Genomic DNA, 229,725 nt, shown 5'->3' with positions numbered 1-229,725 from the left:
CCCTGCGCGCCGAGGACGTCCGCGAGGCGCCGACGACCTTCACCGGGCGCCTGCGTCATCTCGGCCCCGGTTTCGTCCTGTCGGCCGCAGTGGTCGGCTCGGGCGAGCTCATCGTGACCACCTCGCTCGGCGCGCGTGCCGGGTTCGTCCTGCTGTGGCTGGTCGTCATCAGCACGGCGGTGAAGGTGTGGGTGCAGATGGAGCTGGCCCGCTGGACGATCCTCAACGGCCGTACCGCGTTCGGCATCAGCCTCGCGGGATCCTGAGCCGGCCGGATCCGTACAGGGCAGTGGGGGCTCGGGGGGACCGCCGGAGTTCCCGATGGCCGCCTCTGACCAGGGGACGGAGAATGGGTTGGTCGGCGCGCGGCGGCCGCGTCCTGCGGCAGGTCGCGGGAGAGAGGTGAGCGGCGATGACCGACCTCCTGGGCTCGTTGCCCGACCATCACAGACGGCTGCTCCGCGACGCGCCTCCCGGTGTGGAACTGGCCTCCCGGCCGATGCTCGCCACGCTGAGCGACCGGCGCGAATTCCCCGGTGAGTGGCTCTTCGAACGGAAGCTGGACGGTGTCCGGGTCCTGGCGGTGCGGGAGAACGGGCGGACTCTCCTCCTCTCCCGCTCCGGCAATCGACTCAACGACACCTATCCGGAGATCGTCGAGGCGCTCGCCGCGCAGTCGTGCACGGACTTCACCGTCGACGGCGAGATCGTCGCGTTCTCCCGCGGCCGCACCGACTTCTCCCGCCTCCAGCAGCGCATGGGGCTCACCCGGCGCCGGGACATCGAGGCGAGCGGGGTCGCCGTGACGTACTACGTGTTCGATGTGCTCCGTCTGGGGGGCGCGGACCTGACACGGCTGCCGTTGCGCACGCGCAAGTCCCTGCTGCGACGGACCCTGACGTACCGTGCGCCGCTGCGCATGTCGACGCATCGCAACGAGGGCGGGGCCGAGTTGCTGGCCGACGCGTGCGCCCGGGGCTGGGAGGGGCTGATCGCGAAACGGGCGAACAGCCTTTACCAGCCCCGCCGTTCACCGGACTGGCTCAAGCTGAAGTGTTCCCGTGCGCAGGAGTTCGTGGTCGGCGGTTTCACCGAAGGGGGCGGTAGCCGGGCCGGGTTCGGCGCACTGTTGCTCGGTCACTACGACGAGGACCGGCTGCGGTACGCGGGCAAGGTGGGCACAGGCTTCGACCGCCGTACGCTCCTCGGGCTGCGCGAGGTTCTCGACGAACTCCGCGTCCCCGCATCGCCGTTCAGCGACCGGGTGCGTGAGGCGGGCGCCCACTGGGTGGAGCCGAGGCTGGTCGCGCAGATCGCGTTCACGGAGTGGACCCGGGACGGGATGCTGCGGCATCCACGGTTCCTGGGGCTGCGCGACGACAAGAGGGCACGGGACATCGTGCGCGAGCGGCCTTCCGCCTGAGCGACCGGGGGTGACGGGCGCGGGACGCCCCCGCCGGGCACGGAGCCGGAACCCAGTGCGACCGTCCGGGGGCGTACCAACGCGTGGGGGCGCGGCCTAGCGGTCGGACTTCTTGACGCGCTCGGAGGCCTTCGCGGCGAGTTCCTGGGCCCTGCCCGTCATCTGCTCGCCCCGGCCCTCGTTCTCCATGGACATGTCGCCCATGGCCTTGCCGGTGGTCTCCTTCATCTTGCCCTTCATCTGCTTGGCCTTGCCCTTTGACTTACCCATGGTTTTCCGTCCTTCGATGAGGGTTGGACTGGCGTAACCACCCTGCGCCCGACACTCACCCTTCGCAATCCGTGAGCATTCCGCCACCATGTGTACTCAGGTGAGTGCTGGGTAGGCGTCGCGCTGGCATGCGCCCGGTCGAGTGGTGACCATGGAGCTGGAACCACGTGGCCACACGGACGAACGACGACGCAGAGCCCGTGTACGTAGTCCGACCTCGGAGGGGAACGAATGACCTCGGATGCCGGTTCGACGGCGGAGGAGCCGGGTGGCGGCCTTCCGGACCAGGCCGCGCCCGATGAGGAAGCGCCCCGGATCGCCGAACTGCAGGAGGAGATCGGCCAGTTGAAGGAGGCCGTGACCTCTCACGCCGTCGTGGACCAGGCGATCGGCATGATGGTGGCACTCGGGCGAGTGACACCCGACGACGGCTGGGCCGTGCTGCGGGAAGTGTCCCAGCACACCAACATCAAACTGCGGAATGTCGCGGAGATGATCCTGGCCTGGGGACAGAAAGGCGATCTTCCGCCGGATGTCCGGGCCACACTGGAAGACACTCTCGACCGCTATGGGCCCGCAGCACTGCCGGAGAATTCTCCGCCACCGTGATGAGGGGGTTCTTATTCGGTGAGTGTTTTGTTCAGGGCGTGTTTTGTTCAGCGCGCACTGGTTAGTTCGAACAGTGGCAGTTCACTGGCAAACCGCTCCCGGGAGGGTTCGGCAGTGAGCTCGCCACTCAGCCGCCCGGCCCGGGAAGACCCGTGACGGGCGGTTGAGTCACGGACAGCGCCTTCACCCGCCGCCACGACCTCCTCAGCTGCCACTGCGGCTTCCGAGAGGGCCTCCTCGCGCACCTTGGCGCAGCAACCGTTGAGCAGCCGGGAGACGTGCATCTGCGAGATGCCGAGCTGCTCCGCGATGCGGCTCTGAGTCATGCCCCGGAAGAAGCGCAGGTAGAGGATGGTTCGCTCGCGTTCGGGGAGCGCCGCCAGACACGGCTTCACGGCCTCCCGGTCGACGACGAGGTCGAACCCGGAGTCGGGTTCCCCCAGGGCGTCCCCGAGCGCATAGCCGTCGTCACTGCCGGGCAGCTCGGCGTCCAGGGAGAGAGCGGTGAAGCTGTCGAGGGCCTCGAATCCGGCACGTACGTCGTCCTCACTCATGCGCGTGTACGCGGCGATCTCGGCGATGGTGGGATTACGGCCCGGTGTCGTCTGTGACAGCTCCTTCACCGCGGCACGGACCCTGTTGCGCAGGTCCTGGACCCGCCGCGGCACATGGAGGACCCACATGTGGTCGCGGAAGTGGCGCTTGATCTCGCCGGTGATGGTCGGGATCGCATAGCTCTCGAAGGCGTTGCCCCGCTCGGGGTCGTAGCGGTCGACAGCCTTCACCAGGCCGAGAGCCGCCACCTGACCGAGATCCTCGACGGACTCGCCGCGCCCCCGGTATCGCAGGGCGATGCGGTTCGCCATGGGCAGCCAGGCCTGGACCAGCTCGTCACGCAGGGCTTGTCGCTCGGGCCCGTCCGGCAGGGCGGCGAGCCGTTCGAAGGCCGCGGTCGAGTCGGGGGCGTCGTCGTGCGGGTGTTGCTTCGTTCTGACGGTGATTCGCATGGTGCGTCGCATCTCCCTCAGAGGGTGCTGACGGGACAGTCACCATGGGAGTGAACGCGCACACGGACCGCTCTGGACACACCCGCGATCTGGCGGAGCCAGCTCCCACGGACGTGCCTCCTGTCCGAAGCACTGTTAGACCAACTTCCCGTATGAAGACATTTCAAACAAATCGCCTGAATATCTAAATCTGTCATGACACTCAATGAGCACCCGGTCGCGCAACGTGACGAATCCAATCAGCGGGGTACGAATTCCGCCGCGTGTGCCTACGGAGTCGCCAGGAAATACGCTCCGGAGAATTTCCCGTGCAGATATCGAAGGCCGATTCCGGGAGGCATGTGGCACCGGACGTCCCGGGCCTCGGGTGGACGCGGCTCTGTTTCGGTCGGCGGTGCCGGGTACTCGCCGGGGATGGACAACGACACGACACAACTGGCCCTCTCCGGTGCGGTGGTGGGCGGGGTGGTGCCGTTCCTGGTGGGCATCGTCATCGTCGGCGCCCTGATCTGGGCCGTGTGGTGGGGCCGCCGGATCCGTTCCCAGGAGCCCGGCCCGCCCCGCCCCGATGAACAGCCCCGGCTGCCCGACTCGGGTCCCGTCGGCGAGGTTCGCGAACGGCGCGAGCCCGCCGAGATGCCCCGCGGCAACCATCGACTGACCTCACACCGGCTCCGCGGCCACGGAAACAGTTCGACCCGCCGCGCGGCGAACCAGAAGCCCCCGACCTGGAACGAGAACGGCGGCGGAGGCCCCGGCCGAACCTGAAGCGGTCGACGCGCAACGCACACCGGCCCTCGCCCGGGCCCCGCAGCGGGACGCCAGAAAAGGAGCCCTCTCACCGGCGGCCATCTGCTTCACTCGGCGCATGCTGAAGATCGGATCCGTGGTGTTGGGTGTATCGGATGTGCGGCGTGCGACCGCGTTCTGGATGGAGGCTCTCGGGTACGTTCCGCGCGACGAGCCGGAGGACGACTGGGTGGTGCTGGTGCCCGCGCAAGGGACCGGCCCCCAACTGGCGCTCGGCCTGAGTGAGACGCCGGTGCAGGAGCATCCGCGTGTTCATCTGGACCTCTACGCCCGGGACACGGCGGATCAGGCCGCCGAGGTCGACCGGCTCGTGTCCCTCGGCGCCCTGCGGGTCGACTGGGACCTTTACCCCGAGGACCCGGACTTCGTGGTGCTGGCCGACCCCGACGGGAACATCTTCTGCGTCATCGACACCAGCCGGGAGTGACATCCGCGGCCGCTCCGACCGCGGGGCGAGGGCGTGCCTGAGGCGTGAGCGGCTGACGGGACATCGGCGCACGCCCGCCGGAGCACTCAGAGCGGATGGGTGCTCTTCTCGCACTGGCCTCGGCAGCCTGCCACGGGATTGTCGACTTCGCCGGTGGTCTGCTGTCCCGCCGGATGCACTTCGCCGTGGTCACCCTTCTCGGGCAGATCGGCGGGCTGCTGCCGGCGCTCATGGCGGCCTCGGTGGTGCCGCTGATGCCGTGCGGTCCGCCGCTTCAGCTGGTCGTGACCGCACTTTCCCGGCGGCCACGACCAATCGCCCCGGCAACGCCTTCATGCGGCTTTCCGATGGGCCGTCCGCTGCTGTTCAGTCCTGGTGGATGCCTCGCGCGATTCGGTCGACGAACTCCCCGGCCCGCTCCGGCTCCTCCTCGAACCAGTTTCCGAGGTGTTCCCGGACGGCCTCCGCCACACAGTCCCGCACGTCGGTGTTGCCCAGCAGCCCGCGCGTGGCGCCGAGGAATTCAGGACGGTCGAGCTTCACCGACACGACTGCCGTGAGGCCCCTGCAGATCCGGTCGGCGCGGGGATCAGGGTCCGCTGCCGGCAACCCCCGTTCCCGTGCGTACGCGGTGACCGCGGCCGCCACTCCGTCGCGGAAGCCGTCCACGTGCGTGCCGCCCTCGTGAGTGGCCAGGCTGTTTGCGAAGCTGCGCATCCGTTCCTCGCGGGAGCCGGTCCACAGCAGGGCCACCTCCATCGTCCCCGCCATCCGTGGGTCCTCACGCTCGAAGCCGATGACGTCCGCGCCGAGGCCAGCCCCCGTCTCCGCGTCGAGGGCGGCCACGAAGTCCCGTACTCCCTCCGGGAACCGGAACGACACCGCCCGGGCCCCGCCCGCCGGGCGTTCGTCGGTCAGCGAGATCCCCAGGCCCCGGTTGAGGAAGGCCACCTGACGGAAACGCTCCGCCAGCACGGCGAACGAGCACCGCGTCGTCTCGAAGATCTCGGTGTCGGGCCAGAAGGCGATGGTCGTCCCGTTTCCGGTCGCCGGCCCCACCGCGGCGGGCGGGACGACCGCGACACCGCGCGCGTACTCCTGGACCCGGCGGACCCCCTCGCGCCGCACCTCGGCCGTCAGCCGGCTCGACAGGGCGTTGGCTGCGAAGAGCCCCGCACGGAACTGGCCCAAGTCCGTGATGTGCCGGCCACTGAGCTCTGGCCCGGCGTGGAAGCTGGTCAGCAGCGCTTCGAGGTCCGGGCCGTCGGCGTCCCCGGCGGCTTCGAAGAGACCCTCCGGCCCGTCGTCGGCGACCCGCACGCCGCCGTCGGACGTGAGCGTGACATCGACGAAGCCGCTACCGCTGCCGCCGGCCAGGACCTGGTTCACCGCCCGGCCGACGACTTCGAACACCATTTGATGCAGACCGCGTTCGCCGGTCGAGCCGACCCACATCCCGGGCCGCTTCCGAACGGCTTCCGGCCCCTCCAGCACCTCGATCCGGGCTGCGTCGTACCCCGTACCCTCCGCACTCACAAAGACCCCTCCCATCGTGTCCGGCAGACCACCCCAGCCTAGGCGTAATCCATGAAAACACCAGGTCAGAGCAGTTGCACCGAGGCCGCGGACGGGCCGGTGAAGGCGTGCCCGGAAGCGGTTGACCCGGGGTCCGCGCACCATGCCCGAAACGCGCCCGAAGGCCCGCCGAAGCCGCGCACGACCCCTTTCCGTGCGCCCCTGAGGCCCTCAATTCCGGTACCTGGGAAGGCAACTTGGAGCCCTGCAAGCCGGGGTGGAATGCGCCTCGTCCGCGTTCCAGACCCAGGGGAAGCCGCCCATCCGCACTGGGCCGTCCACCGTCATCCCGCCCAGGTCTTCCACCACACGGAGCCCAGCTCGCTGCCGTGCGGGAACTCCTCGAGTATGCCGGCGTCGGCCGGTCCGCCTCCCGCGATGAAGTACACCGGACGGGCTGCTCAACTACACAGTGTCCGACTGCCAGTTGGGCACTCCGAGTGCGTCAGTTGGCCGGAGGGCTGCCAGGAGCCGCCTGCCCGCGCCGGGTCACTTCACGAAGCGGTACTTGAGGTGGTTGGCCAGGGGCGTGCCGATCACGCTGACGGGCTCAAGGCGTCGCCCGGCGCCCGGTCCCTCGAAGAGCCTCAGTCCCTCTCCGAGGAGCGCGGGCACCACGTGCAGCTGCAGCTCGTCGATGAGGCCCTCCCTGAGGTACTGCTGCACCGTGCTCGCCCCGCCCGAGATGTCGACGTTCCTGTCCCCCGCGGCGGCCTTCGCCTGGTCGAGCGCGCTGTGGATGCCGTCGGTGACGAACGTGAAGGTGGTGCCGCCCTCCTTGACGAGGGTCGGCCTGGGGCGGTTGGTGAGCACGAAGACCGGGGTCCGGAACGGTGGGTTGTCGCCCCAGAACTCCTCGCCGGTGTCGTACATCATCCGGCCCATGACCACCGCTCCGGTGGCGTCGAACCACTCGCGCATCAGCTCGGAGTCGCGGTTCTCCTCCCCGCCGGTCATGCCCTGGCGCTCTCGCCAGCTCGCCAGGTTGTGGATCCACTCGAAGAGCGGTTCGGCGCCGTCGCCTCCGGGGTTGTCGATGGTGACGTCGGTGCCGGCGATGTAGCCGTCGAGGGAGATGGCCATGTCCGCGGTTACGGTCACGATGGGTGCTCCTGAGTCGTGGAAGTGCTGTCTTCACCCTTACGTCGATCAGGACCCGGCGCATTCGACAGGCTTCCGCGCTTTTCATGGCCACGAACCTGGATAGCACACACATTCGAATCTATGGGTAACCTGGAAGCATGTCCACGCACCTCCAGGGTTCACTGTTCGACCAGACCGACGAGGTCCGCCTCGGCCCGCTCGACGGGCTGCGCCGGACCGTGCTCGGCGACGGGGCGTGGATCGATCTGCTGCCGGGCTGGCTGCGCGGGGCGGACGCGCTGTTCGCGCGACTGGCCGACGAGGTGCCCTGGCGGGCCGAGCGTCGGCAGATGTACGAGCACATGGTGGACGTACCGCGGCTGCTCGCGTTCTACCGCGCCGACGACGCACTGCCGGACCCCGTCCTGGACGAGGCCCGGGACGCCCTGTCCGCGCACTACGCCGACGAGCTGGGGGAACCGTTCACCACCGCCGGGCTCTGCTTCTACCGGGACGGCCGGGACAGCGTGGCCTGGCACGGGGACCGGATCGGCCGGGGCGCTCGCGAGGACACGATGGTCGCCATCCTCTCCGTGGGCGCTCCGCGCGACCTGCTGCTACGGCCCAGGCGGGGCGGCACTCCGGTGCGGCGCCCTCTCGGGCACGGCGACCTGATCGTGATGGGCGGCTCCTGCCAGCGCACCTGGGAACACGCGATCCCCAAGAGCGCTCGGGCGGCGGGTCCCCGGATCAGCGTCCAGTTCCGCCCGCACGGTGTGCAGTGACCCTCCGTAGGGGCGCCGCCTGCCACGGCGCCCCTACGCACTACGGATGAGGCACCGGCTCCTGCCGGCGACGCCGCCACGAGCGGGCGCGCCTCGGTTCCTGGTCGGGCAGCCAGCCGAAGGCCAGGCAGCTCCCGACGATGCCGAGGACGAGCCCGATGAAGAAGCCGCCCAGGTTCGAGGTGACCCAGGTCCCCAGGGAGAGCAGAGCGCCCAGGATCGAGTAGAAGAGACGCTGGGCGGGGTTGAAGAGGATCAGCAGGCCGAGAATCAGCATCAGGGTCGGCAGGAGGTAGCCGGCCAGGCCCTGCATGCCGATGTGCATGACGACCTTCAGTGATGCCTTCTCCGTGACCAGGATCTCCGCCCCGCCCAGGGCGAGCAACAGCCCGCCCCAGAAGGGACGGGCCGCACGCCAGCGCCGGAAGGCGACCATCAGCAGCCCTTGTCGCTGAAGCTCAGCTTCAGACCGGGAAGCTTGAACACCGCGGCCGTGGTGGCGTAGTTGGTCTGCCGCAGGTTGCCGATGTGGACGGTGTCGGCCTGCTGGCTGAAGACGCCCTTCGGGCCCCGAGTGTGGGACTTGTCGAGCGTGCTGGCGTCGTTGCCGATCTCGATGTTGTCGAAGGCCGCGTCACCCGACAGTTCGGTGGAGTCCGTGGTGAGGTTGACCGCGGACACCGGTGTCTTCCCCTCGCCGGCCCTGATGAGCAGGTTCGTGCCGCCGAGGTCGACGCTCTGGCAGAGCTTGGTGAGAGTCGCCTTCTTGATCGCGGAGACGACCACCAGGACCTGGCCGCCGGTGTCGCCCTCGTTCGGACTGCCCGGGGCCATCTGGTCGAGACCGCCGAACTGTGCGAAGCCCTCGCCGTCGAGGTTGGTCGCGGTGACGGTGAACGGCATACCGGAGATGGCGAACTGCACACCCAGGGCCCCCTGGGCGGTCAGGATCATCAGGCCGGCCGCGACCGCGGTGGCAGGCACCGCCATCACCGCGGCGCGGCGCAGACGGACCCGCCCGCGTCTCTCGGAGCCTTCGGGGTTCTCCGAGATGGAACCGCTTTCCGACACTTCGGAGGGCTCGGGGGTGGAACCGGCTGACGAGGTGGCGTCCGAGGACGAGGCCATTTTCTGCTCCCAGGGGCATGTATCAGTGCGGGTAGGGCTTCAGTGGCACGTTGTCCTGGCGCGGACAGCGCCTACGGCGTACGCCTCCTCGCACATCCCGGTGGGCGCAAGGGCTTTCTCGTTACGCAGCAGTAACCGCGACGGAAGTTACCCCCGGTAAGTGACGAGGGTCAAGCACCTTGTGGAAAAAGGAAGTCGGAGATGTGACGGAGCCGTGGAGGGCTGTCCCTCACCGCCCGACCCAACGTCAACTGCCCTACTGCGCGCGGACATTGAATCTTAGTCAACTTCCTTGCCGGACCTTGACGTTGAACATCACTCAGGTCTACAACTCTCCCTGGTTAGCACGGATCCGTGGCGCCGGATCCGTCCTGCGGCGCACGTCGACTCCCGGGCTCCATCCCGTCACACGGTCGGCAGGCCGGTCACGTGGTCGACAGACCCGACACACGGCCGGCCGACCGCACGTGCGGTCCGCATCCACTCCTCCATGGCACCGGCACGGTCGCTTTCCCCCCTCCTGGGCCGCGCCCGGTCGCCCTACCGCCGGTCCCGCGCCGGAGGCCGTCCGTCGACGCCTCCGGCCAATCTCCCGGCAGCCACCGCCGGTCCGTCGCGTACGGAGAAGGCGCGACGGGCCGGTGGCGGCCCAGCTCCCCACCCCACTCTCGGAATGAGGCACCCGCATGCGTACTCGGACTTCCCTCGCACTGGCCGCCGCCGTCACGGCGCTCGCCCTCTCGGCGGCCGGACCGGCCTCCGCGGCCGACGGTTCGGTCCTGACCACCGGCGGCGCGGGCGGCACGGCCGTCGCGGCCGGAGCCGTGCTCAACTCCTCGCTGGCCGCCGGCACCAGCGCCACGCTCTACTCCAGCAGCACCGGCACGAGTGGCCTCTCCTGCACGTCGTCGAAGTTCGTCGCCACGGTCGTCGACAACCCGACGGCGCCCGGTACGGCCACCGAGTCGGTCACCGAGCACACCTTCGACAGCAGCAGTTGCACCAGCAATGTCGTCGGCGTGCTCGGCGTCACCAGCATCAAGGTCGACAACCTGCCCTACACCTCGGCCGTGGGCTCCGACGGCTCGGTCACCATCACACCGGCCGACGGCTCATCCATCCAGACAACCGTCGTGCTGCGGACACTCCTTGGCAGCATCACCTGTGTCTACCGGGCGCCCAGCCTGTCCGGCACGGCCGACAACGCCGACAACAGCATCTCGTTCAGCAAGCAGCAGTTCACGAAGTTCTCCGGCTCGTCGCTGTGCTTCAGCAACGGCTATTTCACCGCCAAGTACGCCCCGGTCACCGACACGACGCAGGCCGACAGCCCGGTGGTCTTCGTCAACTGACGCGGACCGGCAGCCTTCACACGAACGCCTGTGGGGCGGGGAGATCTCTCCCCGCCCCACAGGCGTTCACGGTTCACTTCAGGTCGCTCTTCTTCATGTAGCCCGAGTCGATGAGCACCTGCTCGTAGTTGCCCTTGTCGACGCTCACCGGCTCCAGGAGGTACGCGGGCACGACCTTCTTCCCGTTGTCGTACGTCCTGGTGTCGTTGACCGCCGGCTTCTTGTCGTGGACGACGGAGTTGACCATGTACGAGGTGACCAGTGCCAGCTCGCGGGTGTCCTTGTAGACGGTCTGGGTCTGCTCGCCCTCCACGATCGACTTGATGGAGGGCGCCTCGGCGTCCTGGCCGGTGACGATGGGCAGCGGCTTGCCCGCGCCTCCGTACCCGTGCTCCTTCAGCGCGTTGAGGATGCCGATGGACATTCCGTCGTACGGCGACAGGACCGCGTCGATGGTCTGGCCGTTGTACTTCGAGTCGAGAATCTTGTTCATGCGCTTCTCCGCCGTGGGGCCGTCCCAGCGGAGGGTGGTCACCTGATCGAGTTCGGTCTCCCCGGATCTGACGATCAGGTCGCCGTTCTGGATGTATGGCTCCAGCACTTCCATCGAGGCGTCGTAGAAGTAGCGCGTGTTGTTGTCGTCGGGCGAGCCCGCGAAGAGTTCGATGGTGAACGGGCCCTTGCCGCTGCCGTTCACGAGACCCAGCGACTCCACAATGAAGTCGGCCTGCTGCGAGCCGACCTTCACGTTGTCGAAGGAGGCGTAGTAGTTGACGGCGTCGCTGCCGAGGATCAGCCGGTCGTAGGAGATCACCGGGATGTTGGCGTCCTTCGCCTTGCCCAGAACCTTGGTGAAGGCGCGCCCGTCGACCGAGGCGATGACCAGGGCGTCCACGCCGTCGTCGATCATGGCTTCCACCTGCGCGACCTGGTTCTTCGGGTCGTTGTCGGCGTACTTCAAGGTGGTGTTGTATCCGAACCCCTTGAGCTCGTCGACCATGTTCCGACCGTCGTCGATCCACCGCTGCGACGTCTTCGTGGGCATGGCGATGCCCACGGATGCGGTCCCGTCACCGCTGCCGGCGTCGGAACCCTCACCGCATGAGGCGAGAGAGAGGGTCAGGACCGTGGATATGGCCGCAGCTACGGTGGTGCGGGCGCGCATGCTCATTGTTCCTCACTGGGTGACAGGCAGTCGGTGGGACTCGGCGGCCGCATGTGCGCCGGGCGGCCGCCGGCCGTCGTCCACGCCCGGCCGGAACGGCAGATCGTGAGGGAGACGTCCGTAGCGCACGGTTCCAGGGCGGAGGCCGTTGTGCGTCGTATCGGTGCCGAGGTCGCGCCGAGGCTGCCTTGACAAGGGGGTTCGGGGCGCCGCACCGGAAGGGCTCGTACTACGCGTACGTACCGGTGGCGGACGCCGAGGCTGGCCGGTGCCCGGGCGCGTGGAGCCTTCCGGGATCGGCTGGTCTCACCGGGTCGCGGTGAGGGGTGGAGCGTCAGACCGGACGGTATGTCTCTCGCGTTTGGGCTCCGTTGAACCCGCACACGACCAGGCCGGGGATGACCGGCCCCCACGGGCGCGGACTCGAACGTGGGTGCGCGGGGAGCGTATCCCGGCGTACGCCCCCTGTGGCGCTGTTTCATCACATTAGTTGCGACGGCGCACGATCGGTCTGGCCAGGGCGATCGCCACTTGTGGCGTTATGTGGACGATCCGGTTCCTAGCGCCGGTCCTGCACGGCTAGTTGCTCGATCGCGCGGACAACAAGATCGACGTGCGCACGGACCTCCAGCATCTCACCGTCCCACGACTCGCTCCCGGGTTCCACGGAATCGGCGGGGTCCGCGAGGCTGCCCCGGCCCTCGAGATAGAGGGTCCGCGCACGAGCCAGTACGGACCGGCGCCGGTCCGGGAGGCGGTCGAGCGCCCAGGAGGCCGCCGCGTCCTTGGAGGTGACGGTGCCGGTCGCGAGGGTCGTCCAGACGCGGGCGAGGGTCAGCAGGACGTTGCGGGTGTCCGACGCGAGGTCGGTCAGCAGTTCCGGCACCCCGGCGACGATCGCGCGCCGGAGGTCCTCGTGCGGCACGGCGTCCAGGAGCCGCGCGGGCGACGGCCCGAAGAGCGGGGTGTCCCCGAGGAGTGCCATCGTGATCAGCGGCGCCAGATCCGGCATGACCGCCGGGGCGGGCACCTCTCCCCGCTCGAACTCCTCGCGCAGCCACTCGCCGTAGAGGAACTCGCAGCGCGGCGGATACCGCCAGGGCCGGACGTCCCCCTGGGCGACGACGACCAGTTCGACCGGCCGGGCCGACGCTCCGCTCCGAGCACCGCGGCCGGAGATCCCGAGCAGCCCATGGAGCAGGCGCCGTCGGTCGCGTTCCGTCGTGCGTCGTCGCGCGACGACGAGCACGTCCAGGTCGCTGTCGGGCCGCAGGCCGCCGAGAACGGCCGAGCCGTGCAGACAGACGCCTGCGACCTCCGGACCGAGCACGTCGTGCACCACGTGGAGGACCTGGTCGAGCTGGGGCAGGTGGTCGGTCACGGCACGGATCGTAGGCGGACCGACGGGGGCATTCACGTCAGTTTCCGGGCGTGATCGACACCACGGGATGTACGGGAAACCGCAAGATCATCGCCACGGGCCGCCCTGCGACGCGAAGTTCCCTGGCACGGGCCTCCGCGAGCCCGCACCGCAGCAAGATCACCCTTGTTCAACCTTGCATGACATGTAGTCAATTGTCCGGATCACAGCCAACCCGGTCGCCGCGGTTTCCTCGCTCCCCCAAGGGTCCGATAGGCATACGAATCGTCAATTGGTCCAATTCCGGCGGCATATGCGACAGCCCATACCGCCGGACCGAGTACAAGGACGTCTCCGCATGCCCGATCCCACTCGCCGCCGCGCTCTGCGGAGCGCGGCCGGACTGGCCGTCACCGTCGGCACGTTCACCGCACTCTCCCCTTCGCCGGCCTCCGCCGCGGACCACCACGGCGGGCCCGCCCCCGCACCGTTCGACTTCGACGAGGTCTACCGGGGCCGTCGAATACAGGGCCGGCCGACCGGCGGCGGCCATCATCACGGCGCCGGTTACGCGGTGTTCGTGGACGGCGTCGAGCTGCACGTGATGCGCAACGCCGACGGGACCTGGATCAGCGTCGTGAGCCACTACGACCCGGTAGCGAGCCCTCGCGCGGCGGCCCGTGCCGCCGTGGAAGAGCTCCGGGGCGCTCCCCTCGTCCCGTTCAACTGACCTACACAGCAACGGAGTTCACCCGCAATGACCGTACGCAAGAACCAGTCGGTCCTGACCGCCGACGAGAAGCGCAGGCTGGTCGCCGCGCTGATCGAGCTGAAGCGCACCGGCCGGTACGACACCTTCGTCACGACCCACAACGCGTTCATCCTCGGGGACACGGACAACGGCGAACGAGTCGGTCACCGTTCGCCCTCCTTCCTGCCCTGGCACCGCAGATTCCTCCTGGAGTTCGAGCGGGCGCTGCAGTCGGTGGACGCCTCGGTGGCGCTGCCGTACTGGGACTGGAGCGCCGACCGCACGACCCGGGCCTCCCTGTGGGGGCCGGACTTCCTCGGCGGCACGGGCCGCTCCGTCGACGGACGGGTGACGGACGGTCCGTTCGCCGCGTCCACCGGCAACTGGCCCATATCCGTACGCGTCGACACGCGCACATACCTGCGCCGCTCGCTCGGCGGCAGCGGCCGGCAACTGCCCACCCCCGCCGACGTCGAGTCCGTACTCGCCATGTCCACCTACGACATGGCGCCGTGGAACAGCGCGTCCGACGGCTTCCGCAACCACCTGGAGGGGTGGCGGGGCGTCAACCTCCACAACCGTGTCCATGTGTGGGTGGGCGGGCAGATGGCCACCGGCGTCTCCCCGAACGACCCGGTCTTCTGGCTGCACCACGCGTACGTGGACAAGCTGTGGGCCGAGTGGCAGCGCAGACACCCGGACTCCGGCTATCTGCCCCTCGCGGGCACACCGGACGTCGTCGACCGCGGCGAGACGATGAAGCCGTGGAACGACTCCACGCCCGCCGATCTGCTGGACCACACGAGGCACTACACCTTCGACACGGCCTGACCGCCGCAGCGTGACGACAGCGCGGGCCCGCCCTCGGCCTCAAGGCACGGGCGGGCCCGCCGTGCCACTCAGAGGCCCGGGTCGCAGCACCCGTCCCGTCGCATGAGGCGTCCCACGTCCAGCCAGTCGTCCTCGCCCGCCGCGCGTCGGGCCGCGCGTTCGGGGACCGGCTCGTACGCGGCGACGAGGTCGTCGGTCGTGTACGGCACCCCGCCCCGGAGTACGGAGACGGTTCGTACGAGCGTGTCGAAGTCCTCGAACGGGTCGCCGTCCACGACGGTCAGGTCGGCGAGTTTGCCGGGCTCGACCGTGCCGAGGTCGTCGTCGACGCCGAAGAGCCGGGCGGGCAGCACGGTCACGGTGCGCAGGGCCGCTGCCGGGGACAGGCCGCCCCGGTGCAGCGCGCGCAGGCCGATGTGGAGGGAGAGGCCCACGGCGACGAGCGGCTGGTCGGTGCCGAGGGCGACGATGCCTCCGGCGGCCAGGATCCGCCGGTAGACGTCCGTCTCCGTGCGCAGCGTGGCGAGTTGGGCCGGGGTCGGCGGCACTCCCGCTCCCTGCCGGACCAGAGCGGCGTCCCAGGGTGGCATCACGGCGGTGACCCGGGGGTCGTCTGCGAGCCCGGGGTCCGCGCCGAGGAGCGGCGCGGAGGTGAACGGCGTGGCGATCAGGCCGAAGTTGACGCCTCGCGCCGTGTAGATCTCCAGCAGGTCCTGGTAGGCGCGCCCGGACGCGGTGATGGCGTGTCCGGACTCGTAGCGCTGGGTGGCCTGCAGATGGGTCGTCAGGTCCTGGCCCAACTGCACGCCGGGCGAGAGCAGATGGCTGCCCGAGCGCACGCCGAGCCGCTCGTGTCCGAACCGGGCCGCCTCCTCCATGACCCAGCTCGGCGCCCGTACATAGGTCTTGACGAAGTCCCAGTCGAGCGCCGCGCCCCGTTCCAGTGAGCGCCGCAGCCCGTCCCTGGTCCGGTGGGCGCGTCCCATGCTGTACGCGACCCGGGAGCCGTCGAGCAGTTCGCCGGTGGTCAGCAGCCGGGGTCCGGCAAGCTGACCTGCCGTCACCGCCTCGCGGATCCGGGCCTGTTCATAGGCGAACCCGCCGAGGGACACGGCGGTCGTGATGCCGTACGTGAGCTGGCCGACGGTCTGCCGGCCGCCGTAGGTGACCTGCCACGGGTGGGTGTGCGTGTCCCACAGCCCGGGCACCACGGTCCGCTCGGAGGCGTCGATCAGGCGGAGAGCCGTGCGTCGGCGGTGCGGTTCGACGGCGGTGACCCGTCCGCCGCGTACGACGATGTCGACGTCGTCCCGCACGGACTCGCCGGTGCCGTCCCACAGCTGACCGGCGTGCACCACCGTGTCGGCGGGTGCGGGTCTGCGCTGGTCGAGCGGCACACGGACGGTACGGGCCGGACCGCCGTCGACGCCGATGAGTCGCAGCCGGGTACCGGACAGGTACAGCAGGGTCTTCGAGTCACCCGACCAGGACGGATGGTCGGCCGGTTCGGTCGTGAGGGTACGCAGGGCGCCGCGCGGGGTGCCGTCGGGTGCGACGGGCAGCAGGCACAGCGCGGACTCGACGATCACCGCCATCCAGCGCCCGTCGGGCGACCAGACGGGTCCCGAGTCGTACCGGTCGGAGAGCGAGACATGCGACGCGACCGCGTGCAGTCGGTCCGTACCGGTCGTGGCGTCGACGACGCGGACGAGGTTGTAGCCCTCGCGGAAGCGGAGGTTGAGGCGGTTGCGGTCGCAGAGGGCGAGGTAGCGGCCGTCGGGCGACCAGCTGGGCCGGCCGGGCAGACCGCCCGCGCCGAGCGGCGTCGCCAGCACCCGTTCCGTACCGGCCGCGAGGTCCCGGACGACGAGCCGCCCGCTCATGTCGAGGCAGGCGAGCCGTTTCCCGTCGGGCGAGAGCGCCGGATGCACCCGGCCGCCGGTGGCGAGCGCGGTCTCCTCGCCGGTGGCCAGATCTCGCCGGTACACGCCGAGCAGCCCGTCGCGGTCGTCCGCGTACAGGAGTGAACGTCCGTCGCGCGCCCAGGAGGGGCCCAGCAGGTAGGTGGTGGGCTCCGCACGACGCAGCCGCTTCGGCGGTCGGCCGCCCGAACGCTCCCCGAGCCACAGGGAGTTGAGCGCCGCGAAGGCGATCTGTCGCCCGTCGGGCGAGAGCGCGGGCAGGTGAATCCCCCGCACCGGCCGCGTCCGTCCCGCCTGCCCCAGGTCGTACTCCTTGACCTTGTAACGCGGCCGGTCCACGGGCAGTACGCCCTCGAAGGGGATCGCGTCCGCCTCCGCCGGCTTCTCCGGTCGCACGACGGTGAAACGGCCGTCCACGGTGAGCAGCAGCTCGCCCTCCGGCGTCCAGCGGGGCGGCACCGCTGCGATGTCCCCGGCGACCGCGACGGGTTCGCCGTCGACGACGAGCGTGCACGAGCCGTTGGGTGCCGCGGTGGTCCGCAGATACGCCAGGCGACGTCCGTCGGCCGCGAGGGCGGGGGTCATGATCTGGGCGGTCGCGGTCTCGGTGTGCTCCACGACGACCGGGCCCGCGCCCCCGGCGGGGACGGCGGCGACGGTCCTGGCGTCGAGTCCGAGGCCGTTGGCGGTGGTGACGCCCGTCGCCCGGACGAAGAGAATCCGCTTCCCGTCCGGCGACCAGGTGGGGTCGAAGTCCTCCCAAGCCCCGTCCTGCGACGGACCCTCCTGGCCCGGCAGACCGGTCACAAGGGCGATGTCACCGGTGCGCAGGTCCAGTACATGGATGCGGTACGGGCTGCCGGTGACCTGGTCGCCGCCGCGCTCGGAGGCGAAGGCGATCCTGTTGCCGTCGGGCGACCAGGCGGGGCCGCGGTCGTCCCAGGGCCCGTCGGTGCGCTGTTGTACGTCCGAGCCGTCGGGCCGCATCGTCCAGATGTGGAAGCCGCCGCCCCGGTAGGCGCAGAAGGCGATGAGCTTGCCGTCGGGGGCGTGCACGGGACGGTTCGGTTCGAGGTCGGCGGGGGTGAGCGGTACGGCTTTCCCGCCGGTGCGCGGGAGGGACCACAGCACGTTCTGGACCTCGGCGATCAGCCGGTCCCCGCCGGGCGCGAGGGTCGCCGAGCCGTTGGTGGCCGCCGTGAAGGACAGCGAGAGCTCACCGAGCGGCTGCGCGGCGGCCGGCGCGACACCCATGGCGGTGACGGCACCGGCGGCGCCCGCGGCCGCGAGGAGTTGACGACGGGAGAGGGAGAGAGCGAAGGCAGGGGTGAAGGCGGCGTTGCTCCGGTCACGGTCCATGACCCAGAACGCTCGCGCATCTCCCGGCGCGTGAGCAACACCGCCATTCTCGCCAAAAGGGTGGGATGTTGACGAGGCGTCAGCCTCGCTTGGCGTGCAGGGTCCGCGCGACCTTCGGACCGAGCCAGCGCTTGAGTCTGCGCAGCGTTTCGAGCTGCCCTGCCGCCCGGTCGATCCGGTAGTAGAGCTGCGGGGGTACGTACGGCAGCAGCGGGGAGTGCCGTTGGCCCAGGAGCGCGAACATCTGCGCCGGAGGCAGGCCGATGTAGCGCGGCAGGCTCTCGTACCACTGGGCGCTGTGCCGGGCCGCGCTCTGCACGGAGAGCAGCTCGGACTTGCGTTCCTTCTCGTACGCGACGAGGGCGGGGGTGAGTTCGGGCTCCGCGCGCAGGGAGCCCGCGAGTGCGATGGCGTCCTCCAGGGCGAGGGTGGTGCCCGCGCCGATGGAGTAGTGCGTGGTGTGGGCGGCGTCGCCCAGCAGGACGACGTTGCCGTGGGACCAGGCGCGGTTGGTGAGGGTGCGGAAGTTCAGCCACTGCGCGCTGCCGCCGGTGTTCGCCCGGCCGATCAGCCGGTGCCCGTCCAGAAGTTTGACGAAGAGCTCTTCCAGACGGACGAGGCCCTCCGTCTCGTCGGCCCGGTCGAGGCCGAGGCCCGTCCAGGTTTCCGGGGAGCATTCGACGACACAGGTGCTGTGGTCCGCGCTGAACCCGTAGGCGTAGCACCAGATCCAGCCGTGCGGTGTCTCCACGAAGGCGAACGTGAAAGCGTCGAAGACCTTCGTGGTGCCCAGCCAGATGTACTTGTTCCGGCCGAGCCCGACCTCCGTACCGAAGCGGTCGGCGTGCCGCTCGCGCACCCCGCTGTGGACACCGTCGCAGGCGACGACCAGGTCGGCGTCGGGCAGTCGGTCACCGTCGGCGATCTCGTGCTCGTACTCGACGTGTACGCCCAGGGACCGGGCGCGCTCGGCGAGGAGGTCCAGCAGTTGCCGGCGGCCGATGCCGAATCCCTCGTCGCCGTGGTGCGTCGTCGTACGGTCACCGACGTGCGCGACCCCGTCGCTCCAGCGGACCGAGTTCTCCTCGACGACGCGCGCCGACTCCGGATCCCCCTCGTGCAGTTTGTCGAGGAGACTCCCCCAGTACGTCACCCCCCATCCGTAGGTCGAACCGGCCGGGTTCCGTTCATGGACCGTGATGTCGTGGTCCGGGTCCTGAAGCTTCATCAGGATCGAGAAGTACAGACCGGCGGGCCCACCGCCGACGCAGGCGATCTTCACACGCACACCCCACTGTTCGCTCAAGGTGATCAATCGACAGCACAGAGTAGGGGGTGGCCGAGGGCATGCCGACGTCCCGCGCCGCGTGTCGGACCGGCTCGCCGGTGGTGAACCGGGCGAACCTGGGCATCCGAAGAGGAGCACCGGACGAGTCGGGGAAGGGCTGATGGACACCAACACGTGGATTCTGGTTCTCGCCGTCGCGGCCGTGCTGGCGGTGGCTCTCGGGGCGGCGGTCGTGCTGCTGGTGCGGCTGGTCCGTACCCGGCGGGACCTCCGTCGAGCCGGTCTTCCGACCGGCCCTCGCTGGGTCTTCTGGGGAGCGGTCGCCTATGTCGTGCTGCCGACCGATCTCATGCCCGACCCCGCCTATTTCGACGACATCGGTGTACTGCTCCTGGCGCTGCGGTCGATGCGCGCTTCGGCCGACCCACTGCGCTGAGGTGCCCGCGGATCTGCTTGGCTGAGTCCCGTCAGGCGGGGACCTCTAGGTTCGGGACGATCATGCAGGCAGACATCCAGCAAGTCGCCGATGGCATCCATCTGGTACACGGCAGCAACACCAACTGGGTGATTCTCACGGAGGGGGACGCCGTCACCCTCGTGGACACGGGCTACCCCGGAGACCGCGAGAGCGTCCTCGCCTCCCTGTCGGCCGTGGGCAGTTCGCCCGAGGCCGTCGCGGCCGTACTCGTCACGCACGCCCACAACGACCACATCGGCTCGGCGGAGTACCTCGGCCGTACGTACGGCACGCCTGTCTACGCGCACGAGGCCGAAGTCCCGCACGCGCGCCGGGACTTCCTCCACCAGGTCACCATCGGCAGGGTGCTGCAGAACGCCTGGCGGCCCGGCGTGGTGCCGTGGGCCGTGCACGCGCTGCGCTCCGGCGGCACCGCCCATGTCCCGGTCACCGAGCCACGGCCGTTCCCCGGCGAGGGCGCTCTCGACCTGCCCGGCCGCCCCGTTCCCGTGCACACCCCCGGCCACACGGCCGGCCACTGTGCCTTTCATCTGCCGGACGCGGGGATCGTCATATCGGGCGACGGGCTGGTGAGCGGACACCCCACCTCACGCACGAGCGGCCCGCAGTTACTGCCGACCATGTTCCACCGGGACCTCCCCGGGGCGCTGTCCTCGCTGGACGCCTTCGAGGCGCTCTCGGGTGACGTCCTGCTGCCCGGTCACGGTCCCGTGCACCGCGGTTCCGTGCGCGAGGCGGCCCAGCGGGCCCGGGAACGGGCCGCCTGAACCGATCAGGCCCCTACGGACCGACCGTCGCCGCGTACCACTTCGAGGTACGCGGCGATCGCGTCCCTGTTGCGGGCGAGGCAGTCGATGCGCCGGGTCATGCGGTCGAGTTCGAGCTCCAGCGTGGTCAGCATCTCGGGGGTCGGATCGGGGAAGTGGATGGTGCCGGGCCCGTCGAGGCAGGGCAGGATCTGCTTGATGATCCGGGTCGGCAGTCCGGCGTCCAGCAGTCCTCGGATCTGCTGGACGCGGTCCACGAGGCGTTCGTCGTAGGAGCGGTAGCCGTTCTCGCAGCGCTCGGGCGTGATCAGGCCCTGCTCCTCGTAGTAGCGCAGCAACCGCCGCGGGATGCCGGTGCGCTCCGACAGCTCCCCGATCCGCATCCGACCGACCTCGCACTTCGCCGCTTGACCTTCACATCAATGTGAGGGTTCGAGCATACGCCGCATGAGCACCCACACCACAGATCCGACCGGTTCCTCCGAGCCGGCCGAGGGAGTCGAGACCCGCGGGCTCCCTCTCGCCGCGCTCCTCGCCCTGGCCACGGCCGTCTTCGTCACGAGCCTCACCGAGACACTGCCCGCGGGCGTGCTGCCCGCGATGAGTGCCGACCTCGGCGTCGGTGAGTCCGCGATGGGTCAGTCGGTCACCGTCTACGCGATCGGGACCGCACTCACCGCGATCCCCCTGTCCGCGGCCACCGCGGGATGGCGGCGCAAGCGGCTGCTGCTCACGGCCATGGCGGGGTTCGCCGCCGCCAACACGGTGACCGCCGTCTCCACCGACTACTCCCTCACCATGGTGGCCCGGTTCGTCGCCGGTGTGGCCGCGGGCCTGGCCTGGGCGCTGCTCGCCGGGTACGCCCGCCGACTGGCACCCGTCCATCTGCAGGGCAGGGCGATCGCGATCGTGATGACGGGCATACCGGTCGCGCTGTCGCTCGGCGTGCCCGCGGGGACCTTCCTCGGCGAAGTGCTCGGCTGGCGGGTGACGTTCGCGCTGATGACCGTGCTCGCGGTCGCCCTGCTCGGCTGGATCGCGGCGGGCGTTGCGGACCAGCCGGGTCGGCCGCAACGGGCGGGCCGGGTCCCCATGTTGAGGGTCCTGACAATTCCGGGGGTGACACCGGTCCTGTTCGTCACGCTGGTCTTCGTGCTGGCCCACACGATCCTTTACACGTACATCGCCACGTTCCTGGACCGGCTGGGCATGGGCGGTTCGACGGATCTGGTGCTGCTGGTGTTCGGCGTCTCGTCCCTGGCCGGCATCTGGTTCGTGGGTGCGCGCATCGACCGGCGCCTGCGCGCCCTGACGTTCGCGAGCGCGCTGCTCGTCGCCGTGGCGGCCGCGCTCCTGGCCGTGCCTGCCGACAGCCCCGCACTCGTCTACGCCGCGGTGGCGCTGTGGGGGCTCGGCTGGGGAGGCGCCCCCACCCTGTTGCAGACGGCCGTGACCGACGCGGGCGGCGACTCGGCGGACGCCGCGCAGGCCGCGCTCGTCACCCTGTGGAACGCGGCGATGGCCGGCGGAGGGGTGGCCGGGGGCGTCCTTCTCGACCGCCTCGGCACGGGTTCGCTCCCGCTGAGCGTGCTCTTGCTGCTGATTCCGGTGGTGATCGTGGTGGCCCGGGCCCAGGGGTTCCCCGCAGGGGGCGAACGGTAGTTCTGAGGCTGCGGGCCGTCCGTGGCCGAGGCGCAGTTCCCCGCGCCCCTTTCAGGGCGCGGGGACCCGCAGGCCTTGGCTTTCAGGGGTGCGGGGAACTGCGCGACAAGCCCCCACCGGCCCGCAGCCGACAATCACCAGCGACCTTCCACCTGCTCCTTGATCCGCCGCTCGTACAGGTCGGAGATCGCGGCCAGCGTCTCCGTGGACAGCGGCGACAGCTTGCCGGCTGCCGCGTTCGCGCGGGCCTGCTCGGGCGAGCGGGCACCGGGGATGACCGTGGTCACACCGGGCTGCTGGACGATCCAGGCCAGCGCCAGCTGGGCCGGGGTGACGCCCTCCGGGGCGAGCGCGGAGAACTCGGCGGCCGCCTCGACCCCGGTGGCGTAGTCGACGCCGGAGAAGGTCTCGCCCTGGTCGAAGGCCTCACCGTGGCGGTTGAACGTACGGTGGTCGTTCTCCGCGAAGACCGTGTCCTTCGTGTACTTGCCGGAGAGCAGCCCGGAGGCGAGGGGCACACGGGCGATGATGCCGACGCCGGCCTCCCGCGCGGCGGGCAGGACCCGCTGAAGGGGCTTCATACGGAACGGGTTGAGGATGATCTGGACGCTGGCCACACCCGGCCGGGCGATCGCGGTCAGTGCCTCGTCACAGGTCTCGACGCTCACGCCGTACGCGGCGATCCGCTCCTCCTCGACCAGGGTGTCGAGGGCGTCGAACACCTCGTCCGACGAGTAGACGGGGGTCGGCGGGCAGTGCAGCTGCACCAGGTCGATGCGGTCGACGCCGAGGTTGCGGCGCGAACGGTCGTTCCAGGCACGGAAGTTGTCGAGTACGTAGTTCTCGGGGACCTGGTCGACCCGCCGGCCCATCTTGGTCGCGACCAGCACATGCAGGTCGGGCCTGCTCTGCACGAAGGTGGCGATGGTCTCCTCGCTGCGCCCGTCCCCGTACACGTCGGCCGTGTCGAAGAACGTCACGCCCGACTCGGCGGCGGCCTCCAGGACCGCGAGGGCTTCCTTGTCGTCCACGTCGCCCCAGTCGGCACCGAGTTGCCATGTGCCGAGTCCCACGACCGATGCCTGCTGTCCTGACCTGCCGAATACGCGCTCATCCATGGGGGCAGTCTGGCACCCGGTCCAGGCTTCTTCGGACGCCGCCCCCGTGCTGCGGGTCCGTTCAGGCGACGGCCACGGTGAGGGCGACTCCGGTGAGGCGTTCGGACTCGGTCCACAGGCGTCGGTTCGCCTCCGCGTCGAGGGCGCGACGCGTGATGCGGGCGGCGGCGGTCGGGCCGACCAGTCCGAACCTGCCACCCGGGCCGTAGTAGGCGCCCGCCGCCGCCTCGGGACTCGTGGCGGCGTACAGCAGCGGTTCGGTGCCCTCCTCGACCTGCTGCTTGGGCAGGATGCCGACCGAGGTGAACCGCGCGCGCTTCGGCTTGTCGCTTCCGAGGCTCGCCCCTGCGGTCTGGAGGTTGGTCACGGTGTAGCCGGGGTGCGCGGCCGTGCTCAGCAGGTTCCAGCCGCGCTCGGCGGCGATGGCGGAAAGCTGCCGGGTCATCATCAGGTCGGCGAGCTTGGACTGGGCGTACGACAGCATGGGGCTGTAGCGGCGGCTCTCCCACTGGAGGTCGTCGAAGGCGATACGGCCGAAGTTCGAGACGCCGCTGCTCATGGTCGCCACGCGGGGCGCCGGTGCGGCGAGCAGGGCGGGCAGCAGCCGGACCGTGAGGGCGAACGGGCCGAGGTAGTTGCTGCCCATCTGGAGTTCGAAGCCGTCGGCGGTGGTCATCCGGGCGGGCGGAGCCATCACACCGGCGTTGTTCACGAGTAGGTCGAGCGGGGTGCCGTCGGCCAGGATCCCATCGGCGAACGCCTCGACGGAGGCCAGGTCCGCCAGGTCGACGCGCCGGACCTCCAGCTGTGCGTGCGGGTGCCGGGCCAGGATCTCGGCGCGGGCCTGCTCACCCTTGGCGACGGTCCGCACGGCCAGGACGACACGGGCGCCGGCCTCCGCCAGGCGGCGCGCGGTCTCCTTGCCCGTGCCGCTGTTGGCGCCGGTGACGACGGCGAGTTTCCCGGTCTGGTCAGGGACGACATATGAGGTGGCCACGATGACTCCTTCGGTGTTCGCACGGCACTCCCAGATATAGGAGACCGGTGGTCTGTTGCATTTCAAGCTAGCAGACCGCCGGTCCGATAACAACAGACCGTAGGTCTGTAGACTGCGTCCATGGCAAACACCTTCCAGCGCGCCCGCAGCGAGGAGCAGCGCGCCGTGCGCCGCAAGGCGATCCTGGACACCACGGCCGCGATGCTCGGCGAGATGCCCGTGGCGCAGGTGAGCCTCAACGAACTGAGCCGCCGGGTGGGGCTCGCGAAGTCGAACGTGCTGCGCTACTTCGAGTCCCGCGAGGCCGTCCTTCTGGAGCTGCTCAGCACCGCGTCGCAGGAGGTGCTGGAGCACCTCGACACCGCGCTCCCCGAGGCCGTCGACGCCGAGGCCCCGGTGACCGAGCGGGCCGACCGGGTGGCCGCGGCGCTGACGGACGCCCTCGCCGAGCGTCCGGTGCTGTGCGACCTGATCAGCGCGCAGGCCGCGGTCCTGGAACGGAACGTGTCGACGGAGGTCGCCGCCCGGTACAAGCGCTCCTCCATCGGAAACGTCTTCGCCCTGGCGCAGCAGGTCCGCACCCATGTACCCGAACTCGACGAGCGGGACGCCGTACGGTTCATCGCCGGCGCGCTCATGGTGGTCACGGCCGCCTGGCCGCACGCGCACCCGTCGCCCGCCGTGCTCGCGGTGTACGAGTCCGACCCCGAACTGGCGGTCCTGCGCCTCGACTTCACCACGGCCCTGCGCGAGTCGCTCGAGGTCCTGCTGTCCGGCCTGCTGGCACGGGCGGCAGGCTGACAGAGCCGGGGTTCGGGGCTCAGGAACCCCCGCGCACCCGTGGAACGTTGTCCGTGCAGCGCCCCACGGGGCGGGCACAGTGACCAGCACCCCGACAGGCGGCACGATGAGCGAGTTGGTTCCCGGCGGCAATCTGCCCCTGCCCGGCGGCACCCTGACCCTTCATGTGCCCGGCCCGTTCGATGTGTCCGCGCTCATCACCGACGACAGCGGCAAGGTGCGCGGCGACGGCGACTTCGTGTTCTACAACCAGCCGACCGCGCCCGGTGCGCGGCTGCAGGGCGAGAAGCTCACCGTGGACCCGCCCGCGCTGCGGACCGGGGCGAGTCGCGTCACCGTCGTCGTCAGCCCCGCCGAGCCCGGCACCGCCCTGGGCCGGCTCCCCGCTCCGACCCTGCGCGTGACCGGACCGGGCGGCGGTGTGCTCGCCCGCTTCACGCCGACCCGCCCCCAGCAGGAGACCGTCCTGCTGCTCGCCGAGATCTACCGCCGCGGGACCACGTGGAAGCTGCGCGCCCTGGGCCAGGGGTACGCGGACGGACTGGCCGGGATAGCACGGGACTTCGGGGTCGTGGTGAGCGAGGACGCCGACGCGGGGGCGGGCGGCGGTGCAGCTCCAGGGAGCTCCGGGGCCCCGGGTTCCAGGGGCGCCGGTGTCGCGACGGCCCTCAACGCCGCGCGTACCGGGCTCGGACGCCTCCGTGGTTCCGGCCGTGCCCCGGCCGGGACCACGGGTCGCACGCCGGGCGGAGGCAACGGCCGCGCTCCGGTCGGGAACACCGGAACCCCCTCGACTGGTGGCTCCCCTGCCTCCGCTCCCGCCCCCGACGGCTTCCTCCGTCTCGTGAACTCCGCGCGCGCCGCCGTCGGCGCCCCACCCGTGTCCCTCGACGCCCGCCTCACCACCGCGGCACACACGCACGCCGCGGGCATGGCCGCGCGGGGCAGCCTGGGCTCCGAGGGCGCGGACGGGCTCTCGGTCTACCAGCGCCTCACCTCGAGCGGCTACGCGTATCTCACGGTCGGCGAGCACCTGGTCTCCGGCCCGCGCGACGCCGCGGGGTTCGTGGAGTACTGCCTGTCCGGAGAGCAGTCCCGACGCACGATCCACGACCCGGCGTTCACCGAGGCCGGTGTGGCGTACGTGCCCGACAGCCGCTCCGGCACCCTCTACTGGACGGCGCTGTGGGCCCGGCCCCTCACCCCCGGCGGGCTGGCGCAGACGGCCGCGGAGGTCGTGGCGCTCACCAACTCCGAGCGGACCCGGGCCGGTCTGCGACCGCTGGCCGTGGACGCCCTGCTCACGAATGCGGCGCAGGCGCACAGCGCGGACATGGTGGCCCGCGCGTTCTACTCCCACACCTCCCCCGACGGCAGCGAACCCTGGCACCGGGCCGCGGCCGCCGGCAGCACCCGCCGCACCATCGGCGAGAACATCGCCTGCGGCCAGCGCTCCGCCGCCGAGGTCGTACAGGGCTGGATGGACAGCCCCGGCCACCGCGCCAACATCCTCAAGCCGGACTTCACCCACATAGGCGTCGGCTTCGCGGGCGGCGGCTCGGCGGGTACGTACTGGACACAGCTCTTCGGCGCCTGACCCGACCCGCCGGGAATTCTTCGCCGCAGGTCAGAGGCCTGTTAACGATGATGACAACGGTCACCGGTGCAGCCTTTGCCGATCTCCGCGAGGTGCGCTTCACTGCGGAGGTCGGACACCGCATCGAGGGGGACACACATGACCAGCGCGCACCACGACCACCACGGGTCGGACGGGCACGCGGGGCACTCGCACGGTGTGTCGGCGGACGCGGACCGCCGCTGGCTCGCGATCGCGCTGACACTGATCACCACGTTCATGGCGGCCGAGGTCGTCATCGGCATCCTCGCCCAGTCGCTCGCCCTGATCTCCGACGCGGCGCACATGCTGACCGACGCCGTCTCCATCGTGCTGGCACTCATCGCGATGCGGCTGGCCGCACGGCCGGCCCGCGGAGGCTTCACGTACGGCCTCAAGCGCGCCGAGATCCTCTCCGCCCAGGCGAACGGGCTCACGCTGCTGCTGCTCGGCACCTGGCTGGCGTACGAGGCGGTACGGCGGCTGATCGACCCGCCCGAGGTGGAGGGCGGGCTGGTGTTCGGCACGGCCCTGGCGGGCATCGTGGTGAACATCGCGGCGGCCTGGTGCATCTCGAAGGCCAACCGCTCCTCGCTCAACGTCGAGGGCGCCTACCAGCACATACTCAACGACCTGTTCGCGTTCATCGGTACCGCGATCGCCGGTCTCATCGTGCTCCTGACGGGCTTCGCGCGGGCCGACGCCATCGCCACGCTGGTCGTGGTGGCCCTCATGTTCAAGGCGGGCTACGGACTCGTACGGGAGTCGGGGCGGATCTTCCTGGAGGCGGCGCCCGCGCATCTCGATCCGGACGGCATCGGTGACCAGTTGGTCGCGCACCCCTCGGTCTCCGAGGTGCACGACCTGCACGTGTGGACCATCACGTCGGGCCAGCCCGCGCTGTCCGCGCACGTCCTGGTCGAGCCGGTCGCTGACTGCCACACGGTGCGCCGGGACCTGGAGAAGATCCTGCAGAGCGACCACGAGATCAGCCACACCACCCTGCAGGTCGACCACGTCCCGGCCGAGGTCCTGGAGGTCCGCACCGGGGCCGCCTACGACGACGGCTCGCACTGCGAGGCCCCGCACGGCCCGGTGCACCGCGACGAGCCGCACGCCCACTGAACCCCCAGGACGCGGGCGGGAGTAGGCGCGGCGGACCTTCCCGAACCGTGGGGGCGCGAGAGCCCTCGGTGGCAGCCGCTACGGGCCCGGTGGCGACAGCGGCTCCCGGAGCGGTGAGGGACCGGGCTTCGCCGAGGGCAGAACGTCATGACCTCCCCGAATTGCGCGCCGCTTTCTAGGGTGGAGAGGTGAGCAGCCACGCGTCCGACGAAGCCCGTGTCATTCCCCTGCGACCCGTACCGGCCGCGCCGGTGAAGCCGGAGGAGCCGGCGCCCAAGGAGCCCTTGTGGCGTGACGTCGTGGGTGACGTGCTGCGGCGTGAGCGGCTCGCCCAGGAGCGGACACTCAAGGACGTGGCCGAGGCGGCCAGGATCTCGATGCCGTACCTCTCGGAGCTGGAGCGGGGCCGCAAGGAGGCCTCGTCCGAGGTCCTCGCGGCCGCCGCGCACGCGCTCGGGCTCGGCCTCGCCGATCTGCTCGCCCTGGCACACGGCCGGCTCGCGCGACCGGCCCAGCCCCTCAGGACCCGGCCCCTGACGTCCCAGCCCCTCAGGTCCGGGTCCCGCACCGCGCCCCGGCGTACCGAGGCGCGGTCCCGGCTGGGCGACATCCGGCTTGCCGCCTGAGGCCCCGGGCCCGCTGAGGCTCTGCGGCGGCGACAGCGACATCGTCAGGCCGCCGCGGGCACCAGCCGTCGGCTGAGCACCTCGTCCGCCAGCCCGTACGCCACCGCCTCCCGCGCGGTGAAGACCTTGTCGCGGTCCATGTCGGCGCGCAGGGTCTCGACGGGGTGGTGGGTGTGCAGGGACAGGACCTCCTCGACCTGGGAGCGGATGCGGATCATCTCCTTGGCCTGCAGGCTCAGGTCGGACACCGTGCCCCGCGCACCGCCGCTCGCGGGCTGGCCCAGCAGCACCCGCGCGTGTTCCAGGATGAAGCGCCGGCCGGGGTCTCCCCCGGCCAAGAGCACCGCGGCGGTCGAGGCGGCCTGGCCGACGCAGAACGTCGAGATGGGCGCGCCGACGTAGCCCATCGTGTCGTAGATCGCCATGAGTGAGGTGAACGATCCGCCGGGCGAGTTGAGGTAGATCGCGATCTCCCGTTCGGGAGCGGACGACTCCAGGTGGAGCAGTTGCGCGATGACGACGTTGGCGACGCCGTCGTCGATCTCGGTGCCGAGGAAGATGATCCGCTCGGACAGCAGCCGGCTGTAGATGTCGTACGCGCGCTCGCCCTGCGGGGTGCGCTCGACCACGTTCGGGATCGTGTACTGGCTCATGTCAGAGTCCCATCCGTCGCTTCGAGGAGGCCGGGCGGACGTCGTCGAGGGCCTCGACGACCCGGTCGACCATGCCGTACTCCTTCGCCTGTTCGGCCGTGAACCAGCGGTCGCGGTCGCCGTCGCGGGCGATCGTCTCCACGCTCTGGCCGGTGTGTTCGGCGGTGATCCGCTCGATGCTCTCCTTGGTGAACTGGAGGTTCTCGGCCTGGATGGCGATGTCGGCGGTGGTGCCGCCGATGCCGGCCGAGGGCTGGTGCATCATGATCCGCGCGTTCGGGAGCGAGTAGCGCTTGCCCGGGGTGCCGACGGTGAGCAGGAACTGCCCCATGCTCGCGGCGAATCCCATCGCCAGCGTCGACACGTCGTTCGGGATGAGGCGCATCGTGTCGTAGATCGCCAGGCCCGCGTGCACCGAGCCGCCCGGGCTGTTGATGTAGAGGCCGATGTCGGTGCGCGAGTCCTCCGCGGAGAGCAGGAGCAGCTGTGCGCAGACCCGGTTCGCGGAGACCTCGTCGACCTGCGTGCCGAGGAACACGATGCGCTGGTTGAGGAGTTGGGCGGCGAGATGGTCGTCGAACCGGGACGGCGGGGTGTCCCCCTCCTCGGCCCTGGGTTGCAGGGCGCTGCTGAATGGTGCCATCGCTCCTCCTTCTGGTGGCGCGGCCACGATCGCCGCGGTGTCACCACCCTCGGCCGGACGACGGCCTCGCGGAAGGAATCTCGGCCCGCAGCAGATTCGCCGACAGCAGAGCGGCGGCGGCGCACTCGGAGCGAGGAGGGGCTACTTCGTCACCACCAGCGAGAACTCGTACAGATCGCCACGGCACAACGACTCGCCGTACTCCACGACATGCCCCGTGTCGTCGAACGCCGTGCGTCGTACGAGCAGGGCGGCGGAGCCCTCCTTGACGCCGAGGAGGCGGGCCTGGCGGCCGGTCACGTTCACCGCCCGGATCTGCTGGGTCGCCCGGACCACCCGGACGCCGTGGGTGTTCTGCAGTGCTTCCGACAGCGAGCCCTTGAGGAGTGACTCGTCGAGGCTCGGGAAGCGTTCGGCGGAGAGGTAGACGGTCTCCAGGCAGATGGGGAAGTCGTCGCCGAGGCGAAGTCGTTCGATGCGGTGCAGGGCGGTGCCGGGGTCGACACCGAGGGCCGTGGCATGGTGCAGGTCCGCCTCGACCACCTCCGCGGCGAGCAGTTCGGCGCTGGGGTGGTAGCCGCGCGAGCGCAGGTCCTCGGAGAACGAGGTGAGCGTCGACGTCTTGGTGATCTGAGGGTGCGAGACGAAGGTGCCCACGCCGCGGACACTGCGGATGAGGCCGTCCTCGCGCAGCGCCTGGAGGGCGCGCCGGGCGGTCGCTCTGCTGACGTCGTACCGCTCGGCGAGCTGCCGTTCGGTGGGCAGTGCCTCGTCGGGCCGCATCCGGGCGATGTCGGCCTGGAGCAGCCGCCGCAGCGCCTCGTGCTTGTAGGACTCCGTCCCCGGGCCGTCGTCCCTGCGCCTGTCCTTGAGCGTCACAATCACTCCGCCGTTCGCACGTGTCCGCTAGCCCCGAGAGGCGCGGTAACGGGGCATCAGCGTACGCACTACGTCCGGGGTCGCCTCGCCGGCGTCCGGGCGGGGGGTCGCGTTCTCGCTCCGTCCGGCGGTCCAGCGCTCCTCCCATTCGATCAGGGACGCCTCGAACTCCTGGGCCCGGTAAGGGGATCCGGTCTCCATTGCCCGGGCGATGTGCTCGTACCAGCGTCGCCAGCGCGGGAGGTAGAACGAACGGACCAGGCCGGCCCAGTGCCTGCCCGAGTAGTCGTGCAGCTCGCTGCGGGAGTGTCCCCAGACCGTGAGGACGCGCCGCGCGTTGGCCTCGTACAGCTCGGCCTCGGCGGGGGTGGACGCCCAGCTGCCGGCTTCGGCGAGCCAGGTGTCCAGGCGGTACTCGGGGCGGGTGGCCAGCAGTGCGTCCAGGTCCTCGATGGTGGTGAGCAGTTCGGTGGCGGCGGCCCGGAAGCGGTCGGCGTCGCGTGCCAGGGCAGCGTCCGCCGCCCGTCGCTGCTGGTCGCAGGCCACGTGGGTGAGCACCTGTGCGGTGACGTCGCACAGGTCCCGGCCGAGCGGCCCGGCGCTGTCCTCCTCCGTCGCCTCGCCGGCCAGGAGCGTCCACGCCTCGGCCAGACCAGGTGGCACGGATGGCGAGGCCGGCGCCGCCAGATGCACCGGAAGCTCCGGGCGCAGGTCGCCCGACAACGTGGGCCGGCAGACGACGACGGAGCCCGGTGGTCCGGGGCCGTCCGCGTCGTACACGGTTTCGTGCAGCAGTTCCCAGGCGCGCAGCAGGCCGGGGGTTCGGCGTCCGTACCGGGCCTCCGCCCAGTTCTCCAGCCACGCTCGTACGTCCTTGACCGAGCCGTTCCAGGCGACGTCGGCCAGCATCTCGTACAGGACCGGGTCGCCGCCGAAGGCCTCCATGCCGGCGCCGACTCCGGAGAGCGAACCGCCGCGGGCGTCGGCGCTCGCCTCGGCGGCGCCGGCGGCGATCTCGTCCAGTTTCCCGTAGAGCCCGGGCCGTCCGCCCAGGCTGTGGAGCATGCACCACACCCACGGCTTGCCCCGGTAGCCGTCGGTCTGCCGCCAGACCGGCTTGTGCTCGGCCCACAGGTCCAGGATCAGCATGCGGTCGTCCGGGATGGCGTCGAGGAAGGCCCGGGTCCGGTCCCGCGTCCAGTAGTCGGAGCGGTAGGAGAAGGGCCATGCCTGGAGCACCCAGGTGGCCTCGTCGTCCACCGCGGTCATGGCGCCGTGCACGGCCCGCGCGACCCGGGCGATGTCGGCGGGGTCGGTCACCGGCGGAATCGTCTCGATGAACGGGTCGGCCGCGTAGAGGTGGTCGGTGCCGAAGAGGCGGGTCTGCTCGGTCAGCAGCGCCGTGCCGAACTCCTCGAACAGCGGGTCGCGCGGGTCCAGTACTCCGACCTCGAAGTCCCACCACGGAAGGGTCGTCGAGCCGGCACTCCGGTCGGCGATCAGTTCGCGGGGCACATGGCCGGAGAAGCCCTGGAGGACCGGGCGCATGCCGAGCGCGCGTTCCCGGTCCAGGATGCGGCGGCCCAGGTCCACGTGGCCGTCGATCCAGCTCTGCGGCAGTGGTCCGCACCAACTGTCGAGCGAGGCGAGCCAGTTCCACGGAAGGTAGGCCGGGCCGCCGAGGAACCGCCGGGCGGTCTCGTCGTCCAGGCCGGTGCGCAGAAGGGCTTGTTGCCAGGCGGCCTCCGCGCCGGTCATCGCCAGTGGTGTGGTCACGCCGTGCAGCGCCATCCAGTCGATGTGGCGCTCCCAGCGCGCCCAGTCCCAGAACGCCGTGGTGTAGCCGAAGGTGCAGACGTTGAAGTGGTAGCGGTGGAGGTAGGGGGAGGTCGTCCGGGCGGCCGTGCCGGTGCGGGGCAGGCGGCCAGGCAGCCGGGGCACGGGGGCGTCCCAGGTGATCTGCGTCCGGCAGACGGTCCGCAGATACCAGCGCAGCGCCGAGGCGACCGCGACGCCGCTCGACCCACGCAGCGCCACACCGCCCGGTCCGGCGTCGACCTCGAACCAGTCGGGCCTGCCGACGTCGTGCCCGTCCCCTACGGGCACGACGTCGGCGGTGAACTCCGCGGCCCTGTCCCCGAGGAGCCGCTGGAGAAGTTGTCGGGCGGTCTCATTCTCCAATGCCTGTGGTCCGTACCACATGCGGCTCAGGTTAGGGCTGGTGTGCGGGGCGGTCAAGGAACAAAGCTGTTATGACAGCACACTTGTCCGGAGGGCTGGGCAGTCGCACGGCCCTCTGGTACGGTCCACAGCCACGCAGACGGCCCCGCAGCCGTGCAAACGGCTCCCGCTCGACACCCCAGGTGGTCTCGACACGATGAACGCCGATCTCGCCTACTTCGCCGCTCTCCAGGAGAACCTCACCGCGCTGGCCACCGCCGAGCGGCCCTCGATCGAGCGCGCCGCCGGTGCCATCGCGGACAGCATCGCCGCCGGAGGTGTCGTCCACTACTTCGGCAGCGGCCACTCTCAACTCGTCGCGATCGAGCCCCTGTTGCGCGCGGGCGGCCTCGCGCCGGTCAACGTGATCGCCGACCCGGCACTCTCCCCCGCGACCCCACGGCACGCGGGCGCGGCCGAGCGCGTCAGCGGCTACGCGGCGGCGATCCTGAGCACGGCGGACATCCGGGACGGCGAGGTGGTGGTCGTCGTCTCCAACTCCGGCATCAACGCCGTCCCGGTCGAATTCGCCCTTGGCGTCCGAGCGTTGGGGGCGACGGTCGTCGCCGTCACCAGCCGGGCCCACTCGATGGGCGCCGAGTCGCGGCATGTCGACGGGCGGCGTCTGCTCGACGTGGCCGACATCGTCATCGACACGCACGGCCGCCCGGGTGACGCGGTGGTGCCCCTGGGCGACCTCACCGTGGGCGCCCTGTCGACCGTCGTCGGGGCGGCGATCGTCAACGCCCTGACCTGCCGGGCAGCCGAGCTGCTCATCGAACTGCACGGCCAGACACCGCCGTTGATCGTCAGCCAGAACACCGGCGGGGACGCCGAGCGCCACAACAGCGCCCTGCTGGAGAAGGTCAAGGACCGCTGTCCGCGGGGCTGACGCACCGATCCGCACACCGAGACGCTGAGATTACGCAAGGAGGCCGATGATGGAGAGGACGCACCGGGTGCGCCGCCGCGTCGCAGCGACGGTCTGTGCCGCCGCCCTCGTGTTGCCGCTCACCGCCTGCGACGCCCTGACCCCCGGGAGCGCGGCCGCGGTGCCGGGTCCGCGCAGTGTGCCGTCCTCGACCGCCGTGCCGGACGGGGACATCACCCTGCGCCTGCAGTTCGCCGACGCCCCGTTGATGGTCGACGCGCTGATCGCCGCGTTCGAGAAGGGGCACCCGAACATCAGTGTCGAGCCGCAGTACAAGACGTTCTCGGACTACGTCCAGAACCTGAAACTCACCATGACGTCCGACACCGCCCCCGACATCGCGCAGTACGCGGTCGGGATGACCGATCTCGCGGCGGACGGCCACATCCTCGACCTGGCCCCCTATCGGGAGGCGTACGGCTGGGACAGGGCCATTCCCCCGGTCAGCCTCGACCAGTTGACGGCGGGTCAGACCAGTGAGGCCACCGGAGGGCGTGCCCTTTTCGGGGTCCCGGCCGGTCTGTCGATGACCGGCATCTACTACAACAAGGAGCTCGCGAAGAAGGCCGGGATCGACGGTCCGCCCAAGACGGTGGCGGAGTTCGAGAACCAGCTGGCCGCGGCCGAGGACGCGGACCTGACGCCGCTCGGCGTCGGCGCGCTCGACTCCGGCGGCCTGCACCTGTGGGCCGCGCTCCTCAACCAGCTGATGCCGACGGACGACTACTGGGACTGGGTCAACGGCACCAAGGGCGCCACCATCGAGACGCAGGCAGCGGTCACGGCCAGCAAGCTCGTCATCGACTGGGGCCGCAAGGGCTACTACAACGACTCGGCGAACGGCACCGCGCAGGTCGACTCCACCGCCCAGTTCGCCAAGGGCGACAGTGTCTTCCTCGTCAACGGCAACTGGGCGGCCGGGCAGTTGGCGACCGTCATGGGAGACAACGTCGGTTTCTTCCCGATGCCGGGCGAACAGGCCTCCTCCCCCACCGTGGCCTCGGGCTTCAGCGTCTCCTACGCCGTCTCGTCCAGGACCGAACACCCCGAGGCGGCAGGCGCGTTCCTCGACTTCCTCACCACTCCTGAAGCCGGCCAGATCATCAGCGACAACGGCTTCATGCCGCCCAACCCCGACGCCGTGAAGAAGCCTGAAGGCGTACTCGCCGACATCGCCGAGGGCCACCGCAGGGCCGTCGCGGACGACGGGATCACGACGTTCCCCGACTTCGCCGCGCCCGCCATGCTCGACCGGCTGCGCTCCGGCGTCCAGAAACTCATCGCGAACCGCATAGATCCCTCGGACTACCTCGACTCACTTCAGGACGAGTGGGAGGAACACCATGCCGAGTAGGCCGCCGGTCCAACAGCCCCCGGACGTCCGGGTCCGGTCGACGGAGGTCCGGGTCCGATCCCAGGGCCCTCGCAGGCGCAGCTCGTATCGCGGCTATGTGTACGTGCTGCCCGCGTTCGCCGTCTACTTCTGCTTCGCGGTGCTGCCCGCCCTGCACACGGCGTATCTCTCGCTGTTCGAGTGGGACGGGGTGACACTGGGCGACTGGGTCGGCCTCGGCAACTACCAGGAGATCCTCCAGGACCCCATCCTGCGCCGGTCCGTGCTCAACGCCCTGGTACTGGTGGTGTTCTTCTCCTTCATTCCCATCGTGGTCGGCCTTGCGATGACCGGTCTGCTGGCCCGTTTCCGGCGGCCGGGCATGGGGGCGTACCGCTTCCTGTTCATGCTGCCGCAGGTCGTCCCGCTGGTCGCCGTCGGTGTGACCTGGCGCTGGCTGTACGGGGACGACGGGCTGGTGAACCAGACGTTCCGCGCGGTCGGGCTGGACGGTGTGACACGGGCGTGGCTGGGCGACTTCGGCGCCGCGCTGATCGCCGTGGGCCTCGTCGGCACCTGGGTGCTGAGCGGCCTGTGCATGATGCTCTTCCTCAGTGGCGTACAGAAGGTCGATCCCAGCCTGTACGAGGCCGCCCGGATCGACGGGGCAGGGCCCATCCGGGAGTTCGTCTCCATCACCCTGCCCCACCTGCGCGGCGAACTCGCCGTGGCCATGACCGTGACCACGGTGGCCGCGCTCGCCAGCTTCGACATCGTGTACGTGACGACGAACGGCGGCCCCGGTGAGCAGACGACGGTCCCGGGCCTGCTCGTGTACCGGCTGGCGTTCTCCGAGGGCAAGGTGGGGCTCGCCGCGGCCCTGGCCGTGGTCCTCGGCTGTCTGATACTCGGGATCGTCTACCTCATCAACCGTCTGTCGAGGTCGGAGTCATGAACACCGCCACTCGCTCGGAACGCTGGTCGGGTTACACGCTGCTGACGGTCATGGCGATCGCCGTCGTGATCCCGTTCCTCAGTGTCTTCCTCGCCTCACTGCAGCCCGCGGGCACGCCGGTGGTGGGACTGACCTGGCCGGAGCGGTGGAGCTGGGACAACTACGAGCAGGCGTGGTCGGTGGCCGGGTTCTCCGACCTGATCCAGCACAGCCTCACCATCGCGGTCGGTGTGGTCCCCGCCTCCCTGGTCCTGGCGGCGCTGGCGGGCTACGCACTCGGCACGATGAAGCTCCCGGGCGGCAACGCGGTCGCGGCCTTCTTCATCGCCGGGCTCACCATCCCGGTCGAACTGATCGTGGTCCCGCTCTACTTCGACCTGCGGGGTCTCGGTCTGACCAACTCGTACCTGGGTGTGATCCTGGTGGAGATCGCGCTGTTCATGCCGTTCAGCGTGTTCTGGATGCGCACCCACTTCCAGTCGACCCCGCCGTCGCTGGTGGAGGCCGCCCGTATCGACGGTGCCTCGTCGGCGACGATCCTGCTGAGGATTCTGCTTCCGCTGGCGAGGCCGTCCCTGATGACGCTCGGGCTGCTGGTCTTCATGTGGTCGTGGAACCAGTTCCTGCTGGTGCTGGTGCTCATCCAGGACACGACCAAGCACACGGCGCCCGCGGGCCTCGGCTTCTTCGTCGGTCAGAACAGCACGGACATCCCCACACTGGCGGCGGGGACGATCATCGTGATGCTGCCGATCCTGATCCTCTTCGTGATCTTCCAGCGCAGCTTCATCGCGGGGCTGCTCCAGGGGGCGATGAAGGGCTGATGCCAGGCGCCAGGGAGGTGGGTCGCCCGGTCAGGCTGCCTTCGACGAGTCGGTGTGCGAGTGGGCGGAATCCGTGGGCGAGTGGGCGCGCGGAGAGGCGGCCGCCCACTCCAGGACGAGCCGCTGGTACTCCCGCCGCTGCTCGCCGCTCAGCGTCCCACCGCTCCGCAGCCACAGGGCTCGGATCTCCTCGTTGACCTCGGCGGCCGATCGCTTCGGCGCGACCGATGCACGTCGGTGAGTGGTGGACATGCCGTGAATCATACGGGGCCTGGCGTGAAGACCATGTGAGGAGTCACTGTCAGCAGGACTACTTACCGGTAGCCATTCCATGGCCATGTCCGGTAGGCATCCAATGACCTTGTCGGGTAGACATTCCACAGCCAGGTCAGGCCGCCCCCGCGCCGAGGACGAGCACCTGGATCGCCAGTACGGCGCCGCCCCGCGCCCAGTCGTGGAAGTCGGACACCTTGGTCTCCAGATTGACCGGCTCCGCATGCGGGTGGCGGTTGGCGAGGATGGCCTCCTCGACGGCCGGTCCCGCCACGTCGACCAGGCCCACGCCCTCGCCGGCCAGGACGATCTTCTGGGGGATGGCGAAGTTGGCGATCTGCGCGACGAGGGTGCCCAGGGCGCGGGCCGCCTCCCCGATGACACGGGCCGCCATGGGCTCGCCCTCGGCGGCCAGGGCGAGGATCTCGTCGTACGTGATGTCGCGGCCGGTGGCGGCCCGGATCTGGTAGCGGATGCTGGGGATGGTCAGCAGGGAGATGGCGCTGCCTCGCTCGCCGTCGGGGGTGAGCGGGCCGTTGGAGTCCACGATCCAGAAGCGACCGACACCCAGCCCGTCCTCGGCGGTCGCGACCCGTCGGCCGCCGCTCACCAGCCCGTAGCCGATACCCGCGCCGATCGTGAGCACCGCGAAGCGCTCCAGGCCCCGGCCGGCGCCGAACCACCGCTCGGCCTCGACGAGCGCGGCGACGTCGTTGTCGACGACGACGGGCAGCCCGGTGCGCTCCTCGACGAGCCGGGCCAGGGGGACGTCGCGCCAGCCGAGAAAGGCCGACTCCTCGACGACGGACCGGTCCGAGGCCCGGCCGCCCAGGCCGATGCCGATGCCGGCGAGGCCGGGGAAGTCGCGTGCGAACGAGTCGGTCAGCTCCCGCAGCACGTCCACGACATGGGCCGGGTCATGGCTGGTGAGGGGCAGGTCACGGCGGGCGACTATGTCGCTCTTCAGGGTGGTGACGACGCCGTACACCATGTCCTGGGTGATCTTGAACCCGGCGAAGGTGCGGGACTCGGCGACGATGTCGAGAGGCTGGGACGGGCGGCCCTGGCGCACCTCGGGGAGCGAGGTGCCCTCGGCGACCTCGATCAGCAGACCCGACTCGATGAGCGGCTTCGTCAGCCGGGTGAGGCTGCCCGCGGAGAGGTCGAGCCGACGGGCGATGTCGCTGCGCGACAGAGGGCCGTGCGTGAGCACCTCGATGGCGACGGCACGCTCACCGGGACTGAGCGGCAGCCAGCTGGCGGCACGTGCGGTCATGACCGAACCCCCACATTGTTTCTTTCGACGCAGAAGTAATGACACCACCCTATGTCGTCGAACGTCTTCAGGAAAAGATGTGCGCACACCTCTTGACGGCTGGATTCTTTCGGCCCAAAAGTAAGTGGGGCCCGAGGACGAGCCGCAGACGAGGGAGTCTCCTGATGACCGTCGCCTCCAGCCCTCCGTCGCGTCTGCCATTGCGCGACGTCGAGGGGACACAGCCGAAGCCGAGAACCCGCGAGAAACGAGACCGTGACGGTGGCGGACGTGGTGACGGCGCCCTGGCGGCCCTGTTCATCGCTCCGGCCATGCTGGGCTTCCTGGTCTTCCTGCTGTGGCCGACGCTGCGGGGAATCTATCTGAGCTTCACCCGCTTCAATCTGCTGACCCCGGCGGAGTGGGTGGGCCTCGACAACTACGTCCGCATGGTCAAGGACCCCATCTTCTGGGACTCGTTGACGGTCACCGTCGAGTACGTCTTCATCAACATCGGCCTCCAGACGGTCTCGGCGCTCGCCATAGCCGTGCTGCTTCAGCGGCTGACCCAGTCGGCGGTGCTCCGCGGGATCGTTCTCACGCCGTATCTCATGTCGAACGTCGTCGCCGGCATCGTCTGGCTCTGGATGCTCGACACCCAGCTCGGCATCGGCAACGAGATCATCGCCGGGCTCGGCTTCGACCGCATCCCGTTCCTCGCGGACGAGACCTGGGCGATTCCCACGATCGCCCTGATCAACGTCTGGCGGCATGTCGGCTACACCGCTCTGCTGCTCTTCGCCGGGCTCCAGGCCATCCCGAACGACATGTACGAGGCCGCCAAGGTGGACGGCGCGAGCGAGTGGCGGATGTTCTGGCGGATCACCATGCCGCTGCTGCGGCCGGTCCTCGCGGTGGTCCTGATCATGACGGTGATCGGTTCGTTCCAGGTGTTCGACACGGTCGCGGTGACCACCGCGGGCGGTCCGGCGAACGCGACCAACGTCCTCCAGTACTACATCTACGGCGCCGCCTTCGGCCGCTTCCAGTTCGGCTACGCGTCGGCGATGTCCGTGGCCCTGCTCGTCGTGCTGAGCGCGATCACCTTTGTCCAGTACCGGCTCACCCGGGCCGGCCAGACCGACCTCGGCTGAAGAAGGGAGCGACCGACATGACTGCCGTGACGGCAACGACGACGAAGGTACGGCGCACACAGCGCCCAAGGATCACCCCCGGGAAGGTCGTGGCCTGGACGGTGATGGCCGCGATGGTGCTCATCACCCTGCTGCCGTTCTACTGGATCCTGCGCACCGCGCTCTCCTCGAACACGGCGCTCGCGGCCCACCCCGGCGATCCCCTGCCCGTGGACCTGACGACCGGCGGTTTCGAACGGGCCCTGGGCCTGCAGTCCGCCGAGGAGGCGATCGCCCAGGGCGGCTCGGGCGGCGGGCTCAAGTTCTGGCGCTATCTGATCAACTCGACGATCGTGTCCACCCTGATCACCGTCTTCCAGATCCTCTTCTCCGCCATGGCCGCGTACGCCTTCGCACGGCTGCGGTGGCGCGGCCGGGACAAGGTGTTCGGACTGTTCCTGGCCGGACTGATGGTGCCCACGATCTTCACGCTGCTGCCGAACTTCGTGCTCATCAAGCAACTCGGCCTGGTCGACTCCCTGTTGGGCATCTCCCTGCCGACGATGTTCATGACCCCGTTCGCGGTGTTCTTCATGCGGCAGTTCTTCATGAACGTGCCCCGGGAGGTCGAGGAGGCGGCCCTGCTCGACGGGGCCGGGAAGATCAGGATCTTTTACCGCGTGATGCTGCCGATGGCGTCCACCCCCATCCTCACGCTGGGCGTGCTGACGTACATCACCTCCTGGAACGACTACTTCTGGCCGCTGATGGTCTCCTACAGCGACAGCTCGCGCGTGCTCACCGTGGCCCTGGCCATCTTCCGGGCACAGACCCCGCAGACCGGCTACGACTGGTCCGGCCTGATGGCGGCCACGCTCATCGCCGCGCTCCCGATGCTCGTGCTCTTCGGCTTCTTCGCGCGCCGCATCGTCAGCAGCATCAGCTTCACCGGCATCAAGTAAGGGGACGGACATGCGAATTCGTACACGTACGGTCGTGGCACTGACCGGGGTGCTCGCGCTGTCCCTGGCGACGGGCTGCGCGAAGGGCGGGGCTGCCGGAGCGGGCTCGAACACGGTGACGTACTGGCTGTGGGACGCCAACCAGATGCCCGCCTACCAGGCCTGTGCCAAGGGCTTCGAGAAGCAGAACCCGGGCCTGAAGGTGAAGATCACCCAGATGGGCTGGGCCGACTACTGGACCAAGCTCACCGCGAGCTTCATCGCGGGCACCGAGCCTGACGTGTTCACCGACCACATCCAGAAGTTCGGCCAGTTCGCCGACCTGAACGTGCTCGAACCACTGGACGACCTGGGTATCGACAACTCCGCCTACCAGCCAGGACTTGCCGCCAACTGGACCGGCCAGGACGGCCACCGCTACGGCGCCCCGAAGGACTGGGACACGGTCGCCCTCATGTACAACAAGAAGATGGTCAAGGAGGCCGGGCTCTCCGCGGAGGAACTCAACGGCCTCTCCTGGAACACGAAGGACGGCGGCACCTTCGAGAAGACCATCGCGCACCTGACCATCGACAAGAAGGGCAAGCGCGGCGACGAAGAGGGCTTCGACAAGAACAACGTCAAGGTCTACGGGCTCGCCACCGGCGGCGCGGGCGACAGCGACGGGCAGACCACCTGGAGCCCGTTCACCGGCTCGGCAGGCTGGGACTACACGAACAAGACGCGCTGGGGCACCGAGTACCAGTACAACGACAAGACCTTCCAGTCGGTGGTCGACTGGTACTTCGGCCTCGCGAAGAAGGGCTACCTCGCGCCCTTCACCAACTACACCGACGGCGCCAACCCGGCCAACGCCCAGGTCGCCGCCGGCAACGCGGCGACCTCCTTCGACGGCGCCTGGATGATCTCCACCTACTACGACACCAAGGGCCTCGACGTCGGCACCGCCCCCACGCCGACCGGCCCGAGCGGCAAGCGGGCCACCATGATGAACGGCCTCGCCGACTCCATCACCAAGAACGCCCACAACAAGGCGGGCGCGAAGAAGTGGGTGCGGTACCTGGCGTCCAACGAGTGCCAGAAGACCGTCGGCGGCTACGGCATCGTCTTCCCCGCGACCCCGGAAGGAACGCAGGCCGCGGTGGCCGCTTACAAGAAGAAGGGCATCGACGTGTCCGCCTTCACCGAACCGGTCACCGACAAGAAGGACTCCAGGACCTTCTCCTTCCCGATCACGGACTACGCGGCTGACGTGTACTCCCTGATGCGCCCCGCGATGCAGGACGTATTCGCAAACAACGCCCCGGTGAGCGGCCTCACCAAGACCAACGACCAGATCAACTTCATCCTCGGACAGTGAAACCCCGGACAGTGACTCGGACAGCGAAAGGCACACACTCCATGACGTTCTCCCTCGGCATCGTCGGCGCCGGCCAGTTCTCCGGCCAGTTCGCGAAGCTGTTTCTTGCCCACCCGGGCGTCGGCGAGGTCCACGTCACGGACCTCCTGCCCGAGCGAGCGGAGCAAATGGCCGCCGCCGAAGGCCTGACGGGAACCTTCCCCTCGTACGAGGCGATGCTGGAGTCTGACGCGATCGACGCCGTCGCGATCTTCACCCAGCGCTGGACCCACGGCCCGCTGGTGCTCCAGGGCCTGAACGCCGGCAAGCACGTCTACTCGGCGGTGCCCATGGCGATCACCCGCGAGGAGATCGCGGCGATCATCGACGCGGTACGGGCCACCGGCCTGACGTACATGATGGGTGAGACCAGCCAGTACAACCCGGCGACCGTGCACGCCCGCAACCAGATCGCCGACGGCGCGTTCGGGCGGCTCTTCTACGCCGAGGGCGACTATGTGCACGACATGGACCTCGGGTTCTACGAGGCCTACCAGTACAGCGGCGGCGAGAACTGGAAGGCGACCGCCAGCTATCCCCCGCTGCTCTACCCCACCCACTCGGTGGGCGGAGTCCTCGGCGCCTGGCAGACGCATGCCGTGAGTGTGTCCGCGATCGGGGTCAGGGACGATCGCGGGGACGGGGTCTTCGACGAGGACGTCAGCCAGTTCGGCAACGACTTCTCGAACGCGACCGCGCTGTTCGAGGTCGCGGGCGGCGGCTCGTTCCGTACGAACGAGTTCCGGCGGGTGGGCTATCCCTCGCACATCCGGGAGTCGCGTTTCCGGTTCTTCGGGACGGACGCGAGCATGGAGCAGCTGGCGACGGTGGCCTTCTGGCAGGACAAGAAGGGGGTGAAGGACATCAGCGAGCTCCTTGAGCCCAAGCCCACCATGTCTCCGGACGACCCGTCCCTCCAGCACATCGCGCCGGATCTGCGGGCCGCCTTCACCTCCGGTTCGGCGCCGGTGCACGACCGGGCGCGGCTGCCCCGGGAGTTCGACAACCTGCACAACGGGCACGAGGGGAGCCACCACTTCCTGGTGGACGACTTCGTCACCGCGGTGAACACGCGCACACTGCCGTCGGTGAACGCGTGGGTGGCCGCCCGCTACACCCTGCCGGGTATCGTCGCGCACGACTCGGCGCGGCAGGGTGGGGCGAGGCTGGAGATCCCGGACTTCGGGGACGCGCCCGAGGCGTGACGTTTGTGCTCGGTCCGGTCGTTCTCAGGAGCGGCCGGACCGGCCCGGTCAGGTGCCCGGCTTGCGGCCGTACACGTAGACGTCGTCGTTCTTCTTCAGGAGCGACCAGTACTTCTTGGCGTCCGTCTTCGTCATGTTGACGCAGCCGTGCGAGCCGGGCGGGTTCCACATGCTCACGCCGACCGAGTGGAAGGCCTGGCCGCCGTCGAAGAACTGGCTGTAGGGCATGGGCACGTCGTAGATGGTCGAGACGTGGTCGATGTTCCGCCAGTAGATCTTCTTCAGACCGGTGCGGGTCTCGTAGCCGTTGCGGCCCGTGCGGACCGGCACCGGACCGTACACGAGGGTGTTGCCGTCCTGGATCCAGCTGAGCTGGAGCGTGAGGTTCACACAGGCGATACGGCCCTTGTTGACCGGGCACTTGCCGTCCTTGTTGGGCTTCTTCCCGACGGCCTTCTGCTTGGTCATCAGGTCCATCACGCCCCAGGTGACGGAGCCGGCGTAGCCGATGTTCGGGGTGATGCCGTGCTTGGTCTGGAAGGCCTTGATCGCCTTGCAGTCGGCGGCCGACTGCCTGCCGTCCACCGGCCGGCCGAGGAACTTCTCGACCTTCTTCTGGTACGGGCCGGTCTGTGTGGTGCAGCTCGCCGCCTGGGCCGGAGCCGCGCCCAGCGCGACGGCCAGCGGCGCCACCAGTCCGGTGACCCCCAGTACGACGGCTGCCCGTCTGCGTATGTCCCCCATGATCAGGCCCTTCTCTTTCGATCCGGTGAATCTCTGCCAGCTAGACCCTCGCCGGGGGACGTCGGTTGTAGGGCCGGCCAGGCTGAGACGAAACGATGACATTCCACGCCGTGGAGTACTTGAGAGTGAGTAGCCGGGAGGTCGGTACGGACGACGACGGGAGGCGGCGCCGTTACGTCGGGCCGCTGCTGGGCGTTGGCGTCGGCCTTGTGCGACCTTCGCGCCGAAGGGTGGCGCCGGGACGATTCGTGACGGTCGCAGTCGGGCGTCTTCCCGTACGGGCGTCGCACCCGGCTCTCTGTGGCGGGTACCACACCCGGTCCGTGGCACCCCGTCGGGCTGACGCCCACAGGGGCTGTCGCCAGCCCTTTCCGGTCGCCGACTCCCATGGCGCCATGTGCGGGGCCGACGCCGCAGGGACCCAACTGCCGTATCAATCGGTCAAGTTCAGCCATTGACGGGTGTGGCGGCGGCATGATGTGCGCCATGGACCAAGCCAACACGGTCATCTGGGCGACCGCCCTGGGCATAGGGGGAACCCTGGCCGCCGGGCTGACCGGACCGCTTCTCCATGCCAGGTCCTCACGTCGGCAGGCACAGGAGCAGGAGACCTTCCAGGTCCGGCACCGTCTGCGTGACGAGCGACGCGCCGCCTTCGCCACCGTGCTCGACGAGTGCGAGGCGTTCCGGCAGGGCATCAACGCCGTCATCGAAGCTCGCGTGGCGCTCGAATGGCGGAGTGAGGACGAGCATCGGGGGTTGTGGGAGCCGACCATGGCCGCCCTGGGCGAGCTGAGCCGGGCGGCCACGAACGTCGCCATCACCGGCCCCGCGCCGATGGGCGAGCTGGCCGACACCGTCCATGCGGCGGCCCTCCGGCAGGCGGACGTCTGGCGCATGCGGCTGGATCTCGACGACCGCCTCGTGCAGAACGGTCAGGCGGACAGTGACCTCATCGACGCCCGCAGACAGTTCATCGCCGCGGCGGAGAAGATCCTGGCGCCGCCCGACCGGGGCGCCCGGCAGCGGGGCGTACCGCGACGTTCGCGGTGACAAGAGGCGGACGAGGGGAATTCCGCCACGTCGGCGGGGTCCGACCGGGATCATCGAGCGCGGCGGCGACGCCCTCCCGGATAGGGCCAGTTTCCCCCGACTGGACCGGGATTTCCGTGCGGCCGCCCGCCTACGCTGCCGCTCATGGACCGCGTACTCGCCGACGACCTCTCCCGGCTCCCCGAACTCCTCCAGTCCGCCCGTGACTTCGCCGCCCGTGAGGTGTCGGGGCTCGACGCACGGCCCGTGGCTCATCTGGGCAAAGCTCCGGACGCCGAACCGCTGCCGGCCGGGGGCGGGGGCGCGGAGGGTGCGCTCGCGCGGTTCGCCGAACGGTGGGCGCCGGGGTTCTCCGCCTCCGCGGGCCCTCGCTTTCTCGGCTTCGTGACCGGGGGTGCGACCCCGGCCGCGCTCACCGGGGACTGGCTGACCAGCGCGTACGACCAGAACGCCACCGGCACGGGCGACTCGTCGGCGACCGCTCTGGAGCACGAGACGGTGGGCTGGCTGCGGGAGTTCTTCGGGCTGAGCGAGGCGCACAGCGGCGCTTTCGTGACAGGTGCGACCGTCTCGAACACCGTCGGGCTGGCCCTCGCGCGGGAGTGGCTGGGCGAGCGTCTGGGGGTTCCCGTGTCCGAGGCGGGTGTTGCCGCGCTCGGACCGGTCGACGTGCTGTCCGGCAGCCCGCACTCCAGCATCCCCAAGGCCCTGTCCGTCCTGGGCATCGGCCGCGACCGGCTGCGTACGGTGCCGGTGCTGCCCGGTGGCCGGGAAGCCGTCGACGTGGCGCGGCTGGCCGAGGCGCTCGACGACCTGGACGGGCGCCCGGCCGTCGTCGTGGCCAATGCCGGGACCGTGAACACGGTCGACTTCGACGATCTGCGGGCGATCGCCGAGCTCAAGGAGCGGTACGACTTCTGGCTGCACGTGGACGCCGCCTTCGGCGGTTTCGCCGCGCTGTCCCCCGAACACGCCCATCTGACCGACGGCCTCGACGCCGCCGACTCGGTCTGCGTCGACCTGCACAAATGGCTCAACGTCCCCTACGACGCGGCCGTGCAGTTCACCCGCCACCGCGACCTCCAGGTGCGGGTCTTCCACAACGCGTCGCCGTATCTCGGACTGCCCACCGGCGAGCCCGACTTCGTCCACCTCACACCCGAGAACTCACGTCGGCTGCGCGCGCTCCCGGCCTGGTTCTCACTCGCCGCGTACGGTCGCGAAGGACACCGGGAGATCGTCGAGCGGAACGTCGCGCTCGCCCGGCGCCTCGGCGACCGGATCACGGACGCACCGGGCCTGCGGCTGCTCGCGCCGGTCCGCCTGAACGTCGTCTGCTTCACGCTCGACGGGGACCCCACCCGGGAACGGGTGCACGCGCTCGGCCGGGCCGTCGCCGAATCCGGCGAGGCGTTCATGACGCCGACCTTCTACGAGGGGACGCACGCGTTGCGGGCCGCGTTCAGCAACTGGCGTACGACAGAGGCCGACACAGACCGGGTGGCGGATGCCGTGGAGCGTGCGGTCAGCGCTTTGTAACGGCCGCTGTCCTGAGGGGCTGTTCGTGGGGCAGTTCGCGGCGTCCACGGACCGGCGAGAGGAACACCGGCAGGAAGGCCGTTGCGAGCAGCCCGGCTCCGACCCACAACGTCGCGCGTACACCGGCCAGTTCACCGATCAGCCCCGCCATCGCCGCGCCGATGGCGAGGGCGCCGGTGAGGACGAACCTGAACGTCGCGTTCATGCGCCCGAGGAGCGCGTCCGCGGTCATCCGCTGGCGCAGACTCACTCCGAGCACGTTGTCCACGCCCGTCTTGAACAGGACGAGTACTCCCCCGGCGCCCGCGAGCCACAGCCACGGCCCGCGGTCGATGAGCGGGACGAGCAGTCCGGCGGGCGCGAGGCACAGGCCCATGACGCCGAGGGTGCGGCCGTATCCGAGGCGCCCGGCGAGGGGGCGGGCACAGCGGGCGCCGAGCAGGAGGCCGATGCCTCCCGCCGCCCAGTACAGGCCCAAAGCGCTTGCGGGCAGGCCGAGTTCACGCACGAACAGCACGGGGAGCATGGTGTTGATGATCTGCGAGCCCAGGTTGGTGAGGGCGGCGGTGAGCGCGAGGGCACGGAGCTCCGCGTTGCCGAGGACATGGCGGACCCCCTCGCCGATCTGTGTGCGCAGTCCGACCGTCCGGCCCGGTGGGGGCGGCGCCTGATCGGGGCGGACCCGGGTGAGCTGGAGTGCGGAGGCGAGATGGCTCGCGGCCGTGCAGAGAACGGCCACCGGTGCCGTGAGGAACTGGACGAGCGCGCCGCCCGCGCTCCGGCCGGCCACGTTGCTCACCGCCATGAGGCTCATCATGGCGGCGTTGGCCTGCACGAGGGCGTCGCGGCCGACGAGTCCGGGCAGGGTGCTCTGCGAGCCGACGTCGAAGAAGACGGTGGCGCAGCCGTTCAGCAGCACCACCGCGTACAACTGGCCGAGCGTGAGCGCGTCCAGCCACCAGGCCAGCGGGACGGAGGCGAACAGCGCGGCCCGAGCCAGGTCGGCAACGATCAGCACCCTGCGATGGCGCATCCGGTCCACCCAGGCTCCGGCGGGCAGGCCGATGACCAGGAACGCGAGCGTGCTCAACGTGGCCAGGGCGCCGACCTGGCCGGGGCTCGCGTCGAGTTCGGCCACGGCGATCAGCGGGACCGCGACATAGCTGACGTTCGTACCGAGCTGGCTGAGCGCGGTGGCACTGAAGAGCGTCCTGAAGTCGGCCGTCCGCCATGGGGAGTTGGGCTGCATGATCCACAACCGTGCCCGACACCATCACCTCAGCACAAGTGAAGAGTTCTACACCTAACGTTAAGCAGAGCTACGGTGATGAGGTCCGGTCCGCTTCCAGGCGGGCCGAGGCCTGAACCGCTCTTCCCCCTTGCGTCCCGCTGTGCTTGTCTGGGGGCCGTTTTCGGTGGCCAGGGCGGGAGTTGCCGTATGCGCAAGCCGTGGATGGTCGGGGTGCTGGCCGGGTTACTGCTGCTCGGCGCGTGCGGGGACCCCTCGTCCGGACCCGAGTCCGCGGCATCCGTCCCCTCGGCGCCCAAGGCATCCTCGACCACGCATCAGCGGCCGGCCGCCACCCCCGAAGCCGAGTCCGACGCCGAGACCGCCGGCGAGGCCAAGACCGGCACCGGGGCCAGTGCGCCCTCACACCGCGCCCGCCCCACCGTCCTCTACCTCGGCGACTCCCTCGCCATGGAGAACCAGAAGGTCCTCGGCGGCCTGATGCGCGACGAGTTGAAGGCGCGCTACACCAGCGCCCCCTACTCGGGCACCACCCTCTGCGACTACCTGGAGGGCACGGGCGAGGACTCCCTCGTCCCGCCGAAGGACAAGGCCGCCGCGCTGGTGCGTACGCTGCGGCCGGACTTCGTGGTGCTGCAGTTCTGGGGCAACGCGTGGGACTACACGCCGTGCATGGACGGCATCGCCTACGACAAGGCACGGGACAAGTACTTCGCGCGCTACACCGCCGACGCGCGGCGGCTGACCGACCAGATCGCGGGCGCGGCGGGCGGGGACCGGCCGAAGGTCGTCTGGGTGCTCCAGGGCCCGGACCCCATGACGCCCGACCGCGTCCGCCGCGTCAACACGATCTACGAACGGCAGGCCGCCGCCTCCGGGGACCTGCTCGCGGACGCCGGCAAGGCGGTGAGCCCGGCCTCGGCCCGCTACACCTGGACCCAGTACCTGCCGTGCACCGCGTACGAACGCGAGCACACGCCGTACTGCACCCAGCCGGGCAGCAGCCGGACCGCCCTGCACCGCGACGACGACTACCTGCACTTCTGCATGGCACCGACCACCTCGACACCCAAGCCCTGCCCGGTCCGCTCCCCCGGCATCCTGCGCATCACCCGGGCGATCACCGGTGCCGTGGCCGCACAGCTGAACTGACCTGCGGCCGCACCTCCCGACGCGAACCGGAGTCAGGAACTCACGAAGCGCTACTGGCCGCCCGTCCGGAGCTCGGACTCGACCAGCCGGTACAGATGCCGACGGGCGTCCTCCGTGCTCAGTTCGGGCGACTGGCGCAGCCGCTGGAGGGCCAGTCCGTCGGAGAGGGCGGCGAAGCGGACGGTGAAGCCGGCCGGGTCCGCGCAGACGAACTCCCCGTCGGCGACGCCCCGTTCGACCAGGGCGCGGATCTGGCTGTGCCAGTCCTCGTACCGCTTGGCCTGGCCGCTCGCGAAGGCCTGCTCGGGGTCCTGGTCCCGGTCACCCGCGCTCCAGTAGTCGAACCACATGCGCCAGTGCCGGTCGGTGTCCTCCGTGAACAGCGCGTCGATCAGCAGCCGCAGCGCCTCACCGCTGCCGGCGGCCTGCTCGGCGGCCTCGTTCAGCGCCGCGTAGTAGCGCTCGATGTGCATCACCATCGCTTCGGAGAGGATCTCCTGCACGCTGCCGAAGTGGTAGGTGACCGTACCCACCGACACCCCGGCCGCGGCGGCGACGTCCCGCACCCCCACGGACGCGTACCCGCGCTCCGCGATGAGCGGTACGGCCGCCTCCACGATGAGCCGGCGGCGGACCTCGGTGGGCTGGCGGGTGCGGTCGGCGGCGGCGACGGCACGGCGGGGCGTCTTCGCGGCCTTCACGCCGACGTCCTCGGGATGGTGCGGTGCCATGCGCGCTTGACCACTGTCTCTCCGTCCGCCCGTGTCTCCATGCGACTGTCCATGATGAACTCCGTGGCCGTGGCCCGCAGCTCCGTACGCGTCATGATCTCAGCGTCCCAGTCGTCGCCGCGCCTCAGCCGGATCGTCCACTCGGAGACGGCCCGCGCCGACAGCGGATCGTCGGCCCGTATCCGGTACGTCTCGCGTGCGCTCTCCTCGTAGCGCAGCCCGTCCGGATAGATCCGCGATCCGCCGTAGTTGGGATCGACCTCCAGTGTCCACTCGCCCTTCGCCACGTCGTACGTCACCAGCCGCTCCGGTGTCGCCTCGGTGGGCCGCTCATGGGTGACGGGCAGCGGCGGGGCCTGCTCGGGTTCCTCGAAACGAATGGGCGCCCGGCCCTCGTCGTCATCCGACGCGGGATCGCGTACGGGCAGGAGCAGCGCGCTGTCGGCGGGAAGCACTGTCAGCCGGCCGCGCTCGCCGTGCGGCCACACCCAGGGCCAGTACGTGTCCGAGACGGCGACCCTGATGCGGTGGCCGGGCGGGAAGGCGTACCCGATGCCGTTGAGCTCGAACTCCACGGTCTCGTACGTGCCCGGGGTCCACTCCACGGCACGGTCGCGCCCATGCCTGCTCAGCAGGTTGAGAACGCCACGGGTGACGAGTGTGGACGAGCCGTCGGGCGCGACGTCGCACACGCGGGCGATGACGTGGGCGCGCGGTGTCGCGCTGTCCAGACGGAGCCGGACGCGCGGGCGCCCCAGGATCTCCACCCTCCCGTCCAGCGGCACGGAGTCGAAGCAGACCGAACGGCCGTCCTCCTCCCGCTGGTCGGGCGGCAGATCGCTCGCGTTGCCGAACGGGAAGAAGCGGCCTGCATCGAGACCGGTGTGCTGCGGCGAGCGTACGAGGACGGGGGCGGCGGTGTCCCCGAGCGACCGCTCGTCCCAACTGACGGACGGCGAGGGCCAGTTCACGTCACCCACCCATCGTCCGGGCATCTCGTCGTACGAAGTGGCGGGCGGGACCGGGTCGTTCAGCCAGGCGCGGAGTTTGGGCTCGCGCATGACGCCGGTGTCCTCGCCCTTCAGGTGCTGGTCCCACCAGCGCAGAGTCTCCTGGAGGAACCCGATCGCCGGACCGGGCGGCAGGCCGCGGTCCGGATACTGATGCGACCAGGGCCCGACAATCCCCCGTACGCGGTCGTCCGGCAGGTGTTCCACGAGCCGCAGCACGGTGTCGCGGTAGGGGTCGTTCCAGCCGCCGACGGCCAGGACCGCCGCGTCGATCGCCGTGTAGTCCTCGCAGACGCTGCCGTGCCGCCAGTAGTCGTCGCGTTGCTGGTGTGCCAGCCAGGTGTGCAGGAAGGGGTCGAGCGCTTCGAGGCGCTCGCGCCACATCGGCAGCCAGCGGTCCTTCCCGACGCTCGTCGGGTCCGGCGGGCGGGCCGCGAACGCCAGCATCGTGCCCGCCCAGGCGAGCATGTCGATGCCGAGGACGGCGCCGCCCGTGTAGTGCACGTCGTTGTCGTACCGGTCGTCCGTCGAACAGACCGTGACGATCGCCTTCAGCGGTTCGGGGGCGAGGGCGGCGATCTGGAGGGAGTTGAAACCGCCCCACGAGATGCCGAACATGCCGACCTTGCCGGTGCACCAGGGCTGCTCGGCAAGCCAGTTGACGACGTCCACGCCGTCCGCGAGTTCCTGTGCGTCGTACTCGTCGCCGGGGGTTCCCTCACTGTCCCCGTGGCCTCGGATGTCCACGCGTACGGACGCGTAGCCGTGGCCGGCGTACCAGGGGTGGCGTTGGGCGTCGCGGGGGGCGGTCCAGTCGGTCTTGCGGTACGGGAGGTATTCGAGGAGGGCGGGCACGGGTTCTGCCTCGGCGTCGGTCGGGCGCCAGATTCGGGCGTGCAGGTGCGTGCGCCCGTCCCGGGTGGGGATCCAGACGTCCTCACGCGTGACCTGCCGGTCGAAGTGCTCGCGGTATTTCACGGGTCTCCTTGTGCGTATCGCTTGCGGCGAGCGGCGGGTTGAGGAGGGTTCTCGCCCCCGCCGCCCCTACCCGTTCCCGTCCCTTCTGGGGGCTGCGCCCCCGAGTAGTGACGGGGACGGGTAAGGGCGGCGGAGGCGAAATCCCCTAGCCCACCCCCTCCCACCGCCGAACCCGATGCCCGTCCCCCCGGTCGATCCACAGATCGTCCGGCTCCGCGGCGTCAGCCCAGTCCTCGACACCGTCGACAACAGACCCCGCCCCCGGCGAAGGCTCGAGCACGGCGGCCATCAACTGCCGGGTGTACGGATGCCCGGGCGCGGAGAACACGGCCTCCGTGGGCCCCTCCTCCACCACAACCCCGTGCCGCAGCACAACCACCCGGTCGGCAAGCCCTCGCACGACCGCCAGGTCATGGCTGATGAACAGGCAGGCCAACTCCCGCTCCCGCCGCAGATCGTCGAGCAGCCGCAGCACATCGGCCTGGACGGACACGTCCAACGCCGTGGTGATCTCGTCCGCGATCAGCACATCCGGCTCACCGGCGAGCGCCCGCGCGATCCCGATCCGCTGCCGCTGGCCACCGGAGAGCTGCGCGGGCAACCGCTCGGCGAGAGCGGGATCGAGACGCACGTCGGAGATGAGCTGCCGAGCCCGCACGGCGGCCTCCGCCCGCGAACCCGCCGTGCCGAAGAACCGCAACGGCCGCCGCACCGCGTCACCCACCGAGCGACGCGGATTCAACGACGTGTCGGCGTTCTGGAACACGAGCTGAACCCGCCGCCGGAGCGACAACGGCCGTTTCCCGGCGGGCCGGGCGAGGTCGCCCGACCCGTGGTCCCCCGTCTTCTCACCGCCCGACTCATGGGTCATCGTGCCGCCGGACGGGGTCCGCAGCCCCGCGAGGGTCCAGGCGAGCGTGGACTTGCCGCTGCCCGACTCCCCCACGAGGGCGAGGACTTCACCGCGCCGGACGTCGAAGGAGACACCGTCCACGGCACGCGCGGACCCGTAGTCGATCGTGACGTCCCGTGCGCAGACGGCGACGGGCGCGTCGCCGGACACGACGGCCCTCGGCCGTACCTCCCGCTCCCCCGCCGCCCCCACCAGCGCGAGCCCCTCGTCGTCGAGCCGAGGCACACTCGCCAACAGCCGTCTGGTGTACGGGTCCTGGGGCGCGGTGAACAACACAGCGGTGGGCGCGGCCTCCACGACTCGCCCGGACCGCAACACGGTCACCTCGTCGGCCATGTGGGCCACGACGCCGAGGTCGTGGCTCACCAGCACGGCGGCGAGGCCGAGTTCGTCGCGGAGCGCTCCGATCAGGTCGAGGACACCGCGCTGGGTGATGACGTCGAGCCCGGTCGTCGGTTCGTCGAGGACGAGGACCTTCGGGCGGGCGGCGATGGCCATGGCGATGGCGACGCGCTGCTGCTGGCCGCCGGAGAGCTCGTGCGGGTAGCGGCGGGCGAGTTCGGCGGGGCGGGGCAGCCGGACCTGTTCGAGGAGATCCACGACGGGAACGTCGCCCCCCACCTCCGCGATCTGCCGTCCGATCCGCATGGAGGGGGTGAGCGCTTGGCCCGCGTTCTGCGCGACCATGGCCACGGTCCCGCCCCGCAGGCGCCTCAACTCCCTTGCGGGCAGGGCGAACACGTCGGCCCCGTCGACCCACACCGAACCGCCCGTGACCCGCGACCCGTGCCGGAGGTGCCCCAGCAGTGTCGCCGCGACGGTCGACTTGCCACTGCCCGACTCGCCGACCAGGGCGTGGGTCTGCCCGGGCAGCACGTCGAGGGAGACTTCACGCACGACGGGCACATCGCGTCCGCCCGAGCGATAGGCCACCGACAACTCGGTGACGGAGACGATCGCGGTCATCAGGACCCCTCCCTTGTCCGGTCGACGCCCCACGCCTTGGACAGGCCGTCGGCCGCGAGGTTGAGCCCCACCACGAATGTGGCGAGGGCGATGATCGGTGCGAGGCTCGCCATCGGCACGACGGTGATGGCGGTGCGGTTCTCGGCGACCATCAGACCCCAGTCCGGGGTGGGCGGATCGGCGCCGAAGCCGAGGAAGGACAGCGAGGAGATCAGCAGTACGACCCAGGAGGCCCGCATGGCAAACTCGACGCAGACGACGTCGGTGATGTTCGGCAGGACCTCGCGTCGGAGGATCGCCCACGTGGACTCGCCCCTGGCCCGCGCCGCGGTGACGTAGTCGTTGGGCACGACCGCCAGCGCGGCGCCGCGCACGACGCGTACGACCTGTGGGACGTACACGACGGCGATCGCGAGGACGATGACCGCGGGGCCCGTGCCCAGCGCGGTGACGATGACCAGCAGCGCCAGGACCGGCGGCACGGAGAGGACGGCGTCGAGGACCCGGCCCAGCACGTCGTCGAACCAGCCGCCGCGCAGGGCCGCGGCGCATCCCACGACCGTGCCGATCAGCAGCGTCACGAGCGTCGCGGCGACGGAGACGCCGATGGCGTACCGGCCGCCGTACAGGACGCGTGCCAGTACGTCACGGCCGTACTGGTCGGTCCCTGCCCAGTGTTCCCCGCTCGGTCCGAGCAGCGCCTGGTCGGCGTTGTTGGCGATGGGGTCGTACGAGGTGAGGACCGGTGCGAGGAGTGCGACCAGGACGTGGACGGCGACGATCGCGAGGCCGATGGTGGCCGCCCGCGAGGAACGCAGCGTTCGCCAGGCCCGGGCCACGGCGGAGGGTGGTGCCACGGGAACGGCGGGTGCCGGCGCCGGGGTGTCGAGGGTGGTCATCGGGTCCTCCCGCGCGTACGGAGCTTGGGGTTGAGGGCCATGGCGCCGAGGTCGGCGGCGAGGTTGCAGACGACGTACACGACCGCGCTGATCAGTGCGATGGCCTGGATGACGGGCAGGTCCCGGTTCTGCACCGAGGCGAGCATCAGCTTGCCGATGCCCGGATAGTTGAAGACGTTCTCGACGACCGCGACCCCACCGGCCAGCCAGGCGACGTTCAGCGCGATGACGTGCAGCGTCGGAAGCAGGGCGCTGGGCAGCGCGTGCTGGGTGACGACCCGCCAGGTCGACAGGCCCTTGAGCCGGGCCGTGGTGACGTACTCGCTCGCCATGACGTCGATGACGGAGGTGCGGGCCATCCGGACGATGTACGCGGCCATGACGACGGCGAGCGCGAGGGCTGGAAGCCATACGGCGGGCATGAGTTGGCCGACGCTCGCCTCGGGGCCGTACAGGACGACCGCGGGGAACCACGGCAGGGCGACCGAGAAGCAGAGCACCAGGACGGTGGCGACGACGAACTCGGGGACGCTCATCCCGATCAGGCTGACCGTGGAGATCAGATGGTCCGGCCAGCGGTCGCGGTACAGGCCGGCGAGGATGCCGAGGACGATCGAGCCGGTGACGGCGAAGAGGACGGTCACCAGGGCGATGAGCGCGGAGTTGCCGAGGTACAGGCCGACTTCGCCGCCGACCGCCTTGCCGGACACGAGGGAGAGGCCGAAGTCGCCGTGCAGGGCCCCGCCGATCCAGTCGATGTACCGCTCCCAGGCGGGCTGGTCGAGTTTCAGTTTCTCGCGGAGGGCGGAGACGGCGTCCGGGGTCGCGTCCTTGCCGAGGACCTGGGTGGCGACGTCTCCGGGCAGGGCCTGTACGGCGAGGAAGACGAGGACGGAGGAGAGGAACAGCGTGCCGATGGCGGCGCCCGCTCTGCGGGCTACGAAGGAGAACATGCTCAGGCCCCCTTCAGACCGATGCCGAGGTAGTCGAACTCGAAGCCGTGCTCGGCGTATCCGCGTACCTTGCGCGAGATGCCGACGAGTCGGTCGGCGAACATCGGGGTCATCGCCCCGCCCTTCTCGACGACGAAGGTCTGCGCCTCGCCGTACAGTTCGCGCCGCCGCTCGTCGTCGGTCTCCTGCCGGGCCCGGTCGAGCAACGCGTCGAACTTCTTGTCGGACCAGGCGGTCTCGTTGTACGAGGAGCCGCTGCGGAAGACCTGGGTGAAGAGCTGGTCGACGGGCCTGCCGGTGTACCAGTAGGTGGCCATGAGCGGCTTCTTCATCCAGATCTGCGTGTAGTACGAGTCCGCCGAGGCCGTCTTCACCCGGATCCGGATCCCGGCCCGCCGGGCCGAGTCCTGGTAGGCGAGTGCCATGGGCGTGAAGACCGGGTCGTACGAGGACGTGTAGAGGTCGACGGTGAGGCCCTCGTGACCTGCCTTCTTCAGCAGGTGCCGGGCCTGTTCCGGGTCGTGCTCCGGGTGCGCGGTGATGTGGGCGGGGTCGCTCGGCGGCACGGGGTTGTCCCAGCCGGCCGTGCCCGCGCCCTGCAGCGCGACCTTCACGACGTGCTCGGGGTCGTATGCGAGCTTCATCGCCTGGCGGACGCGTACGTCGGTGAAGGGCTTCTCGGTCGTCAGCATCGGCAGCACGTACCACTGGGCGTTCTCGACGCGGGCGATCGTGGCGCGGTCGGAGGCGGCGACGACGCGGGCGGTCGCGAAGTCGAGGTTGGTCTGCGAGAGGAGGTCGACCTGCCCGGCCAGCAGGGCGTTGGAGCGGGCGGACATGTCGGCGACGGAGTAGAAGTCGATGGCGTCCAGGACCGGGCGGCCGCCCCAGTGCTCCTCGTACGCGGTGATCCGTCCGGGGCCCGCGGGCGTGAACGACTCCAGTTTGAAGGGGCCGGTGCCGATGCCCGTGCGGCCGATGCCGCGGGCGCTGCCGTCGGGGATGACATAGCAGTTGTAGTGGGTGAGGAGGCTCGGGAACTCCGCGTTGGGGGTCTTGAGCGGCACGACGAGCGTGCGGGCGTCGGGAGTGCGCAGCTTCCCGGGGTCGATGAGCGGAGCGAGGACGGCCGCCTGCGGGGACGCGGTCTCCTTGGCGAGGATGTGGCGCAGGGTGTACGCGGCGTCGGCGGAGGTGAGTTTCCGTCCGTCGTGGAAGGTGACGCCCGTGCGGATGCGGAAGGTCCAGGTGCGCGCCTTGGCGTCCGGTTCCCAGGACTCGGCGAGGTCGGGGACCAGGCCGCCGTTGGCGCCGACGCGGACGAGGCGGTTGTAGAGGGCGCCCAGGTACTCGTACGCGGACAGGGCGCTCGCCGGGTCGAGGGTCTCGGCGTCGGAGGCGGGCGGCCGGGCGATACGGAGGGTGCCGCCGCGGTCGGGGGTACCCCCCTTCGCGTCCGTGGGCAGCGCGGGAGCGGCCGAGGCGCCCGTGCAGCCGGTGAGCAGCCAGGACGCACCGAGCGACGCGGCGCCCGCCGTGGCCGCGGCGAGGACGGAGCGCCGTCCTGGGTGGTGGATGTCGGGCATGGACCGACCGTCCTTCTCGCTATTCGTTCAGCGGAACGATTGAGTGAAGTGCGTGAACGATAACCAGCCGACAGCTCCGCGCCAACCCTCGGAACGCGGAAATTAACCGGGGAAACCGAGCCGTTACGCGGCCTGGGGAAGCCCGGCCGCGCCGGGTGTAGGTGATGAGGGCAAGGGAAGAAAGCGCTTGCCACATCCGCCACTCCCTGGGGAGGGAAGGCCACCATGGCCTCGTGGGAGAAACCGCTCGACCACCGCTATCGCGGCGAGCACCCCGTCCGCACCCTCGTCTACCTGTTCCGCGCCGACCGCTGGCGGATCACCGCCGCGTTCGCCGTGTTCACGGTCAAGCACAGCCCGATCTGGCTGCTGCCCCTGGTCACGGCGTCCATCATCGACACGGTCGTCCAGCACGGACCGGTCGGCCGGCTGTGGCTGAGCGCCGGATTCATCCTCTTCATCCTGCTGATCAACATGCCCCTGCACCTGCTGTACGTACGGCTCCTGTACGGCAGCGTGCGCCGCATGGGCACGGCCCTCAGATCATCCCTGTGCACACGCATGCAGCAGCTCTCCATCGGCTACCACTCACGCGTCAGCGCGGGCGTCCTCCAGGTCAAGGTCGTGCGGGACGTGGAGACGGTCGAGCAGATGGCGCAGCAGACCGCCGAGACCGGGCTCGGTGCGGTCACCGTGCTCACGGGCGGGCTCGTCATCATCGCGATCCGCACTCCCGAGTTCGTACCCGTGTTCCTGCTCGTGGTCCCCGTGGCGGCGCTGCTCGTCGCGCGGCTGCGGACCCGGCTGCGCACGCACAACGAGGACTTCCGCCACGAGGTCGAGCATCTGTCCTCACGGGTGACCGAGATGACCCGGCTGATCCCCGTCACCCGCGCCCACGGTCTGGAGGGCAAGGCCCTGCGGCGCATGGACGGCACGCTGAGGAAGGTGCTCAACTCCGGGCTGCGCCTGGACCTGCTCAACGGACGCTTCGCCTCGCTGGCCTGGGTGTTCCTGAACGTGATCGGGGTGCTCTTCCTGACCGCGGCGGCGCTGGTCTCGTACTACGGCGTCTGGGGCGTCTCCCCCGGTGACGTCGTCATGCTCAGCGCGTTCCTCACCACGCTGACCAACTCCACGACCACCCTGGCGGGCCTGGCTCCGGTCATCACCAAGGGCCTGGAGTCCGTGCGGTCCGTCGGCGAGGTGCTCCAGGCACCCGAGCTGGAGGACAACGAGGGCAAGGCGCGGCTCGACTCGCTGCGCGGTGCCGTGGAGTTCGAGGGCGTGGGCTTCGCGTACGAGGACGCCGGCCGCCCCGCCGTACGGGACTTCGACCTGTCCGTCGCGCCGGGCGAGACCATCGCGCTCGTCGGCGCCTCGGGCGCCGGGAAGTCCACGGTGCTCAGTCTCGTCATCGGGTTCATCCGGCCGACCTCGGGCCGGATGCTGCTGGACGGGGCCGACATGAACACGCTGGACCTGCGGACGTACCGGCGTTTCGTGTCGGTCGTGCCGCAGGAGTCGATCCTGTTCGACGGGACCGTGCGGGAGAACGTGGCGTACGGCATGGACGACGCGGACGCCGACGAGGCGACCGTGCGTGCGGCACTGCGGGACGCCAACGCGCTGGAGTTCGTCGACCGGCTGCCGCGCGGGCTCGACACCGTGGTGGGCGAGCACGGGGCGCGGCTCTCGGGCGGACAGCGGCAGCGGCTGGCCATCGCGCGGGCACTCATCCGCAATCCGCGGGTGCTCATCCTGGACGAGGCGACGTCCGCGCTGGACACGCGGTCGGAGGCGCTCGTGCAGCAGGCACTGGCCCGGCTCATGCGCGGGCGCACCACCTTCGTGGTGGCGCACCGGCTGTCGACGATCCGGGGTGCGGACCGGATCGTGGTGATGGGGGACGGTGCCGTACGGGAAATCGGGTCGCACGAGGAGTTGCTGGAGCGCGGGGGTGTGTACACCGCACTGCACAGCGGCCAGCTCGCCTGAGCCGGTGGGTCACGAGGAGGTGGCCGGCCGCCGTGCCGGTCGCCTCACTCGCCCGCGTAGGCCTTCTCCAGTTCGGCGACGTCGATCTTGCCCATCTTGAGCATCGCCTGCATGGCTCGATCCGCCTTCTGCTGGTCCGGGTCGCTGATCATCTCGACCAGCCGGGCAGGGGTGACCTGCCAGGAGACGCCGAACCTGTCCTTCAGCCAGCCGCAGGGACCCTCCTCGCCGCCGCCCTCTGTCAGCGTCTTCCAGTAATGGTCCACCTCGGCCTGGTCGTCACAGCGGATCTCGAAGGAGATGGCCTCGTTGAACTTGAACTGCGGGCCGCCGTTGAGGGCGTAGAACTTCTGGCCGTTGGCCTCGAACTCGACGGTCAGTACGGTCCCGGGCTCGCCGTGCCCTACCTCGCTGTAGCGGAGGATCGTGCCGATGCGGGAGTTCTTGAAGACCGAGACGTAGAAGTTCGCGGCCTCCTCGGCCTGGCCGTCGAACCAAAGGCACGTGGTGAATCCGTCGGTGGTCATGGGTACCTCCTGAGGCGGGAACGCTGTCACCTGTGTAGACGGATCCTCGTGCGAAAACTCATCGGTGGCCCGGAAAGCCGGTCCGGGTGGGTGACTCCGGGGGCCGGCGCCCGGCCGTCGCGGGCGGCCTCCACACGGGCGGCCCTGGCACGGAAAGGCCGGCACGGCCATGCCGCGGGAGTCGGCGCGGCCGTCGCGACGAGGACAGGCGGTCGGCCCGCTCGGCGAACCCGGCGGCCTCCCCGCCCGACCGCCCGACCGGCCGGTGACCACGGCTTTTATTCACGCGCCCGGATGCCGGTGCCGAACTAGCATGGCCCGCCATGACCTCCCCGCACGACGACACGATCCGGCCTTTCGTCCTCGACATCCCCCAGTCCGACCTCGACGATCTGCACGCGCGCCTCGACCTCACCCGCTGGCCGGACGAATTGCCGGGCGTGGGCTGGGAGTACGGGGTGCCGCGCGACTATCTGAAGGAGCTCGTGCGGTACTGGCGGCACACGTACGACTGGCGGGCGGCCGAGGCACGGCTCAACGAGTGGCCCCAGTTCACGACGACGATCGACGGGACGAACGTCCACTTCGCGCACATCCGCTCACCCGAACCGGACGCGACGCCACTGATCATCACCCACGGCTGGCCGGGCTCGCTCGTCGAGTTCCTCGACGTGGTCGGGCCGCTGACCGATCCGCGCGCCCACGGCGGTGACCCGGCCGACGCCTTCCATGTGGTGGTGCCGAGCATTCCGGGGTTCGGTCTGTCGGGGCCCACGCGGGACACGGGCTGGGAGCTCAGGCGGGTCGGCGCCGCGTTCGCCGAGCTGATGGACCGGCTCGGCTACCGGCACTTCGGCGCGCAGGGCGGCGACTGGGGAGCGGGGATCTCCCGCGAGCTCGGCCGTGCCTTCCCCGACCGGGTGACCGGCGTCCATCTGAACCTCCTGCCGGGCGCCCACGCGAGCGCCGAGCCGACTCCCGAGGAGCTGTCCGCGCTGAGCCCGCGGGAGCGTCAGAACACACTCGCCTCGTGGCGGCGCAACGAGGAGTGGACCCGCGAGCGACTGGGGTACGCCGCCGTCCAGATGACCCGGCCGCAGACACTCTCCTACGCGCTCACCGACTCGCCGGTCGGCCAACTCGCCTGGATCGTCGAGAAGTTCAAGGAGTGGACGGACTCGAACGACAGTCCCGAGGACGCCGTGGACCGGGACCAGCTGCTCACGAACGTGATGCTGTACTGGCTGACCGGGACGGCCGGTTCGTCCGCGCGGATCTACTACGAGCGGGCTCACGCGGACGGTTGGGGCGAACCCGTGCAGCCGTCGACGGCACCCACCGCGCTCGCCGTCTTCCCCCAGGACAACTTCATCCCGCTGCGGCACGTCGCGGACCGCACGGAGAACATCGTGCGGTGGACGGAGTTCGACCGGGGCGGGCACTTCGCGGCGATGGAGGAGCCGGATCTGCTCGTCGGGGACGTCCGGGCGTTCTTCCGTGAGCTGCGGAAGGACCGAAGTGACGGAGGCGAGCGGAGCGTTCGGGTCGGCGGCGCCGCATGACCCGTTCACTGCGTGGCATCTTCGACGAGGATGCCGAACTGTACGACCGGGCGCGACCCTCCTATCCACCCGCCCTGGTCCGGGCGTTGGCCGCACACGTGGGCCTCGACGCGGACAGCCGGGTCCTCGAATTCGGCCCCGGAACCGGCCAGATGACCGTGCCCCTCGCCGGGTTGGGCTGTCACGTCACCGCCGTGGAGCTGGGTCCGTCGATGGCCGCGGTGGCGCGGCGCAACCTGCGGGCCTTCCCTCGGGCGCACGTCGAGGTGGCTGATTTCGAGCAATGGCCGCTGCCCCGGGAGCCGTTCGACCTGATGGTGGCCGCGACGTCGTTCCACTGGCTCGACCCCGCGACGCGACTCACCAAGGTGGCGGACGCGCTTGGCCCGGACGGGACGCTGGCCCTCGTCACCACGCACCACACGGCGGGCGGCAGCCGTGACTTCTTCGTCGAGGTACAGGACTGCTACGAACGCTGGGATCCGGCCACGCCGCCCGGCCTGCGGCAGTCGACCGACGCCGAAACAGCCACGGACACAAGGGAGTTCGAGGTGCTCGGCCGGGTCACGTCGCTCCGGTACCCACAGGAGATCACGTACACCACCCAGGCCTACACCGACCTCCTGCTGACGTACTCGAACCACCGCGCGCTGGAACCGGCCGCCCGCAAGGGCCTGTTGGACGGCATCCGTGAGCTGATCGACACCCGCCACGGAGGCAGCGTCACGAAGCGATACCTGCACGAGCTGATCCTGGTGCGGCGGCGGGGGGACCACTGACCGACGCGTCGTCCGGGTCGTCCGGGTCGGAGAGTCCGCGCTACGCGCGAGCATCCGCCTGTGGAAAATCCCGTACAACCCTTGGGCACCATCCGGTGTCAAACAGTGCGCCGGATAAGGAACGGGCCCTTTCCGGACACCCCCGCGCTGCCCGGCCGTCCTTTTCGTCAGGAGCCGAATTCATGCGCAAGAACCGTTCCGCCGCTCTGGCCGCGGCGTCATTTCTTCTCGTGGCTGGTCTGGGGATCGCCGCCGCCCCGTCCGCGTACGCCGGAACACCGGGCGGGACGCACGCCGACGACCGCAACAGCGACTTCAACGGCGACGGGTACGAGGACGTGCTGGTGGGTGCGCCCGGGGCGACCGTCAGCGGCAAGAAGGGTGCCGGTCTCGTGACCGTGCAGTACGGCTCGTCGAGGGGCATCGGGACGAGCGACGTCGCGCGGTTCAGCCAGTCCACGGCCGGTGTCGCGGGCGCCGCCGAGGCGGGGGACGCGTTCGGCAAGGCGGTCGCGACCGGTGACCTGGACGGTGACGGGTACGACGACGCGATCGTCGGCATCCCCGGCGAGGACATCGGGACCCTCGCCGACGCGGGTGGCGCGGCGATTCTGTGGGGCTCGAAGGCGGGGCTCGCCGGGGCCGCAAGCGACTGGCTGGAGACCGAGGAGCCCACAGCGGGCGAGCGGTTCGGCGTCGGGCTCGCCGCGGCGCACTTCACGGACGAGACGCCGGGCGACCTGCTCGTCGTGCTCGACCACTACGACCTGGAGCTGTTCAGCTACGGCACCGCCGCACCCAGCTCACGGAAGGAACTCCAAGAGCGGTCGTCGACCCCGCTCTCCGCACGGGCCCAGCAGCGCCACATCCTGCCCAAGTCGCTGACCACGGGCGACTACGACGACAACGGATACGCCGACCTGGTCGTCTCGGGCGTGACGGTCGGCGACGAGTCCGGCCACGGCTGGTCCACGTACCTGTCCGGAAACGCCGACGGGCTCAAGTACGAGCGGGATGTACGCGGTGGCACGGAAGCCGCCTCCGGGGACATCAACAACGACGGCTACGACGACCTGGTGACCGGCGAGCCGAACTCCCCCGACGACGGCGGCGAGACGCTCACCGGCGGTCTGGTCGGCGTGCGCTACGGCGGCGAGAACGGGCCCGCGGACGAGGTCCAGTGGTGGACGCAGGACTCCCCCGGCGTCCCCGGTACCGCCGAGCGCGGGGACGGCTGGGGCACGGACCTCTCCGTCGCGGACACGGACGGCGACGGGTTTGCGGACGTGGCGATCGGCGCGGCCGGTGAGGACATCGGCACGGTCGCCGACGCGGGCGCGGTGTGGGTGCTGCGCGGCGCGGCCGCCGGACTGACCGCTACGGGCGCGAAGTCCTGGGACCAGGACTCCGCGGACGTGTCCGGCGTCCCCGAGAAGGGCGACAAGTGGGGCGGCCAGGTCCGTCTCACCGACCCCAACAAGGACGGCCGCTTCGGACTGCTGGCCTCGGCGCCCGGCGAGAACGCCGGTGACGGGTTCGTCTGGGTGATGTCGGCCGGCGCGGGCGGCATCACGGCCGCGGGTTCGTGGACGTACGGCGCCGACACCCTCGGCGCGCCGCACCTGGGCGCGGCCTTCGGCGCGGCGATCGACGAGTAGTCCGCCGGAGCGGACCGGCTCTCAGAGCCCCGGGGAGGTCACGGCCGACTCCGGGGCACTGTTGCCGGAGGCGGACTCCGTCGTGATGTCGGCCGATGCCGAGTCGGGCGCCGAGTCGGAGGTCTCCGCCGACGGGGGCTCGGACGAGGGCGACTCGGTCTCCGGGGACGGCGAAGAGGGTGTTGCCGAGGACGTCTCCGGGCAGGGGCTCGCCGAACCGTTGGGCGGCGCGGTCTCACCGGGAGGCACGGACACGCACGGTGAGGCGGAACTCGGCGACAGCGAACTCTCGGACGGAGAGGGCCGGTCCGTCGGCGGGTCCGTCTTCTGGTCCTTGTCCCCGGTGTCGCCCTTGTGCCGCTTGAACCAGTCGCCGCTGTCGGGGTCGTAGATCACGAAGACGTTGATGACCTGGGTCGCGGGCGCGACGACCACGACGTTCGACGCCCGGTACGACGGCCACGAGTCACCGGTCCGCTTGGGCGTGGACTTCAGCGCGACCGGCGGCAGCAGCGGGTTGCCGCACGCGCACCGCACCCGCGGCACACCGCGGTCGTCGACGAGGACGGCGGTGCCGGCCTGCAGGACCGCCTGGTAGCTGGTGGCCTTGCCGTCGCGGTAGCCGTGGTTGGTGACGCGGGTGTCCATCCGCAGCTGTACGGGGGTGAGCGAGCGCAGATACGCGGGCACGCCGGAGGGCTGGAGGCCCAGGACCGAGGCGAACGCCTGGTTCTTGGCCGGGGCCTGCTTGAGCGCGGAGATCTGCTTCTCGACGTCGCAGCTGGCCACCTTGCGCGTACCGCCGTAGAGGCCGGGCGCCGAACCCTCCACGCCCCGCGTCACGTTGCCGGACTCGGCGGTCTCCGTCGGCGAGGGCGTCACGGGCGGGGCGGAGCTCTCCTCCGCGGTCGACTCGGTGAACGGGTCGGGACCCGACTTGCCCGCGGCCTGGAGGAAGACCTCGCCGCCGCCCGCACCCGAGGTGCCGCCGTCCGAACGGGTGAATACGACGACCAGCGTGACGGCGACGACGATCGTGGCGGCGATGACGGCGACGCGTGGGGCCGACCGCCACCAGGCCCGGTCGGGGCCCTTTCCGTGGCCCTGACCCGGCTCGTCAGGACCGGACGGACCTCCGGGACCGCCTGGACCGCCGCTGGACGGGCCCGACGGGCCTGAGGGACCGGAAGGACCGCCCCCCGATCCGCCGCCCGAAGGACCCGACGGCCCCGAGGGGCCGTGGTCACCCGGAGGTGGCGTGGGACTCGGCTGGGTCGGCCCCGACAAGGGGCCGGAGGGCGGTCCTGTGGGGCGGCCGGACGACGGCGGTTCGACGCTCACGAGCTCTTCTTCCCGGCGTAGGGATCCCGCGGCACTTCTTATGTTTCATGCCGCTTTCTTCCACAACGAGCCCATTGTGTGCTCCGGTCCCGTACCGCTCGCAAGCCGACGCGGTCGGCCCCTCTCGGCGGGCGCGCCGCCGAAGGCCTGCTTAGCGTGGGCAGGGTGAGCCTCCAGACAGCCCCTGACCAGGCAGTGGCCCGCCACGGCTGGATCCACGCCCTGGTGACGGTCCTGGCCGGGCTGATCGCCATGATCGTGGTCGCGGCGCTCGGCCTGTGGGCGGCCGGGGCCGCCGACCTGCCGGACGGCGCGTTTCCCCGGGTCGTCGCGGCCACCGTGGTGGTGGCGGTCGGCGGCTCGATCGAGCTGACGGGGGACGCCGGAGCGATCGCCGAGACCAAGGCGGGGCTGGCGGTCACTCCCCTGTCGGTCACCCTCACCGGAGTCCTGGTCGTCGCCGCCGGATTCCTCCGGCCACTGCGGCACCGGGCTGTCGCCGGTGCCCCCGAACTGGCCGGCTGGGCCGGCCGGATCGCCGTCCTGTGGCTTCTCGCCCTGGCCGCCCTGGCGTTGTCGGCCCGCCAGACCTTCGCGATCTCGCTCGGCGAGGGCACACTCTCCGACATCGGTGACGTCTTCGGGGCGTCCTCGCCCCGGGTCGGCTTCAAGGCGGACGTGCCGGTGACGCTGGCCTTCGGCCTGCTGTGGCTGGCGGGCGTCCTCGTCATCGCGCTGCTCGTCTCGCCCAGGGCCCCGCTCCCTCCCCGGCTGCTGCGCTTCCAGGAGTCGGTACGGCCGGCCGCGTACGCCATGGTCGTGCTGCTGCTCGCCTTCGTGGCCCTGGGCGTGATCATCGCGCTGGTGGTGGCGGTGACACGCGGTCGTGCTCCGGAGACGCTCGCCGTGGTCCTCCTCGGGCTGCCGAACCTCGTCTGGCTGGCTTTCACGATCGGTCTCGGCGCGTCCTGGGAGGGACGCGTCGAGGGGCCCTTCGGGCTGCCCATGCCGCGCGTGCTGGACAGCGTGCTGCGGACGCCCGACCTCTCGACCCTCAACCTGCGCACGCTCGCCGAACAGGACGGCAGGGTGTGGTGGCTCGTGGTCGTCGACGCCGTCCTGCTGCTGGCCGTCGCGTTCCTGATGGCCAAACGCTCACCGGCCCGGACGAGGGCCTGGCAGCATGCCGTGCACATGGCGGTGGCGCTCGCCCTGACGGTGCTCACGGTCTGCCTCATCGGCCGTATCGACGCGCACTACGGCTTGTCGCTGCTCGGTATCGGCGACGTCGGCGGCGGCCTGTCCGGCGAACTCTTCCTACGGCCACAGCTGTGGGGAGCGATCGGCTTCGCCCTGCTCTGGGGGCTGGTCACGGGCTTCGTGGGCGCACTGCTCGCCTCGCGCGTGCGCCACCACGGCAAGGTGGAGAACCCGAAGGCCTGATGTCAGTGGGGCGTACTACGGTACGCACCCATGATCGAACCAGACTTCCTGCGCACCACCCGAACGGGCTACGACTCCATGGCCGCCCTCTATGCCGAGGCCTTCGCCAACGGTCTGGAGGAGCATCCACTGGACCGGGCCATGCTCATGGCGTTCGCCGAGCTCGTGCGGGCGGACGGCGGCGGTCCGGTCGCCGACCTCGGCTGCGGACCAGGCCATGTGACCGCCTTACTCCATTCGTTCGGCCTGGACGCGTCCGGCGTCGACCTGTCGCCGGAGATGATCGCGATCGCCCGGGCGGCCCATCCGGAGCTGCGTTTCGAGGTGGGTTCGATGACCGCCCTGGACCTGGCGGACGGCAGCCTCGGAGGTGCCCTCGCCCGCTACTCGATCATCCACACCCCACCGGAGCAGCTGCCGAGGGTATTCGCCGAGTTCCACCGAGTCCTCGCACCCGGCGGCCGCCTGCTGCTCGCCTTCCAGGCCCACGACGACCCCTCGGAGCTCGCCGAGTCCTTCGACCACAAGGTGGCACTCGCCTACCACTGGTCCCCCGACCGCGTCGCCGCCCTGCTGAGCGAGACGGGCTTCACCGAGACGGCCCGGCTACGACAAGTAGCCCCGCCGGATGCCACACGCGACTTCCCGCAGGCTCACTTGCTGCTCAGCAAGGTCTGACATCGGTGCCCCGTCAGGGGCGCGGGGAACTGCGCGACCGGCTCGCTGCAACCCGCACGAACCCACCGGTCCAAGCAGACCCTCACCCCGCCGAACCTGGAAACACGGGCCGGGCCCACCCCGGCGGCTCGGGCGGCGGCCCCGGACGCCGAGGCCCGTCCACGACATGCATATCCACCTGCGTGGGCGCATGACCGGCGGCCACCACGCCCGTAGCCGCCGCACGCAACGCGGTGACAAAGGAAAGACACGACTCGTACCGGTCGTCGGGACTCTTGGCCAGGGCCTTCGCCATGACCTCGTCGACCGGCGCGGCGAGGTCGGGCCGCTGCGAGGTCAGCGTCGGCGGCTGGTCGTACTGGTGGGCCCACAACAGCGCCATGTCGTCGTCCCGTTGGAAGGGCGGACGGCCCGTCACGGTCTCGTGGACCACGCAGGCGAGGCTGTAGACGTCACAGCGGCCGTCGACAGGACGTCCGGAGATCTGCTCGGGCGCCACATAGTCGAGCGTGCCGACGAACTGGCCGACGGTCGTGAACCCGGTCAGCGACAGCGACTTCTTCGTGAGGCCGAAGTCGGTGAGGTAGACGTGCTCGGGATGGTCGCTGTCCGTGCCCGCCGCGACCAGGATGTTGCCCGGTTTCACGTCCCGGTGGACCAGGCCGTGGTCGTGGGCGGCGTCGAGAGCGGACGCCACCTGGATGGCGATGCGGGTGGCGTCCGCGATCGCCAACGGGCCCTCGCGGTCCAGGAGATGACGCAGGTCGCGACCGGCGACGTACCGCATGGCGATGTAGAGGACGCCGTCGGTCTCGCCCGCCTCGAAGACCGGCACGATGTGCGGGTGGTCGATCGCGGCGGCCACCCGCGACTCGTGCGTGAAGCGTTTGCGGAAGGTGTCGTTGCGGGCCAGTTCCGGGGCGAGCAGTTTCAGGGCGACCGTGCGGTCCAGGCGCAGGTCCTTGGCGCGGTAGACGACGGCCATGCCGCCGCGGCCGACCTCGCGCTCGATCCGGTAGCCGGCGATCTGCTTGCCGATCAGGTCCGAGGGCCGCCCCGAGTGCAGGCTCGTGTCGTGCGGCATCAGCCGTCACCGTCGCCCGTGACGAACCGGGTGGGGGCGTGGCCGCGGTCTTCCCCGGGCTCGGGCGGTTCCGGACCTGTGTCGCCCACGACCCGTGTTGGTTCCGGCCCCGTGTTCCCCACGACCTTCGTCGGTTCCGGCCCGATGCCCGGCACGACCTGAGTGGGCTCGGGGTCACCCGGCACGACCTGAGTGGGCTCGGGATCTCCCGAAGCGGGCGGCTCGGGGCGGGCCGCGGCAGGCGGTTCGGGGCCTGCCTCGTCATGGGGCCCCGGTCCGTCCTCGACCGGCTTCGGTGTCGCGTACGTGCTCAGCCGGTTGCCGTCGCAGTACACCCACCGCTCGTGCTCGGCCTCGTACAGCCACACGGCCTCCCCGTCGACGACGATCCCGACCCGCATGCCCTGCGTACGGCCGTGGAACTCCTCCCCGTCGAGGCGTCCGGCCGCCAGTTCCTCGACCGTCTGCCGGTAGCGGCCGACCGTCTCCTCGACGCGGGCGAGCAGGGGGCGCGGGTCGGCGGTGCGGGCGAGGGGCTGTCCGGCGGCGGGCGGCTCCTGCGGCACGGCGAGCAGCAGGCGGCCGTCGACCCACGCCGACCAGCCGTTGGCGCACAGGACGTGCCCCCAGTCACCGCGCCGCTCGACGAGCCGGACCGGCAGGAGGGCGTCGAACGGCACGGTGGGCCGGGTCGGGTCCGGGGCCTCCCACGCCGGCAGGCCGTCCTGCGGGACCACGTGGGTGGGGCGGAAGTCCTCGGTCGTCGTCATCGCGCCTGCTTCCTGCGGGCTACTTCCGCATGACTTCGGGTTCGTGCCGCCTCAGCAGCCGGGCGACCAGATAGCCGAAGACGGCCGAGAGGACGACGAGCATGCCCATGTTGAGCAGCCACACGCCCACCGAGTGCTTGAACAGCGGGTCGGCGGTCAGGTCGCCCGGGACGAGCCGGGCCAGGCCGATGGTGCCCGCCATGGCGCCGAGCGCCCACCGGGACGGCACCAGCCACGACAGCTGCTCGATGCCGGGGACGCCGTCGAGCTTCAGCAGTGCGCCGCAGAACACGACCTGGACGATGGCGAGGAGCACGAGCAGGGGCATCGTGACCTCCTCCTTCCGCACCATGGCGGAGACGAGGAGGCCGAGCATCATCGCGGTGAAGGAGAGCAGGGCGACGGCGACCGTGATCTCGACGAGGGGCGACATGAGCACGCCCTCGCCGCCCGGCGCGTTCAGGTCGACGCCGAGCAGCGCCACCAGGGTCAGGACGACGGCCTGGAGGACGGTGATCGTGCCGAGGACGACGACCTTGGACATCAGGTACGCCGATCTGGACAGGCCGACGGCCCGTTCTCGCTGGTAGATCACCCGTTCCTTGACCAGTTCGCGCACGGCGTTGGCCGCGCCGGTGAGGACTCCGCCGACGCAGAGGATGAGCAGCGCGTTCATCGCCGTCTCCTGCGTCAGCTTGCTGCCGGCCAGGGCCCGGGCCATGGCGCCCATGACGAACGGCAGGGCGATCATGATGGCGAGGAACGTCCGGTCGGCGCTGAGCGCGGCCGCGTACCGGCGCACGAGCGTGCCCAGCTGGGAGCCCCAGCTCTGCGCCTTGGGCGGTCGGGAAACCGTGCCCGGTGTCGGGTCGGCCTGGCCCATGTGCGGCTGGGCGGTGGAGTTGACGATGTACTGCCGGTGCTGGAGCGATGTCAGGTAGTCGCCGGCCCAGTCCCGTTCGCGGTCCCGCTCGAAGGCCTCGAACGCCTCGGGCCACTGTTCGTAGCCGAAGAAGGCGAGGGTCTCGTCGGGCGGCCCGTAGTAGGCGACCTTGCCGCCGGGCGCGAGCACGAGCAGCCGGTCGCAGACATCGAGGCTGAGGACACTGTGGGTGACCACGATGACGGTCCGCCCGTCGTCGGCGAGGCCGCGCAGCATGTGCATCACGGAGCGGTCCATACCGGGGTCGAGGCCGGAGGTCGGCTCGTCGAGGAAGAGCAGCGAGGGCTTGGTGAGCAGTTCCAGGGCCACACTGACGCGCTTGCGCTGGCCGCCGGAGAGGCTGTGGATGGGCTGCCCGACGCGCTGTTCCAGGCCCAGTTCCCGGACGACCTCGTCGACCCGGGCCCGGCGCTCGTCCTTGGCGGTGTCCTGCGGGAAGCGCAGCTGGGCGGCATAGGTGAGGGCACGTCGTACGGTCAGCTGGGCGTGCAGGATGTCGTCCTGAGGTACGAGGCCGATGCGCTGGCGCAGCTCGGCGTAGTCGCGGTACAGGTCGCGGCCGTCGTACAGGACCGTGCCCCGGTCGGCGGGGCGCTGGCCGGTCAGGGCGTTGAGCAGCGTGGACTTTCCGGCGCCGCTGGGCCCGACGACGGCGAGCAGGCACTTCTCGCCGACGGGGAAGGAGACCCGGTCGAGGAGCGTCTTGCGGCCCTTGTCGACGGTGACCGACAGGTCCTGCACGTCGAGCGACACCTCACCCGTGTCGACGTATTCCTGAAGTTGGTCGCCGACCAGGCAGAACGCCGAGTGGCCGATGCCTACGATGTCGCCCTCGTCGATGCGGGCGCGGGTGACGGGCTGCCCGTTGAGGAACGTTCCGTTGTGGCTGCCCAGGTCGACGATCTCGTACGTCCCGTCCGGCAGCGCGCGCAGCTCCGCGTGGCGCCTGGACACGATCAGGTCGTCGACGACCAGGTCGTTGTCGTCGCCGCGGCCGATGCCGACCATGCGGGCGGGCAGCGGGCGGACCGTCGTGGGCTGCCGGAAGGTGCCGGTCGCGGCGGGCAGGGAGACCGAGGAGGGGCGCTCGGGGGCGGGCGGGGGCCGGTCGGCGAGCACGGCGGACGGGCCGTCGGAGGGGTTGCCGAAGCGGATGACGCTGCCGGGGCCGACGTCCCACTCGTGGACGCGGCGGCCGTCGGCGTACGTGCCGTTCGTGCTGTTCTCGTCCCACAGGGTCCAGTGATCGGCATTGGGCCGCAGGACCGCGTGGTGCCAGGAGACCCGGGCGTCATCGATGACGATGTCGCTCAGCGGGTCACGGCCGACGTGATAGTCGTGGTTCGGGGTCATCACCGTGGACCCCGTCTCGGTTTCGAGGACGAGTTCGGGCGCCGCTGAACGCTCTCCCATGCCTGAATTCTAGCTATTCGTCCAGATGTGCGCCTGCTGCGCCCGTTCGGCGGGGCTGTGCCCGAGCGGTTCCGCCGGGATCGGGGATCAGGCGGCCGGCATGGACAGGAAGGGGAGGGTGCGCTGCATACGCAGGGCGTCGACGGACTCCGCGAGCAGTTCGTACTCGGTGGTGTCGTCACTCGTGGCGATGCGGACCAGATGCCCCGCGGCCAGTTCCTCGGCGGCCAGCTCCTGTTGAAAGATGTCGCCGCACCACGCGCGCAGCACGCCGGGCACGTCGGGGGCCGTGGCCGAGACGGGCATCATCGAGTTCGGCGGGAAGTACGGGGCGTCGGGGTTCGGATCGAGGCGTTCGGCCATCCATGACGCCCGGTCCCGTAACCACCACATGGCCAGCGCCAGAGTGGGCGCCCGGTAGGTGCCGAGCGGTACACCGACCCACATGCCTCCGCACACTCCGTACGCGGTGACATGGCAAAGGAATTCGTCGTGCACGATCGCTCCCCCATTGCATCCGCTTGCTGCCGGTCCGGCCTCTCTTTCCTGCGGCTCGCTGGTGGTGCACGATGGCGCTGTTCTTCGGTCGGTCCGCCGGGTGATCCCCTGGCGATTCCCGAGCCGTTCCGAGGGCTGTGAATAGCCCTAGCATTCAAGTATCGCCACTCCTGACACACTGTCACCATGCCATTCCAGCCAGTCTCCTGGCATATTCACGACAGTGACTGGCCGAAATGACACGGCCGGGGAGATCACGGCCCTCCGAGGCATCACAGGAGAGGTGTCCGCGGGCATTACCCGAGGGGTAATCGACGGGTCCGACGACGCCCGGCATGGTTGCGGTACCGGATCCCGACAACGTCCGATCCGGTCCCTGACCAGTACGTACGAGCACGTACGACCTCGATGGAGGCTGATCTCCCATGTCCGCGAACCAGGACCGCTACGAAACCGCCGTCGCCCGTTACTTCGAGGCCTGGAACGCGGGCGGGGAGGAGGCCCTGGCGAAGGCCGTGACCGCCGCCTGGACCGCGGACGGCACGTACACCGATCCGCTGGCCGACGTCCGCGGGCACGACGGGATCGCGGCCGTGATCGCCGCGGCCCACCAGCAGTTCCCCGGGTTCGAGTTCCGGCTCACCGGTGCCGTGGACGGCCACCACGACCTCGCCCGCTTCAGCTGGGAACTGGTCGCACTCACGGACGGCTCGGCGCCGGTCGCCGGCTTCGACGTGATCACCCTGGGCGACGACGGGCGGATACGGAGCGTGCACGGATTCCTGGACCGGGTGCCCGCCGGGGCGTGACACGGCTGCCGCGATGAGTTTTACCGCGCCCGGCGGTCTCATACAGGAGAGACCACCAGGCAGGAAAGACCACCGGGACAGCGGAGGACATCATGAGTACGGGCATCGAATTGGACCAGCAATTCACCGCGGAACTTCGGAAAAGCCCCGAGAAGGGCGGCTGGACCTATCTCGTCTGGCCGGAGTCCGTCGGATTCTTCGGCACGCGCGGCCTGGTCAAGGTCCGCGGGACGATCGACGGCCATCCCTTCCGGAGTTCGTTCATGGCCCTCGGCGACGGCACCCACAAGCTTCCCGTGAAGGCCGACGTCCGCAAGGCGATCGGAAAGGAGGCCGGGGACACGGTGACCGTGCGCCTGGAGCAACGGGTCACGGACTGACCCCCTCGCTCAGGGCTCGGGGGCCGGACCCGGTACCTACACCTCTGGTACTCAGGCCTTGGCTGCCCGCTGCACGATCTCGTCGATGCGGGTGAGCTCGTCGTCCGAGAAGTCCAGGTTGCCCGTGGCGGCCACGCTGTCCTCCAGCTGCTGCGGGCTGCTGGCGCCGATCAGGGCGGAGGTGACCCGGCCGCCGCGCAGTACCCAGGCCAGCGCCATCTGGGCCAGGGACTGGCCGCGGGTCTTGGCGATGTCGTCCAGGGCGCGCAGGTGGCCGACGAGGTCGTCGGTCACCGTGTCGGCGCTCAGGAAGGGGCTGTCGCTCGCGGCCCGCGAGCCCTCCGGGATGCCGTCGAGGTAGCGGCCGGTGAGCAGGCCCTGCTCCAGCGGCGAGTAGGCGATGGAGCCCACCTTCAGCTCGTCGAGGGTGTCCAGGAGCCCCTGCTCCTCGGGGCGCCGGTCGAGCATCGAGTAGCGCGGCTGGTGGATGAGGAGCGGGGTGCCCAGCTCGCCCAGGATGCGGGCGGCCTCGCGGGTCTGCTCCGGCGAGTAGTTGGAGACACCGACGTACAGCGCCTTGCCCTGCTGCACCGCCGAGTGCAGCGCGCCCATCGTCTCCTCCAGGGGAGTCTCCGGGTCGGGGCGGTGGGAGTAGAAGATGTCGACGTAGTCGAGGCCCATCCGGCCCAGGCTCTGGTCGAGCGAGGACAGCAGGTACTTGCGGGAGCCCCATTCGCCGTACGGGCCCGGCCACATCAGGTATCCGGCCTTGGTGGAGATGACCAGCTCGTCGCGGTACGGGGCGAAGTCCGCCTTGAGCGCCTCACCGAGCGCCGACTCGGCGGCGCCGGGCGGGGGCCCGTAGTTGTTGGCCAGGTCGAAGTGGCTGACGCCCAGGTCGAACGCCCGGCGCAGGATCGCGCGCTGGGTGTCCACGGGCCGGTCGGGGCCGAAGTTGTGCCACAGGCCGAGGGAGAGCGCGGGGAGTTTCAGGCCGCTGCGTCCCGTGCGCCGGTAGGGCATGTCCGCGTAACGGTCGGTGTGTGCGGTGTACAACGCGTCTCCAGAGGGGTCGGTACGGAGTGGACCGGTGTCCACTCTCGCCTGCCCGCTGGACAGCGGTCCAACAGGAGAATCGGATGGGATTCAGCGGATACGCTTCTCAATCATGGAATTGCGCCACCTGCAGCACTTCGTCGCTGTCGCCGAGGACCAGCACTTCACCCGGGCAGCGGAACGCCTGATGGTGTCACAGTCCGGTCTGTCGGCATCGATCCGCGCACTGGAGCGGGAGCTGCGGGCCCCGCTGTTCGTCCGCACGACCCGCCGCGTCACGCTCACCGAGGCCGGCCGGGCCCTGCTGACCGAGGCCGAGCGGATCCTCGCGCAGGTCCGCGCTGCCCAGGACGCCGTGGCCGCCGTACAGGGCGTGCTGCGCGGCACGCTCTCGCTGGGCACCGAGCAGTGCATCGCCGGGGTGCCGGTCGCACAGTTGCTGGCCGCGTTCCGCAGGCAGCATCCGGACGTGGAGATCCGGCTGCGGCAGGCCGGCTCGGGGGCGCTCGCCGAGGACGTCGCCGCCGGCCGCCTGGACCTGGCCTTCGCCGTGACGACCCGCGCCGACACGGAACAGCTCCGCTGTCTGCCCCTGACCGGCGAGCCGATGACCGTGCTCTGCCACCCCTCGCACCGGCTGTCGACCGGAGGGCCCGTCACCCCGGAAGAACTCGGCGGCGAGTCCTTCGTCGACTTCCACCCCGACTGGGGTCCGCGCCGCACGACCGACGCGGCCTTCGCGGCGGCTGGCGTGCACCGCACGGTCGCCCTTGAGGTCAACGACGTGCACAGCCTCCTCGACCTCGTCGAGGAGGGCCTCGGCATCGCCGTCGTACCGCGCCACTTCGCCCACAAGCGACGGGCCCTGCCCGCGCTCCCCCTCAAGGCCGACACCGAGACGCCGTACGAGACCGTGGCGATGCTGCCGCCTCCGGAGGCGACCAGTCCGGCCGCCCGCGCCCTGATGTCGCTGCTCGAAACAGGGGGTCTGGCACCACCCCATGAAGGGCTCCAACACTCCTGACCTGGCCCGGTCCCCCGCCGCAGACTCGTGCACATCGATCACGACAACTGCGGCACGGGAGTGCGGAGATGACTGAGCACAGCCGACGGAACGTACTGCGCGGGGCGGCGGCCATCGCGGCGGCGGGCGGACTCGTGGGGGTGACGGGAGGACTCGCGGCGGGTGCTCCCGCCACCGCGAAGGGGCGCCACTTCCCGTTCCTGGAGGGGGCGTTCGCCCCGGTCACCGAGGAACTGACCGCCTTCGGCCTCCCCGTCACCGGACGGATCCCGCGCGAGCTGAACGGCCGCTACCTCAGGAACGGGCCGAACGTCCTCGGCCTGGAGGACCCGCGGGCGCACCACTGGATGCTGGGCGACGGCATGGTGCACGGCGTCCGGCTGCGGGACGGCCGCGCCGAGTGGTACCGCAACCGCTGGGTCCGCTCCTCCCGCGTCGCCGAGAAGCTCGGCGAGCCCTACCCGGGACCGGTGCCGCCGGACGACTTCCCGTGCAACACCCACGTCATCGGGCACCGCGGACGGGTCCTGGCCCTCCAGGAGAGCGGCCCTCTGCCGTACGAACTCGACTACGAGCTCAACACGGTGGGCACGTACGACTTCCGCGGCACGCTGGAAGGCGCGTTCACGGCGCACACCAAGCTCGACGCGGAGTCGGGCGAGCTGCACGCGATGACGTACTACCCGACCTGGAACCACATCCGGCACCTGGTGGTGAACGCCGCGGGGCGGGTCGTCCGGACCACCAGGATCCCGGTCTCGGACAGCCCGATGATCCACGACTTCGCACTCACCGAGAAGTACGTCGTCATCTTCGACATGCCGGTCACCTTCGACCCGGCGGGCGCAGAGCGGGGCGACCTGGTGCCGTACGTGTGGAACGAGCGGCACCCCTCCCGGGTCGGCATCATGCCGCGCTCCGGCGGGCGGGTCCGCTGGTTCGAGGTGGAACCGACGTACTACTCGCACACCCTCAACGCGTACGACGAGGGGTCGTCCGTGGTCGTCGACTTCACGGCCTATCCGGCGCCCTTCCTCGTCGCGGGGCGTGGCTCCGGCGGGCCCTACGGGGCCGGGACCGTCCGGCTGCACCGCTGGACCATCGACCGCGACCGTGGCCGCGTACGCACCAAGGTCCTGGACGACAGGCCGCAGGAGTTCCCGCGCGTCAACGAGGCGTTGGTCGCGCGCAGGCACCGGTACGGCTACACGACGGCCGCCGCCGAGATGTCGCTGGCGTATGTGACGGCCGACGGGAACCCGCCCGACCGGGCCTTCAGCAGCGAGCTGGTCAAGCAGGACCTGCTGCGCGGCACCTCGCAGGTGCACCGGCTGCCCCGGAACGCGGCGGTGGGCGAGGCGGTGTTCGTGGCCTCGGACCCGACGGACGCGAGGGCGGCCGAGGACGACGGCTACACGCTGGCGTACGTCCACAACCCCGACCGGGGCGCCGCCGATCTGCTGATCCTGTCCGCCCAGGACTTCACGGGTGAGCCGGTGGCCCGGGTCCATCTGCCGGGGCGGGTGCCGCTGGGCTTCCACGGGAGCTGGGTGCCCGACGCGTGAGAGCACGTGAGAGGCCGGCCGCGGCCGCTGAGCGGTCCGGCCGGCCTCGGTGCGCTCAGAGCTCGTAGCCCGGCAGGACGACGTCCCGGATGAGGGTGGCCCGCTCGTCGAACGGGATGAACGCGCTCTTCAGGGCGTTGACCGTGACCGTGCGCAAGTCGTCGAGGGTCCAGCCCGCCTCGTCGACGAGCAGGGACATCTCGCGGGTCATGGTCGTGCCGGAGACCAGCCGGTTGTCGGTGTTGAGGGTGACGCGGAAGCCCAGGTCGCGCAGGTGCGTGATCGGGTGGTCGGCGATGGAAGTGGCCGCGCCCGTCTGGAGGTTGGAGGTGGGGCACATCTCCAGGGCGACGCGGCGGTCGCGCACCCAGCTCGCGACACGGCCGAGCTTGCCGTCCACGATGTCCTCGGTGATGCGGACGCCGTGGCCGATGCGCTGGGCGCCGCAGACCTGGAGGGCCTGGTGGATGCTGGGCAGGCCGTGGGCCTCGCCGGCGTGGATGGTGAACGGGACGTTCTCGACGCGCAGGTGCTCGAAGGCGGCGAGGTGGTCGGCGGGCGGGAAGCCGTCCTCGGCGCCCGCGATGTCGAAGCCGACGACGCCTGCGTCCCGGAAGGCCACGGCCAGGTCGGCGGCCTCGCGGACGCGGTCGAACATGCGCATCCCGCACAGCAGCGTGCCGACGCGGACCGGCGTGCCCTGGGCCGCCGCCTTGGCCATACCGGCGGCCAGGCCCTCCTGCACGGTCTCGACGACCTCGGAGAGGGCCAGCCCGCCGTTGACCAGCAGCTCGGGGGCGTAGCGCACCTCGCCGTAGACGACACCGTCCTCGGCCAGGTCCAGCACGTACTCCTCGGCGGTCCGCAGCAGGCCCTCGCGGGTCTGCATCACGGCGAGGGTGTGCTCGAAGGTGGCTATGTAGCGGACCAGGTCGCCGGAGTTGGCCGCCTCGTAGTACCAGGCGGCCAGCTCGTCCGGGTCGGTGGTGGGGAGCGTGTGGCCGACCGCGTCGGCGAGTTCGACGAGCGTGGTGGGGCGCAGGCCGCCGTCGAGGTGGTCGTGCAGGACGGCCTTGGGGAGCCTGCGGATGGTGTCGATACGGGACGCGGTCATGCGGTGTTTCCTCGGCAGGTTGTCGATGGGTGGGGAGTGATGGTCACTGGGCGGTTTCGTCGGGTGCGGCGGGTCGCGGGTCGGATGCGGCGGGCTGCAGCAGGTCCCACCGGTTTCCGTACAGGTCCTGGAAGACGACGACCGAGCCGTACGTCTCGTGTCGCGGCTCCTCCAGGAAGGTCACGCCCGCCGCGGTCATCCGTGCGTGGTCGCGGGCGAAGTCGTCGGTGTGCAGGAAGAAGCCGACGCGGCCGCCTGTCTGGTCGCCGACCCGGGCGCGCTGTGCCTCGTCCTTGGCCCGGGCGAGCAGGAGCCCGGTGCCGTGTGCGCCGGTGTCCGGCTCCACGACGACCCAGCGGGATCCGTCGGGTCGCGGGGTGTCCTCGGCGAGCCGGAATCCGAGGACCTCGGTGTAGAAGCGGATCGCCTCGTCGTAGTCGTCGACGACGAGGGTGACCAGGGCGACGCGTTTCATCGGAGCCTCTCGGGGAGCGAAGGGACAGGACACGAGGAGGGTTATACGTAACACGCGAGGATACGGCATCGGCGGGAGTGGTCGTGCGGGCCGGCTTCGGACGGTGACCTGCGATGCCCGCCCGGGCAGGGGGCCGCGTGCCACCGCCGTACCCGCCTCCTGCATGCTGGAGTCAAGATCAAGCGACAGGAGTGACACACCATGTCCGAGACGCCCAGGTCGACCGGGGCCCCCGCCCACCAGAACGTCACCTTCCCGAGCGGCGGCACCACCGCGCACGGTTATCTGGCTCTGCCGCCCTCCGGACAGGGGCCCGGCGTCATCGTGATCCAGGAGTGGTGGGGCCTCACCGACCACATCGCGGACGTCACCGAGCGCCTGGCGAAGGAGGGTTTCGTGGCGCTGGCTCCCGACCTGTACGGCGGCAATGTCGCCCATGACAGCGCCGAGGCGTTCCGCATGATGCAGGACCTGCCCGTGGCGCGCGGCGTCGAGCTGCTCTCCGGCGCCGTCGACCATCTGCTGGCGATGCCCGAGGTCACCTCCGAGACCGTCGGCTCGGTCGGCTTCTGCATGGGCGGTGGTTTCGTCCTCTACCAGGCCGCCACCGACCCGCGTGTCCACGCCGCCGTCCCTTTCTACGGTGTCATCCAGGGCGAGACCCCCGACTTCTCCGGCCTCAAGGCGCAGATCCTCGGCCACTACGGCGAACGCGACTCGGCCATTCCCGTCGACTCCCTCGCCCCGCTCCGCGACACGATCCGCGAGCAGTCGGGCATCACTCCGGACTTCCGCGTCTACCCCGCCGACCACGCCTTCTTCAACGACGGCCGCCCCGAGGTCCACGAGCCCGAGTCGTCGGCCCTGGCCTGGCGGAGCACGGTGGACTTCCTGCACGCGCAACTGGGCTGACCGGAGCGGCGGTACGACGGTGCCGTGACGCGGGTCGCGGACGGACCCGCGTCACTCACGGGTGGATCGCTGCTCAGGCGGACGCGACGATCCGTACACGGTGGCTCTCGTTGTCGGAGAGGAACGCGGCCAACTCCCGCCCCTGCTCGGCCACGTCGGTGCGGTCGGCCCGGGAGAGGCGGCGCAGCGGGGTGACCAGCACGGTGTCCGCCTCCACGGTCCAGGTCGCGGCGACCCGGCCGTCGACCAGGACCACGCGAGCGCCGGCGACCGACAGCCCGCGATGGGCGTCGTCGATGATCCGGCCGCGGTCGTGGTAACCGAGGATCGCGTTGTCGAACGCCGGCAGGAACCGCGCCGGGGCGGGTGTGTCGGGGTCGGGTCGCGGTGCGTCGGGAAGGTCCAGCAGTTCCCGGCCTCGCTCGTCGCGGAAGGTCACCAGTTCCTCCCGTACGGCGGTGATCGCCGCCGGCAGGCCGGCGAGGCCGCTCCAGGCGCGCAGGTCGGCAGAGGCGGCGGGGCCGAACGCGGCCAGATACCGCCGCACCAGCGCCTGGCCCACGGGATCGGAGCCGTCCGGGGCCGACGGGTCGATCTCACGACCGAGCCAGGAGGCGAGTGGGAGATTGCGCACTCCCGCCCGTGTGCGCCACAGTCCGCGCGGTGGCAGTTGCACCATCGGGATGAGGGCGGCGACCAGTAGTTCGCCCAGTGGCCGCGGCCCCGGCTTCGGCCAGCGGTCGGCGAGTGCCCGCGCCAGTTCGCTCATCGAGCGGGGCTCGCCGTCGGCCATGACGGCCCGGCCCGCCGCCGCGAGTTCGTCGAGATCCACTCCGGCGAGTTCGCTCCGGTAGACCCCGAGTACCCGTTGGCGCAGCATGGCGTCGTGGCGGGCCCGCCAGGCCAGGACGTCGTCGGCGGTGACGAGGTGGACGGTGCGGCGCATGAGGTGGGTGCGCACCACACTCCGCGCGGTCAGGAGGTCCGAGAGCACCGCCGGGTCGAACGCGCGCAGCCGTGACCAGAGCCCGACGAACGGTTCCTGCGGTTCCTGCGCTTGCAGACCGCCGAGGTGCGCGACGGCGTCGAGCACCGGCATGTCGGCGCGGTCGAGCAGCAACTGCCGTGCCAGCGTTGCCCGGTTGAGTGCCCGGGTGTCGAGAACGGTCATCCGGTCGCCCCCGCGGTCTGTCCGAACCTCATGGTGAGCATTTTCCCTTCGAGTGTGTGCAGGATTCCGAGGTCGGGACCGGGTCGGGGCGGGGCCCGACCCGGTCGGGATCCATCGGTGTCAGGTCGACTTCTTCCCGTCGAGCGTCTCGCGCAGGATGTCCGCGTGCCCGGCGTGCTGGGCGGTCTCGGCGATGACGTGCGCCAGCACCCGGCGCACACTGCGCACGGCTCCCGGCTCGTGCCAGGGCGCCTCCGGCAGCGGATGTGCCGCCGAGAGGTCGGGCACGGAGGCGATGATCTTCTCGCTGTGGGCGGCGACCTGCTCGTAGCGCTCTACGATTCCGGCCAGCGTCTCGCCGGGCAGCATCAGGAAGTCGTTCTGGTGGTCGATCATCCACTGTGGGAACTCGCGTGCGGTGCCGGCCGCGAAGTCGGCCCAGGTGACGCCGTCGGGCAGGTCGTAGCTCATCGCCGACGGGCCGTCGACCACGAAGCGCATCCATCCCTCCTCGATGGAAGCGACGTGCTTGATCAGCCCGCCCAGGCACAGCGCGCTGACGGTCGGGCGCTCACCGGCCTGCTCGTCGCTGAGCCCGCGCACGGTGTTGGTCAGGGCTTCCCGCGCGGTCGCGAGCGCGGCGATCAGGTCGGCCCGCTCGGCGTCGGGGGTGGAAGGGGGCGTGGTCATGGCGGTCACAGTGATCGGTCCTTCTGCCTCGTTCTCGTCTTTCGGTACGAGAACGACGGTCGCAGCAGAAGCGGACAGGGAGTGTCCTCTTCTCGGGGCAGTATGGGTGTCATGCCGAAGACATCAGCCCGACTGCTGTCACTGCTCTCGCTGCTCCAGGCGCGCCGGGACTGGCCGGGGGCGCTGCTGGCGGAGCGGCTGGACATCAGTCCGCGTACCGTGCGGCGCGATGTCGACCGTCTGCGCGAGCTGGGCTATCCCATCGTGGCCTTCAAGGGGCCCGAGGGTGGGTACCGTCTCGACGCCGGATCCGACCTGCCGCCGCTGCTGTTCGACGACGAGCAGGCCGTCGCGCTCGCCGTCGCACTCCGGATCGCCACGACCACCGGCGCCGGCATCGAGGAGGCCGCGGCGCGTGCGCTGACCACCGTCCGGCAGGTCATGCCCGCACGGCTGCGCCACCGGATCGACATGCTCCAGGTCACCGCCGTCGGACGGTCCGCGACCGGCCCGGAGTCGCAGGTCAGCAGTGGCGTACTCATGGCACTCGGCGCCGCCGTCCACGCGCGCGAGGTGCTGCGCTTCGACTACGCCTCCCCACCGGGAGCCGGCGACGACGATCCCGCCATGACCGCACCGCGCCGGGTGCAGCCCCACCACCTCGTCACCTGGGGCGGGCGCTGGTACCTCGTCGCCTGGGACCTCGACCGCGAGGACTGGCGCACCTTCCGCGCCGACCGGATCACCCCGCGCGTCCCGACAGGGCCCCGGTTCACACCGCGCGAGCTGCCCGGCGGGGATGTGGCCGCCTTCGTGGCCGGCCGGTTCCGCGGCTCCGACGGCTCGGTCGACTGGCCCTGCCGCGGCGAGGTGATCCTCCGTCTCCCCGCCGCCGAGGTGTCCCGCTACTCCCGGGACGGAGTCGTCGAGGAGCTCGGCCCCGACCGCTGCCGACTGGTCCTGGGCTCGTGGTCGTGGCCCGGTCTGGCCGCGGACATCGGCAGGTTCGACGCCGACATCGAGGTCGTCGGCCCGGCTGAGCTGAAGGACGCCTTCGCGCACCTGGCCCGCCGCTACGCGAACGCGGCGACGGGCCCACTCGGCGAGAAGCGTCAGTACGTGTAGCCGTTCAGCGTCGACACCGCGGCCGCCGGGTTCCCGAGGTCGTACCGGTCCACGGCGAGGAAGTTGGGCTTCTTGCGGGCGGCGGGCTGGCAGAAGCGCTGGGCCCTGTCGGTGAGTTTGGTGTTGTCGGTGGTGGCCGTGGAGGCGATCGCGGCGTCACGGAAGTGGTTCATGACGAAGAGCGGCCGGAACGGCGGCGCCGTGGCGGTGAGGGGAACGTTCGTGTTGGCGTCGTACCAGCGGCTGTAGCAGGACCAGTTGGAGCTGCCGAGACCCGAGCCCATCGACCAGTAGTTCTCCACGGTCCACTCACGCTGGTACATCACTCCGAAGCTGTCGCGGGTGAGGCCGGCGGACTGGTCGGCGGAGCGGCTGTGGTCGGTGAAGATGAGGAGGCGGTCGTTGGCCGCGATGAGTTCCGACATCTTCGGCCAGCCGTTGGTGCGGACACCGGTCTGGTCGGGGCGGTACAACACGTCGGACAGGCCGTTCACGCGGGCCAGTTCGCTGCGCAGGACGCCCGGGTCGACGTAGTCCTCCAGGAAGACGGTGACGAACTCGTTCGGGTTCGCCTTCAGGTAGTCGACCATGCGCTGGATGTCCACCCACAGCGCGACGGGCCGACTGACGAGGGTGCAGCTGTTGTGGCAGAGGATCGCGCCGTCTGAGGTCTGGTGGATGTCCAGCATGAACCCGCGTACGCCGTCGGTGAGTTGTTGGTTGATTCCCCGGCTCTGGTTCGGGACGAGGTTGATGAAGGGTGGCGCGAATCCGCCGTCGACGCCGTTCGCGTAGGCGTTGTGGGACGTGAGGAACGTGACCTGGTCCAGGGTGCGTTGGTCCGGGGACGGCATCGGGGAAGTCGGGGACGTCGTGGGAGTGAGGTACCAGGAGGCCTGGTTCCCCGCGGCGCCCAGGGCCAGTTGGGCGGGGTAGTTGGAGCCGGACGGCTTCGCGGCGACCGTCAGGTACTGGTCGGCGCCCGGGACTTTGAGCCGGTACTGGTCGGTTCCCGTCGCCGTGATCTCCCACGGGGCGTCGCCGCTCGTACAGGCCACGGTTCTCGCCTGACCGCCGGAGCGGCCGAGGCAGCTGCCCGCCGTGTCGGTGCTCTCCAGCACGTACGACGCGCCGCTCGACCGGAGCGTCCACTGCTGCCGGTCCTCGTTGCCCTTGGGGTTGCGCTGGACGACCGCTCCCCCGCTGTCGGCGGCGTTCAGGCCGGTGACCGCGCTCTGCACGTAGAACACTCCTCCCGTCGGGACCGCCGCCGAGTGGGCGGGGGCGGTCAGGACGGAGGTGAGTGCCGCTCCGGCGGCGGTGAGGGCGAGCAGGGGGCGATGCATCCGCATGTCGGTCGGGGTCCCTTTCAGCAGCGCGACGGCGCCGGAAGCGGCAGCCGGGAAATGGGGGGTCTGCGCGGGACACTCAATCGGCTTGGTATGTACCGGTCAATAGCCTGGACCGGCCGGACAGGGCGGCGACATCGAGCCGCCGCCCCACGGCCGCCCGGGGTACCCGGGCGGTACCTCAGCAGTACAGGTTGTTGCCCGGCGTCGTGCCGAGGATCTGGGTGAACCGCTGGTAGTTGTTCACCCGGCTCTGCACCTGGGCGGGGTTCTTGCCGTCGCACTCAAGGGAGCCGTTGATGCTGCGGATGGTCTGGCCGAAGCCCGCACCGTTGACCATGGCGTTGTGGCCGGTCATGGTGCCGGGGCCGTTCTGGGTGTTCCAGTACCAGAGGCCGGTCTTCCAGGCCACGGCGGCGTCGTTCTGCACGAGCCAGGGGTTGCCCAGGAGGTCGATGCCCAGCGCGTCACCGGCGGCCTTGTAGTTGAAGTTCCAGCTGAGCTGGATCGGTCCGCGGCCGTAGTACGCGGCCTGGCCGGCCGGGCAGCCGTACGGCTGGCCCCAGTCGCAGTAGTGGGGGTAGTTCGCGGTGTTCTGCTCGACGATGTGGACGAGACCGCCGGTCTCGTGGCTGACGTTGGCGAGGAAAGCCGCGGCCTCCTGCTTCTTCACCGTGTCACTGCCGGTGTTCGCGAACGCCGGATAGGCGCTCATCGCAGCCTTCAGCCCGCTGTACGTGTAGAAGGAGTTCCGGCTCGGGAACATCTGGTTGAACTGCGCCTCGCTCACGACGAAGCCGGAGGGGTTGGTGCCTCCGTCACAGGCGTACGGCTCCCAGTACCAGGTGCTGATGGTGGGGTCGTAGCCCGGGTTGTCGTGCTCGGCTATGTAGGCCTTGCCGTCGGTGTAGCGGACGATGTTGCCGGTGACGTAGGACTTGCCGGCCACCCAGCTCGGGTAGCTCGAACAGGCCGCCGCGGACGCGCTCGACGCCGGCAGGAGCACCGGCGCGGCGCTTGCGAGCATGAGCGCGGCAACGAACGCGGAGATACGACGCCTCGACACAGGACCAACTCCTTGGCGGAGCACGGCCGCGCCCGTACGCGGGCAGAGCGAAGCGGAACCTTGTGCGCGCAGGCCGGTGTGACCGGCCACGGCGTACGGGGCGGCCGTGGTGGGGGGTGTGGAGGCACACTCAACTCCCTTGGTCTGGACCAGTCAAAGGTGTAGACCAGTCAACCCGCCCCGCGGCCGCTCCGGTTCAGCTCAGCGGCTTCTCCAGCACCGCCTTGCGGTGGCTGAACGTCTCGATGGAGTAGCGGCCGTGGTAGTTGCCCATGCCGCTCTCGCCGACGCCGCCGAACGGCAGGTCGGAGACGGTGAGATGGGCGAGCGGCAGGCCGAAGCCGAGTCCGCCGGAGGACGTTTCGGCGGCGAGTCGCTCGCGGGTGACGTCGGACTCGGTGAAGACGTACAGAGCCAGGGGCTTGTCACGGTCGTTGATGAACTCGACGGCCTCGTCCAGCCCTGCCACGGTCACGATCGGCAGGACCGGGCCGAAGATCTCCTCGCCCATGACCGGCGAGCTCGGGTCGACGTCGGCCAGAACGGTCGGCGCGATGTACTTGGTGGCGCGGTCGCTGTCACCGCCGACCACGACACGGCCGGAGTCGAGCAGTCCACTGAGGCGGTCGAAGTGCCGCTCGTTGACGATTCGGCCGTACTCGGTGGAGGCGGCGGCGTCGGTTCCGTACAGGCCCTCGACGGCCTTGGCCAGAGCCGGTTCCAGGGCTCGGGCCGTCTCCGGGTCGGTGAGTACGTAGTCGGGCGCGACGCAGGTCTGCCCGGCGTTGAGGAACTTGCCGCGGGCCAGGCGGTCGGCGACGATGGACAGGTCTGCGTCCCGGTCGACGAACGCCGGGGACTTGCCGCCGAGTTCGAGGGTGACCGGGGTGAGGTGCTGGGCGGCGGCGGTCATGACGATGCGGCCGACGGTGCCGTTGCCGGTGTAGAAGATGTGGTCGAAGCGCTCCGCCAGCAGGGCCGTGGTCTCGGGGATGCCACCCTCGACGACGGCGACCGCGGCGGGGTCCAGGTACTCCGGCAGGAACCGGGCGATGAAGGCCGAGGTGGCCGGAGCCAGCTCACTGGGCTTTACGACGACCGCGTTGCCGGCGGCGAGCGCACCGAGCATCGGCGCGAGCAGGAGTTGCGCCGGGTAGTTCCAGGGGGCGATGACCAGGACGACACCGAGCGGGTCGTACCGCGTCCAGGCGGTGGCGTCCTCGCCGAGGTGGGCGGGGACGGGGGCGGACTCGGGGCACAGCCACTCGTCGAGGTGCTCCAGCGTGTGGTCGATCTCCCGCACCACGAAGTTGATCTCGGTGCGGAACGCCTCGGTGGAGCTCTTGCCCAGGTCGGCGTGGAGGGCCGCGGCCAGGTCCTCGCCGTGCACGGTGAGCAGCTCGCGCAGGCGCCGCAGCTGGGTGGTGCGCCATACGACGGGCTTGGTGCGGCCGGAGCGGAAGGTGGCGCGCAGCCGGGCCACGACGTCGGCGGGCTGCTCGGGGGTGGGCTGGTTCACGGTGCCTCGCTGGTCGGAGCGGGCCGGTGGCCCGCGTGCGGTGGGGTCGAGCGGCAAGCTCGATGTATATGCCAACCATTTATACGGCATCATGATTCCGCACCACGCGAAGCAAGTGGCCATGAGCGTCACAGATCACACCGAGGGCGCAACGGCCACGCACGACGAGAACGTCGGCCGGCCGACGGAACCCTTTTCCGCCTACACCGAGGACTCGGCCGTCGCTCCGTCGAGCGTGTCCGCGAGCCGGTTCAGCAGCCCCCGCAGCAGTTCGTCGTCGCCGTCGCTCAGGACGGGCCACTGGGCGCGGACCTCGCGGTCGACGCGCCGCCAGTGGTCCTCGCCGCGCGGGGTGAGGTGGGCGAGGATGCGACGCCGGTCCAGGGGGTCGACGCGTCGGTAGACGAGGTTCTGGTCGACGAGCTGGTCGACCAGTTTGGTGAGGGTCGGGGGCGGCAGGAAGGCCGCTTCGGCGACCGCCGCCATCGGGTGGCCCTCACCGTCGGCGAGCAGGGAGAGCACACGCCAGGCGTCGAGCGAGCAGCCGTGTTCGTCCAGGGCGGCCTGGAGCCGGCGCGCCGCCAGTCGTTCGGCCCGCGTCAAGAGGTGCATGAGGTCCTGAGACCGACGCGGAGGTGGGGTCGGCATCCTTCTCCTCGCTCCCGGGGGTCAGCACATCGTACAAGTCCCGCTTCCCACAAGGATCTCCCACATCTGCCGCCGCACGCGCGCACCGCATGTCGGGGCCCGGCCGCCGCACACCGGTCGGGCGCAGATCTCCGGCGCCGCGGGCGCGGACCGTACCCCGAGACGGATTGGAGTTCACCGGGCGTTCCCGGAATCATGCCTCCATGGTCCGGCTCGACCCGCCTCCGCTCGACTGGTTCACGGCCGACGACTCGGTCGTCAGCGTGGCGCTGGTCTTTCCCATGCAGGGAGCCGCGGGGATCTTCGGGCCCACGTGCGAGTTGTGCGCGCGGCTCGCCGCGGAGGAGGTCAACCGCTCGGGCGGGGTGCTCGGCAAGGAGCTGCGGCTGCTGCCGGTCGACGGCGGGGCCGAGCCGCACCGCATCGCCGAGAACGTCGAGGCGCTGGTCGAGCTCGGCATCGTGCAGGGCGTCACGGGGTGGCACATCTCCTCCGTACGCCAGAAGCTGGCACCGCGGATCGCCCACCGCGTGCCGTACGTGTATACGGCGCTGTACGAGGGCGGCGAGGACACGGCCGGGGTGTTCCTGACGAGCGAGACCCCGAACGACCAACTGCGGCCCGCCATGCGGCTGTTGGCCCGTGAGCACCGGGTGCGCCGGTGGTTCGTCGTGGGCAACGACTATGTGTGGCCCCTCCGTACGGCCCGGGCGGCACACCGCTACGCGCGCGAGTCGGGCGGCGGTATCTGCGCGGAGGCGTATCTGCCGCTGGGCACGCACGACTTCGACGGGGTGCTGCGGCGGATCGAGCGGTCGGAGGCGGACGCCGTGCTGATGCTGCTCGTGGGCAGCGACGCGGTCAGGTTCAACCGGGCGTTCGCCGCGTCCGGCCTCGACGAGCGGTGTCTTCGGCTCAGCACCCTGATGGACGAGAACATGCTGATGGCGAGCGGCCCCACGGCCACCGCCGGCCTCTACAGCACGGCCGGGTTCTTCGCCTCCCTCGCCAATCAGGACACCCTCGACTTCCACGGACAGTACGCCGGACGGTACGGAGTCGAGGCACCGGTCCTCGGCAGCCTCGGCGAATCGTGTTACGAGGGAGTCCTGCTGCTCGCCGCGCTCATCGACCGGGCCAGGACCCTCGATGTCACCGCGATCGGCGCGGCGGCGGACACCGTCTCGTACGAGGGGCCGCGCGGGCTGCTCCATCTGCGCGGCAGCCACGTGCGCCAGCGCATCTACCTGGCACGGGCGGACGGCGTGGACTTCGACGTCGTGGCCCAGCTGGATCTTCACGAAACCAGGCCTTGACATGTCCGCGCTTTCGCGAAGATACTTCCCGCAGGAAGTAATTAGAATGCCTCGGGCGAACTGTGAATTCATGCGAAGAATTCCGCCCCGGGCATTTTTTGTTTCCCGATGAGAGCCGGAAGATACCGCCGGGAAAGTACCGCGAAACACCGTGGAAACAGGGTGACTTGAGGCTGTGGACCGCACTTCAGGAGGAGGTCGTCCTCCCAGCCCGAGGGGGTTCTTTTGTCCAGCGGTTCCAGCGGTTCCAGCGGTTCCAGTCGTTTCAAGAGTTTCAAGGGGTCCGGTCCTTCCCGACGCCGGGTGATGGCGGGCGCCGCCGCGCTCACCGCCGTCGTCGTGCTCTCCGCGTGCGGCGCCAAGACCGACGCCGCGGGCGGCTCGTCCGACGCGGCCGCCAAGGCCGACACGAGCGGCGACACGGTCAAGGTGGGCCTGCTCAACTCGCTCTCCGGCACCATGGCGATCAGCGAGGTGACCGTACGCGACTCGCTGAAGCTGGCGATCGACGAGATCAACGCCTCGGGCGGAGTGCTCGGCAAGAAGGTCAGGCCGATCAGCGAGGACGGCGCCTCCGACTGGCCGACGTTCGCGGAGAAGGCGAACAAGCTCATCAAGGAGGACCGGGTCGCGGCCACCTTCGGCTGCTGGACCTCCGCGAGCCGCAAGGCCGTGAAGCCCGTCTTCGAGAAGAACAAGTCACTGCTGTTCTATCCCGTGCAGTACGAGGGACTTGAGGAGTCCCCGTACATCTTCTACACGGGTGCCACCACCAACCAGCAGATCGTCCCGGCGCTCGACTACCTCAAGAGCCAGGGCGAGAAGAGCATTTACCTCGTCGGCAGCGACTACGTCTTCCCGCGCACCGCCAACAAGATCATCAAGGCGTACGCGAAGGCCAATGGCATGAAGGTGCTCGGCGAGGACTACGCGCCGCTGGGTTCCACCGAGTTCAGCACCATCGCCAACAAGGTGAAGGCGTCGAAGGCCGACGCGGTCTTCAACACCCTCAACGGCGACTCGAACGTGGCCTTCTTCAAGGAGTACAAGTCGGCCGATCTGACCGCCAAGAGCATGCCGGTGGTCTCGGTGTCGATCGCCGAGGAAGAGGTCAAGTCGATCGGATCGCAGTACCTGGCGGGCCAGTTGACGGCCTGGAACTACTACCAGACGACCGCGGGCGAGGCGAACACCAAGTTCGTGAAGGCGTACAAGGCCAAGTACGGCCAGGACAAGCCGACCAGTGACCCGATGGAGGCCGCGTACACCTCGGTCTACCTGTGGAAGGCGATGGTCGAGAAGGCCAAGTCCTTCGACCCGGAGAAGGTGAAGGCGGCCTCGGACGGTATCACCTTCGACGCTCCCGAGGGCGAGGTCACCGTGGACGGCGCGAGCCAGCACATCTACAAGACCGCCCGGATCGGGAAGATCGGCACCGACGGGCTGATCGAGCAGGTGTGGGACTCCGGCAAGGCGATCAAGCCGGACCCGTATCTGAAGGGCTACCCCTGGGCCTCCGGCCTCTCCTGACCGACCGTCACGTGCGGGCCGGCCTTCCGAAGAGAGGGCCGGCCCCGCGTCCCGCCTCCCCGGAGCCGCCGTATGACCGTGATCCTCGGTCAGACCTTCACCGGCATCAGCATCGGTGCCGTCCTGCTGCTCATCGCGCTCGGTCTCTCGCTCACCTTCGGCCAGATGAACGTCATCAACATGGCCCACGGCGAGTTCATCATGGCCGGCGCCTACACCACGTACGTACTCCAGAAGTCCATCTCCAGTGCCGGCCTCTCGCTGCTCGTCGCGCTGCCTGTCGCCTTCCTGGTCGCCGGCGCACTCGGCGCGCTCCTCGAGTGGGTGCTCATCCGCCGTCTGTATCTGCGGCCGCTCGACACCCTGCTCGTCACCTGGGGTGTCTCGCTGATGCTCCAGCAGGCGGCCCGGGACATCTTCGGCGCGCCGAACGTGCAGACCCGCGCACCCGATCTCCTCACCGGGAACATCACCGTGATCGGCGGCGACGATCCGCTGACCTTCGCCAACAGCCGTCTGTTCATTCTGGGGTTGGCGATCGCGGCCGTGGTCGCGCTGTCCCTGACGCTGCGGCTGACTCCGCTCGGCCGGCGGATCCGCGGGGTCGTGCAGAACCGGGATCTCGCCGAGGTGTCCGGCATCTCCACCTCACGGGTCGACCGGACCGCCTTCTTCATCGGGTCGGGGCTCGCGGGTGTGGCCGGTGTCGCGCTGACGCTGGTCGGCCCGATCGGTCCCACGATGGGCACCAACATCATCATCGACGCGTTCCTGGTGATCGTGGTCGGCGGCATCGGACAGCTCAAGGGGACGGTCATCGTCGCCTTCGTCCTCGGTGTCCTGCAGTCCGTCCTCGAATACTCCACCACCGTCAGCGTCGCGAAGGTGCTCGTCCTCGTGGCCATCGTCGCGTTCCTCCAGTGGCGGCCCCAGGGGCTGTACACGCTGCGTACGAGGAGTCTGGTATGACCCTGCTGCCCCTGTTCAAAGGCCGGTCGGCGCGTGCCTGGGGCGGATTCGCCGCGGCTGCCGTCGCCCTGTTCGCCGTAGCCCCGCTGGCACTCTCGGACTTCCGGCTCGGGCTGCTCGCCAAGTACCTGTGCACCGCGATGGTCGCTGTCGGCATCTGTCTGGCCTGGGGCCGCGGTGGACTGCTCACGCTCGGGCAGGGTGTGTTCTTCGGGCTCGGCGGCTACGCCATGGCGATGCATCTGAAGATCGCCGACGCGGGTCCGGGCAACCTTCCCGACTTCATGCAGCTGTACGGCACGGCCACCGAACTCCCCTGGTGGTGGCGGCCGTTCGAGAATCCGCTCTTCGCGCTCGCCGCGACCGTGCTGCTGCCGATGGCCGTCGCCGCGATCCTCGGCTCGTTCATCTTCCGCCGCCGGGTGAAGGGCGCGTACTTCGCGATCCTCAGCCAGGCGCTCGCCGCGGCCTTCGCGATCTGGCTGATCGGCCAGCAGGCAACGACCGGCGGCACCAACGGACTCACCGACATCCAGGGCTTCTTCGGCTACGACCTCAACGACCCGGTCAACCAGCGGATGGTGTACTTCATCATCGCCGCGGCACTGTTGCTGCTGATCGCCCTTGCCCGGCAGCTGATCCACAGCCGCTACGGCGAACTCCTCGTCGCCGTACGGGACTCGGAGGAGCGGGTGCGCTTCCTCGGGTACAACCCCGCGAACGTGAAGCTCGTCGCGTACGTCGTGGCGGCCGGTATGGCCGGGCTCGCGGGCGCGCTGTTCGTGCCGGCGGTCGGCATCATCTCCCCCGCGATGATCGGCATCGTGCCGTCGATCGAGTTCGTCATCGGTGCCGCCGTCGGCGGCCGGGCGAGCCTGGTGGGCGCGGTGCTCGGCGCGGTCGGGGTGGCCTGGGCGAAGACGGCGCTGTCGGAGGAGTTCCCGGCGGCCTGGACGTACTTCCAGGGGCTGCTGTTCATCGTGGCCCTGGCGTTCCTGCCGGGCGGTCTCGCCTCGCTGGTGGGGATCGTACGGCGGCGCAGGTCGTCACGCGCGACCGGAGACTCGGCCGGCGACGGGACCACGGAGAAGACGCCCGCCCTTCCTCTTGGAGAAGCAGCATGAGTGAACTCTCGGGCCTTGAGATACGCCGACTGCACGTGTCCTTCGACGGGTTCACCGCGGTGGACGGTGTGGATCTCGACGTGCGGCCGGGCGATCTCCGCTTCCTGATCGGACCCAACGGCGCGGGCAAGACCACGCTCGTCGACGCCGTCACGGGTCTCGTGAAGGCCGAGGGCTCCGTGCTCTTCGGCGGCACGGAACTGCTGGGGCGGAGCGTGCACACCATCGCCCGGTCGGGGATCGGCCGTACGTTCCAAACGGCCACCGTCTTCGAGGAGTTGACGGTCCTTCAGAACCTGGACATCGCGGCCGGTGCCGGGCGAGGCATGCTGACGATGCTGCGGCGCCGCAAGGGCGTGCCGGAGCCCGTCGCACGTGCGCTGGAGACGGTCGGGCTCGCGGAGCTGGCCGACTCCCCCGCCGGGACGCTCGCCCACGGGCAGAAGCAGTGGCTGGAGATCGGCATGCTGCTCGTGCAGGACGTTCGGCTGCTACTGCTCGACGAGCCGGTCGCCGGGATGAGCCACGACGAACGGCAGGCCACGGGTGAGCTGTTGGAGCGCATCAGCGAGGAGCGGACCGTGGTCGTCATCGAGCACGACATGGACTTCATGCGGTCCTTCGCGCGCAGCGTCAGTGTGCTGCACGCGGGCAGGGTGCTGAGCGAGGGGACGGTGGCCGAGGTGCAGGCCGATCCCAAGGTGCAGGAGGTGTACCTCGGGCACGCGGCCGTCCAGGACGCCGAGTTGATCCTGCCGGAGGAGCCCGAGCCCGCGGATGGCGCCGCGAAGAGCGCGGCCGTACAGGAGGCGTGAGGCGGACATGAAGCTGGAGATCGACGACATCCGGGTCGGCTACCACCGCAGTCTCGTCCTGCACGGAGTCTCCGTGGAGGTGCCGGACGACGGCGTCGCCGCGGTGCTCGGGCACAACGGCGCGGGCAAGAGCACGCTGCTGCGGGCGGCCGTGGGGCTGCTCACCCCGTCGAGCGGGGCGATCCGTCTCGACGGCGAGGACATCGGCCGTCGCAAGCCCCATGAACGCGTGGCACGCGGCATGGCGTACGTGCCACAGGGCCAGCAGGCCTTCCCTCATCTCACGACGGCGGAGAACCTCCAACTGGTCGCGGACGGCCGCAGGCGCGGCAGGGCCGCGATCGACGAGGCACTGGACCTGTTCCCCGCGCTGAGGACTCTGTCGGGGCGACGGGCCGGGTTGCTCTCCGGCGGCCAGCGGCAGCAACTGGCCATCGCCCGGGCCCTGGTGACGGAGCCTCGGATACTCCTGCTCGACGAGCCGACCGAGGGCATCCAGCCCTCGGTCGTGGCCGAGATCGAGGAGACGATCCTCGCGCTGGCCGCCCGTGGCGGACTCTCGGTGCTCCTCGTCGAACAGCACGTCGGCTTCGCGATGCGGGCGGCGCAGCGGTACTACGTCCTGGAGGCCGGCCGGGTCACGTCGTTCGGCGAGGGCGGACAGGAGGCCGAGCGGTCGGTGCGGGAGGCGCTGAGCGTGTAGCGGTTCACTCCGCATTCACCCCACCTGGAGTTCCGTCCTGCGGCGCTCCAGGTGGGCGCGCTCGGCCGGGTTCTCGGTGAGTGCGATGGCGGCCTCGCACGCCGCTGCCGCTTCCGTCGGCCGCCCGATGCGCCGCAGCAGGTCGGCTCGTACGGCGTGGAAGGCGTGGTAGCCGTCGAGTTCGAGGGCGTCGACGAGGGCGAGGGCGGTGCGCGGGCCCTCGGTCTCGGCGACCGCCACCGCGCGGTTGAGGGCGACGACCGGGCTCGGGGCGCGGACCATCAACTGATCGTAGAGCGCGAGGATCTGGCCCCAGTCGGTGGCGTCCGCGGTGGCCGCGTCGCTGTGGACGGCGTTGATCGCAGCCTGGATCTGGTACGCGCCGGGCTGGTCGCGGCGCAGGCAGCGGCGTACGAGGGACTGCCCCTCGGCGATCAGATCACGGTCCCACCGGGAGCGGTCCTGGTCGGAGAGGAGGACCAGGTCTCCGTCGGAGGTCTCCCGGGCGGGACGACGCGCCTCGATCAGGAGCATCAGCGCGAGCAGCCCGAGGACCTCCGGCTCGTCCGGCATCAGCTCGGCGAGGACGCGGCCGAGGCGTACGGCCTCCGCGCATAGGTCCTCCCGGCCGCCGTATCCCTCGTTGAAGATGAGGTAGACGACGGCCAGCACACCCCTGACCCGGTCCGGGAGGTCGGCGTCCCGCGGGACGCGGTAGGGGATCCGGGCGTCGCGGATCTTGGCCTTGGCCCTGACCAGGCGCTGGGCCATCGTGGACTCGGGGACCAGGAAAGCACGGGCGATCTGGGCGGTGGTGAGGCCGCCGAGCAGCCGCAGGGTCAGAGCGACCTGGGCCTGGGTGGCGAGCGCGGGGTGGCAGCAGGTGAAGATCAGGCGGAGCCGGTCGTCGCGCACGGGGCCCTCCTCGGGCGGTGCGTCGCGGGCGTACAGCTGGGCCGCCTCGGTGTGCCGCGCCTCACGCGTGGACTCGCGGCGCAGCCGGTCGACGGCCCGGTTCCGGGCGGTGGTGATGATCCACCCGGCCGGGCTCGGCGGGATCCCCGTCTCGGGCCACTTCCGCACCGCCGTGGCGAACGCGTCCTGGACCGCTTCCTCGGCGAGGTCGATGTCGCCGAGGAAGCGGACGAGGACGGCGACCGCACGGCCGTATTCCGCGCGGAAGACGGCCTCGATGGCGGCCTTCGCGGTCATCGGTTCTCAGCCCTCAGTACTCACTCCTCGGCCCTCGGTCATCGGCCTCGCCCATGAAGGGCCGCACCTCGATGGGGAGCGTGGTCGCCACAGTCGCCTTGCGGCCCCATTCGAGCGCCGCGTCGAGGTCGGGTGCCTTGATGAGGCAGATCCCGCCGAGGTACTCCTTGCTCTCGGTGTACGGGCCGTCGGTGATCAGTACGTCCCCCTTGTCGGCCCGCAGCACGGTGGCCGTCTCGGGCCCGTGCAGACCCCCGGCGAACACCCAGGCGCCGGCCTCCTTCAGCTCGGCGTGGAAGACATCGAGGTCGTGCATGATCCCTTCCAGGACCTCGGGCGCGGGCGGCTCCCCCACCGGCTGCATCACGCTCAACAGGTAGTGCTTCATGACGTGTCCTCCTTGGTGGTCTCTCACTGACTACACGAAGGGGGAACCGCCGGATCGACACACGCCACGACATCCGCGGGAGATTTTTTCGGTCACCGCCCCGGCGCGCCCTCGGGTGTGTAGTAGTGGGCCCGGACCCGGCGCAGCCACGCCTCGACGGGCGCCTCGTCGGGCTGGTCCGGCAGGGCGCTCCGGGTCTCGTCGAAAGCCGCCTCGTACCGCTTGAGCAGGGGCAGCGCGGCCATGGCGTCGGCTGCCACCTGTTCGCCGAAGCGGTGGTACTCCTCCGGGTTCTCGACGCGGATGCTCACACGGCCGGTGGCGTACAGCTCGAAGCCCTGGTGGCACAGGCGGCGCAGATGTCGGGCGTGCTTGGCCGTGCGCTTGCGGGTGTCCGCGGAGAAGGAACTGTCGCCTCGGTCGTAGAGGCGCTTGAACTGCTGGGTGGCGTACCCGAGATAGGCGTCGCGGACGCGCTTCGCGGACAGCAACGTGGTGCGGATGCCGATGAGTTCGTCACCCAGCGGGGTGCGGACCTCGTACAACTCGTCGGGCAGCCACACCAGTTCGGTGACCGTCGGATTGCCTCGCAGGGCGAGTCGGCACCACTTGGCAGCTTCGTGGAGCGTGCTGTCGGGCTTGGTCGTGACGTGGGATTCCTTCGGCGGGTGCAGGCCGTGGAGGTCGTCGGTGGGGGCGGCGAACATGCCGAGGCGGTCCACGTCCGAGCCCTCGTGTGCAAGACCGTAGGCGGTGGAGCCGACGATGCCGGACAGCAGGATGTTCGAGGTCGTCACAGCCGTCCCCCTTACCTGAGTGAGTTCCCTTGTGCGAGCCGGGTGGCTCGCACAAGGTCATCACCCGGGAGGTGGCCGCGTACAGCCATTTTCCGCGGGGCAGGGACGGGTGCGGGGGCGTTCCGCGGCGCCGGGTGACGACTGCGCCCCCGGATCCTCAGCTCGCGAACGGCACCTGCGCCGCGGGGGCCGGACGCTCGGCGAACGGGTGTCGCCACAGGCCCTGCGCCGCCAGTCGGGGCAGGACACCCTCGCCGAACCAGTACGCCTCCTCCAGGTGCGGATAGCCGGAGAGGACGAACTCCTCGATGCCGATGGCCTGGTACTCCTTGATCCGTTCGGCGACCTCGTCGTGGCTGCCGACCAGGGCTGTGCCCGCGCCTCCGCGCACCAGACCGATGCCGGCCCAGAGATTGGGATGGATCTCCAGGCCGTCGCGGTTGCCGCCGCCGTGCAGGGCGAGCATCCGCTGCTGGCCCTCGGACTCACTGCGGGCGAGACCGGCCTGTACGGACTTCACGGTCTCCGGGTCGAAACCGGCCAGCAGCCGGTCCGCCTCCGCCCAGGCCTGCTCGGAGGTGTCACGGGTGATGACGTGCAGCCGGATGCCGAACCGGACACTGCGCCCCTCCTTCGCCGCCAGCGCACGCACCCACGCGATCTTCTCGGCGACCTGCGCGGGTGGCTCGCCCCAGGTGAGGTACACGTCCACGTGCTTGGCCGCGACCTCGCCCGCGATGGGCGAGGATCCGCCGAAGTAGACCTCGGGAACCGGGTCGGGGACGCGGGCGAGCCTGGCGTCCTCGACCTGGAGGAACTCGCCGGACAGGTCGACGGTCTTGCCCTCCCACAGGTCCCGGACGATCTGCAGGAACTCGCCGGTACGGCGGTAGCGGGCTTCCTTGTCGAGGAAGTCGCCGTAGGCGCGCTGCTCGTGGCTCTCGCCGCCGGTGACGACGTTGAGGAGGAGCCGTCCGCCGGACTGCCGCTGGAAGGTGGACGCCATCTGCGCGGCGAGCGTCGGGGAGACGAAGCCCGGCCGGAAGGCGACCAGGAACTTCAGCCGCTCGGTGTTCTGGCTGACCATCGCGGTGGTCAGCCAGGCGTCCTCGCACCAGGCGCCGGTGGGCGTGAGCGCGCCGACGAAGCCCAGGTCCTCGGCGGCGCGGGCGATCTGGCTGAGATAGGCGACCGTCGGCGGACGGTCCCGGCCGGACACCGTGGCCGGGGTGCCGTGGCCGCCGCCGACGACATGGCGGCTGTCGCCGTTGGTGGGCAGGAACCAGTGGAAGGTGAGGGACACGGGTCCGTTCTCCGATCGGGGCGGGTGGCTGGTGGGTGCCGTGGACAGCGGGGTGCTGTGGGCGGCTTTTCCGGTCTCGGAGGAGTCCGGTGTCAGAGGCGTTCGGTCTCAGAGGAGTCCGTGCCGTGGAGGCGGCGTGCCGTTCAGTACGTACCGGCCGATGTGCTGGATCTTCCAGCGGGCCGGGTCGTGCAGTGTGTGGGTGCGGGCGTCGCGCCAATGCCGGTGCAGGTTGAGGGAGTTGAGGGCGGACCGGGTGCCGGACACCTCGAAGAGCGCGCCCGACACCTCGACCGCGGTGCTCGCGGCGTGCGCCTTCGCGACGGCCACGGCGATGGACGCCTCGGCCGCCGTGGCCTCCGTGAGGTCGGCACGGGCCGTGTCGACCGCCCGGGCCGCCGCGCCGAGCAGAGCTTCGGTGGCCCGCACCTGAATGGCCAGCTCCCCGAAGCGCTGTATGAGCAGCGGATCCTCGGCGGCGGTCTCGGCACCGCTCTCGAACCATGGTCGGCTCTTCGTGCGGACGAACTCCGCGGCCTCGGCGAGTGCGCCCGCAGCGATCCCGGCGTCGATGGCGGCGTGCAGCAACTGGGCCACCGCGCCGTGGAGTTGGGGGCCCTGGAAGGTGAGGTGGTGCGGGAGGACCCGGTCGGCGGGCACGGGCACGGCGTCGAGCCTGACGGTGCCGCTGGCGGTGGTGCGCTGGCCCATGCCGTCCCAGTCGTCGACGACCGTGAGGCCTTCGGCGTCCCGGGGTACGTACGCGACGTGCAGGTTGTCGTCCTCGGCGCGGGCGAGAACGGGGATCCAGTCGGCGAAGAGGGCGCCCGTGGAGTAGTGCTTGACGCCGGTGAGGACGTACGAACCGTCCGGGGCCGGCTCCAGTCGGGTGCGGATGTCCTGGACGTGCTTCGTGCCGGCCTCCGACTGGGCGTTGCCGAAACGGCGCCCGGCCAGCACCTCGCCGAAGAAGAACGTCCGCTGTTCCGGGGTTCCCTGACGGCGAATCACATTGACGTACACGAAATGGCTCTGCGGGATCTGGGCGAGGCTGGCGTCGGCCGAGGCGAGGAGCCGGAAGATCTCGGCGAGGGTCTCCTGCCGTACGTCGGCACCACCGTGCTCGGCGGGTACGGTGACGGCGAGCAGGCCGGAGTCGGAGAGCCGGTCCAACTCCTCACGGGGCAGGCTGCGTTCGGCGTCCCGCCGGGAGGCCTCGGCCCGGAACTCGTCGGCCAGTGCGGCTGCGACGGTCAGGGCCTCGGCATCGTCGGCGATGAGCTTGGCGGCGCCCCGCACGAAGGTATGCGCGGAGGTCCGGGCGGAGACTTGCGCGGACACGGTCAGCCCGCCGCGGCCAGGATCGGCGTACGGCCCAGTGCCTCGGAGAACTGGTCGAGCACCTGGGTCAGTGCCTCGGCGGCCGGGGGTGCCACCGTGAGTCCCCCGTCCTCGCCCACCGCGATGTCCTTGTCGAGGGTGAACCAGCCCTGGACGATGTGCCGGGCGCCCATGGAGCTGAGCACCGGACGCAGGGCGTAGTCGATGGCCAGCACATGTGCGGTGGTTCCCCCGGTCGCCAGGGGCAGCACGGTCTTGCCGGTGAGGGCGTACTGCGGGAGCAGGTCGAGCAGTGCCTTGAGGACGCCGGAGTAGGCGGCCTTGTAGACGGGGGTGCCGATGACGATTCCGTCGGCGCGGTCGAAGAGCGCGGTGGCCTCGACGATCGCCGGATGCCTGAAGTCGGCGCCGAGCAGGGCCTCGGCGGGGATCGTACGGACGTCGAGCGGGATCACCTCGTGCCCCTGTGCGGCCAGCCGGTTGTCCAGGTGGCGCAGGAGTCGGTTGGTGCGGGAGGAGGCGGAGGGGCTGCCGGAGACGGACAGGACGGTGGCCATGGGTCCTCTTTCGGGACGAGGGGCGCCTCCGTGCGGGAGGCGCCCCGGAATGAGCGGTCAGGAGTACCAGGTGGGTTCGGGCAGTTCGCCCTCGAGGAGCCAGCGGCCGACCTCGCGCCGCTTGTAGGCGACGGGGTCGTGGAGGGTGTGGGTGCGGACGTTGCGCCAGAAGCGGTCGAGGCCTTCGGCGGTGGCGGTGGAGCGGGCCCCGGTCACCTCGAAGATGCGGTTGCTGATCTCCAGGGCGACATCGGTGGCACGCGCCTTGACGGCGGCCACCCGGACCTCGAAGTCGCCGCGAGCCTGCTCGGTCACGGCGTCCGGGTCGTCGTGCAGTTTCTGGCCCTCGGCGGCGACGGCGTCGGCGAGAGCCTCGACGGCCCAGAGCTTCGCGGTCAGATCTCCGTAGACGTCGATGACGTACGGTTCGTCGACCGCTCGCTCGTGGCCGCCGTGCAGCCACGACCGGGTTTTCGTACGGGTGTAGGCGGCAGCCGTCTCCAGGGCACCGCCCGCGATGCCGAGGTAGAAGCTGACGAAGACCAGCTGGATGGTGGGGACGTTCAGGGTGTTGTAGATCCGGGGCCGGAACTCCTTGTCGACGTAGCCCGCGGCGGAGGCCCACGGCGTGCGGACGCCGTCGAGGGTGACGCCGCCGCTCTCGGTGAGCCGCTGGCCGATGTTGTCCCAGTCGTCGTGGAAGGTCAGGCCGGCGCTGTCGGACGGCACGATGGCGAAGACGTGCTGGTCGGTGCCTTCGAGGACGCCTTCCAGGACGGTGACGTCGGAGACCTTGCTGCCGGTGGAGAACGACTTGCGTCCGGTGTAGACGAGGTCGTCGCCGTCCTCGGTCACGACGACGTCCTTGTCGCGCGGGTTGACGGCCCCGCCGAAGAACCACTGGCCCCGGGCGGCCTCGGCCTCGACGTGCTCCCACTGCTCGCGGGTGCCGACCAGGCGGGCGGCCCAGTTCCACAGGTAGTGGTAGCCGAGGAGCTGACCGATGGAGCCGTCGGCCTTGGCGATCTCGCGGACGACGCGGTAGGCGGTCGGCCAGTCCTGGCCTCCGCCGCCGTGTTCCGTGGGTCCGAGCAGGGTGACGAGGCCGGCGTCCTTCAGCAGCCGGACCTCGGCGTACGGGGTGGCGCCCGCGCGGTCGCGTTCGGCGGCGTCGGTGGCGAGGACGGCCGCGACCTCGGTGGCGCGGGTGATCCAGTCCTGGGGGGTCTCGGGGGTGGGGCGGGTCTGCCAGTCGGCGGGCGTGGCGGTGCTCATGCTGGGGACCTCTCTCGCGGTGCGGTGCGGAAGGAGCGGGCGCTCACGCGTGGACGGAGGCGGACTCGGGTTCAGTGTCCGGGAGTTGGGCTTCCAGCTCGCGTACGAGGGGCAGCACTCGGCGGCCGAAGTACTCGACCTCCTCGTGGTAGTGGAGGAAGCCGAGAAGCAGGAGGTCGACGCCGAGGCGCTTGTACGCGACGATCCGCTCGGCGATCTGTTCCGGGGTGCCGATGAGCCCCGTACGGAAGCCGTCGTTGTACTGGACGAGGTCCTCGAAGGAGGAGTCCTGCCACATGCCCTTGCCGTCCGCGGCGGACTGTCCGGCCTGCTTCACGGCGGCGCCGAATCCCTCGACGGCATCGCGGTCGGCGTGGGCGACGATCTCGCGGAGGGTCTCGCGGGCCTCGGCCTCGGTGTCGCGGGCGATCAGGAAGCCGTTGAGGCCGAACTTCGGTGCCCTGCGCCCGACTTCGGCGGCGGACTTGCGGACGTCGTTGATCTGCTCGGTGACGCCGTCGAAGTCCTTGCCGTTGGAGAAGTACCAGTCGGAGACCCGGCCGGCCATCGCGCGGGCGGCGGTCGAGTTGCCGCCCTGGAAGATCTCCGGGTGCGGGCGCTCGACGGTGTTGAGGGGCTTGGGCTTGAGGGAGAAGTCGCGCAACCGGTAGAAGTCACCGGCGAGTTCGGTGTGGTCCTCGGTCCAGATCTGGCGCAGGGCCTGGATGAACTCCTCGGAGCGGCGGTAGCGCTCGTCGTGCTCCAGCCAGGGCTCGCCGAGGGCGGTGAACTCGCCCTTGAACCAGCCGGATACGACGTTGACGGCGAAGCGGCCGTTCGACAAGTGGTCGGCGGTGGCGCCGAGTTTGGCGAGGACGCCCGGGTGCCAGAGGCCGGGGTGGACGGCGGCGATGACCTTCAGGCGTTGGGTGGCGAGCAGCAGGGCGAGACTGAAGCTGGTCGACTCGTGCTGGAACTCGGCGCCGTAGCTGGCCATGTAGCGGACCTGACTGAGGGCGTAGTCGAAGCCGTTGTTCTCGGCGAGGACGGCGAGTTCGCGGTTGTACTCGTAGCCCCAGTCGGTGCGCTGCTCGATCTTGCTGGTGACCAGGCCGCCGCTGACGTTGGGGACCCAGTAGGCGAAGCGGACGGGGTCTGCGGAAAGGTTCTCTGCAGGCATGCGGAACTCCTGTTGCGGGGGGAATTCAGGCAGGCCGAATTCGGCGACAGTGAGGTGCGTTGCCGAATTCGGGCGGCGGAAAGCGACTCACGGCTTTACGGCAGCCGTGGGCGTCGGAAGAAGAGGGGGTGAAAGGCGCGGCGGATCCGGTGGATCAGGCCGCGGAGCAACAGGCGGCGCTGGAGACACGCGCAAGGTCGACATGGCGTCGCCGCGTGAGGTCCAGTCGCATCATCATGTTCTCGATCGTGGCAGCCGTCGGTCCTGACCGTCAAGGAATACCCGATCGGTCTCGCATCGCGGACCGGCGAATTTCACGAAGGCGTGACAGGGCAGCCCTTGAACAGGGCGGTGCGCGCACCACATTCTGCTGGGGTGCGAATAGAGCAGCTGGAATACATCACGGCCGTCACCCGGCTCGGCTCATTGCGCCGGGCCGCCGAGGAACTCCACCTGTCCCAGCCCGCGTTGAGCGAGACCGTGCGGAATCTGGAGCGTGAACTCGGGGTCGACCTCCTGGAGCGCAAGCGGTCCGGAGCGAAGATGAGCGCGGAGGGGCGGGAGCTGCTGCCGCACATCATCAACGTCCTCGACGCGGTGGACCGGCTGCGGGGCGCCGCGGGCGAGCAGCACCGCATCAGCCGCATGGTGCGCGTCGGCACGGTGAACGCTGCGACCGTGCCGCTGCTCATTCCGGCCGTCCGGGAGTTCCGCGCCACGCATCCGGCGACACAGGTGGAGGTCGTCGGCGCTCAGCAGTCGGAGATCCACCGGACCCTGCTGGAGGGCGGCTTCGACCTCGGTCTGGTGAACCACCTGGAGGGTGACGACGTGGCCGCCGACTTCGACTCCACGGAGCTGCTGCGCGGGCGGCCGGTGGTGTGCGTGCGGCCGGACAGTCCGCTCGCGTCGCTCCCGGTGGTGTCCGTGTCCGACCTGCTCGCCGAACCGCTCATCGCGATGCGCTCCGGCTATGTGATGCACCGTTACGTCCACCGGCTGCTGGGCGACCGTGAGCCGTCCTTCTCCTACTCCACCGACGGCGCCGAGATGGGCAAGCTGATGGTGGCGGAAGGGCTGGGGGCCACGGTGCTGCCCGACTTCAGCGTGATCGACGATCCGCTGGAACGGCAGGGCTCGATCGTCTGCCGACCGCTGGCCGACGACTCCACGCGGGTGCTGTTGATGCTGCAGCGGCGCAAGGCCGACTCGGTACCGCGGGCCGCCCACGATCTGCACGAGGCCTTCGTGCGCCGGGCCGCGCTACTCGGGGGAACGGTGACCGGGCGGCCGTGACGCGGCGCCGGCCGGGCTCGCCCGGGGCGGCACCTGCCCGTGCGGGATCAGTCCTCGTCGAGCGCCGGGACCACCACGAGGAAGGCGTCCGACTCGAGGTCCATCACGACCGCCGCAGGCTCGCCCTCGGCGCGACGCAGCGCCGCGTACTCCTCCGCGGGCCACGATCCACGCGGGGCTCCCGCGGGAAACCGCTCCAGCACCTTCGCGCCCATGACAGCAGCCACCTCCAGCATCGACCGACGACTCTCTCCTGCACCTCGTCTGCCCCCGATCTGCGCAGACATGTGCCGGCGTCCGCGACCCGGATGGCCGCAGTGGCCCGGTCGGCGCATCCATGGGGGCCTTCAACAGGGAAGTGATCGGGAGGGGGACACCGACACGGAAGGCTGAGAACTCATGAGCGGTGACGTCTCCGACGGCGGGCTGCGGTGCCTGGTGACGGGCGCGACGGGATACATCGGCGGCCGGCTCGTCCCCGAGCTCCTCGCCGCGGGCCACCGGGTGCGCTGCATGGCCCGCTCCCCCGGCGCCCTCCGCGACCATGAGTGGGCGGGCGACGTCGAGGTGGTGCGCGGCGACGTCACCGACCCCGAATCCGTCGCTGCGGCGATGCGGGACATCGACGTCGCGTACTACCTGGTGCACGCGCTCGGCACGGGCAAGGGCTTCGAGGAGACCGACCGCAGGGCGGCGCGCACCTTCGGGGAACGGGCCCGGGCTGCGGGCGTACGCCGGATCGTCTACCTGGGCGGACTCACCCCCGCCGGGGTGCCGGAGAGGGAACTGTCGCCGCATCTGCGGTCCCGGGCCGAGGTCGGCCGCGTCCTGCTGGACTCCGGTGTGCCGACGACCGTGCTGCGCGCGGCGGTCATCATCGGCTCGGGTTCGGCCTCCTTCGAGATGCTGCGCTACCTCACCGAGCGACTGCCCGTGATGGTCACTCCGAGCTGGGTCCACACGCGGATCCAGCCCATCGCCGTACGGGATGTGCTGCGCACGCTGGTGGGCGCCGCGCGGATGCCGGACGACGTCAGCCGGGCCTTCGACATCGGCGGCCCGGAGATCCTGACGTACCGCGAGATGATGGTCAGATACGCGGCGGTCGCGGGCCTGCCGCGCCGGCTGATCGTGCCGGTGCCGGTCCTGACGCCCGGGCTCTCCAGCCACTGGGTCGGGCTGGTCACGCCTGTGCCGAGTTCCATCGCCCGCCCGCTCACCGAGTCGCTGCGCCACGAGGTCGTCTGCCGCGAGCACGACATCGCCCGGCATGTGCCCGACCCGCCTGGCGGTCCGATCGGCTTCGAGGAGTCGGTGCGGCTGGCCCTGCGACGCGTCCGGGAGGCGCGGGTCGCCACGCGCTGGTCGTCCGCCTCGGTGCCGGGTGTCCCGAGTGACCCCCTGCCCACCGATCCCGACTGGGCGGGCGGCAGCCTGTACACGGACCTGCGCGAGCTGACGGTCGACGCCCCGCCCGAGGCCCTGTGGCGGGTGATCGAGGGCATCGGCGGTGACAACGGCTGGTACTCCTTTCCCCTCGCCTGGGCCGTGCGCGGTTGGCTGGACCGGCTGGTCGGCGGGGTGGGCCTGCGCCGAGGACGCCGCGACGCGGCACGGCTGCGGGTCGGCGACTCGCTCGACTTCTGGCGCGTCGAGGAGATCGAACGAGGGCATTTGCTGCGGCTGCGCGCCGAGATGCGGCTGCCGGGCCTCGCGTGGCTGGAGATGCGCGTCGACACGGACGAGAGCGGCGGCGTCCGCTATCGCCAGCGCGCCCTCTTCCATCCGCACGGGCTGCTCGGCCACGCCTACTGGTGGAGCGTGTCGCCGTTCCACGCGGTCGTGTTCGGCGGCATGGCCCGCAACATCGCACGGACCGCGGCCAGGACGGAGCCCGCTGCGGCGCGGCTCGGCACACCTGGTGGCTGATGCCCGGTGCCCGACGCCCGTCGCACCTTCCCGCCCCACCCCGCCTCTCCCGTGCCCCTCCCATCTCGTCCCGTACCGGAATTCCGGAGTCAAGAAATGAACGTCTCGGTCGTCCTGTTCACCTCCGACCTGCGCCTGCACGATCATCCGCCGCTCCGTGCGGCGCTCGACGGCTCCGGCGCGGTGGTGCCCCTGTTCGTCCGTGACCGGGCCGTCGACGAGGCCGGATTCGCCGCGCCCAACCGGCTGGCGTTTCTCGCCGACTGTCTGCGGGATCTCGACGCGGGACTGTGTGAGCGCGGCGGCCGCCTCGTGTTCCGGTCCGGCGATGTCGTCGACCAGGTGTGCAGGGTGGTCACGGAGACGGACGCCGACGAGGTGCACATGGCGGCCGGGGCGAGCGCCTACGCCCACCGGCGAGAGGAACGGCTGCGCACCGCCCTGGAGTCGGAGGGGCGCCGGCTGCACGTCCACGACACGGTGATCACCGCGCTGGCACCGGGGACCGTGACCCCGGCCGCCTCGGACCACTTCGCCGTCTTCACGCCGTACTTCCGGCACTGGGCGCGGCAGCACCCGCGCAACGTGCTCGGCGCACCCCGCACCGTGCGCGTACCTGAGGGCATCGGTTCGGAAGCACTCCCTGGGCGCGGGGATCTGTCCGGGTTGTCGGAAGGGCTGGCAACGGGCGGCGAGACGGAGGGCAGGAAACGACTGACGGCCTGGCTGCGGGCCGGGATCGGTTCGTACGAGGACCGCCACGACGACCTTCCCGGGGACGCCACCTCGCGCCTCTCCCCGCACCTGCACTTCGGCACGCTGTCCCCCGTCGAGCTGGTCCACCGGGCGCGGAAGGCGGACGGGCCGGGCGCCGAGGCGTTCGTACGGCAGCTCGCGTGGCGGGACTTCCACCATCAGGTGCTGGCCGCACGGCCGGACTCCTCCACAGCGGACTACCGCACCCGGCGCGATCTGTGGCGGTCGGAGAAGTCGGCCGCGCAGGAGATCGATGCCTGGAAGGAGGGTCGGACCGGCTATCCCGTCGTCGACGCGGCCATGCGCCAACTGCTGTACGAGGGCTGGATGCACAACCGGGGACGCCTGCTGGCCGCGAGCTTCCTCACGAAGACGCTGTACGTCGACTGGCGGATCGGCGCCCGTCACTTCCTCGAACTGCTGGTGGACGGCGACATCGCGAACAACCAGCTCAACTGGCAGTGGGTGGCGGGAACCGGCACCGACACACGGCCCAACCGGATCCTCAACCCGGTTCTCCAAGGCAAGCGGTACGACCCGGACGGTACGTACGTCAGGCGCTGGGTGCCCGAACTGGAAGGGCTCGACGGGGCCGCCGTGCACGAGCCGTGGAAACTCAAGGGCCTCGAACGCGCCGCCTACGACTATCCCGGCCCGATCGTCGAACTCGCCGACGGGCTGGCCCGTTTCAGGCATGCTCGCGGTCGGGCCTGAGGACCCGCCGGTCCGTCAGTCCACCGGTCCCGGGACGCTGTTCTCGTAACGAGCCGCGAGGACGGCCAGTGCGTCGTGCAGGCTCGGCGGCCGGAACATGCCCTGCGCCGACCGCCCTGCCCATCCAGGGCCTCCCAGTACGACCGTCGGATGTCTGCGTGCGCCCTTCACGCCCCAGTGCGTGGCAGCCAGGTGGCGGGCCAGGGGGATGCTCGCCGTGGAGCGTGCCTGGGCCCACAGGACGACGGCCGAGGGCCCCAGCCGCCGTACCGCGGCGGTGAGTGCCTCCGCGGGCACGGCCGCGCCGAACATCCGGGTGGGCAGGCCGTGTTCGGCGAGTCCGGCGTTCAGCGCCTCCAGCGGCAGGCTGTGCTGCTCGCCGGGTACGCAGGCCAGGACCACCGGCCCCGCGGCGGTCTCCGGCGTACCCGGCCGCAGGGACGGGGTGACACGTCGGAGCGTGGTGGAGATGTGCCAGGACAGCAGGTGCTCGACCTCTACATACCGGTCGCCGGACGACTCCCATCTGCGGCCGACGGCGTGGAGCGTCGGAACCATCACGTCCTGCCAGGCGACCGTGAGGCCGTACCGCTCGACGGCCGAGGTCAACCGGCTGTCCACGGCAGGGGCGTCGAGCCGGACAGCGGCCCGGGCAAGGCCACGGCACTCCTTGCGGACGTCGCCGGGGAGCGGCAGGCCCGCCGTGGGCGGCCGGTCGTCGTCAGCGGGTGGGCGCTCGTGGGCAGTCCGGTCGGGCGAGGGCGAGCCGCTCGTCTCCTCGACGGCCTTCTCTCCGGCGACCCCCTCTTTCGGAGCTTTCGGAGCCTCCGCGTTGACGGCCCTTTCCTCGGCCGCTCCTTGCCTGGCGGCGCGTGCCGCCTCGGCGGGCGGGACCCCGGCGGAGGTCAGCCTGCACATCGCCTCCAGCATCGCGACGTCCCGGGTCGTCCAGCGGCGGTGGCGTCCGTCGGCGCGGACGGCGGGGCCCAGGCCGTAGCGGCGGTCCCACGAGCGCAGCGTGGTCGGCGACACCCCGAACCGGCGGGCCACTGCCCCGGTCGTCAAGCCCGTATCGGCCGCCTCGACCGCCTCCGGAGAGGTGTCGTCCGGGCGGTTCGTCCCGCCCGTCGGCTCGTACATGGGCCGACTATACGACGCAGAATCGATGCGCATTGATCACCTCACGGCCCGGCTCCGACGATGGCCGCACCGGGGCACGACGTGAGGAGCCATGGTCATGAACGGACATGCGACGCCCGAACGGTCGGCGGTCACAGCGGAGGGGGACACCCCCTCCCGGGTCCCTTCGAAGGAGTCGCTCACCGGCAAGGGGCCGCTCACCGACGAGGAGTTGGCCCGCGGCTTGGCCGACGGCGACGAGGCCTGCCTGGCCGTCGCCCACCGCAGGTGGTCCGCGCTGGTCCACACCCTCGCGTGGCGCGCGCTGGGCGACGCGAGGGAGGCGGAGGACGTCACCCAGCAGGTCTTCCTGGGGGTGTGGCGCGGCCGTCACGGTTACCGGCCCGAACGCGGCGCGGTCGCGGCCTGGATCGTGGGCATCACCAGACGCAGGATCGCCGACGCCCTGGCGACCCGGACGCGTCAGGCGGAGCTCATCGCCCGGGCGGGATCCGTCCTGGTACTCACCGATCATGCGGACGAGCAGCCCGAAGCGGTCCTCGACCGGATCCTGATCCGGCGGGAGATGGCCAGGCTGCCCTCCGCCCAGCAACGAGTCCTGCGTCTGACGTTCTACGAGGACCTCACCCAGGCCCAGATCGCCCAGCGCACGGGCTGGCCGCTGGGGACGGTCAAGAGCCACGCCCGACGCGGGCTGTACCGGCTGCGTCGCTGTCTGCGTGCGGACTACGCATCTCCTGCCCCCTCCGACCCGCCCACCTCTACACATAAAGAAGAAATAAGAGCAGAATGTACATACGCGGCGTCTACCGCATACCGCACAGTAGCGGTCAGGCCTGCAGAGACAAAGGAGTCGAGTCATGGCCAACGTCTCGAACACCAGAGGTGACATAGGCAGCCACCCTGATGTATCCGAAATGCGGGATCGCTACGCCCGCATGCTCGGTGGTCGCGATGTGGCGCTCGTGGACGGACCGGTGTTCCTGCTCGGTCTGTACTGCGCCACCTCCCCGTGGATACTCCACTACACGACAAGCCAACCCGCACTCGTGACGCACAACCTCATCATGGGCATCGCGATAGGCGTTCTGGCCCTCGGATTCACCACCACCCCGACCCGGATGTACGGCCTGAGCTGGGCCATGTGCGCGATGGGTACGTGGATGATCATCTCGCCGTGGATCGTCGGCGAGAGCCCCGACGCGGGCGTCGTGCTCAACAACATCATCATCGGCGTGCTCGCCGTGGTGCTGGGGTTCATATGCGCGGCCACGTCCGCGAAGAACACATCACAGACGTAGCAGGACGTCTGCGCCGATGAGGACCGTCGGCCGGTCCGCGCGTTGACGCCGCGGACCGGCCGACGCATGCCGGGCCGGCCGGCACTTCGGTACTACGGCACCAGCCACGGTTCCTGCGGCAGTGGGCTGCCCGTCTCCAGGAGCGACTTCAGGTTGGCCAGGACGGCGGGCCAGCCGGCGGACACCTCCTTGACCGCGGTCTCGTCGGCGAGGTCCTCGTGCGTGACGGTGAGCCGGACGATCCCGCCGTGCGGCCGGATGTCGTAGGTGACCCTGGAGTACTTGTCCTCCTGGCCCTCGTCCTCGGGTGAGGCCCAGGTCGCCACCAGCCGGGTGGGCCGCTCGCTCTCCACGACGGTGCCGACCACGTCGGCGATACCCGATCCGTCGATGCGCCGATGCTCCCACCGAGAACCTGGGCGCCAGTCCTCGGAGACGTTGCTGTGACCCCAGTACGAGGCGGTCAGGTCGGCGTCGGTGAGCGCGTCCCAGACCTTCTCGGGTGTGCTGGCGATGTAGGTGACGTACACGAATGTCGGCTTGTCGCTCATGTCTTCCTCGGCTCGTCGTTTGACCGCGCTCAGCGCGCGCAGGCGCGGGCGCTCGAACTTGTCGATCCAGCGCTCCTGGATCTCGTGGAGCGGTACGGGGTTGAGGTAGTGCAGCTTTTCCCGCCCCCGCCGCACCGTGCTGACCAGGTTGGCCGCCTCCAGGACGCCCAGGTGCTGGGTGACCGACTGGCGGGTCATGTCGATGTGCTCGCACAGCTCCCCCAGCGTCTGTCCGCTGTGCTCGTGCAGCCTGTCGAGCAGCCGTCTGCGCGTCCCGTCGGCCAGGGCCTTGAAGACCTTGTCCGTCTCCGCGTCCTTGCCCGGCACTGGTCCGCCCTCCGGCTCTGGTTCCTCGTCCGATCGCACACTCAACGTTATGCAGGCAATTACCTGCATGTCAAACCTCCGGGACCGTCTGCCATCCGAGGTACCCCGGCGATATTCGCTGGCCGCAGGCGGGCGGCTCGCTCAGACTGTCGCGGTGAGCCGAACTTTCAGTGCGTGGGTGACGTCGGGTGAGGACTTTCTCGGCGCCGTCGGCCCCTTCTCCGTCGACGTGCCGTGGTGGTCCGAGGTCGAGCCGGTCGTTCAGCGCCTGCAACAGGCGCTCGGCGTGCGGGTGTTGGTGGTCCGCCTACTGTCCGTGGACGGCGGGGAGGGCGGGCGCGACGGCCATGTGACGTACCACGTCGAGGCGCTGGAGCGCCCGGGGGTACTGCTCCAACTCCCGGCGGATCCAGGGTTGTTGTACGGCACCGACCCACTGCGGGCGCCCTGGGCGCGGATCGGCGGACTCCGGGAGCTGCTCGACTGGTCGACGCGCACGCTGGCCGCGGCGGGTCGGCCGGTGACCGGGCCGGTGGAGCAGCGCCGCACATGGAACCTGGCCGGGCTTTTCCGGCTGCCGACCGACCGGGGCCCGGCCTGGCTCAAGGCCACTCCGCACTTCGCCGCGGACGAGGCGGAGGTCATCACCGCGTTCGCCCGCGTCGATCCGGGGCTGGTCCCAACCGTCCTGGGCTCCGTCGGCGGGCGCCTCCTGATGGAGCACATCCCCGGCGAGGACTGCTGGCAGGCGTCGGCGGACACCGCCGCCTCCGGAGTGCGACGCTTCGTCGCGGCGCAGGCGGCCCTCGCCGTACGGCCGGAGGAACGGCCCGCGAGCCTGCCGGACCGTCGTACGTCCGTCATCGCCGAGCGGGTCCGGGAGTTGCTCGACGGCCCTGTCTCCGGCGAGCTGACCACCCAGGAGCTGGACGTGGCACGGGAGTTGACGGACCGTTGGCGTCTGCTGGACGAGTGCGGCCTGCCGGACACGGTCGTGCACGGCGACTTCCACCCCGGCAACTGGCGCAGCGACGGCGGGCCGCCGGTGGTCGTCGACTTCGCCGACGCGCACTGGGGCAATCCGGTCCTGGACGCGCTGCGCGTGCACGCCTTCCTTCCCGAGGCGGTACGAACGGCGGCCGCCCGTGTCTGGGCGGACGCGTGGCTGGAGCAGGTGCCGGGCAGCGATCCGGCCCGAGCCCTGGCCGTCGCAGAACCGCTCGCGCATCTCGCGTACGCGGTGCGCTACCAGGAGTTCCTGGACGGCATCGAGCGGTCGGAGAGGATCTACCACCAGGACGATCCCGTGTCGGTGATCCGCGAGGCCGTGCGCCGCGCGACCGCTCCCGACCAGGGACTCGCCGATCTGGGGCGCTCCGTCGTGCGGTGATCGACACTCACGCGCCCTTGGCCGTCCGTCCGCGCGCGAGGCAGGATCGCCTCATGGACAGCCCGCTGACGCTCGCCCCGCCTCCGTACCTGCGGCTCGAAGGAGAGGGTATTCACCTGCGCGAATGGTCCGAGGAGGACATCCCCGCCCTGGTCGAGGTGTACGACGATCCGGAGATCGCCCGCTGGACCCCGGTGGCCTCGCCGTTCGACACGATGGCGGCGCAGGTCTATCTCACCGAGGCCCAGGAGGCGCGGGCGCAGGGACGCAAGGTGCAGCTCGCGATCACCACGGACGGGGTCCTGCCCCAGGGCGAGGTGCTGCTGTTCCGCAGCAAGGCCGACGAGCGGGACGTCGAGATCGCCTACGGCGTGGGAGCCGCCCACCGGGGCCGGGGGCTTGCCTCCCGGGCCGTCCGCCTCCTCTCCGAGTACGCCGTGCGCCACACGGGAGCGCGGCGCGTGGTGCTGTGCATCGAGGAGGGCAACGCGGCCAGCATCGCCGTCGCCCGGTCCACCGGCTTCACGCTCACCGACGACGAACCCGTCCTGCGGACATCACGTGGCCGGCAGATCACCCTGCGGACGTGGAGCCTCACCGGCGGCGCCACGTAACTCTCCGGGCGATTCTCGATCGCCGGAGCCCGTCCCCGGCTGGCAGGCTGCTCCCATGGATCATGCGGAGGTTCTGCTCATCGGTGGACGCGCTGGTGTCGGCAAGTCGACAGTGGGCTGGGAGGTCTCGGCCCGGCTGCGGCGGGCGCAGGTCGCCCACGCCGTGCTGGAGGGCGACTTCATGGGGCAGGTGCACCCGGCACCGGAGGACGATCCGCACCGGGCAGGGATCACCGAACGCAATCTGGCGGCGGTGTGGGGGAACTTCGCCGAACTCGGCCACCGCCGCCTCATCTATACGAACACCGTGAGCGTGCTGACCGAGGCCGCGGGCATGTTCGAGCGGGCGATGGGCGAGGACGTACGGCTCGTACGGGTCCTCCTCACCGCTTCCGACGCCACCGCCGCCAAGCGGCTGAAGGGGCGCGAGCTGGGCTCCGAGCTGGAACAGGAGCTGCGGGGCAGCACGCACAAGGCCAGGCTGCTGGAGGAACGTGCCCCCGCGGACACTGTTCGGGTGGTCACGGACGACCGCGAGGTGATCGACATCGCGCGCGAGGTGCTGGGAGTCACCGGCTGGACCGGTAACGGCGTCGGCTGAGGGAAACCGCCCGGACTGCACTCACGCCGACGGGGCACTTGTAGAGGTAAGGAGTATGACGAAGAGGGGCGAAGAGGGGCTGAGATGGAGATCTCGGGCATCATCAGTGCCATCGTGATCGGCATCATCATCGGTGTGCTGGGCCGGCTCGTTGTTCCGGGTCGTCAGCGCATCGGCATTCTGTGGACGATCGCGGTCGGCATCGTGGCCGCGCTCATCGGGTCGGCGCTGGCCAACGCGTTCGACGTGTCCGACACCAACGGGGTGGACTGGGTCGAGTGGCTGATCCAGATCGGACTCGCGGCGCTCGGTGTCGCGGCCCTGGACCGGTCGAAGGCAGGGCGCCGCTGACCACGACGGATCGCGGCGCACCGCACGCCGGCCCCCCACGAGGTGTCCGCCGTCGGCCGCATGGCGCGTCACCGTGGGAAAAGCTGTTGCAGGTCGTTCTCCGTCACGGCTAGCGTCTGCGGGTTTCCCCCCGTAGCCCGCACCGCACCTCCAACCGTGACGGAGACACCTTGCCGCACCGCATCACCGCGCTCACCGATCCCCAGCCCAGCGCGTCGAGCCGCCGTCTGGCGTGGCTCGCTTCCGACGACGAGGGGGCGCCGGTCGGATCCGCCTTCCTGCGGCTGTTCACCAAGGAAGGGCAGGAGCATCTCGCCGAGTTGGAGATCGCCGTGCACCGGGCGGAGCGCCGGTGCGGTGTCGGCGGCGGTCTCCTGGACGCGGCCGTCGCGGCGGCACGGGACGAGGGGCGCCGCTCCGTTCTCGCCCAGGCCGAGGCCGGTTCCCCCGGCGACCTCTTTCTGGCGGCGCGCGGCTTCCGCAGGGTGCTCGCGCTGACGTACGCCCGGCTCCCTCTGGCCGACGCCGACCTCCACCGCATCGACGGGATCGTCGAACAGCCCCATGAGGGCTACCGGTTGGTCCACTGGGAGGGCACGGTACCGCCCGAACTGGCCCTTACCTTCGCCCACTCGCGCCGGGCCATGGACGACATGCCGATGGACGGCACCGACTACGGCACGGTCGTCTGGGACGTGGACCGGGTGATCTCCGCCGCCGAGGCCATCGCCAAGCGGGGCGAACTGCTGCACACCGTCGCCGTGGTGGACACCGCGGACGGGTCGGTCGTCGGCTTCTCCGAGCTCGTCGTTCCCGGCGACGGCCGGGGAGACGCACAGCACTACGGGACCGGCGTGCTGCCCGAACACCGAGGCCACGGTCTCGGCCTGTGGATGAAGGCGCAGTCCATCCGTCAGGCCCGCGAACACCACCCGGAACTCGGCGGCCTGCTCACGGACACGGCGGACAGCAACGCGCACATGCGCGGCATCAACGACACGCTCGGCTACCTGCCCACGCACAGGGCGGTGGAGTACCAGCTCGATCTGTGAGACGGCGTCGTCACACCCGTGCGTTGGGGTGGGCGGGCCCGTGCAGTTGGGCGAGCGGGCCCGAGCGACGCGGTGAGCAGGGCCGGGTAGGCATGGCACCGGCCCATGGCTCCTGTCGGCTACGAGGCCGCGTACACGTACGGCGTGGTCGTCGTCAGTCGGGCGAAGCCGAGTCGTTCGAGGATGGGGCGGCTGTCGTCGGAGGCGTCGACCTGGAGGTAGCGGTAGCCGCGGTCGGCGGCGATTCGTGCGCGGTGGGCGACCAGGGCGCGGTAGATGCCGCGGCCGCGCCAGGCCTCTGCGGTGCCGCCGCCCCACAGTCCCGCGAACTGTGTGCCGGAGATGAGTTCCATGCGGGCCGAGCTCACCGGCACGCCATCGGCGAGGGCCACGACGGCGACCACGGTGTCCGGCTCTTCGGCCAGCTGGGTGAGCAGCAGGTGGCGGAACCGGGAGTTGTCCGCGCCGGGGAAGGCCTGCTCATGGACGTCGGCCATGAGGTCCACACCCGCGGCGTCGGTGACGGTCCGCAGCTCGATGCCCTGCGGCGGCCGGACGTCGAGGTCCAGCTCGCCGACCTCGGCGATCACCAGCGTCTCCTCGGGTTCGGCCGTGAAACCGGCCGCACGCAATCGTCGGCCCAGGTCGACGGGCCGGTCGTGCCCGTACAGCTTCCACTCGAACTCCCGGCCCAGGCCCGTGAAATGGCGCACCTGCTCGGCGATCGCCGCGTCCGCGTCGGCCTCGGAGAGGTCCGACCAGAGCACCCCGTTCCAGCCCTTCTCGGGTCCGACGTGCCGCACCACCCGTCCGACGCGCTCCACCACGGAGTCGAGGCCGAAGGGGCGCGCGCCCTCGCGCATGTCCCGGTCGAACAGTGTCAGTACCGCTGCGTGATCCATCACGCCACTCCAGCATCCGCGGGACGGGCGGGCAACGGAGTTTCGGGCGAGTGGGTGTCCCGACTGGCGACCGGGTGATCATTTGGCGTCGTGGAAGACCAGCCCGAGTGTGCGTCGCCGCCCGGAGCGGACCGTGCTCACCCCGTGCCGCATGGGGCCGATGGACCAACCCCGCCTGGACGCCACGGGCCGGTCGCGGGTGGTGAAGATCAGGCCGTGGCCCTGGGGCAGGGTCGTGGACGATCCCCTGGACTGGGCGCGCGGGCGCTGCTCGGTCATGATGAACTCGCCGCCCGTGAAGTCGGCTCCCGGGGCGTCGAGGCCGATCACGACCTGGAGCGGGAAGAGCAGGTCGCCGAACACGTCCCGGTGCAGGGCGTTCCAGTCGCCCGGACCGTAACGCAGCAGGATCTGGGCGGACTTGGACTGTCCGGCCGCGTGGCACCGCTCCACCCACTCCCCCAACGTGTCGGGCCACGGCGCGGGTTGGCCCAGCCTCTCGGCCCAGTCGCGTGCGACGGGCAGCAGCCGCGGGTAGAACGCCTCGCGCAACTCCCTTACGACATCAGGCAGTTCATGTGTGAAATAGCGGTACTGGCCGGAGCCGAAGCGATGGCGGGCCATGTCGATGGTCGAGCGGAATCGGCCGTCCTCGTCGTACAGGGCGGCGAGCTCGTGGCACTGTCCGGGGGTGAGGAGCTGTCCGGTGAGCGCGTTGCCGTGCTCGTCGAGTTCGCCGGTCAGGGCGGCCCAGTCCTGTTCCGCGACCCGGGCCGCCGGGTATGTGGTGTGGTTCATGGTGAGAGGTGCCTCGGAGGTCAGAGGAGGGTGGGCTGCAGAACGCCCTCGTGGGTGAGGAGCCGGACCTTGCGCTCCACGCCGCCGGCGTAGCCGCGCATGGTGCCGTCCGCGCCGATCACCCGGTGGCACGGGCGCACCAGCAGCAGGGGGTTCGCTCCGATCGCCGCGCCCAGCGCCTGGATCCGGTCCCGGGGCACACCGAGCCGCTCGGCGAGCGCGCCGTACGTGGTCGACGTGCCGTACGGAATCTCCTCCAGCGCGCGCCACACCCGCTGCTGGAAGTCCGTGCCGCCCTCGGTGAACTCGATGTCGAACTCGGTGAGTTCACCGGCGAAGTAGGCGGTCAGCTGCCGGGCGACGGCCTCGAAACGGTCGGGGTCACTCCGCCGACCGGGCTTCTCGGCAGGGGCGTTCCGCTGCCCCGGCATGGACAGCGATGTCAACGTGACGCCGTCCGGGGTCTCTTCACCGACCAGTAGCAGTTCGCCCAGCGGGCTGTCGAACGTCGTGCAGGCGGTCATCGTGGCCTCCCTTTCATACGCTTTCGTTCCACTCCTCATACTGAGGTGTCCCGATCACGGATGCTGGCGGGATTCGGACGCCACGCTGCGCTGCCGGTGAAGGCGGTCACCCCGGCCTGACGCCCGGCGGGAGCCGGGCCGGAGTGACCCTCTGGGTCACTTGAAGAAGCGCAGCGGCACCGCCCGTGCCATCGCCTCCCGGCCCGCGTCGTTGGTGTGCAGGTGGTCGCCGCTGTCGTAGGCGGCGAGGAGCCGCTCGGGATCGGCCGGGTCGCGCAGCGCGGCGTCGAAGTCGATCACACCGTCGTACTCGCCGCTCGTGCGCAGCCAGTGGTTGAAGGTCTGGCGCGCCGCCGCGTTCTCGGGCGTGTAGAAGCCGAGTGTGTCGTTCTTGAACGGCGTGATCGTGGCTCCGTAGATCCGCAGTCCGCGCTCGTGGGCGCGGGCGATGAGCTGCCGGTGGCCGTCGATCAGGTCCTGTCCGTTCACCTTCTCGGAGAGCGGGGCGATGTTGCCGGGATGGCCCAGGTCGTTCACGCCGAGCAGGACGAGGACATGGCGGACTCCTGGCTGGGCGGCCACGTCGCGGTCGAAGCGTTTGAGTCCGCTCTCACCGAAGTACGCGGCGTACGCCTCCGCGGGGTGGCCGGCCGGCGGGTTGGGGTCATGGAGCAGCCGGTTGCCGCTGATGCCCTTGTTGAGGACGCCGACGGGGTGGCGGGGGCCGCCGGGGCCTTGGAGACGCTGGGCGAGATAGTCGGTCCAGCGGTGGTTGGTGCCGAGGGTGGTGTCGGCCGTGATGGAGTCCCCGAGGGCGACCGCGGCCGATGCCTTGCCGGTGCCGGAGGGCCCTGTGGAGGTGGCTCGTACGCTCACGCCGGTCAGGAAGTACCAGCGCTCGGTTACGGACTGGGGCTCGATCTTGGTGTCGCCCGTGACGTTGCCCGCCGCGATGTAACTGCGCTGCGCGGCGAAGGAGTTGACCGTCGATCCCGGTGTGCTCTCGGGGAGGTGGAGGCTCACGACGAGATCGGAACGCGCGGGCACGCGGAGCGTGACGGGGTCGCTGAGGGCGGGCGCTCCTGCGGGGATCGAGACCGAGGACTTGCCCGAGAAGGTCAGCCTGCGGTCCGTGGCGGGGTCGATGGTCGGCTCGTCCGTGCCTGGCGCGCGGCGGGCTATGCGTACCTCGCCGATCTTCAGCGGCTGCTTGCCGAACTCGTTCGAGAGGCGGATGCGCAGGGCGGTTCCGGCGATGCTGGTGTGCACGATCTGGCGGATCGTCTGGTCGTGGAAGGTCGTGGTGTCCGTCTTGGGGACGGTGGTGGGGGCGGTGGCCCAGGTGCCCGTCCAGGTCGTCGGTGCGGGTGCCTGTGCGGAGGCCGGGGCTGAAGGCGCGAGGGCGGCTCCCAGCAGGAGGGCTCCGGTGAGTAAGGCGGAGAGTCTCTGGCGGACAGTCAGGTGTTTCACGTGCGGCTCCTCGTCGTCCGGAGGAAGAGGTGGGCGGGTGTCGTGCGTTGGACGTCGGCTGCCGGTGCGTTGTGGCTTGTCGCGCAGCTCCTCGCGCCCCTGGCGTGCCACCGTGGCCCGGCCTCCGACTGGGGAGGCCGGGCCACGGAAGGGCGATCCCGAAAGTTTCGGCGGGATTTACGAATGAGCGGTCGTGACGATAGAGACGGCTGTTACTCCCGTCAAGACGTGGAGGCGTGCACGGCAGCCCTGCCCGGGGCGTCCGGTACGGCCCATGCCGCGGTGAACCCGCGCCCGGTGGCGACCAACCCCATGCGCTCGCCCAGGAAGTAGCCGCGCGGGCTGGCCTCGTCGGGGATCCTCGGCGCCCGGCGCATGTCGAACGACGTCGGGGTCAGCCGGGTCTCCCGCCAGGTCGCCGCATCGCTCGTACAGTCGGCGGACTGCGGTCGGCAGCGCACCAGCCAACGGTCCGTCAGCAGCGCCTCACCCGAGTCGTTGTGCCGGAAGTCGGAGTGGGAGACGGCGACCGTGCCGTCGTCGTCGACCGCCAAGGCGACGGTGAAGGCCTGCTGGTTGGGCTGCGGGATGCCGGTCGGCGTGCGGTTCACCTTCACCGGCGCGGACCAGGTGCGGCCACCGTCGTCGGAGGCGGCCATGGCCACGGAGTCGACGGCGCCGTCGGTGAACCGCGAGTCCTGCCAGGCCACGTGGATGCGCCCGGTGCGGCGGTCGACGGCCGTGTCGGAGAGCAGGCTGGTGGTGTGCGAGACCTGTTCACCGGATTCGGGGTCCTGGAACAGGAACTTGGTGCGCAGGTCGGCAACCTTCACGGGCGCGGACCAGGTCCGGCCGCCGTCGGTGGACCGTACGGCCTGAAGGGTGAGCCGGCCAGTGATCGGACCCTCGCCGAAACGGACCAGGGTGTGGACGTCCACCAGCGTGCCGTCGTCGAGCACGGTCAGCCGGTGGCCGGAGACGAGCTGACGGTCGCCGGCGTCCACCACCAGGGTGGGCGGCCGCCAACTGCGTCCGCCGTCGGTGCTGCGGCTGATCCAGGCGTCGTTGCGGGTCCGCTCGGCCGCCGGGAAGCGCGGGGTGACGACGTACAGCGCGTCCGGATCTCGCGGGTCCGCGACCGCCGGGCCGGAGGCGACGCCGCCCCGCGCCGGATCGGTCTCCTCGATGACCACGGCGGGCCGTGTCCAGGTCCGGCCGCCGACGTCGGAACGTATCGACAAGCTCGCACTGGCGGAGCCGTCGGCCATGGCGAGACCGCCGGTGACCAGCAGCGCACCGTCCGCGGTGAACGTCACGGCGGGTTCGTCGACGTAGTCGTAGCGGCCTCCCGAGCATCGGGTCAGGTGTGGAACGACGGTGCGTTTCCAGGACGTTCCGCCGTCACGCGTGACGGCCAGCACGACGCCGCGCTGGCGGTCCTGCGGCCACACCGCCGCGATACGACGGGGGTCGCCCGGGTCGGCGGCGAGCTGCGGCTCGATGGCGCCGTCTGCCATCTTGCCGTCGAGCGCTCCGGGCGCGCAGCCGGCGAACGGACTCGCTCCGGACAGCCGCACGGGTTTGTGCCAGTGGCCGTCGGGCGTCGCGCCGGCCGAGGTGCCCGACAGTGCGAGCGCCGGTAACAGGACAGCCGTCAGCACGGTCAGGGAACGAAGGCGAGAGGGCGGGGCAGAGCGCACGGGTGGCTCCTTCCAGATGGTTGTCACCATCCTCGGAAGGCGCTCCCGCCCTGTCGTCGTACGCGTGGAGCTGTCGCCCCTACCTCCCCGGGAGTAGCCCGCCCCGCCTCGGCCGCCCGGCGGACTTGCCCTCACACTGATGTGAACGTTTCAGCATGGGCCGTATGACGACCGCACCGATCGCCGGAGGACCCGGCACGCCCACATCGAGGCCCACGTCCACCGAGCCCGGACTGCCCCTCTCGGGGCTGCTCGCCCTGTCCGCGGCCGCCTTCACCGCCGTACTGACGGAGCTCCTTCCGGCAGGTCTGCTGCCGCGGATGGCACCGGATCTCGGAGTCTCCGAGGCACGGGTGGGCTTCCTGGTGACCGGCTACGCGGTCGCGTCGTTCCTCGCCGCGATCCCCCTCACCGCCGCGCTGCGCGGGCTGCCGCGGCGACCCGTCCTCATCGGCGCGCTGCTCGGTTTCGCGGCCGCCAACGCCGTCACCGCGCTGTCGTCCTCGTACGGGCTGACGTTCGCGGCACGGCTCGTCGCCGGGGCCATGGGCGGCACGCTGTGGGCGATGCTCGTCGGGTACGCCGCCCGTATGGTGCCCGCGGAGCGGCGCGGCCGGGCCATCGCGATCGTGCTGGCGGGCATCACGCTCGCGCTCTCCCTGGGGCTTCCCGCGGGCACGGCGCTGGCCGACGCACTGGGCTGGCGTGCGGCCTTCGCGTCGCCGGCGCTGCTCGCCGTGCTGCTCGTGGTGTGGATACGACGCCGGGTGCCGGGCTTTCCCGGTGAGGCGCGGGGCGAGCGCGTGCCGTTGCCCCGCGTCGCCGCGCTGCCCGGCATCGGCACGGTCCTGTCCGTCACGCTGACGCTGCTCGTCGGCCACCAGGTGATGTACACGTACGTGGCACCGTTCTCGGAGAACGCGGGCTTCGGCCGTACGGGGCCGGTGCTGCTGGTCTTCGGCGCCGCGACCGTCGTCGGGATCTGGCTCACCGGGGTGTTGATCGACCGGTATCCGCGCCGCACCCTGCTGGCTGCGCTCGCTCTGCTCGCGGCCGCGATGCTCACGCTGGGCACGTACGCCGGCCATGGGGCCGTGCTCCTGGTCGCAGTCGCGCTGTGGGGCATGGCGTTCGGCGGCGCGCCGACGCTCATCCAGACCGCGCTGGTCGACGCCTCCGGTCCCGCCAACGCCGACGTGGCCACCTCGCTGCAGACCACGGTCTACAACGCGGGCATCGCGGCCGGTTCCCTCACCGGCGGTCTGATCCTTGAGGGCTCGGGCGCGGACGCCCTCCCCTGGACGACATTTCTGCTGGTCACGGTGACGCTCACGATCGTGGCCGCGGGGCGCCGGCACGCCTTTCCCTCGCGGCGCCGCACGGAGTTGAGTACGGTCGGTCCAAGGTCAACAGGAGGGCGGGTACGGCATGGTGAGTGAATCCGAGCTGAAGCATCTGCGCCGCTGTGTGGAGCTCGCGACCGAGGCGCTGGACTCCGGTGACGAGCCGTTCGGGTCGGTACTGGCGGGTGCGGACGGCACGGTCCTGGCCGAGGACCACAACCGGGTGGCTTCCGGAGACCGGACCCGCCACCCGGAATTCGAGCTGGCTCGCTGGTCGGCGGCGCATCTGACGCCGGAGGAGAGGGCCGCTGCGACCGTCTACACGTCCGGCGAGCACTGCCCGATGTGCGCGGCGGCACACGGCTGGGTGGGTCTGGGCCGCATCGTGTACGTGGCGTCGTCCGAGCAACTGTCGTCCTGGCTCGGGGAGTTGGGCGTCCCCGCTCCCCCGGTCCGACCACTGCCGATCCAGGAAGTGGCACCAGCGGTGCTCGTCGAGGGGCCGATCCCGGAGCTGGCCGACGAGGTGCGGGCCCTGCACCGGCGGTTCCATCACGCGGAGGGATAGGCCCTCTTGGCGGCGACCAGCCGTTCCAGTTCCTCCCAGAGCTCGCTCTCACGGGCGGGGTCGTACGACGCGGGCGAGGACCGGACGGGACGGCCGCGGTCGAGATAACTCCCGGACGGGGCGACCGGCACCCCGACGGCGGCCTCGGCCAGTTTGCGGCCGGACGCGCGCGGGTTGGTCGAGCTCGGATGGACGCGGGTGAGGTGCAGCAGGCTGTTCCAGGCGAGGCGGTCCAGCGGTCCCGCCTCACGGGCGAGGCCGGTGCCCGGCATCAGACCGGGGTCGAAGGTGTAGACGCCGATGCCCTCGGGGGTGTGACGGTCCAGCTCGTGGGCGAGGTGCACGGTGGCCAGCTTGCTCGCCGCGTACGCGGACCGGCCGGCCCTGACGGTGCCGGCGTCCGGGGTCGTCCAGGGCAGCGCCAGCTCGGCGACCGAAGCACTGCGCGGCGGCGGAGTCAGCCCCCACGTGTGCCGGAAGTCCCCGAAATGCGTGCCGCTGCCGACGAGGACGACGCGCCCCGGCGCCGTCAGCCGGTCCTGAAGCCGCCGGATCAGCAGATGGTGCCCGAGCACGTTGGTGCCGAAGGTGACTTCGAAGCCGTCGGCCGTCCGATCCGTGGCGGTGACGGCCTGCGTGCCCGCGTTCGCCACCACGGCACGCAGCGGCGGGAGTTCCCCGGAGTCGACCAACTCCCTTATGGAGTCGGCCGCTTGGCGTACGGAGTCGAGTGAGCCCAGGTCGCAGGCGACACCGCGCACCCGCGGTGAGCCGCTCTCGGCGGCGAGCCGCGCCGCGAGTCCGTCCGGATCCGAGCGGACGGCGACGAGGAGATGGAGGTCGGGGCGGTCGCGCAGGAGCGTCAGGGCGGTGGCGCGTCCGAGGCCGCGGCCCGCGCCGGTGAGGAGGACGGTTCCGGGAGAGGGGATGGCAGTCATGGCTTGCTCCGGCCGTGTGAGAGGGGGTGGGGCACGAGCAGACGGAGAATCGATCCGCCCGCAGGTAAATCGGTTCTCGATACCAAACGGTACTCGATACCGTTATGGATCGGGTACCCCGTGGCCCGATACCCTGGCCCCATGGACAACGGCAAGCCGCTGAGCAGCGACGACGAGATCCCTCTCCGGGAGCGCAAGCGGCTGCGGACCCGTGGCGCCCTGATCGACGCGGCCATGGAGCTCTTCGTCGAGCACGGCTTCGAGGCGGTCACGGTCACCGACATCGCCCGCCGCGCCGAAGTCGGCCGGACGACCTTCTTCCGCTACTTCACCGACAAGCAGGAAGTGCTCTTCGCGGACGAAGAGCAGCACCGCGAGGCGTTCGTCTCCGCCGTCGACGACGCTGCCGCCGCCCTCGCTCCCATCGGCGACTCGCTCGACCGCGCACTGGACGTGGGCCGCGCGGGCCTGAGCGCACTGGTGGGGAGCATCGCCGAACACACCACGTGGCTCGCCGAACGCGAGCGCCTGATCAACGGGGATCCCGCGCTGCTCGCCCGCAGCCTGCTGAAGCAGCGCGCGTACGCGGCCGCGGCGATCGACGTGCTGGAACGCCACGGATCCGACCGGGAGACGGCCGTGCTCGCCGCCGCCGTCTGCCAGGCCTGCTACGAGACCGCCGTCGCCCTGACAGACGCCGAGCCGGACCGGCTGCCGGGCGCCATGGTGGCCACTTTCGAACGATTGTCCGCGCGGCGCGCGAACGTACGCGACGACTGAGCCGTACGAGAGGGGGCAGGCGGGACGGATCGGTTCCCCCGCCCCGAGGCCAGGAGATGTGGTGTCGCAAGACTTATCAGCCCATGCGCCCGTAGCTCTGCGGGAACGCCTACCGGAAAAACGGGCCAAGCCGACGTCCGCCCGCAGGGACCCGTACTTCGACAACGCGAAGTACCTCACCATCGTGCTGGTGGCCTGCGGCCACGCGTGGGAGCCGCTGACCCACGGCAGCAGAGCCGCGACGGCGGCGTATCTGACCGTGTACGCCTTCCACATGCCGGCGTTCGCGCTCATCTCCGGCTATTTCTCCCGGAGTTTCGACATGGCGCCGGGTCGGGTGCGCCGGCTGCTGACGACCGTCGTCGTGCCGTACTTCGTCTTCGAGACCGCCTACACGCTCTTCTACCGCTGGGCGCAGGACGATCCGGGCTATCCGTTCAGCCTGCTCGATCCCTGGTATGTGATGTGGTTCCTGGTCGCGCTGTTCATCTGGCGGCTGACGACCCCGATCTGGCTGGCGCTGCGCCACCCGGTTCCGATCGCGCTGGGTTTCGCCGTGCTGGCCGCCGTCTCACCCGACCTGGGCGGGGACATCTCGATCCAGCGGACATTGGGATTCCTGCCGTTCTTCGTGCTCGGACTGACGCTGCGCGCCGAGCACTTCGAGCGGCTGCGCACCTGGCACGTACGGCTGCTCGCGCTGCCGGTGGTCGCGTTGGCACTCGGTGCGGCGTACGCGGTGGCGCCCTGGTTCAGCGCCGGATGGTTCTACCACCGGGGCAGCGTCACGGGCCAGGGCGCGCCGGCCTGGGCGGGGCTGTTCACCACTCCTGCGCTGTTCTGTCTCGCGCTCGTCCTGACCGCCTGCTTCCTGGCCTGGATACCGGGCCGGCACCTGTGGTGCACCGCTCTGGGCGCCGGGACGATGTACGGCTATCTGCTGCACGGCTTCGTCATCAAGGCGTCCCGCTTCTGGGACTGGTACGACCACGCATGGGTGCGTACCCCGCTGGGCGAACTGGCCGTCACGGCCGCCGCCGTGGGGCTCATCACGGTGCTGTGCTCGGGCCCGGTCCGCTCCGTGTTCCGGTTCGTCGTGGAGCCCCGCATGGCATGGATGTTCAGCCACCGCGGCGAGACCCCGACGGCCGGCAGACGCCCGTCCGGCTAGCCCAGTTCGAGGGTCGTGACCCCGTAGACCCGGTCCGTGGCGTGCGGGCGGACGGGCCCGGTGTACATCCGGGCCGTCTCGAACGACGGAGTCAGACCGTGCTGCTCGGCCAGGGCGACGCCCGCCGCACTCGTCTCGGGGATGTCGACGGAGACCGGGCGGCCGTCGGCCTCGGCGGCCATGGCGGCGAAGAGGGCGCGGGCGTCCTCGGCGGTGTCGGCGAACAACGGTCCGATGCGCAGCGAGCTGAGCGCGGGCCGGATCACGCTGTAGCCGGTGAGCCGCCCGTCGACGATTCGGACCAGGGCACGGTGCCCGGGCCCGGTGAGCCAGTGCTCGACGAAGCGCGCCCGGTCGGCGGGGTAACAGACGCTGTCGTAGGCCGTGATCGCGTCGAGGTCCGCCGCCTCGGCGACGCGGACGCCGCTTCCTTCCGACTCCCCCGCGGCCGGGACGCCTCCGAACCGAAAGGTCTTGTAGGCGAGTTCGAACCCCGACTGGCGGTAGTTGCCCTGCTGGGCGACCACGCCGTCGAGCCCGATGGTCCGGCCGCCCGCGTGGGCGAGGGCCGTCTTCCAGGTGGTGAGGCCGTAGCCGCGGCCCCGCAGATCGGGGCGTACGAGATAGCAGCCCAGGAACGCGTAGTCGGCACCGTAGTTGACGACGGAGATCGCGGAGACCGGCTCCCCGTCGATCCTGCCGAGGAAGAACCCCTCGGGATCCTGGGTGAAGAAACACGCGCCGTCCGACTCCCCGGGATCCCACCCCTCGTCCGCCGCCCACCCCTTGATCACCGGCCAGTCGTCGAGCGAGGCCTGCGTGACGACGATGCCTTCGGGGCTCGGAGAGGTCATCTGTGCGCTCCATTGTCGGAAGGGGGTCGGAGAGGGGGGAACACGGCAAGCGGAGTGCGGTGGTCGGCCGCACCGCGCAGCATCCTTCCCGATGTCCTCGGTGCGTGGCGCGGCAATGAGCCAGTGTCCTTCGCAGGCAGTGGTACAGGTCCGGCGGCCACGCCTAGGGTTGCCGTTCATGGATCATGTGACACTGCGCCCGGTGGGCGAGGACGACCTGACCGTGATGGAGCGGTTCCTGACCGAACCCGAGGAGGCCTCGCCCTTCCAGTGGTACGGCTGGTGGGACACCGGCCGCTGGCGTCGGCAGTGGGCCGAGACCGGTCTGATCACGGACGAGGCGGGCCATCTGATCGTGGTGCTCGACGGTGAGGCGGTGGGGTTCGTGGCCTGGCGCAAGGTCGTGGCCACACGCACTTCGTACTACTGGAACATGGGGATCGCGCTGCTGCGGGAGGCCCGTGGCAAGGGGGTGGGTACGCGGGCGCAGCGGCTGCTGGTCGAGTACCTGTTCGCGCACACGCAGGTGGTCCGGATCGAGGCGGACACCGAGGTGGAGAACATCGCCGAGCAACGAGCCCTGGAGAAGACGGGGTTCACACGCGAGGGCGTGCTGCGGAGTGCGGGGTTCCGCGATGGGCGGTGGCGGGACGCGGTGCGGTACAGCGTGCTGCGCGACGACGTGGCCCCGGCCGGTCCCTGAGCGCCGGGCCGTGAGGGGTGGTCCCGGGCAAGAGGAACGTACCGGGCATGAGAGGCCTGCGGGCGCCGGCAGAGGGAGACCCCACCGGTTGGTGTGCCCGGTGGGGTCTTCCGTCCTCGGAGGTGTCACTCGACTGGGAATCGACGCGGTGTTCTGCCGTGGGACGATTCAGCGCACTGCCGAGGGGGCGGTTCGCGGACGACCGTGGGTGCGGGTCCGTCCACGACCGGGACCACGTCCGCGGGCCCGGTCCGCCCGGTCCTAGTGGGCGACCGCGGTCCAGGTCGACGTACGGTCGCCGGCTCGGGCCCACGACCGGCCGCGAGCTCGGCGGACCGAGCGCAGGCTCGGGTCAGGAGCCGTCCGCGGACTCCGGCCCACCCGCACCCGCGTGCCCGGACCGGGGCACGACAGCCGTCCGGAAGCGCCGGTACAGCGCGGCGCCGCCCAGCATCAGCGCGGCGCTGGCCGCGACCGTCGGACCCATCAGGTCCGTGCCGGTCTGGGCGAGGGACGCTCCGGGCTCCTGCGGCACGGCCCGCGGCGCCTCCGGCTCCACCTCCGGCTTCGCCGGCCGCTCCGGCTTCTTCGGCGGCTCCACCGGCTTCGGGGCGGGGGGCGACACCGGCTTGTCCGGGTGGTGCGGCCGCTCCCGGGACGTGTTCGTGGACTCGTTGCCGACGGCGGGGTTGCCGATGCCGACGACGCTCACCGAGTTGCCGGTGACGTTCACGGGGAGCTGGATCGGGAGTTGCACGCCGTTGCCGGAGATCACACCCGGTGAATCCTTCGCCCCTCCCCCGGCGACCGCACCGGCGGAACCCTCATGGGCACCGCCGCCCTTGCCGTCGCCGCCCTTGCTGTGGCCGCCCTCGTTGGCGCAGCGGTTGCCCGCTGCGGGGTTGAGGAGTCCGACCACGTTCACCGTGTTCCCGCACGCGTTCACCGGAACGTGCACCGGGAGCTGAATGGTGTTGCCGGAGATCACCCCCGGCGAGTGGGCCGTGCCGCCGTCCGCCGCGGAGTCCGCGTACACCGGCATCGTCACGGCCACGGCGCCGGAGGCGGCGGCCGCGATGATCAAACCATTTCGGGCAACCCGTTTCATAGGTTCCCTGCCTTCCAGACATGGTCGCGGGCACTCACCCGCACCGGATAAAACGCCGGTGGGCGATGCGGGTTAGTGGGTTGCCGATTTTTCACCCCAACGGGCGGTGCCCCAGTCGAACTGTCCGGCGCGATGCCGTGACGCCGCGCCGTGGGGCGCGCGGCGTGCAGGCCAGGGCCATAGGCGCAGGTCCGCCCGCCGGGAGGCGTGCCCGGGGGTGCCCCCTTATCGTGATCGAGGGGGAATCCCCGGCTGCGCGCCGGGGCGTCCCGGGAGGCCTTCATGCTGTCCACGCATCAACGCCGCGCGTTCACCGGCGCCGTGACGCTGGCCCTGCTGGGAGCGGGGCTGCCGGCGGTGGCCGCGGCGGACACCGACCGTCCCGATCTGTCCCACTTCTACGACCAGCGGATCAAGTGGTCCGCCTGCGAGGGCGACGGCCTGCCCGAGGGCCTGCAGTGCGGGAAGGTGACCGTCCCGGTCAACTACGCGAAACCCGCCGACGGGACACTCGACCTCGCCCTGGCCCGTTTCCGGTCGACAGGGAAGTCCAGGGGTTCGGTGGTGCTGAACTTCGGTGGCCCCGGTGGTCCCGGAGTCAGCGAACTCTCCGCGGGCGGCGAGGACTTCATGGGCCTGACCGACGGTTATGACGTGGTGACCTTCGACCCGCGCGGCGTCGGCAGAAGCTCCCCGGTCAGCTGTGGCGAGGGGATGGGCGAGGCCCCGGACGAGACGGATCCCGACGCGGACGACAGCGACGACCCGCGGGCCGCTCTCGACATACTGCGCAGGGCCGCCGACGAGTGCGCCGAGCACTCCGGGCCCGTGCTGCCCCACATAGGCACGGTCAACGCCTCGCGCGACCTCGACGTGCTGCGCCAGGCCCTCGGCGACAAGAAGCTCAACTACCTCGGTTTCTCGTACGGAACGCGGCTGGGCGCCGTGTACGCGGCCCAGTTCCCCGAGAAGACGGGCCGGTTGGTGCTCGACGGCGTGGACACCCTCACCGAACCACTGAGCGAACAGGGCATCGTCGGCGCGAAGGGCCAGCAGACAGCACTTGAGGACTTTCTCGGCTGGTGCACCGAGGACATCAACTGCGCGTTCGGCCAGGACACCCGCACCGCCCGGCAGGACGTGGTCCGGCTCGTCGAATCGCTTGACGAGAACCCGGTGCCGGGGGACTTCGGGGAACCGTTCTCGGGCCAGGATCTGGTGGGCGCCATCGTTCAGGCCCTCTACAGCAAGGAGCTGTGGCCTGTCCTCTCGCAGGCACTGACCTCGCTGGTCCAGGACGGCGACACCAGGGGCATCATGCGATTCGCCGGCGGCGGTGTCTCGCTGCCCGGCGGCATCACGGTTCCTGGCGACGGCGGGCTCGCCGAGGACGGGGAGGGGGGCCTGGTCGACGAGGGCGACATCCCGGTCGACAACCTCCCGGCCGCGCTGATGGCCGTCAACTGCGCCGACGACCCCGACCGGCCCACCGCCGACCAGATCACCGAGAACATCGACCGGTTGCGCGCCGAGTACGAGGAGGCGTCACCGGTCTTCGGCGAGTACCGGCTCACCCAGGTCCTGATGTGTTACGGCCGCCCGAAGGGCACCACCTACATCCGTGAGAAGGTCCGCGACGTCGACACCCCGAAGCTGCTCCTCGTCGGCACCCGCGGCGACCCCGCGACCCCGTACCGCTGGACCACGGAGACCGCGGCACGGCTCGGCTCGTCGGCGGTCGTCCTCGACAACAAGGGCGCGGGCCACACCGGGTACGGGTCCTCCAAGTGCGTGCACCGGAAGGTCGACGACTTCCTGCTGTACGGCTCACTGCCGGCCGACGGGAGTTCGTGCGGCGCGGAGGAGTGAGAGCGGCAGGTCGAGGACTTCACAGGGCCCGATGCGGCTGCCCTGTGACATCAACAAGTGACATCAACGACCGATCGCCCTGTTTACCCGGTCCGATTCCTCGGCATGCCCGTTCGGCCATTCGGTCATATGGTGCATTTATGGAGCATGTTCTGAGCCCCACCACACTTACCGAGCTGCGCCGCCCGCGGCCCTATCCGGCCGTGTCGGTGCTCACTCCCACCCATCGCCGCGAGCCGGACAAGGCACAGGATCCCGTCCGGCTGCGCAATGTCCTGGCCGAGGCGAAGAAGCAGCTGGAATCCGACCCCGCGGTCACCCGTGAACTGCGGATCGATGTCGTCGGGCAGCTGGAACAGGCGCTCGCGGAGGTCGATCTGGCCCACTCCGAGGACGGCCTCGCGATCTTCGCCGCCCCCGGGGAGCACCAGGTGTGGTCGCTGGCCCGGACCGTGCCGGAGCGCGTCGTCCTGTCGGACACCTTCCTGACCCGCAATCTCGTCGCCGCGCAGGCCGCCGAGCGCCCGTTCTGGGTACTGGCCGTCTCCGCGGACCGGATCTCCCTGTGGAGCGGCGGCGGAGGGCATGTCGTCGAGTCCGAGGAGGGCGGATTCCCGCTGACGCGGAGCCTGGAGGACCCTGACGCCGAGCGCAAGGAACGCGTCGGCGATCTGCCGAGCACCTTCCGCGACGAGCGGACCCGCCACTTCCTGCGGGACGGCGACACCGCCCTCACCGGCGTCCTGCGCGGCGACCCGCGACCGGTGTACGTCACCGGCGAGCAGGCCGCACTCTCCCTCCTCGACGAGGTCGGCACCGTCACCAAGGACGCCGTCCACGTCGCGCACGGCGGCCTCGCTCATGCGAGCGCCGACACCGTGTGGCAGGCGGTCAGCCCCCTGGTCACGGCCGAGGACCGCAAGAGTGCCGACACCGTGGCGCGGGAACTCGAAACGGCCAAGGGCCGACGGGCGTTCGCGGCAGGCGTCGACGAGGTCTGGCAGAACGCGACCGCAGGCCGGGTCCGACTGCTGGCCGTCGAGGAGAACTACCGCGTGACCGTGCGCGACGACGGCGGCGACCATCTCGTCCCGGCCGACACCGACGATCTGGACGCCCGCGAAGACATCGTGGACGAGATCGTCGAACAGTGCCTGGACACCGGCGCGCAGGTCCGCTTCGTCCCGGACGGCACACTGGGCGACGCCGAGGGCATCGCGGGAGTGCTGCGCTACTGACCGCGACGAGTCGGCCCGATTCGGAGTTGACCAGCACCTGGCCGTAGAGCCGGTCGTACGCGTGCTCGTCGTCCGGAGGGGGAGCCGCAGAGCGGGTGGCGGGCGAGTGGCCGAGGCCCGGCCGCTCCGGAATGCCTCGCCGAAATTTCCGGCATAAGGTTCATTTCGTCGACCGATCCAGCAGTGATCGGCCAGCCGCCGACAGCAAGGACAGCATGCGATGAACACACCGTCGCCCCGTGGCCCCCGCCGGCCGGGCAGGACTCGTTCGGCCGCCGTCGCACTGGCGGCGATCGCCGCGGCCACGAGCACACTCGCGGCGTGCGGCACCGACAGCGACTCCGGCGGTTCCGACCCGTCCTTCAGTGAGCGGCCGTCCCCTCCCGATACGGCGTCCTTCTCCGGTACGGCCCCTTCCGTCAACGAGTCGGCCATCGAGTCCGCGCGCGCCGCGGCCTCCGCGGCGGCTTCCTCCGCCTCGGCCGCGGCGTCCTCCTTCGAGGCGTCCGTGTCGGCGGAGGTCGCCCGGGCCAACGAGGCGGCGGAGAGTGAGCTCAAGGACGTCGACGGCCAGGGCAACGCGATGTCCGACGTCTCCATGACCGGCAAGCCCAGGGCCGAGACCGGCGGCCTGCTCGCCGTCGTAGTGAGCATCACCAACAAGACCGACACGCAGGCCTCGTACGCCGTGCAGGTCGACTTCCTCGACTCCTCCGGCAAGACGGTGGAGACCAGATTCGTGGGCGCCGAGGACCTCGACCCTGGTGAGCGCGCCCAGCCGCTCGCCATCAGCCGCAAGCCCGCCGAGCCGGCACTGACACCGAAACTGGTCAAGGCCCAGCGGTACTGACCCAAGACCCAGCGGTGCCGACGCCGCGAAACCTGGACCGAGCACCGCACACACACTCGCCGAACACACGATTGAGTGAGCCGCATCCACTGCTGCCACTCCATCAACTCGCCTACCCTGTCTACGACTTGACCGACCGGACCGAGCACCGAATTCGTCCCGCCCGCACCGTCCGCGAGGACTGCGACATATGCCAGAGGCACCACCGAGTCGTGTGTTGCCAAATCCCTTACAGCGCGTCGCAGGCTGTGCGACAGTCGTAACCGGTCCTTCCTTCAGCCTTGGTCGTACCGTGCCTGTATCGGAGTACGTCATGCCGTCCCATCTCTCGGCGGACCACCCAGCCGCCCAGCCGCCCCCGCGCGGCTCGGTCGACGCGCTCATTTCCCAGACGCGCCGACTGCGGGGCGAGGTGGACGCCGTACGGCGCGACGCGCCGGCCGACGGCACGGACCCGGAGGGACGCTGGCAGCGCGCCCTGTGTGATCTGGCGATGCATCAACTCAGCGACCTCGACGAGCACTTGGCGCAGCTGAGGGACGGCCCGTCGGCCGTTCCCGTCGAGCACGAGGCGGCGGCACCCACGGTACGAGCCGTGCCGGCCGCGCCCCCGCACGGCTCACTGCTCAGCCGCGTCGGCAGCGCCGAGTGGAACCTGCTGACGGACGAGGCGAGTTGGTCCGGCGAGCTTTACCAGATCCTCGGCCGTGACCCCGCCGCTCCCCCGCTCACCCTCGACGAGCTGCCCTCCGTGGTGTTGGACCAGGACCGGCCGAGGCTGACGGCGATGGTCACGGACTGCCTCATCGACGCCAAGCCGATCGACGGCGAGTTCCGCGTCGTCCGGCCCGACGGCGACGTACGGACCGTGCACATGATGGGCGAGCCCGTGCTCGACACGGACGGCAGCACCGCCTCGATGTGGGCGGTTCTGCGTGACGTCAGCGAGCTGCGCCGCAGCCAGCGGACCGTCAGCGAGACCCGTGACTCCCTGCAGCACCAACGGCACTTCGCACAGACCGAGCGCCGGCTCGCGGTCGAACTGCAGGAGGCCGTGCTGCCACCGTGGCGCGGTTCCCTGCGGCTCCCGCGCCAGGGACCCGAGACGCTGGACCTGGCCGCCCGCTATCTGCCGTCCTCGACGAGCGAACTCATCGGCGGCGACTGGTACGACGCACTCGAACTCCCCACTGGGGAAACGCTGTTGAGCGTCGGTGACCTCACCGGCCGCGGTGTGACCGTCACCTCGGGCATGGCGATGATGATCGGCGCCCTGCGCGGTATGGCCGTGGCGGGTACCGAGCCCGGACAGCTCATGGCGTGGCTCAACCAGTTACTCGACGCCTCGGTCCAGCCGGCCCTGGGCAGCGCGGTGTGCTGCCGCTACCGGCCCGAGAGCCGCACACTCACCTGGGCACAGGCAGGACACCCCGCCCCACTGCTGTTCCGCAACGGGACGGGGCGCATGCTCTCGCCGCCGGACGGCGTCCTGCTCGGCGCCACCTCCGGCGCCGTCTACGGACAGGCCGAAGAGACACTCGAACCGGGCGACCTGCTCCTCCTGCACACCGACGGACTGGTTCCGCGGCGATGGATGTCCCCCGAGTCCCAGTCATGGGGGTCCCACGACTCGAGCGAGGCCGAGAGCGGGGGCGACACCACGACCGTCAGCCGTCTTCTCGACCTGGCCCCCCGCTTCGGCGAGGCGCGCACCGCACAGGACTGCGTACGGATGGTCGTGGAGGAGTTCGGCGAGACGGAGCGCGAGGACGACGCCTGCGTACTGATCGCCAGGGTTGCCACCTGACACGAGCGCCACCCGACCTCGGTGGACACCCGACGTGACTCCCGGCAGGGACGTACAGCGGGACAGGCCCCCTATGCCCGTGCGCTGTTGCCGCCCTTGGCCTTCAACGAGCCCTTGGGCAGCGCCAGTTTGATCTCCTCACGCAGTTCGTTGATCTTCGGATAGCTGGAGTACTGCCCCGTCAGCCGGTACATCTCACGCAGCCGGTCCCAGGTGCGGTGGGAGGAGTTCGAACCCATCGACGTCAGGGCCAGGCGTGCGTACCGGTCGGCCTGTTCGGGGTCGTCGGCGATGAAGCAGGCGGACGCGAGCGAGATGTGGTCGAAGATCTTCGACCGGTCCCGGCCCTTCTCCCGCAGCTCCAGGGCTTCCTTGGCGTGGCTCTGTGCGACGGCGGCCGCGGACGGGTCGTGCTCCGCGAGCGTCCGGTAGGCGAGCGCCTGCATCCCGTGCATGTCGGCCTCGTCGAACAGCTGCATCCAGCTCGGCGGCGGCACGTCACCCTTGTCCGAGACGAAGAGGTCCTCCGCCTCCCCCAGAGTGCGCCGCATGGCCTGGCCCTTGCCCAGCGACGCCTGTGCCCAGGCCTCGATGGTGTAGAGCATGGCCTGGGTGCGCGGCAGGACCTCGTCGCCCGATCCCGACTTGGCGAGCTTCATGAGGTCGAGCGCGTCGTCGGGCCGGCCCAGGTGCACCATCTGGCGGGCGGCTCGGGAGAGCGCCTCGCCCGCGCGGGGCCGGTCACCGCCTTCTCGGGCCGCGTGCGCGGCGATGATGAAGTACTTCTGAGCCGTGGGCTCCAGGCCGACGTCGTGCGACATCCAGCCCGCGAGGACGGCGAGGTTGGCGGCGACGCCCCACAGGCGCCGCTGCAGATGGTCGGGGTGTCGGTAGGAGAGCATGCCTCCCACTTCGTTGAGCTGTCCCACGACAGCCTTGCGTTGCAGTCCGCCCCCGCGGGCCGCGTCCCAGGCCCGGAACACCTCGACCGAGCGCTCCAGTTCCTCGATCTCCTGCGACCCGATGGGGGCGGCCTCGTAGCGGTCGAACCCAGCGGGGTCGGCGTGCAGGGGATTGTCGATGTCAGGGGCGTCGGCCGCGAGGGCCGGATCGGAGTGCAGCCAGTCCTGCATGGCGCTGCTGATTGCGGATCCGGCGGCGAGCGCGGCGCCCGCGCCCACCAAGCCGCGTCGGTTGAGCATGAGGTCCATTCCCGTGAATTCGGTGAGGACCGCGGCAGTCCGCTCGGGCGCCCACGGCATGCCGTCGGGATGTTCCACACTCCCGCCGCCCGGCCGTTTCCCCGTGCGCCCGTGCCGGACCAGACCGAGATCCTCGATGGTCACGACACGGCCGAGACGCTCGGTGAACAGTGCTGCCAGCACCCGCGGCACCGGATCGCGCGGGATCTCTCCCATGTCGATCCACCGCCGCACCCTTGAGGTGTCCGTCGCCAGCTGGGGGTGGCCCATGGCCGCCGCCTGCCGGTTGACCATCCTCGCGAGTTCCCCCTTGGACCAGCCGGCCAGGCCGAACAGGTCCGAAAGGCGGGTGTTGGGTTGTCCGCTCACGTCAAGCCCCCAGGTTCTCGGCTGAGTTGACACTAACCGTCTGTCAGTTGCTGAGCGACTATTCGCCAGGGTTCGCCAGGGCACGCCAGATGGTGTGCCACTGGGCATCGGGTGTCAGGTAGGAAAGCGCCACCCCGACCCGGTTGCCGAAGGAACACTCCCCAGGGTGCACCAGGGCGGCCGGGGCGGGTAGCGCAGCAACTCGCAGGCACACGAAGGGATCTGTTTCGCCCATGTACGCAGCATCGTCCTCCGTGTCCGCTCCGCCCCGGTCACTGCACGCCCGCCCGGTCGGCAGCGGCCCATACCTCGACCCCGCACGTCCGGGGGCGGCTCCCGTGCTCGGTGCCGGTCGGTCACGGCGCGTGCCGGGGCTCGGCACCCAACCGCTCAGCGGGAGACTCGACTTGTCCGGCCCCCAGGGGGCGCAGCTGCGCACGGCGATCGCGTCGGTGCACCGGATCTGTCCGGAGTTCTCTCCGGTGCAGGTGCTGCGCCGCAGCGGCCGCTCCGTGCTCCTTGTCGGCACGACAGGGCGCAGCACCGCCGTCGCCAAGTGTTTACTGGACCACTCCCCGGTGTGGACCGAGCGGATCCGTCATGAAATAGCGGCGTACCGCTCGTTCGTGCGGCACCGGCCCCCGGTGCGGGTGCCGCGCCTGATCGCGGCGGACCCGGACAACTGCACACTGGTGATCGAGCGGATGCCGGGACGGGTGGCGGCGCTGCAGCGGCACCCGGCGGAGTCCCCGCCGCGCGCGGACGTCAGAGCGGCGCTCGGCGCGATCTGCCGGCTCAACGCGTGGCGGCCGCCGGCGGGGACGTTCGACGCCCCGCTGGACTACGCGGCCCGGATCTCCCGGTATCACGAGCTGGGGTTGCTCACCGACCGGGACATGGGCGATCTGCAGAAGCTGGTGCACGGCATCGCGCACTCGGCGGGCCGCCAGGGCATGGGCCAGTTCTGCCACGGCGACGCTCTCCTGTCCAACATTCTCCTGTCACCGGCCGGTCCAGTGCTGGTGGACTGGGAGCATGCGGGCTGGTATCTGCCGGGGTACGACCTGGCGACGCTGTGGGCGGTCCTCGGGGACGCGCCCGTCGCCCGGCGGCAGATCAGTCAGCTCGCGCAGTCGGCGGGACCGGCGGCGCGCGACGCGTTCCTGGTGAACCTCATGCTCGTCGTCACCAGGGAGATCCGTACGTACGAGACGGCCGTGCAGCGGTCGATGCACGAGACGACCCCGGCGGCACCGGGACCGGCCCACCCGGGTGCTGCGCCGTCCGGCGAGGAACAACGGCTGCTGTTGAGGCGGCTGCACGACGACTGCCAGATGGCCCGCAGGGCCGTCCGAGCGGCGGTCGGCACTCGCTGACGGGGATGGTGGTCCGCGGTGCGCCTGCGACAGGGCGCATCGCGGACCTTCGTCATGTCGAACGTAGTGTCGGGCAGCCACGCGCGCCCGACGCCCCTCCGCTGAGGAACGTTCACCCGAACAGGCCACAGGTCCACTCCACTGACGCCCCGCAGGCCGGGCCGCAGTCGCCGCGAAACCCGCGACACCCGCCGCTGACATGGGAAATCGACCGTCTCTGGGCATGATTGACGGATCGTCGGGGAGTCGGTACCACTGACGCACGCCCGGCCCCGCACGCACCATCGCGACCGATCGTCCCAGGAGGCCTGCTTTGCGAGGATCCCCCACCGACTCCAGCCCCTCCATCGGGCACAGACGCGCACGCAGGACGGCCGGTGCCCTCGCCTCGGCGGCCCTGCTGCTGCCACTGCTCGGCGCCGCCCCGTCCGGCGGCGGCGCCCAGGCGTCCTCCGCGCGTCTGCAGAGCGCGTTCACGGACGCGGCCGCCCAGTACCACGTACCGCGGAACGTGCTCCTGGCCGTCTCCTACCTGCAGTCCCGCTGGGACGCGCACGGCGGAGCCCCGAGCGTCACCGGTGGCTACGGTCCCATGCACCTGACCGACGCCCGCACCGCGATCGCCCGCACGGTGGCACCGCACCACAGCGAGGGTACGGAGGACGCGCGCGGCGACGGCTCACGCGCGCCGCTGCTCCCCCGGACCAAGGTCCCGGAGAACACCCGGCTCCCCGCCCGTCTCAAGACGCTGACGAAGGCGGCCGAACTCACCGGCATCCCCGCGGAGCGGCTGCGTACGGACGCGGCCGCCAATGTGGCCGGCGGTGCCGCGCTGCTGGCCGCCGCCCAGAAGCAGCTCGGCGAGCCGCTGAGCGACGACGCGGCCGACTGGTACGGGGCGGTGGCACGCTACTCGGGCGCCGACGACACGGCGACGGCGGCGACGTACGCCGACGACGTCTTCGACGTGATCCGCCGGGGAGGACACCGTACGACGGACGAGGGCCAGCAGGTCGCACTCGCGGCACAGCCTGAACTGCGGTCCGTCACCCGGCAGTTGGACAAGGCGGGACTGCGGGCGGCCCGCGCGGCCGGCACCGAGTGCCCGGCGACCGTGTCCTGCGAGTGGATCCCGGCGCCGTACGAGGAGTTCGGCGACGGCGACTACGGCAACCACGATCTCGGCAACCGCCCCAAGTCCCAGAGCATCAAGTACATCGTCGTCCACGACACGGAGGGCGCCTGGGAAGGCGTCCTCAACATGGTGCAGGACCCCACCTATGTGTCGTGGCAGTACACCCTGCGCTCCACCGACGGGCACATCGCCCAGCATGTGAAGGCCAAGGACGTCGCCTGGCACGCGGGCAACTGGTACGTGAACGCCAAGTCGATCGGCCTGGAGCACGAGGGGTTCCTCGCGGCACCGGACGCCTGGTACACGGAGGCGATGTACCGGTCGTCGGCGCGGCTGGTGACATATCTGGCGAAGAAGTACGGCATCCCGCTGGACCGGCAGCACATCCTCGGCCACGACACCGTGCCGGGAACGACGACGGCGAACATCCCAGGGATGCACACGGACCCGGGCCCGTACTGGGACTGGCAGCACTACTTCACCCTGCTCGGCAAGCCGCTGCACGCCGCCCCGGGATCGAAGGGCGGGCTCGTGACCGTGCTGCCCCAATTCGGCAAGCACAAGCCGAAGTTCACGGGTTGCGTCACCAAGGGCGAGCCGTGCGCGGCGCACGGTTCCAGCGCCGTACGGCTGCACACCCAGCCGCGCTCGGACGCGCCGCTCGTCAAGGACATCGGTCTGCGGCCCAAGGGCGAGGACTCCACGATCGATGTGAACGACGTGGGTTCGCGTGTCTCCACGGGCCAGCGGTACGCGGTCGCCGGGCGCGACGGCGACTGGACCGCGATCTGGTACCTCGGTCAGAAGGCCTGGTTCAAGAACCCGGCGAAGCAGCCGACAGCGGTGAACGCGACCGGCCCCGTCGTGACACCGAAGGCCGGGCCGGCCGAGATCCCGGTGTACGGACGCGCGTACCCGGAGAAGGCGGCCTATCCGGCGGGCGTGCCCGTCCAGGACGTCTCGCCCCTGCCGTACAAGCTGCTGAAGGGGCAGAAGTACTCGGCGGGCGACAAGGTGCCGGGCGAGTACTTCTACGCGCCGACCTTCGACACGACACCGCACCGGGTGGTGCGCGGCAAGGACATGTACTACGAGATCCAGTTCGGGCACCGGGTGGCGTACGTACGTGCCGCCGACGTACGGGTGGTGCCGTCGGCCTCGTAGCGAGTCACTTCGGCGGTTCGTGGAGTCCGAAGGCGGAGCCCTGGTCGTCGCGGCACAGCTTGAAGCGGCCGAACCGGGCGGCCGACTCCTCGCTGTCGCCGCCGTCGCCCAGGTCCTCCACCGTGCCGCCCAGTTCACGGACCCGGGCGACGGCGGCGTCGAGGTCGTCCACCCGGAAGAAGAGATAGGGGGAGGCTCCGGCGTCGCCGCCGTGCATTCCGCCCGGCACTCCGTCGGTGGTGATGGCGAAGCCTCCGCCTTCGGACGTGCCGGGTTCGAAGGTCCAGCCGAGGAGGGATCCGTAGAAGGCGCGGCCCCGCTCGGGGTCGGCCACGCCGATTTCGAAGAAGGTGGGTTCGCCGCTCATCGCGCGTCTCCTGTCGTGAGACATGTGCCCGCCGCCTCAAGCCACCGTACGCGGGACGGAACGCGGGCGCCCGCCGTGCGGCTCGGGTATCGCGGGCCGACGTGCTGCGGACGGCCACCTCGTGACGGGGGCGGGCGTGGATGGAGCCGGGTGCGTGACCGGGCTCAGCCCTCGATCCGGCGCAGCCGTTCGGCGTCGCAGGTGCGGGGGCAGGTGGCACAGGCCTCGGCGGGGCGGATCGTGTAGTAGAGGCAGCAGCCCATGCGGGTGCGGGTCGGGTGCTGTCGGCCGTCGCTGCCGGTGAGGTGGCGGAAGTCGGCTCCGCCGGGGAAGGGGGCGACGGCCGAGGGCAGGAGCGCGGTGGCCGCCCGGACGGCGTCGAGCTCCTGGCCGAGCATGCGCCCGAGGTACCAGATGCCGGAGACGAGGTCGTCGGTGACCATGCCCCACAGGGCGCGCGGGCCGCGCCGGATGTGCGGGGCGATCGCGGAGAGCAGCGGTTCCATGTGATCGGCGACGGCCACCCTCAACTCGGCACGCAGGGCCTCCTCGTGAGGGGCAGTCAGGGCGCCGGGGAGCGCGGCGGCCGGGTCGCCCGGGAGGCAGGTCAGATCCGCGCGGGGGCTGACCTCGAACACGCCGGTCGTCAGGTCGAGCCGTACGTCTTCGGGGTGGATACGCGGCACCCGGCCCGTGAGGTACCAGACGCCGCTCATCAGCAGCCCGACGGACCACGCGTAGTCGTGAAGGGCTCGCGAGGCGGCGACGTCCCGGCGCGGAGTGTGGTCGTAGCGGTCCTGGATGCGGGCGGTCTCGGCCAGGAGGAAGGCCTCCATGGCCTCCTGATCCTTCGTCAACTCCGCGCCACTGACGCCCATTCGGGTGACCGCCTGACCCGGGTCGGCGACTCGCACGGTCAACGCCTCGCACACCTCGCCCAGTTGCCGGTACGTGTCCGCGAGCAGACGGGACACGGACGTGGCCGCACCGGTCGACAGAGTCTCCACGGCCACGGTCATCGGTACTCCTGTGCATGAGGGCGAAGCGAGCAAAGCAGGTAAGGCTTACCTTAGTATAGAGATCGCCGACAGTAGCGCGTGACCGCACTCCCTGAAGCAACGATCAAGGGAGGCGCACGTCACAGCCCCTCCACAGCTGGTTGAAAAGTAAAGCATGCCTAACCTAAGCTCACGTACCGTGACTGTGACCCAACGGGCCGCACCTACGGGTGTGCCCCCGCGTGCCCTGCGGCACATACCCGTGTTCCTCCTCGGCGTCGGAGCCCTCGCGCTCTGCGCCGCCCTGAGCCTTGCCCTCGGAGCCCGCTCCGTGCCCCTGTCGACCGTGGCCGACGCGCTGTTCGGCGACGCCCGTGGACGCGACGCGCTCGTGGTGACGGGACTGCGGCTGCCGCGTACCGTCATCGGGCTGGCGGTGGGTGCCGCGCTCGGGGTCGCCGGGGCGGTCGCGCAAGGGATCACGCGCAATCCACTGGCCTCGCCGACGACCCTCGGCATCAACGCCGGTGCGGGCTTCGCGGTCGTCGTCGCCATCTTCGTGCTGCACCTCAACAGCCCTGCCGAGTACATGTGGTTCGCGTTCGCGGGTGCGGCGGGCGCCGCGGTGTTCGCCCAGGCGCTGGCGCGACGGGCCGGTGACATCGATCCCGTACGGCTCGCGCTCGGCGGCACCGTGCTCCAACTCGTGCTGCTGTCCTGGACGTCCGCGGTGATGCTGGCCAGTCAGCGCACCCTGGACGAGGCCCGCTTCTGGCTGGCCGGATCGCTCGCCGGTCGCACGCTCGACGTGCTCTGGCCCGTTCTGCCGACGCTCGTGCTCGGTCTGCTCCTCGCGCTGGCCGTCTCGCCCGCCCTCAACGCCCTTGCGCTGGGCGACGATTCGGCCCAGGCGCTGGGTGTGCCGGTGGCACGGATCCGGCTGGCCGGGGGCATCGCCGTCGTCCTGCTCGCCGGGTCGGCGGTCGCCGTGGCCGGGCCCGTCGCCTTCATCGGCCTCGCCGCGCCCCATCTCGTACGCCCGCTGCTCGGCAGTGACCACCGGCTGTTGGTACCCGGCTGCCTGGTCGCGGGTCCGCTGCTGCTGCTCGCCGCCGATGTCCTGGGACGGCTGGTCGTACGCCCTTCCGAGCTCGAAGTCGGCATCGTGACCGCGTTCCTGGGCGCGCCGCTGCTGGCGCTCCTGGCCCGGAAGGTGGCCCGATGACCCTTACGTACACGGCCCTCGCAGGACGCGCCGCGTCCCGGACGCGCAGGCGTGTCCTGGTGTTCGGCGTCTGCGGTCTCGCCGCCCTCTTCGTACTGCTGACCGTCTCTCTGGCGACGGGCGAGATGCGGATCCCCGCGGCCACCGCGCTGCGGGCGCTGGTCGGCGCCGGTGACCCGGGTGATGTACTCGTGGTGCGCGAGTTCCGCGCTCCGCGGGCGGTCGCCGCCATCGTCGCCGGTGCCGGACTCGGCGCGGCCGGGTGCGTTCTGCAACGGTTGTTCCGCAATCCCCTGGCCTCCCCCGATGTCATGGGTGTGACAGGGGGTGCGTCACTCGGCGCGGTCGCGCTGCTCGCGGCCGGTGCCTCACAGACGCTGATCCCGGTCGGCGCGCTGGCCGGCGGCCTGGTGGCAGCCCTGCTCCTCGGGGTCTTCGCGTGGCGCTCCGGGCTCGCCGTCGCCCGGCTCGTGCTCACCGGGCTCGCGGTCCAGGCGGGTCTGGCCGCCGCGGTGAACCTGATGATCGTGCGTTTCCCGGCCGAGCTGGCCGGCTCGGCACTGCAGTGGACCACCGGCTCGGTGTACGGGCGCACGTGGGCCGAGGTGTGGGGCGCGGGCGCCGCCATGGTGCTCGTGCTGGCCGTCGCCCTCGTCCTGCACCGAAGGCTGGCCGTGCTCGACCTGGGCGACGAATCGGCAGGAGCGCTGGGGCTCAACACCTCCACCGCACGGCTCCAATTCCTCTTCCTGGCGGTCACGTTGGCCTCACTGGCCGCCGCGCTCGCCGGTCCCGTGACCTTCGTGGCGCTGGCCGTGCCGCACATCGTGCGGTTCGTCACCGGCCCGCCGACCGCCGCCACCCTGGCGCTGGGTTCCCTCACCGGAGCCGTACTGCTGCTCGCCTCCGACCTCGTGGTGCAGCACCTCGTGCCGGTGAACGGCCTGCCGGTCGGAGCGGTCACCGCCACCCTCGGCGCCCCCTTGCTGCTGGTGCTGATGTTCCGTCAGAGCAAGCCCGTCCACAGGAGCCACGCATGAGCACGACCAACCAACTGTCCACGCAGGGGCTGGACCTGCGCTACGGCGACCGGCTCGTGGTCGGCGGCCTCGACCTGACGCTCCCCGGCGGCTCGGTCACCGCGATCGTCGGCCCCAACGCCTGTGGCAAGTCCACCCTGTTGCGCGGTCTGAGCCGGCTGCTCGCGCCGGCCGCCGGAACCGTGGCCCTGGACGGCGCCGACATCCACCGGCTCTCCGCGCGGACGCTCGCCCGCCGGATGGGCCTGCTTCCGCAGCAGCCGGTCACCCCGGAGGCAATCACCGTCGAAGCGCTCGTACGACTGGGCCGCTATCCCCATCAACGGCTGCTCAGCCCCTGGTCGACGGCCGACCAGAAGGCGGTGGAGGAGGCGCTGGAACGCACCGGTACCGCCGGGCTGCGCGACCAGCCCGTGGACCAGCTCTCCGGCGGTCAACGGCAGCGCGCCTGGATCGCGCTGGCACTCGCCCAGGACACCGAACTGCTGCTGCTCGACGAGCCGACCACCTTCCTCGATCTGCGGCACCAGCTGGACGTCCTCGACCTGGTCGCCGCCCTGCACGCCGAGGCCGGCCGCACCGTGGTGATGGTGCTGCACGACCTCGGACAGGCCGCCCGCTACGCGGACCACATGGTGGTCCTCAAGGACGGCCGCCTCGCCGCCGCCGGCCCACCGGCCGACGTGCTCGACGCGGAGCTGGTCAGATCCGTGTTCGACGTGGACTGCCGCGTCATCCCCGACCCGGAGACCGGCACACCGCTGGTCGTCCCCAGGAGCAGCGCGATACGGCACGCCGCCACGACCGCCTGACCCACCGCGCACACCCGCGCCACCGCTCATGGCGTGTGTACGGACCACACCTGGTCGTCCGCGCACCCGTGAGGCACACCTACAAGAAGGACGAACCCCCCATGCTCAAGCGATCTCCCCTGCGCGGAATCGGCAGGCTCCTCTCGCTGCTGCTCGCCGTCGTGCTCGGAACCGCCGTGCTGGCCGCCTGCGGCAGCGACGACTCGTCCGGCACGAGCAGCGCGGCGAAGCCCGCCGCGGACGGCGCCGCGTTCCCGCGCACCCTCAAGACCGTGATGGGCGACGTCAAGATCCCCGCCCAGCCGAAGCGCGTGGTCGTGCTCGACACCGGTGAGCTCGACGACGTCACCCTGCTGGGCATCGACCCGGTCGGCGCGGTCGCCCCGCACTTCAAGACCGAGGGCGGCTTCCCGGCGTACCTGAAGGGCGAGTTGGACGGCACGAAGGATGTGGGTCCGCTCCTTGAGCCGAACCTCGAACTGATCGCCTCGCTCAGGCCCGACCTGATCCTGTCCTCCAAGGTCCGGCACGAGAAGGTCTACGACAAGCTGAGCGCCATCGCCCCGACCGTCTTCACCGAGACCACCGGCGGTGTCTGGAAGGAGAACCTGAAGGTCCACGCCGAGGCGCTCGGTCTGGAGACCGAGGCGGCCGCGAAGCTCAAGGAGTACGAGACGCGGGCCAAGGCGCTCGGTGAGGCCATCAAGAAGAAGGACGGCGGCACCGCACCGACCGCGTCCGTCGTGCGATTCATCGCCGGGCCCACCCGCCTCTACCAGTCCAACTCCTACAGCGGCGTCGTCCTGAACGACATCGGCCTCCAGCGCCCGAAGACGCAGATCTCCGACGACCCGGAGGTCACGATGAAGGACGTCAGCCCCGAGCAGATCGACCAGGCGGACGCCGACCTGATCTTCGTCACCGCCGCCGACGCCGAGGACAAGACCCAGAAGAAGGACGTCGTCTCCAACCCGGTCTGGAAGGACCTCGCCGCCGTCAAGAACGACAAGGTCTTCGAGGTGCCGGACGAGACCTGGATGTCCGGCATCGGAGTCCAGGCCGCCGAACAGATGCTCGCGGACGTGGCGAAGGCCACCGGCGTGGAGCTCCCGAAGAAGTAGCTCCCGCCGCAGGGGGCGGGCCCGCCGTCCCGGGGCCCGCCCCTCACCCCCCACCCACGAGCGGAAGTTGCTCTCTCGCATGCGTATGTATCTACTGGCCCTCAACCCGACCGACTCCGTCACCGAAGGATTTCTGCCCGCCGCGGCACGGCTCGGCCTGGACATCACGCTCCTCACCGACCAGCCGGACGCCCACCGGAACGTGTGTCCGGAGATCGAGATCCTGGAGTGCGACGTACGCGACTTCCGTGCCGTCGTCACCCGCATATCGACTCATCACCGCCCCGACGCGGTCTTCACCAACAGCGACCATCTGCAGACCCAGGCCGCCCTGGCCGCCGACTACTTCGGCCTGTCCGGCAAGGACTGGTGGGTCACGCTGCGCACCAAGGACAAGGCCGAGATGCGTCGTCATCTCACCTCCGTCGGCGCGGACACCGTGTGGTCGACCGAAGTCACCGATCTCGCCGGCCTGACCGCGCTCGACCTCCCGTACCCGTGTGTCGTCAAGCCGCGCGAGGGCGTGGCCAGCGAGGACGTCGTACTCGTGGACGGTCCCGAGGAACTGGTGGCGCGCTGCACGGAGATCCGGAGCCGTCGCCCGGGGGCCGCTCTGGTCGTCGAGGAGTACCTGCCCGGCGAGCTGTACACCCTGGAGACGCTCGGCGACGGCCATGTCCGCCACGTCCTGGGCGGTTTCCACACCAGGGTGTCACCACCGCCGTACTTCATCGAGGAGGGGCTGACGTTCGTCGCGGCCCACCCCGCACCGGTCGTCGACCAGGTGCTGGCCCAACTCGACGCGCTCGGCGTGGGATTCGGCGCCTGCCACACCGAGTTCGTGGTCCACGAGGGCCGGGCGCGGATCATCGAGGTCAACTACCGCGCCATCGGCGACCAGTGCGATCTGCTGCTGGCCCGCCTGCTGGAGATCCCGCTCTTCGAGCACATCCTGCGTACGCATCTGGGTGAGCGCCTGCCCGCGGACCTGGGCGCACGTCGTGACGGCGCGGCACGCCTGGAGTACCCCTGCGCCGAGAGCGCCGGGACGCTGACCGCCGCCCCCGCTGCCGCGGAACTGGTCGTCGATGGAGTGCGGTTGACCTACCGTCCGCTCCGGGAGGTCGGCGAGCGGCAGGAGGTGTATCGCACCAATCGCGACTACCTGGGCGTGCTGCGGGCGATGGGAACCGACCAGGAGGCCGTGGACAAGGCGGTGGCCGAGTTCCTGGCCGAGCAGCGGTGGGAGATCCAGCCGTGACGGCCCCGACCGCGACGGCCGGCGACACATTCGGCACAGGCGGCACAGGCGGCACAGGCGAGACTGGCGACACCGGCGGCGGGTACGGCGCGCATCCGGAGGACGCCGCCCGGAGCGAGTTGGTGATCCGGGTGCTCAGCGCTCTGCTGCGTGAGGACGTCGTCGGCCTGCGCACACACAGCACACTCGTACATCGGACGGACGGCGCCTGGCTGCAACGGGCCGACGGACAAGGGGGGTTCCTCCTGCTGCCCGTCGTCGAGGACGGGTTCCAGTGCGAGTTGGCGGCCCGACTGCCGCTGCTCGTCGGGGAATCCGAGGGAGCCTCGCCTGTCCCGTACGAGACATGCGACAAGGTCCTCGGCGCGCTGCGCGTCCTGGCCGACCCCGTCGACCAGGACGGGTTCGACGCCTTCGCGGAGGAGTGCCGTCAGACGCTGGCCACCATGCGGCTGCACTCCTCGGCCCGGTCAGACGTCACCGAGCGGCTGACGGACCTTCATGGTGCTGACCCGGCCGACTGGACCGGGCTGACGGCCGGGCTGGCGTTCGACACTCTCGCCGCCCACCACGATCATCCCGTCTACCCCACGGCACGCGGCCGCTCCGGGCTCACCGAGTCTCAACTGCGGGCGTACGCGCCGGAGTTCCATCCCCGCCTTGCGCTGCGCTGGCTCGCCGTACCCCGGGAGTCGGTCAGCGGCACGGTTCCGGACCGCTGGCCCACGCCCGCGCTGCTCGGGCTTGGGGAGCTCGACCGTACGCATGTGGCCCTGCCCGTACACCCGTTGACCGTCGGCGCCCCGCTGGAAAGGGCCCTGCGTGCCACCGGTCTGGCGGACCGCGCGGTGCTCGCCGACCGCGCTCACCCAGAAGCCGTGCCGACCCTGTCGATGCGTACCGTAGCCCTGTCCGCCGACCCGCTGCTGCATGTCAAACTCCCCTTGGCCACGGCCACGTTGGGGCTGCGCAACAGGCGGACCATCAAGCCCGGGACACTCGTCGACGGAGCCGCGGGCCAGCGTCTGATCGAGCGTGTCGTCGCCCGCGAGCCCCGCTTCCGGGAGACGATCCTGCACGCAGACGAGACCGTGTACGCGCACGCCGGGCATGAACTGCTCGCCGCGCTGTTCCGGCGCTACCCCGCCGGTCTCCAGGACTCCGTGGTCGTGCCGATGGCCGCGCTGCTCGCCGAGGCACCCGGCGGCCGGCTGGTCGTCGACCACCTGGCCGACCGCTTCTACGGCGGCGAGGCACTCGCCCTGCTGGACGCCTGGCTCACCCTGCTCTTCGACTGGCAGACCACGCTGTTCGGCTACGGGATCGCGCTGGAGTCGCACCAGCAGAACATCTCGCTCGTCCTCGACCGGCGAGCCGACGGCAGCACGCGGCTGCGGCTGCTGTTGAAGGACAACGACGGTCCACGAATCAACGCGGCACGGCTGCGCGAGCGGTTGGGCCCACTGTCGGGTGACAAGGCTCCCGGGCCGCATGACTTCGTCGACGCCCGGACCTTCGGCGAGAGCGACCGGCCGGTCGTCGACCTGTTCACCACCATCACGGTCCATCTGTGCGCGGGCGCCTACGCGTTCGGGCTCGCCCGGCACGGTCGCGCTCCGCTTCCGGTACTGCTGCGACTCGTACGCAACCGGCTCGCCGAATCGATCGAGCGGCTGGGGACAGGAACGGGCGAGCCCGGTGCCGTACTGCGGGCCCAGGTGCTGGACTCGCCCCGCCTGCCCGTCAAGGCGATGGTCACCGCGGGAACCCTGCTCACCAAGGAACGTTCGGGGGCTGCGGACATCAACAAGCACTACACGACCGGCCCCAACTACCTTCTGCACACCGGGGCTTCGGCATGACCGCCGAGGTCCTGCGGATGCCCCGCCCCGGGTTCGGCCCCCGGCACGTGCACGCCGTCGCGGGCTGCTACTTCGTGGCCTCGTTCGCGGCACTGGGACTGCCGCCCTTCCTCACCGAGATCCTGCCGGAGCTCGGCGACCGGACGGCTCGCTGGGCGGGTCTGCTGTATGTCGTGCCCACCGTGTTCGGCGCGCTGGGCGCTCCCCTGTGGGGCCGGCTCGCGGACCGCTTCGGTCGAAAACGGCTGTTGCTGCGGGCCCAGTTGGGGCTCGCCGTCGCGTTCCTGCTCGCGGGGTGGGCCGATTCGCTCGGCACGTTCACCGCGGCGCTGGTGTTGCAGGGCATCCTCGGCGGCACGTTCGCGGCGTCCAACGGCTACCTCGGCGCCGCGCTGGAAGGGCCCCACCTGTCCAGGGCGCTCACGCTGATGCACGGCAGCGCGCGGGCGGCCCTGGTCGTCGCCCCGATCGTCGTCGGCTCCCTGTCGTCCTGGCTGTCACCCCATCGCCAGTACGCGCTGCTCGCCCTTCTCCCACTGGCCGCCGCCCTGTTGCTCGCCGCCCTGCCCGAACCACAGGCGGAGGAGGCCGACTTGACGGAGGTGACTGGGACTGCCGAGCCCGTCCCGGCGGCGGCCCTGCGCTCCCTGTACGCGCTTGAGTTCACCTTCGTCTTCTCCACCGTCATCTCCTTCCCGTACCTCATCTCGCTGGTCGAGGAGCGAATACCCGGCGCGTCACCGACGCTGTCCGGCGTGCTGTTCGCGCTCCCCCACCTCTGTTACCTGATAACCGCCATGCCCGTACACACCGCCTTCCGGGACCGTCCCCGGGCCGGGATCGCGATCGGCTTCATCTGCGTCGCGATCGGACTGGCCGCACACAGCGTGGCCGACTCCCTCGCCACCCTGATCGGCGTACGGCTGATCCTCGGCGTGGGGCTGACGCTCGGCCTGGTGTGTCTGTCGGTGCTGGCCGCCGACTGCGTCAAGGGCCGTTCCCCCGGTGGGCTGTTCGGCTCGCTGGAGTTCTTCTCCAAGGCCGGCGCGGTCGCCGCCGGCGTGGCCGCGGCGGCGGGCAGCGCCCGCTACGGCCCGACCGCACCCTTACTGACCGGCGCGGCCGTCGCACTGATCACCGTATGCGCGACCATCCTCCGCTCTCTTTGCACCCGCTGGAGCCACACATGCCCTCGCTGACCGAGTCGCTCGGTAGCACCCCCACCTCCACCGCCGCTCCCACCGCGCAGGCCGAACTCCCGTCCCCCGACGAGGCCGTGGCGCACACGCTCCTCAACTGTCTGCTGCGCGAGGTGTCGGCGCCCGAGCGCCAGACCGCCTTCACCGACGGCCATCTGCTGCTGCGGCTCCCCCGCCGCGGTGTGCTGCTGCGGGTCGGCCTGCGCCGTACGTCGCTGCTCGGCGCGCACCGCTTCGCCGGCCCGGTGAGCGAACAGACGGCCGACGGCGACTGGAACGTGGTCGGCTGGCGACGGCTGGCCGAGTACACGCAGGACGAGTTGTCCCTGCGTACCGGTGTGCGCAACGAGGAGTTCCTGGAACAGGTCGACTCCAGCCACCGAACCATCGCCGCCTCTCTCGCCGTACGCACCGGGAACGGCCCGAGTGCTCTCCCCGTGCAGGCCGGGACCGACCCGAGCGCGATCCCGGTACGGGCGGGGGCCGACCCGAGCGCGACCCCCGTACGGGCGGGGACGGCCTCGGTGCCGCCGGCTTCGCCCGTCGCCGCCTACCTCGTGTCCGAGCAGGCGCTGCTGTTCGGGCACCGGTTCCACCCCACGCCCAAGGCGCGCACCGGGGACGCGGACTCCTGGCTCGCCTACTCGCCGGAGGCCGGCGCGACCTTCCCCCTGCGCCACCTGGTCGTGCGCGAACACCTGATCGCCGAGGAGACCGCGGAACCCGGCGCCCTGGACGCGATCGACCGGCGGGACCGGGCTGGCCGGCGGGACGGAACGGACGGTGCCGACGTGCCCGACGGCTACCGGCTGCTGCCCGCGCACCCCTGGCAGTACGCGATGCTCCGCGAGCACCCGACGCTGCGCGCGGCCCTCGGGCGCGGGGACGTCCTCGACCTCGGCCCGGGCGGCAGGCCCTTCGCCGCCACCGCATCCGTGCGGACGCTGTACGACGGCGAGTCGTTCCTGAAGTTCAGCCTGAACGTCCGGATCACCAACTGCCTGCGCAAGAACGCGAGTTACGAGCTGTCCGGCGCCGTCGCGCTCACCCGTGTCCTGGGTCCGGCCCTGGCCGACCTGGCCGAGCGCTTCCCCGGCAGCGCGGTGCTCCGCGAGCCCGCGTACCGCAGCCTCGCCCTGCCCGGCCCGGACGGCACCCCGGACCGCGAACTGCTCGAAGGCTTCGGCGTCATCGTCCGCGAGGGCCTGACCCGGCACCTCCTGCCCGGCACCACCCCGCTGCTCGCGGCGGCCGTCGCGGACGAGTACCCGACGAGTCCCGCGCACGTCTCCCGCCTCCTCGACGGCGCCGGTCCACGGGCCGCGCTCGACTGGTGGTCGGCCTACCTCAGGCTGCTCGTACCGCCGGTGCTCGCCGCCTACTTCGACCACGGTCTGGTGCTGGAACCCCATCTGCAGAACGTGCTGATCTGCGTCGACGGCGACGGCATGCCCGCCCAGGTCCTCTTCCGCGACCTGGAGGGCACCAAGCTCGTGCCCGAGCATCACGCCGAGACCCTCGCCTCGCTGCCGCCCGAGGTCGCGGGCCCGATGACGTACGACGCGCAGCGCGGCTGGGACCGGGTCGTCTACTGCCTGCTCGTGAACCACGTCGCGGAGCTGCTCGCCGCGCTCGCCGACCTGCACCCCCATGCCGAGGCCGCGCTGTGGGCGGAGGTTCGCCTCACCCTCCGGACGTACGCCGACCGGTACGGCTGCCCGCCGCCGCTGGCCGCGCTGCTCGCCGGAGTGCCGCTGCCCGCCAAGGCGAACCTGCTCACCCGCTGGGAGCGCAAGGCCGACCGCGAGGCCGGATACGTCCGTCTGCCCTCTCCGCTCGGCGAGGACATCCTGCGCCACACGACCGGGAGTACTCGATGACCATCCCCACCGCAGCCGTACGGGATCGGCTGCTCTCCCTGCCCTCCGGCGAACTCCCGGCCTACGTCTACGACTTGGCGGCGCTGCGCGACCACGCCGCGAACGTGCGGGCCGCCCTGCCCGAGCGGGTCGAGCTCTACTACGCGGCCAAGGCCAACCCGGAGCCGGAGATCCTGGCCGCGCTGGGTCCGTACGTGGACGGCTACGAGGTCGCGTCGGGCGGCGAACTCGCCCATGTCGCCAAGGCTGTTCCGGGCCGCCCGCTGGCCTTCGGCGGTCCGGGCAAGACGCCCGCCGAGATCACGACCGCGCTGGAACGGGGCGTGGAGCGTTTTCATGTGGAGAGCGAGTACGAGCTGCACATGCTGGCCGAACTGGCCCGGCAGGTCGCGCCCGACACCTCGGTCGCGGTCCTTCCGCGCTTCAACCTCCCTGTGGCATCCGGCTCGTTGGCCGCGAGTTCGCTGGCGATGGGCGGCCGTCCCACACCCTTCGGCCTCGACCCGTCCGAGGCGGACGCGGTGGTCCGTCTGCTCACCGACGGCACGTATCCGCACCTCGAACTCCGGGGCGTTCACGCCCACTTGGCCAGTGGGCTCCGGGCTCCGGAGCAGCTCGCGGTGGCCTCGTCCATCGTGAACTGGGCCGTGGAACTGGCCGAACGGCACGGGGTACGGCTCGCAGAGGTGAACGTCGGCGGGGGGATGACGGTCGACTACGCCGCTCCCGAGGGCCGCTTCGACTGGGTCACCTACGGCGAAGGGCTCGCCGAACTCGCCTGCCGGTACCCGGATCTGACGTTGCGTATCGAGCCGGGGCGGGCGCTGACCGCGTACTGCGGCTGGTACGCCACCGAGGTGCTGGACGTGAAGCAGAGTCACGGCGAGGAGTTCGCCGTGGTGCGCGGTGGCACGCACCATATGCGCACTCCGGCGACCAAGGGGCACGACCAGCCCTGCACCACGCTTGCGGTGGAGGACTGGCCACATCCCTGGCCGCGGCCGGCAGCAAGACGCGAACTCATCACGCTCACGGGCCAGTTGTGCACTCCGAAGGACGTCCTGGCCAGGAACGTCCGGGCACCGGGGCTGAGGGCGGGAGACCGCGTGGCGTTCGCACTGGCGGGCGCCTACGCGTGGAACATCTCCCACCACGACTTCCTCATGCACCCACGGCCCGGGTTCCACTTCCTGGACAGCGTGGACACCGAATCGGTCGGGGGTGAGGAGGTGCCGGGCTAGGGCTTCGCACCCGCCCCAGGCCTGTCTCCGCCCGGCGATCGCCCTGAACGTCGTCCCGCCGTCCGGCAGTGGTTCGCTGCGGACGGCGGGGTCAGCCCTGCTGGAAGAGTTCCGCGGGCAGGGGCTTGAGGAGCGCGTACAGGTCGTCGGTGATGGGGCGGTCCCAGGCGGCGATCGTCACCAGGACGTTGTCGCTGCGGTCGAACTGGACGCAGGAGATCCGAGTCTCGGAGAGCTTGAGGCGACGCACGATGAGGAGGTTGTCGCCCTGCATCACCGGCATGTCCTCGGCTCCGACGACCGTGACCTCTTCCTCGTTCTCCAGCGCCAGCAGCAGCTGCGCGACCTCGAACGGGACCTCTCCCTCGGCGACGTCCCGGGCCGGTGAGCCCTCCGGCAGATTGCCGATGATCATCGCGGGGCCGCGGCCGCCGAACAGGTCGTAGCGCAGGAACACACCCTGGCAGCTTCCATCGGGCGCGGGCAGCAGGCCCGCGCCGAGATTGCCGGGCCAGTCGCCCGGGTCCATGGCCAGAACGTCGAATTCAGGCCCGGCGGGAGTGGCGCTGCGGCGGCGGAGGAAGGACATGCCGCAATGGTACGTGCCCCGAGGGGTGGACGGGCGTGGGGTCGACGGCCGTTGGCCAGCGAACGTTGGCCATCACGCGTTGACTGGGGCCGGTCCACCAACAGGTGTTGACCGTCGCTTGGCGACTTCGAGCCGTTTCCGTCATCGGCTGTTTGCCAACGCTCGTTGCCCCGGCCCCGGCGCACACCACCGAGCGTTTGCCAACAAGCGTTGGCTTTGCCTCCGCCTGTGGGCCCACGCTCGTAGGCCCACGCCCGTTGCCCCACACGTGTAGGCCCACACCGGTAGGCGCACCGCCCGTATGCCCATGCCTATGGGCCCACGCCCGTTGACTAGCCCTTCACTGCCGTTCCCTCTCCCCCGGCCTCAACCTCGGCAGCCCTCAACGCCGCCCCCAGCCCCGCCCGGTCCGTGCCCACCTTCCGGTACACCGCCGACAGCAGTCGCACCACCGTCGGCTCCTCGGTGTGCAGCTCCTCGGCGATACCGGACAGGGTGCGACCGCGCACGGTGAGTGCCGCGGCCGCGCGCTCGCGGGCGGTGAGCGTGTCCGTCTCGGTGCTGTGGAGACGGCGCGGCCGCAACCCCGCGGCGGCCAGCTCGTCGCGGGCGGCCTCGACAAGCCCGTCGGCGCCGCACTGCACCGCCGCCTCCAGCCCCCGGTAGAGGTGCTCGGCGGCTTCCTTCGGGCGGCCCGAGCGCCGCAGCTCCGTGCCGAGGGAGACAAGGGCGCAGGCCAGTTCGTACGCGGCCGGCGAGCGTTCCAGATGGCCGACGGACTCTTCGAGGAGTTTCACCCGGGTCGAGCCCGAGGAGACGTCGGCCGCGGCACGCAGCGCCTGCCCGATCGCCGACGGCGCACCGAACAGCCGGGCCCGGCCCACGGCCTCGAACGCCGTGGTCACCGCCCGCTCCGGGGCATCGTGACTCTCCGCGCGGGCGAGGTGCAGCTGCCAGGGACACCAGGACGGATTCCGCATGCCGCGCGGGTCGAGGCGACGCCCGGCCGCGGCGAGTTCGACGGCCGCGTCCTTCGTCAGCCCCCTGGCCAGCAGCAGCTCCCCGTGCACGGTCTGGGCGTCGGGGAAGACGACGGCGGCGGGGAACGGTTCCCCGAAGGCGTACTCCTCGGCGGTCCGGGTGGCCTCGGTGATCCGGCCGCGGGCGAGCAGGATCTCGATGAGCGTGCCGACCGCATACCAGTGGGCGGGCGTGCCGGGCCCGACGCGTTCGGCCAGCCGGAGCCCCGCGCGCACGAAGTCCTCGGCCTCGGCGAGACGGCCGCGGCGGAAGCGCAGGTACCCGAGGAGGGTGTAGCCGAAGGACAGGTGGGCCCCGCGCCAGCCCTGCCGTTCGAAGTCGGCGATCCCGGCGGCGAAGAGTTCTTCGGTGCGCCCGGGCCGGTCCGCGTACATGAAGGTGAGGGCGACGAGGACGGGGACCTCGAAGCCGCGGTCCGCCTCGGCCCAGCCGAAGCCGCCGGCGAGGGCGCGTTCGGCGTGGTGGATCGCGATGTGGGCGGGCTCGCCGCGCAGGGTGGCGTCCCAGGCGCGCAGCCCGATCACATAGCGCTCGGTGAGATCGCGGCCGGTCAGCCGGTCGGCGAGCCGGGCGAGGCGGCGGGAGCGGGCCGGTGAGTCGGGCTCGTCGGCGCGGAAGGCGTCCCACATGAACTGCTCGGACTGCATGCGCAGCCGTACGCGGGCGTCGCCGGTCACCTTGATCTCGCGGGAGAGGGTGTCGGAGGCCTCGCCGAGGCGGTCGCTGTGGGCGAGGACCTGGGAGAGCCGGTAGACGATGTTGTGCCGCAGTTCCGGGTCGGCGATGGGCTCTTCGAGCGCGGCCCGCAGGTGGTTGACGGTGGTCGCGGGTTCGGTGAGCAGGGAGGCGCTGCCGAGTTCGTACAGCACGGCGGCCCGTTCCCCGCCGGGCGGGGGTTCGCGCAGCGCGCGGGCGAGGTGACGGCGGGCCGCGTCCGGGGCTCCGGCGCGCAGGGTCTCCCGGGCGGCGGCACGCAGCTGCTGGACGACCCAGACGTCACCGTCGGGGTGGGTCTCCATGAGATGCCGGGCAGCGGCGGCGGAACCGAGGCCGGCGTCGACGACGCACCAGGCGGCCTGGCCGTGCAGGGCCACCCGTACTCCCCGGGGAATGGCCCGGTAGACGGCGGTGGCGATGAGCGGGTGGACGAATTCCAGGGTGTCGGCGCCGGTGAGGATACGGGCGCCGCGCAGGGCGTCCGCCGCGTCGGCGGCCTCCTCCGAGCCGAGGCCCGCCACGGCCGCGGCCAGCGTCGGAGGGATCTCGGTGCCGAGGACGGCACAGGCCCAGGCGAAGCGGACGGTGGAGGTGCCGAGGCGTTCGAGGCGGGCGACGAGTCCGCTGCCCTTGACCGCGGCGGCCAGGTCGCGCAGGAGATGCGCCCCGTCCTCGGTGGGGGTCAGACCGCGGTCGCGTACCTTCGCGGTGAGTTCGACGGCCTCGAACGGGTTGCCCGCGGTCACGGCCCAGCATTCGCGGCAGAACGCGTCGTCCGCCTGCGTGCCTAGGGTCTCGCGCACCAGATGGGCGACGGCGACCGCGCTCAGCGGTTCCAGGTCGAGGGGGCGTCCGCCTGCCCGGCCGGGCAGGCCCCTGAACGGCTCGGCGTGGTCCGGGAGTTCGTCGGGCCGGTAGGCGACGACGAGCAGCAGGGGCAGTTCCTCGGCGCGGGGTGCGAACGCGGCGAGCCACTGCAGTGACTCGGCGTCGGCCCAGTGCGCGTCGTCGAGGACCAGCACCATCGGGGCACGCCGGACCGCGAGGTGCGTGAGCACCCAGTCGAGGCCGTCGCGCAGGCCCTGCTGGTCGGGCGGTGCGCCCTCGGCGGGGGCGCACAGGCCGAGAGCGGGTCCGACGATGGCGTACCAACTGCCCAGCGAGGCACGGAGTTCGGCCTCCGGGACGCCCGCGAGCTGGGGCTGCAGGAGCTGGCGCGCGACGTGGAAGGCGACGCTCTGCTCCTGGTCGCCGCCGCGCGCGGACAGCACCGTGCAGCCCTTGGCGGTGGCGCGACGGCGCACTTCGGCGAGAAGTGTGGTCTTGCCGATTCCGGCGCGACCGGCGAAGGCGAGCAGCCCGCCGCGGGGCCGGTCGTACGGTTCGGTGGCGTCCCGACCTGGGCCGATGCCGTCCCCACGAGGGCCGGTGTCGTCCCCACGAGGGCCGGTGACATCTCGACGAGGCCCGGTGCCGTCCGAACGCGTACGTCCGCCGTCCGTTTCCAGTCCGGTGACCTCTTCCAACGCCTCGTCCACAGCCGCGAGTTCGCTCTCGCGCTCGAAGAGCGTCCTTCTGCTCCACATGCCGCGCTGACCCATGCCGCACCCCCTGCCACGGTGGTGCGACCGGCGCGGGGAGACGGTGCGCTCCGTGACCTACAGGCACCTCAGCGTACGCCCGGAGCCAGTGGCGTGGACCCGTTCGACCGTTACTGACCGGCGCGGTCGGCCAGGTGTTCCAGAAGGGCCACGGCCTCGGCGGCACGTTCGTGCGGCACGAAGAGGTGATCGTGGTGGTAGCCCGCGACGACGTTGCAGCTCAGGCCCGCTTCGGCCAGCGCCTGGGCGACGGCGGCGGTGAGGCCGACGGCGTCCAGGGCGGAGTGGATGCGCAGGGTGATCCAGCCGGCCACGTAGTCGTACGTCAGACGTGCGGCGTCGGCGTCCTCCTGTTCGACGACGAGGGTGAGGCCCTCGTCCTCGACGACGGTCACGACCGGCGAGAGTCCTGGGGGCGCCGTGGCGCCCGGGACAGTGGTGAAGACGAAGCGGCCGGGATGCAGGGCGGGTGCCATACCGCTCAGCAGTCGACCGAGGTCACGTTCCGCGCTCTTGCCGCCAGGACCGCTCATACCCGGAGGCTATGCCGTTTTCTTGTGTCGTTCGTGGTGGCGGGCCACACGGGCACGGTTGCCGCACGAGGGCTTGCACCATTCCTGGCGGGGGTGGTCCTTGAGGAAGTAGCGCACACAGCGCGGCGCGTGGCAGGCGCGCAGGCGCTGTCGGTCGGGGCTCGCGAGGAAGGCGATGGCCGCGCGGGCGAGGGTCGCGGTGAGCTCGGCGTCGCCGTCCGTGGGTTCCTGACGTACGACGGGGTCGGCACCTTCCGTCCACGACAGTACGGGAACCGTCGGGGCCAGGGCAGCACGGGAGTTGAGCCGCTCGACGGCGTCCCGTACGGGCATGAGCCGGGCGGCGTCGGCCGGGCTCGGCTCACCGGGGTGCACGGCGCGGGCGAACAGGGCACGCACGGCGGCGCGCACGTCCCGTACGGCAGCGAGGTCCGTGTCGTCGGCCTCGAAGCCGTGGGCGCCGGTTTCCGGACGCTCGCGCACCCAAGCGGTGAGCCCCTCCGCGGTGGCGAGGTCGTCGGCGACTCCGCCATGGCCGTCGTGGCGGATGGTGAGGGCGAGATCCAGGGCGAGGTGTGCGTCCGCGCCGATCGAGACGTTCATGGGCTAATGATACGGTCAACCGCATCCATTAGCGCACGTGCGCACCCCTTGGCGCCCGAGCGCGTCCATGAGCGTGCGAGCGGGGAGTTTGCCGGTGGAGGATCTGCGTCAACTGCTGCGCGGTCTTGAGGTGTTCGCGGGGGAGCTGCCCGCGTTCGACCCGTCCGAGGCGCCGGACACGCCGACGGAGCTGTTCGCCGAATGGCTGCTGGCGGCCGTGGACGCCGGGGTGCGCGAGCCGCACGCCATGACGCTCTCCACGGCCGGTGCCGACGGGAATCCCACGGCGCGGACACTGATCCTCAAGGGGCTCGGTCCGGACGGATGGCAGTTCGCGTCGGACAGCGGCAGCGTCAAGGCCCGAAATCTGGCGGAGCGGCCCTACGCGGCGCTCACCTTCTACTGGTCGCCCCTCGCACGGCAGATCCGGGTGCGTGGACCGGTCGCGCCGGAGAGCCCCGAGGACAGTGCGGCCGACTTCCTGGCACGCAGTGCCGGTGCCCGCGCGGAGGCTCTGCTCGGCCGTCAGTCGGGGCCCCTCGCGGACCTCGCCGAGCGCGACGCGGCGGTGAAGGAGTCGCTGGCCCGCCTGGAGGCCGAGCCGGATCTCGTGGCGCCCGGCTGGAGGCTGCTCTCGGTGCGACCCGAGTCCGTCGAGTTCTGGCAGGGCGACAAGGAGCGACGGCATACGAGGCTGGCGTACGTGCGCTCCGGGGAGGGCTGGGTCAAGCAGTTGCTGTGGCCCTGAAGGGGACGGCTGCCGCACAGCCTTGACGAGACGGCGGCAGGCGTACGGCCCTGACCGGGCCGGCTGCCCGCGAAAGGCCCGTCGGCGACCTCGGTTTCCCGGGGCCGACCTCGCTCAGGCCCCGCCCCGGGAAACGGCCGAAGATCGCGTGGCCCGGACAGGGGAAGAAATACGCCCCTCTCGTCGGGTCAGGCTCCCCCACGTCCTCTCACGTGAGGTCGAACTCCCCCTCCCGCGCCCCCGAAACGAACGCGCCCCATTCCGCGGGCGTGAAGATCAAGGAGGGGCTTTCCGGGCGGCCACTGTTGCGCATCGCGATGAAGCCTTCGACGAAGGCGATCTGGACATCCCCCTGTCCTCGGCTGCTGGAATGCCAGTCGGCGCTGCTGAGGTCAAGCTCCGGCTTGTCCCAGCCCGCGAGCGGGTGCTGCTGGATGGTGCTCTCGGCCACGTCCGTGCTCCTCCCGGTTCGTCGTCCGCGGCCAGCCTAGCTTTCGGTCACTGCCCCGCACAGGCCACGTGAGGGGGACAGCCTCAAGAGGTGGGCGGTGTGGCTCCGACCAGCCACATCGAGAAGAACTGGGACCCGCCGCCATAGGCGTGTCCGAGGACCCGGCGGGCACCGTCGACCTGGTGCTCTCCGGCCTGTCCACGCACCTGAAGTGCGGCTTCCGCGAACCGGATCATCCCGGAGGCCCCGATCGGGTTGGTGGACAGCACCCCGCCCGACATGTTCACCGGCAGGTCCCCGTCGAGTTCCGTGACCCCGGATTCGGTGAGTTTCCACCCCTCGCCCTCCGCGGCGAAGCCCAGGTTCTCCAGCCACATGGGCTCGTACCAGGAGAACGGGACGTACATCTCCACCGCGTCGATGTCGCGGCGGGGGTCGGCGATGCCGGCCTGCCGGTAGACGTCGGCCGCGCAGTCCTTGCCGGCCTGCGGCGAGACGAAGTCCTTGCCCGCGAAGAGCGTCGGCTCGCTGCGCATCGCGCCGCCGTGCATCCAGGCGGGCGGGCGCGGCGAACGGGCCGCTCCGGCACGGTCGGTGAGGATCATCGCGCACGCGCCGTCGGAGGAAGGACAGGTCTCCGAGTAGCGGATCGGGTCCCAGAGCATGGGCGAGGCCTGGACCTTCTCCAGCGTGATGTCGTGCTCGTGGAGATGCGCGTAGGGGTTCTTGAGCGCGTTGCGGCGGTCCTTGTAGGCGACGAGAGAGCCGACCCCGTCGGGGGCGCCGGTGCGTCGCATGTAGGCGCGTACGTGCGGGGCGAAGAAGCCGCCCGCGCCGGCGAGCAGGGGTTGTTGGAAGGGGATCGGCAGGGACAGGCCCCACATGGCGTTCGACTCGGACTGCTTCTCGAAGGCGAGGGTCAGTACGGTGCCGTGGACGCGGCCCGCGACGAGGTTCGACGCGACGAGCGCGGTGGATCCGCCGACCGAGCCCGCGGTGTGGACGCGGAGCATCGGTTTGCCCACCGCGCCGAGGGCGTCGGCGAGGTAGAGCTCGGGCATCATGACGCCCTCGAAGAAGTCGGGCGCCTTGCCGATGACGACGGCGTCGATGTCCGCCCACGTCAACTCGGCGTCCGCGAGAGCGCGTTGGGCGGCCTCGCGGACAAGTCCCGCGATCGACACGTCCCTTCGGGCCGCGACGTGCTTGGTCTGGCCGATCCCGACGACGGCCACGGGCTCCTTGCTCATCGCGGGTCTCCCTCCAGTACGGCGACCAGGTTCTGTTGCAGACACGGACCCGAAGTGGCGTGCGCCAACGCCCGGTCGGAGTCGCCGCGATGGATCCGGGCGGCCGCCTCGCCGATGCGGATGAGCCCCGCGGCCATGATGGGGTTGGCGGCGAGCGGCCCCCCGGACGGGTTGACGTCGACACTGTCGTCCAGCCGCAGGGCCTTGCGCAGCACGACCTCCTGGGAGCTGAACGGGGCGTGCAACTCGGCGGTGTCGACGGGCTGTTCGAAGGCCCCGGCCCGTTCCGCCGCCAGTCGCGAGGAGGGCGAGTCGGTCAGGTCCCGCACGCCGAGGCCGTGTGCCTCGATGCGGTGGTCGATGCCCCGGATCCAGGCGGGCCGCTCGCACAGTTCACGGGCCCGCTCCCCCGCGGCGAGGATCACCGCGGCCGCTCCGTCACCGATGGGAGGGCAGTCGCCGGTACGGAGAGGACGTACGGCGTAGTCGCCCCGCGGCACCGAACCCCTCAGCTGCGCATGGGAGTTGTCCGCGGCAGAGGCACGGCTGCGGTCGGCGACGGCGGCGAGCGCGGGCTCGTCCGTGTCGCCCGCGTCGATGAGGGCCTGTGCCTGCAGAGCGGCCAGGGCTATGGAGTCCGGCCACAGGGGTGCCACGTAGTACGGGTCCAGTTGCCGGGTCAGTACGTCGCGCACGGAGCCGGGTGACGACTTGCCGTACGCGTACACGAGCGCGGTGTCGGCCTCGCCGGTGAGGAGTTTCGTCCAGGCCTCGTACAGCGCCCACGCCCCGTCCATCTCCACGTGCGACTCGGAGATCGGCGGCCAGGCGCCGACACCGTCGAGTGCCATCGTGAAGGAGAAGGCGCGGCCGGCGAGATAGTCGGAGGAGCCGGAGCAGGTGAAGCCGATGTCGCTGGTCTTGAGCCCGGTCCGGTCCAGGACCTCGTGCAGGACGGGCATGAGCATCTCCACCTCGGAGAGCTCGTCGGTGGTGCGCAGATGGTCGGTCTGGGCGAAGGCGACGACGGCGATGTCCCTCAGCGGCCTCGGCGCGGGCATCTACACCAGCTCCTTGTACGTGTCGTAGTCCGCGTCGGGTTCGCCGGTGGGGCGGTAGTGGTCGGGGTAGCGGCCCCCGTCCGTCCACACCGGCTCGACGCGCAGGCCCATGCGCACCTGGTCGTAGGGGATTCCGCCGATGCGTCCGTGCAGTGCGAGGTCGGCGCCGTCCAGGGCGATGTGCCCGTAGACGTAGGGCACTTCGATGTCGAGGTTCTTCGCTTTGATGTTGACGATGCAGTACGTGGTGAGTGTGCCGCGCGGCCCTACTTCCACCTGTTCCGATGTGGCCACACCACATGTGGGGCACGCACCCCTCGGCGGGACGTACACCTTGCGGCAGGACGGGCAGCGCTCACCGACGGCCCGCCGGTCGGAGAGCGCGTTGATGTAGCCGGACTGGGCGCGGCCGGGCGAGTAGGTGTAGTCGAGGCGGGCGGGCGCCACTATGCCGGTCACCATGTCCTCGAACCGCCCGTCACTGCCGGTGAGTTCGGCGCCGGCACCGTCGTGGGGTTCGAAGCAGGCGATGTCCGTGATGGCCCCCGAACGTTCCTCTGCCCACCGGACGCGGACCCGCATCCCGGTGTGTACGGCGTCGGGGCCCGGAACGTCGAGCACGTGCAGCAGGCCGGTGTCGGAGCCGTCCAGTTGCACCAGGACCCAGGCGAACGGCGTGTCCAGCGGCTGGCCCCGGCGGGGTTCGTGGTTCCAGGCCCACGTGGTGACGGTCCCGGTGGACGCGACCTCGACCAGCTCGTCGAGATCGTCGGAGGTGACGGGGTCGTACTCGACGGGCGGCACCAGCGTCCGCCCGTCGCGGGTCCGCACCCCGAGCACGACCCGCTCCCGCAGCCCGGTGAGAAACGCACTCTGGACGGGCCCGAGGGATCGGGTGAAGGGGAATTCGACAACCAGGGGTGCTTTGAGGACTTCGGGCACGGGGTCTCCTCACAGAGCAGGGGGCTGCGCCCCGTCAGGGGCGCGGGGAACTGCGCGACCAGCCACAACGGACCCGCAGCCTCGGACCGGCATCCGGCAGAACTCACTCCCGCCGATAAACCGGCGGACGCCGCTCCGCGAAGGCCCGCGAACCCTCCTTCGCATCGGCCGTGTCGAAGACCGGCCACCCCCGCTTCAGCTCGGCGGCAAGCCCGTCCGACTCGCTCATCTCGGCGGTCTCGTACACGGACGCCTTGACGGCCTCGACGGCGAGCGGCCCACAGGCGTTGATCTGCCCGGCGATGGCGAGGGCCTTCTCCAGGGCCGTCCCGTCGGGGACGACATGCCCGATCAGACCGATGCCGGCGGCCTCCCGCGCCGAATAGGCACGGCCGGTGAGCAGCATCTCCAGCGCGTGCGTCCGCGGAATCTGCCGCTGGAGGCGGACCGTCGAACCACCGATCGGGAACAGACCGCGCTTCACCTCGAAGAGCCCGAACGTGGCGGACTCCCCCGCGACCCGGATGTCGGTCCCCTGGAGGATCTCCGTCCCGCCGGCGACACAGTGGCCCTCGACCGCGGAGATCACGGGTTTGCGGGGCCGGTGGTGCCGCAGCATCGCCTTCCAGTGCAGATCGGGGTCGGCCTTGAGGCGGTCCCGGTACTGCTGGCCCTCCATCCCCTTGCCCGCGAGGGCCTTGAGGTCCATGCCGGCACAGAACGCGCCACCCGCGCCGGTGAGGATGATCGAGCGGATGGCGTCGTCCGCGTCGGCCTCGACCCAGCCGTCGTACAGACCGACCAGCATCGGCAGCGAGAGCGCGTTCTTGGCCTCGGGCCTGTTGAGCGTGAGCACCAGTGTGGCGCCTTCGCGCTGCACGGTGAGGTGTTCCGTCCCACCCATTGCCGTCCTCCCGTCTCAGGAACGAGAACAGGTTGCAGGAGCGGAGGGGCCAGTTCAAGGGTTTTCTGACAGTCAGTCAGATTTCTTCTGCGCGGACCCTTCACAGTTGTGCCGGGCTTTGCTCTGATGACCGGCGAAGCGATGACGCACGTCCATTCGTCGAAGCTTGCCGGCGTCAGGAGGAGCGGTGGAGTACAACCTTGCCGACCTGTTCGAGTCGGTCGTCGACGTGGTCCCCGACCGCGAGGCGCTCGTCTACATCGACCACCCCGGTACGGGTGCGGAGCGCCGGCTCACCTATGCAGAACTGGACGCGGCGGCCAACCGCGTCGCCCACCACCTGATCGACAGCGGCATACGCCCTGGTGAGCATCTCGGGCTGCATCTCTACAACGGCATCGAGTATCTCCAGACCGTCCTCGGCTGCCTCAAGGCGAGGGTCGTGCCGGTCAACGTCAACTACCGATACGTGGAAGAGGAGTTGGTCTACCTCTACCGGGACGCGGATCTGGCGGCACTGGTCTTCGACACGGAGTTCACCGAACGGGTCGCGGCGGCACTGCCACGCGCCTCGGCGCTGCGGCATCTCGTGCGGGTCGGCGCCCCCGCCCCGGACGCACCCTCACTGCCGACGGTGGACTTCGCCGACATCGAGGCCTCCGGATCGTCCGAGCGCGGCTTCCCGCCCCGCTCCCCCGACGACCAGTTCATCATCTACACCGGTGGCACGACCGGAATGCCCAAGGGCGTGATGTGGCGTCAGGAGGACCTGTTCTTCTCGGGGTTGGGCGGTGGCGCTCCGACCGGCGAGCCGGTGAAGACGCCTGAGGAACTCGCCGAGCGGGTCGCGGCCGGCGGCGAGGGGATCACCTTCTTCCCCACGCCACCACTGATGCACGGCACCTCGACCCTCACCGCCTTCATCGGCTTCAACTTCGGCCAGCGCATCGTGATCCACCGCAAGTTCGTGCCCGAGGAGGTGCTGCGGACCATTGAGAAGGAGAAGGTCACCAGCATGTCGCTGGTCGGTGACGCGATGCTGCGGCCCCTCATCGACGCGCTGAACGGGCCCATGAAGGGCACCGACACCTCGTCCATGTTCAGCGTCTCCTCCTCCGGCGCGATCATGTCGGAGACGGTGCGCGCGCAGTTCCAGGCGCTCATTCCGAACGTGATGCTGCTCAACAACTTCGGTTCCTCCGAGTCCGGCTTCAACGGCACGGCGACGGAGGACTCGGGCCCCGACCGCGGGTTCCGGATTCGCGTCAACTCCCGTACGCAGGTGGTGGATCCGGCGACGTACGAGCCGGTCCCCGTCGGCGAGGTGGGTCGCGTGGCCCAGCGCGGCCATGTGCCCCTCGGCTACTACAACGACCCCAAGAAGACCGCCGAGACCTTCTTCGAGAAGGACGGCGCCCGGTGGGTGCTGCTCGGCGACATGGCGACCGTCGACGAGGAGGGTGTCGTCACGGTCCTCGGGCGCGGTTCGCAGTGCATCAACACCGGCGGCGAGAAGGTGTATCCGGAGGAGGTCGAGCAGGCGCTCAAGTCGCATCCCGATGTGTACGACGCCCTGGTCGCCGGAGTACCCGACGAGAAGTGGGGCAACCACGTGGCGGCCGTGGTGCAGCTGCGCACCGGCGCCGGGCAGCCGTCCCTGGACGACATCCAGATCCACTGCCGCACCCATCTCGCGGGCTACAAGATCCCACGCCAGCTGGTGATCACGGACTCCATCCAGCGCTCCCCGAGCGGCAAGGCCGACTACCGGTGGGCACGCTCGGTGGCGGCGGAGGCCGCTCACTAGACCTGCCGAAAGCAGCAGGGCGGTACGGCGGCCGCTTCCTCCGCCGTACCGCCGCGCAAGGGACCCGCCCCTCCCCTGTGGCCGCCCCATGTCTTGACGACCGTCCGTACCCCTGAATTACTGATCCGGAGCAGAGCGACCGAATGATCGGTCGCCCGTAATGGATCGTTTGGTGAGGGAGCGGCCCCATGGCGGATTCGACGGACCTGCTGGACGAGGGCGAGCGGCTCGACGCGGAGGGCCTGCGCGCACTCCAGCTGGAACGGCTGAGGGCATCGCTGCGGCACGCGTACGACAACGTGCCCTTCTACCAGGACTCCTTCGACAAGGCGGGGCTCCGGCCCGAGGACTGCCACTCGCTCGCCGATCTGGCCCGCTTCCCGTTCACCACGAAGGCGGACCTGCGCGAGAACTATCCGTACGGGATGTTCGCCGTGCCGCGGGACCGTATCCGCCGCATCCACGCGTCGAGCGGTACCACCGGGCGGCCCACGGTGGTCGGCTACACCGAGAACGACCTTTCCATGTGGTCGGACATGGTGGCCCGCTCGCTCCGCGCGGCCGGCGCCCGGCCCGGTGACACGGTGCATGTGGCGTACGGCTACGGGCTGTTCACCGGTGGGCTCGGCGCCCACTACGGCGCAGAACGGCTCGGTTGTACGGTCATTCCGGCATCCGGCGGCATGACCGCCCGCCAGGTGCAGCTGATCCAGGATCTGAAGCCCGGGATCATCATGGTGACGCCCTCCTACATGCTGACGCTCCTCGACGAGTTCGAGCGGCAGGGCGTCGATCCGCGGCACACCTCGCTCCGGGTGGGTGTCTTCGGCGCCGAGCCCTGGACCGAGGAGATGCGCCGGGAGATCGAGGAACGCTTCGCGATCGACGCGGTCGACATATACGGCCTGTCGGAGGTGATCGGCCCGGGAGTCGCCCAGGAGTGCGTCGAGACGAAGGACGGACTGCACGTCTGGGAGGACCACTTCTACCCGGAGGTCGTCGACCCGATCACCGGCGAATCGCTGCCGGACGGCGAGGAGGGCGAGCTGGTCTTCACCTCGCTCACCAAGGAGGCCATGCCCGTGATCCGCTACCGGACCCGGGACCTCACACGGCTGCTGCCCGGTACCGCCCGGGTCTTCCGCCGGATGCAGAAGATCACCGGGCGCAGTGACGACATGGTCATCCTGCGCGGCGTGAACCTCTTCCCCACCCAGATCGAGGAGATCGTCCTGCGCACACCGGGCGTCGCCCCGCATTTCCAGCTGCGGCTGACCCGTGAGGGCCGCCTCGACGCGCTCACCGTGCGCGCCGAGGCCCGGGCCGGTGCCACGCCCGAGATCCGCGACGCGGCCGCGCGTGCCATCACGGCGGCCGTGAAGGACGGCATCGGCGTCTCGGTCGCCGTCGAGATCGTCGAACCCGAGTCGCTGGAACGGTCGGTGGGGAAGATCAAGCGGATCATGGACCTGCGCCCGCGCTAGGCCTGCCGTCCGCACCGGCCCCGGACCGCGGAGCCGGTGCAGACCGCGACGTCCCTATCGCTTGGCGGGCGTCGAGCCGTACGCCGTCAGGAAGCGGTCGCGGAAGGAGTCCATCCTCCATACCGGTGCCGACTTGTCGGGCTTGATGCCGTCCGTCCAGCCCCAGTCGTCGATCTTGTCGAGTACGGACTTGTCGTGGGCGACGATCGAGACGGGCACGTCCCGGCTGGCGTTGCTGCCGCTGACGCTGGCCAGCGGCTGGTGGTCGCCCAGGAACACGAGGACGGTGTTCTTGCTGCCGTACTTCACCACGTAGTCGATGAGGGAGTTCACCGAGTACTGGATGGACTTGCCGTACTCCTCCTTGACCTTCTTGGAGTCGTAGAACACGTCCGCGGGGTCCTTGCCCGCCTTCTCGATGCCCTCGTAGACCGAGCCGTCGCCGACCTGGTCCCAGGGGATCATCTTGGGGATCGGGGCCCAGGGCTGGTGGCTGGAGGTCAGGATGATCTCCGACATCAGCGGTTTGTCGCGCTTCTTGCCGTGCTCAAGGCGCTCGAAGGCGCTCAGGGCGTACTGGTCGGGCATGGTCGACCAGCTGAACTTCGGGCCCTCGTAGCCGAGTTCCCGGGAGTCGTAGACATTGTCGAGGCCGTAGAACTTGCCCTCCGGCCAGTTCTTCTGGACGCCCGGCATGACGCCCACGGTCCGCCAGGCGCCGGTGCGCTGGAAGGCGCCGGTGAGGGTCAGGTGCTCGCCCGCGGTGACGGTGCGATAGCGGTTCTGGTTGTTGATCCACAGGCCCGACAGGAAGGTCGAGTGGCCGAGCCAACTGCTGCCGCCGTACGTCGCCGAGGTGAGCCAGCCGCTCTTGGCGGAGTAGCCGGCCTTGGTCAGCGCCTCGTTCTTGGCCGTGAGCGTCGCGTCGACGCCCGCGGCGGTGGCCTCGTCCTCGATCGCGCTGCGGCCGTAGCTCTCGATGAAAGCGATCATGACGTCCTTGCCGCGCAGATCGGTGAGCAGCTGGGCGCCCGGGGTACCGCCGAAGGAGTCCTTCTTCGCCTCCTTGGCGAACGCCGCCTCGTCCTTGAGGGTCGCCTGCACCCGGTTCACGCGGTCCTCGACGCGGGCGACCGTGGTCCTGGCCGCGATACCCGGGCCGGACAGCTGCAGGCCGAGCGCCGCGCAGGTGACCCAGGCGGTCCCGACCACCAGGGTGATGCGGCTGGCCGCGTCGCGGTTGCGGGTCATGACGTTGCTCACGCGGAGCACCGCCAGGGTCATCAGGACCAGCACGATGAGGACGAGGGCCACGACCGCGATCACGGCGCCGATCGCGCCGCCGTTGCCCATCGTGTCCTTGAGGTACGACTGCGCGTCGTCGAACAGGACCCAGTCGAGGACCACGTTGAAGCCCCGGCCGAGGAACATGTTGAAGCCGACGTCAAGGAGGTTCAGAACGGTCAGCAGTCCGAGGATCGCGCCGGAGAGGATCGCCACCACGATCCGTGGCCTGCGCGGCAGGACGATGAGGACGGCTGCGCCAAGGACCGCCTCCACCGGGATGCGCAGGAACACGCCGGGCGTGAACTTGGGGGCGGAGGTCGGCATGAGGAGCGCGAAGCAGACGAGCAGGAGGGACAGGCCCGTGACGGTCCATCCCACGTTGCGCGCGGCGACGGCGTGCCGCTCCCGCCACTTGCGCGGGGCGGCGGGCTCGTCCGGGGTCTCGGCGGGGCGGTCGCTCGCGGAGGTGTCCTCGTCGGAGGCGGTACTCCCCTCGACTACGGGGTCCTTCTCGGCGGCCGCGCTGTTCTCGACCGCGGGGGTCTCTTCGGAGGCCGCGCTGTTCTCGACTGCGGAGGTCTTTTCGGAAGCCGCGTTCTTCTCGACCGCCGCAGCCTCCTCCGAAGCCGCGTCCTCCTCAACAGCGGGAGTCCCGTCCGAGTCAACGGCAGGGGTCCCCTCCGAGACCTTGCTCTCCTCAGCCACAGGAGCTTCTTCGGAGGCTGCTTTCCCCTCCGCCTCGGTTTTCCCCTCCGCCTCGGAGGTCTTGTCAGAAGCCACGGCGATGCCGACCGCGGGTTCCTCTTCGACAGGGGTGTCGAGCCGGGTGTCGTCGGGCGTGTCCGCCGGAGAAGCCTCCGGCGTCACTTCGGGCTCCGGGGTTGTCCGGTCCATGTCCGGCAGCTGGCGAGAGTTCGTGGTGCGCGACAACCCGAAGGTCCTTCCGTGCGAAACCCGGTGGTGATGCGGCGGGCCAGGCTCGGGTAGTCGGGCCGCCGTTACTGGTACGGCTCACCGGCGGATTCAGTTCACCGACCGAGGATCCGACCACCACGGATTCAACCACCGGGAGTGCGGCCGTCGCGCCCGGCCCAAGGTCAAGCCTCTCCCAACCGGTCCCTCAGCTCCCGCTTGAGGATCTTCCCACTGGCGTTACGGGGCAGTTCGTCCACGAACACCACCCGCTTCGGCGCCTTGAAATGAGCGAGGTTCTCGCGCGCGTGGGCGACCAGTTCGTCCTCGGTGACCGTGCCACGAGGCACGACCACCGCGGTCACGGCCTCGATCCAGCGGTCGTCCGGCAGCCCGATCACCGCGACCTCGGCCACCTCGGGATGCGTGTAGAGCGCGTCCTCGACCTGCCGTGAAGCGACCAGGACGCCCCCGGAGTTGATGACGTCCTTCACCCGGTCGACGACGGTGAAGTATCCCTGGGCGTCCCGCACCACCAGATCGCCGGAGTGGAACCAGCCGTCCCGGAAGGCCTCGGCCGTCTCCTCGGGCTTGTCCCAGTAGCCCTCGCACAACTGCGGTGACCGGTAGACGACTTCACCGGACGTGCCGTCGGGCACGTCCTTGCCGTTCTCGTCGACCACTCTCGCGTCCACGAACAGCACCGGACGTCCGCAGGAGTCCAGGCGCGCCTTCCTGTGCTCGTTCGGCGCGAGGACCATGGACAGCGGGCCGATCTCGCTCTGGCCGAAACAGTTGTAGAAGGCCAGCTTGGGGAGCCGTTCCCGCAGCCGTTCGAGGACGGGCACCGGCATGATCGACGCCCCGTAGTACGCCTTGCGCAGCCCGCTCAGGTCACGGGTCGCGAAGTCGGGGCGGTTCGACAGGCCGATCCACACGGTGGGCGGCGCGAAGAGACTGTCCGCACGGCCGGCCTCGATCAGGTCGAAGAGCTGCTCGGCGTCGGGTGCGTCGAGGATGATGTTCTGCGCCCCGACCGCGAGATACGGCAGCAGGAACACGTGCATCTGCGCCGAGTGGTAGAGCGGCAGCGAGTGCACGGGCAGGTCGCCCGCACTCAGGTCGAGGGCGGTGATCGCGCTCAGGTACTCGTGCACGAGCGCGCGGTGCGTCATCATCGCGCCCTTTGGGAGGGCCGTCGTACCGGAGGTGTAGAGCAGCTGCACCAGATCCTCGGTACGCGGCTCGGGACCGTCGTACGGGGCTGTCGATTCCAGCCGTGCGAGCAACGAGTCGTCGGCGTCGCGCAGCGGCACCACCCGTACGCCGTCGGGGAGCCGGTCCGTGAGGCCGGGGTCGGCGAGGACGAGCGTGCTCCCGGACTGGCCGACGATGTACGAGAGGTCGTCGCCCGTCAGGTTCTGGTTGACCGGTACGTGGACGAGCCCGGCCCGGGCGCAGGCCAGGAAGCCGATGAGGTACGCGTCCGAGTTGTGGCCGTAGGCGCCGACGCGGTCGCCGGGGGTCAGGCCCGAGGAGATCAGCACCTGGGCCGCGCGCGAGACGGCCTCGTCGAGTTCGGCGTATGTCCAGGAGCGGTCGCGGTAGGTGACCGCTGTGCGCTCGGGGGTACGTCGGGCACTGCGGCGCAGCACCCCGTCAACCGTGCTGCCGTGTCCAGGCGTCATGACACGTGATCCTCGTTCCGTTCCGCGAGCGGGGTCAAGTCCCGTCCCAGGAGGTCAGGACCCAAGCGCCTGTACGGCGTACACCTTTGTCACGCTCAACCGCCCCTTCCCTCAATGATGTTGGGAGGCACGATGCGTACCCGTCTGAGACGGCTCGTCGTCACGGCCGTCGCCCTGGCCACCGCCTCGGCCGCACTGCCGGCCGCCACGGCTCAGAGCCAGGACCGTCAGGAACGCCCCGCGCACGGTGGTCTGTCCGCCGTCGTCCGCTATACCGAGTACGGCCTTCCACACGTCGTCGCGAAGGACTACGCGAATCTCGGCTTCGGCACCGGCTGGGCGCAGGCCGCCGACCAGGTGTGTGTGCTCGCCGACGGCTTCGTGACCGTTCGCGGCGAGCGCTCCCGCGTCTTCGGCCCCGCCGCGGCGCCGGACGGCTCCCTCTCGTCGGCCGGCGAGAACCTCTCCAGCGACCTGTACTTCCGCGGGGTGCGGGACGCCGGCACCGTGCAGAAACTGCTGGACCGGCCGGCACCCCGAGGGCCGAGCCGTCAGGTGAAGGACCTGATGCGCGGCTGGGCGGCCGGCTACAACGCCTGGCTGAGGCAGAAGCGGATCGACGACCCGGCCTGCAAGGGCGCCACCTGGGTGCGGCCGGTCACCGCACTCGACGTGGCCACCCGTATGTACGCCCTGTCCGTGCTCGGCGGTCAGGGAGGCACCGTCGACGACATCACCACCGCGCGGCCGCCGACCGGCTCCGCCACCCGGGCCGCCCGCACCCCGGACGCCGAGAGCCTGGTCCGTGCCGTGCGCGATCTGCTGCCCGACAGCTCCATGGGATCCAACGCGGTCGCCTTCGACGGCAGTACGACGGCGAACGGCCGTGGTCTGCTGCTGGGCAACCCGCACTATCCGTGGCACGGCGGGCGCCGGTTCTGGCAGGCGCAGCAGACGATCCCGGGCGAGCTGAACGTCGCGGGCGGCTCGCTGCTCGGCACACCGACGATCTCCATCGGGTACAACGCGCGTGTGGCGTGGAGCCACACCGTCTCGACCGGTGTCCCCTTCACCATCCATCAGCTCACACTCGTTCCGGGCGATCCGACGGCCTACCTGGTCGACGGCACACCCGAGCGGATGACCGAGCGAACCGTGACCGTCGCGGTCAAGGACGGCACGCCGGTGACCCGATCGCAGTGGTGGACCCGCTACGGCCCGGTGCTCTCCTCCCCCGACGGCGAACTGCCACTGCCCTGGACCACGACCACGGCGTACGCGCTCAACGACCCGAACGCGGCGAACCTGCGCTTCGCCGACACCTCCCTCGGCTTCGGCAAGGCGCGCAGCACCGCCGACGTCCTCGGATCGCTCGCCCGGAACCAGGGCCTGCCCTGGGTGAACACCATCGCGGCCGACTCCTCGGGTCACTCCCTGTTCACCCAGTCGCAGGTACTGCCCCGGGTCACGAACGAGTTGGCGACCCGCTGCTCGACCGCGCTCGGCAAGACCACGTATCCGGCCGCGGGTGTCGCGGTCCTCGACGGCTCGCGCGGCGACTGCGCACTCGGCAGCGACACCGACGCCGTACAGCCGGGGATCTTCGGGCCCGCACGGATGCCGACGCTGAAGGACGCGCCGTACGCGGAGAACTCCAACGACAGCGCATGGCTGGCCAACGCCGACCGGCCGCTGACGGGTTACGAGCGGATCTTCGGCACGGTCGGCACCCAGCGCTCGATGCGCACCCGTGGCGCGATCGAGGACGTGGCTGCCATGGCCGGACGCGGTGACCTGACCGTGAAGGACCTCCAGCGCCTGCAGTTCACGAACCGGGTGCCCGCGGGTGATCTCGCGGCGGACGCCGCCGCCCGCGCGTGCGCCGCTCTCCCGGGAGGCACGGCAACGGGGAGCGACGGCAAGGAGGTTGACGTCACGGAGGCCTGCGGCGCGCTCAAGGCGTGGGACCGCTCCATGGACACCGACAGCAGGGGTGCGCTGCTCTTCGACCGGTTCTGGCGGAAGCTGATCAGGGCGGTGCCGGGTGCGCAACTGTGGAAGGTGCCGTTCTCGGCGGCTGACCCGGTTCGCACCCCGAACACCCTGAACACGGACGCGCCGGGCTTCGCCAGGGTCCTCGCCGACGCCGTGACCGAACTGCGTACGGCGGGGATCGCCCTGGACGCGAAACTCGGGGCGAACCAGTTCGTCGTACGCGATGGTCGGCGCATCCCGGTTCCGGGCGGCACCGAGTCGCTCGGCGTGTGGAACAAGATCGAGTCGGTGTGGAACGCGGCAGCGGGCGGATACACGGAGGTCAGCACGGGTTCGAGCCACATCCAGGCGGTCGGCTGGGACGGCAGCGGCTGCCCGGTGGCCCGGACGCTCCTCACGTACTCCCAGTCGTCGAATCCGAACTCGGACCACTTCGCCGACCAGACGCGGCTGTTCTCGCGTGAGAAGTGGGTGACGTCCCGCTTCTGCGAGAAGGACATCCTCTCCTCGCCCGCGCTGAAGGTGGTGCGGGTGCGCGAGTAGGCAGGGCATATGTGGTCCCGCCCCATATGGGGCGGGACCACACGCATGCACACCGGCCCCGAGTCGTCGTTGACCATAGGCGACAAAGGGCGCGTAATGGCTGTTATGGACATCAGGCCCTCAATCCGGCCTCCGACCCTGGAACGGTCACCCTCCGTATCCGATCCACTACCCGCACCTCGGACAGCGGCCGGTCCACTGCGGCTGGCCTGGCTGGACGCGTTGCGTGGCATCGCGGCACTCGTCGTGGTGTTCGAGCACGCGTCGTACTCCTTCATGGCGGACTTCCGGCAGGAACTGATGCCGCAGTTCAACACCGGCCGGTACGGAATCCTGGTGTTCTTCCTGGTCAGCGGCTACATCATCCCCGCCTCGCTGGAGCGCCGGGGCTGTGTCCGGACGTTCTGGATCGGGCGGGTGTTCCGCATGTACCCGCTCTGGGCGACTGCCGTCGCCGCCGTCCTCGCGATCAACCTCCTGGGCCTCGCGGACATGCGCGACTTCGGCCACCAGAGCACGGCCACGGCGACCGTCGCCCATGCCGGTCTGCTTCAAGAGCTGCTGGGGACGCCAAGTGTTCTGCTCGTCCTGTGGACGCTCTCGTACGAGATGGCGTTCTATCTGCTGGTCGTCGCGCTCTTCTCTGTGCATATGCACCAGCGGTCGGCGGCGGTCGCCGTCACCCTGGCCGTGCTCGCCGCCGTGAGCGTGGCGGCAGGGGTCACGCTGCCGGATTCCGCTCTGTCCGACCTGGTCGGCACCGGCCCGCTGATCGGGCTCGCCACTGGCGCCCTGGCGGTCGCGATCTGCTGTGCGAGCGCCGGATCACCCGCGCTTCGCGTGTTCGGCGGTGTGCTGGGTGGAGTGCTGGCGCTCGTCCTGGTCCCGTTCAACGGCACGGTTCCCTTGTGGGAAGGCCTGATCATCCTCGCCGTGATGTTCCTGGGCACCGCCGTCCACCGGGCCGAGCACGGTCGGAGCAGCTGGTGGTGGGCGGCCTGCACGGCCGCGGTGGTGATCGCCTGCGCCGTGTCCAGCGCGTACTGGAACAGCGACGAGGCCCCCTTCACCCGGCAGGGCTGGATCGTGGCGTTCCTGCTCGCCGTGCTCACCTTCGGTGTCGCGCTGGCGTTGCGCCACCGGCGGATACCGCGCTGGCTGGTATGGCTGGGAATGATCAGTTACTCGGTGTATCTGCTGCATCCGGTGCTGCTGGCGGTGAGTGACGGCACGATCGGCCGGTGGCCGCGGGACAATCCCGTACTCGTGGTGGCGTTCTTCGCCGTGCTGCTGCCGCTGTGCGCGCTGACCTACCGGTACATCGAGGCTCCGGGCCAGGCGTGGGGCCGGAAGCTGGCACGCCGCGTCGAGCCGTCGCGCCGGGCGCCTGTGCCGCACGTGCACCCCAAGAAGCCTCAGGTACGTCCCACGAGTCCGCCCGATGCACATCACAGCGCACGTCGCACTGCACGTCCCATCGCCCCGGACCGAGCGGAGGTCCAGGGCGATGTGTCCGTCGGATCCTGACCTCACACGGGACGGGTCCGCCCCTCCCAGTACGGATCCCGCAGTCGCCGCTTGTACAGCTTCCCGTTGGGATCGCGCGGCATCGTCTCGATGAAGTCGACGCTCCTGGGCCGCTTGTATCCGGCCAGTTGCTGCTCGCAGTGCTCCAGGATCGCCGCGGCCAGGGCCTCGCCCGCCTCGAAGCCGGGGGCCGGCTCGACGACGGCCTTGACCGCCTCGCCCCAGTCGTCGTGCGGAATCCCGAAGGCGGCGGCGTCGGCGATGGCGGGGTGGGTGAGCAGGGCGGCCTCGATCTCGGCGGGGTAGATGTTGACCCCGCCCGAGATGATCATGTCGATCTTGCGGTCGCGGAGGAAGAGATAACCGTCCTCGTCGAGATACCCCAGGTCACCGACGGTGAAGAAGTCCCCGATGCGGTTCTTCTTCGTCTTGCTCTCGTCCTTGTGGTACGAGAATCCGCCCGTGCTCATCTTCATGTAGACGGTGCCCAGTTCACCGGGCGGCAGCCTGTTTCCGTCGTCGTCGAAGACGGCCAGTTCGCTGATGGGCCAGGCCTTGCCGACCGTGCCGGGCTTCTTCAGCCAGTCCTCGGCGGTCGCGAAGGCACCGCCGCCCTCACTGGCCGCGTAGTACTCCTCGACACTGTGGCCCCACCAGTCGATCATCGCCCGTTTCACGTGGTCCGGGCACGGGGCGGCGCCATGGATGGCGTGCCGCATGGACGACACGTCGTAGGCCGCCCTTGTGCGGTCCGGCAACGCCAGCAGGCGGTGGAACTGGGTTGGGACCATATGAGTATGCGTGCACCGGTGGGCGTCGATGAGCCGCAGCATCTCCTCGGGCGTCCACTTGTCCATCAGCACCAGCCGATGCCCGATGTGCAGGGACGCGCCCGCGAACTGGAGGACCGCCGTGTGGTACAGCGGCGAGCACACCAGATGCACGTTGTCGTCGAACGGCTTGATGCCGAAGATGCCGAGGAAGCCGCCGAGGTATGTCTCCTCGGGGAGCTTGCCGGGCAGGGGGCGCCGGATGCCGCGCGGGCGGCCCGTGGTCCCCGATGTGTAGTTCATGACCCAGCCGAGCGTGCGGTCCTCAGGGACCGACTCGGGCTGCCCGTCGAGGAGTTCGGCGTACGCCCGGAAGCCCTCGACCGCGCCGACCGCGTACCGCCGGTCCTCGGGGAGCTTCGCCTCGTCGGCCGCGTGGCGTGCGGCGTCGGCGAACCGCTCGTGGGCGATCAGCACCTTGGCGCCGGAGTCGGAGACGATCCAGGCGATCTCGGGGCCGACGAGGTGGTGGTTGACGGGCACGAGATAGAAGCCGGCCTGTGAGGCGGCCAGGTACGCGGTGAGGAACTCGACGCCGTTGGGCAGCACGACGGCGAAGGCGTCGCCGCGTTCGAGCCCGGCGGCGCGCAGTCCGTGCACCAGCCGGTTGGTCTCGGCGTGCAGGCGTCCGGCGGTCCACTCCTCGCCGTCGGTCGCGATGAGCACGGTGCGCTCGGGGTCGGCGGTGGCCTGGGCCCAGAAGCCGTTGGGGGGCTGGCTCACTCGTGGCTCCTTCCGGCGATGCGGTTGAGTCGGTCGACGGCCTTCTCGAAGTCGCGGGTGAGGTCGTCGACGACTTCCTGGACGCTGCGTTCGCTGTTCATCCGCCCGACGATCTGTCCCACGGGTGTCCCGAGCAGCGGTTCGACCTCGTGCCGCTGGATCCGCGAGACCGCGTCGGCGACCAGCAGCCCCTGCAGGGGCATGGGGAGCGTGCCGGGTCCGTTGGGGTCGTCCCAGGCGTCGGTCCATTCGGTACGCAGCTGGCGTGCGGGTTTCCCGGTCAGCGCGCGTGAGCGGACCGTGTCGCCCGACCCGGCGGCGAGCAGCTTCCGGGTCAGCGCGCGTGAGTGCATGTCGGCCTCCGTGACGGTCAGCCATATGGAGCCGAGCCACACACCCTGGGCGCCGAGAGTGAGCGCGGCGGCCATCTGCTGTCCGCTGCCGATGCCGCCCGCCGCGAGCACGGGCAACGGGGCGACGGCCTCGACGACTTCGGGCGTCAGGACCATCGAGGCGATGTCACCGGTGTGGCCGCCGGCCTCGTAGCCCTGCGCGACGACGATGTCGATGCCCGCCTCCGCGTGCTTGCGCGCGTGCCGGGCGCTGCCCGCGAGCGCGGCGACGAGCACGTTCTGGTCGTGGGCGCGCTCGATGACATCGGCGGGCGGTGACCCGAGCGCGTTGGCCAGCAGCTTGATCGGATAGTCGAAGGCGACGTCAAGTTGGTTGCGGGCGACCTGTTCCATCCAGCCGGTGATGCGCCAGCCGGACGCCTCGCCCTCGGCCAGTTCGGGCACGCCGTACTTGGCCAGGGTGTCCTTGACGTACTGGCGGTGCCCCTCGGGGATCATCGCCTCCACGTCCGCCTCGGTCACGCCCTCGACCTTCTTGGCCGGCATGACGACGTCCAGTCCGTACGGCATACCGTCGACGTGCGCCTCGATCCAGTCGAGGTCGCGTTTGAGGTCGTCGGGGGCGGTGTAGCGGACCGCACCGAGCACGCCGAACCCGCCGGCCCGGCTGATGGCAGCGGCGACGGCGGGGAACGGCGTGAAGCCGAAGAGGGCGTGCTCGACTCCCAGTTTCTTGCTCAGCTCCGTCTGCATGGGCGCAGGATGCCGCAGTCCTCCGGACGAAGGAAGACCTTTTCTGATGGGCCGTCAGTTTCCATGGATTTTCCCGAACCGGGACCGGTCCGGACGGCACCGTTGACACGCCCCCCGTCTGACACAAAAGTTTCACCGAGCACAGCGAACTCGGAAAGATACTTTCAGGCGGCCACAGCGGCACACCGTCTCAACGGAAGGCTCCTCGATGACGGACAGAGCGGGCGGCGGGCCGACCCGGCGTCAACTGGGCCGGGGTTTGACGGCGTTGGGCGGCGCGCTGATCCTCGCGCCCCTCCACGCCGCGTCGGCGGCACCCGACGCCGCCGAGAGCAACGGCGACGCTCACGGCCGCCCGACCCTGCGGCACGGCTCCGCCGAACGCGCCGGACTGCTCCCCGCCCATCTGCGTCAACTCGTCACCGACGCCGAGGCGTTCCTCGGCCCCTCCCCCAAGTACCCCTGGTACGCGGGCGCCGTGCTGCTCGCCGGGCGCGGCGGCACGGTCGCGCTGCACCATCCGATCGGCAAGGCGGTGCGCTACTCGGCGTACGACGAGAAGACCGACACCGCCGTCGAGTTCCCCGCCGGCCAGCAGATCGCGATGGCGCAGGACACGGTCTTCGACCTCGCCTCGGTGTCGAAGCTGTTCACGTCGATCCTCGCCGTGCAGCAGATCGAGCGCGGCGCGCTGGAGCTGGAGGGGAAGGTCGCCTCGTACCTCCCGGACTTCGGCGGCGCGGGCAAGCAGGACATCACGATCCGTCAACTGCTCACCCACACCTCGGGGTTCCGCGCCTGGATCCCGCTCTACAGCGCACCGACGTACGAGGAGAAGCTCCAGCTCATCTGGAAAGAAGCGCCCCTCAACCCGCCGGGCACCAAGTACCTCTACTCGGACCTCAATCTGATCTCGCTCCAGCTCGTCCTGGAGAAGATCACCGGTCGCGCCCTGGACGCGCTGCTGCGAAGCGAGATCACCGCTCCGCTCGGGATGCGCCGCACCCGCTTCAACCCGCCCGCCTCCTGGAAGCCGAAGACCGCCGCCACCGAGGACGCCCGCAAACCGTGGTCGGGGCTCGACCGCGGCCTCGTCTGGGGCGAGGTACACGACGAGAACGCGTACAGCCTCGGCGGTGTGGCGGGCCACGCCGGGGTCTTCTCCACCGCGTGGGACCTGGCGGTCCTCGGCCGGGCGCTGCTCAACGGCGGTGTGTACGGCAGGGCGCGCATCCTGGAGCCCGAGTCCGTGGAGTTGATGTTCACCGACTTCAACACCGCGTTCCCGGGTGACGAGCACGGCCTCGGCTTCGAGCTCTACCAGCACTGGTACATGGGCGCGATGGCCACACCGCGCACCGCGGGCCACACGGGCTTCACCGGCACTTCGCTCGTCCTCGACCCGACGACCGACTCGTTCCTCATCGTGCTCGGCAACTCCGTTCACCCCGTGCGTGGTTGGCGGTCGGGTTCAGCTCCCCGGGTGGCCGCCGCCAACAATCTGGCCCGCGCCGTACCGGTGCGGCCCCCGCGAGGACGTACGGCCTGGTTCTCCGGCATGGCGACCGCCACGTCCGCCACGCTGACGCTGCCCGCACTGGATCTCGGCGCGGGGGGCCGCCTGCGGTGCGCCCTGTGGTGGGACACCGAGCCCCAGGCGGACGTCCTCTTCCTGGAGTCCTCGACGGACGGCGGCACGACGTGGCAGCCGGTGCCGTTCACCACCGTCCGGCACGGCGAGTCCGCGCAGTCCCATCCCGCCGGTTCCGTCACCGGCTGGTCGGGCCGGGCCTGGCACCGGCTCTCCGCGGATCTCCCCGAGGCCCGGCAACTCGTCGTGCGCTGGCGCTACACGACGGACCGGCTCTACGTCGGCCGAGGCGCGTACGTGGACGCGCAACGGGTCGCGGACAGCGACCAGGTCGTGTTCGACGAGGCCAGGCCCGCGGACGCGGCACGGATCGAAGCGCTGGGCTGGACGGCGGCCAAGGACTGACCGGCGCCGCCGACGACAGCGACAGCGACAGCGACAGCGACAGCGACAGCGACAGCGACAGCGACAGCGTGAACGAGCCGTCGCCGGGCGCTACTTGGCGGTCACGGAGACTCCTCCAGCACCGCCATCGCCGCGTTGTGTCCCGGCACTCCGCTCACCCCGCCGCCGCGCACCGCGCCAGCGCCGCACAGCAGGACGTTCGCGTGTGCGGTCTCCACGCCCCAGCGGCCCGTGCCCTCCTGCGCGTAGGGGAAGGCGAGGTCGCGGTGGAAGATGTTGCCGCCGGGCAGCCGCAGGTCGCGCTCCAGGTCGAGCGGTGTCTTGGCCTCGATGCAGGGGCGTCCGTCCGCGTCGGTCGCCAGGCAGTCGGCGAGCGGTTCGACGAGGTGCGCGTCCAGTTGCGCGAGCGTCGACTTGAGCAGTTCCTCGCGTACGCCGTCGTTGTCGTGGGCGAAGAGCCGGGCGGGTGCGTGCAGGCCGAAGAGCGTGAGCGTGTGACAGCCCTGCTGCACCAGGTCCGGGCCGAGGATCGTCGGATCGGTGAGCGAGTGGCAGTAGATCTCGGAGGGCGGCGCCTCGGGCAGCACACCGGAGGCGGCCTGCGCGTGTGCGGTCGCCAACTGCTCGTATCCCTCGGCGATGTGGAAGGTCCCGGAGAAGGCCTCGCGCGGATCGACGGACGAGTCGCGCAGCCGGGGCAGTCGCTTCAGCAGCATGTTCACCTTGAGCTGGGCGCCCTCGGCCGGGGCGGACGGCTCGTCGCCGGTGAGCCGGGCGAGCTCCTGCGGGGAGGCGTTGACGAGGACGTGCCGTGCCGAGACCGTCCGCTCGCCGTCCGCGGTCCGGTAGGTGACCTCGGCGGCCCGTCCGTCGGTCTCCACCCGGACCGCCTCGTGGCCCGTGGCGACGACCGCGCCCGCGGCGCGCGCTGCTCCGGCGATGGCGTCGGTGAGCGCCCCCATGCCGCCGACCGGCACGTCCCAGGCTCCCGTCCCGCCGCCGATCACGTGGTAGAGGAAGCAGCGGTTCTGCCGCAGGGACGGGTCGTGGGCGTCGGCGAAGGTCCCGATGAGCGCGTCGGTGAGAACGACGCCACGGACGAGATCGTCGCTGAAGCTGTCCTCGACGGTCACCCCTAGCGGCTCCTCGAAGAGGATGCGCCAGGCCTCGTCGTCGTCGATGCGGCCGCGCAGTTCGTCGCGTGTGGGCAGCGGTTCGGTGAGGGTGGGGAACACCTTCTTGGCGACGCGGCCGGTCATCCCGTAGAAGCGCTGCCAGGCCTGGTACTCACGGGCGGACCCGGTCAGCTTGGCGAAGGCTTCCCGGGTGCGCCGTTCGCCGCCCCCGACGAGCAGTCCGGTCGGCCGTCCGTCACGCTCGGTGGGGGTGTACGAGGACACGGTACGACCGCGGACCCGGAAGTCCAGGCCGAGGTCCCGCACGATCTTCCGGGGCAGCAGGCTGACCAGGTACGAGTACCGCGACAGCCGGGCGTCGACACCGGCGAACGGCCTGGTGGACACGGCCGCCCCGCCGGTGACCCCCAGCCGCTCCAGAACCAGCACGGACTTCCCGGCCCGGGCCAGATAGGCAGCGGCAACCAGACCGTTGTGGCCCCCGCCGACAATGACGACGTCCTGCTCCCGGTGTCCCTCGAATGCAGCCATGCTTCTTGGTAACACGCGATGATCTAGGTCAGCCAGGGGTGCGCGGCAGCTGGCCGAGTAGCAGGCGCCCCGTAGGGGGCGCGGGGAACTGCGCGACCAGCCCCACCCGGCCCGCAGCCGAACAACGACCGGGGCCCGGGGCGGAGCCCCGGTCTCGAATCCGCGCACCCCAGCGGAGCGTCACCGCTGACGCAAAGCCGCCACCCTCCGATACAACTCCACCGCCTCCGCACCACGCCCCAGCTGCTCCAGACAGTGCGCTTCGTCGTTGCGGCTGGCCAGCGCGTCGGGATGGTCGCCGCCCAGCACCCGCTCGCGCGCGGCGGCCACCTGGCGGTACTCCGTGAGCGCGTCAGACCATCGACCGAGCCAGCCGAGCCCGACGGCGACCTCGCGACGGCTGACCAGGGTGTCCGGGTGGTCGGGACCGAGCACGCGCTCGCGGATCGCGCACACGTCACGGGACTCCGCCAGCGCCTCCTCCCAGCGGCCGAGCCGACCGAGGTTGACACCGAGCCCGTGCCGGGCGCGCAGGGTCTCGGGATGGGCGGGCCCGTGGACGCGGGTGCGGTCGTCGATCAGGCCGCGGTACAGCTCCAGCGCCTGGGCGCTGCGCCCGAGCCGGCCGAGGCTGATGCCGACCTCGTAGCGCGCGGCGAGCGTGTCGGGATGGTCGGGGCCGAGCGCCTGCGCCCGCGCCTCGGCGACCTCCTGGTACGTCTGCAGTGCTTCCGGCCAACGGCCCAACTGCCCGAGCGCGTACGCCACTTCGTACCGTGTGACGAGTGTGTCGGGATGGTTCGCGCCGAGCACCCGGGCGCGGGCCGCCGCCACCTCGCTCGCCATCCGGTACGAGTCCTCCAGACGCCCGAGTCTGCTGAGGTTGAAGGCGAGGTTGTGACGGCAGCGCAGGGTGTCGGGGTGTTCGGGCCCCATGGCGCGTTCCCGGGCCGCCAGCACTGCCGTGTAGACCTGGTGTGCTTCGAAGTGGCGGCCCAACTGGCCCAGCACATAGGCCATTTCCTGGCGGGCGGCGAGGGTGTCCGGGTGGTCGGGGCCGAACACGTGCTCCCTGGTCTGGGCCACGTGCCCGTATTCGCGCAGCGCGTCGGCGGGGCGGCCGGTGCGGCTGAGGGTGAAGCCGACCTCGTAGCGGCTGGCCAGCGTGTCGGGGTGGTCGGGGCCGAGCGCGTGTTCGCGTTCGGCGGCGACCGCGCGGTGCACCTCGCCCGCCTCGGCCCAGCGGCCCAGCCGCCCCAGGCTCAGTCCCGCGTTGTGCCGGCCGGTGAGGGTGGTGACCAACTCCGGTGACGGGGTGGGCCGTTCGGCGGGACCCGGCTCCTGGGTGCCGCGTGTGTCGGTGCGGGCGATCCAGTCACCGGTGAGGCCCGCGGCGGCATCGGGCGGTGTGGTGCGCAGGCCCGCGCCGGTCGCCTTGTGGCCGGTGGTCATACCGCGGGTCCAGGAGGGCAGCCGCTCCTCGCGGGCGGCAGGCCGCTCCGGCGTAGCGGTCCGCACCGGGGGCGACACCACGGTCGGTACGTACGCCGACGCGGTGCGGCCCGCGCCGATGCGGCGGCCCAGCTCACGGGCGTCGTGCGGCCGCTGCTCGGGCTCCTTGGCCAGCAGGTCCAGGATGATCCGGTCCAGGAACTCGGGGAGCTCGGCGCGATGGCGGCGCGGCGGCTCGGGGGTCGTGTCCCGGTGGCCGACGAGGACCGCCCACGCGTCGTCGAGGTCGAACGGCGGCGCCCCGGTGGCGATCTCGTACAGAACGCAGCCGAAGGAGTAGAGGTCGCTGCGGTGGTCGACGTGGTCGCCGCCGATCTGCTCCGGCGACATGTAGTGCGGGGTGCCCATGGCGATGCCGGTACCGGTGAGTCTGGAGGTGAAGCCGATGTCGTGCCCGAGGCGGGCGATGCCGAAGTCGCAGATCTTCACCGTGCCGTCGCCGAGCCGCATGATGTTCGCGGGCTTCAGATCCCGGTGCACGATGCCCTGTTGGTGGGTGTACGCGAGGGCGGCGGCCGCCTGTTCGCCGATCTCCACTATGTCGGCGACGGGCAGCGGATGGTGTTTGTTGTCCTCGAGGAGCTGACTGAGATTGCGCCCGTCCAGCAGCTCCATCACCAGATAGAGCACGCCGTCCGACTCACCGAAGTCGTGGACGACGGTCACCCCACGGTGCTGGAGGGCCGCGGCCACCCGCGCCTCTCGGCGAAACCGCTCCCGCAGCACACGCGTGAACGAGTTGTCGTGGTGCTGGCCCAACGGTTTGAGGCACTTGACGGCGACCTGTCTGCCCAGGGACTCGTCCCGGGCACGCCACACCTCTCCCATCCCCCCTCGACCGATCAGGTCGAGCAACCGGTACCGGCCCTGGATCAGCCTGGTGTCCCCCATCTGCTGCGATCGCCCCCGTCGCTCGACCCCGCCCTCCCCTGGCCCGTCCAGTATGGCGAGCTATCGTCCGACTTTGTACGGGGCCGGGCGCGAGCCGGGGCCGAGCCGTGACATGGCGCGGATAATGTGTTTGGGCGGCAGTTGCCGGCGTAGACGTGCGGGAACACAGCGCAACACGGTGCCGGTGAGTCGCAGTTGCCTCGTCACCGTGCCGGGCGACCGTACGGATCTTCCGTACAACTCATGGGCGTACGGCGGCAGTGAGGCGTACGCCAGCTGCGCCACCCGCCGCCACACCAACGCGCGCGCCGGGACCAGCAGTGGATGGGTGGGCGGCCGCCGCAGGAAGTCGTCCACGTCCCGCGCCTCCGGTCCCACGGCCAGTTCAGGGCGTGTCTTTTCGAAGTACTCGGCCAGTTCTGCCTGGTCGGAGGGCACTTCGGCGGGATCGAGGCCCACCAGGCGTGCGCTGACGCGGTGTTCGTCGATGTAGCGGTCGGCCTGCGCGTCCGTCAGATGGAAACCGGAGCGGCGCATGATGTGCAGACAGGAGTCGACCTCGGCGCAGTGGACCCAGAGCAGCAGCCCGGGCTCGTCGATCCGGTACGTCTCCCCCGTGTCGGGGTCGGTCGCCGTGAGCATCGTGTGAATCTTCCGCACCCGCGCACCGGCCTTCTCAGCGGCCTCCTTCGTCCCGTACGTGGTGGTGCCGACGAAGTGGGCCGTGCGCATCAGCCGGCCCCACGCGTCCTTGCGGAAGTCGGAGTTCTGCATGACGCCGCGCACCGCGCGCGGATGCAGTGCCTGGAGGTAGAGCGCACGGACTCCGGCGACCCACATCATGGGGTCGGCATGCAGCTGCCAGGCGACGGACGATGGGCCGTAAAGTCCCGGGTCGCCGATGTGGTCCACATCCACACCGTCAGGCTAACGCCGCACCCTCGGCATACCCAGACCGATCCACGAGATGATTTCCCGCTGGATCTCGTTGTTGCCGCCGCCGAAGGTGAAGATCACGGCAGAGCGGTAGCCGCGTTCGAGTTCGCCGTGGAGCACGGCGCCCGCGGAGCCCTCCTTGAGGACACCGGCCACGGCTACGACCTCCATGAGCCAGGCGTAGGCGTCCCGCCGGGCCTCGGAGCCGTACACCTTGACGGCGGAGGCGTCCTGCGGAGTGAGCGTGCCCTCCTGGACGGCGTTCACCATCTGCCAGTTGAGGAGCTTCATCGCGTCGAGCTTCGTGTGGGTCTGGGCGAGGCGGCGGCGTACCCAGGGGAGATCGACGACGCGGCGGCCGTCCGCGAGCTTGGTCTCCATGGCCCAGCGCTGTACGTCGTGCAGGGCGCGGATGGCCATGGTGCCGTGCGCGGCGAGAGTGACCCGCTCGTGGTTGAGCTGGTTGGTGATCAGCCGCCAGCCCTTGTTCTCCTGGCCGACCCGTCGTGACGCGGGGACGCGGATGTTCTCGTAGTAGCTCGCGGTGGTGTCGTGCGAAGCGAGCGTGTTGATGATCGTGCAGGAGTAGCCGGGGTCGGAGGTCGGCACGAGAAGCATCGTGATGCCCTTGTGCGGCGGGGCGTCGGGGTCGGTGCGGACGGCGAGCCAGACCCAGTCGGCGGTGTCGCCGTTCGTCGTCCAGATCTTCTGGCCGTCGACCGTGTAGTGGCCGGTGTCCTCGTCGCCCTCCCTCACCGCCTTCGTCTTCAGGGCGGCCAGGTCCGTGCCCGCGTCGGGCTCGCTGTAGCCGATCGCGAAGTCGAGCTCGCCGGAGAGGATCTTCGGCAGGAAGTACCCCTTCTGCTCGTCGGTACCGAACTGCATGATCGTCGGCCCGACCGTGTTGAGCGCCATCAGCGGCAACGGAACGCCTGCCTGAGCGGCCTCGTCGAAGAAGATGAACTGTTCCATCGGGGTCAGACCGCGCCCGCCGTACTCCTTCGGCCAGCCCACGCCGAGCCAGCCGTCGGAGCCGAGTCGGCGGATGGTCTCGCGATAGAAGCGCTTCTGCGCCGCCGGGTCGCCGTAGCGGGCGTACACGTCGTCGGGGACCAACTCGGCGAAGTAGGCGCGTAGTTCGGTGCGCAACCGCTGCTGCTCCGGCGTGTATTCGAGATGCACGGCGCCTCCTGGCTCCCACTGGCCCGCTCGTTCGGCCACCCGGACCTGACGGCGCACACCGTAGAACGTGTTCCAGAAATTGGGAATGCCGGTGACGTACCCACCTGGACGTACGCGCCTACCGGACGCACTCGTGCGAAGGGGCCCCGGGAATGTGCTCCAGGGGCCCTTCGACGCGTGAACGGATCAGTGTGCGAACGGATCAGTGCGCGACGGGAGTTGCCCGCCCTTCGGCCGCCTTCTCGCCCTCGGCCCCCGCCGGCTCGGGAGCCAGCACGCGCTCCGCGAGCAGCCCGAAGACCAGGCCGTACGCGGTCCACAGGGTCACCTGGATGGCCAGGGTCGCCAGTCGGTACTGCCACAGCAAGGTGGCCGGGAAGCCCTCCGGCGCCTCGTTGAAGGAGGGCAGGAACGCGTACGCCAGGCCGACGGCCAGGACGAAGAACGCGCCCGCCGCGAGGGTGGCGTTCCAGTTGCCGAGGCGCGGTGCGAGACGTTTGCCGAGGATCACCGCGGCGACGGCCAGCAGCACGCTGAGCACGATCATGAGAAGGAACAGCGCGGTGCGCTGGTTGAGGGTGTCGGGGTCGCCGACGGCGGGCGGGTTCGCCGGGTACTTGAGGAACGGCACCAGGTAGACCGCGACCAGACCGGCGCCCGCCATCAGCAGCGCGCTGGCGCGCGGCCCGAAGCGGCCGATCCTGCCGAGGGCGAAGCAGTACGCGAGAGCGGCGATGCCGCCGAACGCGACCCCGTAGACGAGGACGCCGGTGGACAGGCCGCCGGTGGACTGCATGGCACGGGTGACGAGTTCCTCGCCGCCGTGTTCGTGGGCGTGGGCCTCCTCGAACGCGATGGCCTCGTCCACCCGGGGTTCGCCCAGGAAGTAGGCGACGACCAGGGCGAGCACACCCGCGGCAAGCCCCGCGAGCATGCCGCGCACCAGGAGATTTCTGACGGTGACGGAGTTCATTGGGTTGTTGTCCTGTCGGTTCTTTGTCGCCGTCAGTGGCAGGGGAAGCCGAGCAGGTGGCGGGCGTCGTGCACCCACTCGTGCACGCCTTCGCCGGAGACCAGGGAGGTGGCACCCTGTTCGGCGCCGACGAAGTAGAGCAGCACCAGCATGAGGATGCCGAGGAAGACCGCCCAGGGAGCGATCGCGCCGATCGGCAGCTTTGCGGGTACGTCGGGGGTGGTTACGGTCGGCTGAGCGACGGCGGACTGCGCCATGGCAGGACCTCCTGGGGGAACTCGCGTCCCATCTCGGTGGTGCACAGGACGACGGCCACGGGTCTGACTTGCTCGACCTCCGCCTCCCCTGGTGGGAGGCGGTTGTGCGGGGCTTACAGTGGCGCGACCGTGCCGGATTCTCACCGGCTTCCGTCGTACCGTCGTCAATATCGACGAGAAGGTACCGCGAAGCGGAGGCGCGGCCAAGGGCGCACGGAATGCCGGGGGCGCGCCGGTGCCCTGGTCACGCCCCCAATTCCCGGTACGGACAGGGGTGTTGAGCACGTGTGGAACGCGAGGACGGGCCGATGACCAGCCGAGTGATGTTGATCTCACCAGCGATGAGCGCGGCGTTGCGGGAGGCGCGTTTCGACGACGGATGCCCCGTCGATCCGGCCGGGCTGCGACTCGCCGAGGCGGCCGCGGGCTCGCTGCCGACCGCCGACCAGGTCCTGGTCTCGCCCACCGTTCGCTGCCGGGAGACGGCCGCCGCCCTCGGGCTCGACACCCTCGCCGTCACCGAACCGGAGCTGGCCGGCCTGGACGTGGGCCGCTGGCGCGGGGCGACCCTGGCCGAGGTGAGCACCGACGAACCGGAGGCGGTGGGACGCTGGCTCGCGGACCCGTCGTCCGCACCGCACGGCGGCGAGTCGGTGGTCGGCCTGTGCGAACGCGTCGCGAAGTGGCTGGAGGCGGTGGCGGATCCGGGTTCCGGACTTGGCTCCGGGGCTTCCGGCTCCGACTCCGACTCGGCTTCAACTTCTGCTTCAGCTTCAGCTTCAGGGCCAGGCTCCGTCCGAATCATCGCCGTCGTCGAGCCGGAGATCGTACGGGCCGGGGTGGTGCGGGCGCTGGGTGCCCCGGAGTCGGCGTTCTGGCGCGTCGACGTGCCGCCGTTGGTCGTGACGGAGTTCAGCGGGCGGGCCTCGCGCTGGAATGTGCGGGTCGGGCGGGCGCTCGGGAGGTAGGCCGCAGCGGGCGCTCGGGGGAGGTAGACCGCGGCGGGCGCCCGGCTGAACGGTTCCTCGGGACACGTCAGCTGTGCACGGGACTCGCCGCACGAGACCTCACCTCAGGAGGGCGAGAAACTCCGTGCAGGCGCGTGCGCAGTCACGGCAGGCCTCGGCGCCCTTCTCGGCGCCGGGGTTCCGGTCGAAGACCTCGGCGGTCTCCAGGCAGACGGCACGGCACCACTCCACCTGAGCGCGCATCCCCGCCTCGGCCTGCGTGACCTGCTCGGCCAGGGCGCGGCAGGTCGCGTCGCAGACCTCCGCGCACAGGATGCCCTTGCGCCGCAACTCCTGTTGGTCGTCGGGGCCGTCGAGTTCGGCGAGGCTCGCGTGCAGGGCGCAGACCCGTGCGCACTCGGTACAGGCCTGCGCACAGGCGAACCGGTCCTCGAGGAAACGAACGAGTTCCTGTTGCTCTGTTAGTGACACGCGGTTCGGGTAGCCGGGCATCGCCACGCCAAACCCCGTCTTCGCAGCGCGCGGCGGGGCCAGAAGTTGCTGGGCGTGTCGAAGTTGTTGACGTGGTCACGGCCGCACTCTACGTTCTGACCGGTTTACCGAACTACGTTCGGTATTTCGATCCGTTCGTGCGGGTGCGCATACCCCGGCAACCAACCGGGAGTGTGCGACCACTGACCCGCGACAACCTTCGGATCGGCAGACAAGGAGGCCTCGTGCGCATCGCGGGCATGCTCACAGGGACAGTGTTGAGTGCCGTGTTGGCGACGATGGTGCTACCGGCCCCGGCAGCCGCGGCGTCGACCATCGTCGTGGCCGTCAACGGCAGCGACTCCGCCGCCGGCACCCTCGACCAACCGCTGCGGACCGTCCAGAAAGCCGTCGACAGGGCGAAGGCGGGCGACACCATCCTCGTACGGGGCGGTACTTACGCCCTGACCGACAACATCACGATCACCACCTCGGGCACGGCGTCGCAGCCGATCTCCCTCGGCGCCTACCAGGGCGAGCGCGTCGTCATCGACGGCGAGCAGCTGCCGGCCAGCCACACACCGGTCGGCGGCAGCATCCCGCGCGCCGAGCGCGGGGCCATCCACCAGGAGGCCTCCTACTGGAAGGTCTCCGGTCTGGAGATCGTCAACGGGCCGTACGGCTACTACTGCGACGGCTGCAACAACAACGTGTTCTCCCGCCTCATCACCCACGACAACTACGAGTCCGGCTTCCAGCTCCAGGGCGCCTCCGCGGGCAACCAGATCCTGAACCTGGACAGTTACGGCAATCGCGACCCGCGCAAGAACGGCGAGAGCGCGGACGGACTGGCCATCAAGGAAGGCAGCGGGAGCGGAAACGTCGTTCGGGGCGCGAGGCTGTGGAACAACGTCGACGACGGCTACGACGCCTGGAAGTTCACCTCGCCGATCGTCGTCGAGAACACGATCGCGTACGGCAACGGCTTCAACCGGTGGAACTTCCCGGACTTCGCGGGCGACGGCAACGGCTTCAAGCTGGGCGGCGGGAGCCCGGCGCCGGCGGTGGCCCACATCCTGCGCAACTCGCTCGCGTTTCGGAACGCGGCGCACGGAGTCACCGACAACGGCAATCCGGGCGCGCTCGCCCTCAGTCGCACCACCACGTTCCGTAACACCGGCACGGGCTTCGACGCCGACGGCTCGGGCGGAAAAGCGGTCCTGACCGCCAACCTGTCCGTCGCGGACGCACGGCCCGCGGCACTCGGCTCCGGCACCATGTCCTCCGGCAACTCCTGGGATCTGGGCGGTACTTGGAACGACTCGTCGGTCGTGAGCACGAACACGGGCACCATCACGGGACCGCGTTCGTCCGACGGCTCCCTTCCGCCCGCCCGGGACCTGCTCGTCCCGAAGAACGGCACAGCCATCGGGGCCCGCTTCTGAACCACCCCGTGGGCCCCGGGACGGACGACCCCGGGGCCCACGGGACTGGCGCAACCAGCAGCACCAGCACAGTCCGAACGAGGAGAGCCGCAGATGATCACGCCAGACAACCCCTACAGACCCGCCACCGCCCCGGACGCGACCGGCGCCTCCCGCCCCTTCGCGCCCTCGCGTCGAAGCCTGTTGCGGGCGATGGCCGCCCTGCCGGCCTCGGCGCTCGTCGTGGGCGGGCTGCCCGGCCTGCTCGGCACGGCCTCCGCGGCCGCGCCGCCCCGCGGATCGGCCACCCGCTACACCATCGTGCCGTTCCTCAACAGCAACGACGGCACCGTGAACGTCTACCAGTCCGACGACGCGACGGACTTCCGGCTCCTCAGGGCATCCGCGTACACGCCGCCCGCGGGCCGCATCCGCGACGCGAGCGTCTTCAAGCACACGGACGGCTACTACTACATCACCTACACCACGCACACCTGGCAGGACACCAGCACCACCATCGGCTTCGCCCGCAGCTCGGACCGCAGCAACTGGACCTTCCTGTACGACTACACCGTGCCGATCGCGAACCTGTCGCGCGCCTGGGCGCCGGAGTGGTTCATCGACAGCAACGGCAGCGTGAACGTCATCGTGTCCTGCTCGGTGACCAGCGACGAGTGGATCTTCACTCCGTATCTGCTCAGGGCCACCAACTCCGCTCTCACCGCGTGGAGTTCACCGGTTGCTCTGTCCGGCATCGGCGCCAACCACATCGACACGTTCATCGTGAAGATCGGCTCGACGTACCACGCCTTCACGAAGAACGAGACGTCCAAGTACATCGAGTACGCCACGAGCACCGCGCTCGCCGGCCCGTACACGATCAGCAGGACCGGGAACTGGGCGGGCTGGGGCGGCACTCGGGAGGGGGCCGCGCTGATACAGCTCGACAACGGCGCGTGGCGGATCTTCTTCGACGGGTACGGCGACGGCAGCTACTACTACAGCGACAGCTACGACACCTTCGCGACCTGGAGCGCGCCGAAGACACTGCCGGGCATCTCGGGGACGGCACGCCACTTCACGGTGGTCAAGGAGACGGTGTCCGGTGGCGTGACCCTGCCGACGGGCGTCACTCGCTACCTCCGGTCGGGCAACTTCACCACCCGCTACTGGCAGGAGCAGTCCGCCCTGCTCAACATGCCCGTGCTGACCAGTTCCAGCACGGCGGCGGAGAAGCAGGCGTCCACGTTCACGATCGTGGCGGGCCTCGCCGACGCGAACGGCTACTCGTTCCGCAACGCGGCCGGCAACTACCTGCGGCACTGGGACTTCCGGGCCCGCTTCGACGCGAACGACGGCTCGTCGACGTTCGCCAGGGACGCCACCTTCATCGCCCGCACCGGCACCTCCGTACGCCTGGAGTCGTACAACTACCCCGGCTACTACCTGCGCCACTACAACTACCAGCTCCGCGTCGCCCCGTCGGACGGCACCGACCTGTTCCGCCAGGACAGTTCGTTCGTGGCGGTGACACCCTTCTGACCCGCGCGGCAACCTCGTCCGACGAGTTGCGGCGCCATGGGTTCCCCTGCCCTTCCGTCCGGTGACGGCTGAACCTGGTGCACGTTTCCTTCGTGCACCAGGTCGGGACAGCTCACTCGGAGCCGGATTCGCAGTACGCCTTCCGCACCTGACAATCAGTGTGCGTCGAGCATTGACCGCTGTTGAGCTGACCGCTCCGGCGGGACAACCGAGGGTCGACCCTCCCGTGTCAACGCGTGTTCCAGTCATGCTCTGTCATCTCGTGTTGTACGTGATGCCCAATTTGTGATCGTTTGTAAGTTACCTCAGGGTATGGCGTGACTTCTCGTGAGGGTGGTATTAGAACCCGTTTCACTCTATGGAGAGTGAGGAGCCGCGCATGAACGACGATTCCCCACGTGGGACGCGCCTCAGAGGCGTATCTCGTCGAAGATTCATCACTGGAACTGGTTCTCTTCTTGGGTCGGCGGCACTCGCCGGTCAGGTACTGCCGGCACATGCCGCCACGACAGCCGCAGCCGCCGTCATCGAGCCGGGGACGCATGTGCCCGCCCTCGTGATCGGCACCGGTTACGGCGGTTCCGTGGCCGCTCTGCGCCTGGCTCAGGCGGGTGTCGACGTCCACATGGTCGAGATGGGCATGGCCTGGGACACTCCCGGGTCGGACGGCAAGATCTTCGCCAACACGACGAGCCCCGACTACCGCTCCTACTGGCTGCGCACCAGGACGAAGCAGCCGCTCAGCAACTTCCTCGGCTTCCCCATCGACAAGGACGTCCCTCGCCACACCGGGATCCTGGACGCCGAGGAGATGGGCGGCATCATCGTCTACCAGGGCCGCGGCGTAGGCGGTGGCTCACTGGTCAACGGAGGGATGGCGGTCACTCCGAGGCGGGAGAACTTCGGCGCCGTCCTGCCGTCGGTCAACACCGACGAGATGTACTCCGTCTACTACCCACGCGCCAACTCCGGCCTCGGAGTCAGCACGGTCGACCCGACATGGTTCGAGACCGCCGACTGCTACCAGTACGCCCGGGTCGGCCGTAAGCACGCCCAGCGTTCGGGCTTCCCCTTCGTCTTCGTGCCCGACGTGTACGACTGGGACTACATGGAGCAGGAGGCCGCCGGAACCGTACCGAAGTCCGCGCTCGCGGGTGAGATTCTCTATGGCAACAACTACGGCAAGAAGTCCCTGCAGAAGACCTATCTGGCCAGGGCCAGGGCGACCGGCCGGGTCGCCATCTCACCGCTGCACAAGGTCACTTCGGTCGCTCCGGCGACGGGCGGCCGCTACACGGTCGTCATCGACCAGCTCGACACCGGCGGCAACACCACGGCCACCAAGACCGTCACCGCGGACCGGGTGTTCTTCGCGGCCGGCAGCGTCGGCACCAGCAAGCTGCTGGTCGAGCTCAAGGCCAAGGGCGCGCTGCCGGGCCTCAACAGCGAGGTGGGAAAGGGCTGGGGCGACAACGGCAATGTGATGTGCGGCCGAGCCAACCACCTGTGGGACCCCACCGGCGCCCTGCAGTCGTCCATCCCGTGCTCCGGCATCGACAACTGGGCCGCGGGCGGCGCGTTCGCCGAGGTGGCCCCGCTGCCCACCGGCATCGAGACCTTCGCCTCGTTCTATCTGTCGATCACCAAGAACCCCAACCGCGCCCAGTTCTCGTGGAACGCGTCGGCTGGAAAGGTCGATCTCAACTGGCAGACCGCCTGGAAGCAGCCGTCCATCGACATGGCCAAGACTATCTTCGACAAGATCAACGCCAAGGAGGGAACGATCTACCGCACCGACCTCTTCGGCGCCTACAAGATCTGGGGCGACCACCTGACGTACCACCCCCTGGGTGGCGCGGTGCTCAACAAGGCGACGGACAACTACGGCCGCCTGCACGGACATCCGGGTCTGTACGTCATCGACGGCGCGCTGATCCCGGGCAACACCAGCGTCAATCCGTTCGTCACCATCACGGCGCTCGCCGAACGGAACATCGAAAAGATCATCGCGGCGGACCTGTAGCGGCGACCCGAGCGCGTGCACGGCGCGGAGACGAACGCACCCCGTCCCGGAAGGCGGACGAGAGGGGGACGAGATCGGGGCCGCCCGGCCCTGCCGGGCGGCCCCGGACCGGTTCAGTGCCCCGGCAGTACGCACATGGCATCGAGTCCCAGGACACGGTTGAGTCGGCCGAAGGCGAGCCAGGAGCCGAGGCTCATGGTCAGTTCGACGATCTCGGTCTGGCTGTAGTGCGTGGTCATCCGGTCCCAGAACTCCTCGTCGAGGCCGTGGTGGTCCAGGGCGTAGCGGTCGGCGTATTCGGCGGCCAGGCGGGTGCGGTCGTCGAAGGCGTCGGTCGTGCGCCAGTGCTCGACGGCGTCGGGGAAGTCGTCCTCGACCTTGTGGCCGTCCCGTTCGGTCCGCCAGTCGAGGCAGAAGAGGCAGCCGTTGATCTGCGCGATCCGAAGCCGTGCGGCCTCGAACTCGCGCAGTCCCAGGGTCGTGTGGGCGTAGACGGCCAGTGAGAAGTTCGCGGCGGCGGGCCCGATGCCGGGGACCATGTCGCCCCACACGTACTCGATCGGGTCCTTGCCCTCGGGGATGTCGACGTTCATCCGGGACTCCTTCGTCCACGTTCCCGGCCTCGGCCGGGGCCGCAGGCGCGTCCTTGGGGTGCCGACAGGGGGTGCCGGCGTCGATGTCACTTGGTTCCGAGTGCTCCGATCGGCGCGGGTGCTCCGATCGGTGGAGGCGCGCCGAGTCTGCCGACCGCCGGGCGCAGCGGAACGTCGAGAGCGTCGTAGAGTCCGGGCTCCGCGTCCACGAGCCAGTCGATGGCTCCGACGAGACGGCCGACAGCGGTGGCGTTCCCGCCGGCGGAGCGGTTGTCGCCCTCGTCGGTGGCCTCGACGGTGATCTCGATGCGCGGGCGGCCCTCGATGATCACGCGGTGTGCTCCGTCGCCGTTGGGCGGTGACGGCCAGTCCGGGGCGCAGCTCGGGTGGATGCGGGTGATGTGCTCGATGACCAGGCGGGGTTCGCCCTTCACGATGCCCTGTACCTCGAACCGCACGGCGCCCTGGGTGCCGGCCTCGAAGTCACCCATGGTCCGGGTGCTCACCGTGGTGTCGAGCGCGCGTCGCTGCAGGGTCTCGCGGATCTCGTCGAGTTCGACGCCGAGGGCCCTGGCCATCAGCCGTATCTGACCGCCCCACACCATGGTCGGGATCGACGGTGCGAGCATCAGCGGCTGGTAGTCCATGGGATGGCCCATGCCGATCAGATGCCTGACCGACTCCTCCTGCTCGTACGTGGAGTAGTCGAAGATCTCCTGACAGCGGATGGCGTCGACGACCGTGCCGAGTCCGCTCATCAGCAGGGGCAGTACGTCATTGCCCCATCCCGGATCGACACCGGACACGAACAGCGACCCGCCACCGCCCGCGATCGCCGCGAGCACGGGGTCGCGGAACTCGGGCGGGGCGTTGCGCTGGTCGTAGAGCGGATACAGCGACGGAGTGACGACCACCGCACCCGCCCGGATCGCCGCGCCGATGTCGGTCAGTGCCTCGTCGGGCCGGATGTCACCCGACGCCGCATACACAACCGCCCCCGGCCCCGCTGTCAGCACCGCGGCGGCATCGTCCGTCGCCGCGACACCCAGAACCCGGTCCAGGCCCGCGAGTTCACCCGCGTCACGGCCGATCTTCCCGGGACTGTGGACCAGTACCGCCGTGAGATCGAGCGCCGGATGCGCGTCGACCGCACGGATCGCCGCACGGCCGACATTTCCGGTACCCCAGACCACCGTGGAAATCATGCGCGGAGCGTAACCTGACGAGTCGTCAGTTTCTATACCCTTGCACCGGCCTCCCGCAGCGGACTCCGGCCGGCCGCGGAACGCCTGTACAGGCATGACCGCCACCGGAAAGGGTGCTCCTCGCGGACCCCCACCTCCCGCGCCCCCTGTGGGCCATCGCCGGAAACCTCTGCCGGCGATGACCCGCGAAGGCCGTTCGGACAACCAGGCCTCACGCCCGGTGTCCGCCGTAGTAGCCACCGAGCTCCTCGCGGTAGCCCGCGTCCCCGGTGTGCTTGTCCTTGTCGAACTCGGGAGCGTTCTTGATCTGCTCCTTGGTCCGGTCGACGTAGATCCTCTCCTCGGCCGTGTCGATGCCGCTGACGAGGCCGGCAGGAATCAGGACGTGCTTGCCGAAGATCCACACCCCGGTGTCGACCACGAGGTGGGACGCTCCCACGTCGTCGGAGTGCTTGTCGACCTTGCCGATGCTCCCGTCCGTCGCCTCGACCTTGTAACCGATCAGACTGCTGCCGGCGGTGTAGCCGGTGGCGGGCAGGTAGCCCCACATGTCCGCACTCACGAATACATCTCCTTCATCAATTGCTTCACGGCCGAATAAGTCATCGCGACCGCTGCCTCTTGAATTCTTCTCGCCCCGAGTGCCCACCGTTCTCGACGGTAACCATCACCGGGTTCGCGCAGTGCAGGAATGCGAGCGGGATCGGGCTCCAGGCCTGACGGAGGCGTCGCCCCGGCGCTGGACAACAGACGTCCCCGCCATGAAATACCTCTGCCTTCAAATACCAGCGGCACCAGCGGCCTCGCTTGCCGCCTCCGGAACTCCGGAAAACCGTGTGCCCTGAATCCAAACCGTCATGCGTTCAAATACCCTGAAGCCCTATCTGTTCTTCGGATGTGCGAGCGAGCCGATTCAGTCGACTTGGACCAACGGAGAACCCGTAACCGACAAACAGGTTTGAGGGCCGCGTTCGTGGTCGGTCACGAGGCTTTTCGGGCGGCCCAGGACGCTGCCGGTCACATACAGACGACGTGAACGGGCACACGTGTCTCACCCGAACCAGTGGCCGGGCGGACACCCACCCTCCCGACAGCCCCTGGTCACAGGGCCCGAAGTCCGCCTGGGCCCGGGAGTACGTATCAGAAAGGACTTGTGGTGAGTGAACACGGCGCCGCCCCTCCGACGGTCGACGCGTATCTGGAGATCCTGCTGCGGCTGGTCGACGCGCAGCCCGATGCCAGCCTGAAGATCTGTCTGACCACGCCCGGCGGGATCGTCGCAGGCAGTCTGGTCGGGTCCCGCACGTGGGCCGACCGTTGGGAGACCACGGTGTCGGCGGCCACCGGAGCGCAGGACCGCGCCGACCACATGGCACATCTGGCGCACACCGTCCGATCCGCCCTGAAACAGACGGAGCCGGATACCGGCGACGGACTGCACTCGTTCATCCACCTGATCGACGTCACGTTCCTGTCCGTGCCGGGGACCACGACGGCTCCCCTGTGGCGCGGACGGCTCGGGGATGTCTCCGGCTGGTCCCTGGGCGCGCCCGCCGACCGGCCGGCCTCGTGAAAACGGCCGGCGATCTCATGGCACCTCAGCACCCCGCCCACCGTGACGGCGACCGACAGGGCCGGTTCACGAGGCTGGCGGAACACGCCTCGAACTTCACCAGCTCCCCCGCCTTCTTCGGTGTGTGCCTCGTTCTGGTCGCCGCCGCGATCACCGCGCACGCGCTGAAGCTGCCCACGCAGTGGCTGCTGGTGGTGGGCGAGGCGATGTCCGCCGTGTCACTGCTGCTCCTGGCACTGCTGAAGAACTCCGAGCGGCGCGCCGAGCACGCCATCCAGCGCAAACTCGACGCCATCGCCGCCGCGTTGCTGGAGATCCGGCGGGAGGAACCGGGAGCCGCGAGCGAGGAACTCCGTAAGGCCATCAGCATGGAGAAGCAGACCTGACCGTCCCCGGTCGCTCCATGACATGACGGGCGGTCGGCCCGTCGTCGTGCGCAGTGAGGCCGACGGCGTGTGCACGGGTCGACGCAATGAGCAGGCCGCGCGGTTCTCGCAGCACCACCACTGTCCTCCACCGATCGTGGCCACGCCCGCCCGGGCATCCAGGGGAAGGGAATCCGGGGCGGGCTGTGGTCAAGGCTGATCGTGTGGCACGAGGGGCACGCGTCAGCGGCGGCGCAGAATCATGACGACAGCGATGATGACAATGATGACGACGACGGTACCCAGACCTATGTACACGGTTTTCTCTTTCCTTCGGGGAGTGGCACCCATCGGTGCCGCAGAGAGCCGAGTGCCCCCGTCAAAGCCTTTCAGCCCGCTCCGGCGATTCTGTTGCCCCGCTGTGACATGCATCCGTAACTGCTGGCGGAGCGCTCGTACCGGACCTGTCCGCCGTCGAATTCCTCGGCTGCACATTTTCGGCCGTCTCCTCGCCGTCCGGCCCGACTACGGATAGGCGGCCAAGGCGTTTGTCATGGCCTGACCTTCGCCTGCGAGGCGACCGGAACCGCGAGACGACAGGCACCATGAATACGCCGAACTGGATTGGGATCAGCAAACTGGTGCACAGTACGGATCTTGGCCACTCGGTCATGCAGGGCCTGGCGGCTCAGCCTTCCAGATAGGCGAGGACTGCCAGGATCCGGCGGTTGTCGTCCTCGGACGGTTCGAGTCCGAGTTTGGTGAAGATGTTGTAGCTGTGTTTGCTGACGGTCTTCTCGCTGACGAACATCCGGCCGGCGATGGCGGCGTTGGAGCGGCCCTGGGCCATCAGCGAGAGCACCTCGTGCTCCCGCGGGGTCAGCTCCAGCAGAAGGGGGTCCGCCGAGTGGTGGGTGAGGAGGGCGGCGACCACGTCGGGATCCATGACCGTGCTGCCGGCGGCGACCTGCCGGACGTTGGCGACGAACTGGCCGACGGCCATGACCCGGTCCTTCAGCAGATAGCCCACCGCCCCGGCGCGGTCCGACATCAACTCCCTCGCGTACAGCTGCTCGACGTACTGCGAGAGCACCACGACGGGCAGGCCGGGGATCTGCTTGCGTACGTCGATCGCGGCGCGCAGGCCCTCGTCGGTGAAGGTCGGGGGCAGCCGCACGTCGACGACCGCCACGTCGGGCCGGTGGGTCGTCAGCGCACTGATCAGAGAAGGGCCGTTGTCGACGGCGTCGACGACCTCGAAGCCGTTGGCGTGGAAGATCCTGATCAGGCCCTCGCGGAGCAGGGCGAGGTCCTCGGCTATGACGACGCGCACGGCAGCGACATCCTTATCTCGGTGGGTCCGCCGGGCGGACTGTCGGCGGTCAGGGTGCCGTCGAAGGCCGCCAGGCGGCGCGCGATGCCCCTCAGGCCGGTGCCGCCGTCGGGACGGGCTCCGCCGTGGCCGTCGTCGGACACCCGCATCGTCAACAACCCGGCCGTCGTGCCCGGGTGGGGCGTGAACTCCACGGCGATCTCGATGCGTTGGGCCCGGGCGTGCTTGATGGCGTTGGTCAGTACCTCGGCTACGGCGAAGTAGGCCGCGGACTCGACCGGCGCGGGCAACCGTCCGGGCAGGCGGGTGACCACCGTCGTCGGTATCGGGTTGGCCAGGGCCAGGGCCTGCAGGGCGCCGTCCAGGCCTCGGTCCGCGAGCACCGGCGGATGGATGCCGCGTACCAGGTCCCGCAGTTCGGCCAGCGCGGTGGACGTCGACGCGCGGGCCTCGGCCAGCAGCTGCTGGACGGCCTGCGGATCGTCGGGCAGGAGTTGTTCGGCCAGTCCCAGGCTCATGCCGAGCGACACCAGTCGGGCCTGTGCGCCGTCGTGCAGGTCCCGTTCGATCCGGCGCAGTTCGCCCGCCCGGGCGTCCACGCTCTCGGCCCGCGAGGCGGCCAACTGCGCGACGCGGGCCCGTAGTTGTGCCTGCGCTGTGGGCGCCAGCAGGGAGCGGATCACCAGGGCGTTGAGGTTCGCCAGCCGTACGGCGGTGGTGTACCAGAGCAGGAGGAACACCGGGCCGAGAGGAACCAGCGCAAACGAATCCCGGACGCTGTCCAGACGAAAGCCGTTGCCCAGCGGCGTGCGGAACACCTGAGGCGGGGTCAGCTCGTACAGCAGCGGATAGCTCAGGTAGAAGACGCCGCAGAGGAAGAACAGGAACGACAGCCCGTACGTGAACCACCCGGTGATCGAGTTGGCCACCAGCCAGGCCCAGTCCCGCCAGGTCGCCGGGTCACGCAGGATCGCCCACAGCCGTACCGGCCAACCGCCGTCGGGTGTCGGCGAGTAGGGCCGGGCCACTGGTTCACCGAGTCGGTCGGCGGCCCACTGGCGGTGCAGGTCGGCGAACCAGCGCACCAGGACGGTCGAGAGCAGGGCCAGCGGGATGCCGACCCCGAGCGCGACGACCGACACCGAGGTGATCCAGAGCGTGGCCAGGCCGAAACCCAGGACCGCGCCGAGCAGCAGTACCAGCGACCAGCCCAACAGGCTCACCCGCTGGGCGAGACCGGCACGCAGAGCGAGACGGGAGCGCGGGGCGACGCCGGTCGCCGGTCGTTCCCCCAACTGCCGTGTGCCACGGGGAGAGTGGCGCTCGCCGGAGTAAGTCATCGCGCTCCATCGTCGTGCGTCGGCCGATCGTCGTGCGTCGTGCGTCGTGCGTCGTGCGTCGTGCGTCGTGCGTCGGTCCATCGTTCGTGCATGGGTGCCGCGTCGACCGACCGGCCGACGCCAGGCCACCATCACGGGCCAGAAGTTGATGATGACCGGCCGCCCCGAGTCCGCGCACTGGGGTTATGTCCACCATCGCAGGGGCCCAGCACCCGTGTTCCTCGTCCCCGTGGCCGGGAGGCTGGAGCGGTCGGAAAGTGTGGTGCGGCAGACCTCACAGGGATGCGGTCCTCGCACGACCCGGTCGTCCCGGGCCCCACGCCTCACACCCCGCGTTCGATCCGCCCACGCCCCAATGCCCCATGTCCCAATGCCCCAATGCCCAGGAGGACACCTCATGCCCCGCAACACCCCATACCCGCGACCCGCTCGGCGGGCATACCTGATGCTGGCCCTGGCCACGGCACTGACAGGTACGCTCACGGCCTGCGAGTCGTCCGCCACGGCGCAGGGCACCGCCCGCACCCCGACCACCGCACGGTCCGGCGTGGTGGCAGCCCAGGAGACCCGACTGGCAGAGCTCGCCCAGCAGGACGTGGACGCCGGAGCTCCCGGCATTGTCGTACGGGTCGACAAGGGCGACGGGCACGTGATCGAGATCGCCCGGCAGGCGCCCTGGACCAGGGCCGACCACACGCTCGCCGCGAGCGACGCGTTCCGGATGGGCTCCAACACCAAGACGATGGTCGCCACCGTGGTTCTCCAACTGGTCGCCGAACACCGGATCCAGCTGACCGACCCGGTCGAGAAGTGGTTGCCCGGCCTCGTCCCGAACGGGTCCGCGATCACCCTGCGGATGCTGCTCAACCACACCAGCGGCCTGTTCAACTACACACAGGACCCCGACGTGCTCAAGGCGTTCACCGGCCAGGACTCCAGGGCGTGGACGCCCCGGGAGCTGATCGCCGCCGGAGTCCGGCACGACCCGCTGTTCGCGCCCGGCACTGACTACACCTACAGCAACACCAACTACGTCGCGCTCGGCCTCGTCGCCGAGAAGGCGACCGGACACACCCTGGGCGACCTGATCCAGCAGCGGATCGCAGAGCCGCTGCGCCTGAAGAACACCTACCTGGCCACCGGCACGGGCACGGCCACGGGCCCCAACACCAAGATTGGCACCGGCACCGGCACCGGCACCGGCACTGCAAAGAGTCCCGCACTGGCCCACGGCTACGAACCGGACGCCGACCGTATCGCCCCACTGCTCCCCCCGTACGCGCCCGCCGGTACCGCGTTCGCCGGCCCGGCCCGGTCCGCGGGATACGTCGACACCACCTGGATCAACTCCAGCACGCAGTGGGCCGCCGGCGGCATGGTCTCCACCGCACGGGACTGGGCTCGCTTCGACAGCGCACTGCTGTCCGGCAGGCTCCTGCCGCCCGCCCAGCTCAAGGAGATGAAGACGACCGTCGCCGAGGAGGCCGAGATCCCCAACCGCCGCTACGGGCTCGGCCTGGAGAAGGTGGTCACCCCTTGTGGCACTGTCTGGGGCCACAACGGCCAGGTCCCGGGCTACTCCAGCGAGGACTACACCGACGCCACCGGCCGGCGCACGGTCTCGGTCTTCACCACGACCATCTTCGGCATCGCGAAGCCTGAGACTGCCGCCGCCAACCAGGCCCTGGTGAACGCCGCAGTGTGCACCATGCTCGACAAGCCGATCCCCACCACACCCCCGTCCGCGCCGACCGACTCCTGATTCCCCACAGCACCCGCGTCCCCTGCCTCCGGCCGGCCGCCGGCTGACTCCTGAGCCCGCAGGCACCCCGAGACCGCATCCACGTCGAGCAGACCTGCGCTGATCTGCGCTCCAACAGGGACCTCGCCTCGCTGGTGAACAGGGGCGAACCCGCCGTGGTCGGCGCCGGCCGTCCACGGCCATGACGCGGCGGCCGGTGACGAACCCCCCTGACTCGCCAGGTCGACGCCGCCGCCGGATCCGCCGCGCCCACCGGACTCCTACTCGGCCCGGCTCGCCGGCCGAACCGAAGAAGCCGAGATGCCGAGGGCGCCTGCACGGGCCGTGGGTGGCAGACCGCCGTGACCAGCGGCCTGACCACCCGACCGGGCAGCCTTCCCGGTCACGGGACTAGCCGATGTTGAAATCGAGATTGGTCACGTACCAGGCGTCGTCGATCTTGGTGGACTCCATGCTGACGTCCAACTGCCCTGCCTCCACCCCGGTGGAGTGGGACAGGATGATCTTGTCGAGGGTCTTCCCTTCGACCGTGACCTTGTCGGCGGGGACCTCTGCCTTGTCGCCGGTGGCCTGGACGGTGGCGACTTCCACCTTCGGGTTGTCCGTGGGCGGCTCGGGCATGAACGACGTACGCATCTCGCCGATGTTGTCCTGCATCTGCCGGACCTCGGGCTCGTCGCTGTCGCACCTCGCAGCGGTACCGGCTCGGGCGGGCGACGAATCGGTGGCCGGCTCCCCCATCAGCAGGCACGCCTGCTTCGGCTGCCCCTTGATGACCGCGGTGACCCACGCGGCAACGGCACCTTCGGCTGTGGACTGGCCGCCCGCCGAGGGCTGCGCCGCCGAACCGTCCTTCTGCTTCCCCTTCCCCGCGTTCTCCGCGTCGGCCGCGGACGAGCTGCTCGCGGTCGGCTCCTTGTCCGCGGCGGGGTCCGAATCGCTGGAGCACCCCGTGACACCCGCGAGCGTCGCCGCCAGCGCGCCTCCGGCGATCCAGCCGACGGTCCTCTTCCTGTGGCTCACTAACACCGTTCTGGCAGTCCTTTCCCTGGAGATCCATATGCCTCGATGGCACCCCCAGGCATCTCACGTGAGGTGCCGTATCGAACATGGAGACGAAATGCGCAGCGGAACGGTTCGCCGTTGGAGCGTCGGGATGCGCGGCCGCCGATCACCGCGCCCGCAGCGTGCCGCGATGACGGCATCCGCCCGTACCGCTCCGTCCCCGCCCTCGCCTTCGGGTCAGTCCTTGTAGTCGGGGGCGATGCGCTCGACCAGTCGGAGCAGGGCCGACCAGGCGAGCTCGTACGCCTTGTCGTCCTGGAGGTCCGAGCTGTCGTCCTCGCCCGCGAGTTGACGTGCGGTCAGTTCGCAGACGTCGGGGCTGGGGATGACGAGCCCGGTGCCCGCCGCAGTGGCCGCGGTCTGGATCTCGCACGCCTTGTCCAGGTAGTACATGCGAAGGAAGGCCTGGGCGGGCGTCTCACCGACGGTGAGCAGGCCGTGGTTGCGCAGGATCATCGCGGGATGACCCCCGAGGTCGGCGACGAGGCGCTGCTGTTCGGCGAGGTTGAGGGCGACGCCTTCGTAGTCGTGGTACCCGAGCCTGCCGTAGAACTCCATGGAGATCTGGTTGAGCGGGAGCAGCCCGTGTTCCTGAGCCGCGACGGCGCAGCCGGCCTTGGTGTGGGTGTGCAGGACGCAGTGGGCGTCGGACCGGGCGGCGTGGATGGCGCTGTGGATGACGAAGCCGGCGGGGTTGACCGGGTGAGCGGATTCCTCGACGGGATGGCCGGTCAGGTCGATCTTCACGAGGTTCGACGCGGTGATCTCGTCGAAGAGGAGGCCGTAGGGGTTGATCAGGAAGTGCTGCTCCGGACCGGGGAGCCGGACGGAGATGTGCGTGAAGATCAGGTCGGTCATCCTGAAGTGCGCCACGAGACGGTAGACCGCGGCGAGTTCGCGGCGCAGTCGCAGTTCCTCACCGGACGCGATCGGGCCGGTGGTGCGGTCGGGGCGCAGGGACAGCTCGGTCATCGGTGACTCTCTTTCCGGTGCGGGGCCGGGCCGGGTTGCCCTGGGAGCGTGGGAACCCTGGGAGTGGCATGACCGTATCGGCGTACGCGCTGGCGCCGAAGTGGCGGTTCTGTCCAATGTGGAGCCGCCCATTGGATGATTCCGACAGTCCTGCGTGATGCCGCCGGACCGGGAGGACGTCTCCTATGGAACTCTGGTTCGCCCTGCACTGGCTGCCCGACGAGGCGGCCGAGGCCGACGCGTGATGCGCCCGGGCCGACAGGACCTCTGGTTCCTCGGCCGTTCATGCTGCTCAACGCCGCAGAACAACAACGCACTTGCCGTACGTCGCCTAGGGTGCGGCCCATGCTCGATGACGCCGCTCTTCGTCAGGTCACGGCCGCCCTGCTTGCCACGCCGCGAGTTCTTGACGCCGCGAGCACCGCGCTGCCCAAAGCCTCGGGTCTGTACGCCTGGTGGGCGCCTCCGAGCGTCCTTGCCACGTTCTCGGGACCGGCCAACTCGGGCGACCCCGGGCGGCGGTTGCTGTATCTCGGCAAGGCCACCCGGCTTCGCACGCGGATCACCGGTAACCATCTGAGGCACTCCGGCGGATCCACCCTGCGCCGCACACTGGCCGGACTGCTCATGCCGACCGAGGGCTACCGGACGACCTGGACCGACCGCGTGATCCTGATCCCCGACGACGAGCGGCGCCTCACCGACTGGATGCATCGCCATCTCACTCTCACCTGGGCCGAGCACCCCGATCCCGTCCCGTTGGAGACCGCACTCATCTCCGGCCTGTGTCCGCCCCTGAATCTCGATGGCGCGGCACACGGCCCGGCACGGGACCGAGTCCAGGAGGCACGGAACACGTACTACGCCAGCGCCGGCCCGCGCCCGCCCAAGGCGTAGGTCCCGGGACACCGGCGCCAACGGCGAGCGGGTCAGGGCGACTCGGATGCTTCGCAGAACCACCAGGGCAGGGAAGCCGAAGCCGAGCGCCGCAAGACCCAGTGGCCTCGGTCCCAGTTCGGTCTCTCTGCTTCTGAGCCGTCACCGCCGCTCCGCCGCGTGAAGGCGTCGCAATGCGCGACGCCACTCGCGCCGTATCGCCTCCGGGAGTTCCTGGCCCTTCGCGGTTGCGACCAGGGCCGCGGCCACGTCGCGGAGTCTGACGTTGCAGTGCTGCGACACGTCCACGAGCAGGTCCCAGGCTCGCTCACTGGAGCACGGGGCCAGGACCATCGCCATTCCGCGTGCCTGGTCGATCACCGAACGACTCACCAGCGCCTGGCTCAACTGCTCATTCTTGGCGCGCAGTTGGAGAACCTCGACAGCCAGGGCATCGTCCCCCGTCGACGTCCCAGCCGTCGACAGCGGCTGTACCTCGCGGTGCGTGGTCACTTGGTGCATGCTGCGTACCTCACAACGCGGCCATCCTGTCCATAGGTGGTCAGCGGCGCGCCAGTTGCCGCTCGCCGGCCGCACCGGGCTTGTAGGTCAGTCCGTAGTGCTTGAAGATCGCTTCCTCCTGCTCGGCGGGCAGCACGTCGTCGGTGCCGATCGAAGGAGCCTGTTTCACCAGCGCCTTGACGTAGCCGACCTTGAGGTAGCCCGGCCCGACGATCGCGTCCTCAAGGGGGACGAACACCAGACGGTGCCGGGTGGGCAGACCGGTCCGCACCGTGGCCATGGCCGGCTCGTCGGTGGTGGTGTCCACATAGACCGCTTCCAGGACACCGATCTTGTGGGCCTCGGTATCGACGACATCGAGGTTGCGCCACTCCCTGACATCGGCTGCGTGAATCATGGCCTCTCCCTACCGAAGGACTTGGCTGGTCGGCGTGAACCTCATCGCAGGTCTGCCGCATGCAGCCGCCGGAGCGCACGGCGCAGCGCCCGCTGAATCTGCCCCGGCAGCGGCTTGCCCTCCGAGGTGGCGACCAGAGCCGCGGCCACTTCCCGGAGTTTGAGTTCACACTGTCGTGAGACATCCACCAGCAGGTTCCTGGCCGCACCACGGCGGCAGGGGGTCAGCGCCATCACCATGCCGCACGCCTGGTCGATCACCACACGGCCGGACATGGCCCGCCGCAGCTGATCGTTCTCGGCGAGCAGCGCGACGACGTCCTGGCTGACCGGCACGTTCCCCCACGAGATCTCGGCCTTCAGATCCCATCGCTCTTCTTGGATCACGCTTGTGCGTTCCATGGCATGTACCTCTCCAGGCTCTCGACGTGTCCGTCCCGGCTGAAGCCGTTCCGGATTCGCTGACTGCTGGGTCGCTTCACGGGTCACCTGCGGCGTTCGCGGTCCCGCCGGTCCTCGCGCCTCCAGCGCGCTCGGTGCCGGCGGGTGTAGCGGCGGTCCCAGCGGTCCTGACGATCCCGGCGCTGCTCATAGACCCGGTAGTCCCCGAGATCGGACCTGTTGTTGCGGCCGAGGCCCCCGCCGTGATCGCGGCCGTATCGGGCGGCACCGAAGACCAGTACCGCTGCGGCCACCCACCAGATGGGATCGAGGAAGCCGAGGCCGAACAGGACCAGGATGAGGACGAGTAGCAGGACGAACACGGCGGGCCTCCCCGGGAGCGGGACACAGCATCGACACCGGGGTCTGGGGCCTCATTGCCCAGCGTAGTCCTGGCCGAAGATTGCGGATACCGTGCGACGTGACTGCGTACTGCCCGGCGTGGATGGCTCCTTGACACCTATCCGGGAAATGCGGGGAGGGCTAGCGTGCGTCGTGCCGCCCCGGCCCCCGGCAGCGTCGCACCGCCAGCGCGCTCCCCAGGGGGCGCACCCTGCGCATCGGTTCCGGAATCATCCGCGTCACGATCGAGGGCGTTCCCGCACGCGTCCGTCGTCCTGTGATCCCCGGCGCGGCCCCGATGCGCTCCGAACGGGCAACGATCCGCTGCCCGACGCGTCGCACGCATCAACAGGCGGTACACATGTACGCGCTGATCGTTCCGGTTTCGGCTCCCTTCGTCCTGCTCGCCACCGTGCTGGGCCTGTCCTGGTGGGAGGACCATGTCCTGCCGCCCCCGCCCATCGAGCCGGCCGAAGCCCCCGTCGAGGCTCCGTTCACCCCAGCGGCCCCTGTCCAGCTCCCAGAACTCCCCGGCGCCGGGGCTACCTTGGCAAGAAAGGGAGCCAAGCGTTGACTGACGGCAGGCGTGGGGCGCTACAGCGCTCCGGGACTCTCCGGGCGAGGCCTTCCACCTTCCGCTTCGCCCTGATCCCGCGAAACGCAGACACTGTCCCCGTGACCGCGTGCCGTGCTGCTGGCCGTCCGGATCGTCGGCTTCACGAGGCGCGGGCGCGGCGGCGGCGTGGTCACGTCACGTGAACACCACCCCGCAGGCTTCAGGGCCCTCAGTGACTCGACGATGCGGATTGCGGCGGCACGAGTACCGACTCTCCGCGGGGCGAGACCGCCGCCTCCCTGACATGGGTCGACCGCCCAACGCGCCGAAACAACTGTCCCAGGCTCCGGTAGAAGCCGTCGGGCAGGAACACGGCGTCCGCCACGATCATCGCGCCGGAGAAGAGAGGAAGTCCCATGAGCACCGCGATCCCCAGGTGCATGCCCAACAGCATGGTCAGGACCGGGTACTTGAGCCGTCCGAACAGGACGAACGGGAACGCGACCTGCAGCAGCACCGTCAGATAGCAGGCGATGGCGATCAGTACGTCGTGCTCGTCGGCCAGGAGTGAGAGTTCGGGCCAGGGCCGGAACAGGTCGAGGTTCAGGACGTAGTGGAGGGCGGTCCCGTTGCCCCAGGAGCCGCCCTGCACCTTGTAGAGACCCGCGGACCCGTAGAGAAAGCAGACCTGGGCCGCGATGACGAACATGCCGCAGTTGTGGAGCACTGCAGTCAAAGTCCGGCGAGATGCGCCCAGTTGATGCCTGAGCTCACCTGCGTCCAGGCCCGCCGCGCTGCTCTTCGTCGTCTCCGCGGAGGCTCGTAGCCGGGCCCTGCGCGCGTCCAGGGACCAGCGGCGACCGCACGCGGTGAAGGCGAGGTACATGGCCATGAGGAGGATGAGGTTGTCCCCTCCGTCGGTCATGAAGATCGCTCTGGCGTGGAAGGACGCGACCACGACGGCGAAGAGTACGGACATCACTCTGGTCCGCCAGCCCAGCATGAACAGGGCGGACGTGATGAGGGCTGCCACGTAGCAGGCCTCGAAGTACGGCCGGCTGTCGGACAGGGTGAGGATGCTGGCCCACCCCGTCTGGTCGAAGAGCTGCCCGGCCAGCTCGGGGGTCCACGGTGATCCGGGGCCCCAGATCTCGTTGCGGTGCGGAAACTCGCGTAGCAGGAAGGCGAGATAGAGAAGTCCGTAGCCGATACGCAGCACCGCCGCGGCGTAGAGGGACAATGGCCGCTCGGTCAGGACGGTGAGCAACGATCCGATCCGATCCGGTACGCGGCGCAGCACGCCTGCGTCCGTCGCTTCAGGGAGACGCCCGTGCGGCGAGCGTGTCTGCTCAGTTTCCATGGGAGTCAACCTTCCACCAGGGCAGATACCGCGTATCGGCAGGCGTCGGCGTGGCTGTGGCCGAGCCGGACCCGCCGGCTGCTGCAGGAGCGGCGGCCGCGGCGATGGGCACGGTGATCACCCGTAGCTGGACGGACTCGAACGTGCCGCCACGGTGGCCGGAGATGCGATCCGCCGCGATGTTGGTCAAGTACCGCTGGATCATCAGCGCCCGCTGCGAGCGAGGCTGATCGTCGCCACCGTGGGTCTCGAGGTACGAACTCCAGGCCCGCCGCAGCATGTTCTGCGCCGTGTGACTGGGGAAGACCTGGTGCCTCACCGCGGAGTTGTCCACGCCCGTCAGATCGAACCAGTCACTCACCTGCACATTCCCGTCCGGGGCGGTGTGCATGGTCCTCGCCGAGATCTGCCGGTTGACCGATTCCGGATCCGGCGCGAAGAGCCGCCAGTTCTGTTCGAACAGCGGGAGCACCCACGCGTTGACCTGACGGCTGTACTGCTGAGAGAGGGGGTTCTGGGGTGCCACGTGCAGAAACACCAGGAGCACATGGACCAGGGCTGTCGCCAGGCACAGGACCACGGCGGCTCCCGTTCCCGCCTTCAGGACCTTCGCGGGGCGGGGCCGATGGCCCGAAATCCCTTGGGCCGCGACGGGTCTTCCGCCCTTGTCCGGGGCCGGCCCGGCGCCGGGCCGGTCCGCTTCGTCGACATCCACCGTTTCAACGCCGCCTTGCACGGCCCCACCCGGCCTTTCCATTCCGGCTTCTCCGCTTCTCCTGAGATTCGACCGACGGCGCGCGACGGAGTCGATGACGATCCGCCGCGCGCCGCCCGTCCTGCCCGCTCACATGGAGTCAGGCAGACTTCTGGTCGTGATCTCCGTGATCGCCGCCATGTCCATCGTGCTTGTCGGGCTTGCCGTGGTCATCGGGCTTCCCGCCGTGATCACCGTGGTCGTCGGGCTTGCCGTGATCACCGTGGTCATCGGGCCTGCCGTGATCAACGTGGTCATCGGGCCTGCCGTGATCATCGGGCTTCCCGCCGTGGTCGTGGTGACCGGGCTTGCCGGGCTTCTCGCCGTGATGGTCGTGGCCGTTCCCACCGGTCGCGCCGCCGTGGCCACCGTTGCCACCGTTGCCGCCACCCGTGGCGCCGCCCGGGGCACCGCCTGTGGCACCGCCTGGGGCACCACCCGAAGTGGCGCCCGCGACGAGGCCGCCCAGAGCGCCACCAGAGGTACCGCCGGACGTCAGGACACCGCCGAGAAGACCGCCCGGGGTTCCGCCGGTTCCGCCGCCCGTCGGCACACCGCCGATGACACCGACCGTGGTGCTGCCCGAGGTGCCGGCGCTCGTGGCACCGGCGATCACACCACCCGTGATCAGACCGCCGGTGGTGCCGCCGGTCCCGCACGATCCCTGGAAGATCCTGTTGGAGTCCAGCGTCACAGCGCCGTCACCGCGTCCGCCAGCATCGGCCAGCAGCCGGCCGTTGATGGTCGCTCCCGTGGTGGCGCTGATCGAGGTGTCGGCCAGGATGGTGCCCACGAACGAGGTGTCGGTACCGAGCGTGGCCGAGCTGCCGACCTGCCAGTACACGTTGCACGGCGAGGCACCGTTGACGAGGCTCACCGTGCTGTTGTCGGCTGCCGTCGTCAGAGTCGAACCGATCTGGAACACCCAGACGGCGTTGGGGTCGCCCTCGGCGTCCAGGGTGAGCGTGCCGGTGATCGCTGCGGAGCTGGCCGCCCTGTAGAGGCCCTTCGTCAGCGTCTGGCCACCGTACTCGTGGGGAGCGTTGTACACCGCGTCTGTCTGAGTCTGTCCGGCGGCCTGGTTGTACGCCGCAATCGTGTCCTCCTTGGCCTGGGCCGCGTGGGCATCGGTAGTGTGCAGAGCCCCGGGCGGGGTCACGATGCCGGGCCCTCCGTCGGAGGCGAAGAACCCGGTGATGGCCGGCCCGGGGCTCACGCCGACGTTGAGACCGTTGACGATGGTGGGGCCGGTGTTGGTGACCGTCGCACCACCCAGCACTCCGTAACTCGCTGCCGTGCCCAGAGGCACAGGGGTGGCAACGGCATTTGCGCGTGTCGGCGTCACCGCGATTACGGCCGCGGCGATTGCCACGGACGTTACCGCGGCGATCCACACCGACATGGTGCGCCGTAGTGGCGCTTCAGGGATATTCAGCGTCATCGAGGGGCCAACTCCTGTGAGGGGATGGTGCCTGCCTGGCGGTTCTCGGTCGCACGGAATCGCCTGTTTCTGTCGCTGGCATATTACGCAGGAGAGGAATCGCGACTGCGCTTCATTCGAGCGGAATTGCTGGAATCGGCAAGCGGGTCGCGAAATGCATAGAAATACTTATTGGGCTGGATGGTACTGATTTCCTGCCCCGGCCGGCCAGGCAGAGCCCTCCCCAGGACGATCTTCTGCAGGGAGACGGCCAGCCACTACCGGCCGAACGGGCACGTACCACAAGAAGATCGCGCAGACCCCCGCCCGGGATCACCGAAGGAAATCGCCCTGGGCGCTTCACCAGGAGCGAACCCGTTTGCTGACCTTGCGGGCAGTGCAAGCGTGATCGAGCAACAGCGGAATATATGCCCGCCATGATCACGCCGCCACATCAAGATATTCGACGCATGAAGACCCAAGAAGGGACGGGTCAATACGACGCACGAGCACACCCGAGCCGCACTGACCGTATTAATATCGAATATGCGTTGGTTCACCCGCGCGCGCAACCGTCCGGAAGGGCGAATCCGGCGTGTCACGCCGGATTCGCTGCCTCGACCGCCGGCACAACACAAGAGGCGCTTCAACGCTTGCAAAGCGACGCCCCCTCCGCCGGCGAAGGCCCGCATTCAAGAGATTCCGCACCGGCTCCTCATCGCTCATCAGCGGTGCCGTCGGAACTGCTCACGGCACCGCCGCTGGACGGCACGGACGAGACCGAGGCCCGGGAACTGGAGGTGGGGCTGGAGCTGGGACTGGGACCAGAACTGGTCTCCTGCGCCGAACTCCTATCCGGCGAAGCAGAGATGCTCGTCTGCGGCGCCGTGCCACTGGACGCATCCGGGGTCGGTGTGCCGCTGTCGGCTGGACCGGGGGTACCGGCCGTGCCACCGCCCACCGAGGTTCCCCTGCCCGGCTCGTTCTTGACCACGGCCGCGACAGGCTTGCCCATGATCAGCTCGACCGCCGTCACCGTGACCATCGCCAGGGCGAACACCAGGCCCGTCGCCAGGGCGTACTTCTTCCAGCCGATGGACCCCCGGGCCGAGCCGCCCCGATAGGTGGTGACCGACTCATCTTCGGGGGGCGTTTCGGGGGGCGTGTGAGGCGGTGCCGGGTCGGCGGCCGCAGCGTCCGCCGACAGGCCGAACGCCGCCCGGGCGTCCGCGCGGTGTTCCGCCCGCTCCTCGCCCGGTGTCCTCGGTACTCCTACGGGCGGCACCCGGCCACGGATCCCCTCGCCCGTGCGTCGGAACGCATGCGAGAAGACCGCCGCGCCGGTGGTCGCGCTGGTACTGACCACAGCGGCGCCGATGATCGTCCCGGTCACCCCCAGCAGGGATGCCAGCACGGCGCCCACCACGGTCGCGAGTGCGCTCGCCACTACTTGCACAACAGTCAGGTCGAGCACCTTGCGCTTGGGCGCCCGTTCCTCTTCGTCTATGAGGTTCTCCATCAATATCCCTTGATAGTTTCGGTGCCCGGCGATCACCGCGTGACGGCCGGACTTGTCCCCGCTCGCAGCGAGGTTGACGCGAGGTTTGATGGAGGTCATGGGAGCGATTCGCGGTCGCGTGGAAGCGTCCTCCTGCAGGGTGGAACTGTGCGCATCGGACGAGATCGGCCGATGCGCACCGGCCCAGGCACGAGCTCTGCAGGACCAGTTGAGCGTGCGTCGGCACCGCCTGCGGAGAACTCGACAAGGCCCCACAGGTTGTTCGGAAACCACGGACGCCGGGCCCGGGGACGGTCAGCGGCCCCGGCGGGGAGTGCGCCGCCAAGAGGACGCACCGGGCAGGTGGACCGACTCGGCAGGCTGCCCACCCGTGTCGACGCTGCGATGCGCGTGCTTCCCGCTCCTGATGGTGGCCGACCGGCCCTTGTTGATGTTCAGGCGCACCCCGGGTAAGTCCGAGTGGCCTTGTTGAAGGACAGAGGCATGCAAGGCTCCTTCAGTGGTGCCTGCGCTACACGGGACGGCTGCCCCGCTGACGGTGTTTCATCTGCGAGCAGTGACCGCAGCCGGTGGCTGTCGGCCGCGCATGGCACTCACCGATGCCGCCCGCCCTCGGCCGAGCGCCGGTCCCTTGTCAGAGGCGGCGCTCACACAACCGGCATGGCGACGAAGCCGAATCGCTGACCGCGTCGGTGGGCAGCACTGCGAGCCTGTCACACGGATCGGCGGGCCACCGCCCACCCGTGTCCAGAGCGGGACGTATCGGGGCCGCCCGATCACCGCCGTGTAAACATCCTGGTACCCCTCTCCCGGGCCAACCGCGGGACCGGCCCCAGGGCTATGCTGCGTACGGACGTCCCCAGACCCCGGCGGACCAGCGCTGCTTGGTGTACATGCCTGCGGCGAGCGGATCGTTCGTCCGGTCGACCTGCGCATCCCCGAGGGACCGGCTGAGTCCTACGCCCCTGAACATCCGCTGCTGGACCGGCCCTTCACCTGCCCGCACCACAGTACGACCGTGCCCGAAGTCCCGCACGGTCCCGTGAACCGAGGCACCCTGCCCATGCGCATCCCACCCGCTCTGAACGTCCACCGGCACGACACCGGCAACCGGACACTGGTCACCCTGACCGGCGAGATCGACCTGAACTCGGCACCCCTGGTGCGCGCGTCACTGGAACGGTGCCTGCACGACGGCATCCGCGCCATCGACGTCAACGTAACCGGCGTGACCTTCTGCGACTGCAGCGGCCTCAACGCCTTCCTGTACTCCCTGCTGCACACCGCCGCGGCCGGAGGGTCCTTACGACTACTCCACCCGAGCCCGGCGCTGGAACGCCTCGTCACCCTCACCGGCTCCGGCTCGCTCTTCCTCACTCTCCCGGACGCCCTCGCCGGAAGCCGGCCTCCCTCACAGCTCCCTCCCCTGTACGAGGCCGCACACCGAGTCGCCCCGGCCTGGCCCCCTCGCCTGGGCGGTGTGCTGTGACGGCCCCGCCCAGGCCGACCCGATCACCCATAAGGGCAGGCCACCAGCCACCCGCCACGCGCACGGCACCCCTGAGCCTGCGCCGCCTCAACCGCTGGCAGGCCGAGGGGCTTCAGGAGGATCTGGCGGACCTGTATGAGGAGTCCTGCGCCACAGTGCCCGGTCGGGAGTACCGCGGCCGGCAGAACTTCCTGCGCCGTCTCACACGTGACATCTGGCGACCGGGGTTCGCCATGCTGACCGCTGAGGCACCGGACCTGGTGGGGTGCGCGTACGGATTCCCCGTGCCGCGTGACGGTTCCTGGTGGAGCGGATTCCGGGGGACGCTCCCGAAAGACGTCGAGCAACTCACCGCGTCCGGACGGGTCTTCGCCATCCGCGGGATGCTTGTCCGCCCAACCGAGCGGCACCAGGGCCTGGCCGACCGTCTGCAGGAGCGGCTGCTCACCGACCACCGCGCCCTGCTGGGCGCGACCCTCGTGGACCGGACCCATCGTGCGGCCTGTGCCGGGTTCCAGTCGCGGGGATGGCGCAGCATCGGCCTGGTCTACAGACCACCGGGCCCTGCAGTGCTGAGGGCACTGGTCCTCCCCCGCGGAGAACCGACGGCGGCGGAGCTGGATCCCTGACGCACCAGGCACGGGCCCCATGGCCGCGGGAAGACCAGGAGTGAGGCACACACGAGGCACAAACGCTCGGGCCTCGAAGGCGCAGCGCGCCGTATGACGGAATACGGCGATCCCCCCACATGCCGCCGCACACCAGCCGCGTCACGCTCCCGCGATCACGCGCTCGACCCGGCCGAGCACCACGTCCACGACGCCGCAGAACGGAGCCGGTGGGGCAGGTCGGTGAGGCGGCGCGGTCAGGCGATTCCGTCACCGCGCAGCAGCAGTAGCGCCACGTCCACCACCGCCACGGCGACCGCTGCCGCGAACGCCGCCCGTTCCCGGACCCGTCCCAGCACCGTCCCTGCCACCGCGACCAGGAGGGCCACCGCGAGCGCCGCCACTCCCCACCGGCCGGGTGGTCCGGCGGGCCCCAGCACCAGCACCGCGGACGCGGCCACCAGCGGCACCGGCAGCAGCAGCCGCGCGCCGTCCGGGCCCAGCCGGTGCGGCCATCCCCGTACGCCCGTCGCCAGATCCCCGCGGATGTCCGGCAGTACGTCCCCCAGATGGGCCCCGACTCCCAGCAACGCCCCGGCGGTGACGACCCACCATGCGGGCCACGGCTGTCCCGGCAGGCCCAGCGCCACGAACGCCGGGAGGGCGGCGAAACCCACCGCGTACGGCACCCAGGACCATGCAGTCGCCTTGAGCCGCAGGTCGTACGCCCACGCCGCCGCCACCCCCGTCAGGTGAACGGCGCCCGCCCACAGGCCGCAGGCGAACGAGAGCGGCACGCACAGCGCCAGCGCTGCATACGCGGCCACCCACACCTCGGTCACACCGACCGTGCCGTCGGCGACGGGTTTGCCGCGGCGGCCGACGGCGATGTCCCGACGCGCGTCGAACGCGTCGTTGCACCAGCCGACGGACAGCTGCCCGGTCAGCACGGCTGCTGCGGTCAGGACGCAACGCGCGAGGCTCTGACCGGCGGTGACGGCCAGAGCAGCCATCAACGCGGTGACCGCCACGACAGGCCCGGGGTGACATGATCCGGCCAGGCCGCCCACCCGGCCGGCCCAACTCGCGGCCGGGCCGCCCGTAAACTGCTCGGGAGTGCCCACCCGGCCGATCGTAGGCGCCAGGGCCCCATCCGGCTGGAGCACACGCCCCCGGGAGGAACGGCCGGACGGGCGATTCATGGTGTCGACGTCCCGAGCCGGGGAACACGTGGGGAGCAACTCACCACAGTGGGTGGCAACTCACCAGAGCCGGTAACCGGACGGGAACCATATGACGCGGATCGCCGCCGTTCACGGTGCCCTCGCACCGCACCGTCGCACCCAGTCCGAGATCACCGACATGGTGGCCCGCACCTGTCTGCCCGAGGGCGCCGACCGCCGGGTCCTGGACCGCCTGCACCGCAGCGCGAAGGTCCGCTCGCGACACATGACGCTGCCGCTCGAACGGTACGGGGAACTGGACGGATTCGGCGCCGCCAACGACGTCTTCATCGCCGCTGCCACCGACCTGGGCACCAAGGCCGTCCGGGACGCACTGGACATGGCCGGTCTGTCCGCAGCCGACGTGGACCTGCTGATCTTCACCTCCGTCACCGGCATCGCGACCCCCTCGATCGACGCCCGGCTGGCCGGCCGCCTCGGACTGCGGCCGGACGTCAAACGGCTGCCCCTGTTCGGCCTGGGCTGTGCCGGCGGCGCCGCCGGCCTGGCCCGTATGCACGACTACCTGCTGGGCCGGCCCGACCACGTCGCGGTGCTGCTGTCGGTCGAACTGTGCTCGCTCACCTTCCAGCGCAACGACGCCTCCATGGCCAACCTGGTCGCCACCGGGCTGTTCGGCGACGGCGCCGCCGCGGTCGTCGCCTGCGGCGCGAACCGCCCGGGCCGTCCCGCCCGCCCCGGCCGCCGGGACGAGAGCGCCGGCCCGACGATCGTGGACACCCGCAGCCACCTGTATCCGGACACCGGGCGCGTCATGGGCTGGGACATCAAGGACTCCGGCTTCAAGGTCGTCCTCGACCCCCGGGTCCCCGATGTGGTGCGCCAGTACCTCGCCGATGACGTCGAGGGGTTCCTCGGCGACCACGGGATCAAGCCGAAGGACGTGACCGCCTGGGTGTGCCACCCGGGAGGCCCCAAGGTCCTCCAGGCCGTCACCGAAGCCCTCGGCCTGCCTGACGAGGCACTCGATGTGACCTGGCGTCACCTGGCCGACGTGGGCAACCTCTCCTCGTCGTCGGTGCTCCACGTACTGCGCGACACCCTGGCCGAACGCCGCCCGCCGCCGGGCACGCCGGGTGTACTGCTGGCGATGGGCCCCGGCTTCGCCTGCGAACTCGTCCTGCTGCGCTGGTAGTTCGAACCGTCGAAGGCCACGAAGAACACGAAGGACATCGGACACATGATCTGGTACGGACTCCTGGTGGCGGCCGTCGCCGGCGAGCGCGTCGCCGAGCTCGTCGTCGCCCGCCGCAACGAGCGGTGGAGCGCCGCCCGCGGCGCGACCGTGACCGGGCAGGGCCACTACCCGGCGATGGTCGCCCTCCACACCGGCCTGCTGATCGCCTGCCCGGCCGAGGTGTGGCTGGCCGACCGCCCCTTCGTACCCGCCCTGGCCTGGCCGATGGTGGCCGTGCTGGCGGCCTCCCAGGCGCTGCGGTGGTGGTGCATCCACACCCTGGGACCCCGCTGGAACACCCGGGTGATCGTTGTCCCCGGCCTGCCACTGGTGACCGGCGGCCCCTACCGCTGGCGGTGGCTGCGGCACCCGAACTACGTGGCCGTCGTCGCCGAAGGCGTGGCGCTGCCCCTGGTCCACACCGCGTGGGTCACCGCAGCCGCGTTCACGGTGCTCAACGCCGCGCTGCTCTCCGTACGCATCCGCTGCGAGAACCGGGCGCTCGCCACCGCGACCACCTCGACCACACCCGCTCCGGCGTGATCGACGTACTGGTGGCCGGCGGCGGACCAGCCGGTCTGGCCGCCGCCATCCACGCCGCGCTCGCCGGTCTGGAGGCCGTCGTCGTCGAACCCCGGACCTCGCCCGTGGACAAGGCCTGCGGAGAAGGCGTCATGCCCGGCGGAGTCGCCGCGCTGCGAGCACTGGGCGTCGACGCCGGTGGCCGCGAACTGCGCGGCATCCGCTACGTGGACGGCGCCACCTTCGCCGAAGCGTCCTTCCGCGGCCGCGGCGGGCTGGGGATCCGCCGTACGACGCTGCACTCCGCACTGCACCGGCGCGCGCTCGACCTCGGCGTGCGCATGCTGCCGGGCAAGGTCGGCGCGGTACACCAGAGCGCGGACTCGGTCACCGCGGCCGGGACCACGGCCCGTTGGCTGATCGCCGCCGACGGCCTGCACTCCCCGGTGCGCCGCGGCCTGGGGCTGGAACTGCCGAACCGCCCCCACGGCCGCTACGGGCTGCGCCGCCACTACCGCGTCGAACCGTGGACGGACTTCGTGGAGGTCCACTGGTCCCGGCACGGCGAGGCCTATGTGACGCCGGTCGCCGACGACCTGGTGGGAGTCGCGATCCTCAGCCGCAGCCGTCGCGGGTACGACGAGCACCTGGCCGCCTTCCCCGCTCTCACCGCGTCGCTGCGCGGAACGGCCGCGACGGAGGTACGCGGCGCCGGACCACTGCGGCAGCGGGTGCGGCGCAGAACCGCCGGGCGGGTCCTGCTCGTCGGCGACGCCGCGGGCTATCTGGACGCCCTCACCGGCGAGGGCATCGCCCTCGCACTGGCGACGGCCGGGGCCGCCGTCCGCTGCCTGGCCGCCGGGCGACCGGACGCGTACGAGCGCGCCTGGACCCGGCTGACCCGGCGCCACCGACTGCTGACCGGAGCCCTGCTGGCCGCCGGCCGCCGACCTGGCACCGCCCGCCTCATCGTCCCCGCAGCATCCCGGATGCCCCCGGTGTTCTCAGCCGCGGTCCACGCACTGCAGTAGAGGTGGGCCGGCCCCGGAGACCGCTCCGAACCTGCCTGCCGAGTCTGCACAGGATGACTGCAGTGCACCGGCAACGCCGACGGGCTGGGCCGCCACGACATCCTCCGCAACGTCCGGGAGCAGTCGGCCCTGATGTGCGAAACGCCCTCGCGCCGGAGTCCGATGCGGGGGCGTCCTGATACCCCCTGGAACGGCCCCGTGCAGGCCGACCCGGAGCATCGTCACTACCCGACGTCCGGCAACTCCACCTCCACCGGCACAGGCGGCTCCGCGTTCGCCTCCCGCTCGGCCCGGCGCGCGTTCTCCCCCCGCAATGCCGTCAACCAAGGCCACAAGTCCGGCAGTTGCTGCCCCGGACAGGCCAGCCGATGCTCGATCCGGCACCGCTGCGAGCTGTCCGGAGGGCACACCGCGTACACCGTCACCCGACCGTCCGACAGCCCGATCCACCGATACTCGGCCGGCACCAGGTGTGCCAGAACATCCACGCCCGGCTCCAACAGCACCCAGTCCTGCTCCAGCGTCGGCACCCGATCCTGCGACAGTCCGCAGAACAGGCACGTGAACCTCTGCTTGCCGCCCAACTGCGGCACCTCGTCAGCCCCCATATGTGGAGCGTGCGTGCCATCCGCGCCTGCCGCACGGTGCCTATCGGACGGGAAACCTGCGGCCAGGCGGGCAGACCACGGCAGTCGAGGTCCGCAGTGGCCGCCCACGCCCGGCGCGCACCAGCAGCAGCGGCCAGACAGGCTCTGTTGACGACGCCACACCGAGGCAACGGGACTCGCCCCAGGCAGGCTTGCATCGCCCTGAAACGGAGGAGGACAGCGTGATCCGCCGCTACTTCATCTCGCGGAACAAGCACACAGCTGATATCCGCTTGCGCGCGATCGTGACGCGGGTCAACGTCGGATGATCCTGACGAAGGCAGAGAAGATGACCACGCAGACCCATCACGTCGACCACGAACTCATCCAGGCCGCGGCGCACGTCGCGCGCACTCGATGCCGGGGCGACAACCACACCATGGCGGCCGCGGCCCGTGCCCAGGACGGCCGGATCCTCACCGCGGTGAACGCCTACCACTTCACCGGCGGCCCCTGCGCCGAGTTGGTTCTCCTCGGCACGGCAGCCGCCCAGGGGCCCACGAGCTGGACACGATCGTCGCCGTGGGCGACCGCGACCAGGGGGTCGTTCCCCCGTGTGGACGGTGTCGCCAGGTCCTTGTCGACTACTTCCCGTACTTCCCGGCCCTGAGGGTTATCGTCGGGGCAGCCGACCGCCTCCGGACCGTCTCCATCACCGACCTGCTTCCCGAAAGCTACATCTGGGCCGACCACCAGCTCGACACCGAGCAAGCCGAACCACTCAGCACGAGCTGACACCACCGGTCATAACCAGGGCGAACGTCGCCTGATGCGGCACCAGCTCCCGCCACGACGATCAGAAACGTCACCGGACCTCACGGGGAGTCGGTCGGCAGTCCGTCGGATCGAAGCGCGGCCCGCACCTCACCTTGGGTCGGAGGCCCGGGGTCGGGAACGGGTTGGCCGACCTCGGACGACCAGTTGGGACGGATACGTCCCATGAGGTCTGTGAAGTTGTTCCGCAGATACCGAGAGTCGGACGGCTTCAGCCGGATCTGCTGGCGGCTATCGGCCCACAAGATCTCGAAATCGGCAACCGTGCCTTCCGTCGGCCAGTCATCGCTCTGTTCCGGAAGCAACAGGACGTCGACGAAGCCTCCGACGCTCAGTCCGATGTCCACGAAGATCCCGATCGCACCAGGCCGAGGAACCTTCACGACGGTGCCCTCGAAAACCTGCCCGAAGCGCAGTCCCCTCCGAATCCGAGTCCACTCGGCATCTGTCACCACAAATGCATCCTCGCACTTCGTCCGGATCGCGAGTAACTGGATTGGGGCGGCACAGCCCCGTCACGGACGTCGATCGCACTGTCCGTCTGGGCGACCCAGCACTGTCATCACAACTCGGTTCCGGCACCGCGTACGCCTTGCCGTCTGGCATCCTGACGCGCCGCCAAGTGGCTGGTTGCCTCTCGAGCGAGTCGGGTCGGACTGAATCCACGGCCGACGGATTATGAGTCCTTTGAGGATCTTGGCGACTCTTCCCGATCAATGCTCATCCATGAAGTTTTTGCAGGTCAGAGTCGGTATGCCACGCCAGCATCCCTTCACCTTTGTCGGTCTGTTCCTATCCTTGCGTCCCGAACGCGTCCCGAATCGACCGTTCGACACCAACAACCCGGCTGTGCCGAGTAGTTGTCCCAGCTCGCGAATACGCCTCGAATCCGTCCGCAGCGGATTTCTGTTCCGCCGCACAAGCGGGTATTTCCTGCAATGCCGTGAAGCGGATCCTCTTGTCGCGCACCGGGTACTGCACATGGCCCAGATCGGTGCCCGGGTGTGGACGAAGGTGCCGATGAGTCTGAGGGCAGCCGAAGTGCACCGTTGATCGGATTGAGGGACATTGGACGTGTCCGTTCCTGTCTCGCAGGACCGTAACGCTCGACACGGAGGCTTGTGCCATGGCGAGTCATGTTGCCGGGAGTTCTACGCGTAGGGAGGCCCGTAGCGGCTTCGGAAGCGGCTGGCTGGTCTTTGCCGCGGTCCTGATGGTCTTCGGTGGTCTGATGATGGCGGTGGCGGGCATCTCGGCCATCGCCGATGACGATGTGTTCGTGGCGACCCGCAACTACGTGTGGGAGCTGGACCTCGCCGGATGGGGATGGATTCATCTGGTCATGGGGATCGTGATCTTTTTCGCGGGGCTCGCCCTGTTCAGGGGCGCCACCTGGGCAAGGGTCGTCGGTGTGGCACTGGCCGGTCTCAGCATGATCGCCAACTTCATGTGGCTGCCCCACGCCCCGGTATGGGCTCTCGTTCTCCTCACCATCGACGGTTTCGTCATCTGGGCCCTTTGCGCCGCTCCCGGTCTCGGGAGGAGCTGACGTCCGGTGCGTCGGCTGTGACAGCCCGCGACGTGACCACCCGGCCGTCGGCACCCCTGCTGCTCGTCATCGGAGTGGCGGGGTCCGGGAAGACCACCGTGGCCCGTCTCCTGTCCGATCGGCTCGGTTGGCCGCACCGGGACGCCGACGAGTTCCACTCTCCGGACAATCGCGCCAAGATGGCGGCCGGTCACGCCCTTACCGATACGGATCGGGCACCGTGGCTGGATGCCATCGGATCGTGGATGGACTACGAGACCGCAGCACGCCGGCCGGCCATCGTGACCTGCTCCGCGCTCAAGAAGGCGTACCGTGACCGGCTCCTCGGCGGACGACCCGGGGCTCGGCTCGTCTATCTGCACGGCACGCCCGAGCTGCTGCGTTCACGGTTGTCCAGGCGCCGGGGCCACTTCTTCCCGGCCTGGATGCTGGACAGTCAGCTCGCGGACCTCGAGGAACCGGATGCCGACGAGCATCCGCTGGTGGTGGAGATCGACCAGCGGCCGGAGGCGATCGTCGACGCGGTGCTGTCGTTGCTGCATCAGGAGCACGCGGCAGGCGATGTCCCGACCGGGGTGGCCGCATACCACGCCCCACAGTCCGAGGAGCAACCTATGTCCGCCAGCCCGACGGGCGAGAACTGGGAGCTGCGCTACGGCGGGCAACGTGCCGTCGTGGTCCAGCTCGGTGCGGCCCTACGCCACTACGAGGTGGACGGCCGGCCGCTGCTGGACGGATTCGAGGCCGACTCACCCATCACCGGAGGCCGTGGCCAGCTTCTCGTTCCCTGGCCCAACCGGATCGGCGACGGCCACTACCGATTCGACGGAGCGGAGCGGCAACTCCCGCTCACCGAACCGGAGAAGCGCAACGCCATCCATGGACTGGTGCGTTGGACCGCCTGGCGCCTGCTTGCCCGCAGTGACGAAGCCGTGAGGGTGGGCACTTCGCTGCTTCCGCAACCGGGCTATCCCTTCCTCCTGGACGTCGTCGCCGAGTACCGGCTGGGATCCGACGGGCTCGAAGCCGTCATTTCCGCCACCAACATCGGGGACGGACCCGCGCCTTACGGGGTGGGACAGCACCCGTATCTGACGGTCGGCACCGACATGGTCGACAGCGCGCTGCTGACTGTTCCCGCCCAGTACCGGCTGCGTACTGATGATCGGGGCCTGCCGACCGGCATGGAGCCCGTCGAAGGCACCGCGTACGACTTCCGCACCGAGCACCCCATCGGTGATCTCAGACTGGACACCGCCTTCACCGGACTCGACCGCGACGCGCGTGGCCGGGCGCTCGTACGGCTGGCACATCCCTCCCGGTTGCGAGGTGTCGATCTGTGGCTCGGCGAAGGAACTCGGTACGTTCAGGTGTACACGGGCGACACGCTTGCCGAGCCCGGCCGCCGACGCCGCGGTGTCGCGGTGGAGGCCATGTCATGTCCGGCGGACGCGTTCCGTAGCGGTACCGATCTCACCGTCCTGCAGCCGGGCGACCGCCATGTGCTGCGGTGGGGACTCAGACCGTGGGAGTCTTCATGACTTCGCGCACGCCATCAGCCGTTCCGCGGCCGATGACCTCGGAGGAGTTCCGGGCGCTCTACAGGCGGCTGCGCGGCGCGTCGAGGACGGACGATCCGCGCGGAGCACTCCGTCACCTGACGCCCCAACGTGTCGCGGCAGCCGCCGCGGAGGCGCGGACCGGGCGCACGATGTCGCTGGCCGCACCGGTGGAGACCCAGCCCGGCCCCGACAACCCCGAGCCCGCGGTTCACCGGATGACCGGTCCCGCTGCGGGTGTCGCCGTGACGCACGGACTGCACTTCGCCGTCGACCGCATCGCCATGAACGTGCACGGGGACGCGGACAGTCATCTCGACGCGCTCTGCCACGTGCTGTACGACGGTGAGCTGTACAACGGGGTGCCCGCGAGCGCGGTGACGGCTCAGGGCGCCCGCTCTCTTTCCGTGGACCTGGTCAGGGACGGCATCGTCGGTCGCGGCGTGCTGCTGGACATCCCGCGGCTGCGCGGCGTGCCCTGGCTCGAACCGGGCGACCACGTGACCGTGGGCGACCTGACGGCCGCCGAGGCGGCCCAGGGCGTCCGGGTCGGTCCCGGGGACCTGCTGCTCGTCCGGGTGGGCCATCGCCGCCGTCGCGCGGAGCTCGGCCCGTGGAAGGCGGCACAGGCGCGGGCCGGGCTCCACCCGACCGCCCTGGAGTTCCTGGCCGACCGGAAGGTTGCTGTGCTGGGCAGCGACGGCAACAACGACACCGCACCCAGTGCGGTGGCGGACGTCGCCTTCCCTGTCCATGTCCTGGCCATGCACGCCATGGGAGTGCACCTCATGGACTACCTCCAGTTCGAGCAGCTAGCCCCGGCCTGCGCGGATGCGGGGCGCTGGAGTTTCCTGTGTGTGGTCGCCCCGCTGCGGCTGACTGCGGCCACCGGCTCCCCCGTGAACCCGATCGCGGTGCTGTGACCACGGAAGGGAGGCGCCCAAGCCCCCGGTCGCCGTGCGCCGGAAGGACGGATACGTTCGAGTGGGTGGGACGGCAGGGCCTCCGCACCGCGGAGTGACAGGCCCCGGCACAAGGGCGGGGCCGCGAGCGCAAGGACGGTGGTCGCCGTGGGCGGCTCCCCCCACTATGACGTCATCATCATCGGGACCGGCGCCGGCGGCGGCACGCTCGCCCACCGGCTCGCTCCTTCCGGCAAGCGCGTGCTCCTCATCGAACGCGGCGACCACCTGCCGCGTGAACGTGACAACTGGGACTCCACCGCCGTGTTCGTGAAGGGGAAGTACCGGGCTCCGGAGTTCTGGATCGACCAGCACGGCAATGAGTTCCCGCCCGAGGTCAACTACTACGTCGGCGGGAACACCAAGTTCTACGGGGCGGCCCTTTTCCGGCTGCGGCCCGAGGACTTCGGTGAAATCCGCCATCACGGCGGTATGTCGCCGGCCTGGCCGATCCAGTACGAGGACCTGGAGCCCTACTACACCCAGGCCGAGCACCTCTACCTCGTCCACGGACGGCACGGCGAGGACCCGGGCGAAGGTCCGGTGAGCGCGCAGTACGCCTATCCGCCCGTGGAACACGAACCGCGCATCCAGCAGTTGAGCGACGACCTGGAGAAACTGGGGATGCGCCCCTTCCACCTGCCGATCGGAGTCAATCTCAGCCAGGACGGCAGTGGACGGGCCACCCACACCAGCGTCTGTATCCGGTGCAACCGGGTGGACGGCTTTCCCTGCCTCGTGCGCGCCAAGTCCGACGCCGAGGTCATCTGCGTGGAGCCGGCACTGCGGCACCCCAACGTCGAGATGATCACCAATACACACGTCGTCCGGCTGGAGACGGACCCGACGGGGCGCACTGTCAACGCGGTCGTCGGCCGACTCACGGACGGCTCGGAAGTCCGTTTCGCGGCGGACGTCGTGGTCGTCTCCTGTGGCGCGGTCAACTCGGCGGCCCTGCTGCTCGGCTCGGCCAACGACCGCCACCCCGCAGGGCTGGCGAACAGCTCCGACGTCGTCGGCCGCTTCTACATGCGGCACAACAACCTTGCTCTGATGGCCATTTCGAAGGAACCCAACGACACTCAGTTCCAGAAGACCCTGGCCCTGAACGACTGGTACCTCGGCGCGGACGACTGGGACTTCCCGCTGGGCGGCATCCAGATGCTGGGCAAGTCGGACGCCGAGCAGATCCATGGCGAGGCCCCTCGGTGGGCGGGCGCGGTCGCCCCGGACATGCCGTTCGAGGTGCTGGCACATCATGCCGTCGACTTCTGGCTGTGCGGCGAGGACCTCCCGCTGTCCGGCAACCGGGTCACCGTGGACGGCGACGCCCGCATCCACCTCGCCCTCGACGAGAAGAACAACGTCGAAGGTCTGAAGCGGTTGAGGCACAAACTCCAAAGCATGCTCGGTCACTTGGGCATGCACGAACACCGGCTGCTGTCCCGCAGCATCTACCTGCACAAAGGCATGCCGATCGGTGCCACCGCCCATCAGGCGGGCACCGTACGCTTCGGCACCGACCCGGCCGCTTCCGCCCTCGACGTCAATTGCAAGGCCCATGACCTGGACAACCTCTACGTCGTCGACACGAGCTTCTTCCCCAGCATCGGTGCGGTCAACCCGTCCCTGACGGCCATCGCCAACGCTCTGCGGGTCGGCGACCACCTCTTGCAACGCCTGGGCTGAACTGACGTCCGGTGCCGCTGGTCCGACCGGGCGAAAAGTCCCGCCGGACGGCCCAACGGCGGCTGGCCCGACCGCCCGCTGTCCTGCGGCAGGTGATTGCTTGACCGTTGTGCCGGGCCGGGTGCGGCCAGGCCCCGGAGCCGCGCAGCGAGGAGACAGGGGATCGTGGATTCCACCGCATCAGTACCGCAGGGCGTCATTCCGGTTCAACTTCTGAAGGGCCAGAAGGCACTGGTCACCGGGGCCAACTCGGGTATCGGGAAAGCCACAGCCATCGGGCTGGGCCGGGCCGGCGCCGATGTGGTCGTGAACTACGTGGCCGGCCGGGACGCAGCCGAGGAAGTGGTCGAGGAGATCACCTCGTTCGGAGTGCGTGCGGCCGCGTACGAAGCGGACGTGTCCCAGGAGGACCAGGTCACGGCAATGACGGACCGGATGGTCCAGGAGTTCGGGACGATCGACATCCTGGTCGCCAACGCCGGTCTGCAGCGCGACGCGCCGTTCACCGAGATGACCCTCGAGCAGTGGCAGAAGGTGCTCGACGTCAATCTCACCGGCCAGTTCCTGTGCGCCAGGGAAGCGGCCAAGGAGTTCCGGCGCCGCGGGGTCGTACCAGAGGTGTCCTCCTCGGCCGGAAAGATCATCTGCATGAGCTCGGTGCACCAGCTCATCCCCTGGTCGGGCCATGTCAACTACGCCTCGTCCAAGGGCGGCGTGCAGATGATGATGGCGACCCTCGCCCAGGAACTCGCCCCGTACAAGATCCGGGTCAACGCGGTTGCCCCCGGAGCCATCCGGACGCCGATCAACCGCAGCGCCTGGGAGACACCCGAGGCCCGCGAAGATCTGCTGCGGCTCATCCCCTACAAGCGGATCGGCGACCCTCAGGACATCTCCCACGCCGTCGTCGCACTCGCCTCCGACCTCATGGACTACGTGGTGGGCACCACGCTCTACGTCGACGGCGGCATGACCCTCTTCCCCGGCTTCGCCACCGGCGGCTGACCTTCTCCTGTACGTCGCCGCCGGCCGCCCCGACAGTGAAGGCCCTCATGCACCCCTCGGTCCAGCTGCTGGCCGAAGCCCCAGCCCAACTCCTGCCCGCCCGGGAACTCATGGCCTTCACCCTGGCCTCCCACATCATCCTGGTTCCCCTGGGCGTGGCGCTCCCCCTGATCACCTTGGTCATGCACTACCTCGGGCTGCGCCGCAACGACGCCACCGCCCTTCTGCTGGCGCGGCGCTGGTCTGCCGTCATGGCGGTGCAGTTCGCGGTAGGTGTGATCACCGGAACGGTGCTCTCCTTCGAGTTCGGCCTGCTCTGGCCGGGCCTGATGGGCAGGTGGGGTGACGTCTTCGGCATCGGGTTCGGTGTCGAGGCATGGGCGTTCTTCCTCGAAGCCGTGCTCATCGCCATCTACCTGTACGGATGGCGCCGGTTGAAGCCCCGTACGCACTTCCTGCTCGGGCTGCCGCTGCCGGTCACCGCCCTGCTCGGGGCGTTCGGCATCCTGGCAGCCAACTCCTGGATGAACACGCCCCAGGGCTTCTCCCTGAACGCCGACGGCGATCCCGTCGACGTGAACGTGTGGAAGACCATCTTCACGCCGATGTTCGGGCCGCAGTACTGGCACTTCGTCGTGGCGATGCTGCTGACGGCCGGATACATGGTGGCCGGTGTCTACGCCGTCGGCTGGCTGCGCGGGCGCCGCGACCACTACCACCGGCTCGGCTTCGCCGTTCCGTTCACCATGGCCGCGATCGCCACGCCCGTGCAGTTCGTCCTGGGCGACGCCATCGCCCGGTCGGTGTTCCACAAGCAGCCGGTGAAGTTCGCCGCGATGGAGATCGTCTGGAAGACCGACACCCGGGTACCGGAGTACCTCTTCGGCCGCCTGCACCCTGACGGATCCATCTCAGGCGGCATCAAGATCCCCCTGCTCGACTCCTTCCTGGCCGGCTTCAGCCCGGACACCAAAGTGGTCGGGCTGACCTCCGTCCCGGCAGACGAACGGCCGACGGCCACGCAGGCGACCATCGCTCACTGGGCCTTCGACATCATGGTGGGCATCGGGTCCGCCCTGGTACTGCTGGCTCTCCTCTACGGCCTGGTCTGGCTACGGCACCGCAGGCTTCCGGCCTCCAAGTGGTTCTACCGCAGCGCGGCGTGCGCGGGTCTCGCCTCAGTGGTGGCGGTCGAATGCGGCTGGATCGCCACCGAGGTGGGACGCCAGCCCTGGATCGTGTACCAGAACATGAAGGTCGCCGAGGCGGTGACCTCGACCCGTTCCACCACCCTGTGGATCATGCTCGGAGTGGTGATCGTGGTGTACCTGTTCGTCTTCGGCTCGCTCCTCGGCGTCCTGCTCAAGATGCGCACCCGCTGGCGGCTCGCCGACGAACAGCAGGCAGCCTGGCACCCGGCCCACGCGCCGGAGGCGGACGGCCCCTACGGGCCGCGGGTACCTGTTCCCGGCGGCAACGCCACCGACGGCGGAACCGCCCCGTCCAAGGGCGGCCGACCGTGACCGCCGACCTCGTCGCAGTGGTGCTGCTGCTCGCCGTGACCGCGTACGCCAGCGCGGGCGGCACGGACTACGGGGCCGGTTTCTGGGACCTCACCGCCGGGGGCGCGGACCGCGGCAAGCGCCCGCGGTGGCTCATCGACCATGCCATGGCGCCCGTGTGGGAAGTCAACAACGTATGGTTGATCTTCGTCTTCGTCATCTTGTGGACCGGCTTCCCTTCGTTCTTCCAGACCGTGTTCTCCGCGTTGTGGCTGCCTCTGGCGCTGGCGGCCGTGGGCCTGGTCCTGCGTGGGGCCGGCTTCGCCTTCCGCAAGGCCAGCCGGCGGCTGGTCGGCCGACGCCTCTATGGAGCCGTGTTCGCCGTGTCCTCGCTCGTGACGCCGTTCTTCCTCGGCGTCGCCGTCGGCGCAGTCGCCTCCGGCCGGGTGGCCGCCGGCACCGAGGCAACGGCAGACGCGTGGTCCAACCCCACCTCGCTCATGATCGGGCTGCTGGCCATCACGACGACGGCCTTCCTCGGCGCGGTCTTCCTCACCGGGGACGCCCGCCGTTTCGAAGCCTCCGATCTGATCAGCTACTTCCGGCGGCGCGCGCTGGCCAGTCTCGTCGTGCTGGCCGTCCTCGCGGTGATCACCCTGCTCGTCCTCGCTGACGACGCCCCTCACGTCTCGCACGGGCTCACCCACGGAACGGGGCTGGTGTTCGCCGTCATCGCCGGCGTGGCCGCGCTCGCCACGGCCTGGCTGATGATGCGGACACCGGGCAACTGGGCCCGCGTCACAGCCGTCGGGGCCGTCGCCTCCGGTGTCATCGCATGGGGCATGGCCCAGCGTCCCTATCTCATCCCCACCTCGCTGACCGTGGCCGACGGGGCAGGCGCGTCGGGCACGCTGACCTGGCTCCTGGTCGTCACGCTGGTGGCCCTGGTGGTCGTCGTGCCGGCTGTCGTCCTGTTGTACTGGCTCGACACCCACGGCGAACTGGAAGCACTCACCGACGCCGACCTGCGCAGGGGAAACAGCCCGGACGGTGACGGCACGGCAGGCACCGCCTGATGCCCCGACTCGCGGTCCCATCCGATCGGGCAGCTTTTCGCGGGCAGGCGCTGTGACCGACGACCAGATCCTTCTTGGACTCGCGCTGACCGTGGTGCTCGCCACCGGCTCACAGATCCTGGCGAGCAAGCTGCGCGTTCCCGCCCTGATCCTGCTGCTGCCCGCCGGATTCACCGCCGGCGCCCTCACCGATGTCGTCCACCCCGACAAGCTGATGGGGGCGAACTTCTCCGCCCTGGTGTCCCTGGCCGTGGCGGTGATCCTCTACGACGCCGGTCTGGGCCTCAACCTGCGCAACCTGACCGGTCGGACGCGGTGGATCGTGGGCAGACTGCTGCTGTTCGGCGTGCTGGTGACGTTTCTGGTCACCGCCGCGGTGTCACCCGCCTTGTTCGACATGCCGCTGCGGGTGGCCGCGATGCTCGGCGTGATCCTCGTCGTCTCGGGGCCGACGGTCGTGGGTCCGCTGCTCGACTTCGTGCGGCCGAACGACAAGGTCCGACGCATCCTCATCTGGGAAGGAACGCTGACCGACCCGATCGGCGGCATCATCGGCGCTCTCACCTTCCACGCCGTCGCGTCGTCCAACCGGATCGACATCGGCCGGGGCTACCAGCTGGGCCAGTTCGGTATCAGCCTTGCGGTCGGTCTGATCGGCGGGGCAGTGGGAGCGGCGGTGCTGTGGTGGACGCTGCGCACCCTGCGGCTCGGGGAAACGCTGGGCACTCTGGCGCAGCTCGCGACCGTCATCGCTGTTTCCGCCGGTTGTGACATCGTCCGGGACGACACGGGACTCATCGCCGCGATCGTCACGGGACTGGCCGTTACCAACATCCGCGGCTTCGACATGCCCGCTCGTCGGCCCTTCTTCGAGACCCTGGTCCAGCTGATCATCGGCCTGCTGTTCGTCTCCATCTCGACCACCGTCACCCCGTCCTCCCTGGTCCCCGTACTGCTCCCCGCCCTCGCCCTCATCGCGATCCTCGTACTGGTGGTGCGACCCCTTGTCGCCTTCGCCGCAACGGCACATTCGGGCCTGACCCGGGGAGAACGGACTTTCATCGGGTGGATGGATCCGCGCGGCATCGTCGCCGCCGCCACGGCCTCGGCCTTCTCCGCCGGCCTCGTCGACCGAGGGGAGAGTGGTGCCGCCAAGATCCTCCCGGTCACTTTCCTGGTGATCGTGGGAACCGTCCTGCTGTACGCGCTGACCGCGGCCCCGGTTGCCAGGCGGCTGGGCGTCGTCAAGCCCTCGGGCACCCGCGTCCTCCTGGTGGGCGGCGAGCCATGGGTGGTCGACATGGGACGGGCCCTGCGCGCCGCCGGACTCGACGTGCTGATGTGGGCAGGGCTCGACGAGGAGAGGCAACGGATCAAGGATGCGGGAATCCAACTGGCCAGGGGCGATCTGCTGGCCACGGCCACCAATCCCGGGGCACGTCTGGAAGGGGTGACCGCCGTGTTCCTGGCCACCGACGACGACGATTTCAACGCGCTCGCCTCGGTCGTGATGCAGGACAACGTCGAGGGCCCTGTCTACCGGGTCGGCCCGCCGCACGAGGGCCACGGCGTCGTTGCTCCCTACACCGGCGGTGCCATCCTCTTCGGCAGGTCGCTCGTCCGGCACGCCCTGGCAGCGCGTTACGAGGCGGGAGCCCGCTTCCTGGTCCAGCCCGCCTCCACCCCGGTGCCCGCCGACCACGACACGCTCTTCGTGATCCGGGCCAACCGCCGGCTCGAACCGGTGACCGGCAACGAGCCCGTCACGCCGCGAGAAGGCGACAGCGTCGTACTGCTCGGACCCACCCCTCCCCCACAGTGAGCCCCGACGGGCTGCCGCCCGGGCTATCTCCCGCCCTCACGTGCCCGGTTGAGCGTCGCGTCCAAGGTGATCGCCGCGTCGATCAGCGCAAGGTGGGTGAAAGCCTGCGGGAAATTGCCGAGCTGTCGCCCTGTCAGGTCGATCTCCTCGGAGTACAAACCCAGATGGTTGGCGTACGTGAGCATCTTCTCCAGCACGAGCCTTGCCTGATCGGTCCGCCCGGCCCGTGCCAGGGCATCGACGTACATGAACGTGCACAGGGAGAAGGTCCCTTCGGAGCCGCGCAGTCCGTCGGGCGACGCTTCGGGGTTGTAGCGGTAGACCAGGCTGTCACTGACCAGCTCGTGGTCCATCGCATCCAGCGTGGACGTCCACATCGGGTCGTCCGGAGTGATGAAGCCCACCGTCGGCATCCGCAACAGCGACGAGTCCAGGACGTCGCTGCCGTAGTGCTGCACAAAAGCCTCCCGCTTCGGATCCCATCCCTGCGTCAGTACCTGCTCGTAGATGCGGTCACGTTCGGTCGCCCAGCGCCCACGGGCCGCCGGACGGCCGCTCGCCAAGGAAAGCCGCGAGGCACGGTCGAAGGCGACCCAGGACATCACCCGGCCGTAGGTGAAGTCCTTACGCCCTCCGCGTGTCTCCCACAGCCCCTCGCCGGGCTGGTCCCAGTGGTCGACCAGCCAGTCGAGGAGCGTGTGCAGTGCGGACCAGCCCTTGATGTCGAGCTGGATTCCGTGCTGGTGCGCGAAGTAGATGCTGTCCAGCGCCTCGCCATAGATGTCCAACTGCATCTGGTTCGCGGCCCCGTTGCCGATACGCACGGGAGCGGACCCCTCGTACCCCGCCCAGTGGTCCAGAGTCTCCTCCACCAGGTCGGAGGAGCCGTCGACCCGGTACATGATGTTCAGCGGTCCCGTGTTTCCCCCGGCCTCTTCCCTCACACGATCGCGCAGCCAGCTGATGAACGCCGCCGCCTCTTCCTTGAAACCCAGGCCCAGCAGGGCGTAGACCGAGAAGGAGGCATCCCGGATCCAGGTGAACCGGTAGTCCCAGTTGCGCTCACCGCCCAGTTGCTCCGGCAGACCCGCTGTGGGGGCCGCGACCAGGGCTCCGCTCGGCGCGTAGGTCATGAGCTTCAGCGTCACCGCCGAGCGTTCCACCGCCTCACGCCACCGGCCCGAGTAGCGGGACTGGGCGAGCCATGACCGCCAGAAGTGGATCGTCTCCTCGTAGAGTTGCTGGAATTCCGCGACGCGGATTTCATGGGGCGGCCCATCGGGCGACGACTCCAGGACGACGCCGCGCTGCTGGCCGGCCCGCAGAGGCAGGGTGAAGTGGAGATCCCTGTCTCCTGACAACAGGTTGAGCAGCCGCTCGTCCTCCGGCTCACGGACGGCATGCACGGCCAGTTCAAGTCCTTCTGAGGAGAACAGCGCGCCGTGCTCCGTGATGCGCAGTTCGTGCGGTGCGCGGCCATAGTCGAACCGGGGGGCGATGTCCCCTTCGAACGTCATGTTGCCACGCACGCACCGCAGCATGCGGACGAGGCGATGGCGGTTTGTGGCGACGGCTCCGGTCACCGGCATGAAGTCGACGACTTCGCCCGTGCCGGACTCCGTCATGAAGCGGGTGACGAGAATGGCCGTATGGGGAAAGTACAACTGCTTCGTCGCGAACGTCGTGCCGGCAGGGCGGACAGTGAAGTGCCCACCTTTATCCCAGTCCAGCAGAGCACCGAACACACTGGGTGAATCGAAGCGCGGACAGCAGAACCAGTCGATGGTGCCGTCAGTGGTCACCAGGGCCGCCGTCTGCAGATCACCGATCAGGCCGTGGTTTTCGATCAGCGGGCATTCATTCATAAGGAGCCTGCTTTCACCCGGGGGCGAACTCCAGGCCGGTCCGACGAACTCCATTTCTTTCATCGGGCGTCGACCGGACGACAGAAACGCTGCACGATGATTCGTAGCAGTGGTTCACCCGTCCAGCCTACGCAAGAAGGTCCCGTCGGTCCTCCTGAACGAATCCAGCGGCTGGACCGCTGGTGCCGTCGCTGCGCGCGTAGGTTCATTGCCATACGGTGGACACACCTGCAACGAAGACCCTCCCGGCCGACGACGCACCATGCTGCTGCCGTACCCCGGAGCGTCGGCCCGCCGCGAGGGAAAGGTACGGGCATGCGCAGCATGATGTCCTGGGCCTCTGTATTCCGACTGCGACAGTACACAAAGGCCAGCTTGTGGATCGCGCCACTGTTCGGGATGGCGCTGGGCGTCATTCTCGCCGAATGTGCCATCAGCGCCGACGGTGCGGACTGGCCGCCGAGCGGCTGGCGTTACTCCGCTACCACAGCAAGCGGTGTGCTCAGTTCCATCGTCGGGGCGATGGTGGCACTGCTCGGTTTCGTCGTGACGATCGGTGTGCTTGTCATCCAACAGGCGACCGGAGCACTGTCCGCGAGGTATATGCGCCTCTGGTACAGAGACCGGCTCCAGAAAACCGTCCTGGCCACCTTCACCGGGACCTTCGCATTCGCTTTCTCCCTGCTGCGCAGCATCGAGTCGAACTCGGTACCAGACCTCGGGGTCACCCTCGCCGGCGCGGCTGTGGCAGTCAGCCTTCTGCTCCTGCTCGTCTATCTCAATCGGTTCACGCACAACCTCAGGCCGGTGGCCATCGCCGACCTCGTCGGGCGCATGGGAGAAGGGGTCT

Annotated in this window: 205 protein-coding genes, 3 pseudogenes and 1 riboswitch (2 of these 209 running past the window's edge); of the genes and pseudogenes, 104 read left to right on the top strand and 104 right to left on the bottom strand. The window is 70.2% G+C overall.

The annotated features are described in order from the left end of the window. Both OG718_RS48185 and ligD read left to right on the top strand, forming a co-directional pair. Positions 1–266 carry the 3' portion of an Nramp family divalent metal transporter gene (locus tag OG718_RS48185; protein WP_260694920.1) on the top strand. Its footprint begins 61 nt before the window's first position, so the window shows 266 of its 327 coding nt (coding positions 62–327); the start codon falls outside the window, past its left edge; the stop codon is at positions 264–266. A 146-nt stretch (positions 267–412) separates the two neighbouring features. Further along, positions 413–1,423, top strand: coding sequence for a non-homologous end-joining DNA ligase (gene ligD, locus OG718_RS48180; RefSeq protein WP_328847167.1), 1,011 nt, complete (start codon positions 413–415; stop codon positions 1,421–1,423). A gap of 96 nt (positions 1,424–1,519) precedes the next feature. Here the strand turns inward: ligD and OG718_RS48175 are convergent, their stop codons facing one another. Further along, positions 1,520–1,693, bottom strand: a complete 174-nt coding sequence (locus OG718_RS48175) for a CsbD family protein (RefSeq protein ID WP_143634046.1) — start codon at positions 1,691–1,693, stop codon at positions 1,520–1,522. Positions 1,694–1,924: 231 nt separating this feature from the next. Here OG718_RS48175 and OG718_RS48170 point away from each other — a divergent pair, with 231 nt between their 5' ends. Continuing rightward, positions 1,925–2,302: an ANTAR domain-containing protein gene (locus tag OG718_RS48170; protein ID WP_143634044.1), complete on the top strand. Its 378-nt coding sequence runs from the start codon at positions 1,925–1,927 to the stop codon at positions 2,300–2,302. 218 nt (positions 2,303–2,520) lie between these two features. Here OG718_RS48170 and OG718_RS48165 read toward each other — a convergent pair. Continuing rightward, positions 2,521–3,309 (bottom strand): annotated as a pseudogene (locus OG718_RS48165) (RNA polymerase sigma factor SigF); the annotation flags it as partial. 414 nt (positions 3,310–3,723) lie between these two features. Here OG718_RS48165 and OG718_RS48160 point away from each other — a divergent pair. Further along, the gene (locus OG718_RS48160) at positions 3,724–4,077 is read left to right on the top strand and encodes a DUF6479 family protein (RefSeq protein WP_328847166.1); all 354 of its coding nucleotides are present in this window, start codon (positions 3,724–3,726) and stop codon (positions 4,075–4,077) included. A gap of 100 nt (positions 4,078–4,177) precedes the next feature. After that, on the top strand, positions 4,178–4,546 hold the full coding sequence (locus OG718_RS48155; RefSeq protein WP_143634040.1) for a VOC family protein: 369 nt from the start codon (positions 4,178–4,180) through the stop codon (positions 4,544–4,546). Between the two features lie 366 nt (positions 4,547–4,912). Here OG718_RS48155 and OG718_RS48150 read toward each other — a convergent pair whose 3' ends face one another. Both OG718_RS48150 and OG718_RS48145 read right to left on the bottom strand, forming a co-directional pair. Continuing rightward, positions 4,913–6,082 (bottom strand): DNA gyrase subunit B, encoded by a 1,170-nt coding sequence (locus tag OG718_RS48150; RefSeq protein ID WP_328847165.1) that lies wholly within the window; start codon positions 6,080–6,082, stop codon positions 4,913–4,915. A gap of 528 nt (positions 6,083–6,610) precedes the next feature. Next, positions 6,611–7,222, bottom strand: coding sequence for a dihydrofolate reductase family protein (locus OG718_RS48145; RefSeq protein WP_143634036.1), 612 nt, complete (start codon positions 7,220–7,222; stop codon positions 6,611–6,613). A 140-nt stretch (positions 7,223–7,362) separates the two neighbouring features. Between OG718_RS48145 and OG718_RS48140 the strand changes: the two genes are divergently transcribed. Further along, positions 7,363–7,989: an alpha-ketoglutarate-dependent dioxygenase AlkB gene (locus OG718_RS48140; RefSeq protein ID WP_143634034.1), complete on the top strand. Its 627-nt coding sequence runs from the start codon at positions 7,363–7,365 to the stop codon at positions 7,987–7,989. Between the two features lie 40 nt (positions 7,990–8,029). Here the strand turns inward: OG718_RS48140 and OG718_RS48135 are convergent, their stop codons facing one another. Together OG718_RS48135 and OG718_RS48130 are read right to left on the bottom strand one after the other, a co-directional pair. After that, complete coding sequence (locus OG718_RS48135) at positions 8,030–8,425, bottom strand: DUF6114 domain-containing protein (RefSeq protein ID WP_143634033.1); 396 nt, start codon at positions 8,423–8,425, stop codon at positions 8,030–8,032. Next, positions 8,425–9,117 (bottom strand): DUF6230 family protein, encoded by a 693-nt coding sequence (locus OG718_RS48130; RefSeq protein ID WP_328847164.1) that lies wholly within the window; start codon positions 9,115–9,117, stop codon positions 8,425–8,427. The genes OG718_RS48135 and OG718_RS48130 overlap by 1 nt, the downstream gene beginning before the upstream one ends. 686 nt (positions 9,118–9,803) lie before the next feature. On the opposite strand from OG718_RS48130, the gene OG718_RS48125 reads away from it, so the two are divergent. Then, positions 9,804–10,469 carry a Tat pathway signal sequence domain protein gene (locus OG718_RS48125; RefSeq protein WP_143634029.1) on the top strand — a complete coding sequence of 222 codons (666 nt, stop codon included), beginning with the start codon at positions 9,804–9,806 and terminating at the stop codon, positions 10,467–10,469. 73 nt (positions 10,470–10,542) lie between these two features. Here the strand turns inward: OG718_RS48125 and chvE are convergent, their stop codons facing one another. Further along, entirely contained in the window at positions 10,543–11,640 is a 1,098-nt protein-coding gene (chvE, locus tag OG718_RS48120; protein WP_373466306.1) for a multiple monosaccharide ABC transporter substrate-binding protein, read from the bottom strand. 553 nt (positions 11,641–12,193) lie between these two features. Continuing rightward, positions 12,194–13,015 (bottom strand): aminoglycoside adenylyltransferase family protein, encoded by an 822-nt coding sequence (locus tag OG718_RS48115; protein ID WP_398936131.1) that lies wholly within the window; start codon positions 13,013–13,015, stop codon positions 12,194–12,196. Positions 13,016–13,352: 337 nt separating this feature from the next. Between OG718_RS48115 and melC1 the strand changes: the two genes are divergently transcribed. Beyond that, positions 13,353–13,724, top strand: a complete 372-nt coding sequence (gene melC1, locus OG718_RS48110; RefSeq protein ID WP_143634025.1) for an apotyrosinase chaperone MelC1 — start codon at positions 13,353–13,355, stop codon at positions 13,722–13,724. 27 nt (positions 13,725–13,751) lie between these two features. After that, positions 13,752–14,576 (top strand): tyrosinase MelC2, encoded by an 825-nt coding sequence (gene melC2, locus OG718_RS48105; RefSeq protein ID WP_143634022.1) that lies wholly within the window; start codon positions 13,752–13,754, stop codon positions 14,574–14,576. Between the two features lie 68 nt (positions 14,577–14,644). Here melC2 and OG718_RS48100 read toward each other — a convergent pair whose 3' ends face one another. Together OG718_RS48100 and OG718_RS48095 are read right to left on the bottom strand one after the other, a co-directional pair. Continuing rightward, positions 14,645–17,857: an amidohydrolase family protein gene (locus OG718_RS48100; protein ID WP_328847163.1), complete on the bottom strand. Its 3,213-nt coding sequence runs from the start codon at positions 17,855–17,857 to the stop codon at positions 14,645–14,647. 79 nt (positions 17,858–17,936) lie between these two features. Next, a complete protein-coding gene (locus OG718_RS48095) occupies positions 17,937–19,139 on the bottom strand; it encodes an FAD-dependent monooxygenase (RefSeq protein ID WP_306943872.1) in 1,203 nt (400 codons plus the stop codon). A gap of 166 nt (positions 19,140–19,305) precedes the next feature. Between OG718_RS48095 and OG718_RS48090 the strand changes: the two genes are divergently transcribed. Both OG718_RS48090 and OG718_RS48085 read left to right on the top strand, forming a co-directional pair. Continuing rightward, a complete protein-coding gene (locus OG718_RS48090) occupies positions 19,306–19,581 on the top strand; it encodes a YkvA family protein (RefSeq protein WP_143634018.1) in 276 nt (91 codons plus the stop codon). A gap of 62 nt (positions 19,582–19,643) precedes the next feature. After that, positions 19,644–20,390 carry an MBL fold metallo-hydrolase gene (locus OG718_RS48085; protein WP_143634016.1) on the top strand — a complete coding sequence of 249 codons (747 nt, stop codon included), beginning with the start codon at positions 19,644–19,646 and terminating at the stop codon, positions 20,388–20,390. A 5-nt stretch (positions 20,391–20,395) separates the two neighbouring features. Here OG718_RS48085 and OG718_RS48080 read toward each other — a convergent pair whose 3' ends face one another. Continuing rightward, positions 20,396–20,773: a MerR family transcriptional regulator gene (locus OG718_RS48080; RefSeq protein WP_306941821.1), complete on the bottom strand. Its 378-nt coding sequence runs from the start codon at positions 20,771–20,773 to the stop codon at positions 20,396–20,398. 64 nt (positions 20,774–20,837) lie between these two features. On the opposite strand from OG718_RS48080, the gene OG718_RS48075 reads away from it, so the two are divergent. After that, a complete protein-coding gene (locus OG718_RS48075; protein WP_328847162.1) occupies positions 20,838–22,052 on the top strand; it encodes an MFS transporter in 1,215 nt (404 codons plus the stop codon). A gap of 134 nt (positions 22,053–22,186) precedes the next feature. Here OG718_RS48075 and OG718_RS48070 read toward each other — a convergent pair whose 3' ends face one another. Both OG718_RS48070 and OG718_RS48065 read right to left on the bottom strand, forming a co-directional pair. Further along, positions 22,187–23,170, bottom strand: a complete 984-nt coding sequence (locus OG718_RS48070; RefSeq protein WP_143634010.1) for an aldo/keto reductase — start codon at positions 23,168–23,170, stop codon at positions 22,187–22,189. A 61-nt stretch (positions 23,171–23,231) separates the two neighbouring features. Continuing rightward, positions 23,232–24,167 carry an SDR family oxidoreductase gene (locus tag OG718_RS48065; RefSeq protein ID WP_143634008.1) on the bottom strand — a complete coding sequence of 312 codons (936 nt, stop codon included), beginning with the start codon at positions 24,165–24,167 and terminating at the stop codon, positions 23,232–23,234. A gap of 120 nt (positions 24,168–24,287) precedes the next feature. Between OG718_RS48065 and OG718_RS48060 the strand changes: the two genes are divergently transcribed. The 4 genes from OG718_RS48060 (at position 24,288) to OG718_RS48045 (ending at position 28,334) form a co-directional block, all read left to right on the top strand. Further along, the gene (locus OG718_RS48060; protein ID WP_143634006.1) at positions 24,288–24,968 is read left to right on the top strand and encodes a TetR/AcrR family transcriptional regulator; all 681 of its coding nucleotides are present in this window, start codon (positions 24,288–24,290) and stop codon (positions 24,966–24,968) included. A 106-nt stretch (positions 24,969–25,074) separates the two neighbouring features. After that, positions 25,075–26,565, top strand: a complete 1,491-nt coding sequence (locus OG718_RS48055) for a CAP domain-containing protein (protein WP_328847963.1) — start codon at positions 25,075–25,077, stop codon at positions 26,563–26,565. A 138-nt stretch (positions 26,566–26,703) separates the two neighbouring features. Continuing rightward, positions 26,704–27,708: a cation diffusion facilitator family transporter gene (locus OG718_RS48050; RefSeq protein WP_143634004.1), complete on the top strand. Its 1,005-nt coding sequence runs from the start codon at positions 26,704–26,706 to the stop codon at positions 27,706–27,708. Between the two features lie 188 nt (positions 27,709–27,896). Next, the gene (locus tag OG718_RS48045) at positions 27,897–28,334 is read left to right on the top strand and encodes a helix-turn-helix domain-containing protein (RefSeq protein WP_143634002.1); all 438 of its coding nucleotides are present in this window, start codon (positions 27,897–27,899) and stop codon (positions 28,332–28,334) included. 44 nt (positions 28,335–28,378) lie between these two features. Here the strand turns inward: OG718_RS48045 and OG718_RS48040 are convergent, their stop codons facing one another. From OG718_RS48040 to OG718_RS48025, 4 genes are all read right to left on the bottom strand, one after another. Then, entirely contained in the window at positions 28,379–28,987 is a 609-nt protein-coding gene (locus OG718_RS48040) for a ClpP family protease (protein ID WP_306941814.1), read from the bottom strand. A 1-nt stretch (position 28,988) separates the two neighbouring features. After that, positions 28,989–29,630: an ATP-dependent Clp protease proteolytic subunit gene (locus OG718_RS48035; protein ID WP_143633998.1), complete on the bottom strand. Its 642-nt coding sequence runs from the start codon at positions 29,628–29,630 to the stop codon at positions 28,989–28,991. 141 nt (positions 29,631–29,771) lie between these two features. After that, entirely contained in the window at positions 29,772–30,509 is a 738-nt protein-coding gene (locus OG718_RS48030; RefSeq protein WP_143633996.1) for a GntR family transcriptional regulator, read from the bottom strand. A gap of 27 nt (positions 30,510–30,536) precedes the next feature. Then, positions 30,537–32,711, bottom strand: coding sequence for an alpha-N-acetylglucosaminidase (locus tag OG718_RS48025; protein WP_328847161.1), 2,175 nt, complete (start codon positions 32,709–32,711; stop codon positions 30,537–30,539). 175 nt (positions 32,712–32,886) lie between these two features. On the opposite strand from OG718_RS48025, the gene OG718_RS48020 reads away from it, so the two are divergent. From OG718_RS48020 to OG718_RS48005, 4 genes are read left to right on the top strand one after another with little or no spacing between them, the layout of a single operon-like run. Further along, positions 32,887–33,621, top strand: coding sequence for a sugar isomerase domain-containing protein (locus tag OG718_RS48020; protein ID WP_328847160.1), 735 nt, complete (start codon positions 32,887–32,889; stop codon positions 33,619–33,621). A gap of 46 nt (positions 33,622–33,667) precedes the next feature. Continuing rightward, positions 33,668–35,014: an ABC transporter substrate-binding protein gene (locus tag OG718_RS48015; protein WP_328847159.1), complete on the top strand. Its 1,347-nt coding sequence runs from the start codon at positions 33,668–33,670 to the stop codon at positions 35,012–35,014. Further along, positions 35,004–35,948 carry a carbohydrate ABC transporter permease gene (locus tag OG718_RS48010; RefSeq protein WP_328847158.1) on the top strand — a complete coding sequence of 315 codons (945 nt, stop codon included), beginning with the start codon at positions 35,004–35,006 and terminating at the stop codon, positions 35,946–35,948. The genes OG718_RS48015 and OG718_RS48010 overlap by 11 nt, the downstream gene beginning before the upstream one ends. Then, complete coding sequence (locus tag OG718_RS48005; RefSeq protein WP_143633986.1) at positions 35,945–36,772, top strand: carbohydrate ABC transporter permease; 828 nt, start codon at positions 35,945–35,947, stop codon at positions 36,770–36,772. The genes OG718_RS48010 and OG718_RS48005 overlap by 4 nt, the downstream gene beginning before the upstream one ends. Before the next feature lie 30 nt (positions 36,773–36,802). On the opposite strand, the gene OG718_RS48000 is transcribed toward OG718_RS48005, so the two are convergent. Both OG718_RS48000 and OG718_RS47995 read right to left on the bottom strand, forming a co-directional pair. Beyond that, on the bottom strand, positions 36,803–37,036 hold the full coding sequence (locus OG718_RS48000) for a hypothetical protein (RefSeq protein ID WP_143633984.1): 234 nt from the start codon (positions 37,034–37,036) through the stop codon (positions 36,803–36,805). Positions 37,037–37,160: 124 nt separating this feature from the next. Further along, complete coding sequence (locus OG718_RS47995) at positions 37,161–38,321, bottom strand: ROK family transcriptional regulator (protein WP_143633982.1); 1,161 nt, start codon at positions 38,319–38,321, stop codon at positions 37,161–37,163. Positions 38,322–38,485: 164 nt separating this feature from the next. Between OG718_RS47995 and OG718_RS47990 the strand changes: the two genes are divergently transcribed. The 4 genes from OG718_RS47990 to OG718_RS47975 are packed head-to-tail and all read left to right on the top strand — an operon-like array spanning position 38,486 to position 42,999. After that, the gene (locus OG718_RS47990; protein ID WP_143633980.1) at positions 38,486–39,454 is read left to right on the top strand and encodes a carbohydrate ABC transporter permease; all 969 of its coding nucleotides are present in this window, start codon (positions 38,486–38,488) and stop codon (positions 39,452–39,454) included. A gap of 17 nt (positions 39,455–39,471) precedes the next feature. Continuing rightward, a complete protein-coding gene (locus OG718_RS47985) occupies positions 39,472–40,395 on the top strand; it encodes a carbohydrate ABC transporter permease (RefSeq protein WP_143633979.1) in 924 nt (307 codons plus the stop codon). Between the two features lie 10 nt (positions 40,396–40,405). Next, positions 40,406–41,755 (top strand): ABC transporter substrate-binding protein, encoded by a 1,350-nt coding sequence (locus OG718_RS47980; RefSeq protein ID WP_328847157.1) that lies wholly within the window; start codon positions 40,406–40,408, stop codon positions 41,753–41,755. A 41-nt stretch (positions 41,756–41,796) separates the two neighbouring features. Further along, on the top strand, positions 41,797–42,999 hold the full coding sequence (locus OG718_RS47975; RefSeq protein ID WP_328847156.1) for a Gfo/Idh/MocA family protein: 1,203 nt from the start codon (positions 41,797–41,799) through the stop codon (positions 42,997–42,999). A gap of 48 nt (positions 43,000–43,047) precedes the next feature. Here OG718_RS47975 and OG718_RS47970 read toward each other — a convergent pair whose 3' ends face one another. After that, positions 43,048–43,743 (bottom strand): L,D-transpeptidase family protein, encoded by a 696-nt coding sequence (locus tag OG718_RS47970; protein ID WP_306941798.1) that lies wholly within the window; start codon positions 43,741–43,743, stop codon positions 43,048–43,050. Between the two features lie 486 nt (positions 43,744–44,229). Here OG718_RS47970 and OG718_RS47965 point away from each other — a divergent pair, with 486 nt between their 5' ends. Together OG718_RS47965 and OG718_RS47960 are read left to right on the top strand one after the other, a co-directional pair. Further along, complete coding sequence (locus OG718_RS47965; RefSeq protein ID WP_143633973.1) at positions 44,230–44,796, top strand: hypothetical protein; 567 nt, start codon at positions 44,230–44,232, stop codon at positions 44,794–44,796. A 144-nt stretch (positions 44,797–44,940) separates the two neighbouring features. After that, the gene (locus OG718_RS47960) at positions 44,941–46,335 is read left to right on the top strand and encodes a pyridoxal phosphate-dependent decarboxylase family protein (protein ID WP_328847155.1); all 1,395 of its coding nucleotides are present in this window, start codon (positions 44,941–44,943) and stop codon (positions 46,333–46,335) included. Here the strand turns inward: OG718_RS47960 and OG718_RS47955 are convergent. After that, positions 46,322–47,584, bottom strand: coding sequence for an MFS transporter (locus tag OG718_RS47955; protein WP_143633969.1), 1,263 nt, complete (start codon positions 47,582–47,584; stop codon positions 46,322–46,324). The two genes, OG718_RS47960 and OG718_RS47955, sit on opposite strands and share 14 nt — an antisense overlap. 189 nt (positions 47,585–47,773) lie before the next feature. Here OG718_RS47955 and OG718_RS47950 point away from each other — a divergent pair, with 189 nt between their 5' ends. Then, the gene (locus OG718_RS47950; protein ID WP_143633967.1) at positions 47,774–48,736 is read left to right on the top strand and encodes an SGNH/GDSL hydrolase family protein; all 963 of its coding nucleotides are present in this window, start codon (positions 47,774–47,776) and stop codon (positions 48,734–48,736) included. Between the two features lie 50 nt (positions 48,737–48,786). Here OG718_RS47950 and OG718_RS47945 read toward each other — a convergent pair whose 3' ends face one another. The 6 genes from OG718_RS47945 to OG718_RS47920 all read right to left on the bottom strand — a co-directional run bounded on the left by OG718_RS47945 (position 48,787) and on the right by OG718_RS47920 (position 56,772). Further along, entirely contained in the window at positions 48,787–49,467 is a 681-nt protein-coding gene (locus OG718_RS47945; RefSeq protein ID WP_143633965.1) for a TetR/AcrR family transcriptional regulator, read from the bottom strand. Further along, positions 49,434–51,455, bottom strand: coding sequence for a CocE/NonD family hydrolase (locus tag OG718_RS47940; protein ID WP_328847154.1), 2,022 nt, complete (start codon positions 51,453–51,455; stop codon positions 49,434–49,436). Before OG718_RS47940 ends, OG718_RS47945 begins: the two co-directional genes overlap by 34 nt. A gap of 145 nt (positions 51,456–51,600) precedes the next feature. Beyond that, the gene (locus OG718_RS47935) at positions 51,601–53,334 is read right to left on the bottom strand and encodes an ABC transporter ATP-binding protein (RefSeq protein WP_328847153.1); all 1,734 of its coding nucleotides are present in this window, start codon (positions 53,332–53,334) and stop codon (positions 51,601–51,603) included. Further along, a complete protein-coding gene (locus OG718_RS47930; protein WP_143633959.1) occupies positions 53,334–54,233 on the bottom strand; it encodes an ABC transporter permease in 900 nt (299 codons plus the stop codon). The genes OG718_RS47935 and OG718_RS47930 overlap by 1 nt, the downstream gene beginning before the upstream one ends. Then, positions 54,230–55,186, bottom strand: coding sequence for an ABC transporter permease (locus OG718_RS47925; protein ID WP_328847152.1), 957 nt, complete (start codon positions 55,184–55,186; stop codon positions 54,230–54,232). The genes OG718_RS47930 and OG718_RS47925 overlap by 4 nt, the downstream gene beginning before the upstream one ends. A gap of 2 nt (positions 55,187–55,188) precedes the next feature. Continuing rightward, on the bottom strand, positions 55,189–56,772 hold the full coding sequence (locus OG718_RS47920; RefSeq protein ID WP_143633955.1) for an ABC transporter substrate-binding protein: 1,584 nt from the start codon (positions 56,770–56,772) through the stop codon (positions 55,189–55,191). A 225-nt stretch (positions 56,773–56,997) separates the two neighbouring features. On the opposite strand from OG718_RS47920, the gene OG718_RS47915 reads away from it, so the two are divergent. Continuing rightward, on the top strand, positions 56,998–58,770 hold the full coding sequence (locus tag OG718_RS47915; RefSeq protein WP_328847151.1) for an ABC transporter ATP-binding protein: 1,773 nt from the start codon (positions 56,998–57,000) through the stop codon (positions 58,768–58,770). A gap of 44 nt (positions 58,771–58,814) precedes the next feature. Here OG718_RS47915 and OG718_RS47910 read toward each other — a convergent pair whose 3' ends face one another. Beyond that, positions 58,815–59,297 carry a VOC family protein gene (locus OG718_RS47910; protein WP_143633951.1) on the bottom strand — a complete coding sequence of 161 codons (483 nt, stop codon included), beginning with the start codon at positions 59,295–59,297 and terminating at the stop codon, positions 58,815–58,817. A gap of 323 nt (positions 59,298–59,620) precedes the next feature. Here OG718_RS47910 and OG718_RS47905 point away from each other — a divergent pair, with 323 nt between their 5' ends. The 3 genes from OG718_RS47905 (at position 59,621) to OG718_RS47895 (ending at position 63,296) form a co-directional block, all read left to right on the top strand. Then, complete coding sequence (locus tag OG718_RS47905) at positions 59,621–60,859, top strand: epoxide hydrolase family protein (RefSeq protein WP_328847150.1); 1,239 nt, start codon at positions 59,621–59,623, stop codon at positions 60,857–60,859. Next, complete coding sequence (locus tag OG718_RS47900; protein ID WP_328847149.1) at positions 60,856–61,638, top strand: class I SAM-dependent methyltransferase; 783 nt, start codon at positions 60,856–60,858, stop codon at positions 61,636–61,638. Before OG718_RS47905 ends, OG718_RS47900 begins: the two co-directional genes overlap by 4 nt. A gap of 182 nt (positions 61,639–61,820) precedes the next feature. Beyond that, a complete protein-coding gene (locus OG718_RS47895) occupies positions 61,821–63,296 on the top strand; it encodes an FG-GAP-like repeat-containing protein (protein ID WP_143633945.1) in 1,476 nt (491 codons plus the stop codon). A gap of 21 nt (positions 63,297–63,317) precedes the next feature. Here OG718_RS47895 and OG718_RS47890 read toward each other — a convergent pair whose 3' ends face one another. Further along, entirely contained in the window at positions 63,318–64,637 is a 1,320-nt protein-coding gene (locus tag OG718_RS47890; RefSeq protein ID WP_328847148.1) for a DUF6777 domain-containing protein, read from the bottom strand. A 165-nt stretch (positions 64,638–64,802) separates the two neighbouring features. On the opposite strand from OG718_RS47890, the gene OG718_RS47885 reads away from it, so the two are divergent. Together OG718_RS47885 and OG718_RS47880 are read left to right on the top strand one after the other, a co-directional pair. Then, positions 64,803–66,080, top strand: coding sequence for a streptophobe family protein (locus OG718_RS47885; protein WP_328847147.1), 1,278 nt, complete (start codon positions 64,803–64,805; stop codon positions 66,078–66,080). Positions 66,081–66,110: 30 nt separating this feature from the next. Continuing rightward, entirely contained in the window at positions 66,111–66,758 is a 648-nt protein-coding gene (locus OG718_RS47880; RefSeq protein WP_306941768.1) for a class I SAM-dependent methyltransferase, read from the top strand. Between the two features lie 82 nt (positions 66,759–66,840). On the opposite strand, the gene OG718_RS47875 is transcribed toward OG718_RS47880, so the two are convergent. The 4 genes from OG718_RS47875 to OG718_RS47860 form a co-directional block, all read right to left on the bottom strand. Continuing rightward, complete coding sequence (locus tag OG718_RS47875) at positions 66,841–67,842, bottom strand: serine/threonine-protein kinase (RefSeq protein ID WP_328847146.1); 1,002 nt, start codon at positions 67,840–67,842, stop codon at positions 66,841–66,843. Then, positions 67,842–68,612, bottom strand: a complete 771-nt coding sequence (locus OG718_RS47870; RefSeq protein ID WP_328847145.1) for a hypothetical protein — start codon at positions 68,610–68,612, stop codon at positions 67,842–67,844. Before OG718_RS47870 ends, OG718_RS47875 begins: the two co-directional genes overlap by 1 nt. A gap of 19 nt (positions 68,613–68,631) precedes the next feature. After that, the gene (locus OG718_RS47865; protein ID WP_143633935.1) at positions 68,632–70,968 is read right to left on the bottom strand and encodes an ABC transporter ATP-binding protein/permease; all 2,337 of its coding nucleotides are present in this window, start codon (positions 70,966–70,968) and stop codon (positions 68,632–68,634) included. A gap of 87 nt (positions 70,969–71,055) precedes the next feature. After that, positions 71,056–71,466, bottom strand: a complete 411-nt coding sequence (locus OG718_RS47860; RefSeq protein WP_143633933.1) for a hypothetical protein — start codon at positions 71,464–71,466, stop codon at positions 71,056–71,058. A 425-nt stretch (positions 71,467–71,891) separates the two neighbouring features. Between OG718_RS47860 and OG718_RS47855 the strand changes: the two genes are divergently transcribed. Further along, positions 71,892–72,275, top strand: a complete 384-nt coding sequence (locus OG718_RS47855) for a nuclear transport factor 2 family protein (RefSeq protein ID WP_328847144.1) — start codon at positions 71,892–71,894, stop codon at positions 72,273–72,275. A gap of 92 nt (positions 72,276–72,367) precedes the next feature. After that, on the top strand, positions 72,368–72,655 hold the full coding sequence (locus OG718_RS47850; RefSeq protein WP_143633929.1) for a DUF1905 domain-containing protein: 288 nt from the start codon (positions 72,368–72,370) through the stop codon (positions 72,653–72,655). Between the two features lie 51 nt (positions 72,656–72,706). On the opposite strand, the gene mgrA is transcribed toward OG718_RS47850, so the two are convergent. Next, entirely contained in the window at positions 72,707–73,711 is a 1,005-nt protein-coding gene (gene mgrA / locus OG718_RS47845; RefSeq protein WP_143633928.1) for an L-glyceraldehyde 3-phosphate reductase, read from the bottom strand. A gap of 112 nt (positions 73,712–73,823) precedes the next feature. On the opposite strand from mgrA, the gene OG718_RS47840 reads away from it, so the two are divergent. Next, positions 73,824–74,735, top strand: a complete 912-nt coding sequence (locus tag OG718_RS47840; protein WP_328847143.1) for a LysR family transcriptional regulator — start codon at positions 73,824–73,826, stop codon at positions 74,733–74,735. Positions 74,736–74,803: 68 nt separating this feature from the next. After that, positions 74,804–76,300: a carotenoid oxygenase family protein gene (locus OG718_RS47835; RefSeq protein ID WP_328847142.1), complete on the top strand. Its 1,497-nt coding sequence runs from the start codon at positions 74,804–74,806 to the stop codon at positions 76,298–76,300. A 55-nt stretch (positions 76,301–76,355) separates the two neighbouring features. Here the strand turns inward: OG718_RS47835 and OG718_RS47830 are convergent, their stop codons facing one another. Together OG718_RS47830 and OG718_RS47825 are read right to left on the bottom strand one after the other, a co-directional pair. Continuing rightward, a complete protein-coding gene (locus OG718_RS47830) occupies positions 76,356–77,414 on the bottom strand; it encodes an adenosine deaminase (RefSeq protein ID WP_328847141.1) in 1,059 nt (352 codons plus the stop codon). A gap of 43 nt (positions 77,415–77,457) precedes the next feature. Further along, on the bottom strand, positions 77,458–77,889 hold the full coding sequence (locus OG718_RS47825) for a VOC family protein (RefSeq protein WP_328847140.1): 432 nt from the start codon (positions 77,887–77,889) through the stop codon (positions 77,458–77,460). A gap of 201 nt (positions 77,890–78,090) precedes the next feature. Here OG718_RS47825 and OG718_RS47820 point away from each other — a divergent pair, with 201 nt between their 5' ends. Then, positions 78,091–78,801 (top strand): dienelactone hydrolase family protein, encoded by a 711-nt coding sequence (locus tag OG718_RS47820; protein ID WP_143633916.1) that lies wholly within the window; start codon positions 78,091–78,093, stop codon positions 78,799–78,801. A gap of 73 nt (positions 78,802–78,874) precedes the next feature. On the opposite strand, the gene OG718_RS47815 is transcribed toward OG718_RS47820, so the two are convergent. Next, positions 78,875–79,972 carry a winged helix DNA-binding domain-containing protein gene (locus OG718_RS47815; RefSeq protein ID WP_328847139.1) on the bottom strand — a complete coding sequence of 366 codons (1,098 nt, stop codon included), beginning with the start codon at positions 79,970–79,972 and terminating at the stop codon, positions 78,875–78,877. Positions 79,973–80,092: 120 nt separating this feature from the next. Beyond that, positions 80,093–80,671 carry a DinB family protein gene (locus tag OG718_RS47810; RefSeq protein WP_328847138.1) on the bottom strand — a complete coding sequence of 193 codons (579 nt, stop codon included), beginning with the start codon at positions 80,669–80,671 and terminating at the stop codon, positions 80,093–80,095. A 102-nt stretch (positions 80,672–80,773) separates the two neighbouring features. Between OG718_RS47810 and OG718_RS47805 the strand changes: the two genes are divergently transcribed. Further along, positions 80,774–81,787, top strand: a complete 1,014-nt coding sequence (locus OG718_RS47805) for a helix-turn-helix transcriptional regulator (protein ID WP_328847137.1) — start codon at positions 80,774–80,776, stop codon at positions 81,785–81,787. Here OG718_RS47805 and OG718_RS47800 read toward each other — a convergent pair. From OG718_RS47800 to OG718_RS47785, 4 genes are all read right to left on the bottom strand, one after another. Then, complete coding sequence (locus OG718_RS47800; protein WP_328847136.1) at positions 81,775–83,139, bottom strand: phospholipase; 1,365 nt, start codon at positions 83,137–83,139, stop codon at positions 81,775–81,777. The genes OG718_RS47805 and OG718_RS47800 overlap by 13 nt on opposite strands. A 178-nt stretch (positions 83,140–83,317) precedes the next feature. Then, positions 83,318–84,202 (bottom strand): glycoside hydrolase family 19 protein, encoded by an 885-nt coding sequence (locus OG718_RS47795; protein WP_143633905.1) that lies wholly within the window; start codon positions 84,200–84,202, stop codon positions 83,318–83,320. A 196-nt stretch (positions 84,203–84,398) separates the two neighbouring features. Beyond that, the gene (locus OG718_RS47790; RefSeq protein WP_328847135.1) at positions 84,399–85,778 is read right to left on the bottom strand and encodes an aldehyde dehydrogenase family protein; all 1,380 of its coding nucleotides are present in this window, start codon (positions 85,776–85,778) and stop codon (positions 84,399–84,401) included. A 144-nt stretch (positions 85,779–85,922) separates the two neighbouring features. Then, positions 85,923–86,369 carry a MarR family winged helix-turn-helix transcriptional regulator gene (locus OG718_RS47785; RefSeq protein ID WP_443055284.1) on the bottom strand — a complete coding sequence of 149 codons (447 nt, stop codon included), beginning with the start codon at positions 86,367–86,369 and terminating at the stop codon, positions 85,923–85,925. Positions 86,370–86,572: 203 nt separating this feature from the next. On the opposite strand from OG718_RS47785, the gene OG718_RS47780 reads away from it, so the two are divergent. The 6 genes from OG718_RS47780 to urtE all read left to right on the top strand — a co-directional run bounded on the left by OG718_RS47780 (position 86,573) and on the right by urtE (position 92,826). Continuing rightward, a complete protein-coding gene (locus tag OG718_RS47780; protein ID WP_328847133.1) occupies positions 86,573–87,685 on the top strand; it encodes a substrate-binding domain-containing protein in 1,113 nt (370 codons plus the stop codon). A 306-nt stretch (positions 87,686–87,991) separates the two neighbouring features. Then, a complete protein-coding gene (gene urtA / locus OG718_RS47775) occupies positions 87,992–89,215 on the top strand; it encodes an urea ABC transporter substrate-binding protein (protein WP_328847962.1) in 1,224 nt (407 codons plus the stop codon). Positions 89,216–89,287: 72 nt separating this feature from the next. Then, positions 89,288–90,184 carry an urea ABC transporter permease subunit UrtB gene (urtB, locus tag OG718_RS47770; RefSeq protein ID WP_055610439.1) on the top strand — a complete coding sequence of 299 codons (897 nt, stop codon included), beginning with the start codon at positions 89,288–89,290 and terminating at the stop codon, positions 90,182–90,184. Then, a complete protein-coding gene (gene urtC / locus OG718_RS47765; protein WP_328847132.1) occupies positions 90,181–91,308 on the top strand; it encodes an urea ABC transporter permease subunit UrtC in 1,128 nt (375 codons plus the stop codon). The genes urtB and urtC overlap by 4 nt, the downstream gene beginning before the upstream one ends. Continuing rightward, positions 91,305–92,123, top strand: a complete 819-nt coding sequence (gene urtD, locus OG718_RS47760) for an urea ABC transporter ATP-binding protein UrtD (protein WP_328847131.1) — start codon at positions 91,305–91,307, stop codon at positions 92,121–92,123. The genes urtC and urtD overlap by 4 nt, the downstream gene beginning before the upstream one ends. Before the next feature lie 7 nt (positions 92,124–92,130). Further along, complete coding sequence (urtE, locus tag OG718_RS47755) at positions 92,131–92,826, top strand: urea ABC transporter ATP-binding subunit UrtE (RefSeq protein ID WP_200400635.1); 696 nt, start codon at positions 92,131–92,133, stop codon at positions 92,824–92,826. 15 nt (positions 92,827–92,841) lie between these two features. Here the strand turns inward: urtE and OG718_RS47750 are convergent, their stop codons facing one another. The 9 genes from OG718_RS47750 to OG718_RS54500 all read right to left on the bottom strand — a co-directional run bounded on the left by OG718_RS47750 (position 92,842) and on the right by OG718_RS54500 (position 101,111). Beyond that, positions 92,842–94,038: an RNA polymerase sigma factor gene (locus tag OG718_RS47750; protein WP_328847130.1), complete on the bottom strand. Its 1,197-nt coding sequence runs from the start codon at positions 94,036–94,038 to the stop codon at positions 92,842–92,844. A 13-nt stretch (positions 94,039–94,051) separates the two neighbouring features. After that, positions 94,052–94,426, bottom strand: a complete 375-nt coding sequence (locus OG718_RS47745) for a YciI family protein (protein WP_328847129.1) — start codon at positions 94,424–94,426, stop codon at positions 94,052–94,054. 92 nt (positions 94,427–94,518) lie between these two features. Further along, entirely contained in the window at positions 94,519–95,223 is a 705-nt protein-coding gene (locus OG718_RS47740; protein WP_143633887.1) for a nucleotidyltransferase domain-containing protein, read from the bottom strand. 157 nt (positions 95,224–95,380) lie between these two features. After that, on the bottom strand, positions 95,381–96,526 hold the full coding sequence (locus OG718_RS47735; RefSeq protein WP_143633885.1) for an LLM class flavin-dependent oxidoreductase: 1,146 nt from the start codon (positions 96,524–96,526) through the stop codon (positions 95,381–95,383). A 108-nt stretch (positions 96,527–96,634) separates the two neighbouring features. Further along, positions 96,635–97,867, bottom strand: a complete 1,233-nt coding sequence (locus OG718_RS47730) for an SfnB family sulfur acquisition oxidoreductase (protein WP_328847128.1) — start codon at positions 97,865–97,867, stop codon at positions 96,635–96,637. A gap of 2 nt (positions 97,868–97,869) precedes the next feature. Further along, positions 97,870–98,424 carry an NADPH-dependent FMN reductase gene (gene ssuE, locus OG718_RS47725; protein WP_328847127.1) on the bottom strand — a complete coding sequence of 185 codons (555 nt, stop codon included), beginning with the start codon at positions 98,422–98,424 and terminating at the stop codon, positions 97,870–97,872. 57 nt (positions 98,425–98,481) lie between these two features. Next, a complete protein-coding gene (locus OG718_RS47720; protein ID WP_328847126.1) occupies positions 98,482–99,699 on the bottom strand; it encodes an acyl-CoA dehydrogenase family protein in 1,218 nt (405 codons plus the stop codon). Positions 99,700–99,742: 43 nt separating this feature from the next. Next, positions 99,743–100,879 (bottom strand): dimethylsulfone monooxygenase SfnG, encoded by a 1,137-nt coding sequence (gene sfnG, locus OG718_RS47715; RefSeq protein ID WP_306941715.1) that lies wholly within the window; start codon positions 100,877–100,879, stop codon positions 99,743–99,745. A 154-nt stretch (positions 100,880–101,033) separates the two neighbouring features. Further along, positions 101,034–101,111, bottom strand: coding sequence for a putative leader peptide (locus OG718_RS54500; RefSeq protein WP_353963659.1), 78 nt, complete (start codon positions 101,109–101,111; stop codon positions 101,034–101,036). A gap of 143 nt (positions 101,112–101,254) precedes the next feature. On the opposite strand from OG718_RS54500, the gene OG718_RS47710 reads away from it, so the two are divergent. Beyond that, positions 101,255–102,175, top strand: coding sequence for a LysR family transcriptional regulator (locus tag OG718_RS47710; protein ID WP_328847125.1), 921 nt, complete (start codon positions 101,255–101,257; stop codon positions 102,173–102,175). A 47-nt stretch (positions 102,176–102,222) separates the two neighbouring features. Here OG718_RS47710 and OG718_RS47705 read toward each other — a convergent pair whose 3' ends face one another. Then, a complete protein-coding gene (locus OG718_RS47705; RefSeq protein WP_143633875.1) occupies positions 102,223–102,411 on the bottom strand; it encodes a hypothetical protein in 189 nt (62 codons plus the stop codon). Between the two features lie 163 nt (positions 102,412–102,574). Here OG718_RS47705 and OG718_RS47700 point away from each other — a divergent pair, with 163 nt between their 5' ends. After that, positions 102,575–104,104: an SDR family oxidoreductase gene (locus OG718_RS47700; protein ID WP_328847124.1), complete on the top strand. Its 1,530-nt coding sequence runs from the start codon at positions 102,575–102,577 to the stop codon at positions 104,102–104,104. Between the two features lie 96 nt (positions 104,105–104,200). Continuing rightward, positions 104,201–105,574 carry a cryptochrome/photolyase family protein gene (locus tag OG718_RS47695; RefSeq protein ID WP_328847123.1) on the top strand — a complete coding sequence of 458 codons (1,374 nt, stop codon included), beginning with the start codon at positions 104,201–104,203 and terminating at the stop codon, positions 105,572–105,574. A gap of 15 nt (positions 105,575–105,589) precedes the next feature. On the opposite strand, the gene OG718_RS47690 is transcribed toward OG718_RS47695, so the two are convergent. Then, positions 105,590–106,714, bottom strand: a complete 1,125-nt coding sequence (locus OG718_RS47690; RefSeq protein WP_143633869.1) for a MerR family transcriptional regulator — start codon at positions 106,712–106,714, stop codon at positions 105,590–105,592. A 97-nt stretch (positions 106,715–106,811) separates the two neighbouring features. Here OG718_RS47690 and OG718_RS47685 point away from each other — a divergent pair. Both OG718_RS47685 and OG718_RS47680 read left to right on the top strand, forming a co-directional pair. After that, a pseudogene (locus OG718_RS47685) lies at positions 106,812–107,441 on the top strand (sigma-70 family RNA polymerase sigma factor); the annotation flags it as partial. Between the two features lie 133 nt (positions 107,442–107,574). Continuing rightward, positions 107,575–108,015, top strand: coding sequence for an SPW repeat protein (locus tag OG718_RS47680; RefSeq protein WP_143633866.1), 441 nt, complete (start codon positions 107,575–107,577; stop codon positions 108,013–108,015). A 92-nt stretch (positions 108,016–108,107) separates the two neighbouring features. Here the strand turns inward: OG718_RS47680 and OG718_RS47675 are convergent, their stop codons facing one another. Next, positions 108,108–108,893 carry an ArsR/SmtB family transcription factor gene (locus OG718_RS47675; protein WP_260694939.1) on the bottom strand — a complete coding sequence of 262 codons (786 nt, stop codon included), beginning with the start codon at positions 108,891–108,893 and terminating at the stop codon, positions 108,108–108,110. A gap of 154 nt (positions 108,894–109,047) precedes the next feature. On the opposite strand from OG718_RS47675, the gene OG718_RS47670 reads away from it, so the two are divergent. The 5 genes from OG718_RS47670 (at position 109,048) to OG718_RS47650 (ending at position 112,901) form a co-directional block, all read left to right on the top strand. Beyond that, a complete protein-coding gene (locus tag OG718_RS47670) occupies positions 109,048–110,283 on the top strand; it encodes an aminoglycoside phosphotransferase family protein (protein WP_328847121.1) in 1,236 nt (411 codons plus the stop codon). Between the two features lie 53 nt (positions 110,284–110,336). Further along, positions 110,337–110,897 (top strand): GNAT family N-acetyltransferase, encoded by a 561-nt coding sequence (locus OG718_RS47665; RefSeq protein WP_143633859.1) that lies wholly within the window; start codon positions 110,337–110,339, stop codon positions 110,895–110,897. 55 nt (positions 110,898–110,952) lie between these two features. After that, positions 110,953–111,498: a hypothetical protein gene (locus OG718_RS47660; protein ID WP_143633857.1), complete on the top strand. Its 546-nt coding sequence runs from the start codon at positions 110,953–110,955 to the stop codon at positions 111,496–111,498. An 84-nt stretch (positions 111,499–111,582) separates the two neighbouring features. Then, positions 111,583–111,849 (top strand): GlsB/YeaQ/YmgE family stress response membrane protein, encoded by a 267-nt coding sequence (locus OG718_RS47655; RefSeq protein WP_143633856.1) that lies wholly within the window; start codon positions 111,583–111,585, stop codon positions 111,847–111,849. Positions 111,850–112,019: 170 nt separating this feature from the next. After that, complete coding sequence (locus tag OG718_RS47650; protein WP_143633854.1) at positions 112,020–112,901, top strand: GNAT family N-acetyltransferase; 882 nt, start codon at positions 112,020–112,022, stop codon at positions 112,899–112,901. 119 nt (positions 112,902–113,020) lie between these two features. Here the strand turns inward: OG718_RS47650 and OG718_RS47645 are convergent, their stop codons facing one another. The 5 genes from OG718_RS47645 to OG718_RS47625 form a co-directional block, all read right to left on the bottom strand. Next, positions 113,021–113,803 (bottom strand): GNAT family N-acetyltransferase, encoded by a 783-nt coding sequence (locus OG718_RS47645; protein ID WP_143633853.1) that lies wholly within the window; start codon positions 113,801–113,803, stop codon positions 113,021–113,023. 78 nt (positions 113,804–113,881) lie between these two features. Continuing rightward, on the bottom strand, positions 113,882–114,601 hold the full coding sequence (locus OG718_RS47640) for a 2OG-Fe(II) oxygenase (RefSeq protein WP_328847120.1): 720 nt from the start codon (positions 114,599–114,601) through the stop codon (positions 113,882–113,884). 20 nt (positions 114,602–114,621) lie between these two features. Further along, complete coding sequence (locus tag OG718_RS47635; RefSeq protein ID WP_328847119.1) at positions 114,622–115,125, bottom strand: methylated-DNA--[protein]-cysteine S-methyltransferase; 504 nt, start codon at positions 115,123–115,125, stop codon at positions 114,622–114,624. 156 nt (positions 115,126–115,281) lie between these two features. Further along, positions 115,282–116,595: an SGNH/GDSL hydrolase family protein gene (locus tag OG718_RS47630; protein WP_328847118.1), complete on the bottom strand. Its 1,314-nt coding sequence runs from the start codon at positions 116,593–116,595 to the stop codon at positions 115,282–115,284. Between the two features lie 221 nt (positions 116,596–116,816). Continuing rightward, a complete protein-coding gene (locus tag OG718_RS47625; protein WP_328847117.1) occupies positions 116,817–118,295 on the bottom strand; it encodes a sialidase family protein in 1,479 nt (492 codons plus the stop codon). Between the two features lie 164 nt (positions 118,296–118,459). Between OG718_RS47625 and OG718_RS47620 the strand changes: the two genes are divergently transcribed. Further along, the gene (locus OG718_RS47620) at positions 118,460–119,734 is read left to right on the top strand and encodes an MFS transporter (protein ID WP_328847116.1); all 1,275 of its coding nucleotides are present in this window, start codon (positions 118,460–118,462) and stop codon (positions 119,732–119,734) included. Beyond that, on the top strand, positions 119,724–120,206 hold the full coding sequence (locus OG718_RS47615; protein WP_328847115.1) for a nucleoside deaminase: 483 nt from the start codon (positions 119,724–119,726) through the stop codon (positions 120,204–120,206). The genes OG718_RS47620 and OG718_RS47615 overlap by 11 nt, the downstream gene beginning before the upstream one ends. Here the strand turns inward: OG718_RS47615 and OG718_RS47610 are convergent. Next, positions 120,191–121,144 (bottom strand): SDR family NAD(P)-dependent oxidoreductase, encoded by a 954-nt coding sequence (locus OG718_RS47610; protein ID WP_328847114.1) that lies wholly within the window; start codon positions 121,142–121,144, stop codon positions 120,191–120,193. The genes OG718_RS47615 and OG718_RS47610 overlap by 16 nt on opposite strands. Positions 121,145–121,285: 141 nt before the next feature. On the opposite strand from OG718_RS47610, the gene OG718_RS47605 reads away from it, so the two are divergent. Continuing rightward, on the top strand, positions 121,286–121,924 hold the full coding sequence (locus OG718_RS47605; RefSeq protein WP_328847113.1) for a TetR family transcriptional regulator: 639 nt from the start codon (positions 121,286–121,288) through the stop codon (positions 121,922–121,924). 97 nt (positions 121,925–122,021) lie between these two features. Beyond that, positions 122,022–123,095 carry an acyltransferase family protein gene (locus tag OG718_RS47600; protein WP_328847961.1) on the top strand — a complete coding sequence of 358 codons (1,074 nt, stop codon included), beginning with the start codon at positions 122,022–122,024 and terminating at the stop codon, positions 123,093–123,095. Here OG718_RS47600 and OG718_RS47595 read toward each other — a convergent pair. Then, positions 123,092–123,949, bottom strand: a complete 858-nt coding sequence (locus OG718_RS47595) for a GNAT family N-acetyltransferase (protein WP_328847112.1) — start codon at positions 123,947–123,949, stop codon at positions 123,092–123,094. The genes OG718_RS47600 and OG718_RS47595 overlap by 4 nt on opposite strands. Before the next feature lie 178 nt (positions 123,950–124,127). Between OG718_RS47595 and OG718_RS47590 the strand changes: the two genes are divergently transcribed. Next, complete coding sequence (locus tag OG718_RS47590) at positions 124,128–124,652, top strand: GNAT family N-acetyltransferase (protein ID WP_143633832.1); 525 nt, start codon at positions 124,128–124,130, stop codon at positions 124,650–124,652. Between the two features lie 352 nt (positions 124,653–125,004). Here OG718_RS47590 and OG718_RS47585 read toward each other — a convergent pair whose 3' ends face one another. Next, positions 125,005–125,760, bottom strand: coding sequence for a chaplin (locus tag OG718_RS47585; RefSeq protein WP_328847111.1), 756 nt, complete (start codon positions 125,758–125,760; stop codon positions 125,005–125,007). A 282-nt stretch (positions 125,761–126,042) separates the two neighbouring features. Between OG718_RS47585 and OG718_RS47580 the strand changes: the two genes are divergently transcribed. The 4 genes from OG718_RS47580 (at position 126,043) to OG718_RS47565 (ending at position 131,524) form a co-directional block, all read left to right on the top strand. After that, the gene (locus OG718_RS47580) at positions 126,043–127,629 is read left to right on the top strand and encodes an alpha/beta hydrolase (RefSeq protein WP_328847110.1); all 1,587 of its coding nucleotides are present in this window, start codon (positions 126,043–126,045) and stop codon (positions 127,627–127,629) included. A gap of 140 nt (positions 127,630–127,769) precedes the next feature. Then, positions 127,770–128,867 carry a baeRF3 domain-containing protein gene (locus OG718_RS47575; RefSeq protein WP_328847109.1) on the top strand — a complete coding sequence of 366 codons (1,098 nt, stop codon included), beginning with the start codon at positions 127,770–127,772 and terminating at the stop codon, positions 128,865–128,867. Positions 128,868–129,087: 220 nt separating this feature from the next. Beyond that, positions 129,088–129,717: a hypothetical protein gene (locus OG718_RS47570; protein WP_328847108.1), complete on the top strand. Its 630-nt coding sequence runs from the start codon at positions 129,088–129,090 to the stop codon at positions 129,715–129,717. A 313-nt stretch (positions 129,718–130,030) separates the two neighbouring features. After that, a complete protein-coding gene (locus tag OG718_RS47565; RefSeq protein WP_328847107.1) occupies positions 130,031–131,524 on the top strand; it encodes a PP2C family protein-serine/threonine phosphatase in 1,494 nt (497 codons plus the stop codon). 71 nt (positions 131,525–131,595) lie between these two features. On the opposite strand, the gene OG718_RS47560 is transcribed toward OG718_RS47565, so the two are convergent. Further along, complete coding sequence (locus OG718_RS47560) at positions 131,596–133,095, bottom strand: DNA-binding protein NsdB (RefSeq protein WP_143633821.1); 1,500 nt, start codon at positions 133,093–133,095, stop codon at positions 131,596–131,598. Positions 133,096–133,328: 233 nt separating this feature from the next. Between OG718_RS47560 and OG718_RS47555 the strand changes: the two genes are divergently transcribed. Then, positions 133,329–134,471 carry an aminoglycoside phosphotransferase family protein gene (locus OG718_RS47555; RefSeq protein WP_143633819.1) on the top strand — a complete coding sequence of 381 codons (1,143 nt, stop codon included), beginning with the start codon at positions 133,329–133,331 and terminating at the stop codon, positions 134,469–134,471. A gap of 313 nt (positions 134,472–134,784) precedes the next feature. Then, complete coding sequence (locus tag OG718_RS47550; RefSeq protein ID WP_328847106.1) at positions 134,785–136,770, top strand: N-acetylmuramoyl-L-alanine amidase; 1,986 nt, start codon at positions 134,785–134,787, stop codon at positions 136,768–136,770. Positions 136,771–136,774: 4 nt separating this feature from the next. Here the strand turns inward: OG718_RS47550 and OG718_RS47545 are convergent, their stop codons facing one another. Both OG718_RS47545 and OG718_RS47540 read right to left on the bottom strand, forming a co-directional pair. Further along, positions 136,775–137,137, bottom strand: coding sequence for a VOC family protein (locus tag OG718_RS47545; protein WP_143633815.1), 363 nt, complete (start codon positions 137,135–137,137; stop codon positions 136,775–136,777). Between the two features lie 164 nt (positions 137,138–137,301). Continuing rightward, a complete protein-coding gene (locus OG718_RS47540) occupies positions 137,302–138,156 on the bottom strand; it encodes a (2Fe-2S)-binding protein (protein ID WP_328847105.1) in 855 nt (284 codons plus the stop codon). A 154-nt stretch (positions 138,157–138,310) separates the two neighbouring features. Between OG718_RS47540 and OG718_RS47535 the strand changes: the two genes are divergently transcribed. The 9 genes from OG718_RS47535 to OG718_RS47495 all read left to right on the top strand — a co-directional run bounded on the left by OG718_RS47535 (position 138,311) and on the right by OG718_RS47495 (position 149,776). Beyond that, the gene (locus OG718_RS47535; protein ID WP_143633811.1) at positions 138,311–139,360 is read left to right on the top strand and encodes a FecCD family ABC transporter permease; all 1,050 of its coding nucleotides are present in this window, start codon (positions 138,311–138,313) and stop codon (positions 139,358–139,360) included. Beyond that, the gene (locus OG718_RS47530; RefSeq protein ID WP_328847104.1) at positions 139,357–140,400 is read left to right on the top strand and encodes a FecCD family ABC transporter permease; all 1,044 of its coding nucleotides are present in this window, start codon (positions 139,357–139,359) and stop codon (positions 140,398–140,400) included. The genes OG718_RS47535 and OG718_RS47530 overlap by 4 nt, the downstream gene beginning before the upstream one ends. Then, positions 140,397–141,212, top strand: a complete 816-nt coding sequence (locus OG718_RS47525; RefSeq protein WP_143633807.1) for an ABC transporter ATP-binding protein — start codon at positions 140,397–140,399, stop codon at positions 141,210–141,212. The genes OG718_RS47530 and OG718_RS47525 overlap by 4 nt, the downstream gene beginning before the upstream one ends. Positions 141,213–141,313: 101 nt before the next feature. Beyond that, positions 141,314–142,333 (top strand): ABC transporter substrate-binding protein, encoded by a 1,020-nt coding sequence (locus OG718_RS47520; RefSeq protein WP_328847103.1) that lies wholly within the window; start codon positions 141,314–141,316, stop codon positions 142,331–142,333. Between the two features lie 79 nt (positions 142,334–142,412). Continuing rightward, the gene (locus OG718_RS47515) at positions 142,413–143,594 is read left to right on the top strand and encodes an ATP-grasp domain-containing protein (RefSeq protein WP_143633803.1); all 1,182 of its coding nucleotides are present in this window, start codon (positions 142,413–142,415) and stop codon (positions 143,592–143,594) included. 122 nt (positions 143,595–143,716) lie between these two features. Continuing rightward, the gene (locus tag OG718_RS47510) at positions 143,717–145,456 is read left to right on the top strand and encodes an IucA/IucC family protein (RefSeq protein WP_260694937.1); all 1,740 of its coding nucleotides are present in this window, start codon (positions 143,717–143,719) and stop codon (positions 145,454–145,456) included. Further along, entirely contained in the window at positions 145,453–146,655 is a 1,203-nt protein-coding gene (locus OG718_RS47505; protein ID WP_143633799.1) for an MFS transporter, read from the top strand. Before OG718_RS47510 ends, OG718_RS47505 begins: the two co-directional genes overlap by 4 nt. Then, positions 146,643–148,535 (top strand): IucA/IucC family protein, encoded by a 1,893-nt coding sequence (locus OG718_RS47500; RefSeq protein WP_328847102.1) that lies wholly within the window; start codon positions 146,643–146,645, stop codon positions 148,533–148,535. The genes OG718_RS47505 and OG718_RS47500 overlap by 13 nt, the downstream gene beginning before the upstream one ends. Continuing rightward, positions 148,532–149,776 carry a type III PLP-dependent enzyme gene (locus OG718_RS47495; RefSeq protein WP_328847101.1) on the top strand — a complete coding sequence of 415 codons (1,245 nt, stop codon included), beginning with the start codon at positions 148,532–148,534 and terminating at the stop codon, positions 149,774–149,776. The genes OG718_RS47500 and OG718_RS47495 overlap by 4 nt, the downstream gene beginning before the upstream one ends. A 91-nt stretch (positions 149,777–149,867) precedes the next feature. Here OG718_RS47495 and OG718_RS47490 read toward each other — a convergent pair whose 3' ends face one another. The 4 genes from OG718_RS47490 to OG718_RS47475 all read right to left on the bottom strand — a co-directional run bounded on the left by OG718_RS47490 (position 149,868) and on the right by OG718_RS47475 (position 154,860). Then, a complete protein-coding gene (locus OG718_RS47490) occupies positions 149,868–150,365 on the bottom strand; it encodes a hypothetical protein (RefSeq protein WP_055610485.1) in 498 nt (165 codons plus the stop codon). A 332-nt stretch (positions 150,366–150,697) separates the two neighbouring features. Then, positions 150,698–153,724, bottom strand: a complete 3,027-nt coding sequence (locus tag OG718_RS47485; protein WP_328847100.1) for an ATP-binding protein — start codon at positions 153,722–153,724, stop codon at positions 150,698–150,700. Between the two features lie 110 nt (positions 153,725–153,834). Continuing rightward, positions 153,835–154,257: an ACT domain-containing protein gene (locus tag OG718_RS47480; protein ID WP_143633793.1), complete on the bottom strand. Its 423-nt coding sequence runs from the start codon at positions 154,255–154,257 to the stop codon at positions 153,835–153,837. 9 nt (positions 154,258–154,266) lie between these two features. Further along, positions 154,267–154,860 (bottom strand): CGNR zinc finger domain-containing protein, encoded by a 594-nt coding sequence (locus OG718_RS47475; protein WP_328847099.1) that lies wholly within the window; start codon positions 154,858–154,860, stop codon positions 154,267–154,269. 67 nt (positions 154,861–154,927) lie between these two features. On the opposite strand from OG718_RS47475, the gene OG718_RS47470 reads away from it, so the two are divergent. Continuing rightward, complete coding sequence (locus OG718_RS47470; protein WP_143633789.1) at positions 154,928–155,608, top strand: pyridoxine/pyridoxamine 5'-phosphate oxidase; 681 nt, start codon at positions 154,928–154,930, stop codon at positions 155,606–155,608. 208 nt (positions 155,609–155,816) lie between these two features. Here the strand turns inward: OG718_RS47470 and OG718_RS47465 are convergent, their stop codons facing one another. From OG718_RS47465 to OG718_RS47445, 5 genes are all read right to left on the bottom strand, one after another. After that, positions 155,817–156,059, bottom strand: coding sequence for a DUF397 domain-containing protein (locus tag OG718_RS47465; protein WP_055617755.1), 243 nt, complete (start codon positions 156,057–156,059; stop codon positions 155,817–155,819). Between the two features lie 83 nt (positions 156,060–156,142). Then, positions 156,143–157,309, bottom strand: a complete 1,167-nt coding sequence (locus OG718_RS47460) for a thiolase domain-containing protein (protein WP_143633788.1) — start codon at positions 157,307–157,309, stop codon at positions 156,143–156,145. Continuing rightward, on the bottom strand, positions 157,306–158,370 hold the full coding sequence (locus tag OG718_RS47455; protein ID WP_143633786.1) for a thiolase domain-containing protein: 1,065 nt from the start codon (positions 158,368–158,370) through the stop codon (positions 157,306–157,308). The genes OG718_RS47460 and OG718_RS47455 overlap by 4 nt, the downstream gene beginning before the upstream one ends. After that, positions 158,371–159,312: a Zn-ribbon domain-containing OB-fold protein gene (locus OG718_RS47450; RefSeq protein WP_328847098.1), complete on the bottom strand. Its 942-nt coding sequence runs from the start codon at positions 159,310–159,312 to the stop codon at positions 158,371–158,373. A 103-nt stretch (positions 159,313–159,415) separates the two neighbouring features. Then, on the bottom strand, positions 159,416–160,216 hold the full coding sequence (locus OG718_RS47445; RefSeq protein WP_143633782.1) for a crotonase/enoyl-CoA hydratase family protein: 801 nt from the start codon (positions 160,214–160,216) through the stop codon (positions 159,416–159,418). A 187-nt stretch (positions 160,217–160,403) separates the two neighbouring features. On the opposite strand from OG718_RS47445, the gene OG718_RS47440 reads away from it, so the two are divergent. Together OG718_RS47440 and paaK are read left to right on the top strand one after the other, a co-directional pair. Next, positions 160,404–162,023, top strand: coding sequence for an acyl-CoA synthetase (locus OG718_RS47440; protein WP_143633780.1), 1,620 nt, complete (start codon positions 160,404–160,406; stop codon positions 162,021–162,023). 188 nt (positions 162,024–162,211) lie between these two features. Next, entirely contained in the window at positions 162,212–163,507 is a 1,296-nt protein-coding gene (gene paaK, locus OG718_RS47435; RefSeq protein ID WP_328847097.1) for a phenylacetate--CoA ligase PaaK, read from the top strand. Between the two features lie 54 nt (positions 163,508–163,561). On the opposite strand, the gene OG718_RS47430 is transcribed toward paaK, so the two are convergent. Together OG718_RS47430 and OG718_RS47425 are read right to left on the bottom strand one after the other, a co-directional pair. Continuing rightward, positions 163,562–165,688 carry a sulfatase gene (locus OG718_RS47430; protein WP_443055381.1) on the bottom strand — a complete coding sequence of 709 codons (2,127 nt, stop codon included), beginning with the start codon at positions 165,686–165,688 and terminating at the stop codon, positions 163,562–163,564. 203 nt (positions 165,689–165,891) lie between these two features. Then, positions 165,892–167,394 carry an acyl-CoA synthetase gene (locus OG718_RS47425; protein WP_328847095.1) on the bottom strand — a complete coding sequence of 501 codons (1,503 nt, stop codon included), beginning with the start codon at positions 167,392–167,394 and terminating at the stop codon, positions 165,892–165,894. 132 nt (positions 167,395–167,526) lie between these two features. On the opposite strand from OG718_RS47425, the gene OG718_RS47420 reads away from it, so the two are divergent. Beyond that, the gene (locus tag OG718_RS47420; protein ID WP_328847094.1) at positions 167,527–169,932 is read left to right on the top strand and encodes a penicillin acylase family protein; all 2,406 of its coding nucleotides are present in this window, start codon (positions 167,527–167,529) and stop codon (positions 169,930–169,932) included. 204 nt (positions 169,933–170,136) lie between these two features. Next, a complete protein-coding gene (locus tag OG718_RS47415; RefSeq protein ID WP_328847960.1) occupies positions 170,137–171,459 on the top strand; it encodes an acyltransferase family protein in 1,323 nt (440 codons plus the stop codon). A 2-nt stretch (positions 171,460–171,461) separates the two neighbouring features. Here OG718_RS47415 and OG718_RS47410 read toward each other — a convergent pair whose 3' ends face one another. Further along, on the bottom strand, positions 171,462–173,012 hold the full coding sequence (locus OG718_RS47410) for an acyl-CoA synthetase (protein WP_328847093.1): 1,551 nt from the start codon (positions 173,010–173,012) through the stop codon (positions 171,462–171,464). Beyond that, entirely contained in the window at positions 173,009–174,118 is a 1,110-nt protein-coding gene (locus OG718_RS47405; protein WP_143633769.1) for an NAD(P)H-dependent flavin oxidoreductase, read from the bottom strand. The genes OG718_RS47410 and OG718_RS47405 overlap by 4 nt, the downstream gene beginning before the upstream one ends. A gap of 208 nt (positions 174,119–174,326) precedes the next feature. On the opposite strand from OG718_RS47405, the gene OG718_RS47400 reads away from it, so the two are divergent. Further along, a complete protein-coding gene (locus tag OG718_RS47400; RefSeq protein WP_328847092.1) occupies positions 174,327–176,114 on the top strand; it encodes a serine hydrolase in 1,788 nt (595 codons plus the stop codon). Between the two features lie 101 nt (positions 176,115–176,215). Here the strand turns inward: OG718_RS47400 and OG718_RS47395 are convergent, their stop codons facing one another. The 6 genes from OG718_RS47395 to OG718_RS47370 form a co-directional block, all read right to left on the bottom strand. After that, entirely contained in the window at positions 176,216–177,781 is a 1,566-nt protein-coding gene (locus tag OG718_RS47395; protein WP_328847091.1) for a phytoene desaturase family protein, read from the bottom strand. 180 nt (positions 177,782–177,961) lie between these two features. Beyond that, on the bottom strand, positions 177,962–180,184 hold the full coding sequence (locus OG718_RS47390; protein ID WP_328847090.1) for a serine/threonine-protein kinase: 2,223 nt from the start codon (positions 180,182–180,184) through the stop codon (positions 177,962–177,964). A 60-nt stretch (positions 180,185–180,244) separates the two neighbouring features. Further along, the gene (locus OG718_RS47385; protein WP_143634183.1) at positions 180,245–181,027 is read right to left on the bottom strand and encodes an oxygenase MpaB family protein; all 783 of its coding nucleotides are present in this window, start codon (positions 181,025–181,027) and stop codon (positions 180,245–180,247) included. Positions 181,028–181,111: 84 nt separating this feature from the next. After that, on the bottom strand, positions 181,112–182,302 hold the full coding sequence (locus tag OG718_RS47380) for an acyl-CoA dehydrogenase family protein (protein ID WP_143633763.1): 1,191 nt from the start codon (positions 182,300–182,302) through the stop codon (positions 181,112–181,114). Between the two features lie 202 nt (positions 182,303–182,504). Beyond that, positions 182,505–183,275: a CbtA family protein gene (locus OG718_RS47375; RefSeq protein WP_143633761.1), complete on the bottom strand. Its 771-nt coding sequence runs from the start codon at positions 183,273–183,275 to the stop codon at positions 182,505–182,507. Positions 183,276–183,307: 32 nt separating this feature from the next. Beyond that, entirely contained in the window at positions 183,308–183,532 is a 225-nt protein-coding gene (locus tag OG718_RS47370) for a CbtB domain-containing protein (protein WP_055611616.1), read from the bottom strand. Between the two features lie 36 nt (positions 183,533–183,568). Beyond that, positions 183,569–183,710, bottom strand: a riboswitch (cobalamin riboswitch). Between the two features lie 130 nt (positions 183,711–183,840). Between OG718_RS47370 and OG718_RS47365 the strand changes: the two genes are divergently transcribed. Continuing rightward, positions 183,841–184,500, top strand: a complete 660-nt coding sequence (locus tag OG718_RS47365) for a histidine phosphatase family protein (RefSeq protein ID WP_328847089.1) — start codon at positions 183,841–183,843, stop codon at positions 184,498–184,500. A 99-nt stretch (positions 184,501–184,599) separates the two neighbouring features. On the opposite strand, the gene OG718_RS47360 is transcribed toward OG718_RS47365, so the two are convergent. Next, positions 184,600–184,992: a four-helix bundle copper-binding protein gene (locus OG718_RS47360; protein ID WP_143634181.1), complete on the bottom strand. Its 393-nt coding sequence runs from the start codon at positions 184,990–184,992 to the stop codon at positions 184,600–184,602. Between the two features lie 239 nt (positions 184,993–185,231). On the opposite strand from OG718_RS47360, the gene OG718_RS47355 reads away from it, so the two are divergent. From OG718_RS47355 to OG718_RS47345, 3 genes are all read left to right on the top strand, one after another. After that, positions 185,232–186,416, top strand: coding sequence for a right-handed parallel beta-helix repeat-containing protein (locus tag OG718_RS47355; protein ID WP_328847959.1), 1,185 nt, complete (start codon positions 185,232–185,234; stop codon positions 186,414–186,416). A 192-nt stretch (positions 186,417–186,608) separates the two neighbouring features. Further along, on the top strand, positions 186,609–187,937 hold the full coding sequence (locus OG718_RS47350; protein WP_328847958.1) for a glycoside hydrolase family 43 protein: 1,329 nt from the start codon (positions 186,609–186,611) through the stop codon (positions 187,935–187,937). A 379-nt stretch (positions 187,938–188,316) separates the two neighbouring features. Next, on the top strand, positions 188,317–189,960 hold the full coding sequence (locus OG718_RS47345; protein ID WP_328847088.1) for a GMC oxidoreductase: 1,644 nt from the start codon (positions 188,317–188,319) through the stop codon (positions 189,958–189,960). 113 nt (positions 189,961–190,073) lie between these two features. Here the strand turns inward: OG718_RS47345 and OG718_RS47340 are convergent, their stop codons facing one another. From OG718_RS47340 to OG718_RS47330, 3 genes are all read right to left on the bottom strand, one after another. Then, positions 190,074–190,553, bottom strand: coding sequence for a carboxymuconolactone decarboxylase family protein (locus OG718_RS47340; RefSeq protein ID WP_328847087.1), 480 nt, complete (start codon positions 190,551–190,553; stop codon positions 190,074–190,076). An 86-nt stretch (positions 190,554–190,639) separates the two neighbouring features. Next, positions 190,640–191,758 (bottom strand): NAD(P)H-dependent amine dehydrogenase family protein, encoded by a 1,119-nt coding sequence (locus tag OG718_RS47335; protein ID WP_328847086.1) that lies wholly within the window; start codon positions 191,756–191,758, stop codon positions 190,640–190,642. Between the two features lie 211 nt (positions 191,759–191,969). Continuing rightward, on the bottom strand, positions 191,970–192,320 hold the full coding sequence (locus tag OG718_RS47330) for a PRC-barrel domain-containing protein (protein WP_143633750.1): 351 nt from the start codon (positions 192,318–192,320) through the stop codon (positions 191,970–191,972). Positions 192,321–192,914: 594 nt separating this feature from the next. On the opposite strand from OG718_RS47330, the gene OG718_RS47325 reads away from it, so the two are divergent. Both OG718_RS47325 and OG718_RS47320 read left to right on the top strand, forming a co-directional pair. Continuing rightward, complete coding sequence (locus OG718_RS47325; RefSeq protein WP_328847085.1) at positions 192,915–193,331, top strand: hypothetical protein; 417 nt, start codon at positions 192,915–192,917, stop codon at positions 193,329–193,331. A gap of 17 nt (positions 193,332–193,348) precedes the next feature. Then, positions 193,349–193,717, top strand: a complete 369-nt coding sequence (locus OG718_RS47320; protein ID WP_143633746.1) for a low affinity iron permease family protein — start codon at positions 193,349–193,351, stop codon at positions 193,715–193,717. Positions 193,718–194,384: 667 nt separating this feature from the next. Here the strand turns inward: OG718_RS47320 and OG718_RS47315 are convergent. Then, positions 194,385–195,029 (bottom strand): response regulator transcription factor, encoded by a 645-nt coding sequence (locus OG718_RS47315; RefSeq protein ID WP_328847084.1) that lies wholly within the window; start codon positions 195,027–195,029, stop codon positions 194,385–194,387. Then, on the bottom strand, positions 195,014–196,369 hold the full coding sequence (locus OG718_RS47310; protein WP_328847083.1) for a sensor histidine kinase: 1,356 nt from the start codon (positions 196,367–196,369) through the stop codon (positions 195,014–195,016). The genes OG718_RS47315 and OG718_RS47310 overlap by 16 nt, the downstream gene beginning before the upstream one ends. Positions 196,370–196,766: 397 nt before the next feature. Between OG718_RS47310 and OG718_RS47305 the strand changes: the two genes are divergently transcribed. Next, on the top strand, positions 196,767–198,131 hold the full coding sequence (locus OG718_RS47305; RefSeq protein ID WP_328847082.1) for a serine hydrolase domain-containing protein: 1,365 nt from the start codon (positions 196,767–196,769) through the stop codon (positions 198,129–198,131). 390 nt (positions 198,132–198,521) lie between these two features. Here the strand turns inward: OG718_RS47305 and OG718_RS47300 are convergent, their stop codons facing one another. Next, the gene (locus OG718_RS47300) at positions 198,522–199,154 is read right to left on the bottom strand and encodes a hypothetical protein (RefSeq protein ID WP_260694912.1); all 633 of its coding nucleotides are present in this window, start codon (positions 199,152–199,154) and stop codon (positions 198,522–198,524) included. A gap of 219 nt (positions 199,155–199,373) precedes the next feature. Beyond that, complete coding sequence (locus OG718_RS47295) at positions 199,374–200,168, bottom strand: class II aldolase/adducin family protein (RefSeq protein WP_223064903.1); 795 nt, start codon at positions 200,166–200,168, stop codon at positions 199,374–199,376. A 345-nt stretch (positions 200,169–200,513) separates the two neighbouring features. On the opposite strand from OG718_RS47295, the gene OG718_RS47290 reads away from it, so the two are divergent. Next, positions 200,514–201,065, top strand: a complete 552-nt coding sequence (locus OG718_RS47290; RefSeq protein ID WP_143633738.1) for a GIY-YIG nuclease family protein — start codon at positions 200,514–200,516, stop codon at positions 201,063–201,065. 141 nt (positions 201,066–201,206) lie between these two features. On the opposite strand, the gene OG718_RS47285 is transcribed toward OG718_RS47290, so the two are convergent. The 8 genes from OG718_RS47285 to OG718_RS47250 all read right to left on the bottom strand — a co-directional run bounded on the left by OG718_RS47285 (position 201,207) and on the right by OG718_RS47250 (position 208,453). Beyond that, positions 201,207–201,566 carry an ANTAR domain-containing protein gene (locus OG718_RS47285; RefSeq protein ID WP_143633736.1) on the bottom strand — a complete coding sequence of 120 codons (360 nt, stop codon included), beginning with the start codon at positions 201,564–201,566 and terminating at the stop codon, positions 201,207–201,209. A gap of 40 nt (positions 201,567–201,606) precedes the next feature. Then, positions 201,607–201,963 (bottom strand): PRC-barrel domain-containing protein, encoded by a 357-nt coding sequence (locus OG718_RS47280; protein ID WP_143633734.1) that lies wholly within the window; start codon positions 201,961–201,963, stop codon positions 201,607–201,609. 41 nt (positions 201,964–202,004) lie between these two features. Continuing rightward, the gene (locus tag OG718_RS47275) at positions 202,005–202,364 is read right to left on the bottom strand and encodes an ANTAR domain-containing protein (protein ID WP_328847081.1); all 360 of its coding nucleotides are present in this window, start codon (positions 202,362–202,364) and stop codon (positions 202,005–202,007) included. Between the two features lie 83 nt (positions 202,365–202,447). Beyond that, positions 202,448–202,726, bottom strand: coding sequence for a hypothetical protein (locus OG718_RS47270; RefSeq protein ID WP_143633730.1), 279 nt, complete (start codon positions 202,724–202,726; stop codon positions 202,448–202,450). A gap of 804 nt (positions 202,727–203,530) precedes the next feature. Further along, positions 203,531–204,661 carry an HTTM domain-containing protein gene (locus OG718_RS47265; RefSeq protein WP_328847080.1) on the bottom strand — a complete coding sequence of 377 codons (1,131 nt, stop codon included), beginning with the start codon at positions 204,659–204,661 and terminating at the stop codon, positions 203,531–203,533. Then, positions 204,651–205,418: a DUF5819 family protein gene (locus OG718_RS47260; protein WP_328847079.1), complete on the bottom strand. Its 768-nt coding sequence runs from the start codon at positions 205,416–205,418 to the stop codon at positions 204,651–204,653. Before OG718_RS47260 ends, OG718_RS47265 begins: the two co-directional genes overlap by 11 nt. Before the next feature lie 97 nt (positions 205,419–205,515). Beyond that, positions 205,516–206,724, bottom strand: coding sequence for an ice-binding family protein (locus OG718_RS47255; RefSeq protein ID WP_328847078.1), 1,209 nt, complete (start codon positions 206,722–206,724; stop codon positions 205,516–205,518). An 826-nt stretch (positions 206,725–207,550) separates the two neighbouring features. After that, positions 207,551–208,453: a hypothetical protein gene (locus OG718_RS47250; protein WP_328847077.1), complete on the bottom strand. Its 903-nt coding sequence runs from the start codon at positions 208,451–208,453 to the stop codon at positions 207,551–207,553. Between the two features lie 919 nt (positions 208,454–209,372). Here OG718_RS47250 and OG718_RS47245 point away from each other — a divergent pair. Together OG718_RS47245 and OG718_RS47240 are read left to right on the top strand one after the other, a co-directional pair. Next, complete coding sequence (locus OG718_RS47245; RefSeq protein ID WP_328847076.1) at positions 209,373–209,843, top strand: STAS domain-containing protein; 471 nt, start codon at positions 209,373–209,375, stop codon at positions 209,841–209,843. Positions 209,844–209,998: 155 nt separating this feature from the next. Continuing rightward, complete coding sequence (locus OG718_RS47240; protein ID WP_260694909.1) at positions 209,999–210,472, top strand: GNAT family N-acetyltransferase; 474 nt, start codon at positions 209,999–210,001, stop codon at positions 210,470–210,472. Between the two features lie 236 nt (positions 210,473–210,708). On the opposite strand, the gene OG718_RS47235 is transcribed toward OG718_RS47240, so the two are convergent. Then, positions 210,709–211,575 carry a UbiA family prenyltransferase gene (locus tag OG718_RS47235; protein WP_260694908.1) on the bottom strand — a complete coding sequence of 289 codons (867 nt, stop codon included), beginning with the start codon at positions 211,573–211,575 and terminating at the stop codon, positions 210,709–210,711. 169 nt (positions 211,576–211,744) lie between these two features. On the opposite strand from OG718_RS47235, the gene OG718_RS47230 reads away from it, so the two are divergent. From OG718_RS47230 to OG718_RS47220, 3 genes are read left to right on the top strand one after another with little or no spacing between them, the layout of a single operon-like run. Beyond that, positions 211,745–212,830 (top strand): type III polyketide synthase, encoded by a 1,086-nt coding sequence (locus OG718_RS47230; protein ID WP_143633716.1) that lies wholly within the window; start codon positions 211,745–211,747, stop codon positions 212,828–212,830. Positions 212,831–212,875: 45 nt separating this feature from the next. Further along, entirely contained in the window at positions 212,876–213,415 is a 540-nt protein-coding gene (locus OG718_RS47225; RefSeq protein ID WP_143633714.1) for an isoprenylcysteine carboxyl methyltransferase family protein, read from the top strand. Beyond that, the gene (locus OG718_RS47220; RefSeq protein ID WP_143633712.1) at positions 213,412–214,425 is read left to right on the top strand and encodes an NAD(P)/FAD-dependent oxidoreductase; all 1,014 of its coding nucleotides are present in this window, start codon (positions 213,412–213,414) and stop codon (positions 214,423–214,425) included. Before OG718_RS47225 ends, OG718_RS47220 begins: the two co-directional genes overlap by 4 nt. Before the next feature lie 224 nt (positions 214,426–214,649). On the opposite strand, the gene OG718_RS47215 is transcribed toward OG718_RS47220, so the two are convergent. Further along, entirely contained in the window at positions 214,650–215,033 is a 384-nt protein-coding gene (locus tag OG718_RS47215) for a DUF6083 domain-containing protein (protein ID WP_143633710.1), read from the bottom strand. 328 nt (positions 215,034–215,361) lie between these two features. Between OG718_RS47215 and OG718_RS47210 the strand changes: the two are divergent. Further along, positions 215,362–215,807: pseudogene (locus OG718_RS47210) on the top strand (cytidine deaminase). A gap of 80 nt (positions 215,808–215,887) precedes the next feature. Here the strand turns inward: OG718_RS47210 and OG718_RS47205 are convergent. Continuing rightward, positions 215,888–216,229 carry a hypothetical protein gene (locus OG718_RS47205; protein WP_328847075.1) on the bottom strand — a complete coding sequence of 114 codons (342 nt, stop codon included), beginning with the start codon at positions 216,227–216,229 and terminating at the stop codon, positions 215,888–215,890. 743 nt (positions 216,230–216,972) lie between these two features. Here OG718_RS47205 and OG718_RS47200 point away from each other — a divergent pair. The 8 genes from OG718_RS47200 (at position 216,973) to OG718_RS47165 (ending at position 227,010) form a co-directional block, all read left to right on the top strand. Further along, positions 216,973–217,395, top strand: a complete 423-nt coding sequence (locus OG718_RS47200) for a DUF7144 family membrane protein (RefSeq protein WP_143633706.1) — start codon at positions 216,973–216,975, stop codon at positions 217,393–217,395. Positions 217,396–217,427: 32 nt separating this feature from the next. Then, a complete protein-coding gene (locus tag OG718_RS47195) occupies positions 217,428–218,936 on the top strand; it encodes a gluconokinase, GntK/IdnK-type (protein ID WP_328847074.1) in 1,509 nt (502 codons plus the stop codon). A gap of 32 nt (positions 218,937–218,968) precedes the next feature. Then, the gene (locus OG718_RS47190) at positions 218,969–219,877 is read left to right on the top strand and encodes a cyclase family protein (RefSeq protein ID WP_143634169.1); all 909 of its coding nucleotides are present in this window, start codon (positions 218,969–218,971) and stop codon (positions 219,875–219,877) included. Between the two features lie 147 nt (positions 219,878–220,024). Continuing rightward, positions 220,025–221,605, top strand: a complete 1,581-nt coding sequence (locus OG718_RS47185) for a GMC oxidoreductase (RefSeq protein WP_143633703.1) — start codon at positions 220,025–220,027, stop codon at positions 221,603–221,605. Between the two features lie 165 nt (positions 221,606–221,770). Then, complete coding sequence (locus OG718_RS47180; protein ID WP_328847073.1) at positions 221,771–222,610, top strand: SDR family oxidoreductase; 840 nt, start codon at positions 221,771–221,773, stop codon at positions 222,608–222,610. Positions 222,611–222,657: 47 nt separating this feature from the next. Continuing rightward, positions 222,658–224,133 carry a cytochrome ubiquinol oxidase subunit I gene (locus tag OG718_RS47175; RefSeq protein ID WP_306941568.1) on the top strand — a complete coding sequence of 492 codons (1,476 nt, stop codon included), beginning with the start codon at positions 222,658–222,660 and terminating at the stop codon, positions 224,131–224,133. Further along, positions 224,130–225,188, top strand: coding sequence for a cytochrome d ubiquinol oxidase subunit II (locus tag OG718_RS47170; protein ID WP_328847072.1), 1,059 nt, complete (start codon positions 224,130–224,132; stop codon positions 225,186–225,188). Before OG718_RS47175 ends, OG718_RS47170 begins: the two co-directional genes overlap by 4 nt. Before the next feature lie 52 nt (positions 225,189–225,240). Continuing rightward, positions 225,241–227,010 carry a cation:proton antiporter gene (locus tag OG718_RS47165; protein WP_328847071.1) on the top strand — a complete coding sequence of 590 codons (1,770 nt, stop codon included), beginning with the start codon at positions 225,241–225,243 and terminating at the stop codon, positions 227,008–227,010. Positions 227,011–227,033: 23 nt separating this feature from the next. Here OG718_RS47165 and OG718_RS47160 read toward each other — a convergent pair whose 3' ends face one another. Beyond that, on the bottom strand, positions 227,034–228,875 hold the full coding sequence (locus OG718_RS47160) for a glycoside hydrolase family 15 protein (RefSeq protein ID WP_328847070.1): 1,842 nt from the start codon (positions 228,873–228,875) through the stop codon (positions 227,034–227,036). Positions 228,876–229,250: 375 nt separating this feature from the next. On the opposite strand from OG718_RS47160, the gene OG718_RS47155 reads away from it, so the two are divergent. Next, positions 229,251–229,725, top strand: partial view of a DUF2254 domain-containing protein gene (locus OG718_RS47155; protein ID WP_328847069.1) — the 5' portion only. Its footprint extends 758 nt past the window's final position; 475 of the gene's 1,233 nt are visible here — the first part of the coding sequence; its start codon is at positions 229,251–229,253; the stop codon falls past the right edge of the window.

This window comes from Streptomyces sp. NBC_00258, from assembly GCF_036182465.1.
In the GTDB taxonomy this organism is placed as follows: domain Bacteria; phylum Actinomycetota; class Actinomycetes; order Streptomycetales; family Streptomycetaceae; genus Streptomyces.
Note: the sequence above shows the minus strand (reverse complement) of the source record. Positions and strands in the feature narration are given on the sequence as shown.

Coding starts and splice junctions, on each gene's coding strand:
- ligD (WP_328847167.1), top strand. CDS start 413: ATGACCGACCTCCTGGGCTCGTTGCCCGACCATCACAGACGGCTGCTC.
- OG718_RS48175 (WP_143634046.1), bottom strand. CDS start 1,693: ATGGGTAAGTCAAAGGGCAAGGCCAAGCAGATGAAGGGCAAGATGAAG.
- OG718_RS48170 (WP_143634044.1), top strand. CDS start 1,925: ATGACCTCGGATGCCGGTTCGACGGCGGAGGAGCCGGGTGGCGGCCTT.
- OG718_RS48160 (WP_328847166.1), top strand. CDS start 3,724: ATGGACAACGACACGACACAACTGGCCCTCTCCGGTGCGGTGGTGGGC.
- OG718_RS48155 (WP_143634040.1), top strand. CDS start 4,178: ATGCTGAAGATCGGATCCGTGGTGTTGGGTGTATCGGATGTGCGGCGT.
- OG718_RS48140 (WP_143634034.1), top strand. CDS start 7,363: ATGTCCACGCACCTCCAGGGTTCACTGTTCGACCAGACCGACGAGGTC.
- OG718_RS48135 (WP_143634033.1), bottom strand. CDS start 8,425: ATGGTCGCCTTCCGGCGCTGGCGTGCGGCCCGTCCCTTCTGGGGCGGG.
- OG718_RS48130 (WP_328847164.1), bottom strand. CDS start 9,117: ATGGCCTCGTCCTCGGACGCCACCTCGTCAGCCGGTTCCACCCCCGAG.
- OG718_RS48125 (WP_143634029.1), top strand. CDS start 9,804: ATGCGTACTCGGACTTCCCTCGCACTGGCCGCCGCCGTCACGGCGCTC.
- chvE (WP_373466306.1), bottom strand. CDS start 11,640: ATGAGCATGCGCGCCCGCACCACCGTAGCTGCGGCCATATCCACGGTC.
- melC1 (WP_143634025.1), top strand. CDS start 13,353: ATGCCCGATCCCACTCGCCGCCGCGCTCTGCGGAGCGCGGCCGGACTG.
- melC2 (WP_143634022.1), top strand. CDS start 13,752: ATGACCGTACGCAAGAACCAGTCGGTCCTGACCGCCGACGAGAAGCGC.
- OG718_RS48100 (WP_328847163.1), bottom strand. CDS start 17,857: ATGGACCGTGACCGGAGCAACGCCGCCTTCACCCCTGCCTTCGCTCTC.
- OG718_RS48090 (WP_143634018.1), top strand. CDS start 19,306: ATGGACACCAACACGTGGATTCTGGTTCTCGCCGTCGCGGCCGTGCTG.
- OG718_RS48085 (WP_143634016.1), top strand. CDS start 19,644: ATGCAGGCAGACATCCAGCAAGTCGCCGATGGCATCCATCTGGTACAC.
- OG718_RS48080 (WP_306941821.1), bottom strand. CDS start 20,773: ATGCGGATCGGGGAGCTGTCGGAGCGCACCGGCATCCCGCGGCGGTTG.
- OG718_RS48075 (WP_328847162.1), top strand. CDS start 20,838: ATGAGCACCCACACCACAGATCCGACCGGTTCCTCCGAGCCGGCCGAG.
- OG718_RS48070 (WP_143634010.1), bottom strand. CDS start 23,170: ATGGATGAGCGCGTATTCGGCAGGTCAGGACAGCAGGCATCGGTCGTG.
- OG718_RS48060 (WP_143634006.1), top strand. CDS start 24,288: ATGGCAAACACCTTCCAGCGCGCCCGCAGCGAGGAGCAGCGCGCCGTG.
- OG718_RS48055 (WP_328847963.1), top strand. CDS start 25,075: ATGAGCGAGTTGGTTCCCGGCGGCAATCTGCCCCTGCCCGGCGGCACC.
- OG718_RS48050 (WP_143634004.1), top strand. CDS start 26,704: ATGACCAGCGCGCACCACGACCACCACGGGTCGGACGGGCACGCGGGG.
- OG718_RS48040 (WP_306941814.1), bottom strand. CDS start 28,987: ATGAGCCAGTACACGATCCCGAACGTGGTCGAGCGCACCCCGCAGGGC.
- OG718_RS48035 (WP_143633998.1), bottom strand. CDS start 29,630: ATGGCACCATTCAGCAGCGCCCTGCAACCCAGGGCCGAGGAGGGGGAC.
- OG718_RS48025 (WP_328847161.1), bottom strand. CDS start 32,711: ATGTGGTACGGACCACAGGCATTGGAGAATGAGACCGCCCGACAACTT.
- OG718_RS48020 (WP_328847160.1), top strand. CDS start 32,887: ATGAACGCCGATCTCGCCTACTTCGCCGCTCTCCAGGAGAACCTCACC.
- OG718_RS48015 (WP_328847159.1), top strand. CDS start 33,668: ATGATGGAGAGGACGCACCGGGTGCGCCGCCGCGTCGCAGCGACGGTC.
- OG718_RS48010 (WP_328847158.1), top strand. CDS start 35,004: ATGCCGAGTAGGCCGCCGGTCCAACAGCCCCCGGACGTCCGGGTCCGG.
- OG718_RS48005 (WP_143633986.1), top strand. CDS start 35,945: ATGAACACCGCCACTCGCTCGGAACGCTGGTCGGGTTACACGCTGCTG.
- OG718_RS48000 (WP_143633984.1), bottom strand. CDS start 37,036: ATGATTCACGGCATGTCCACCACTCACCGACGTGCATCGGTCGCGCCG.
- OG718_RS47995 (WP_143633982.1), bottom strand. CDS start 38,321: ATGACCGCACGTGCCGCCAGCTGGCTGCCGCTCAGTCCCGGTGAGCGT.
- OG718_RS47990 (WP_143633980.1), top strand. CDS start 38,486: ATGACCGTCGCCTCCAGCCCTCCGTCGCGTCTGCCATTGCGCGACGTC.
- OG718_RS47985 (WP_143633979.1), top strand. CDS start 39,472: ATGACTGCCGTGACGGCAACGACGACGAAGGTACGGCGCACACAGCGC.
- OG718_RS47980 (WP_328847157.1), top strand. CDS start 40,406: ATGCGAATTCGTACACGTACGGTCGTGGCACTGACCGGGGTGCTCGCG.
- OG718_RS47975 (WP_328847156.1), top strand. CDS start 41,797: ATGACGTTCTCCCTCGGCATCGTCGGCGCCGGCCAGTTCTCCGGCCAG.
- OG718_RS47970 (WP_306941798.1), bottom strand. CDS start 43,743: ATGGGGGACATACGCAGACGGGCAGCCGTCGTACTGGGGGTCACCGGA.
- OG718_RS47965 (WP_143633973.1), top strand. CDS start 44,230: ATGGACCAAGCCAACACGGTCATCTGGGCGACCGCCCTGGGCATAGGG.
- OG718_RS47960 (WP_328847155.1), top strand. CDS start 44,941: ATGGACCGCGTACTCGCCGACGACCTCTCCCGGCTCCCCGAACTCCTC.
- OG718_RS47955 (WP_143633969.1), bottom strand. CDS start 47,584: ATGCAGCCCAACTCCCCATGGCGGACGGCCGACTTCAGGACGCTCTTC.
- OG718_RS47950 (WP_143633967.1), top strand. CDS start 47,774: ATGCGCAAGCCGTGGATGGTCGGGGTGCTGGCCGGGTTACTGCTGCTC.
- OG718_RS47945 (WP_143633965.1), bottom strand. CDS start 49,467: ATGGCACCGCACCATCCCGAGGACGTCGGCGTGAAGGCCGCGAAGACG.
- OG718_RS47935 (WP_328847153.1), bottom strand. CDS start 53,334: ATGACCGCGATCGTCTCCGTCACCGAGTTGTCGGTGGCCTATCGCTCG.
- OG718_RS47930 (WP_143633959.1), bottom strand. CDS start 54,233: ATGACCACCCTCGACACCCCGGCGCCGGCACCCGCCGTTCCCGTGGCA.
- OG718_RS47925 (WP_328847152.1), bottom strand. CDS start 55,186: ATGTTCTCCTTCGTAGCCCGCAGAGCGGGCGCCGCCATCGGCACGCTG.
- OG718_RS47920 (WP_143633955.1), bottom strand. CDS start 56,772: ATGCCCGACATCCACCACCCAGGACGGCGCTCCGTCCTCGCCGCGGCC.
- OG718_RS47915 (WP_328847151.1), top strand. CDS start 56,998: ATGGCCTCGTGGGAGAAACCGCTCGACCACCGCTATCGCGGCGAGCAC.
- OG718_RS47910 (WP_143633951.1), bottom strand. CDS start 59,297: ATGACCACCGACGGATTCACCACGTGCCTTTGGTTCGACGGCCAGGCC.
- OG718_RS47905 (WP_328847150.1), top strand. CDS start 59,621: ATGACCTCCCCGCACGACGACACGATCCGGCCTTTCGTCCTCGACATC.
- OG718_RS47900 (WP_328847149.1), top strand. CDS start 60,856: ATGACCCGTTCACTGCGTGGCATCTTCGACGAGGATGCCGAACTGTAC.
- OG718_RS47895 (WP_143633945.1), top strand. CDS start 61,821: ATGCGCAAGAACCGTTCCGCCGCTCTGGCCGCGGCGTCATTTCTTCTC.
- OG718_RS47880 (WP_306941768.1), top strand. CDS start 66,111: ATGATCGAACCAGACTTCCTGCGCACCACCCGAACGGGCTACGACTCC.
- OG718_RS47875 (WP_328847146.1), bottom strand. CDS start 67,842: ATGCCGCACGACACGAGCCTGCACTCGGGGCGGCCCTCGGACCTGATC.
- OG718_RS47870 (WP_328847145.1), bottom strand. CDS start 68,612: ATGACGACGACCGAGGACTTCCGCCCCACCCACGTGGTCCCGCAGGAC.
- OG718_RS47865 (WP_143633935.1), bottom strand. CDS start 70,968: ATGGGAGAGCGTTCAGCGGCGCCCGAACTCGTCCTCGAAACCGAGACG.
- OG718_RS47855 (WP_328847144.1), top strand. CDS start 71,892: ATGTCCGCGAACCAGGACCGCTACGAAACCGCCGTCGCCCGTTACTTC.
- OG718_RS47850 (WP_143633929.1), top strand. CDS start 72,368: ATGAGTACGGGCATCGAATTGGACCAGCAATTCACCGCGGAACTTCGG.
- OG718_RS47840 (WP_328847143.1), top strand. CDS start 73,824: ATGGAATTGCGCCACCTGCAGCACTTCGTCGCTGTCGCCGAGGACCAG.
- OG718_RS47835 (WP_328847142.1), top strand. CDS start 74,804: ATGACTGAGCACAGCCGACGGAACGTACTGCGCGGGGCGGCGGCCATC.
- OG718_RS47830 (WP_328847141.1), bottom strand. CDS start 77,414: ATGACCGCGTCCCGTATCGACACCATCCGCAGGCTCCCCAAGGCCGTC.
- OG718_RS47825 (WP_328847140.1), bottom strand. CDS start 77,889: ATGAAACGCGTCGCCCTGGTCACCCTCGTCGTCGACGACTACGACGAG.
- OG718_RS47820 (WP_143633916.1), top strand. CDS start 78,091: ATGTCCGAGACGCCCAGGTCGACCGGGGCCCCCGCCCACCAGAACGTC.
- OG718_RS47815 (WP_328847139.1), bottom strand. CDS start 79,972: ATGACCGTTCTCGACACCCGGGCACTCAACCGGGCAACGCTGGCACGG.
- OG718_RS47805 (WP_328847137.1), top strand. CDS start 80,774: ATGCCGAAGACATCAGCCCGACTGCTGTCACTGCTCTCGCTGCTCCAG.
- OG718_RS47800 (WP_328847136.1), bottom strand. CDS start 83,139: ATGCGGATGCATCGCCCCCTGCTCGCCCTCACCGCCGCCGGAGCGGCA.
- OG718_RS47785 (WP_443055284.1), bottom strand. CDS start 86,369: ATGCCGACCCCACCTCCGCGTCGGTCTCAGGACCTCATGCACCTCTTG.
- OG718_RS47780 (WP_328847133.1), top strand. CDS start 86,573: ATGGTCCGGCTCGACCCGCCTCCGCTCGACTGGTTCACGGCCGACGAC.
- urtA (WP_328847962.1), top strand. CDS start 87,992: ATGGCGGGCGCCGCCGCGCTCACCGCCGTCGTCGTGCTCTCCGCGTGC.
- urtB (WP_055610439.1), top strand. CDS start 89,288: ATGACCGTGATCCTCGGTCAGACCTTCACCGGCATCAGCATCGGTGCC.
- urtC (WP_328847132.1), top strand. CDS start 90,181: ATGACCCTGCTGCCCCTGTTCAAAGGCCGGTCGGCGCGTGCCTGGGGC.
- urtD (WP_328847131.1), top strand. CDS start 91,305: ATGAGTGAACTCTCGGGCCTTGAGATACGCCGACTGCACGTGTCCTTC.
- urtE (WP_200400635.1), top strand. CDS start 92,131: ATGAAGCTGGAGATCGACGACATCCGGGTCGGCTACCACCGCAGTCTC.
- OG718_RS47750 (WP_328847130.1), bottom strand. CDS start 94,038: ATGACCGCGAAGGCCGCCATCGAGGCCGTCTTCCGCGCGGAATACGGC.
- OG718_RS47745 (WP_328847129.1), bottom strand. CDS start 94,426: ATGAAGCACTACCTGTTGAGCGTGATGCAGCCGGTGGGGGAGCCGCCC.
- ssuE (WP_328847127.1), bottom strand. CDS start 98,424: ATGGCCACCGTCCTGTCCGTCTCCGGCAGCCCCTCCGCCTCCTCCCGC.
- OG718_RS47720 (WP_328847126.1), bottom strand. CDS start 99,699: ATGAGCACCGCCACGCCCGCCGACTGGCAGACCCGCCCCACCCCCGAG.
- sfnG (WP_306941715.1), bottom strand. CDS start 100,879: ATGCCTGCAGAGAACCTTTCCGCAGACCCCGTCCGCTTCGCCTACTGG.
- OG718_RS54500 (WP_353963659.1), bottom strand. CDS start 101,111: ATGCGACTGGACCTCACGCGGCGACGCCATGTCGACCTTGCGCGTGTC.
- OG718_RS47705 (WP_143633875.1), bottom strand. CDS start 102,411: ATGCTGGAGGTGGCTGCTGTCATGGGCGCGAAGGTGCTGGAGCGGTTT.
- OG718_RS47700 (WP_328847124.1), top strand. CDS start 102,575: ATGAGCGGTGACGTCTCCGACGGCGGGCTGCGGTGCCTGGTGACGGGC.
- OG718_RS47695 (WP_328847123.1), top strand. CDS start 104,201: ATGAACGTCTCGGTCGTCCTGTTCACCTCCGACCTGCGCCTGCACGAT.
- OG718_RS47690 (WP_143633869.1), bottom strand. CDS start 106,714: ATGTACGAGCCGACGGGCGGGACGAACCGCCCGGACGACACCTCTCCG.
- OG718_RS47680 (WP_143633866.1), top strand. CDS start 107,575: ATGGCCAACGTCTCGAACACCAGAGGTGACATAGGCAGCCACCCTGAT.
- OG718_RS47665 (WP_143633859.1), top strand. CDS start 110,337: ATGGACAGCCCGCTGACGCTCGCCCCGCCTCCGTACCTGCGGCTCGAA.
- OG718_RS47660 (WP_143633857.1), top strand. CDS start 110,953: ATGGATCATGCGGAGGTTCTGCTCATCGGTGGACGCGCTGGTGTCGGC.
- OG718_RS47655 (WP_143633856.1), top strand. CDS start 111,583: ATGGAGATCTCGGGCATCATCAGTGCCATCGTGATCGGCATCATCATC.
- OG718_RS47645 (WP_143633853.1), bottom strand. CDS start 113,803: ATGGATCACGCAGCGGTACTGACACTGTTCGACCGGGACATGCGCGAG.
- OG718_RS47640 (WP_328847120.1), bottom strand. CDS start 114,601: ATGAACCACACCACATACCCGGCGGCCCGGGTCGCGGAACAGGACTGG.
- OG718_RS47635 (WP_328847119.1), bottom strand. CDS start 115,125: ATGACCGCCTGCACGACGTTCGACAGCCCGCTGGGCGAACTGCTACTG.
- OG718_RS47620 (WP_328847116.1), top strand. CDS start 118,460: ATGACGACCGCACCGATCGCCGGAGGACCCGGCACGCCCACATCGAGG.
- OG718_RS47615 (WP_328847115.1), top strand. CDS start 119,724: ATGGTGAGTGAATCCGAGCTGAAGCATCTGCGCCGCTGTGTGGAGCTC.
- OG718_RS47610 (WP_328847114.1), bottom strand. CDS start 121,144: ATGACTGCCATCCCCTCTCCCGGAACCGTCCTCCTCACCGGCGCGGGC.
- OG718_RS47605 (WP_328847113.1), top strand. CDS start 121,286: ATGGACAACGGCAAGCCGCTGAGCAGCGACGACGAGATCCCTCTCCGG.
- OG718_RS47595 (WP_328847112.1), bottom strand. CDS start 123,949: ATGACCTCTCCGAGCCCCGAAGGCATCGTCGTCACGCAGGCCTCGCTC.
- OG718_RS47590 (WP_143633832.1), top strand. CDS start 124,128: ATGGATCATGTGACACTGCGCCCGGTGGGCGAGGACGACCTGACCGTG.
- OG718_RS47585 (WP_328847111.1), bottom strand. CDS start 125,760: ATGAAACGGGTTGCCCGAAATGGTTTGATCATCGCGGCCGCCGCCTCC.
- OG718_RS47580 (WP_328847110.1), top strand. CDS start 126,043: ATGCTGTCCACGCATCAACGCCGCGCGTTCACCGGCGCCGTGACGCTG.
- OG718_RS47575 (WP_328847109.1), top strand. CDS start 127,770: ATGGAGCATGTTCTGAGCCCCACCACACTTACCGAGCTGCGCCGCCCG.
- OG718_RS47570 (WP_328847108.1), top strand. CDS start 129,088: ATGAACACACCGTCGCCCCGTGGCCCCCGCCGGCCGGGCAGGACTCGT.
- OG718_RS47565 (WP_328847107.1), top strand. CDS start 130,031: ATGCCGTCCCATCTCTCGGCGGACCACCCAGCCGCCCAGCCGCCCCCG.
- OG718_RS47555 (WP_143633819.1), top strand. CDS start 133,329: ATGTACGCAGCATCGTCCTCCGTGTCCGCTCCGCCCCGGTCACTGCAC.
- OG718_RS47545 (WP_143633815.1), bottom strand. CDS start 137,137: ATGAGCGGCGAACCCACCTTCTTCGAAATCGGCGTGGCCGACCCCGAG.
- OG718_RS47540 (WP_328847105.1), bottom strand. CDS start 138,156: ATGACCGTGGCCGTGGAGACTCTGTCGACCGGTGCGGCCACGTCCGTG.
- OG718_RS47535 (WP_143633811.1), top strand. CDS start 138,311: ATGCCTAACCTAAGCTCACGTACCGTGACTGTGACCCAACGGGCCGCA.
- OG718_RS47530 (WP_328847104.1), top strand. CDS start 139,357: ATGACCCTTACGTACACGGCCCTCGCAGGACGCGCCGCGTCCCGGACG.
- OG718_RS47525 (WP_143633807.1), top strand. CDS start 140,397: ATGAGCACGACCAACCAACTGTCCACGCAGGGGCTGGACCTGCGCTAC.
- OG718_RS47520 (WP_328847103.1), top strand. CDS start 141,314: ATGCTCAAGCGATCTCCCCTGCGCGGAATCGGCAGGCTCCTCTCGCTG.
- OG718_RS47515 (WP_143633803.1), top strand. CDS start 142,413: ATGCGTATGTATCTACTGGCCCTCAACCCGACCGACTCCGTCACCGAA.
- OG718_RS47505 (WP_143633799.1), top strand. CDS start 145,453: ATGACCGCCGAGGTCCTGCGGATGCCCCGCCCCGGGTTCGGCCCCCGG.
- OG718_RS47500 (WP_328847102.1), top strand. CDS start 146,643: ATGCCCTCGCTGACCGAGTCGCTCGGTAGCACCCCCACCTCCACCGCC.
- OG718_RS47495 (WP_328847101.1), top strand. CDS start 148,532: ATGACCATCCCCACCGCAGCCGTACGGGATCGGCTGCTCTCCCTGCCC.
- OG718_RS47490 (WP_055610485.1), bottom strand. CDS start 150,365: ATGTCCTTCCTCCGCCGCCGCAGCGCCACTCCCGCCGGGCCTGAATTC.
- OG718_RS47485 (WP_328847100.1), bottom strand. CDS start 153,724: ATGGGTCAGCGCGGCATGTGGAGCAGAAGGACGCTCTTCGAGCGCGAG.
- OG718_RS47480 (WP_143633793.1), bottom strand. CDS start 154,257: ATGAGCGGTCCTGGCGGCAAGAGCGCGGAACGTGACCTCGGTCGACTG.
- OG718_RS47475 (WP_328847099.1), bottom strand. CDS start 154,860: ATGAACGTCTCGATCGGCGCGGACGCACACCTCGCCCTGGATCTCGCC.
- OG718_RS47470 (WP_143633789.1), top strand. CDS start 154,928: ATGAGCGTGCGAGCGGGGAGTTTGCCGGTGGAGGATCTGCGTCAACTG.
- OG718_RS47460 (WP_143633788.1), bottom strand. CDS start 157,309: ATGAGCAAGGAGCCCGTGGCCGTCGTCGGGATCGGCCAGACCAAGCAC.
- OG718_RS47455 (WP_143633786.1), bottom strand. CDS start 158,370: ATGCCCGCGCCGAGGCCGCTGAGGGACATCGCCGTCGTCGCCTTCGCC.
- OG718_RS47445 (WP_143633782.1), bottom strand. CDS start 160,216: ATGGGTGGGACGGAACACCTCACCGTGCAGCGCGAAGGCGCCACACTG.
- paaK (WP_328847097.1), top strand. CDS start 162,212: ATGGCGGATTCGACGGACCTGCTGGACGAGGGCGAGCGGCTCGACGCG.
- OG718_RS47430 (WP_443055381.1), bottom strand. CDS start 165,688: ATGGACCGGACAACCCCGGAGCCCGAAGTGACGCCGGAGGCTTCTCCG.
- OG718_RS47425 (WP_328847095.1), bottom strand. CDS start 167,394: ATGACGCCTGGACACGGCAGCACGGTTGACGGGGTGCTGCGCCGCAGT.
- OG718_RS47420 (WP_328847094.1), top strand. CDS start 167,527: ATGCGTACCCGTCTGAGACGGCTCGTCGTCACGGCCGTCGCCCTGGCC.
- OG718_RS47405 (WP_143633769.1), bottom strand. CDS start 174,118: ATGCAGACGGAGCTGAGCAAGAAACTGGGAGTCGAGCACGCCCTCTTC.
- OG718_RS47400 (WP_328847092.1), top strand. CDS start 174,327: ATGACGGACAGAGCGGGCGGCGGGCCGACCCGGCGTCAACTGGGCCGG.
- OG718_RS47395 (WP_328847091.1), bottom strand. CDS start 177,781: ATGGCTGCATTCGAGGGACACCGGGAGCAGGACGTCGTCATTGTCGGC.
- OG718_RS47390 (WP_328847090.1), bottom strand. CDS start 180,184: ATGGGGGACACCAGGCTGATCCAGGGCCGGTACCGGTTGCTCGACCTG.
- OG718_RS47385 (WP_143634183.1), bottom strand. CDS start 181,027: ATGATGTGGGTCGCCGGAGTCCGTGCGCTCTACCTCCAGGCACTGCAT.
- OG718_RS47375 (WP_143633761.1), bottom strand. CDS start 183,275: ATGAACTCCGTCACCGTCAGAAATCTCCTGGTGCGCGGCATGCTCGCG.
- OG718_RS47370 (WP_055611616.1), bottom strand. CDS start 183,532: ATGGCGCAGTCCGCCGTCGCTCAGCCGACCGTAACCACCCCCGACGTA.
- OG718_RS47365 (WP_328847089.1), top strand. CDS start 183,841: ATGACCAGCCGAGTGATGTTGATCTCACCAGCGATGAGCGCGGCGTTG.
- OG718_RS47360 (WP_143634181.1), bottom strand. CDS start 184,992: ATGCCCGGCTACCCGAACCGCGTGTCACTAACAGAGCAACAGGAACTC.
- OG718_RS47355 (WP_328847959.1), top strand. CDS start 185,232: ATGCTCACAGGGACAGTGTTGAGTGCCGTGTTGGCGACGATGGTGCTA.
- OG718_RS47350 (WP_328847958.1), top strand. CDS start 186,609: ATGGCCGCCCTGCCGGCCTCGGCGCTCGTCGTGGGCGGGCTGCCCGGC.
- OG718_RS47345 (WP_328847088.1), top strand. CDS start 188,317: ATGAACGACGATTCCCCACGTGGGACGCGCCTCAGAGGCGTATCTCGT.
- OG718_RS47340 (WP_328847087.1), bottom strand. CDS start 190,553: ATGAACGTCGACATCCCCGAGGGCAAGGACCCGATCGAGTACGTGTGG.
- OG718_RS47335 (WP_328847086.1), bottom strand. CDS start 191,758: ATGATTTCCACGGTGGTCTGGGGTACCGGAAATGTCGGCCGTGCGGCG.
- OG718_RS47320 (WP_143633746.1), top strand. CDS start 193,349: ATGGCACCTCAGCACCCCGCCCACCGTGACGGCGACCGACAGGGCCGG.
- OG718_RS47310 (WP_328847083.1), bottom strand. CDS start 196,369: ATGACTTACTCCGGCGAGCGCCACTCTCCCCGTGGCACACGGCAGTTG.
- OG718_RS47305 (WP_328847082.1), top strand. CDS start 196,767: ATGCCCCGCAACACCCCATACCCGCGACCCGCTCGGCGGGCATACCTG.
- OG718_RS47295 (WP_223064903.1), bottom strand. CDS start 200,168: ATGACCGAGCTGTCCCTGCGCCCCGACCGCACCACCGGCCCGATCGCG.
- OG718_RS47290 (WP_143633738.1), top strand. CDS start 200,514: ATGCTCGATGACGCCGCTCTTCGTCAGGTCACGGCCGCCCTGCTTGCC.
- OG718_RS47285 (WP_143633736.1), bottom strand. CDS start 201,566: ATGCACCAAGTGACCACGCACCGCGAGGTACAGCCGCTGTCGACGGCT.
- OG718_RS47280 (WP_143633734.1), bottom strand. CDS start 201,963: ATGATTCACGCAGCCGATGTCAGGGAGTGGCGCAACCTCGATGTCGTC.
- OG718_RS47275 (WP_328847081.1), bottom strand. CDS start 202,364: ATGGAACGCACAAGCGTGATCCAAGAAGAGCGATGGGATCTGAAGGCC.
- OG718_RS47265 (WP_328847080.1), bottom strand. CDS start 204,661: ATGGAAACTGAGCAGACACGCTCGCCGCACGGGCGTCTCCCTGAAGCG.
- OG718_RS47260 (WP_328847079.1), bottom strand. CDS start 205,418: ATGGAAAGGCCGGGTGGGGCCGTGCAAGGCGGCGTTGAAACGGTGGAT.
- OG718_RS47250 (WP_328847077.1), bottom strand. CDS start 208,453: ATGACCTCCATCAAACCTCGCGTCAACCTCGCTGCGAGCGGGGACAAG.
- OG718_RS47230 (WP_143633716.1), top strand. CDS start 211,745: ATGACGCGGATCGCCGCCGTTCACGGTGCCCTCGCACCGCACCGTCGC.
- OG718_RS47225 (WP_143633714.1), top strand. CDS start 212,876: ATGATCTGGTACGGACTCCTGGTGGCGGCCGTCGCCGGCGAGCGCGTC.
- OG718_RS47215 (WP_143633710.1), bottom strand. CDS start 215,033: ATGGGGGCTGACGAGGTGCCGCAGTTGGGCGGCAAGCAGAGGTTCACG.
- OG718_RS47200 (WP_143633706.1), top strand. CDS start 216,973: ATGGCGAGTCATGTTGCCGGGAGTTCTACGCGTAGGGAGGCCCGTAGC.
- OG718_RS47190 (WP_143634169.1), top strand. CDS start 218,969: ATGACCTCGGAGGAGTTCCGGGCGCTCTACAGGCGGCTGCGCGGCGCG.
- OG718_RS47175 (WP_306941568.1), top strand. CDS start 222,658: ATGCACCCCTCGGTCCAGCTGCTGGCCGAAGCCCCAGCCCAACTCCTG.
- OG718_RS47160 (WP_328847070.1), bottom strand. CDS start 228,875: ATGAATGAATGCCCGCTGATCGAAAACCACGGCCTGATCGGTGATCTG.